Here is a 230,686-nt window from a genome sequence, read left to right as displayed (position 1 = left end):
CCGCTGGGCGGCTCCATTGCCGTCAACGGCGTCTGCCTCACGGCCACCGCCATCGACGGCAAGGACTTCAGCGTCGACGTCATGGGGGAGACCCTCATCCGCAGCACCATTGGCGAGCTTGCCGCGGGCGACCCCGTCAACCTCGAACGCTGCGTCCCCGCCGGCGGACGCCTCGACGGCCACGTGGTCCAGGGCCACGTGGACGGCGTCGGCGAACTGCTCGAACGCGAGCCGCAGGGAAACTGGGAACGCCTCAGGTTCGGCGTACCACAACGGCTCGCACGCTACATCGCGGAGAAGGGTTCCATCGCCATCGACGGCGTCTCCCTCACCGTCACCGCGGTCAGCCCGGCAGCCGAAGCGGCGCCGTGGTTCGAGGTGGGGCTTATCCCCACCACCCTGGCCGACACCGGGCTCGGCGCCAAGCCGGCCGGTGCCCGGGTCAACCTTGAAGTGGACGTGCTGGCAAAGTACACCGAGCGGCTGCTCGCATTCCGCTCTGCGGGTGCGGAAACGGAAGCCACGGAGGTGCAGCTGTGAGCGGCCCGGCAAAGCTTGACGCGGCTGTTTCCGGCTCGGTTTCCACCGACCATACGCCCGGCGGCCTGGCTTCCGGCAACCTGACCCTGGACCCGATCGAGGACGCCGTCCGCGCCATGGCGGCCGGACGGCCGGTCCTGGTGGTGGACAACGAGGACCGCGAAAACGAAGGCGACATCATCTTCGCGGCTCAGCACGCCACCCCGGCGCTCATGGGCTGGACCATCCGGTACAGTTCCGGCGTCATCTGCGTGCCGCTCGACGGTGCCCGTGCCGACGCGCTGGAGTTGCCGCCGATGGTGGAGGTCAACCAGGACGCGAAGGGGACGGCCTACACCGTCTCCTGCGACGCCGCCACCGGCGTGAGCACCGGCATCTCGGCCACCGACCGGGCGCTCACCGCCCGCATCATCGCCGATCCGGCCAGCGGCCCGGATACGCTGACCCGTCCCGGGCATATTTTCCCGCTGCGGGCCGTTAATGGGGGAGTGCGTGAACGCCCCGGCCACACCGAAGCGGCCGTCGATCTGTGCCGGCTCGCCGGCCTGGAGCCGGTGGGCGTGATCGCCGAAGTGGTGTACGACGACGGTGAGATGATGCGGCTGGACGGACTCCGGGTTTTCGCTGCCGAGCATGGCTGCCCCTTGATCTCGATTGAGGACCTGGTTGCCTATCTGGGAGCTGACCACCGTGTATCTTCACAGGAGAGCACTTTGGAAGTCAGTCCGGCCGGAGAAGGGGAAACACGATGACGGCATCTCAGACAGCGGAACCGAGCAGCAACGGCCGGCAGCCGCACCCGGTGAGCAGCGGCCCCGTGGTGCAGCTGCCCACGGCGTTCGGTGATTTCGTGACGCAGGCCTGGACTGATCTGGTGACCGGCGCCGAACACCTTGCGGTCAGCTCCCCGAATCCGCCCAAGGACGGCAAGGCGCCCCTGGTGCGCCTGCATTCGGAATGCCTCACCGGCGATGTTTTCGGTTCCTACCGCTGCGACTGCGGCGAGCAGCTCGCCTACGCCCTGGAGATGATTGCCGAGAACGGCGGCACACTGCTGTACCTCCGCGGCCAGGAAGGCCGCGGCATCGGGCTGGCCAACAAGATCAAGGCCTACGCCCTGCAGGAGGCCGGGTTCGACACCGTCGAGGCCAACGAGCAGCTGGGACTGCCCGTGGACGCCCGCTGCTACAAGGCCGCGGCGCAGATTCTGGCCGAAATGGGCCTGCACGAGATCCGGCTGCTGAGCAACAACCCGGACAAGCAGAACCGCCTGGCCACGGCCGGCGTGAAGGTCGTCGAGATGGTGCCCACCGAGGTGCCGTCCCGGGAACAGAACCTGCGCTACCTGCAGACCAAGAAGGACCGCATGGACCACCTGCTGACCCTCGACACCGAGACCGCGGGCCTGCCCCGCACCGGCACTGACACTTTTGACCACGAACAAGACTGAACGGATCACGAAGATTTTATGAGCGGACACGGCGCACCCCAGATTGACCTCACCACCCTCGACCCCGCGGAAACCTCGCAGCTGAAGCTGGCGATCGTGGCGGCAAGCTGGCACACCCAGATCATGGACGGCCTCCTGGACGGAGCCCTGCGCGCGGCCAAGGACGCCGGCATCAGCGAGCCCACAGTGCTGCGCGTCCCGGGCAGCTTTGAGCTTCCGGTCGCTGCCGCGCGGCTGGCACCGCACTTTGACGCCGTCGTGGCCCTCGGCGTCGTCATCCGCGGCGGCACGCCGCACTTTGACTACGTTTGCCAGGCCGCGACGTCGGGACTCACCGATGTCAGCGTCAGCACCGGTGTGCCGGTTGGGTTCGGCGTCCTCACCTGCGACACCGAGGAGCAGGGCCTGGACCGGGCCGGTCTGCCCGGATCCTCGGAGGACAAGGGGCACGAGGCCGTCACAGCCGCACTGGCCACGGCACTTTTGCTCAAGAACTACTAGGAACATTTCCCCAGTTCCGGGGCGCGGCGGGGATGCGGACGCAAGCATCCAGCGTGTGTAATCGCTCACATCCCCGCCGTCATGGAACTGCCCGACAGGCGGGCCCCGGCCCGGAGCAAGTAGGCTGGAGGGCGTGAAGAATTTCGAGACGCTGTTCGCAGAACTGAGCGAGAAGGCAGCGACCCGCCCCGAGGGCTCCCGCACCGTCGCCGAACTGGAGTCGGGAATCCACGGCATCGGCAAGAAAGTCGTGGAGGAAGCGGCTGAAGTCTGGATGGCAGCCGAGTACGAATCCGACGAAGCCGCGGCCGAGGAGATCTCGCAGCTCCTGTACCACCTGCAGGTCCTGATGCTCGCCAAAGGACTCAGCCTGGAAGACGTCTACAAGCATCTCTAGCCGCCTCTGCGTGGCCCCGCTTGCCTGACCCCAACTTCCAAACCAGAAAGACCTCCTAATGCTGCGTGTAGCCGTACCCAACAAGGGATCCCTGTCCGAAGCCGCCTCCGCCATGCTGTCCGAGGCGGGCTACCGCCAGCGCCGGGACAGCCGTGAGCTGGTCATGGTGGACCCCGACAACGACATCGAGTTCTTCTTCCTCCGCCCCCGCGACATCGCCGTTTACGTCGGGCAGGGAACGCTCGACGTCGGAATCACCGGCCGCGACCTCCTGCTGGACGCTCAGGTGGAGGCTGAGGAGCTGCTTCCGCTCGGCTTTGCCGCCTCCACGTTCCGCTTCGCCGGACCGATCGGCGACTTCAGCACTGTGGATGAACTCGAGGGCAAGCGCCTTGCCACCAGCTACGACGGCCTCCTGCGCGACTACTTGGCGGAGCGCGGCATCAAGGCGAAGGTGGTCCGGCTGGACGGTGCGGTGGAATCCTCCGTGCGCCTTGGCGTCGCGGACGCCATTGCTGACGTCGTCGAAACGGGCAACACCCTCAAGGCCGCCGGCATGGAGATCTTCGGCGATCCGATCCTCAAGTCCGAAGCCGTGCTCATCCGCCGCACCGGCGAGGGGGGCGCCGCCAACGGCACGGCCAAGGAAATTGAGGTCCTGATCCGCCGCCTGCAGGGCGTCCTGGTGGCGCGCCAGTACGTGCTCATGGACTACGACATCCGTAAGGAGCTCGTGGAGCAGGCCGCCGGCCTCACGCCCGGCCTGGAGTCGCCCACCGTCTCGCCGCTGCGCGATTCTGACTGGGTGGCCGTCCGCTCCATGGTGCCCAAGAAGGAAACCAACCGGATCATGGACGAGCTGTACGACCTCGGCGCCCGCGCCATCCTGGTCAGCAGCATCCACGCCTGCCGGATCTGACCCGTTTCCTTCCGACAGCACACCCCAGCAGTACAACAGGAGAAGTCATGGCTGTAGCCGTCCGCGTTATTCCCTGCCTGGACGTTGATGCCGGCCGCGTGGTCAAGGGCATCAACTTCGAAGGCCTCCGCGACGCCGGGGACCCCGTGGAACTGGCCCACCGCTACGACAACGCCGGCGCCGACGAGCTCACCTTCCTGGACGTGACCGCGTCCTCGGGCAACCGCGAAACGACGTTCGACGTCGTCCGCCGCACCGCCGAGGAAGTGTTCATTCCGCTGACAGTCGGCGGCGGCGTCCGCGGCGTGGCCGAGGTGGACAAGCTGCTGCGCTTCGGAGCCGACAAGGCCTCCATCAACACCGCCGCCGTGGCACGCCCCGACGTCATTGACGAAATCACCCGGCACTTTGGTTCCCAGGTGCTGGTGCTGTCCGTGGACGCGCGGCGGGTCCGCCCCGGATCCCAGCCCACGCCGTCGGGCTTTGAAGTGACCACCCACGGCGGCCGCCAGGGCACCGGAATCGATGCCATCGCCTGGGCCAAGGAAGCGACGGACCGCGGCGTGGGGGAGATCCTGCTCAACTCCATCGACGCCGACGGCACCAAGGACGGCTTCGACCTCGAGCTCATCCGGCTGGTCCGGTCCGCGGTCAAGGTTCCGATCATTGCCTCCGGCGGCGCCGGCGAACCCGCGCACTTCCCGCCCGCGGTCCAGGCCGGGGCGGACGCCGTGCTCGCGGCGTCCATCTTCCACTGGGGCCCGGACGACATGATGTCCCAGGTCAAGACGGCCATCCGCGACGCCGGCTTCCAGGTCCGCTAGTCCCCACCCGCGGCCCGGAAAAGCAACGCGGGGTCACTTGGCGCCCAATAACCCGAGGCTATTGGGCGCTAAGTGACCCCGCCCTCACCCTCGCCTCGCAAGCTCGGCCAGGGAACCCTGAGGGCGTGGGCCCACCCGCGTTGCTTTGTTCAACGTTGCTTTGTTACAGGCCCACTTCGGCGGACTGGAGGAGGGCGACGGCGTCCGGCTGGCCTTCGAACGTGACCAGCGCATGGCGCGTGCGGCCGTGGGCATGCATGAGGAGCTCGCCGGGCTCCCCGACGATCGCCACTGAGACCGGTGCACGCTTGGCCACATGCCGGGGGCCGGAGGGGCTGACCAGGACGATGCCCAGGTCCACGCCGCGGTAGAGGATGGCGGCCCGCTTGACGAGCTCATCCCACAGCGCGTCGGAGTACTCCTCGTCAAGGGCTCGGGGTGCCCAGCGGTCAACGGCGCGCCGGACATCCTCCGTGTGGACGAAGTATTCGATCAGGTTGGAGCTCTCGTCCAGCGCCTTGATCTTCATCGGCGAGAGCGCCGGCGGTCCCGCGCGGAACGAGTTCACGAGCTTGGCGTAGTCGTCGGCGGTCCTGAGCTTTCCGGCCAGGCGCGCGGTTGCCTTGTCCGAGGCCTTGGACAGGCTCTTGATGATCAGGCCCAGCCCGACGGCAGCCTTCCGCTCGCGCAGGTACAGGTGGGCTGCGAGGTCTCTGGTCTTCCAGCCCTTGCAGAGCGTGGGGGAGTCAGGACCGGCCGCCAGCAGGGTCTCGGCCAGGACTTCTCGGGACGGATCGACGAAATGCATCACTTGGAAAACTAGCACGTCCCCGGTGGAGTTGCGCAGTCTGTTGATGACGGTGAATTTGTGCCCTTCGGTCCGCCGGAGCAGCGGCCTTTTTGAAACCGGAGACGCTTCAAGAAACTCCAAGCTTTTTCCAAGGCCGTGCTCCAAGTATTTGGAGGGGGAGTGCACGCAACTGGCTCCAGCGCATCATCAGGCGAGTTCGGTCTGCTTCCGGGGGTGAGCCGGAAGGCTGCAGTGGAGCACATAAGAAAACTCCATCTGTGGCGTGAGGAAAGCAATGAGCACTCTGAAGAAAATGGGCACTCTCGGCAGCCTGGGGCTGCTTGTATCGGGCAGTTTGATTTTCGGTACCGCCAATGCCGCCACGGCGGCGGTGTGCAGGACAGGCCTGGCCGCTCCCACCAGCACCACCTTCACGGGGACGCTCGTGACGGCCACCAACTTTGAGGGCAACACCCTGTCGCCGTTTGTCCGGAGCATTGCCGGGACCGGAACGGTGGCGGTGACAAGCCCCAAGGCCCACTCCGGAACGTGCTCTGTTCGAATCCGTGCCACGGACACCACAGGCTCCGTGGCGAACATGAGGGTGGGTCTGGCCGCCGGAACCAAGCGGGCAAACGCGGACGCCTGGGTGAACATCACCACCGGCGGGCTTGCCGGCAACAATGTGCCGTATGTCCGGTTCTTCTCGGGCTCAACACGGGTGGCGGACGTCTTCCGCAACAACGCCAACGGGCAGCTGTGGCTGCGGCTCGCCAACCCGAACGGCACTGTCAGCTACACCAGGCTCCGGGCCGCTGCCGTTCCGCTGAACACCTGGCAGCACGTGAGGATGCAGGTACGCGCGGACGGCGCCCGGTCCTCCGTCCAGATCTGGTTCGGAACCGTTCAGGTGTTCAACAGGACGGTGAATCTCCCCTCCACCACCCTGAGCCGGGTCCAGTTTGGTGCGGAGCATCCGCGGCAGATGGGAGACAGCTACGTAGACGATGTCGTGGTGAAGCGCGCCGCGTCCTGACGTCCAGCGGCCGCACGGCCCGCAGGTGGCTGATCGCCCCTGCGGGCCGTGCGTGTGTCACGAGGAGGGCTTGGACCATCGAGGAGCGCTGGGGCGTATCTGCCGGAGCGCTGGACCGCTCGTGCCGGAGTCCGGACCCGGCGTGCCCGTGTTGGGCACTAGACTTGATGTGATGTCTGAGCAGCCCGCCCCCAGCCCCGCCCCCGCCTCAACCGCCGGTGCCACTTCTTCCGACGCCCCTTCCGCCGGCGCCGGTGCCAGCCTCCTGCCGGGGAGTCCGCTTCCGGCCGAGATCGCCTCGACCCTGAAACGGGACGGCGCCGGGCTTGTGGCTGCCATCGTGCAGCAGTTCGACACCAACGAGGTCCTCATGCTGGGCTGGATGGACGACGAGGCACTGAACAGGACTCTGACCACCGGCCGCGTGACGTTCTACTCGCGCTCCCGCCAGGAGTATTGGCGCAAGGGTGACACGTCCGGCCACGTGCAGTGGGTCAAGTCGGTGGCCCTGGACTGCGACGGCGACGCCCTCCTCGTGCGGGTGGACCAAGTGGGGGCAGCGTGCCACACCGGTACCCGGACCTGCTTCGACGGCAGGGACTTCGATGTTGTGGCAGGCCCGGCCAGCTAGCGGCCGCCGCTCCCACCGGACCGGGCTCCACCCGACAGGGTTCCACCCAACGGCCCGCACCATCAGCAGGGCCAGCCAACAGGCTTCATACCAAGAACAGACGGAGAACCAATAGCGATGCAGGACCTCGGAATCATCAGCCCTGGCCTGGAAGAATTCCGGGAACTCGCCGCCCACAGCCGCGTCATCCCTGTGCGGCTCAAGGTGCTGGCGGACGCGGAAACCCCGATTGGGCTGTACCGGAAGCTGGCACAGGGCCAGCCGGGCACGTTCCTCATGGAGTCGGCGGCCGTCGGCGGCGCCTGGTCCCGCTACTCCTTCATCGGTTCCCGGTCCCGCGCCACGCTGACCACCAAGGACGGACAGGCTCACTGGCTGGGTGAGCCGCCGGCGGGTGTGCCCGTGGACGGAAATCCGGTTGATGCCATCCGCGACACCATCGAGGCGCTGCGTACCGACCGGTTCGACGGGCTTCCGCCGTTCACCTCCGGCCTGGTGGGCTTCCTTGGCTGGGAGACGGTCCGTCACTGGGAAAAGCTCACCAGCCCGCCCGAGGACGACCTGCAGCTGCCCGAACTGGCCCTGAACCTGGTCACCGACATGGCCGTCCACGACAACATGGACGGCACGGTGCTGCTGATCGCCAACGCCATCAACTTCGACAACAGCTCCGAACGAGTCGACGAGGCCTGGCATGACGCCGTCGCCCGCGTGAAGGAGCTGCTGGCGCGCATCAGCACCCCGGTGCTCCAGCCGGTGTCCGTGCTGGAGCCGGCCGCGCTCGATTTCGCCGCCAGCGTCCAGGAGCGCTGGCACGAGCCCGAGTACCTGGCCGCCCTCGACCGGGGCAAAGAGGCGATCGTGGACGGCGAAGTCTTCCAGGTGGTCATCTCCCGCCGCTTCGAGATGGAGTGCGGGGCGTCGCCGCTGGACGTCTACCGGGTGCTGCGGAACACCAACCCGAGCCCGTACATGTACATCTTCAGCCTCGAGGATGCCGCCGGCCGGCAGTACTCGATCGTGGGGTCGTCGCCGGAGGCGCTGGTCACCGTGACCGGCGAGGACGTCATCACCCACCCCATTGCCGGCTCCCGGCCGCGCGGCAAGACCGTGGACGCGGACAAGGCCCTGGCCGAGGAACTCCTCGCGGACCAGAAGGAACGGGCGGAACACCTCATGCTGGTGGACCTGTCCCGGAACGACCTCTCGAAGGTCTGCGTCGCGGGTTCCGTGGACGTCACCCAGTTCATGGAGGTGGAGCGGTTCAGCCACATCATGCACCTGGTCTCCACCGTCGTCGGACGCCTGGCCCCCACGGCGAAGGCCTACGACGTTCTGAAGGCCACCTTCCCGGCCGGTACACTCTCCGGTGCCCCGAAGCCGCGCGCCCTGCGCCTCCTGGATGAGCTCGAACCCCACCGGCGCGGCATCTACGGCGGCGTGGTGGGCTACCTGGACTTCGCCGGCGACATGGACATGGCCATCGCCATCCGCTCCGCCCTGCTGCGGGAAGGCCGTGCCTACGTGCAGGCGGGCGGCGGCATTGTGGCTGATTCGAGCAACCCGGCCGAGGCACAGGAAACTGTCAACAAGGCGGCCGCCCCGCTGCGTGCCGTCCACACGGCCGGCTCGCTGCACAACATCAGCCCGGACTCCGTCACCGAGGCAAACTCCTGATGGCGGTTCCCGCCGGATCCGCCGTGCCCGGCAAAACGCGCCGCACGGTGCCGGGCTGGGCCCGCAAGTCCACGGTGGTGCTGCTGATCGCTGCCCTGGCGCTGGCGGCCTTCGGCACCACCACGCAGACCTGGCTGACAGTCCACCTCGACCCCCAGCAGGTAGGCCAGGCCGCCGGCGGCGACGGCCTCCAGGTCCAGGGCAGCAAGGCAGCCACCACGGTCACCGCCCTTGCCCTCGTGGCGCTGGCCGGCGGCCTCGCGGCGTCCATCGCCGGAAAAATCGCACGCTGGGTCATCACGGCCATCATCGTGCTGGCAGCGGCCGGCATCATCGCGGCCGCCGCTACTGTCCTCGCTGATCCGCTCGCCGCGGCCCAGGGCTCCATCGCCGCCGCCACCGGCGTCTCCGGAGGGACCGCGGACGTAAGTGTCAGCGCCTTCCCGGTGCTCGCCGTCGTCGCAGGTTCCCTGCTGGCCGTTGGCGGCCTGCTGGTGGTTCCGGCGGGGCGGTACTGGAAGTCACGGACCAAATACGACGCCGCGGCGGCGGGTCCCGCGGATGAGCAGGCCGGCCCGGTGGACGAGATCGACAGCTGGGACAGGCTCTCCCGGGGCGACGACCCCACCTGAGCCGCGGGTCATGCAGCCACGCACCCCGGCCGCGATGCCGAAGGCCGCGGCAAAAAATGGCAGAATGTAAGCAGTATTGATCCTGAGGAGATTCACATGAGCAAAGCCACTGTTTCCGGTACAAAGCCCGCGGCCCCCAAGGAGCACCACGGCATCGACCACAGCATCGACCTGGGCCACGGCAACAGCCCGGCCGCCTGGACCTGCGTGATCGTCATGCTCATCGGCGCCCTCATCGCCTCCATCGCGTTCGTCATTGCCAACACCCCGATCTTCTGGGCCGGCATCGCCGTCATGTTCGTCGGCCTGCTGGCCGGCTTCATTATGCGCAAGGCCGGCTACGGCGTGGGCGGCAGCAAGATCAAGAACACCGGCCACTAACCGTGACTGTTCTCGACGACATCAACGCCGGTGTCAGGGAGGACATGGAGGACCGGAAGCGCCTCGTGTCCCTCGCGGAACTGAAGGACCGCGCCCTGGCGGCGGCTCCTGCCCGTGACGCCTGGGCTGCCCTCGGCGGGCTGTCCCAGGACCGCGGCGAGCTCAAGGTCATCGCCGAGATCAAGCGCCGCAGCCCCTCCAAGGGCGACCTCGCCAGCATCGCGGATCCCGCGTCGCTGGCCGTGCAGTACGCCGACGGCGGAGCCTCGGTGATCAGCGTGCTCACCGAGCAGCGCCGTTTCAACGGTTCGCTGGCTGACCTGGACGCCGTCCGCGCCCGGGTGGACGTCCCGCTGCTGCGCAAGGACTTCACTCTGGACGAATACCAGATCTGGGAAGCCCGCGCCCACGGTGCGGATCTCATCCTGCTGATCGTGGCCGCGCTGTCCGACCAGCAGCTGCGCGAATTCAGCGCCCTCAGCCGCGAGCTGGGCATGAACGTGCTGGTGGAAACACACACGCCGGAGGAAGTCGAGCGCGCCGTGGCCGCCGACGCCCGGATCATCGGCGTCAACGTCCGCAACCTTAAGACGCTCGACGTCGACCGTTCCGTTTTCGCCTCTCTCGCCGGCAGCATTCCCGCCGGAGCCGTGGTGGTGGCGGAGTCGGGCGTTCGCAACGCCGACGACGTCGCGCACTACGCGGCGCACGGCGCCAACGCCATCCTCGTGGGGGAGGCGCTCGTCAGCGACGCCACCCCGCGTGAACGCATCGCGGAGTTCGCGGCGGCCGGGGCCGCGGCCATCGCCGCCCGGGCCTGAGCTCCCACCCAACCGTGGCACCGTCCGTCCGCACGCCGTGCGGACGGATGGCGCCTGACATCAACAAGAAAAAGTGAACAGGATGGTGAGACTGATGGCCGACGCGCCAACAGCCGGCTCTGACCAGGGCTCGGTGGATGCATTCCTGCAGGGAGGCACCTCGCTGCGCCACGCCCCGGGACCCTACTTCGGCGCCTACGGGGGCCGCTGGATGCCTGAGTCACTGATCGCCGCCCTGGACGAGCTCGAGGATACGTTCGAGAAGGCCAAGGCCGATCCCGAGTTCACCGCCCAGATCGCGGACCTGAACAAGAACTACTCCGGCCGGCCCTCGCTGCTGACCGAGGCCAAGCGCTTTGCCGAGCATGCCGGCGGTGTCCGGATCTTCCTCAAGCGCGAGGACCTGAACCACACCGGTTCGCACAAGATCAACAACGTGCTGGGCCAGGCTTTGCTGGCCAAGCGGATGGGCAAGACCCGCGTCATCGCCGAAACCGGCGCCGGGCAGCACGGTGTGGCCAGTGCCACGGCTGCCGCGCTGCTGGGCCTGGAGTGCGTCGTCTACATGGGCGCCGAAGACTGCCGCCGGCAGGCGCTGAACGTGGCCCGGATGGAACTCCTGGGCGCCACGGTCATCCCCGTCACCAACGGGTCGCAGACCCTGAAGGACGCGATCAACGAAGCCCTGCGGGACTGGGTGGCCAACGTCGGCAACACCCATTACCTCCTTGGCACGGCAGCCGGCGCCCACCCCTTCCCGGCCCTGGTCCGCTACTTCCACGAGGTCATCGGCGAGGAGGCCCGCGCCCAGATCCTCGAGCAGGCCGGCCGGCTGCCGGATGCCGTCTGCGCCTGCATCGGCGGCGGCTCCAACGCCATCGGCATCTTCCACGGCTTCTTCGATGACCCGTCCGTGAAGATCTACGGCTTTGAGGCCGGCGGCGACGGCGTCGAGACCGGCCGCCACGCGGCCACCATCACGCTCGGTCGGCCCGGCGTGCTGCACGGCGCACGCTCCTACCTGATGCAGGACGACGACGGCCAGACCATCGAGTCGCACTCCATTTCCGCCGGCCTGGACTACCCCGGCGTCGGACCAGAGCACTCCTACCTTGCCGACATCGGACGCGTCAGTTACGAGCCGATCACCGACAGCGAAGCGATGGAAGCATTCCGCCTCCTGTGCCGCACCGAGGGCATCATCCCCGCGATCGAGTCCTCGCACGCCCTCGCCGGCGCCATCAAGGTGGGCCAGCGACTGGCGGCGGAAGCCGGCACCGCCGGAGCCGCAGACAAGATCGTCATCGTGAACCTGTCCGGCAGGGGCGACAAGGACGTGGCCACCGCCGCGGAGTGGTTCGACCTCCTGGAGAAGGACTCGGCCGAGGCGGCCATCGGCAAGGAAGGGGAACAGCTGTGACCACGGCGGACATCACCAGCAAGTCGGCCATCGCGATCGACAAGGCCCGCGCGGAAGGCCGCGCGGCCCTCATCGGCTACCTGCCCGCCGGGTACCCCAGCGTCGAGGAAACCATCGCCGCGGGCATCGCCCTGGCCCGGAACGGCGCCGACCTGATCGAAATCGGCATCCCGTACTCCGATCCGGTCATGGACGGCCCGGTCATCCAGGCCGCCACCACCGAGGCCCTGGCCAAGGGGTTCCATGTGCACCAGGTCTTTGACGTCGTCGCCGGCATCACCAGCCAGACCGACGCCGCCGTGCTGGTCATGACGTACTGGAACCCGGTGGTCCGGATGGGCGTGGACGAGTTTTCGCGCCGCCTGGCCGAGGCCGGGGGAGCAGGGCTCATCACTCCGGACCTGATCCCGGATGAAGCAGCCGAGTGGATGGACGCCTCGGAGAAGTACGGCCTGGACCGTGTCTTCCTGGTGGCGCCCTCCTCCACGCCCGAGCGCATGCGCCGGACCGTGGACGCGAGCCGCGGCTTCGTCTACGCCGTGTCCATCATGGGTGTCACCGGCGCCCGCTCGTCGGTGAGTTCGGCGGCCGAGGACGTCGTGGCCGCGGCCAAGGCCGCGGGCGCGGAGCGCGTCTGCGTCGGCCTGGGTGTCTCCACCGCCGAGCAGGTCGCGGAGATCGCCGCCTACGCGGACGGCGTGATCGTCGGCTCGGCGCTCGTCGCGGCCGTCCGCGACGGCGGCGTGGACGCCGTCGCGCAGCTCACCAAAGACCTCAGTACCGGACTGACCAGGAAGTAACGCAACCATGCAGACGTTCCTCACCGCAGCCGCACTGGTACAGTCTGGCCTGCTTTCAGCCGGTATGGTGCCCGCAAGCATCCCGAGCCCGGACTGGTCCGGATTCGATATTCCGCTGCCGTGGGGATCGCTCCGCATCCATGCCTACGCCCTGTGCATCCTGGCGGGCATCGTCGTCGGCCTATGGCTGACGTCCGTCCGCTGGGCCAGGCGCGGCGCCCCTGAAGGCAGCGTCTGGGACATCGCCATCTGGGCCATCCCGTTCGGCATCATCGGCGGCCGGCTCTACCACGTGTTCTCGTCCCCGGACGCGTACTTCGGCCCCGGCTTCGACGGCACCGGGGACCTGTCCCTGATTCCGCAGATCCAGCGCGGCGGCCTCGGAATCTGGGGCGCCGTGGTGCTGGGTGCGTTCGGCGCCTGGATCGGCTGCCGCCGGGCCGGGGTCAAGCTCACTGCCTTCATCGATGCCGCGGCCCCTGGGTTGCTGCTGGCGCAGGCCCTCGGCCGGTGGGGTAACTACTTCAACCAGGAACTCTTCGGCGGCCGCACCACGCTGCCGTGGGGACTCCAGGTAGACGCGGACAACGCCAACTTCCCGGCCGGCTACCCGGCAGATACCCTCTTCCACCCCACGTTCCTCTACGAATCCCTGTGGAACATTGCGGGTGTGCTGATCCTGCTGGCCCTCGACCGCCGGTTCCATTTCCGCCGCGGCCGGCTGTTCTGGCTGTACGCCATGTACTACACGCTGGGCCGGGTCTGGATTGAGGCCATGCGGATTGACGACGCCGAGCAGATCAGCCTGTTCGGCATCACCACCCGCCTGAACGTCTGGACCAGCATCTTCGTGTTCATCGCCGCGCTGGCCGTGTTCATCTGGCTGGGCCGGCGCAAGGACGGCGACCCGGACAGTGTCTACCTGCCCGGCCGTGAGCCGGCCCCCGCGGTTGCCGCGGAGACCGACGGCGGGGAGCTGGCGTCCGTAAAGACCGACGGCGGGGAGCTGGCGTCCGTAAAGGCCGACGGCGGGAAGCGGGCTGCCGCTGGAACGGCAGGTTCGGCGTCGGCAGTTCCGGCGCCAGGCAAGAAGGAAGCGCCGGGCGACGATGCGCCTAAGGACTCCGGTTCCGCCCCGAATGTGACCGGCCACCCGGTCCGTGATACGGACCGTGTTGTCTCAGATAGTGAATCGCGTGGTAATCTCCCTGATAACCAAAGCGGTTCCGGGCTAGCTTCTGCCCAAACGGAAGCAGTCCCGGCATCCACCGGCGGAACCCCAACCGCCGCGGAGTCGCGGAACACCGGAAAGTCCGGTGGCACAGACACCGGGACCGCGCCGGAGGCCGACAGCACACGCTAGAAGGCGCCGGTACCCAGGGCAGCAGAGAGTTACCGCTCGGAGCGCCCATCACCACAGCGTCGTGGCAGAGGCGACTCCGGTCAGCATAGAGCTGCTGCCCGGTCAAGCCCGGGGCGGAAGCCTGCGTAACTGTTAGTTCAGCACGTATGCCTGCCCTACAATTTCCAGTAAGCAGTAACACTTTGTTGTGCCCATCACAGAGGCGCTCTGAGTGGGGCCAACGTTGTCCCTTCCATACGCACGATCAGGAGGAAGGACGTCTCCCATGACCCAAACTCTTTCAAGCCCCAGCTGGTCCGAACCGAACCAGCCGGACGCCGCCATGTCGCCGTTCAAGCGGTTTGCGGCGCTCCCCGAGGCATCCGGGCTCTACAACCCGGAGCAGGAGAAGGACGCCTGCGGTCTTGCGATTATCGCCACCCTGCGCGGCGAGCCCGGCTACGACATTGTCGACGCCGCCCTCACCGCCCTGCGCAACCTCGAGCACCGCGGTGCCGTCGGTGCCGATGAGGGAACGGGTGACGGCGCCGGCCTCCTGATGCAGGTGCCGGACGAGTTCTTCCGCGCCGTCACCGAATTCGAACTTCCGGCTCCCGGCCAGTACGTGGTGGGCACCGCCTTCCTGCCTGCTGAGCAGCGCGAGGCCGACGCCGCCAAGGCCGGCATCGAGGGCCTGGCCGCCGACGAGGGGCTCACCGTCCTGGGGTGGCGCGAGGTTCCCGTCGTCGCCGACCTGGTCGGTGCCATGGCGCGCGCCTGCATGCCGTACTTCTCCCAGCCGTTCTTTGCCTCGGCAACCGGCGAGCAGCTGGACCGCAACGACCTGGACGGCCGCGCCTGGCGGATCCGCAAGCGCGCACAGAACAAGTTCGGCGTGTACTTCCCGTCGCTGTCCTCCCGGACCATCGTCTACAAGGGCATGCTGACCACTGCCCAGCTGGAGCCGTTCTACCCGGACCTGTCGGACAAGCGCTTCAAGACCAAGCTGGCGATCGTCCACTCACGCTTCTCCACCAACACCTTCCCGTCCTGGCCGCTGGCGCAGCCGTTCCGCACCATCGCCCACAACGGTGAAATCAACACCGTCAAGGGCAACCGGAACTGGATGCGCGCCCGCCAGTCCCAGCTCGCCAACCCGCTGCTGGGCGACTCGCCGGAAGAGCTGTTCCCGATCTGCACCCCCGGCGCGTCCGACTCCGCGTCCTTCGACGAGGTAGCCGAGCTGCTGTGGCTGTCCGGCCGCCCCATCACGCACGCCATCATGATGATGATCCCCGAGGCCTGGGAAAACCACGCCACGATGGATCCGGCGCGCCGTGCGTTCTATGAGTACCACTCCCTCCTGATGGAACCCTGGGACGGCCCCGCCGCCGTTTCGTTCACCGACGGCGCCCTCGTGGGTGCCACCCTGGACCGCAACGGCCTGCGTCCCGGCCGGTACTGGATCACCGAGGACGGCCTGGTCGTCTTCGCCTCCGAGGTGGGCGTCATCGACGTCGAACCCTCCAAGGTGGTCAAGAAGGGCCGCGTCTCGCCCGGCAAGATGTTCCTGGTGGACACCGAAGCCGGCCGCATCATCGGCGACGACGAGGTCAAGGCCGAGGTCGCCGCGGCGAACCCCTGGGCCGAGTGGGTCAAGGACAACCTGATCGACCTCAACGAGCTGCCCGAACGCGAGCACGTGGTGCACACGGCCGCGTCCGTGAACATCCGCCAGCGCACCTTCGGCTACACCACCGAAGAGCTGAAGATCCTGCTGGGCCCGATGGCCCGCACCGGCGCCGAGCCGCTGGGCGCCATGGGCTCCGACACCCCGGTGGCCGTGCTCTCCAAGCGCCCGCGCCTGCTCTTCGACTACTTCGTGCAGTCCTTCGCGCAGGTCACCAACCCGCCGCTGGACGCCATCCGTGAAGAACTGGTCACGTCCCTGACATGCGCCATCGGCCCGAACGGCAACCTTCTGGACACCAAGCAGGTGCGCCAACCGCAGGTCTCCCTGCCGTTCCCGGTGATCAACAACGATCAGCTCGCCAAGATCGCCAACATCGAGGACGCCGAGGGCAACCGCGTGGCCATGAAGGTCCGCGGCCTCTACCGCCCCGAGGGCGGCGAGAACGCGCTGCGTGCACGTCTCACCGAAATCTGCGAGCAGGTCTCCGGTGCCATCAACCGCGGCGTGCAGTACGTGGTCCTCTCCGACCGCGACTCCAACGCACAGTGGGCCCCGATCCCGTCCCTGCTGCTGGTCAGCGCCGTGCACCACCACCTGCTGCGCAGCGCCAACCGCACCAAGACCGCCCTGGTGGTCGAGGCCGGCGACGTCCGCGAAACGCACCACGTGGCAGTCCTCGTGGGCTACGGCGCGTCCGCCGTGAACCCGTACCTGGCCATGGAATCCGTCGAACAGCTCATCGCAGCCGGCGACGTGGTGGGCGTGACCCCGCAGGACGGTGTCTACAACCTGATCAAGGGCCTCGGCAAGGGCGTCCTGAAGATCATGTCCAAGATGGGCATCTCTACCGTGGCGTCCTACACCGGCGCCCAGACGTTCGAGGCGCTGGGCCTGGGCCAGGAGCTCGTGGACGAATTCTTCGCCGGCACGCACTCCCAGCTGGGCGGCGTGGGCCTGGACGTCATCGCGGCAGAGGTCTCCGCGCGGCACCAGATGGCCTACCCGGAGGGCGGCATCGAGCAGCCGCACCGGCCCCTGCTGGGCGGCGGCGAGTACCAGTGGCGCCGCGACGGCGAACCGCACCTTTTCAACCCGGAGACGGTCTTCCGGCTGCAGCACGCCACGCGTGAGCGCCGCTACGACATCTTCAAGGCCTACACCAAGGGCGTGGACGACCAGTCCGAGAACCTGATGACCCTGCGCGGTCTGCTCAAGTTCAAGGACGGTGTGCGCCCCGCCGTGCCGCTCGAGGAAGTCGAGCCGGTCTCCAGCATCGTCAAGCGCTTCTCCACGGGTGCCATGAGCTACGGCTCCATCTCGAAGGAAGCCCACGAGACCCTCGCGATCGCCATGAACCGGCTGGGCGGCAAGTCCAACACCGGTGAGGGCGGCGAGGACGTGGACCGCCTGCTGGATCCGGAGCGCCGTTCGGCCGTCAAGCAGATTGCCTCGGGCCGTTTTGGCGTCACGAGCCTCTACCTGAGCAACGCGGACGACATCCAGATCAAGATGGCCCAGGGAGCCAAGCCCGGCGAAGGCGGCCAGCTGATGGCCCAGAAGGTCTACCCCTGGGTTGCCCGGACGCGCCACTCGACCCCCGGCGTCGGACTCATCTCCCCGCCCCCGCACCACGACATCTACTCGATCGAGGACCTCGCGCAGCTCATCTACGATGCCAAGCGCGCGAACCCCTCTGCCCGGGTGCACGTCAAGCTCGTCTCCGAGGTGGGCATCGGCACAGTTGCCGCCGGTGTGACCAAGGCGAAGGCCGACGTCGTGCTTGTTTCCGGTCACGACGGCGGTACCGGCGCCTCGCCGCTGAACTCGCTCAAGCACGCCGGCGTGCCGTGGGAGCTGGGTCTCGCTGAGACCCAGCAGACCCTCATGCTCAACGGCCTGCGCGACCGCGTGGTGGTCCAGGTGGACGGCCAGCTCAAGACGGGACGCGACGTCGTCATTGCCGCCCTGCTCGGCGGCGAGGAATTCGGCTTCGCCACGGCGCCGCTGGTGGTTGAGGGCTGCATCATGATGCGCGTCTGCCACCTGGACACCTGCCCGGTGGGCGTTGCCACCCAGAACCCCGAACTGCGTGCGCGCTTCAGCGGCAAGCCGGAGTTCGTGGTGAACTTCTTCGAGTTCCTGGCCGAGGAAGTCCGCGAAATCCTCGCGGAGCTCGGCTTCCGGAGCATCGAGGAAGCGATCGGCCACGCCGAAATGCTGGACACCCAGGAGGCCATCAGCCACTGGAAGGCCGAAGGCCTGGACCTGGATCCGATCCTGCACGGCCTGGAGTTCGACGACGACGCCCCGCTGCGGAACCTGACCGGCCAGAACCACGAGCTGGACAAGCACTTCGACCAGCGGCTCATCACCATGGCCGCCGAAGCACTGACCGACCGTGCCCCGGTGAAAATCACGGTTGACGTCATCAACACCGACCGCTCGGTGGGCACCATGCTGGGCCACGTCGTGACCAAGACGTTCGGTACGGACGTGCTGGCCACGGACACGATCGACGTCACGCTGAACGGCACCGCCGGCCAGTCGCTGGGCGCCTTCCTGCCTGCCGGCATCACGCTGCGCATGTACGGCGACTCCAACGACTACGTCGGCAAGGGCCTGTCCGGCGGCCGGATCATCGTCCGCCCGGACCGCACCAACGTGTTCCAGGCTGAGCGCAACGTGGTTGCCGGCAACGTGATCGGCTACGGCGCGACCAGCGGCGAGCTGTTCCTGCGCGGCCAGGTGGGCGAACGCTTCCTGGTCCGCAACTCGGGCGCCACCGCGGTTGTCGAAGGCATCGGCGACCACGGCTGTGAGTACATGACCGGCGGCCAGACGCTGATCATCGGCCGGACCGGCCGCAACTTCGGCGCCGGCATGTCCGGTGGTACGGCCTATGTGCTGGATCTCGACACGGCCCGGGTCAACAAGGAAGCCCTGCAGTCCGGCGAACTCCAGCTCCTCGAGCTGGACGCCGAGGACCGCGACATCGTCCACGGCCTGCTGGTCAAGCACGTGGAGGAAACCGAATCCCAGCTGGCGGCGCGTCTGCTCGACAACTTCGACGACACCGCCGCCCGCATTACCAAGGTGCTGCCGCGCGACTACGCTGCAGTGCTGCAAACCCGTCTTGACGCCATCGAAGAGGGCCTTGACCCCGACGGCGAAGAAGTTTGGTCTCGAATCCTGGAGGTGACCGGTGGCTGATCCACGCGGATTTCTGAAAGTACGTCAGCGTGAAACCCAGCCGCGCCGTCCCGTTCCCGTCCGCATCATGGACTGGAAAGAAGTTTACGAGGCCCAGGAAAAGGGTGTTCTGAAGAGCCAGGCCGGCCGCTGCATGGACTGCGGCGTACCGTTCTGCCACCAGGGCTGCCCGCTGGGGAACCTGATTCCCGAGTGGAACGACCTCATGTGGCGGGACAAGGGCGAGGAAGCGATTGAGCGGCTGCACGCCACCAACAACTTCCCCGAATGGACCGGCCGGCTCTGCCCCGCCCCGTGCGAGGCGTCCTGTGTGCTGGGCATCAACCAGCCTGCCGTGACCATCAAGCAGGTCGAGGTGTCCATCATCGATGAGGCGTTCGACAACGGCTGGGTCAACCCCCTGCCCCCGCACCGCCTCACCGGCAAGACGGTCGCCGTCGTCGGTTCCGGCCCTGCCGGGCTGGCGGCTGCACAGCAGCTGACCCGAGTCGGCCACACCGTGGCCGTGTACGAACGGGACGACAAGATCGGCGGCCTGCTGCGGTACGGCATCCCCGACTTCAAGATGGAAAAAGAGCAGGTGGACCGCCGGCTCGAGCAGATGAAGGCCGAAGGCACCCGCTTCCGCACCGGCGTCGCCGTCGGTACGGACGTCACGTGGGAGCAGCTGCGCCGCCGCTACGACGCCGTGGTCATCGCCACCGGCGCCACCGTGCCGCGTGACCTGCCCATCCCGGGCCGCGACCTCGACGGCGTGCACTTCGCCATGGATTACCTGGTGCCGTCCAACCGCGTGGTGGCGGGGGAGTCCCCGGAAAACCACATCGATGCCCGCGGCAAGCACGTGGTTATCCTCGGCGGCGGCGACACCGGTGCGGACTGCATCGGCACGGCGCACCGCCACCAGGCAGCTTCGGTGACCACACTGGCCATCGGAAAGCAGCCGCCGCTGGAGCGCGCCGGCCACCAGCCGTGGCCGACGTTCCCCACCCTCTTCGAGGTGGCTAGCGCCCACGAGGAAGGCGGTGAGCGCACGTACCTCGCCTCCACCGTTGAGTTCGTGGGCGAGGACGGCAAGCTGACCGGCGTCAAGGTTGCAGAGACCGAATTCGTGGACGGCAAGCGCCTCCCCAAGGCGGGTACCGAGCGGATCATCCCGGCCGACCTGGTGTTCCTGTCCCTGGGCTTCACCGGAGCGGAGCCCGCCGGCATCACCGAGCAGGTCAGCGCCGAGTTCGACGGCCGCGGCAACGTGGCCCGCGACGGCTACTACATGACTAACACCGAGGGTGTCTTCGTGGCGGGCGACGCCGGCCGCGGACAGTCCCTGATCGTGTGGGCCATTGCCGAAGGCCGTGCCGCCGCTGCTGCCGTGGACAAGTACCTGATGGGCAGCACCATCCTTCCTGCACCTGTGGCTCCGACGGACCGCGCCATCGCCGTCCTGTAATGCGCCTTCCTTCGTGGCGGCCGACCCGGGGAATTCATCTCCGCGACAACTTAACCAATGCAAGTGACAAATAGGGTAGGTATATGAGACGCGCAAAGATTGTGGCCACCTTCGGACCGGCCATTGCCAGCTACGAAAACACCCTCGCGGTGCTGGAAGCCGGCGTTGATGTAGCCCGCATGAACATGAGCCACGGCGACTACTCCGTGCACGACAACACTTATGAGAATGTCCGCAAGGCAGCGTCGGACCTGGGCAAGGCCGTGGCGATCATGGCTGACCTGCAGGGCCCCAAGATCCGCCTGGGCCGGTTTGTTGACGGTCCGCACCTGCTGGCCGTGGGGGACATCTTCACGATCACCACTGAAGACGTGCCCGGCACGAAGGACATCTGCTCCACCACCCTCAAGAGCCTCACCGAGGACGTCAACCCGGGCGACGCCCTGCTGATCGACGACGGCAAGGTGGCGCTGCGCGCCCTCGAGGTGGACGACGTGAAGGTTGTCGCCAAGGTGACCGTGGGCGGGTACGTGTCCAACAACAAGGGCATCAACCTCCCGGGTGTTGCCGTCAACGTCCCCGCACTGAGCGAGAAGGACGAGGACGACCTGCGCTGGGCCATCCGCCGCGGCGTCGACCTCGTTGCCCTGTCCTTCGTCCGTGACGCTGCCGACATCAAGCGCGTCCACGAGATCATGGACGAAGAAGGCCGCCGGGTTCCGGTGATTGCGAAGATTGAGAAGCCGCAGGCCGTGGACCAGCTCCACGAGATCATCGACGCGTTTGATGCGATCATGGTGGCCCGTGGCGACCTCGGCGTGGAGCTTCCCCTGGAGGAAGTGCCGATCGTGCAGAAGCGCGCCATCGAACTGGCACGCCGCTGGGCGAAGCCGGTCATCGTGGCCACCCAGGTGCTCGAGTCGATGATCGACAACCCGCGCCCAACCCGTGCAGAGGCTTCCGACTGCGCCAACGCGGTGCTCGACGGCGCCGACGCAGTCATGCTCTCCGGTGAGACCAGCGTGGGCAAGTACCCGATCGAGACGGTCAAGACCATGGCCCGGATCATCGAGTCCACCGAGGAGCACGGTCTGGAGCGCGTCCCCCCGCTGGGGACCAAGCCCAAGACCCGCGGTGGCGCCATCACCCGTGCCGCCGTCGAAATCGCCGACCAGCTGGACGCCAAGTACATCTGTACGTTCACGCAGTCCGGTGACTCGGCGCGCCGCCTGTCCCGCCTGCGCCCGATCAAGCCGGTCTTCGCGTTCACCCCGGTGGAGCACGTGTGGAACCAGCTGGCGCTGACTTGGGGCATCCAGCCGCAGCTGGTTGCCATGGTGGGCCACACGGATGAAATGACCGCTCAGGTGGACCAGAGCCTGCTGGATATGAACCTGGTGGAAGACGGCGACCTCGTGGTCATCGCTGCCGGTTCCCCTCCAGGAAAGGCGGGTTCGACCAACTCGCTGAAGGTCCACAAGGTGGGCGATCTCGCTGACACGTCCCGCACGGGCGAGGCCACCGAGAAGAAGGAAAAGCTCGGCCCGTGGCCGGAAAAGAAGAAGAAGAACAAGGTTGCCGCTCCTGCTGAGTAGCCTGGCCTGAAAGGGACCTCCGCCACCGGTTTGCCGGCGGCGGGGGTCCTTTCTTTTTTGTTTTTCATGGCCTCCGCGGCACGGAAAAGGACCCCGGCGCTTTGCCGGGGTCCTACTTTGTTTTGCTGCTGCTGGCGCTAGTTGACCTGGTTGATGATGGTCTCGGCCACTTCGCGCATGCTGAGGCGGCGGTCCATCGATGTCTTCTGGATCCAGCGGAAGGCTTCCGGCTCCGTCAGGCCCATCTTGGTGGTCAGCAGGCTCTTTGCGCGTTCCACGAGCTTGCGGGTGGCGAACTGTTCCTGCAGGTCGGTGACCTCGGCTTCGAGGGCCTTGATCTCCTCATGGCGGGACAGCGCGATCTCCAGGGCCGGGATCAGGTCGGCCGGGGTGAAGGGCTTCACCACGTAGGCCATGGCGCCGGCGTCGCGTGCGCGCTCCACGAGTTCCTTCTGGCTGAACGCGGTCAGCAGGACAACGGGGGCGATGCGTGCCTTGACGATCTTCTCGGCCGCGGAGATGCCGTCCATGACAGGCATCTTGACGTCCATGAGGACGAGGTCCGGCTTGAGCTCCTCGGCCAGCTGCACGGCCTTCTCGCCGTTGTCGGCCTCGCCGATGACGTCGTAGCCTTCGCCCCGCAGGATTTCGATGATGTCCAGGCGGATGAGGGTTTCGTCTTCGGCCACGACGACGCGGCGCGCCGGCTGGGACGTTTTGTTTGACTCCGTCGGTTCTGACACGGGATCTCCTTGAAAAGGTACGGCAGGACTATGACTATCTTAGTTGGGCCCCGCGCTTGTACTTGGATCGGCATGGCTTGTTGCGACGGCGGTGGCGCGATTCTGGGTTTTAGCCTATCTGCATGTAGAGTAATTCCGCGCACTGGTAGTGGCTGCGTTGATCACACTTCGCTGTGAGCCTACGATTGTTACTCCATGTACTCCGCGCCCGAGTGGCGGAATTGGCAGACGCGCCGCACTCAAAATGCGGTATCGAAAGGTGTGTGGGTTCGAGTCCCACCTTGGGCACGTGTTTTACCTGTTCAGGGGCCTTTAGGCCTCTGAGTGTGGACAAATTGTGTTGTGAAGGGCCCCTTCGGGGGCCTTTTTCATTGGTGGCTGGTTGCCTCCTTGTGTACCTTGCTGATCGACCGTTTGTCGTTAGTTACCTGTTCATGGACGTCGGTGGCCTGGGCAGCATGACGTGAGAAATATTTGGCTCGGACTCCTGTTCCGCGTCGTTGGTTCTTCACTGGGTTCCTCCTGTCGGGCTCGTGGTGTTCTTTCTGCTTCTTCATCGTTGTCTCCGGCGGCTACTGCATGACTCTGTGAATTCTTGACGAGGTGTCCTGGAGCGAGGTGCCGGCTGACCTGCTGTTCTTCATACCTGTTCATTGCCTCCGTGCTGGACAATTACATGACGCTCGGGGTTTGAGCGCGCCATCCCGACCGGTTGCGGTGGTGGCTGCTGCCTGGCTGGTTGTTCATATCCCTTCATTGCCCGCGCTTTGCACGACAGCATGACCGACGTCGACGAGAGCTCATGTGCCTGCGCAGGGAGGTCCGCTGACGGCCGACGAGGTGCGGGCGTACGTGAAGGGTACTGCCAAGCTTTTGGGCAAGCCGGGCACCAAGAGTCCGTTCCGCCGGTCCGTGAGCCCGTGCAGTGATGGACATTACGATCTGGTCAGAACTATCGGGAGCGGACCATGAAATGCGCTTCCGCTATCGGTTAGGCCGGTGAGCCGGATGACAGCCACAGGGGATCTGCCGCCAAAAAATCCTGGTTTTGAAGAGGTGCCGATTCCCCAGTCAGTAGGTCAATACGTGTCCGGACGAGGCGCATGACCGAAATTCGCCACCGGCCACTTAGCCGTCGGTATTCTTCCTCGTAGGTGCCGTATCCCCGGATTCCGTAGAGTCCGGGGACCTTGCCTCCGCGGTAGTCCCTGGTGTCCCTAGGCCAGACCAGGTAGTCATGCATCGACCACACTGCCCTGATCGTGTCTTCGGCGGTTGCCGTCATCCGGGGCATGAAGCCCAGATGGATCGAGTCGACCCCGTGCAGGAAGCTGGCGACACCCTGGACGAACGCGTCCGCGTCCTCGGCCACGAATGGGAAGCCCGCGAACACGGCGTCGTCGTGGAAGAGGCGTCTGAGGTCGGCCCAGCGCTTTGCGTCCAGGTGGCGGAAATAGTCGATTTTCAGATTCCTGGCGTCCTCAAAATCGGCCCACGTCATCAGATGATTACCCGTTCCTCGGCGAGATATACGTAGATGTCATCGAGCACCCCGTGTATTTGGCCGAAGTCGTCTGCGATGGCCGCCGCTGCGTCTGCCGCCGCCTGCCCTTCGGCAAAACCGAAAGCAATCGCTACTTGGGGAATTCGTGACTCGGACCGCAGGACTTTGCGCGTCAGCAACCGGGCACCCGGTTGCAGGAAATTGACGCTCGTGTTGAGCGCTGCTGACCAGTCGGCCGCCAAGAGATTCGCCCATGCGGTCACCGCATCATGGTCCGCGGATGTGTCGCTGCACCAGCGCGCGAGCAGCCATAGCTTGTGTGGTGAGGGTTGGTAGGGGTCATCGGCCGAGACCGGGCCGCCAGTGAGCCCGCTGAGGAAGTTTGGTTCGTCGGCGGCCAGTCGCCGAGCGACATCGGAATCGAAGGCGGCGTGGACCACGCTCTCGTCGCCGAACCAAAGTTCAACGATGCCGTCGACGGCGTAGGCGCCGGCCTGAGAAGGCGACGCTAGCGGCCGTACGTGGTTCTGGCGGTAGGCGGTCACTCCCGGCAGGTCCCGCGCTATGTCTGCATGCGTGGTAGACCAGTGGACGGCGAAGTCCTCGCGCGGCATCGTGTCGCGTTTCTCCAAGTACGTGATCCGTTTGGGCATCCTCAAACTCCTTTGGTTGGCGGCAGGTCGATTCTGCACGTGAAAACAATCAGGGTCAATACAAGCGTTTGTTCGTACATCGAAGGTCAGCCTGATCGGAAAGGAGATGGCGGAGATTCGGCGCGAACAAACGTTTGTCTTGACCCGGGTGGGCCTCGGCTGGATACTTGCTAAAGGGGCGTCCGCCTGCGTGGTTGGACGATCCGCGAGCGTGCCACCGATGCCACATTGAAAGGACCAGCGATGACAGACGTCGCTTTTGATATCAACAGGAACACTGACATCTTCCGTGTTCACCGTGCCGGCGATTTGCAGGCAGCCCCGGGTCAGACACAGAATGCCCGGCGCATTTCGGGTGTGAGCAAGGAAAACAGTGCCGCAGACAAGCTGTGGTTCGGAAAGGTTTACACGGGCCCGGGTGAAATTTCGGATCCGCACCACCACGGGGAAGCGCAGACCGGGGGCTATGTCTTCAAGGGACGCGGTTTCATCCGTTACGGCGAGGGTTACAGCGAGATTGTCTACCTCGAGGAAGGCGATTTCGTGTTCGTGCCGCCATTCATGCCCCACATTGAAGGCAATGCCAGCAAGACCGAGGAGCTGATCTGGATGACGACGCGTACTCCGGACAACATTGTCGTGAACCTGGCTGACCAGGATGTCGCCGACCTGGAGATCGACTACCGATCCTGACGGCCGCTGGCGGGAGGCTTGCCTGATGCACGTCAGGCAGGCCTCCCTTCGTTTTCAGGAACGGAAACCCTGTCGCGGAGCCCGGGAAATCAGTCGGGGGACTAGACGAGCGAGCGCTTGTTCGTATACTGGTTAGACGTAAGTATTTATCTGCTTTTCAACTGGAGGCCTTTATGAGCACCACCACGATCACGGAAGCCGAGGCGCCGACGGCGGCAGCCGAGGCGCCCACCGTGCACGAACTTCTCCGGGAGAAGCTCGAGCAGGCGAAGATCGGCGGTTCAGAGAAGAACCGCAAGAAGATTGTCGAGTCCGGCAAGCTGCTGGTCCGCGAACGTCTTGCCCTGCTGTTTGACGACAACGAATACATTGAGGACGGGCTGCTGGCCCGCTTCGAAGACGGACTGCCGGGCGACGCCGTCATCATCGCTTTCGGACGCGTCGACGGCCGTCAGGTCTGCGTGATCGCGAACGACTTCAGCGTCAAGGCCGGTACCTGGGGAAACAGGACATTTGAGAAGATCACAGCGGCGCAGGAGAAGTCCAACGCGGCCGGGATCCCGCTGGTTTACCTGTTCGATTCTGCCGGGGCCCGCATCGACGAGCAGTTTGAGAGCTTCGCGGGCCGCCACGCTTGGGGAAACATCTTCTACAACCAGGTCCAGATTTCAGGGCGGGTGCCGCAGGTGTGCGCGCTTTTCGGCCCGTCCCCGGCAGGCTCAGCTTATGTTCCGGCGCTGTGCGACATGACCATCATGGTCCGCGGACACGCGACGGCCTACCTTGGTTCCCCGCGGCTGGCGGAGATGGTGACGGGGGAAAAGGTCACGCTCGAGGAGATGGGCGGGGCCGAGATGCACTGCACGGTCTCGGGCCTTGGCGATGTCCTTGTCGAAGACGACGCCGAAGCAATTGCCGCCATCCGCGTGTGGCTGAGCTTCCTGCCCGCCAGCTGGGAGCAGCCCGCCCCCGTCGCCCCGCACTGGAACCGCGCCCCGGCCGCACGCTGGAAGAGATTGTTCCGCTGCGCGAGGCCGAGGTGTTCGACATGGAAGAGTTCGTCGAATCCCTGGTCGATGAAGGGAGCTGGTTTCCGTACAAGGAGCTCTTCGCCCCCGAAATGCTGACCGGGTTCGCCCGGATCGGTGGCCGGCCTGTCGGACTCGTCGGCAATCAGCCCAAGCACATGGGCGGGTCGATCTTCCCCGATTCCTCCGACAAGGCAGCACGGTTCATCTGGATCTGCAACGCCTACAACATCCCGATTATCTTCCTGGTGGACATCGCCGGGTACATGATCGGTTCTGCCGTGGAGCGCCAGGGCATCATCCGGCACGGCGCCAAGATGATCTTTGCCGTCTCGGAATGCAGGGTCCCCCGCATCACCGTGCTGGTCCGGAAGGCCTACGGCGGCGGCTACCTGGCCATGTCCGGCGCCCCCATGAATCCTGACGCGGTGATCGCCCTTCCCACCGCCCGCCCGGCCCTCATGGGACCGGATGCAGCGGTCAACGGCATCTACTACAACCAGATCCACGAGATCGAGGATCCCCAGGAACGCCAGAAGTTCATCATGGAGAAGCACAACGAGTACGCCGAAGGGATCGACGTCTTCAAGATCGCCAATGCCAACGCCGTGGAAGCCGTTGTGCCCGCCAACGAACTGCGGGGGGATCTGATGGTCCGCCTGGATCTCTACGGCCGGCGCAAAGCCGTCCCCGTCGAGCGCCGCCAGGCCGTGACCCCGGCATAACGGGACTTACCCATGATCAAGGTTGTTGCTGTCCTCACCGCCAAAGAAGGGCTGAGCCGGGACGAATTCCTCCACAAGTGGAACGTCGAGCACCCGGTACTTGTCCGCAAGCTGCCCGGATTGCGCCGCTACCGGCAAAACCCTGCCATCGAGCACCCGAAGCAGTGGCCCTTCCATGGCATGGCTGAACTCTGGTTCGACAGCGTCGCTGACGTGAAGACCGCCTATGCAGGGGAGGAAGCAAAACTCCTCTTCGAGCACGAGCACGAATTCCTCGCCGACATGCGCTGGTTCCTGGCAGAGGAAAGGGAAATCGACCTCACCTCCTAGGAACCCCAGAGGGGCCGGACCGGCTGTGAACTGCTCACAGGGTCCGGCCCTTTTGACGTTATGGCATCCTCCCGCTGCGCCGAGTGTGTCGCCGTTGGGGTTTCTTCCGGCCAAGGAGGGCGGCGGACTGTGAGGCCTTCGCTCCCGCACCCGGGCCCGGCCATCAGGCCGTTGGCGGCAGGGGAGCGGCGCTCCCGCAGGAATGCCGTGAAGCAAGGAAAGGGCCGGACCCCCCGCGGGGTTCCGGCCCTTTTGCCATGAAATGCCTTCAGCTGCGGATGAGGGGGGCCGCTTCCGGAAGGCCCTCGATATCGTGCCGGTAGCCCGATGTCCGCAGGTACTGCAGGTGCGCGGCGGTTTCGCTCAGGGCCAGGCGCAACTGCAGGTTCGACAGTGAGGCGAACCCACGTGACCAGCTCAGCCTGGCGGCTATGGTCCACACCGTGGGATTCTTCTGCCCGGTGAGTTCCTGCACCACTTCTTCCGAGCGCTCCAGCGCCACGGCCTTCAGCTGCCGGACCCGGTCCCGGAGGCCCCTGAACCGGTATTCATGGGCAGGAAGCACCTCGAAATGGGTGTCTGCGTCGAGCCGGTCAAGGGACTCCAGGCAGCTGCGCAAGGGATCGGCGTCGCCACGGATTTCCAGGGACACGTTCGGGGAGATGCGCGGAAGGACGTGGTCGCCGCTGATGAAGACCTCGCGGCCGGCATCCCGGAGGCAGATGTGTCCGGGTGTGTGGCCCGGCGTTTCCACCACGGTGAGCCTCTCGAATCCGGGCAGGGGAATGGTGTCCCCGCTGCCCAGCCTCAGGTCAGCGTCGGCCAGCTGCCTCAGGTGCATCAGGCCGTCAACACTCATCGCTGCCTCGCTGATGCGCTCTTCCGGCACGCCCCATGTGCGCATCCTGGCGCGGTCGGCCGCGCTTTCGTCTAAGGGATCGTCGAACGCGGAGATGTATCGCTTTTCCGCGCTGCCCAAGGCGACCCATGCGCCGGACTGGAAACTGAGCCAGCCGGCCATGCCCAGATGGTCGGTATGAAAGTGCGTTGCCAGGATGCCGGTGACGTCGCGGATGCCGAGTCCGGCGGTCCGAAGGCCGGCCTGGAGATCCAGCCGGCCCTGAGGGCTGTCAAAGCCGGGGTCGATGACGAGGCACTCCGCTCCGGCGGTAAGAACGTAGGCGAGGGTGTAGCGCATCGGATTGCCGGGAAATGCCACCGGCACCGACCACAGGCCCTCTGACAGACACTCAACCGGCGGCATGACCTTCTTCAGCCATGCCTGGCGCTGGACCGTCCCCGTGATTTCCACGAGGTCAGCCCCGGGCCGGTTCGAAGAGCCGGAAGACCTGGGTCGCTCCGCCGTCAATGACGAGGTCTGCTCCGTTGATGCTTCGTGCATCATCGGTCAGGAGGAAGGCGATGGCGGCACCGACCTCGTCCGGGTCCACGATACGTCCTGTTGGCACTTTGTTGGGGACCTGGTCGCGCACTTCCTGGATAACCATCGGAGTGTCCACGACGCCCGGGCAGATCGAGTTGACGGTGATCCCGGTGCCCCAGAAATCCACGAGCAACGAGCGTGTGAGATTTGAGAGGCCGGCCTTGGAAGCTGCGTAGCTGGGATAGGGATACCCGGTCGTTCCTGCGATGGAAGAAACATTGACGATCCGGCCCCAGTTTGCTGCGATGAGGTCCTCCGCGAAGGCCCTGATCAGGGCAAAAGGACCCACCAGATTGATGTTGATCGCGCGCGAGAAGGAATCCACGTCGTGATCCAGAAGCATCTTGCGGTCCAGGATTCCTGCCGCATTGATGAGGGCATGAACGTCGCCCACCCGGTCCTTGACGTCGGCGCGAAGGCGCGCGACGTCTTCGGGCCGGGTAACGTCGGCTGCGAAGGCGTGCGCTGTTATCCCTTCGGAACGCAGCTCCTCAACTGCGGCCTGACAGCGCTCGAGGTCCAGGTCGACACACAGCAGCGTGTGTCCGGCCCTGCCGAGTCGCTTGTTGATTCCGCGGCACATGCCGCCCGCGGCTCCGGTGACCACCACGTTCAGTCCCCGCGGGGCGGCCACGGGGTCGTTTGTGTGTTGCTCCGCCATGTTCTGGCTCCTTTATCGTCCGGGTCTCAATTCGAAGACTGCAGTTCGGGGTAGTCGGTGTAGCCTGCAGGACCCCCGCCGTAGAGGCCTTCCTGGCGGAGGCCGGCGAGTTCCGCGCCGGTCCTGATCCTGCGGGGGAGGTCCGGATTGGCGATGAAGAGGCGCCCGAAACCGACAAGATCGGCCTCGCCCGCACTGACCACCGCCGCCGCAGTGTCGGGGGTATGGCCCCCCGTGACGATGACCGGCCCGTCGAAGAGCCCGCCCAGTTCAGCGCTTTCAATCGTGTCGGCATCGGGGCTGGCGTCAAGGGAACCGGCGATGCCGGGTTCGACGAGGTGGAGGTAGGCCAGTCCCCGGTCGCTGACGCCGCGCACCAGGGCCGAGTAAAGGCCCCGCTTGTCCGGATCGAACACGTCCATCCAGGTCGAGGAGGGTGAAATGCGCACGCCTATCCTGCTGGCGGGAATGACTGCACTGACGGCGTCGATGACCTCATGGAGGAACCGCAGGCGGTTCTCCGTGGACCCGCCGTAGCGGTCCGAACGCCGGTTGGCACTGGAGTTCAGGAACTGGTCGAACAGGTAACCGTTTGCGGCATGAAGTTCGACGCCGTCAAAACCGGCGGCCACGGCATTTCGTGCGGCGGTGGCGAACTGGGCGACGATCTCGGCGATGCCCTCTTCAGTGAGTTGCCGGGGGACCTCAAAGGGGATACGGCCGTGGGGGCTGCGGTACTGCCAGCCGGTGATGGCCACGGGCGACGGCGCCCAGGGTGTGGTGCCGTCCGGCTGGACGGATGAGTGGGCCTGGCGGCCGACATGCCACAGCTGTGCGTAGACGGCCGCTCCGCGGGACTTGGCGGATGCGACTACGGGGCGCCAGCCGGCGACCTGCTCCGCCGAATACAGTCCCGGGACGCGGGCGTACGAGGCACCCTGCGGGGAAACCACGGTCCCTTCGCTGATCACCAGGCCGGCGCCCGCCCGCTGCCGGTAATACTCGACCATGAGGGGTGTCGGCACGCCATCCTCCTGGGCCCTGCTCCGCGTCAGGGGCGGAAGCACCAGGCGGTTGGGAAGGGTCTGCCCGCCAAGGACCAGCGGTTGGAAAAGTTGATCGAACAAGACACACCTCGCATGAAAAGGAGTACGATCGTTCGTACGTTTGCTTTTCAGTGAACGAGTTTGCGGCGCGAAAGTCAACACGTGAACCGGCCGGCCGGCCGGCGCCAAAGGGGCGCGCAGGTCCAGGAATGAACACGACGCGCGACGAAAGGTGCAGGCAATGACGGTGTTGATCGAACGGAACAGTGCTGATGTCATCCGCACTGAGGCGGCCAAGCTGTTTTTTGAGCGGGGCTATGACGCGACGAGCCTTCGCCAGGTGGCGGCTGCCTCGGGGCTCAAGGTGGGCAGCCTCTATAACCACATCGACAGCAAGGAACATCTGCTGCTGCAGATCATGGGCGGGATCATGGATGACCTCATGGGCTCCATCCGGCGCGCGGTCCAGACGGACGGCGACGCCGTGGACAGGCTTCGGGCCGCCCTGGCCGCGCATTTGCGGTTCCACGCCGAACGGGCCCAGGAAGTCTTCATCGGCAACGCCGAACTCCGGTCACTCTCCGAGGATGCCCGGAAAGTCGTGATCGAAAAACGCCACGAATACGAACTGCTCCTGCAGGAACTGATCGAAGACGCCGGCAGGGCCGGCCTCGCCGAGGTCATCGACGCCAGGATCCACGTCTACAGCTTCGTCGCCCAGGCCACCCACATCGCCTCCTGGTTCAAACCCGGCGGGCGCATGACCCTGGACGAAATCGTCGACGTCTACACCCAACTGGCCCTGCGCGAACTGAACATCCCCGCGGTCCCGGACACACTCCACGTCCCGGACTGAGGGAACCCCGTCGGTGTGGAGCGTTGCACATTCCCGCCTTCGGACGTACGCTTGTTCGTATTGCAGGAGCCGCCAGCGCGGGTAGCTTCTGGCAGCTGAATTTCGTTCCAGAGAGGCAACGATGCGAACTATTGGAGACTGGATTCGCCTGAACAGCCGGCGCAACCCTGCACGGGAAGCGTTCGTCGGCGTGGACGGCAGAGTCACGTTTGGCGAAGCCGCGGAGAGGGCCTGGCAACTGGCCAGGGGACTGCGTGGTTCCGGAGTCGGCCCGGGGTCAGGGGTAGGTGTCCTGGCCGGCAACTCGGTGTTCAACGCCGAAGCGTTCCTCGGGGTAGCGGCCGCGGGCGGCGTGTACATCGCCTACAACTGGCGGTGGGCCCCGGCTGAACTTGCAGCCGGTATCCGGGAGACAGAAGCCAAGGTCATTTTGGTGGAAGAGGCCCAGTTGCCGTTGCTTGAGCAGGCCCTGGACATCATCGCCGAAAGCGGACAACACCTGCCGCTCGTCGTCCGGCAAGGCGCCGAAATCGATGCCCTCCGCGTCGGGACCGGCCCGGCAGAAGACACCGCAACACCCGAGTCGCCGCTGTGCATCATCTACACGGGCGGAAGCACGGGCACCCCCAAGGGCGTCGTTCTGTCCCACAGGTCGGCCTTGGCAAACGCCATCAACGAGATGTACGACTGCGGCGTCGGCAGCCGGCCCGATGAACGCGGACTGATCGTCACGCCCCTGTTCCACTCCGCGGCCCTGTTGTGCTGGCTTGTCCCGCATTTCATCGCCGGAGCCACGAGCGTCATCGCGGAAAAGTTCAGCGACGAGTCTGTGGTGGATCTGGTGGGCCGGGAACGGATCACCAATACGTTCATGATCCCCAACATGATGCGCCGGCTCATGGACCGCGGCGTGCTCCAGGACCCGGCGATCCGGAAAAACCTCAAAAGCGTCCACACCGGTGCAGGCCTGCTCCGGATGCCGGACAAGGAGCTCTTCACCCAGATGCTTCCCGGGGCCGACCTTTACTTCCGCTACGGCCTGACCGAAGCAGGACCCATGGTCAGCCGCCTCAAGCCTGCCGACATGCTTGACCCCGCGGTGGACGGATCCATCGGAACCGAATACCTCCTGGTCGAGGCCCAGCTGCAGGACCCGGATGGGCAGGAAGTGCCCGCCGGGGAACTGGGGGAGATCTGCGTACGGGGACCGGGCGTCATGACCGGATACTACGGGCGACCCGATGCGACGGCTGAGGCCCTGCGCGGAGGATGGCTGCACACCGGTGACCTTGCCACCCGCGATGACCGCGGCTACCTCTACTTCCGCGACCGGCTCAAGGAAATGATCAAAACCGGCGGCGAGAACGTGTACTCCGCCGAGATTGAGCAGGTCCTGCACCTTCACCCCTCTGTCCTGGAAGCCGTCGTGGTCGGCGTACCGGACCCCAAATGGGACGAGGAAGTCCGGGCCGTCGTCGTACTCCGCAACGGAGTCCAGACCGACGCGGCCGAACTTTCCGGATTCCTTCGCCAGCACCTCGCCGGCTACAAGATCCCCAAGAAAATGGTGTTCATGCGACCCGAGGAACTGCCCCGATCGGCGGCTGGGAAGCTCGTCAAGAGCCAGCTGAAAGTGAACCTGGGGTGGAGCGCATGAAAATCGCAACCATCCGCACCGGGAACGGAACACGCGCCGCTGCCCTCGACGGCAGCAAACTGATGCCGCTGGACTTTGCCGACGTGGGAGCCTGGCTGCAGGCCGGATCCCCCGAGTGGTCCCGCCACGTCGCCGGGACGCCCGTCAGCGTCGAGGAAGCCGTTTTCGCCCCCGTGGTCACCAACCCCGGCAAGATCATCTGCGTCGGTTTGAACTACCGGGACCACATCCTGGAAATGGGAAGGGACCTGCCCGAATACCCCACCCTCTTCGCCAAGTTTGCAGACTCGCTGATCGGTGCCCACGACGACATCGTGCTTCCACCCGGTTCCGGCAGCGTCGATTGGGAAGGCGAGCTGGCAGTCGTGATCGGCTCCGCCGTCAGCCGCGCCGACGAGAGCGCGGCACGCAACGCCATCGCCGGTTTTGCTGTGGCGAACGATGTGTCGGCACGCGACTTCCAGCGCCGCACCCCCGAATGGCTCCAAGGCAAGACCTTTGACCGGACGACACCACTGGGCCCCTACCTGGTCACCACCGATGAAACGGGGCCCGAGCCCGACCTCGAGATCAGCTGCGCCGTGGACGGCAACACCAAACAGCACTCCCGCACCTCGGAACTGGTTTTCGGGCCCGTGGCACTCATTCAGTACATCTCGGCGATCACCACCCTGCGGCCAGGGGACGTCATCCTGACCGGGACCCCGGGCGGCGTCGGGGACGGACGAAACCCCAAGGAATTCCTCGAAGCGGATTCCGTGCTCGAAACCAGCATCAACACCCTCGGTGCCACCGCCAACCGCTGCGTCGTCCGCTGATTACCGGCCGCTGCCGACTTCTTTCTTACTCATGACAAGGAACCACCATGTTTAGCAAAATCCTGATCGCCAACCGGGGCGAAATCGCTGTCCGCGTTATTCGCAGCTGCCGGTCCCTGGGCATCCAGTCAGTAGCCGTTCACTCCGAAGCCGATTCGGCTTCCCTGCATGTCCGCGAAGCGGACCAGGCTGTGGATCTTGGCCCCGGCCCGGCGAGCGAAAACTACCTGAACATCGACCGCATCATTGCCGCTGCCTGTGAAAGCGGCGCCGAGGCAATTCATCCCGGATACGGCTTCCTCTCCGAGAACGCCGCCTTCGCCCAGGCCGTCGTGGATGCCGGGCTCGCGTTCATCGGACCGAGCCCGGACGCTATTTCAACCATGGGCGAGAAAGTTGCCGCCAGGGCTGTGGCGATTGCCGCCGAGGTGCCCCTCGCCCCAGGCTCCAAGAACGCCATCACCGGCGCCGGAGACGTCATCGATTTCGGTTCCGCACACGGGTATCCGATCCTGGTGAAGGCCTCTGCCGGCGGCGGCGGGCGCGGCATGCGCCTGGTCGAATCCGAAGCGCAGGCAGAGGAAGCCGTCGCGGCCGCGGTCCGCGAAGCGACCGCGGCATTCGGCAATGGCGAGGTCTACCTGGAGCGTTACCTCACCAGTGCCCGGCACGTGGAAGTCCAGGTTTTCGCCGACAAGCTCGGCAACACGGTCTATGTGGGCGACAGGGACTGCTCCGTCCAGCGCCGCCACCAGAAGCTGATCGAAGAGTCGCCGGCCCCCGGCCTGTCCCCGGAGCTGCGGGCCTCCATGGGTGCGGCCGCCGTCCGGCTCGCACAGCACGTCGGCTACGCCGGTGCCGGGACCGTCGAATTCCTGGTGGAGGGCGAAAACTTCTACTTCCTCGAAATGAACACCCGCATCCAGGTGGAACACCCGGTCACCGAAATGGTCCACGGCGTGGACCTCATCGCCGAGCAGATCCGGGTGGCAGCCGGGGAGGAACTCAGCATCCGGGACCGCCTGACGCCGCACGGAGCGGCCATCGAAGCCCGCATCAACGCCGAAGACGTGGCCGGGGGCCGCTTCCTTCCGGCGCCCGGCCTCATCGAGGAACTCACGGCACCCGAAGGCGAAGGCCTCCGCTTCGACGCCGGCTACCAAAGCGGGGATGAAGTCCTTCCGTTCTACGACAGCCTCATCGGTAAACTCATCGCCTACGGACCGGACCGCGAAACGGCCCTGGCCAGGCTCGAAGATGGCCTTGAACGGCTCGTCGTCCGTGGTGTTCCCACCACCGTCCCTGCCTCCCTGCAGGTCGTGCGCCACGAGGACTTCCAGTCAGCCCGTTTCACCACCCGCTGGCTCGAAGAAACCGTCGACTTCTCGGACGAACCCGAAGACGAACCCCTGGCCCGCAACGAGGTCGAAGTCGGCGGACGCTTCTACATCATTCCGCAGTTCTCCGACCGCCCCGGCGCAACCACCGGCACCGGAGCCGCCATCGCTGCTGCACCCATGGAGGAAACAGCAGCCGGCGGCCAGCGCGCGCGAAGCACAAGGGCCCGCGGCAAGGGCAAAGCCAGCGACGGCAGCGTCAAGGCACCCATGCAGGGAACCATCATCAAGGTCAACGTCGAAGAAGGCCAGGCCGTCACCACCGGGGACGTCCTCTTCGTCCTGGAAGCAATGAAGATGGAGAACCCGATTCAGGCGCCCGCCGCCGGCATCGTCGGTCCCATTCACGCCGGGGTCGGCGACTCGATGGCAGCCGGGACCCTGCTCACCCAGCTCGTCCTGGAAGGGGCCAACTGATGAAACCCTACCGTTCACTCCTTTTCGTTCCCGGCCACAAGCGAAGCTGGATCGACAAGGCCCTGGCCTCCGAGGCTGACGCCATCATTATCGACTTGGAGGACTCCGTCCCGGAGGCGGACAAGGCACTGGCCCGGGCCAACGCCCGCGACGCCCTCAGCGGCCACACCGGGGACAAGGGCGTCCTGATCCGTCCCAATGCCCTCGACACCGTTCACTTCGGCGCCGACATCGCAGAGACCACGCATGGGAACCTGACCGGTTTCCTGCTGCCCAAGCTGTTCTCACGCGATGACGTGGTCCGCTTCGACGCCCTTGTCACCGCCGCCGAAATTACCCAGGGGATATCCAGGGGAGCGGTGGAGCTGATTCCGTCCCTGGAAACGGCGGCATCCATCAGCAAGGTCGACGAGATCCTCGCCGGGCCCAGGGTCGGCGGAGTGATGGCGGCCGCAGCCAAAGACGCGGACGTTTCCCGCGAAGTGGGCTTCAGCTGGACCGCAGAAGGAACAGAGACGCTCTACCTGCGCAGCAAGGTCGTGCTGGCAGCCCGGGCAGCAGGTCTGCGCAGCATCGTCCTTGGCCTCTGGCAGGAGGTCAGCAATTTGGACGGGCTCCGCCGCTTCGCCGCGGCCAACCACGGCCTCGGCTACACCGGCCAGGTGCTGATCCATCCCACCCACGCCCCGGTCGCCAACGAGTCCTACGGCCTGTCCCCGGCAATGCGCGATTACTACCAGGGACTCGTCGAGGCCTTCGACGAAGGCGAGAGCCGCGGGCACGGCGCCGTCTCCTACCGCGGAGACCACATCGACCTTGCCCATGCCAACCACGCCCGCCAGGCACTTGCTTTCGCCGGCAACAACTAAGAACCAATAAAGCCGCCAGGCCCACACCAACAGGAGACACACCATGGCCGGAATGTATTACGAAGACTTCCAGGTAGGCGAAGTGATCCGCCACGAAGTCACGCGGACCGTCACCGAGACGGACAACCTGCTCATCACGGCGCTGACCATGAACGTCCAGCCCCTGCACCTAGACGCCGAATTCTCGGCACAGAGCATGTACGGCAAGCAGATCGTCAACAGCATCTTCACCCTGGGACTCGTGACGGGAATTCCCGTCCAGGACACGACGCTCGGGACCACCCTGGGAAACCTCGGATTCCGGGACATTGAATTCCCCAAGCCCGTCTTCTTCGGCGACACGCTGCGGGTGGAGACCGAGGCGCTGGACAAGCGCGTCTCCAATTCCAGGCCGGAGACCGGGATTGTCGGCATCGAACACCGCGGCTACAACCAGCACGGCGAGGTGGTCTGCGTTGTCCGCCGCACCGCGCTCATGAAGCGGAACCAGAACGCCGAAGCTGAGGTTCCCTCCAACGCCTAGGCCTGGTCCAAACACCAGAGCCAACAATGTGAACAGGCGGCGGGCCGGCCAGCAGCGATGCGGCCGGCCCGCCGTTCCACGATGAGAACAGATCACCGCCGATGCCTTTCCTGAACAGACTCCGGACATGGGCAGAACAGCGTCCCGACGGCACAGCCGTCGCTGTGGACGGCAGGGGACTCACCTGGGCGGAACTGCAGACAGCCGCCGAGCAACTGCTCCCCGACACCCCCGAAACCTCCGTCCTGTCCGCACCGAACTCGGTCCGGTTCGCGGCCATGTACTGCGCCGGCGTCGCCAGGGGACGGCAGGTTGCCGTTCTCGACCCGGAATGGACGGCTCAAACACGGGAAGAGATCATCCGCAGGCTTCCCCCGCCGTCCAGGGCCGAAGGCACGGTACTGGATGACGGGGACCCGGACTCCGCTTTCCTCATTGGCTACACCGCCGGCACCACGTCAACACCAAAGGCCTTCACCCGGTCACGCCGGTCCTGGGAAGCCTCCTTTGAAGCTTCCCTGCGGTTCTTCGATCTCAGGCCCGACGACATCACTTTTGCCCCCGGCCCGCTCTCAGCAAGCCTGAACCTCTACGCCCTGTCCGAGTGCCTGTACGCCGGCACCGAATTTCACACCCTGGGAAAGTTCGACATCGCCGCTGCGCACGAGGTCATCGGGCACCATGGCATCACACGACTGGTTCTTGTCCCCACCCTGCTCCGGCTTCTCAGTGAGCGCGGCCTGGCCGGTGGCGTCGATGGCTCCGCCATCCGCACCATCATCTGTGCCGGATCAAAACTCGACGCCCGAACCCTGGCCGCCGCGCGGCGCTGGGCGCCCAACGCGACCATGTTCGAGTACTACGGTGCTGCCGAACTCAGCTTCGTGTCCGGCCGCGGCCTTGCCCCAGGGACGACGCTCGACGCCGCGGGGACCGCCATTGGGTCCCCTTTCCCCGGGGTACAGGTGCAGATCCTCGACGATGAGGGGACCCCCGTGCCGGACGGGACCCCGGAAATATCAGCATCAAAAGCCCTATGGTGTGCCAGGGTTACGTCTGGGGCGATGACGGCAACGCCTTCCGCCTCCTCGGCGACCACTACACCGTGGGTGACCGGGGGTACCTCCACGGCTCCAGCCTCCATATCCTCGGCCGAAGTTCAGACATGATCATTACCGCAGGCAAAAACGTTTACCCGCACGAAGTGGAACTGGCCCTGGCATCGATTCCCGGCGTGGAAAGCGCCGTCGCCGCCGGCATGCCGGACGATCTGCGGGGCAGCCGGATCGTGGCAGGAATTGTTCCCTCCTGCGGAGGCCTCACCGCGACCTGGCTCAGTACGGGGCTGGACGAAGTCATGACCCGGGACAGGAAGCCACTGCGCTACTACCTCCTGGATGAGCTGCCCTCGACCGGCCGGGGCAAGATCAGCCGCCGGATGTTTCTGGAGTGGATCCGCAACGGCGACTCCAGAATCCGCCCCTTGCCGTAGGCACCCGTCAGCGGCGCTGGTCGACCCTTGCGTCGGCGTCAGCGACGTTGAGTTCGCGCAGGGCCAGTTTGGTGTAGACGGCGACGATTTCGTCCAGGGTCATGCGTCCGCCGGGTTTGAACCAGGAGGCGATGTGGGTGGCCTGGGCGACGAAGCTGTAGACGTGGATCCTGGCGTCGATGACCTCGGCGAGGCCGGCCCTGCCGGCGTCTTCGATCAGTTGCTGCAGGAGCAGTTCGTATTCGTGGCGTTTTTCGATCACGACTTTCCGGGCATCCTCGGAGAGTGACCGGAGTTCGGCGTTGCCGATGAAGACTTCCTGGGCCCGCTCGGCATGGAACCGCAAATGCGCCCCCAGTAAAGCCTGAAGCTTATCCACGGCGTCGCCGTCAGTCTCCACCGCCTGTCGTGCATCGGCCATGAGGTCATCGATGATGCCGCCCATGATCTGCAGCAGCAGGTGTTCCTTGCTGTCGATGTGGTTGTAGAGGCTGCCCACCATGATGCCGACGGCAGAGGCCACCTGCCGCAGGCTGGTCCCGTCATACCCACGCTCGAAAAACAGCTTTGCCGCTTCCTCGCGGATGGCCTGCGCAGTACCACGTTCCGCCGTTGCCACCATTTACGCCACCTGTCCTCGTCCTCGGTTTCCCAAGTTTAACGCACGGACACTTGTTTGCCTGCCTGGCGCGGCCAGTGCGGGTCGCGCCAGGCAGGGGACCAGGTGACTCGCCGGAATCCGGGGGTCAGTACGAGCGGGGAAGGCCCAGGTGCTGCTCGCCGATGTAGTTGCGGATCATATCGTCCGTGAGCGGGGCAAAGGTATAGAGCCGGGCGTCCCGGAAGTATCGCTGCATGGGCAGTTGCCGCAGGAAACCCCAGCCGCCCATTGCCCGCATCCCGACATCGGTGGCAGTGGTGGCGGCGTCCGCTGCGGCCAGTTTCGCCATGGCCGAGAGGGTTTCGTCGGCACCAGCATGCTCATCCGAAATGATGGCCGCCTTTTCGAGCAGGAGCCGGGCGCTCTCGACCTTGACGCTGCTGTCGACGAGCTTGTGCTGCAGGGCCTGGAAGGCGCCGATGGGCCTGCCGAATGCATGCCTTTCCTTGACGTACTCCACGGCGTAGTCGAGAGCGCCGCGCGCGATGCCCAACGCGACGGCCGCGCCGTTGAGCCGCTCACCGTTCAGGGTGCCCAGGACGTGCCGGAAGCCCCTGTCCACCTCGCCGAGCACCAGGTCGGCGGGGACGCGGACGTCGGCGAATTCGATGTCGCACTGCTCCAGGGCGCGGATGCCCATGGTGTCGATGGGTTGAGTGGTGATCCCGGGCGTCTGCCGGGGGACGATGAACATCGTTATTCCGTCGATCGAGGACCGCTGAATATCAGTCGTGCGCGCCAGAACGATGAGGTAGTCGGCGTCGGATGCACCGCCGATCCACTTTTTGGCTCCGTTGATCAGGAAGGAGCCGTCCGGCTGTTCCACCGCCCTGGTGGTCATGGCCCGTGCCACGTCGGTCCCGCCGGCCGGCTCACTCAACGCGAAGGACATCTTGGCATCGCCGGCAAAAAGCGGGGCGAGGAAACGCTCCTGCTGCTCGAGGCTGCCGAAAGAGTGCAGCAGCTCCACGCCCATGTACTGCACCACGAAGCTGACCCCCATTGAGGTCGCTCGGGCACCGAGTTCTTCCAGGACTAGCGTCTGGCTCCTGTGTTTGGCTTTGGCTCCGCCGATCGTTGACTCCAGCTGAACGAAACCGGCCCTGGCCAGCGCCCGGAAAAGTTCGACGTCGTAGGTCTCGCTTTCATCGTGGGCTATCAGCCGTTCCTCGGTGACGTGTTCATCCAGAAGCTGAACCAGCCGTGCTCGCAGCTTTTCCTGGGACGCGGGGTCGCCGGCACTGGTGCGGACCGGGTTGTTGTGTGTGGTGATGCTCATGGGGAAGCTCCTTTGCTTTTGGTCCGGGCGAAGGCGCTTAGCGGCGCTTGATGAGGAAGCTGCTGGAGAACGTCATGACCGTGCTGCCGTCCTGCTTCACCACGGTGTAGTCGATGGTCCACAGCCCGGCCCCGGGCTTGCTGGTTTCCCTGGCCTCGCTGACCAGGGCTTCCACCCGGATCGTCTCGCCAATGAAAACCGGTTTCACTGCACGCACGGATTCCAGGCCCAGCCAGGCAATGACATTGCTGAAATAGCCCGTTTGGGTCATCAATCCCAGTGCGACCGAAAGCGTAAGCGGACCGTGGCCAATCCGCTGGCCAAAGGGCGTCTTAGCCGCGTACTCCTCGTCCAGGTGCAGCGACACCCAGTCGCCGGTGAGCCCGGCCCACTGGACCAGGTGTGCCTCCGTGATCGTGATCCCGGGGCTCTGCAGTCTGTCACCTGTCACCAGATCACCCCAGAAGTGATCGGGGCGCCCCTTGACGAGTCTTTCCTGGACCTGCTCGCTCATCTGTCTCCTTAGTGGGCTTTGGTTCCAACCAGGGTCCGGCCGCATGCCGCAGCCGCCTCTACCCATCAGCATAGACTAACGGGCGTTTGTACGTAAGGTCTCATTGCGCCTCGGGCAATAATCCCGTGAGTGCAGCCAACTGCAGAAGGCTTCGAATTCAAGACCCGCACCCACTTGCGTGCGATCCACATCACACTCTAGACTTCGAGAACGAACGCTTGTTCTTTAATCTCCAACTGCCGAGTATCGAAGAGGACTGGAGCGCTGCAAAGGTCTCCTGATTCACCCGGAGCCCGCCGTCGCTGGTGACGTCCAGCTCACTAGACTCTTAATAACCCAAGGAATGAGTTCCAATGTCGGAATTGACTAATCCTGTTCAATCTCCCCCTGCTGCTGTTGCGGGAGCGCCATCGTTCGATCCGCGGATCGCGCGCCGGGCCGTGATGAGCGGTACCTTCGGCACCGCACTAGAGTGGTTCGACTTCGCCGTATACGGCACCCTCTCGGCAACGCTGTTTCCGCAACTCTTTTTCCCGAGCTTCGATGCGAACACGGCAATCCTGGCCTCGTTCGCAACCTTCGGAGCGGGCATGGTTGCCCGCCCCCTTGGCGGAATTTTCTTTGGCGCCCTAGGCGACAAGATCGGCCGGCGAAATGTTCTCATGTTCACCCTTGTACTTATGGGTGCCTCATCGGTGCTCATTGGCTTGCTTCCCAGCTATGCAGTGGCAGGAATCCTCGCGCCCACGCTCCTTGTAGCGCTGCGCTTCCTCCAGGGTTTCGCGCTCGGCGGAGAAGCCTCCGGCGTCCAGGTGCTCGTCGTGGAACACGCCCCCACCGACCGCCGCGGCCTCTTCGGCGGCATCCTGGCGACCGGTTCCCCTCTCGCCCAGACCTTCGCGTCCCTCACGCTCACCGGACTCGCTACATTCCTGTCGAAAGACGACTTTGCCTCCTGGGGATGGCGGGTTCCCTTCCTGATGGGCGTTCTTCTCCTGGTCGTCGGGATGTTCATTCGCCGGCGGGTTGAAGAAACCCCGGCCTTCAAGGAGAGCCAGAAGAAGGCAGCCGAATCGGCCATACCCCAGGAGCGGGCCCTGGCTGTAATTGTCAAGAAGCCCGGCACCGTCATCAAGCTGGTGCTGTCCTGGGCCGCGTCCACAGGACTGTTCTGGATCAGCGTCACCTACGCAGTGAGCTACCTGACCAAGCAACTCCACTACGACAACTCCATCACCTTCGGGCTCCTGCTCATGGCAAACCTCATCTCCATTCCCGCCGCACTTCTTGGCGGCCGGCTCAGCGACCGCATCGGACGCAAGAAAACCTTCCTCATCGGCCTGACCATGCAAGGCATCGCCGCGGCAACCATGTTTCCGATCATGAACTCCATGAACTACCCGGCAAGCGCGGCGATCATCGCCTTCGCGCTCTGCGGGATCCAGGTCACGGCCGGGACCCAGGCTGCCTTCTTCTCGGAATCGCTCCCGACGACCATGCGCTACACGGGCTCGGCTCTCGGCATGACCATGGCAGGCCTGATCTTCGGCGCCCCGATCCCGTTCGTCGCCGCATGGATCTTCCAGAACACCAGCAACGGAACGCTCGCCCTGACCTGCATCGGTCTCGGGCTGGTCCTGATTTCCGTCATCGCCACGCTGTCACTGCCTGAACGCTACAAGCAGTCGCTCCATCAGCAGCACTGACGTTCCACGAACCCAAAGTCTCCGGGTTCGCCAACCCCTCATTACCCCTGACTGCGGGCCGCGCCGATAGCGCGGCCCGCGGCGGCTGAAATCTGCTCCCGTCCTTCGGTCAGGGCGGAGCGAAATGGAACTGTACCGCCACGGATGCAGGGTCGATCGTTCAGGCCGGATAGGGGTGGTGCATCCTCAGCAATCCACAGTTCCAGCCCTGATCGACGTGGAACGCTCGCGCCGCGGGCGGGAATGGGCCAGGGTACTAAAGCTTGTGCTTCCGGCGGTGCGGGTCCTTACTAGTGGGGGGAGGCGAAGCCCCCGAGCTGGACGCCATCGCTCAAGTGGTGTGACGGCTTAAATCAGCGACTTTCGGAGGTATGACTAATGTTCGCTCGCGTCAGCACTTACCGGCCCGCTCCCGGCAGCACCGGCGAGCCTTCCGCCGACACAGTCCGTCAGGTATTAGCCCTCCCTGGGTGCCAGGGAATCTATTATCTTCGTGGGAAAGACGACAAGTCTCTCTCACTCACCCTGTGGGACGACCAGGACGCTCTTACCGCCAGCCGTCCGACAGTGGACCGGATCCGTGAGGAAACGACTGCGAAACAGCACATGGAAGTCCTTGGGGTTGATGAATTTGAAGTGCTGACCCATCAGCTCAAGGAGTAGCATTCAGCGCACTGACGCTGGCCTCGTTCAGCGCCGGGGAGTGCGCTCACCGGTGCCGCCGGGAGCGAAGGAAGAGCGGGTTTATAAATACCCCCCGAGGTGGTGATGGCGGCGGCGAGAGCGCCGGAAACAACCCGCCCAGATCCTTGAGCGGTGTGCGGAATGTCAGCCGAGGCGCCGCCTCGGAGGTACCGGGTGAATCGCTCGAGGAAGGGTCGCTGGGCTACGCCGTCTGGTTTTCCTTGATCGACTCCATGATACGGTCCGTGACCTCCTCGATCATGCCCAAGCCGTCCACCTGCCTCAGGATGCCATAGGCGTTGTATCTGGCCACCACGGTTTCCGTCTGCTCGTGGTACAGGGCAAGTCGGTGCCGGATGATGGTTTCGTGGTCGTCGCTCCTGCCCGTTCGCTTGGCGCGGCCAAGCAGGCGTTGTACCAGTTCCTCGTCGTCAGCGGTTAGCTGCAGGACGACGTCGAGCTTCTCCTCGCCCTCGGAAAGAATCCTGTCAAGGTAGTCAACTTGGGCAGCGGTGCTCGGGTATCCGTCGAGCAAGAATCCGGCTTCAACGTCCGGCTCGGTGAGTCGGTCACGGACCATCTTGTTGGTCACTCTGTCCGGAACGAAGTCGCCGTTGTCCATATACATCTTCGCCTCAACACCCAGGGCAGTCCCGCCCTTGACGTTCGCACGGAAGATGTCGTCCGTCGAAATGGCCACGACGCCGAGGCACGCCGATATCCGTTCGGCCTGCGTTCCTTTACCCGAACCGGGGAGGTCCAATAATCAACATTCGCGTCGTCGCAAAGCCTTCCTTGTGACGCTGCCCCAGCACCACGACGGTGTCGTAGACGGCTGGGGCAGGGTGTGATTCATGCTCGTGGTTCGACCCCTGGAGGTCAGAGCAGACTGGAGATATTCGCCCATGACGCAGGGTATTGGTCGGGCGTCGATGCCATCCTCACCATCGAGCCGTCCAGGGGAAGAGGGGTAGAGGCGACGTGGACTGGGCGTGGCGCAAGGGCCTGGGACTCCTGCACGGAGCTCCTTCGCCGGTCTTGTGGAGTCGCCAGGGTCCGCCCAGATGAGACCGCCGCAGACAGGGCCGACGCCACCCTGGTTACGGAGTTCCGGTCGCCAACGTGCACCGCCGCCGGGCAGTATGTCTTGGCTTCTTCGGTAGTCATCTCCGCGAACGCGAGGAGGATGACCGTGTCTCCGACGTGAACAAGATGCGCCGCCGCGCCGTTGATTCCCAAAACCCCGGACCCGCGCTCACCGGCGATGACATAGGTTTCAAGGCGCGCGCCGTTGGTGACGTCGAGGATCGAGACCAGCTCGCCGGGCAGTATGTCGGCTGCATCCAGAAGGTTAAGATCCACGGTCACCGAACCCACGTAATGCAGGTCAGCCTGGGTGACTGTCGCCCCCTGAATCTTTGACTTGAGCATTTTTCGGTTCATCCGTAAGCACCAATGGTTAGTAGAAATACCGGCAGACAAAGTATACGAACGAACGCTAGTATTGCTCAACTGGGTTCCGCGGGCTTGCACGAGCTATGCAGCATTTCAGTCCATTCAATAAGCACCGGCCAATCCGATGCCCCGCTCCGGCCGAAGCCGGCCGCAGCCGACGTAACAGAAGGGAAATCATGCCACACTCTCACACGGACGAAGGACGAAGGTCCGGTGATCAACCGCCCGTACTTGCCGCAAGCGTCGTCCTGCTTCGGGACTCGCCGGTTGGACCGGAGGTGTTTGTCCAGCACCGTGTGCCCACCATGGATTTCGCTGCCGGCATGGTCGTGTTTCCGGGGGGCCGCGTTGACGATGCCGACTCCTCAGGGTGGACGTTCGGCGATGATCTGTTGGAGGCACATGCTGTGGCATGGCGCGGGACCAGCATCTCGAACGATGCGGCGCGGGCCAGACATAATGCAGGGAGGGTGCTCGCTGCCGCTGCGCGCGAACTTGCTGAGGAATGCGGCATCTCCCTAAGCCCGGACTCACTGATACCTTGGGCCAACTGGGTTACGCCCGAAGGGCAGCCCAAACGTTTCGACACCTACTTTTTCGTCACCGCAGTGGGCCCCGACGTCCAACCACGCCATCAAACAACCGAGGCATGGCAATCTCACTGGCTGCCCGTGCGCCGTATCCTCCAAGAGGAGGCCGCCGGTACGCTCAGGCTCCTACCCCCAACACTGACAATCCTGGACGAGCTCGATGAAATAGGCACAACAACCGCCATCCGGCAAACAAAGAGGGTGATCGAAAGCGTGCGCCCCCGTCCGGGTGACATGGAAGAATATTTCCGCCTGCGCCGCCAGGGCCAGAAGTGGGACCTGCGTACGCCTCGGCCAGCGCAAAGCTGAAGCTGGCACCAGAATCCTCTCCTCTCGGAGACTGTGGGGCAGTCGCCACAGGCGGCCGCGCGGTCACAGGCGGCACTGTCACGCTGGGTCCCTACAACGGTCAGCGGGGCTGGAATCAAATGGCATACCGGCGTAGCGTCAAGAAACGGGGCCGGGCCGCAGTCGCCGGGATCCACCAACCGGCCGCCTGCCTGTAATTGGCGTTCAGATCGATTCTGAAGGAGCCCGGGATGGCTGGATGGAATGCCGACACCGCAGCAGGTTCGCCGGGTCCAGGATCGGTCACTTTGGTGGAGGGCTCATCGTTTTGTATCTCCGCGGCAAACGGTGACATGCGGGCCGAGTCTCCGCACGGGGTCTTTGTCGAGGACACCCGGATCCTGTCGTGTTGGCAGCTACTCATTAATGGCGCCCCGTTGGAGCCGTTGGGAACAAAGACGAAGGAACCCTACCGGGCCCAGTTTGTCGGCCGCGTCCCCAGGCCCGACGGACACGCAGACAGCCCGCTGATCGTCGAACGCGTCCGCGAAGTCGATGCCGGCATTCTCGAACGAATTACCATCCAGAACTACTCACCTGCCGCGGTCGACTGCGTCGTTACCCTTCAGGTGGAGGCCGACTTCGCAGACCTCTTCGAGGTGAAGGAGGCACGCGTCCAACGCCGCTGGGAGCAGACGCGTGAAGTGGCAGAGGACTCGCTAACCATCCGGGCAGCCTGGCAAAACGTCCGCAAAGGTGTAGTGGTGGCAGCCAAAGCCGCCCATACCGCCCCCGACAGCCTGACCTACCGCCGCACTATCCCGCCGCATGGAAAGTGGAGCACGACTATAAGCGTCGTGCCCATCATCAACGAAGGAGACGGTCCAACCACACGGTTTGTCCGCCCGGATGAAGGCGAAGCATCGCCTCGCGACCGGCGCCGGCAGGAGTGGGTGTCCAAGATTCCCGTGCTGCACATCGGCAACGCCTCCATCGAGCGGACGCTGCGCCGCAGTTATGACGATCTGGGTGCGCTCCGCATTGAGGATCCGGACCACCCGGACCGGATCGTCGTGGCCGCTGGTGCCCCGTGGTTCATGGCATTGTTTGGCCGGGATTCGCTCTGGGCATCCCTTATGGCACTGCCCGTAGACCCGTCGCTGGCTTTCGGCACCATTCAAACTCTGGCTGAACGTCAGGGGCGGGTCGTGGATGAGATGAGCGAGGAGGAACCTGGCAAGATCCTCCACGAGGTCAGGTTCGATGTCTCCAGCAGGCTGGCTCTGGGCGGGAAATCGGCGTACTTCGGCAGCGTCGACGCCACCCCGCTGTTTGTGGCACTCTTCGGGGAAGTCAGCCGCTGGGGGTTCGCTCCAGAAAGTGTCTCCAGCCTGCTGCCGCATGTTGACCGGGCGCTGGACTGGATCCGTCATTACGGGGACAGGGATGGCGACGGCTTCGTCGAGTACGAGCGGCTTAACGACCGCGGACTTATTAACCAGGGCTGGAAGGACTCCTGGGACGGCATCAACTTCGCCGATGGCAGTATGGCCGAGCCGCCCATTGCATTGTGCGAGGTGCAGGCCTACGTCTACAGCGCGTACATGGCCCGCTCCTGGATAGCCCGCGACGCCGGCGACCTGGAACTGGCGGCCGAGTACCGGGATCTCGGGGCGAAACTGAAGCGGCAGTTCAACGAACGGTTCTGGCTCCCCGACCGTGGCTACTACGCCATCGCCCTGGACGGCCACAAGCAGCCTGTCGATGCCTGTGCCTCCAACATGGGCCAGTGTCTGCTGTTTGGCATCGTTGACGAAGAAAAAGCCGGGCTGTTGACGGAAAGGCTGATGTCGCCCGAGATGTTCAGCGGTTGGGGTGTGCGGACCCTGGCCAGCGACATGGGCGCCTATAACCCGGCCAGTTACCACAACGGATCAGTATGGCCCCATGACAACGCCATCATCGCGGCCGGCCTGCTCCGCTACGGATTCGTCGAGCAGGCGCAGCGGATCTCCACCGCTCTGTTCGAGGCGGCCGAATACTCCGAGGGTCGACTGCCGGAACTCTTCTGCGGCTTCAGCCGGGAGCAGATCGACGAACCCATCCCTTACCCGACGGCGTGCTCCCCGCAAGCCTGGGCCGCAACTACTCCCATCCAACTAGTGAAGGGCCTGATGGGCTACTACGCCGACGTTGCCCGCGGCGGACTGTGGCTGGATCCTGTGCTCCCCGGATCATATGGAGATCTCCATATCACCAACGCGCCCATGGCCAATGGCCGGATCACGATAGATATCTCAAATTCCACTGCAACGGTTCAGGGGCTACCCGAGGGCATGCAGTTCCACCACGGGATACGGCCCTGGGCTGCAGACCTAGCGCAGCAACAGGCCACATCCACGGAAAAACCTAGTTAGTCCCCTTGCACCATGGAGTTAGGCGAAGTGATCAGAGGTTGTCTGCCTACAGGAACACCCGGCCCATAGCCATCAAAGCTGGCTTGGGTGGAGCATCGACAGGTGGTCCCATAAGCTCGACGGTCTGGGAGAGGCCTGGTCGAACAACAACTCCCCTGCAGCCGGATCCATCCCCAACTGCCGATAAGCGGCACTTCCGTCAACCCGAAGGGCTCTAGCGCAAGCCAGCCCCAAGTCCCCCTAAATCGACAAGTGGTGGGGCAGGGCTCCTAGATAAGGTCGGGTGCGCTGGAGAGAATGCATTCCGCCGCAGCTGGCCAGTCATTGAGAGGGTGTTCTTTCCGGGGATGATGCCTTTGGCGCGCAATCCAGCACAGAGAGCACCGGCCGACCTCGGAGGGCACGCATTGAGTGAGCACCAGCTGGTGTAGAGACGGAAAAGCAGTTTTGCACCCAAGCGTTAGGTCCGTTCTGTCAGGCGCCAGATGCAGGAATTTCTCATCCAGTGGGCGTCAGGATCGAATGCTGATAATGGCGATTCTGTCGTGCGGAAGACGTGCGACCCTGTGGATATTCGGTGCTCGGTGGAGCGGTGTCCTGGTCATGCTCTCTTCTACTGTCTGCCCCCATGAGATGGCCGAAGGGAGGTTTAACGCTATGACGGTCAATCAGTCCCAGTCCCCGGCTTGCTCCGCACATCAATGCCACGCCAATGTCGTGCGTCGAGTTTCGGCTGGGCCGGAAACATCAGCGCAGGCCCGAATGGCTGAGAGCGTGGAGAAGGATTGTCCGACCTCAAAATGCTGCCCACGCGCCATGCGGTGCATCAGAATGCTCACAAAAGAGGGTGTGCACAATGTGCACACCTTCGGCTTCGGATTCGGTTGTACCGGCGTCGGACTGGCTCGGATTGGGGATGTTTTCGGGGGAGTGGCGGGTTTTCAAGGTTGGCGTCCGGTTCGAGTCCCACCTCGGGCACAGTGTTTTCCCTGTTCAGGGGCTTTTTAGCCTCTGAGTGTGCACAAAATGTGTTGTGAAGGGCCCTTCCGGGGGCCTTTTTCATTGCTAGCCGGTTGCCTCCTTGCCTTCCTGGATCGACGGTGCGTCTTCTGTTACCTGTTCATGGACGTCCGTGGCCTGGACAACATGACCCGCGAAAAAGCTGGGCCTGATTCCTTTTCCGCGTCGTTGGTTCTTCACTGGTTCCTCCTGTCGGGCTCGTGGTGTTCTTCCTGCTTCTTCATCGTTGTCTCCGGTGTCTACTGCATGACTCTGTGAATTCTTGGTGAGATGTCCTGGACCGAGGTGCCGGCTGCCCTGCCGTTCTTCATACCTTTTCATTGCCTCCGTGCTGGACAACTACATGATGTTGTGGAACTGGAGCGGACCGTCCCGGGCGGTGGTGGCCGCTGTCTGGCTGGGTGTTCATATCCCTTCATTGCCCATGCCGTGCACCGCAGCATGACCGAAGTCGACGAGAGCTCGTGTGTCTGCAGAGGGCTCCGCTGATGGCCGGTGAGGTGCGGGCGTACCGTGATGGCATGGCCACGCTTTTCGCGGGCAGGGTAGTCCGGGTTCCGCACGTCGGTGAAACCGGACAGCGCGACCGTGCATTGACAGACGTCCTGGCGTACGAATGGCGGCCGAGTATGCCCGCCAGTGCAGCCCTAAGGGCACGGCGGATTTCAGTGGTCGACGCAACCACTTGGTGAATCCGGCACGTTAATCGGTTGTTCTAGAGTCTATGGGCAGGTGGCCGAGGACCGTCATACGCGACTGGATGTGTCACGTTGAGATCTCGGACCTTGGCCTGAGCGCGTCCGATAACCAGGAAGGGGACGACCCTACACTGACGTCTATCGAGCGGTGCAGCTGACGTCAGATTGGGGTGTGCTTCACTCTTGCCCCTGTTTCCGACGTAGTTGATTCTCGGTGCGACGAATTTGTTGGCGACTGTCAGGACCAGAAAAGGAACAAGTCGCCTCGGGCGTTGTGTCAGTCGAATCGTCAAGATGAACTCCCGGTCTGGCCAGCCATAGGAGCGGCTGCATGTGGTGGGGCCTTTCCCCGCTCTTTAGTGGATCTGAGGGCTTCGGCAGAAAAGGTTGTCCGCTTATACCCGAAGGCTTTCCAAGTTGGCCCGTATCGTCCTGTCAAGTTGGTGGAATCCGGGCGGTTGGGCCCATTGGTCAACACACCATAATCACTTTCGGGAATCGGAAAAGCCACGAGATACGGCCGCCTAACTGGAGAGATAGCCTTCTCGGGACCATTCTCACCCAGTTAGGAATTTGCATGTCCTCATTTGAAATTTCCCGGCGTCAGGTGCTTTCGGGCACGGCAGCGGCAATTGGTGCAGCGGTTCTAACAGGTGCAGCCAGCAGTAAAGCGGCCCCACCTGCAGCAGCCAGCTCCGAGGGGCTGGTGGTCAGCACTCGGTACGGACTACTCAAAGGGGTGAGGGACGGATCCATCCGGAGCTTCAAGGGCATCCCCTACGCCGCTCCGCCCGTGGGTACGCGGCGCTTCCTGGCACCCCAACCTCCCGTTGCCTGGAACGGGGTCCGAGATGCAAGCACCCTAGGGCACCCCAGCATCCAGGACAATCCCGACTATCCCGCCTGGCTTGATCCCCGGCCCGAGAGCGAGGACTGCCTTTACCTGAACGTCTGGACCCCTTCTCGACCAAACAGCGAGCCCCTGCCGGTGATGGTCTGGCTGCATGGCGGCGGGTACATCTTCGGATCCGCAGGGGCACCTGTCTATGACGGTGCGAAACTGGCAGAAACAGCAGGAGTAGTCGTTGTATCAATCAACCACCGACTGAACGCCTTCGGATACGCTTGGTTCGGCGACATCGTCCCCGAACTGGCAGCCCACGCCACGCCGGGCCAGCAGGACATTGTCCGGGCTCTGCTCTGGGTCCGCGACAACATCGCCGCTCTTGGCGGAGATCCAGCCAACGTAACGCTTTTCGGCGAGTCCGGAGGTGGCGGAAAGGTCAACTCGATCCTTGCCACACCGTCTGCCAAGAGTCTGTTCCACAAGGGAATTATTCAGAGCGGAGCCCAGCGATCTGTCTCCACGAGGGAACAGGGGACCGAGGTTGCCTCGGCGTTCCTGGCTGAGCTCGGCCCTGGAAAATTCGATCTACAGCGGCTCCAGAACGTCAGTGTTCAGGACATCAAGCGGGCGGCCTCCGCAGTTATCGGCAGCATGGGCGGGCTCTCGTTCCAGCCAGTGGTGGATGGCTCGTTCATGCCCCAACAGACCTGGCAGAACGGTGCACCGAGCCCAGCAACACCCCTGATAATTGGAACCAACTCACATGAGGGGCTCACTTACCTGCCAGCCCAAACAGAGCCGGAAAGTGACGAGGAGATGGCGAAGAGATTCGTGGGAAATTACTTCGCCCCACCCATTTCCACCGACGAGTTCTACGCCTTGCTGAACGAGTACCGAGGAGTGATGGGCGAAACTTCTCGTCTTGAAATTCTCACTGCCATGCTTACCGATACCTTCCATTGGCACTCCGCAGTCCTCCAGGCAGAAATGCAGACCACAGCCGGTGGTCCAGCGTACTTCTACGAATTCGCTTGGGAAACTCCCTGCTTCGAAGGGACATGGGCCCCCCATGGAGCCGAATTGCCCTTTGTGTTCGGAAATCAAACGTACGCGACGGCTTGGGATGGACAGGACACGGACAACCTTCGCGCTGCAGACGATCCCGCCGGAGACCGGTTCAGGCTGGCGGACGAGGTGATGAACGCTTGGGGCTCCTTTGCCCACACCGGCAACCCGTCCACCGGGGCATTGCGCTGGCCGAGTTACGACTCAACCTCCCGAGCGACCATGGTATTCGCCCGTGGCAACTCGTACCTTGAGAATGACCGCAATAGCGCACGGCGCAACCTCATCAGCAACGTACCTACAGTCGTCTGGTGGTGAACTGGGACTGAAGCTTCGCCCCGGGCGCCCAGCGGAGGACTGAGGTATAGCTAGACGGGGGATAAAGACGTCCAGTCCAGGTGCTTTCCCTCAACCCATACCGGACATTGATGGGAAGCACCTGGACTTTCGACACCAATGCACCGTATCGGAATTTGTCATCCACTTTGAGACAGTCTCGCTTGTCTGTAGGCGCGTTTCTGCGGTTGAGATTCCGAAATGGACGTGATGTGGTCGCGGATCCGGGTAATTGGTTGTGAACGCCCGGTTCGCGGCAGGGCGGCTAATTCCCGGCGTTGCACGCATCAAACCTTCTCTGTGGGATGAGTTCATGACGAGGAGCCGGGGAAACCGTGGATATCGACGCACCTGTTGTAAGCCATCCTCCGGCCAGCACAAGACCGGCCCATCCAGGCGGCGCGGATATGGATTCTGAGTGAATAGCCCGACAAAGCCAAACCCCCTGAGTTTGGGGTTGGAGGCTCCGAGAAGATTTCGGGCCCAGGTCGTTTGGGCGCACCCGCGGACCGATTCGCTCACCGCAACTGTAGTCAGAACAGTTGTCGAGGAGTTGGGACTGACAGGCATCGAGGTCGATGAGCTGGACCTTTATCGGGAACAGTTCGACGCCTCGCTTCGTGAGGCCGACGAACCGGACTGGAGTAACCCGGACAAGCCATACTCCAGGGAAGTCATGGACTACGCCAAGCGGGCAAATGCCGCAGACGTCGTCTTCTTCGTGTTTCCCATCTGGTGGTTCTCACTTCCCGCTATTTTGAAGGGCTACATTGACAGAGTGTGGAACCATGGCCTTTTCTATGGGGGCGGTCGAAAGGCGAAGATACAGAAAATCAGGTGGATAGGTCTGGCAGGCGAGAGCCAGGAGTTCTTCACCAAGCGCGACTACGACAAACTGATCCAGCACCATCTCAATATCGGTATCGCCGGCTTCTGTGGGGTCAGCGACAGTCGCGTGGACCTGCTGTACAACGCGCTTGGCACAGGCGTTGGAGATGCGCCTTTGCACTATGCACGGTTTCAGGAGAGGGCACGAGAGATCGCCCGGACTGCCCTTGATCAGACGCTCGGACAGGAGGCGGCGTGCACCTAGGACTGGTCTGGGCATCCTTGGACCGCAAAAGAGCGCTGGTGTACGTCACCGTGGGCCGGGAAAACGCCGCCACGGGGCTGACCTTCGGCCAGGCGGTCACGGGAATGCCTAACGTGATCCTTGCCCAGCGGCTCCTCGGCGACCCCGGACTAACCTCTCACGCGTGCGACCGATCTTGGCGCCTACATACAGCTCTAAGGCGACGTGCTCCCCACACTGTCCGGTTGAACTTCACCCTAGGGATGAAGGGCATGGTGCACCGCCGGACGTACCCCTCAGTATCGAACCGGTGGGAGGGGGTTGAACCGGCACACCTGTGTGGCAGATGCCATGGTGACCTTCCCTACGACACATGGACCAGACTCCAGTGTCGGCCAGGTACGTGCCTTCTTTAGGGACGATCACGTTCATTTGGCTTTGGTCGTCGGATCGGATGGGGGACTCGTCACGACCGCTGAGCGTTCCGATATCCCCGTCGACGCGCACGATTCCGAGCCTGTCCGCAAATACGGAACTCTAGACGGTAGAACAGTCCACTTGCATGCTGACCTCACTGCTATCACGTCTGTCCTCCGACGGGCAGGACGTCGCCGGCTTGCCGTTGTCCATGAGGACAATCGATTACTCGGACTGCTCTGCCTCAAACGAAGTGGAGCACGGTACTGCAACGATGACGGGGTACGCGCCCGCGCAGCAGAGCGGCGTGGCTGAACAGCTGCTCGCTGTTCTTACCAACACCAGGCCGACGACAGAAACGAAGTCTCGCACGCAACGTGCTGAGGTAGTTCTTGACAAGCAAGACACGCGACACACTTTGAAAAATGTCCGACTGACTCCACATTAAGTAGTTGGGATTCCAGTTCAAGCGGCGTGGTCACGGCCTAGTCTCTTACATCGACTTCGCACGTTCCTCCTCGAGGGTCGAATGTGTATGCGCGGATTGGAAGGCAATAGCTAAATGAACACCACAGAAAACACTTTCGACTACATCATCGTGGGTGGAGGATCGGCGGGCGCAACCATGGCCCGGAAACTTGCCGATGATCCGCACGTCAGCGTCTGCCTCATCGAGGGTGGACCGGCCTATGAAGACGACCCCAAGGTCCGCAGCGGACTTGGGATGCGTGATCCTGCAGGGTATCCCTTTGAGGGTCAGGTGGCCAGTTGCCCGAAAGTGTCCGGGTTCACTGGCTGCTGCTTCTTGGGGAGGTTCTCGACCACACGCAGGTAGGACTCGGTAACGAGATCGTCAACCGTCTGCGCGTCGAGCTCCCCACCGGGGTGGAGTGTTATCCAGTGCTGCTTGTTCATGTGATAGCCCGGAGTAACGTCCTCGTGCGACTCCTGTAGCGCACGCCCGTCCGCGGGGGCGGCTTTGAGGATCACTATCGGCTCCCCGGTAGTGTCCGTTTGCAGCATGAACACCTTTCCCCGCACTTTCCACACCTCCCACCCCTCACCGAAAGGACGGGTCAGCTCCGCCCCCGGCAGCTCCTGCGTGCGCGCGGCAGCCTGTTCCTGCAGCTTCGTTCCCTTCATGAGATTTCCTTTCCCTCGGGATGTCCGTGTGTGCTAGCTACTGTGTAGGACGCTATTGGCGCCAGGCGACGTCGAGGGGCCCCAGACCTTCGCGTGCAACGCGAGTTGCACGCCTAAGCCTCGACGAGAGCATGGTCAGTAAGGCAGTCAACGCCCTCGCCGATACCTTGATCCGACTTTCTTGCCTCATCCTAATAACCCCGCGGTGTCAAAAGCATAGGGACATCTAGGGCCGGCGGACTCAGGCAGCGAAGGAAGAATCGGCCAAGGCTACGGGAATCGCCCTTCAGACCCGCCTCATGGACAATGCCAAGGGAGTCCAGACCCTCGCAGCGGCGCTCAATCATTTTGCGCGTTCAATGTTGGCAACCTCTTGGGAGCTGTTCTCGGTGGCACTGTGATTCCGCCGGGTTCGGATACATCGCTCCTATTTGGATACGAATTATCGGCTCGGCGGTCGGGCTCTTCATCGCTTGCGTAAGCCTTGCCCTGGACAGCCGCTGGAGACGAGGATGCTGTGAAGTCGCCGACACCATCGAGGTCGGTTGCACGCGAAAAGGGCAATGGCACGGCACGACTAGGTTGGCGCTTCGGGTAGGGGCCTCACTTAGCCACCTCTGTCCACCGGGGCAGAGTCGATGTACTCGTGTGCACGTGTGCACGTGTGACCTACGGTAACTGTTGTTCAAGGCCTGACAGAAACATCATGGCAATGCGCGCGAAGTCCTCGCCCCGATAGGCTCACCAGGAAGCTCCTGCTCGATCAGAAGGAGCGAAGCCCGTCGGAGCCGCCGCCACCCGACGGGTGCATCGCGTCACGGGTAGAGAAAGAGTTTCATACGCATGTTCCCCAATGTCTCGGTCTATTTCCGCGGCGGATATCAGCGCTGCAAGTCCTCCGCAGGGGATGCTTTCAAAATGGCGCTCTGCGCGGTCGCGGCGTGCCAGTTGGCGGAGAGTGTCCTTGGACACGCAAATCCCGTCTTTGCCGCCATAGCCGCGCTTCTCACACTTCAATTCTCCGGAGACTGGCGCACGCGACGAGCCCTGGAAGTAGCCGCTGGCTGCACACTCGGTATGGCAGCCAGCGTGCTCCTCACCAGCATCTTGGGGAATGGACCGGCACCAGCACTATTTATCGTTTTCTTGGCCATCTTGGTGGCCAGGTTCCTGAACAAGGGCGCCGTATTCACCTCACAAATGGCGATTCAAGCTGCCCTCGTCGCGATGATCCCTTCTCCACCTGGCTCGTCCTTACACACGATCCTTGACGCCTCAGTTGGTGTGCCGTCGCTTGGATAGTCACAGCGGCTATGCCCCAAGGGCGGCTCAAGCGACAACGACAGGCCATTCGAAAATTGACTCAGGAAATATCCGGGGTCCTACACGCTACGTCCAAGGCCATCGAACTCAATGATTCGACCCTTGGCATGGCATGCCCTGATACGGGCACGAAACAGCCAATCGCTTATCGTCGAAACCCAGGAGGTTCTGGGCCGGGCACACGAAACGACACTCATCTCCCCGCTTCACTGGTGATACAGCAGACACGTCCAGGATGCCCGGATTGCTGTGGAGAAGTTGGACCTGGCACTGAGGAACAGCCAAGTCTTCAGCCGGAGGCTGACCCACACCATCAATACGGTCGCACTCCCGGACGAGGGGCTCACTCCAGCTGTCAGCATTCCTCAGCCGCGTCGCTCAGGCAGCAGCCATGGGACTCGCGGGAAGACCAACGTGAAACCTGGACATCACCTCATGGAAACGGCGTTGCGACCTCTCGCCCCTAGGCTCGAAGCGGGCAAGAGAGCAATGGGGGCCTGATTATGGCTGCAGACGGTTGCCGGATCATCCGGTCATGCACGGAACTTTCACCAGGAATTCAGATCGAAGCTTGCCAGGGACGGCTTATCCACCACGGGCGGGTCAGCCAACCATTCCATCCATGGGCATGTTCTGGATCATTGACGCGAGAAACGGGACTCGCAAACTCCGCGACGTCGAAGCACTGGACCTCCTCCTGCCCGGCTCACCTTTTACGGCAGAGCAACAGTCAGACCCCGCGCCGGCGGTCTGACTCACACAGCCACCAGTGTGGCCAACGATGCCGTTGAAGCAATGAAGCGGAGCAGATCACATACAGGAGAACAGCGAGTCCCGCTAAGTTCGGGATCTGCCCTGTGTCTCTAGTGAGTGCGGAACAGCCCAAGAATGTGAAGTTGAGGAGGTCCGACTGGGCAGCCGGCGGCTAAGTCACACGATTCCGTTGGGGTGGGGCGTCAGAGAACGCCCGGTAGCTCCGCCCGTAGGCCAAGTCCTCCCTCGTCAAACGGCTTCGACGTCACGGTTGGGTGTGATGCTGACTGACGGGAAGCCCAACTAACGAATGGCGTCTCCTACGGCTTTTTAGAAAATACGGACCAACGCGGAGGAGGCGGCCGGAAATGGCCGCCCGCCTCCCACAACGCTCTCCGTTTGGTTCGTTGCTACGAAGGGTTAGTCGATGCTTGTGATCATGACGTGCTTGAGCTGGGAGTACTCGTCAATTGATTGCGCGGACAGCTCCTTACCGTAACCTGACTCTCCGAAGCCTCCGAACGGCATTTCGGGAACAGTGGACAGATGCCCGTTGACCCAGACCGTGCCGAAGTTCAAGTCCCGCATGAAGCGCGTGGTCCGACTGATGTTGGTCGTCCAGACACTGGAAGACAAACCATAAGGAACGTCGTTGGCCATCGTCAGCATGTCGTCATCACATGAGGCCTTCTGAATCGTGACGACGGGTCCGAATACTTCCTTCTGTACTAGCTCGTCGCTTTGATCAACGTCGGTGACTACCGTGAGAGAGATGTAGTAGCCAGGGCGGTCGAGCTTCTTCCCTCCGAGACGTACGCGAGCAGAGGTCGTGGTGGCCCGCTCAAGGAACCCAAGGACCCGTTCGAGCTGGCGTTCTGAGACAAGAGGACCGATCTGAGTTTCCGGATCAGCGGGATCGCCTACGACGATCTTGCTGACGCGGTCCAGGAACAGTTCAACGAAAGCGTCGTATACGTCCTCGTGGACGATAATCCGTGATGCTGCCGTGCAGTCTTGGCCGCTATTAGCGAATGCAGCCAGAGAGAGCTGCTCCGCTGTGTAATCGAGGTTGGCGTCATTGAATACCAGCACAGGCGCCTTGCCGCCGAGCTCAAGATGGACCCGCTTCAGGGTGTCAGACGCGGATTTGGCAATCTTTTTTCCGGTACCGCCATCTCCGGTGAGAGAAACCATGCCAATGGCAGGGTGGCTGACGATAGCAGCACCTGTCGTGCCATCGCCCAGGACGACGTTCAGCACGCCTGGCGGGAAGATGGATTCGGCCATCTGCGCAAGGGCAACTGTGGTCACAGGGGTAATCTCTGAGGGCTTGAGGACTACGGTGTTTCCGGCGGCCAGTGCAGGCCCGATCTTCCAGACCGCTTCGAGGAGTGGGTAGTTCCATGGAGTGATGAGACCGACGACGCCGATGGGCTGTCGAAGGACGAGTGAAGTGCTTCCTCGCTCGTATTCGGCGGTACCCACCCCTTCGCTAACGCGGGCGGCCCCGGCGTAATACCTAAGCAAGTCCGCGATTAGCGGAATTTCTTCACGGGCGTTGTTGACGGGTTTGCCCACATTACGGGATTCCATCAGCGCAAGTTTTTCTGTAGCTTGGTCTATCTTGTCGGCAAGCTGGAGAAGATAGTAGGCGCGTTCTTTCGGGGTGGTTTGGCGCCAGTCTTCAAAGGCAGCGACAGCAGCTTCTACCGCTTGGTTCACGACCTGCGGGGAGGCGATTGGGGCTCGCGCAACCTCTACTCCGGTGCTGGGATCAATGATCGGAAACGAACCCGCGGCGTCGTCATTGTTCCAAATGCCATTGACGAAGTGCCGCAGCTGGACGCCTTGAAGTGTTGCTTCTGCTGTCACTGGTGATCTTCCTTAATCAGGTCAGCGGCCTTTGCGCCTACCATGACGACGGTCATGTTGGGATTAACACGAACGAGTTCGGGGAAGACTGACGCGTCCGCAACGCGCAGTCCCTTGATGCTGCGCACGCGCAGGCGGTGATCCACCACTGCTTCAGGATCATTCGCTGCACCCATCTTGCAGGTGGCGCTGGGGTGATAGACGGTGTTGGAGTAACGCCGTGCGTAAGCCCCGAGATCCTCGTCGGACTGGACTTCGGGGCCGGGGGAGACTTCCTTTACAACCCACTCTTTCAACGCAGTGCTTTCTGCAAGCTTGCGTCCCAGGCGGATGCCCTCAACCAGCAGCGTTTCGTCGCGGCCTTCGGGGTCGGTAAAGTAGCGCGGGTCAACGAGCGGTTTGACACTCGGGTCTGCTGAGGCCAGCCGGATCGTTCCCTTGCTGGCGGGGCGGGCTACGTTGGGCGCGAACGTAAAGGCGCGTTCCGGCCTGGGCAGGTCGTCAAAGGGCGGCTCGTGCAGCCAGTAGCTGAAGTGTCCGATGGTTACCTGGATGTTGAACTCACCCTCATCCAGGACGTCTGCGTAGAATCCGAGGTCGAGTCCATTAATGCTCTCGCCGGCGTCCTTGGCGGATTCCCATGTGAGCGGCGTTTCGATGTGGTCTGAAAGGTTAGAACCAACGCCCGGCAGGTCAGCGACGACATCGATGCCAAATTCTTTCAGGTGCTCGGACGGTCCAATGCCAGAAAGCATGAGGAGCTTGGGCGAATCGATTGCACCTGCCGAAACTACGATCTCGCGCCGCGCGGTGAAAGTTCCTTTGTCTGTTTCAACCCCCACTGCGCGACCGTCTTCAATGATGATGCGGTGCGCCAGAGTTTCGAGCTGCAGCGTCAGGTTGGAGGGCAGTTCGGAAGTGGGGTAGAGGTAGGCCACCGCGGTGGATACCCGCACCCCATCGTCTTCGTTGAGGGAGACCCAGGAGATCCCTTCAGAGTAGTCACCTGCGGTATTGTCGATGGTTTTGAAGCCCTGTTCGTTCGCCGCGGCAATCCAGGCATTCGACAGCTCGGCGTTTTGGGTGACTGCGTGTACTTTCAGGTCTTCAAAAACTTGATCGAAGTAAGGGGCGGTGCCGGCAGCGTCCCATCCTGTGGCTCCCAGCGCACTCCACCGGTTCATGTCCTCGTCGGGTGCCCGCAATGCCCAGCTGTCGTTATGCGAACTGCAGCCGCCCAGCATTTTCGCCCGGCTCATCCGGAGCAGTGAATTGCCCCGTTCCTGTTCAACGAGAGGGTAGTCATAGTCGTACTTGGGATTACCGACCAAGGCAAGCGATTCCTTGAGCAGAAGAACCTTGGGGTCATGCTCGAAGGCGGGCCCACCCTCAATAAGGCACACGCTTACCGATTCGTCGTCGCTAAGCCGTCTTGCCAGGACGGCTCCGGCGCTCCCGCCGCCGATGATGATGTAATCGAATTCGGTTTGCTGATCCATGAACTTACTGCCTTCCATACGTTTCATATACCGGCGAAGGATCACAGGTGTCGCAACGCCGGGAGACAAGGGCAAGCCTGTCCCGTACAAAGTTGGAGAACTTATGCTCCCAGTGCTTTCTTCGAGACTATGACGTGGTGCACATCGCTTCCATTGGAAATCTTCCGGTCATCTTTCGCTGGGTTTGTAAGGTTCACGGCGCCCCCTCTCTTTTCAAGTACTGGCGCTAAATCGGCGGGTTCTTTGCCGGGTGGTCATCTGACGACTTACGGCTGTAACCCCCATCTCAGAACTGGAGGCCTTCCGAAATCAGCAATCAGGCATCCTAGATTTTTTGGAGAAGACAGGCTTACCCATTGAAAGGCACGCGTAGTACAGCTTAAATGGCGTTAGTTCGGGCTGATGTGGAACGACGCTTTTCTTCCGGTTTCTCAGCGCGAATCGGGCACGCTATCGTGCCCCTGCATCCCGAACGCCTTCCGGGAAGGGCCCCGACCAGGATCCGGTGCGGAGGGAGGGGCGCGTGGACGTCGTGGAGTCGTCCGGCTCCTCCCGTCTCTTCGGCCCGCCACGTGTGGACCGCCTTGGCCTCTCTCGAGTTAGCAGAACTAACGGTGAAGCACCTAAATTCGCCCCTATCTTTCGGGAAAACACCCGTTTACCAAGGCCGCCCGCGGCGATAGTCTTCCGAAAACGCTGAACGGAAGCGAGAAAACAATGCAGTACACCAGTAAGTCGCCGCTTTACCCTGCGGGTATACCCGTTGGCATCATCATGATGGAAGCCAAGGTGCCCTATCCTCCCGGGTCTCCGAACAACGCCCGAACATTCCCATTTCCAGTAACTTACGCAAGCATCAGGGGCGCCACTTACGAGTCGCTGATCTACGCACCCCAGTTCGACGAGCTTCGGGAACGCTTCATCCAGGCCGGGCGGGTTCTCGTCGAGCAGGGTGTCAAAGCCGTAGTTGGCAGTTGCGGTTTCATGGTGCTGTTTCAGCGCGAACTCACTGCGAACCTCCCGGTGCCAGTGTTCTCATCCAGCCTGTTGCAGATGCCCCTCATCGCACAGACGATCGCTCCTGAAAAGAAGATCGGCATCATCACCTTCTCTGGTGACTCGCTCAGCGACAAGCACATGGATATAGCCACCGCCGGGCTCTCCCTCAACTACGTGATCCACGGACTTGAGAACCGGCCGGCCTTCAGGGCAGCGGTACACGAGGAGAGTGGCACCCTCGATTTCCAAGCAGTTGAAGCCGACGTAGTGGCCGAGGCCCTAGCCATGCAACAGCAGCACAATGACCTGGGCGCAATTCTACTGGAGTGTACTGACCTGCCTCCATATGCAGCAGCAGTAGCAGAAGCTACAGGGCTCCCCGTCTATGACGTGAACTCTTTGATCCGTTGGGCATTTACCGCTGTTGAACCTGTTCGCTATGCACACATACGATAAGCAAAGAAAAATAGCGGGCCTCTGCGGCATCTGGCGCCTACAACTGTCAGGAGCAGGTGACGCCGCCGCCCGCTCCTGACTTGCGCAACGCCCGGCGGCTTTTACGCATTCATCACTGCCGGCCTCGGCAGGAAGGTCGGTCTCTCCGCAGGGTTCGGCGCGATCGTCACCTATTTCGCTGCGCTGCTGAGCGTCTATGCGCTGAGCGGAATCGCACTGAATGACATCGTCTCGCGCTTGTTCGGAGGCCCGGAACTGGCTTGGCCGATTGAAGCTCTGGTCGTCCTCGTAGCGGTTACCGCACTTGGCCATTTGAACATCGATTTCTCTGCGAAAGCACTGGTTGTCTTCCTGGGACTGGAGATGCTGCTGGTAGCCGTCTACGTAATCGCGGTGTTCGCCAACGGAGGGCGAACGGCATCAGCTTCGAATCGTTCGAGCCCACCAACATGTTCTCCGGATCACCTGCAATCGCAGGCCTGTTCGCCGTCGGTCTCTTCGGCCGCTTCGAGGCAACCGTCATCTTCCGCGAAGAAGTCCTAAATCCTGAACGAACGATTCCTCGGGCCACATACGGCGTCGTAATACCATCGCAGTCATGTACGCCGCTGACCGCCTTCGCGCTCATCAATGCCTACGGCGCCGACGTTGTAATGGATGTCCTGACCAACAACGTCGCAGACGCCTCGGGGACCAGCGTCCGAGACTACGCTGGAGAGGTTGCCTACTACGCCGCAGTATTGCTCTTGTTCACAAGCGCCTTCGCACTGTCGCTATCTGCTCACAACATCCTTGCGCGTATCAGCGGACGGAATCCTCCCGCGCAAACTGGGCATAAGCCACGAACGGCACATCTCACCGCGTCACTCGTAGTGAGCATTGCGTCCCTTGGAGTGTTGCTCATTCTGCTGCTTGCCCAGGTAGCTAAAACCGGACTCTACGGCTACATTGCCGGCATCTACTCCTACGGCATGCTCATCATGATGACTCTCGTATCGCCATGGTTTATGGCGGCCGGCTGACCAGCAATCGTTCATAGGCAGCGTGCCATGAGATGAACCCGGAGCCCGGCAAGGGGAGCCGGAGAGGGCAAAGGGGAAACACTAAAGGCGCCGCTGGTCTCTGGAACCGGCGGCGCCTTTAGTGTTGCTGTTATAGGGGATTGAGTTCTCTTTGGAGGGCTTCAGGGAGGGGCTTTGATTGGAATGCCCCGCTGATGTCCCTTTCGGTCCAAACGTGTCTGGTGGTTACTGTGCCCATGTGCACGGCATCACGTAGAACATTGGTGCTGAACAGGAATGAGGAACGGGATACTCCGGACACCCATGATTCGAGCTCCAGGACATCGTCCTGGAGAATCGGCTTCCCATAGTCCGCGGAACAGCTGACGACGGGCAGGCCATGCCCTGATTCAAGAAGGTGCCGCAGAGGCGTGAACCTCTCAGCGAGCCACTCCGACATGTTGTACTCGTGCCAGCGGAACACGCTCGCGAAGTAAATTACCTGTGCGGAGTCCACGTCTCCCAGCACAACGCGATAGGGGCGAGTGTAGACCTTCCGTCTGCTTTCAGTCGCCACTTCGCGCACCGGACCGTTCACGACACTTCGCTTGATCTACCAGTTCACCGAGGCACCGGGGATGACGGGGTCAAGCTCCCGGTTCCAGCGCACCGCGGTCATGTCCAGGTCCGGTTTTGCTCCGGTGAGGAGTTGGCTGATGAGCTTGCCGCTCATCGGGCCGGCGGAGTTGCCGAAGACGTGGCCTGCGGCCACGACGAGTCCAGGGGCGATTTCGTCAAGGACGGGAACCATATCGGAGGTAAAGGGCAGGACTCCGGCCCACACTCGGTCGATTCCCACCTTGCGGAGCCCCGGAAAATCTCCCATGATGTCCTCAGCGAGGGCCTTCAGCCCGTCAAGACTCGGGAACAGGTCCACTTCCGAAGGGTAGTCCATCGGGCATCCGAGCAGGATCTCCCCGTTCGCCCGCTGCGCGGCCAGAGTGAGCAGCGAGTAACCGGTTTCTTCCTCAATCTGGCTGTGGAACAGGGCGTCGTCCCAGCTCGGAAGGTTCTTGAACAGTGAATAGGTCTTGGTGGCGTTCGGCCCGTAAACGACGGGTTTGATCTGCGGCGGCAGGGGCTTGGTGGCCATGACCTGGAGGCGCTCGCGGCCGATCGGAACTTCAATGCCGCTGGCCCGCATGAGCTTTTCCGTCCAGGCGCCCGAGGCAATGACGACCTTGTCTGCGAAGAAGTTGCCCTCGTTGGTTTCGACGCCGATGATGCGGTCCCCGGAGAAAATCAGCTTTGAGACCGTGATGCCTTCACGCAGCGTGGCCCCCTCGGCGCGGGCGCCGGCTGCGAGGGCGGCCACCACCGTTGGGGTATTGATTTGTGCGTCGTTGGCACAGAAGCTTGCACCGACAACGTCGTCGCGGATGGGACCTACGAGCGACTTCACTTCCTTACCGTCGATCAGGCTCATATCCAGGCCATCGGCCTGCCGGGCAGCAACGAACTCCTTGAAGACCTGTTCCTGGCGTTCATCGTAAAAGTAGATAAGCCCGCCGTCGGCACGGAATTCGAACGGCACGGGAAGGTCTTCCCGCAGCTGGTCGTACAGGGCGCGGCCCTTCAGAGAAATGTCAAGGGCCCAGCCGGGGTTACGGCAGTGCAGCCAAACAAAGCCCGGGTTCCGCCCCGAGGCGCCGTAACCAACGTGCTTTTGCTCCAGCAAGGTGACGTTGAGCCCTTCACGGGCAGAGAAGTAAGCAGAGGAGGTGCCTACGAGGCCGCCACCGACGATGAGTACTGAGGTCGACACTTTATGGGGTCCTTTCGAGAATGCGGGGTTGGAAGTAGGGCGCGACAGCTGCCGCTTCGGCCGGGTCATGGTCGGCCAGGTTCTGGTAGTAAGCGCTGCGCGCCACGCGGTACTGCCCGGCGCGGTGCATGTCAGCGAACATTTCTGCAGTCTTTACTGCTACAAGGTTGGGGTTGATGATGGGGAGTCCGGCAAGATCGGCACGTCCCTGCTGCACGGCGAGTTCGTAGCATGCCGAGACGATGGTGCAACCGATCAGGATGGTCTCGGCGCCGGTCCTCGCCAGGGCTTCCTTGGCCCGCGCATGGGTATCCACGGCAACGGCTTCGGTGTCTTTGATCATCTCCTCAACGAACCAGCCAACGGCCTCAACGTTCCTGCAGTTGGCGTCGGTCCCGTAGATCCTCAACCGGTCTTCAATTTCCGGAACAGCCTTGTGGTGGTCGGTTACGATCGCGTAGCGGTGCCCAAACATTCTGGCGAGCGACGTTGAGGCCTCGAGCGGACCAACAACGGGAATGCTGACAAGCTCACGTGCCTCGGTCAGGGCGGGGTCGTAGAGGCATCCGATCACCAGGGCGTCGTAGCCTGCTTCTTCCGCGGCCTTGGCTGCGCGAAGAATCTCAACCTGCACTACCTGCTTCGGTGCGTAGTAGTCGAGGTTGCGTGGGCCTTCGGCCAGATGCCAGACATCCAGCTGCGTGGATTCCCTGAGTGAGGAGCTCAAGACTTTTGTGATCAGCTCGTCGTATTGAGCGGTGCCGAACGGATTCAAAAAGCATATCCGCGTTGTTTTCGAAGGTGTCATGTGAGGCACGCTACGCTTTCGCAGGCGCCCGATGAATAGGAAAATTACCGAGCAGGCACCTGTGTCATCGGAGGCCTTCCAAACGCGCCTGCCTGTGACCCCCAGACCACTAAGGGAGCCCCGTCGGAAGACTTCTGAACAGGGTGCGGCTGAATTAGGTATTCGGCCAATGGAAGCCCGCGGACGGCAGGAGGACGATAACAGGGACAACACTACCGCCGGCCTCCACCGGCCGAATAGCTTGGGAGATCGCTAATGACCGCGACGCAGCTCAAGGGCTCTACAGGGCTCTACTTTGATGATTTTGAGATTGGCCAGTCCTGGACGTCTCCGGCGCGGACCATCACCGAGGCGGACGTGGTGATGTTCGCGGGCATCTCCGGCGACTTCAATCCCCTCCACACCGACGAGGAGTTCTCCAAGAAGACACAGTTCGGGGGAAGGATTTTCCACGGTCCCGGTGTTTTCGCCGTGGCCACTGGTCTGGAATCCCGTCTGGGAATCAAGGAGGGTACCGCGATAGCCTTTCTGGGCATGACCTGGAATTTGAAGGGTCCTGTCCGTATCGGCGACACGATCCGCGTGGAACAGGCCGTTGCATCGAAAAAGCCGTCCTCGTCCAAGCCCGACCGGGGCGTGATCACCTTCGATGTTTCAGTGGTAAACCAGAAGGACGAGGTCTGTCAGGAAGGCCAATGGGTCGTCATGTTCAAGCGGGAGCAGTGATGGCGTCAGCACAGACGTTTTCCGAGGTGGTCAGCCTGCGGGCCGCCTCGCATCCGAATAAGAACGCCATCCGTGACGGCGACCTGACGGTTACCTATCTGCAGTTGGAGAAAACCGCGGACCGCCTGGCCCGTCGTTTGATTGCGGTCGGGGTGCACCCGGGGGACCGGGTCATTCTCATGGCTGACAACTCGGCAGTCCATTTGGCTGCCGCCCTGGCGATCTGGCGGGCAGGGGCGGTGCTGACCACGCTCTACGCCTCATCCGGACCGGGTGAAGTGTCCTACGCCGTCGAGCATTCGGCCGCGTCCTTGCTGGTCGTGGATGACCGCGCGGCAGCAGTGGCCGCCCGTATCGACGACGCGCCCCCGACGGTGACAATCAGCAACCTCGATTTCACGGGCAACGACGATGATCACCCGGGTGGACGGCCGGATGTGGAAGCTCCCGCCGATTCACTGGCGTTGATCTGCTACACCTCAGGGTCAACGGCAGCCCCCAAGGCAGTCATGCACTCACACGCCGGTTTGCTGGCCGGCGCCCAGGCCTACGCCAACGTCTGGCATCTGGGCCCGGAGGACCGCACCGTTGTCTGCTTGCCCATGGCATGGGCGTTCGGACTTGTCACAACCTCTATGGCCACCTTGGTCGCCTCGGGCGAAATCATCGTTCTGGCCAGGACGAAACCGGATCTGATCATTGATGCCCTCACCCGGCAAGCCGGAACCTTCCTTGCAGGCGTCACCACCATGTTCGTCAAGCTCACAGAACGGCTGGCCGAACTTGGCGACGTAAAAATGCCCGCGCTAAGGCTGTGTATCTCCGGAGGCGAACCCCGGAACGAGACGGTGTTCGCCCGGTGGACGGACGCTACCGGCTGCGCGGTGCACGACGTCTACGCCGCCTCCGAGTGCTTCCCTGCCGTAACCTATGACCCCTACAGGGACCCTGTACCCGTGCGTGGTTCTTCAGGCTACGTTGCACCGGGCAGCCAGATGCGGGTGGTCGATGCCGAAGGAAACGACGTTCCTCCTGGCACGGTGGGAGAAGCTCTCTGGAAGGCCCCGGCACATTTCCTGGGCTACTGGCGGGACAGGGAGCTCACTGCCAAAGCGATCACTGGTGACGGCTGGTACCGGACCGGAGATCTGGTCAGAGTCGACGAGCAGGGTTACGTCTTTGTCGAAGGGCGTCTCTCCGACATGATCATCCGGGGCGGAAGCAATGTCTCCCCCTCGGAAGTCGAGGGAGTGCTCGGACGGCACCCTTCGGTGAGGAGCGCCGCCGTGGTGGGACTTCCTGATCCGCACTACGGTGAGCAGATTGCTGCCGTGGTCGTCCTGGTGGACGGGCACGCCCTTGACTCCGAACGCCTTCGGGCCTTCTGCGCTGAGCATCTGGCCGGATACAAGGTTCCAACGACTTTCGCTGCCGTGGACGTATTGCCGACCAATTCCCGTACCGGGAAGGTGGACCGCCGCCAGCTCAAGGCGGACCTCTTGAAGTCGGGGGTTCCGGCATGACCCTGTTGAGAATTGCGGCAGCCCAGTTTGAGCTTCGGGCTGAGACCTCACTCGATGTGTTCTCCCGGCACGTTTCCGATGTCGCCGCCCGGGCAGCAGCTGAGCAGGCGCAGTTACTGCTGCTGCCTGAACTTGTCACCACCGGCCTGCTCGCGAGTCACCCGGACCACGGGGCGCTGGAACCAGGCCGCATCGACGAAGCATACCGTTCCCTGTTTCCGCTCATCGCTGACCATTACGTTGACATCATGTCCGGTATCGCACGACGGTTCGGCATTGCCATCGCCGGAGCCAGCAACATCCGACGCCTGCATGACGGCTCTCTGCGTAACACCGCGTACATTTTCCATTCCAATGGCGCTGTGGACCAGCAGGACAAGCTTCACCTGACGCCGCCTGAACGCGCCATGGGCATTTCGCCCGGTGACTCAGTTGCCCTGACTCAGGTTGAGGGAGTCAACGTCGCGCTGCAGATCTGTGCGGATATCGAGTTCCCTGAGGTCAGCCGCGAACTTGCCCTGCGGGGGGCTGAGCTGATCCTTGCCCCTTCCCTGACCTGGAACAGCCGCGGAGCCAACAGGGTCCGCTATGGGGCACACGCGCGCGCTATGGAGAACCAGCTTTACGTTGCCGTGTCACCTCTCGTGGGCACCAACGGCATCCCGACCGGGTCGCCGCTGCGGTGCACGGGTTACGCGATGGTTGCCACCCCCTTGGATCGGACTTTTGGGCTGAACGACGGTGTTTTGGCCGCCCACGAGGATAACCGCCGGGAAGGCATCACGGTGGCGGACCTGGATACCTCGCTGGTCGCAGCATCGCGGGAAAACCCGGAACCGCCCGGGCTGAAGTACATCCGGCCCGAGCTGTACGAGGCAATCCGGGAAGGCAGTCCGCAGCGTGTCTAGCAAGGCCTTTACCCACACGATCAGGGTGCGTTACAGCGAAACTGACCCGCAAAAGTTCCTGTTCAACGCACGCTACCTCGACTACGCCGATGTCGCGATGACGGAATTCTTCCGTGATCTCGGATGGCCGTATCCGCAGATGCTCGCCTCGAGGTTCGACCCCTCCGTGGTTCAGACATCTCTGGAGTTCATCCACCCTGTGCGCCTTGACGACCTGGTGGACATCGAAGTGACCTGCACACACGTGGGCAGGTCAAGCTTTCAGCTTGCCTTTTCCTACTCCGTCTCGGCTCGACCGGTATGCCTGGTCACGAGTGTCTACGTCAACGTGGATGCCGACGCCGAAGCGTCCCGGCCCATACCTGCCGGCATCGCGACCCTGCTCCGTTCGGTCGCGGCGTCGGATGCACAAGAACCAACAACAGTGGGAGTAAATCCATGAAGACCCGGCTCACCGAACTGCTCGGCATAGAGCACCCCGTCCTGTCCGCTGGAATGGCCAGAGTCTCGCAGGCCGATCTGGTGGTTGCAGTCAGCAACGCCGGCGGCATGGGCTGCCTTGGCGGCGTCAGTTTCCTGCCCGATGCGCTCAGGGCCGAAATTAAGGACATTAAGTCCCGGACGGAGAAGCCTTTCGCCGTGAACCTCCTCCTGCCCGACGTCCTCACCTCGGACGACGACAGCAGCTGGGAACCCGTGCGCGAACTGTGGGAGCAGCTGGCACCCTCGGATCGAACCAAGCTCAAAGGCGTTGAAGCTCTTCTGACCAAGGGGGCGGTACAGGGCCAGGTCGAGGTGGTGATGGACGAAGCACCGCCGGTAGTGATCCTCACCTTCGCCACGCCCCCGGAGTTCATTGCCCAGTGCCATGCGAAAGGCATCACCGTCGGCGCGTTGTGCGGCTCGATCGGGCGCGCGCGGCAGGCCGTCGAAAATGGAGTGGACTTCATTATCGGCCAAGGAACTGAAGGCGGCGGCCACACGGGCCACGTCGGAACCATGGCTCTCATTCCGGGGCTCGTGGATGCGGTCGATGTGCCGGTCGCGGCAGCCGGAGGGATTACCGACGGCCGGGGACTGGCCGCCGCATTGTCCCTCGGGGCTGAGGGCGTCTGGGTCGGAACACGCTTCATCGCATCGGATGAGGCGTACGGTCACGCCGCCTTCAAACAGCGGGTCGTCGAGGGCCAAAGTAAGGACACAGTGCTGACCCGTGCCTACACCGGCAAACCCCTGAGGGCATTCCGGAACGAGTGGACCTCGCAGTGGGAAGAGAAAGCTGGAGAGGTCGCCAGCTTCCCTGGCCAGTACGCCGTGGCTGGAACCTTGGTCGAAACCGGCTACCAGGACGGCGACCTTGCCACCGGCATGATGCCGGCCGGGCAGGGCATCCAGACCGTCCACGAAATTCTGCCCGCGGGCCGGATCGTCACCGAGATGATGTCCGGGGCTGAGGAAATCTTCCGCCGTCTGAGCCGCTGACATTCTCTCGCCGCAAACCGGGCCAGCCCCGGACCCCAGGCGAAACCTGGGTCCCGGGCTGGCTTCTGTTTCCGTCATCCGGGCGGGTCAACCACCACGCTGCGGAGGAGTCCGGTTAGTCGCCCGGCACGGCTCCGAGGCCTGAAGGGCCGGCGGCAACTCCACCGTCAAGGGGTGAATCCACGGCCATCGCCTCGCGCGCCACCCCGGACTGCTTCTGCACCTGTTTACGCGTGGTCCTGCCTGCCGCGGTTCCGGCCTGCTCGGCGAGACGGGCCAGCTGCACCGCAGCAATGACATCGGGCGACCGGAGCGAGCCGCCGACGATCTCCTCGATTTTTTGCAGCCGGTAGCGGAGCGAGTTGTGATGGATGTGGAGTGTTTTCGAGGCTGCCATTACGTCCAGTTCGGCTTCAAAGAAAGCCTCCAACGCCTCAAGCAGGATGGGCTTGTCCTTCAACGGCCCAATCAGCTCGGAGGACCACTCTGTCATCCGCTCGAGGCCCACGTGCGCCAGAAGCCGCGTGGTGAACTTGAAATCGTCATAGCTGAAGAGGCGGCTCCCGGGCTGCATCCTGGCCTGTTGCAGGGCCAGAACCGCATCGTAATGCGACATCCTTGCCTCGCGCACGTGCGTGATGGCCCGGCCGAGCCCGATCAGCAGACCGCTGTCTTCGGCCAGCAGGGCAGCCAACGCCTGCTCCCTGGCTCGTTCGTCCGCTTCGACAAGTACTGCCGTGCTGGTACTGCGCCGGCATACAAGGACGGTGGCTCCCTGCTTGATGAATGCCTTGCTGATCCTCTCCTCGAGCGGGGACGATGATGCCGCGCCCCTGACCTTCGGCCCGAAGCGGACCATGTCCATGACCCGGACTTCACGGTGGAAGGCAATCCCCAACGAGGCAACCCTTCCGGCCAGGACGTCTGGATTGTCGTAAGGTTTCAGTTCCAGCAGTTGGCTGAGCACGGAGCTGCGCACTGCCTGGTCCTGATGAGCGACCAGGGCATCAATCCGGTCCGTGGCGTCGATCAGGGAAGCCGTGACCCGCGCTGCGGCCCGCACGTAGGATGTGACGAACTGTTCCCGGCGGCCGCCCACGATCAGCCACCGCACGGCACGGCTGGCAGTTTCTCCAAATCGGATCGCCAGGGAGTTCCACCCGGAGGCGTTGATTTCCACTTCAGGAAATGCTGACCCGCCGATTTCATGAAGCAGCAAACGAAACGGCAGTACTCCTGCCGCGGCCAGGACTTCTCCTGTGCCGGATACCATTCCAGCGCCGCCTCCGCTGACCCTGGCCAGCCGGGACAAGAGTGCCGGCATGGGTTCCTCAGGTCCCAGGGCAGCCACCAGTGACTGCTGCATGGTGAGCATTTTGTTGAAGCGCACCGCGTCGGGGCTCACCTGAAACCTGTTGACCGTGTCGATGAGGTCCGCGAAGCGGGTGGTCTGCGGGACCTCCAGGACGGGAATTCCCCGGACAGCCATTTCGCTGATGAGCTCGTCTTTGAGTTGTCCGCGGTAATTTTCCGGAACGGCAACTGCCGCGCAAAGGGCACCCTGGACTTTTTCGGCCAGGACGTCCAGCTCGTCACGGTCCTGTGGGACAGTGCCCATGATCAGCACCAGTTCGTCGGCGCCCAAGCCGTCCGCGTCCTCAGCGCCGGCGATGATCTGCGCCGACGAGACGATCCTTATGTGTGCGGCTTCGGGTATCCGCAGCGGGCGAAGTTGAAGTGCAGGATGGCTGATCAGATCACCTATGGTGCAGGCGCCGGCGTGGGGTGCCTCGGGATGTTCGCCCGTCCGAGCGGGCACGGGGGCGCCGCGTACTTCTTGCATACCGCTGATTTTATCGGGCGGGGCCCTGCAACGGGCGTGATGGCCCTAGGAATGTTCACGAAAAACGGCCCTGCATCATGGAAAGCATCCAATACAAAGCGGGTTGGGGGAGACCTAAGCTTCCAAGCATGAACGTGAATCCTGCACCGGCCGCAGAAGCGCTGGAAGCTCAGGAGCAGCTCACAGCTCCCCCCTATTGGTCCACCTCCGTAAGCAGGGTCACTGACTCCAAGGTTTTCATCCGTGGCTATGACCTTGAGGACATGATCGGCGAACTGCCATTCTCCGCCGCAACGTTCCTGTTGCTGCGCGGACGCATTCCGACGCCGGCAGAAGCCGATCTGCTTGATGCGGTTCTTTCCGCCGTGCTTGATTACTCCCTCCAGAAATCCGGCACCGTGGCAGCCCGTTACATCGCTTCGGCCAACCCCAATATGCCGGCCGCCCTCGCCGCCGGCATTCTTGGAGTAGGCAAGAACACGATGGACCCCTGCGAGACCGCACGGTTCTGCATCCAGGCGTACGAGCGCCTGGAAAGCGGCAGCCTTCCTGCGGAAGAACTCGCCCAGCAGATCGTCGATGAACTGCGTTCCCGGAAGCAGCGAATCCCAGGACTCGGGCACCCGGTCTTCCGGTATGTCGATCCGCGGGCGCAGAAGCTGAAGGAAAAGGCCGTCGCAGCCGGGGCGTGGGGTCCGCGGGCCGAATTCTTTGAACAGATCCACCGGGCATTCACCAGCATCCCGGGCAAAGAGTCGATCGTCTTGAATGACGTCGGCATGATGGGCCTTGTGCTGGTCGAGATGGGATTCAGTCCCGAAGAAACCACTGGCCTGGCGATCCTGTCGACCCTACCGGGCGTGATTGCCCATGTGGCTGAAGAAATCAAGGCCGCGCGGCCCATCCGCACCGTCCCTGAGGGCACGGCCGAATACGACCAGACAGTCAGAAATTTTGTAAACGACAGAAAGGATTCGGGATGGGACGCAGAGTAGCCATTACAGGTGCAGGAGCAGGAATCGGCCGCGCCATCGCCGCCGCTTTCGCTGAGCGTGGCGACACCGTCTTCGTGGGAGACATTTCCGAAGAACGGCTTGCCGAACTGAAAGCCTCGGTCACCGGGGACATCCACACCCGCCAGCTGGACGCCTCGGACTTCTCCTCAATGGCCGCCTTTGCCGAAGAAGCAGCAGACGGCCAGAACCTGGACATCTTCGTCAATAACGCCGGGCTCTTCGACGGTTACGCAGGGCTGGACGACACCTCTGAAGAGCTGTGGCAGAAAATTATTGACGTCAACCTCACCGGATACTTCAACGGATGCAAAGCTGCCCGGGCGTTCATGAAGGGCCGGCCCGGGCGCATCATCAACATTGGCTCCGTAGCCGGACAGCACGGAGGAGCCGATGGTTTGGCCTATGCCGCCAGCAAGGCCGGCATCGAGGGCATGACCCGGCGTCTGGCGATCGATCTCGGCCCGGAGGGCATCACGGCCAATGTCGTTGCACCGGGGGTCACGGCAACGAACATCAGGGCAAACTCCAGTGATCAGATCGGACATCTGGTCGACATGAACCGGGGCGTAGGTGCCACTCCGGAACTGATGGATTTCCTCATTCCGCTCAAACGTTCCGGCGAGCCGGAAGAGGTCGCGGCACTTGTGGTGTTTCTGGCCAGCGCCGAGGCCGCGTACATTACAGGTCAGGTAATCCACGTGGACGGAGGATGGCACGCCACCTAGGCGCGCCATAGGGCGAAGGAACGAACATGAACTTGGACCAGGCAGACATCGTTGTAGTGGGCGGCGGCATTACGGGCCTCTCCACCGCTTATGCCCTCAAACAACGAGGCTATGACGTTGTGCTCGTAGAACAGCGTTTTCTGGCTTTCGGCGCATCAGGTCGTAATTCAGGGGGTGTCTGGGTCCAGTCCATGGCGTCCGGGCCGGAACTGGACCTTGCCCGCAATAGCCTTCGAACCCTGCACACTCTGGAAGGGGAGCTGGGCCGGACTTTTGATTTCGCCACCTGTGGCGGCGTGTTCTTCCATGAGACCGAGCAGCAGGCAGGCATTCTTGCCGACTACGCTGCCGACCGCCGCGCCCAGGGCATCAGAGCTGAGACCATTACGGTGTCCGAGGCCCGGGACATGGCACCTGGCATTCCCGACTCGGCCCTTGGCGCCCTCTCCTTCCCGGATGACGCCAAGCTGAGCACATCCAAACTCGTTAACGGGCTCGGTCAGCTGGTTCGAAGGCTGGGTATCAGGGTGTACGAGAACACGGCCGCCCTGAGCCTGATCAGAAGCGGGGACTCGGTCACAGGGATCCGAACAGTCCGCGGAAACATCCTGGCCGGGGGAGTGGTGTGGTGCGCAGGCCCGTGGGCAGCGAACCTCGACTCCGAAGGCATCAAGCTCCCGCTTAAACTTGTCCGCGTCGGTCTGCTCATGACCCAGCCCATCCGCGCCCACTTGCCGGCGATGACGCGGGGCCCCCTCGGCGCCCGGCATATCGCGCCGCTGCGTGCCCTTCCGTCCTATACCCCGGAGGCGTTCGCGGACATAGAGGCGCACCGCGGCAAACCCGGATACGAAGACGTCGTGGTCCAGGGAGGTGAGGGCAACCTGTACGTCGGGCACACCCTTGATGAGGCCAACTCCCTGAACCCGCACATCACCCTCGAGTCCTCTCGAATGATGATCGACACCATCCTCACCCGACGGCCGGAATTCGGGGAACTGGGCGTCACCGGCCTGTGGGCCGGCATCGTCGGCAGGACCCCCGATGAACTGCCCATCATCGACCAGGCCGAAGGCCTCTTCATCAACACCGGGCACAGCGCCGGCGTCGCAACCGGGCTGTTCGCCGGGGAACTCATGGCCCAGATGGTGGCCGCAGAAGAGACAACCCTGTCCCTGGAGCCCTTCTCATTGGCGCGGCCGGGCCTGAACACAGAAAGCACCGAACTCTATGCAGCAGGACCTATCTGACAACGACCAAGCTTTCCTGAGCCGGGTTACCCGCTTCGTCGAGGAAGAAGTCATCCCCGCGGCCGATGCCCTTGATGCGGCCGAAACATACCCGGACTTCCTCATCCAGCGCCTGAAGGAACTGGGACTCTTCGGGGCAAGCACCCGCCCTTTGAGCGTTTACTGCCTGGCTCTGGAAGAAATCGGCCGAGGATGGCTTAGCCTGATCCCGGCGGTGAACGCACACTCATCCTCTGTGTGGACCATGAAACACTACGGCACCCCGGAGCAGCAGCGCGTCTGGCTGCAGCCGTTGATGACCGGGGAAACTCTTGCCTGTCTGGCCCTGACCGAACCCACAGGCGGCTCGGACCTGCAAAACCTGAGCTCCACTGCGACCCTCTGCGACGACGGCTGGGTGATCAACGCCCACAAAACCTTCATCACCCATGCCGACAACAGCGACGCCATGCTGCTGCTGGCACGGACAGCCGCCCGGAACAACGCCGAACCTGGCCTGTCCCTCTTCATGCTCCGCCGTGATGAATGGGAGGTGAAACGGAAACTGCCCAAACTGGGCACCAAGGGCATCGAAACCTGCGAGCTGCACGTCACAGACCTGCACATACCCGCGGACAGGCTCGTGGGCGGGATCCCGGGCAGAGGCTTCGGCCAGGTGATGGACGCACTCGAAGTAGGACGCCTGGCCGTCGCCGCCGCAGCTGTTGGGGTGGGCCGCAGCGCCCTCTGGTCCGCTGTCGAGCACACGCGCACCCGGGAGTCCTTCGGCACGACTCTAGGGGAAATGCCGGCTGTCCAGGCGAAGCTGGCGCAGGTCGGCAACTCCCTGGCCGCTGCCAAGGCGCTGACCCTCGCCGCGGCCGCCGCGAAGCAGGCAGGCGGCCGCTGCGATCTGGAAACGTCATCAGCGAAAGTCACCGCGGCCGATGCGTCTGTCCAGGCAGCCCTGACTGCCATGGAACTCGCCGGTGGTGCCGGGTATCTGGAGGACCACCGTTTCGCCCGGATCCTGCGTGATGCCACCCTGTTCCTGGCCGGCGAAGGCTCAAACGGAGTCCTCAACGCCCTCATCGGCAAACGTATCCAAGGTGCTGAGAAAAGCCTCGCCTGGATCTGAGCCACCTTACTGATCGGAGCCACCTGTGCCCTTGAAACTGCCCCCGGGCAAGAACCTAGCTGTTTCCATCAGCGCCGACTTCGACGCCCACGCCGTATGGATGGGCTCGTTCGGGACTGCCTCGCCGTCGTTCCTCTCGCGTGGAGAATTCGGCGCCGAGGTGGGCGTGCCGAGGCTGCTAGAGACTTTCGCCCGGTACGACATACAAACCACCTGGTGCGTTCCCACCCACACCATTCAAACCTTCAGGCGTCAGTGTCAGGACATCGTCGAGCACGGTCACGAAATCGCGGCTCACGGCGTTTATCACGAGTACATTCCCAAGCTTGAAGCCGATGAGGAACGCCGCCTCATGGAACTGCAGATATCCCAGCACGAACGCCTTCTGGGCCGGCGACCGGCCGGGTACCGGTCACCGGCATGGGACTTCTCGGACTCGACACTGGGACTGCTGGAGGAGTTCGGCTTCAGCTGGGACTCCTCTCTCATGGGCCGGGACTTTGAACCATACCGGCCACGGCCTGTGGTCAGTCAAAGCCGCGAGGAGGGCAACACTTTCGGTGAACCCAGTTCCCTCCTGGAAATACCCGTCTCCTGGTACCTTGATGACTTCCCGCCACTGGAGAATCTTCCCCGCAGTGTCGGCATGGCAGCCACCAATGATGTTCTGTCGCGCTGGACTGACCTCTTCAACTTCGCCTACCAGCGGGTACCCAACGGGGTCTTTGCCCTTACGCTCCATCCGCAGACCATTGGACGAGGGCACCACCTGCTCATGCTGGAGCAGTTCCTGGACCATGTCAGCTCCCACTACGGAGTCTGGTTCACCACGCTCTCGGACATCGCCGATTGCTGGGAAGACTAGCGGAGGTTGTTGGAAGTCCGGACACCATGGACGTCCGCGATCGGGAGACGGCTCCCTGATCGCGGACCTTCAGGGTCGAAGTTCCCGAGCCAAAAATTGATGCCGGCAGCGTTCGCATCGAACGCTGCCGGCATCAGTCTTTGGTCCTATGCTGCAGCGTTGACCGCTATGACCTCGATTTCAATGAGGTGCTGCGGATCCCACAGGCGGGGAACCTCAATGGCCACACTGGCCGGACGCGCGTCACCGAAGACTTCTTCACGCAGCTCTGACAGCAGGCCTACCGATCCGATGTCGGTGACATACATGGTGGTTTTCACGACGTCGCCCAAATTGGCACCGGCCTCGGCAAGGACGGCCTGCAGGTTTTCAAATACCTGGCGTGCCTGTGCGACGAGATCTTCACCCACCGTCTCGCCACTGGCATTCACCGGGACCTGGCCGGTCGTGAAGATCAGGCCTCCGGAGACGACCGCGTGGCTGTAATTCCGCCCCAGGGGCACTGAGACCGTGTTTAGTTCCTTGCGCACATCTACTCACTTTCCGACCTCAACGGTCGTGTCGAAGGTGGAGGCGGACGTCCCGGGAACTAGTCGGTCTCGGGACCGGCGCAGTAATGGCAGTCATCCGGGCACTGCAGGGCGTCCTTCTCGACTTTGGTACGCGTGTGCCGGTGAGAATGCGCGCCGTCTATGCCGGGGGACTGCAGAACGGCAGCCTTGTCCTTAACCTCCACGCTGTTCATTCCTCAATTTTTCACGACAACAAGGAATTTTTATTCGTCCATCTTCCCGATCTGCTTTCCGTGATTCGGAAGTCCTCCAGTTCTATGACCCGGGACACATTTCTAGAGTTCAATGCGACGGCCGCTTCCGCCCTGAGGCGGCCCCTCATTCGAAAGGTCCCTCCGCATGGACACCGTAATCCCCGGCATGGCCGGTGCACCCAGAAAAGTCCCGCCTGGCGAATTCGCCGCTGAAGCAGTAGACATCGTCGTCGACTTTCACGGCCACAGGGCCGTGGACAGCGTCTCCCTGGGCGTTGCCAAGGGCGAAGTATGCGCGGTTATTGGCCCCAGCGGCTCGGGAAAAAGCACACTGCTTCGGACCTTCAACCATCTGCAGGCACCCAGCAGTGGCCAGATTCTGCTTGACGGTGCCCCTGCCATCCGTTCCGGGAGACCGTCTTCGGGTGAGCTGATGGCGTTGCGCCGCAAGGTCGGCATGTGCTTCCAGTCTTTCAACCTTTTTCCACACCTGACCGCAGCCGAAAACATTGTCCTCGCGCAAGTCAAGGCCTTGGGCAGGAACAAGTCGGCGGCACGGGAGAGGGCACTGCAACTGCTGGACCGGGTAGGCCTGTCTGCCAAGGCCGACTTCAAGCCCTCCCAATGCTCCGGCGGCCAGCAACAGCGCATCGCCATCGCCAGGGCGCTTGCGCTCGACCCGGAGATCATGCTGTTCGACGAACCCACCTCGGCACTCGATCCTGAGCTCGGGGCGGAGGTGCTCGCGGTCATGCGTGAACTCGCCGGCACTGGGATGACGATGATCGTCGTCACCCATGAAATGCACTTTGCCGAAGACGTCGCCGATCACTTGGTGTTCATGGCAGACGGCCGGGTCGTCGAGCAGGGCCAACCGAGCCTCGTACTGCGCGACCCGCAACACGAGCGGACCCGCCGTTTCCTCAGGGCGGTGAACGAGCGTTGACCGAAATGTTGGAGGCCTTTCGCGCCATTGCTGCCGGAATCGGCACGACAGCAACGTTGACCCTCTCCAGTTTCCTGCTGGGTGCGATCCTCGCGATCCCGGTCGCTCTTGCCCGGGTCAGCCCGGCGCCCGCCCTGCGGGCGGTTGCCGGCGCGTACATCCAGATCAGCCGCGGTGTTCCGCCTATTGTGTGGCTCTTCGTCATCTACTTCGGGTTGTCCCAGTTCCAACTCCGCTTCAGCAGCATGAGCGCGGCGACGACCGGGCTGAGCCTGATTTCTGCCGGCTACATCGCAGAAATTTATCGCGCCGGCCTAAATGCCATCCCGTCCGGCCAGCACGAAGCCGCCCAGGCGCTCTCCCTTCCCAAGGGTGCAGCTTTCACACATGTGACGGTTCCTCAGGCCATAGTCGCTGTGGTTCCACTGTCCGTTGCCTACCTGATCGGTTTGCTAAAGGACAGCGCCGTTGCATCAGTCATTGGCGCCCAAGACATTACGGCCATGGCGCTGGCAGCCAGCAAACGTTCCCCTGACGCAATGCTGGTCTTTATCCTGGCCGGCGCCGTTTACCTGATCATCAGCCTTCCGATTGCATCTTTCGGACGTTGGGCCGGTAACCAGGTCGCAGCACGATGGGCGGTTCGGGCATGAGCAACGACAGTTGGATCGCGCTTCTGGGTGACATGCTCCCGGGCTTGGCCATCAGCTTGCAGCTCACCTCAGGAATGCTCGCCATAGGCCTCCCACTGGGACTCCTTCTCGCCGCGGGAATTTCCCGCCCGGACAAGTTCACGAGATACACAGCCGTGGCAGCCGTAGAGATCGGCAGGGGGGTGCCCGTCTTGGTCCTGCTCTACCTTGTCTACTTCGGCCTCCCTCAGACCGGCCTTACCCTGGACGGTGTTCTGGCAACCATGCTTGCCCTAGGAATCAGCTTTGCAGGGTACACCGCCGAGGTATTCCGCGCCGGCATTCAAGCCGTACCTGCGGGCCAACACGAGGCAGCAAAAGCCCTCGGCCTCCCTGGAGGCGCCACCTACTTTCGAGTCATTTTTCCGCAAGCATTGAAGATCATTATTCCTCCCCTGCTGGGATGGGCTGTCGTCTTCTTCCAGACGACTTCACTCGCTTTCGCCCTCGCCGTCCCGGAACTCCTTAGCCGCGCTTACGTGCTCGCGACCACCAACTTTCAATACCTGAACATGCTTGCAATCGCGGCTGCCCTTTATGCTGCCATCGCCATCCCGCTGTCCATGCTGGCGGAACGCCTCGCCCGCCGGGAAACCCAGCACGGCAAGGCCTAAGACCCAACCACCCACCCCCAATAAGATAGGACCACCCATTGAAGTTCACCCTTCGCACGGCTGCCATAGTCATCGCCCTCTCGGCCTCCGGCCTCCTCACGGCCTGCGGATCAACCTCCCCGACAGCCGCCAAAGCCGACTGCACACCGGAAACGCAGTTCAAGACCCTGCAGGAAGCAACCCTGACCGTCTCCGGACCTGACTACCCCCCGCTCTTTACCTCCCAGGGCAACACCATGGACGGGGTCGACGGGAAAATCCTCGAATCCTTTGCCGCAGCCAACTGCCTTCAGACACAGGTCAAGAACCTCCCCGCCGCCGGCGTCATTGAATCCGTCAAGTCTGGGCAGGCAGACGTTGCAGCCGGCGGCTGGTACCCCACAAAGGAGCGCGCCCAGATCGTCAACTTGTCGGATCCGGCCTACAGCGACACGGTAGTGCTGGTCGGCAAGAATCCGTCATCGAAAATAACCGACTACGCCGGGAAGAAGATCGGTACGACCCAGGGCTACCTTTGGGTGGATGACCTGACCAAGTGGGCCGGCGACAACGCCAAGCTTTACCAGTCCCCCGACGCCGTGTACCAAGACCTGGTCGCCGGCCGAATCGACGTCGCGCTCATGGCAGTCAACGAAGCCGCCTACAGGCTCAAGTCATCGGACAACGGCATCAGCTACGTCCAGCTCGAGCCGACCAGCATCATCAAAGCCACCCAGAATCCCTCCGTGACCTGCTTCCCCAGCTCCAAGGGCAATGACGAACTCACCACTGCCCTGAACAACCACATCAAGAAACTGCGTGACAGTGGCCGCCTCGGGGAAATCCTCAAGTCATTCAACATCGACCCCGCCGCCGCGAATCCTCCCAAGGCCTGACCCATACCAGCCCGGCATGCTAAGCCGTGCCGGGCCCAAGCAGGGGGCGTGCCGACGGACATTCCGGCACGCCCCCTACCCAAAGAACATCACACCCGCCAAGCGGAGCCCCTGAAAGGGACCACACGTGACAGCACCCGAGCCTCAAACTTCAACCACAGGAAAACCAGACGCGGTCTCCCTCCGACGAGTGGTCATGTCCAGCACCATTGGCGCCGTGCTGGAATGGTTCGACTTTTTCGCCTTCGCCTCCCTCTCCGGACTCATCCTGGGGAAGCTGTTCTTCAGCCCAACCGATCCAGCCGCAGAAATTCTGCTCGGCTTCAGCACGCTCGCTGTTGGCTACTTCGCCCGGCCTATCGGCGGCATCATCTTCGGCCACTTCGGTGACCGGCTCGGACGCAAGCCCATGCTCATGATCACCATATGGCTCATGGGAGTAAGCACAGTCCTCCTCGGACTTTTCCCCACGTACAGCGTCATTGGGATCGGCGCCACCGTCACGTTGGTGCTGCTGCGCGTCATTCAAGGCCTCGCCGTCGGCGGCGAGTACGGCGGGGCGGCCCTGCTCATCATTGAACACGCCGCCAAATCAAACCGCCGCGGACTCTACTCAGCATGGGCAAACGTCGGCGCTTCCATGGGTTTCCTGCTCGCGTCCGCATTGCTGGCACTGCTGACCGCCACCACAACCCAGGAACAATTCGAGACCTGGGGCTGGCGCGTTCCCTTCCTGGTCAGTGCCGTGCTGCTGCTGGTCGGCTCCTACATCCGCAAGCAAATCCAGGACACACCCGAGTTCAAAAAGCTCAAGAGCCAAGAAGAAGGCAGTCACTCCAAGGTCCACAAAGTGCCTCTGCTGACTCTGCTCAAGACCCAGTGGCGCGCCCTGATCACTGCCGTCGCCGTGCCGTTAGCCACGCTTGTCTTCTACCAGATCGGCCTTGTCTTCATCACCCCGTACGCCACCCGGTATGCAGGCTACGGGGCAACGGCAGTCCTCACGGCCATCACCATCGCGCAGCTCTTCTACATCGCACTGTCGATTTCCTTCGCCTACCTCTCTGACCGCATCGGCAGGCGTCCAGTTATGGCCTTCGGGGCCGTCGGATGCGCGCTTTGGGTGTCCTTCGTCTATTTCAACCTCTTGAAGGACGGCAACTTTCCGCAGCTCGTCCTTGCCGTCACCGGGCTGCTGTTCTTCGTAGCAGCGACATGGGGACCACAGGCCGCCTTCCTCGCCGAACTCTTCAGCGCAGACGTCCGCTACAGCGGGATTTCTGTGGGCTACCAGCTGGCAGGTGCCTTGTCAGGCCTCACACCGCTCGTGGCCTTCGCTGCATTGAGTGGTTCAGGATCCTGGTTTGCCATCGCCCTCGGTACCGCGGCTGTCTCCGTCGTCGCAGGCATTGGAATAGCAACCACGAAAGAGACGGCCTTTGAGCGCCTCAGGAACTAGCCAGACCCACTGGCTGGACCGGAAACACGCACGGGGAGCCCAAGAACGAACCTCCAACCTGGCCTCCTGGTGCCAACTAGTTTAGTTCCTTCTACGCCTGCGATCCGATTGCTCCACAAGCTCGGTTATCCAAGGACGGGAGCCGCGGTGAAAGGAGATGTTGTCAGGGAGACCGTGAACTGTCGGAACTGAGCCCTGTACGTCTATGGTGATCCGGCCGGGACCCATCGGCGCATTGGATATGTGTACGTCCCCGTAGGCCTTCGGAAGCACCGGATCCATCCACATACCTCCCCGGGAGATGTGGGCGTCATAACGCATGAGACTCGTTATCAGGAGGATAGGAGTAGTCGCCGCCCAGGCCTGCGGGGAGCAGGCCGTCGGATACGGCACCGGCTCTGGGAACTGATCCCGGCTGAAGCCGCAAAACAATTCCGGCAAGCGGCCGCCGGTGAATTCGGCTGCGTCCAGTAAGGCCGAGGCTATCTTTTGCGCTTCGTCAACAAAGCCATAGCGCAACAGACCAGCGGCGATGATTGCGTTGTCATGCGGCCAGACCGAACCGTTGTGATAGCTAGCCGGGTTGTAGGCGCCCATGTCGCTGCCTAAGGTCCTTATTCCCCAGCCGCTGAACATCTCTGGAGACATCAGCCGCTCTGCAACCAGCGGGGCCTTGTCGTCATCGATCAGGCCGAGCCAAAGACAGTGGCCCATGTTGGAAGCACAGGCATCCACCTGATTCTTCTTGCCGTCCAGGGCAACAGCGTAGTATCCCGCCTTGGGCATCCAGAAATGCTCGTTGAACCTCCTTTTGAAAAGCGCCATCTTGTCGGCCAGTTCGTTTCCGAGGGCTTCGTCGCCTGCATCGTAAGCCATCCACGCCCGTGCCGCGTAGGCTGCGTATACATAAGCCTGGACCTCGCATAATGCGAGGGGCGGTTCCGCCAGATGGCCATCGGCGAAGTTGATTCCGTCCCATGAGTCTTTCCAGCCCTGATTGATCAAGCCCTGATTGTTAAGACGCTCATACTCGACGAACCCGTCTCCATCCTTGTCCCCATAGTCTCGAATCCAGTCCAGAGCGCGGTCGGCATTGGGCAGCAACGCCTGAATGACTTCCTTCGCGAACCCCCAGCGGCTGACAGATCCGAGCACCGCCACAAAGAGCGGCGTTGCGTCCACGCTGCCGTAATAAACGGATTTGCCACCAAGCGCCAGCCCGCTGGAAACGTCGAGCCTGACCTCATGAAGAATCTTGCCGGGCTCTTCCTCGCTCAACGGGTCCACGGCGTTGCCCTGGTAATCGGCCAGTGTTTGCAAAGTCCCCAATGCTAAGGAGGGATCCACCGGCAAGGACATCTCAGAGGCCCAGAGGGAGTCCCTGCCGAATAGAGTCATGAACCACGGGGCTCCGGCGGCCACTACGACGCGTTCCGGATGCCTTGGATCTTCGATGCGAAGCGCGCCGAGGTCGTCATAACTGCGCCGGAGAGTTCGCTCGATGGAGCGGTTGCCGATCTGAAGTCTGGGGATTTTGGCCACCCACTCCAACCGGCGACGGTCCATCGGCGACGGACCTTCCCTTGTCTTGGGAGCGAACGGATCGGTTGCCTCTGCTTCCTGGGTCGCAGGGACGGCGCTCAGAAAAGTGCTCCAGTACCCGCGTGCCGGCACCGTCACACGGTAAGTAGCGTTCCCTGAATTGACGACCGCCCCTGGCGCGTCGATGTTGATCGCCTTGCGGATTTTGCGCCATGTTGAGCTGATGGTTAATCGCCCCGCCGCAACAGAACGAGTTTCCTGCCAGCGCCGCTGTACGCGGGCTTCCTTCACTTCGAACAAGTCGGCAAAATCCGCTTCCGCGTGGAGGACAACTACACAATCCGCTGACTTGGTTGAGAAATTACGGATCGTAAGTTCTTCCTGGATTCCGACGCCCACCTCACGTACCCGTTCGACAATCAGGGGGCTGTCTGCATGACCGTGAGTTCCGGGGATACGTCCGGCGAAGATGCCCCGATACGGCTCCGTCATTTGCGCCGTAAGGGCTTCAATGGATTGTCCATTTACGCTGACGTTCCAGCGAGAGAGGATTCGCGTGTCTTGGTGAAACACGCCGTGAGGGAGGTCGGGAAGGATGTCTCCGTTGGGCTGTGAAATACAAAACGAGGAACCCTCGACAAGTGTGACGGTGCCGGCGCCAAGGGGACCTGCGGCCGTGTCAACATTCCATCCAGCCATCTCGGCCCCTTCAGAGACCTTTCCACCCGGACAACCGGTTCGGCGGTTGTCCAGCCCCCGCCCCTCACTCGGAGAGTACCCCGGCATGGCCGTTGGCGCCATAGTACGTGGAATCGGGATCAGTTGCTCCTACCACGTGCCTATCCGTGACTCAAGCCACGGGTGCAGGGGCAAAGCCAGGAGCCCGGCCTCCACGGCGTACGCACCGCCCAAACGACCTTCCTGTCATCCGTCCACGCATCGCTCGCCGCCCGAAACGGCTGGTTGAGGGCCGGCCTCAACCAGCATGAACATGCTGTCCCCGCCGTCGCGCGGGTCGGCTCATCGGGCCCCAATGGGCGCTCGATGGCCGGTGAGCGGCCCGCACGCACGCCATGCGGCGCATTCCTGCGGACCTGCTCGCGACTTTGTTGTGAACGCCGTGACCGTTCCTGGGCGTTCTCTTCCAGAGCCTGTCCGTGGGGGCTTTGGCAGAGACGGTGGGGGAAATGCCTGTTCCCGTGGGGGTCACCAGAGCGCCGTACCGGACCACTTTAATGGCCTGGTGGGCCACTGCGTCCGCAGCCATTGTTCAGCTCCTCGTCCATGGGGGGCATTATCGATCACAGTGGAGTGTGCCCGTCCGGCTTCCACGGGGCAGTTCAGCTGCAAGGTCATATATCCCGCGCAATCGGACCACCAGTCAGCCCTAAATCCAGGCTATTCTGCCGTGGCAGGTGTAGGTGGGCCGATAGACCGGCCCACCTACACGTCATCGTTATTACATATTGGGATCGATCACCAGCTTGCCGAAGTGCTGGCGCTTAACAAGTTCGGCCTGGGCATCGGCGAGTCGCTCGAGTGGGAATATGCCATCAAGCGTGGGTTTGAGCTCGCCAGCCTCAATGAGCGCAACAACACGCTCAAATGTCTTGGCGGTTGGGCAAGTGATTCCGTACAGCTCGAGGTCCTTGTAGATCAGGTCCCGCAGGTCAATGGATTGCACCGGACCTGCGATGGCCCCGGCCGTCGTGTAGCGCCCGCCCCGGCTCATCATCTTGAGCAGGCTGCCGAAGTTCGGACCGCCCACCACGTCTGCAACGACATCTACGGCACGCGTGCCAACCAGGTCCTCCACGGCCGCGAGCAGGTCCTCGGTTTCGCGCGCGATGAAGTGGGCCACGCCGAGGCTCCTAACGCGCTCTTCCTTGGACGCACCCGCTACGGCGATAACCTTCGCTTCGCGAACGTGCGCAAGCTGGATCAGTGCGGTGCCCACACCACCGGCAGCACCGGTGATCAGCACAGTCTGCCCCTCACTCAGACGAGCACGCTCGAGCATTTCCTCCGCAGTATCGAAGGAGCAGGGAAAGGTTGCCAGTTCACTGTCCGAGAGCGGGGAATCAACGGCATGCGCATTGATTGCAGGAATCGCCACGTATTCTGCAAAACCACCGTCCCGTTCACTGCCGACGTACTCGACAAGTTGGGCCCGCAGGGGAGCCTGAGCATCACGTACGCAGGGGTCGACAATGACGCGCTCTCCGATACGGCTGCTGTCAACGCCCTTGCCTACCGCTGCGACATATCCGACTGTTGCCGCGCCGCTGATACGTGGAAAAGACACACTGGAAGTGTTCCACGACGAAGCAGTCGTGACGTTGGAACCATCGCTGACACCCTTTTCGCCAAACTCCTCGGAATATCCAGTGCTGACATTGCGGTTGTACCAGGCGGTGCGGGTGTTTACATCGGTGTTGTTAACACCGCACGCCCCGACTTTCACCAGGACCTCGTTGTCCGCCGGGACCGGCACAGGGACATCTGTGCGGTAGGCAATGACGTCAAGACCGCCGTGCCCAGTAAGCACCGACGCCCGCATTTGGGTGGGAACGATGACTGATTGGAGTGACACTTCTTACTCGCTTTCTATTGGGTACTGAGGGGGTTAATTCACGACCAGGAACGCGGAACCCAGAACCGCCGGGTCGGGCTCCACGCCAAGGCCGGGTCCATCAGGAACTGTCAGTTTGCCGTTGACGTTCCGGGCGCCTTGGTCGGGAGCCGAATCGACGGTAAGCATGTCCTGGCAGCTCCAGGTTCCAATGCAACGGTTTTCAGGCAGCGTGCTGGCGAAGTGGGCCACAGCGCTGTCGTTGATGACCGTGCCGGCCATGTCCATCACCAGCATGGGTATGCCAAACTCAAGGCAGATGTCCCGGATCCAACGTGCCCGGGTAATGCCTCCGACCCTGGCCTGAGAGAGTTCGGGATGCGTTTGTGACGGCACCGGCTCCGAGCTTCCGGGCAAGGGCCCTGACCTGCTGACAGGTGCAAGAACCTCACGGGAGATGAGCCGGGACCTCCCGGTTGCGAGGATCGGGAGGTCCCGGCGGCTTTTGGAGACTCCGTCTCTTGCGGTCATAGAGGACACCTAAGCCTCAAAAGAAGAATCTGTCTAAATCCGTCCTGATCCGTCGTTAATGTGGGCGCCGTTGATCATTCCGGACGTCTCTTATACAGCCACGGGTGACAGACCTTCATCTATGTGAAAAAGACGTCGTTCTCCTGAGACGCTTACCAGCCAGATTATTTTTCCGTCATTCGTCTTCGCATCCAGCGTTCCCCTGAAATGCGTTCTTTCATCGGTCAGTAGACCTACAGTTTGACCGATTTCGAGATCCAACCATGGAAGGGCACTGGTACTTCTCGGATGTGTGATCACTAGAGGCTCCTTTGCATGCCAAACTTCTGAAAACTCAAATTGCTCCGTGCCGCTCTCATCAGGATCTCCCGGCGGCGGAATGAGCGCATCGGTATAAGGACGAAGTCCCCTCGCGTCCATGGGAATAATGCCAAGAACTTACCAGCTTGCGCATGCTCTTAAGGGGCGGGGGAGCGGCAGTCAATGCGCTGCAATCACAGCGAACTCCCGCTGTCCACGGCTGCAGAGCCTCAGCCTCTCGCAGCGACAGACCAGGCTGCGACGCGAGGACCACATCCAAACCGCTAGAGGTCACCCTTCGAGTCAGCGAGCGGGAGACTGCCAGGTAGTCAGAAATCACTGAAATTGGGCTCTGAGAGCTGTTTGGCGAGGTCTTGTTCGAGGTTACTTCCGTACGGAGCCGGTGGGGAGAGGGGTGCCGGCCACACCGGGGGGTGTTCTGGACTGACCGTCAAAAGCACGACGACCGAAGGAACCGGTAGCCGCATGCACATCTGCGCCCCGTCGGAGTCTTTTGACTCTAAACGGGGCGCACATGCATTTATCTACTCGGGCTTGGGAACGATGTCCCCGGCGTCGTTGCGGCCGATGCGGGCGTAGACATCAGGGCGGCGTTTTCGGTACACGGCCGCGGTAACCATGCCGGTGGCGATGATGGCCAGAATCGCGGCCAGAACCACCCAGGTGAGTATGCCTTCCGTGCCGACGATCAGTTCGAAGTTTGACGTGGCCAGTATCAGCGCGATGGTCATAAAAATAGTCGAGACTCCGGTAGTCACCGTCTGCCAAACGGCCTTTTTTCCTCCCGTGCGGTCGCGGGCGAGGAAGACGGTAATGGCCAGGGCTGCGACAGCGATCAGGACGGTAAAGGCATAGGCGTAGATACCCGCCGTCCGAGCGTAGGCAATGCCACCCTCCAGCCCTGCCAAGGAGAGGATGCCGACTACGACGAGAATGCTGACGGCGACCGAGGCCCGGTGCGGAGAGGAATGGCGGCTGTGAACGCGGGAGAGCGATTTTGGCAGCACACCGTCGGCGCTGAGGTTGAAGAGGTAGCGGGATGCGACGTTGTGGCTTGCCAGTGAGAGCGCGAAACTGCTGGTGATCAGCAACGCGGTGGCCGCGTAGTAGGCGAAGCTGCCGGTGAACTGTTGAACACTGTCACCTGAGGCCGTCTCCAGATTGGTTTCGAGGACTGTCATGATGGCCTGGGGGCCGTAGGAGTTGATGAAGACCCAGGCAGTGAGTGCGTAAAGGACGGTGAGGACGGCAACTACGGCGTAGGTCGCGCGAGGAACGGTCTTCTCGGGCCGTTTCACTTCATCACGGAAGATAACGCTGGCTTCGAATCCGCCGTACATGCCCATCGCCAGAAGGAACGCCACTCCGATAGAGCCGCTGAAGATGTTTTCAGGCTTGAAGCTTTCCAGTCCCAAACCATGGGCGCCACCCTGGGCAATCACCGAAGCGTTGTAAACGACCATGAGGATGAGCTCGAGCGCCAGGAAGAAGGTCAGGATCTTGGCGGAGAAGTCGATGTTCAGATACCCGAGGGCTGAGGTGATGATGAACATCGCCAGGCCGTAGATCCACCAGGAAAGGCCCGGGCCGCCAAGATCCTTCACGAGGTGCTCGGCAGCGAGACCGCCAAGAGCGTAGGCGCTGAGGTTGGCAGCGTAGTAGCAGATCAGTGCTGTGTATCCCGTGCCGAGGCCGACGATCCTGCCCAGACCGGCCGTCGCGTATGAGTAGAAACCGCCTGGTTTTGGAAGCCTGAGGCCCATGGCCACGAGGCCCGTGGCGAAAAGCATGGCAACGACGCCACATACGAGGACCATCACGGGAGTACCGACTCCGTTGCCGAGTAGGATGACAACGGGAATGTACCCGAGGAACACCACCATCGGCCCGTTGTAGGCCAGGATGGTGAAGACGAGGTTGAAGAAGCCGATATTGCCGTGAAGCTGGCCCTCTCCGTGGGATTTTACGCCCTGTGGGGGACGTGTCTCAGTGTGTGGCATTGGTCGAAAACTCCTGTCGAGTCCGCAGAGATTGGAGCGCCTTGAGGTAGGCGCTTACACGGTTCGAGGCACCATCGCTTCGGCCCGCTGAAAATGACTACACGTTGAAGGTAGGCCCTGGCGACTTGCCCGAACTATTGGAGATCGTCCGAATCGGGGAGCCACCAGTTGTGATGTGACTGAAATCTCATAGCTACCCGCCCCGGGCAGCGGCGTTGACGAAGGCCGTCGGGCCCGCATATTGGAAAAATTACGGGCGCTTGCCCGCACGCTCAGCCTTTGTCCAATAATTATCTGTCACCGACGGCGATACGCTCGAGGAGAGGAAGGATCGGCGAGGATTCCACACCGTGGCTGCCTTTCCTTCCAGCTCAGCGACAACAAAACCTGCCCTCCGGAATGAGATGAGGGCCCTCAGCAGGGAGTGAGCGGGAGCAACATGCCAACCCATTTGACACACTGGGGAGCGTTTGAAGCAGAGAGCGATGGCAAGTCGCTCACTTCGGTCCGTCCCTGGTCCGGCGACCCTGATCCACGGGACATTCTGGCCAACACAGCATCTGCCCAACACCATCCCACACGAGTTCTGCGCCCGTCTATCCGGCGCGGGTGGCTGGAGAACGGCCCGGGACCCAGCACGGCCCGGGGCGAAGAACCCTTCGTCGAAGTTTCTTGGGAACGGGCACTTGATTTGGTCAGCAAAGAGCTTGACCGCGTCTACACCGAGCATGGAAGTTCCTCGGTCTACGGCGGATCCTACGGATGGGCCAGTGCAGGCCGGTTCCATCATGCCCAAAGCCAAATCCATCGGTTCCTGAACACCCTGGGCGGTTACGTTGCCGGCATCAGTGACTATAGCTACGGCGCGTCAGGCATCCTGCTCCCGCACATCATCGCGGGTGCCGACGAAATCATGGCAAAGGCAAGTTCATGGAAAGTCGTCAGTGAAACCACTGACCTGTTCGTGTGCTTCGGGGGTCTCTCAGAAAAGAACAGCGGAATCGGCCCTGGCGGAATCGGCAGGCACCAGGCCCGGGGAGCAATTGAGAAGGCTGTGTCCCGGGGATGCCGCTTCATCGACATCACACCGATCGCCGACGACACCTATGCCGAGGCCAGAGCCGAATGGATCGCTCCACGCCCAGGCAGCGACGCGGCGCTGATGCTCGCACTTGCATTCGTTCTCGACGCCGAGGACCTCGCCGATCGTGCCTTCCTCTCCAAATACTGCGTCGGCACCGAAATGTTTCTGCCCTATCTTCGCGGCGACGTCGATGGAATTCCAAAGGACCCGAAGTGGGCGGAGGAAATCACCACTGTGCCCGCCACGAGGATCGAACGCCTCGCCCGGGAAATGGCTTCTTCCCGCACCATGATCAACCTCAGCTGGTCGATGCAACGCCAGCAGCACGGCGAGCAGCCGATCTGGTTAGGCGTGACCCTGGCGGCAATGCTGGGACAAATCGGGCTGCCCGGCGGCGGTTTTCAGCACGGTTACGGTTCCTCCGCCGACATCGGCCTTCCCCTCCGGGTCTCCAGTGCACCGTCCCTTCCCCAAGGGCGCAACACCGAGGCACTCGGGATTCCGGTCGCCCGGATATCCGACATGCTCCTCAACCCTGGCACCGAGATTGACTTCAACGGCCGGCGCATCACACTTCCGAAGATCGAACTGGTTTACTGGGCGGGAGGAAATCCGTTCCACCATCACCAGGACCTGGCGCGGCTGCGCAGCGCTTTCACAAAACCGTCCACGGTCATAGTCCATGAGCAGTTCTGGACCAGCACGGCCAGACACGCGGACATCGTGCTGCCGGCGACCATGTCCTTTGAACGCGACGATTACGGGGCCGGCAGGAACGACCCGACTTTTTTTCCGATGCACGCCCTCACCGTGCCGGCAGGAGAAGCACGGGATGACTACGCGATTTTTGCAGCCATCGCTGAGAAACTGGGGTGTGGTGAGCAGTTCACCGAAGGACGAACCACCCTTCAATGGCTCCGCTACCTCTACGACAGATGGCAGACACGCCTAAAGGAGAAGGACGTCGATGTCCCGGACTTCGATACATTCTGGGCAAGCGAGAAGATGGAGATTCCCGTCATAGACCAGGCTCAGGTCCTCTTCTCAGATTTCCGCCATGACCCCGAGCAGCACCCATTGCGAACAGCAAGTGGCAAGATCGAGATCTACTCATCAGTCATCGCCGGGTTCGGTTACCCGGATTGCCCCGGCCACCCCGTCTGGATCGAACCCGACGAATGGCTCGGTAACGCCGGCCGCTACCCGCTGCAGCTCATCGCCAACCAGCCCAAGACACGGCTCCACAGCCAACTCGACATCGGGACAACCAGCCAGAAATCCAAGGTGCAGGGACGTGAACCCCTTCGCATGCATCCCGAGGACGCGGAGGCCCGGAAACTTGTGGAGGGCGACGTTGTGCGGCTGTTCAATGACCGCGGCGCCTGCCTCGCAGGTCTTGTTATTACACCGGCGGTTCGTCAGGGAGTGGTGCAGCTTTCCGCGGGCGCCTGGTACGATCCGGCGCCGGATGACCCCTCCTTCTGCCGGCACGGCAACGTTAATGTGCTGACCGCCGACCGCCCTTCGTCAAGTCTTTCCCAGGCAACGACGGCGCAGCACGCCCTTGTCGAGGTCGAAAAATGGAAGGGATCCATCCCAGAGGTGATGGTCACCCGACCGCCGAGGTTCCACCCGGAAGATCAGCAGAGCAACGCGGAAACGAAAAATCCATGAGGAAGGACCAACAGGGCCAAATGCTCCTCTCGACTTCCATGGATCCGGCCAGTCCATCATTTTCTTTCCCCGGACGCGACCACCGGCCGCAGACAGATAGTGCGGTGGAGGAATCGGCGGATCTGCCCATGTTCTTTGATCCCATCGAACAGCTAGTGCACTTTGTTCCCAAAAAACCAGATTCCGGACTGACGTCGCAGAATCCAGAAGACAAGCGGTCCGGGAAACTTGCCCGTCCGCAAACAAGGGTTGCGGACAGGAGCGCCATGATCGGCTTGGTAGCCCTGGATCTCGATGAACTCCGGGTACAAAGACGTGGCGGTCCGCAGGAAACACTTCGTCACTGCACGGATTAGTGAGTCGAAGCTCTCTGGTTGAACGTCCATATTACAGTTGCGAGTCAATCGCGTGGATACCGCTGAAGATCGTAAAGGTGCCGCTTGGACAAGCGCTTAGCCACTTGGAGCAAAAGGATGGCCAGTTGACCAAAGATTCAGGCCCAAGACACTATGCCCTGTCGGCAGAGGAGAGTGCTCGCCGACAAGTAGACCACCGGGACGACAACAGAGGAAGCTTCTCCGCGATCTCCCCGCGCCTGGCTGCAGCCACAGTCGAGGACATCGAGTGTGGCGAGGACTGCCATTATTGCCACGGTCCTGAAACTGACTGAATCCCACTGGTAATGGTCAGTAGTTTTTGACCGCCGTCCGGCGTTGCCGAGATTCATAAGCCACCGGGGCCTCTCATGACGAAAAGTTGGGAGGCTCCGGTTCCATTCACGAGGGAAATATATGCACTACGGGTATTGCAAATGTAGAAAGCTGCGGCTCAGTGTCCAAGGACGTCATGGCCGGGCCACGTAGCGCAGGAACCGGGGCCTTTCTCGCGTTCGGTGCAATTTGGGCGGGGCAGTTGGGCGGGGCAGTTTCTGTTGGCCTATTCGACCGCATCAGTCCCGAGGACCTGGCTTGGCTTCGATTGGTCTGGGCCAGCGCCGTTCTTGTCATATTCGTCCGACCCTGGCGGCATTCGTGGGATCGCCGGTCGCTGCTAACTTGTGCCGGGCTCGGTGTCGCATCCGGTTCAATGACTTTGCTCTATATGGCCGCTATATCCAGCCTTCCTCTGGGAACGGAGATGGCCCTACAGTTCTTAGGCCCACTGGCAGTAGCCGGATGGCGCGCGCGGAAAAAGGGCAGATTGTGGTGTGCGATGGCCTTCGTGGGCGTTCTGGGGCTAACGGAGCCCTGGCACAGCGGTTTTGACCTTAAAGGTATTGCCCTCGCCTTGGCTGCAGGGCTGTGTTGGGCTGTCTACATCGTCATGACACAACGTGCAGGAGACAACGTGTCCGGACTCCAGGCACTGTCCATGTCTCTGCCCGTAGCAGCATTGCTCGCAACCTGCAGTACAGGTGTCTATGTCGTAGCGCGTGTCCCTCTTGACGTTCTCATGATGAGCCTTGGGATCGGCCTCCTCTCGCCCGTGGTTCCCTTCATTCTTGAACTTCTTGCGCTGCGCAGGCTGACAACCACGGCCTTTGGAGTGCTCATGAGCCTGCAGCCGGCAGTAGGCGCCATTGTGGGCTTCCTGATGCTGGCCCAGGTTCCCCGGCCGCTAGGCGTCGTGGGCATCGTATTGGTGGTGATCGCGGGAGTCGGTGCAACCCGTACAGGTGCCCGCTCCGTGGAGCAATCAGGTGCGAGGACATCCACGAGGGTGTTTTCTGATGGCAGCCCTTCAACCTCTGATCGGCCCGTACCTCCAAATCCGCAGAGATGAGCCCCTTCTGGTCCGGTACAGAAATGGCGGGGCAGCCGCTGTGGTCCTGCCCTGGCACTCGCCTGCCGGGGGCGGGACGCGAAACAGGGGCCATCAGTAGTTGGCAATTCTTAGGAGACCAAGCCGGGCGGAACGACTCGTTGCCGTACCGCAGCGTCGACTCGAACACGCGCCCGCCTGACGGTCATCGGTAGGGGTCCGAGCACGCTGCGACCTCGGTGTATTCAGCGGTCCCCTGGAGTCCTGTATACGCCGGGCTGCGCAGCTCTTCTGCGCAGCCTGAATGGGATCGCGGGCAACGGCCGGTTAGTCGGCGCCCTGAACACCGATAGCTGAGATCCGGGGCGTTCTATTGTGGACATCCCGGACCGCCGTCGTCCGGAAGAACCAAAACGGCGCGGGCCCCACGAAGAGTGGGGCCCGCGCCGTCTTTGTCGAACTCCTAGGAGGTCACGTCTGGTTTGACCATCACGTGCTTGAACTGTGAGTACTCGTCGATAGCGTGGGCAGTGAGTTCATAGCCCAGGCCGGACTCCCCAAAGCCACCGAAGGGCATTTCCGCAGCGTTGTATTCATGCTGGTTGACCCAAACGGTGCCGAACTCGAGTTCCTTTGAGAAACGCAGCGTCCGAGCGAGATTTGTCGTCCAGACGCTCGCCGACAGCCCGAAATTGACATCGTTCGCGAGCATGAGCATCTCGTCATCATCTTTGGCCGCCTGGATGGTCATAACGGGCCCGAAGACCTCGTTTTGGACAATCTCGTCCGTCTGCTTCACATCTGTCACGACCGTGGGTTCGATGAACCATCCGGCCCTGTCGATGCGGCTACCGCCAACACGGATTTTGGCGCCCGCGGCGCGCGCACGCTCAATGAAACCAAGAATTTGATTCATTTGATGTTCCGAAACCACCGGCCCCATCGTGGTTGCCGGGTCAAGCGGGTCACCTACGACCAACGATTTCACCTCGTCGCAGTATGCCTCGACGAATTCGTTGTACACCGTCTCCTCCACAATAATTCGGCATGGTGAAGTGCAGGACTGGCCACTGTTGTAATATCCAAACGCCACCAGATCCCGCGCGGTCTCCCGGATCGGGCTGTCCGCGAAGACCAAAACCGGGGCCTTGCCGCCCAGCTCGAGGCCGAGCCGTTTCACGGTCTTTGCGGCTGTTGCAGCAACGAATTTCCCTGTCGATGTCGCTCCAGTGAGCGAAATCTTCCGGATACCGGGATGCTCCGCCATAGCCGTTCCAGCTTCGCGGTCCCCGAGAATGAGGTTAAGAACCCCTTCAGGGAGGAAACGGTTGGCCACCTCTACGAGTTTAATGGTCGTGGAGGGAGTCAGCGAGGCCGGCTTAAGAAGGACAGTGTTACCGGCGGCAAGCGCCGGCCCGATCTTCCAGACCGCCATCAGGAGCGGGTAATTCCAAGGAGTGATCAGCCCCACGACTCCCAGCGGCTCTCGACGGACCCATGACGTGCTGCCATTCGCGTACTCGCCGGTAGCTGGAACCGAGGAAACACGCGCAGCTCCTGCGAAGAACCGCAGGGCGTCCCACATCAAGGGCATGTCGTCCTGCGCCTGTGCAAGCGGTTTACCCACGTCCACGCTCTCAAGGCGAGCGAACTCTTCGGTTTCCTCCTGAATCGCATCAGCGATCTTGAGAAGTATTTCAGCGCGCTCAGCGTGTGGGGTGGCCCCCCAGAGCTTGAATGCCGCTTCCGCCCGCTGAACAGCGGAATCTACGTCCTCCCGCGTGGCGCGGCGGTAACGCGCAACGACCTGGCCGGTAGCCGGGTTGATCACTTCTGAAGCATTCTGGTCATCCGGAGCCGCAGCGTAGCCTGCAGCATCACCGTTCTGAACCACTGTCGTTGTCAAGATGGCACCTCACATCATGTCGTGCTCGGGTTCGCCAACGCTACTTGGGAAGGCCAACTGCACCCGAATTTCATTGGTAACGCCATCATCTGGCACCCAGCCGTCCACTACGACTGTGAGACTAACGAAAGAATCAGCGGGCTATTCGCGATCTCACAAGTTACCGCACCGCCAGCAACGGCTCGGACCGAACGCCGATAACGGACCTTTCGTCAGCCTGCGGGCAGTGGGGACGAGGGCACGATTTGCCCGAAGCGCCAAAGCCGGAAAGGACCGACGACGGAGCTGGGGGCCGCTGGCGTGGGGGACGCCAGTCGGCTGTCCGCCGCCGGCCGTTTAACACTTTACGCCGCCGCGTCAGACGCAATGGATGCGCGATCATTTCGTCAAAAGACAGAGCCCATTTGAAACGCCGATAACCGTGATTCCGTCGAGTAACGCCCTTAGCAGCCGTGGTTGGCGATCGGGTTGGTTGGAGCCTCAGCGTAGTCGGCGTAACAGGAGCATCGATGCAAGCACGTGAGCGAAAATGATCGGTACACGAGCAGCTTTTACTCGAAAAAATCCTCGTCGATCTCGGCGACGGTGTAGGTCTTGGCGATCTGGACGCCGACTCCGTGCCGGATCATCAGTTCGGTCAACTGCTTGCCATTAATGAGGATGATCCGTGTGGGGATTGACTTCGCGTATTCGATGGCCCCTGCTGAAAACCGACTCGTCGTGATGAATACTCCGCGGGTGGCGCCCCGGCCCGCCAGCGCTCCGACGAAAGATTGGAATGCTTCGCGGCCCACTGTGATGTCCGGGGCGTAGCGTTTGGCTTGTATATAGATCTGGTCGAGGCCCAGCGCGTCCTGGTCGATAACGCCGTCCACGCCGCCGTCGCCGGAGCCGCCGATGCGCCGTCCGCGGTTTTCGGCTCCGCCGTAGCCCATCGTCAGAAGCAACTTGACCACGGCTTCTTCAAAAAAGTCCGGGTGACGCTCCTGCAACCGCTTGAGTAGATCCGTCGCCAGATCCGCCCGCAGCAGTTGGATGCCGCGCTCGATCTGTTCAGTTGGATCCAATTCCGAATCTTCAACGGCGATATCCACGGGGTCCGCTTTAGAGACGTTCTGTCGCTGGGGTTCGTAGTCACGGTAGGCCGGGATGTTCCTCAGGATTTCCTGGGTGATGGCGTAAGGGTTCTTTTGCAGGAGGTCTTTGCCGAGGTCGGTGATGACGAAGCTGCCGCGCTCCGGCTTGGCAACGGCGATAGCTCGCGTCAGATCAGACATCGCCCACCCAATGCGGTTTTCTGCTTTGGGCTGGCCGGAGGAGAGCATCACTGCCCGCTGTTCCTCGGTCATTCCGGCTTCGTCGAGCGTCGCGGTAAGTGAATCCCGTCGAGTCCGGGGTTTACCGTCGGAAAGCACCCGAAGTACCGGAACCATGAATTCGTGCCATTTTGGAATGGGTTCAACAACTGCAGGTGCAGGATTGTCGGTCACAATTCTCCTTCGAGTCGCCGCAGGGGACACAGAGAGCCTTTCAAACATTCCGGTACTCGGTCTAGAGGCTAGAGAGGTGCGGGCGGGCTGACGACTCCTCTTTCTACTGGCGAACCGCGAGTGGCCTCGGCAGCCCGCAGGACTGAGCCCAGTTGTTGCCGTTCAGGCCTTTCAGCTGCCCCTTACTCCGCCAAGTGCTTGGAAGCCCGCATCAACCAGAACTCTGGTCCACTTTTGCTGGCAGGAAGTCCATGGCGATCAGTAGTTCTGAAGAGGAGGCCGGAGGTGGGGCCCAGGCGCAGATCTTGCGCTGTTGCCCATCTTCGATTATTGATTTGTTTTCACACGGAAATGCGGTGGAAGGGGGCCGTGGCCATGAGTGGGATCCTCATTCGCCAAGGGGATGGTTCCTGGCTGGAACCGGACGATGCAGGTTACGCGATGGAATCCGAGCTGCAAGAGATTCTGGCCTTACACCCGGAACTCATTCCCGGCGTTAGCACAGCTGCCAAGACCTGCCGGGAGTTCCAATCGGAGGCCGGGCCGGCCGACATCGTCGTTGTCGACTCCACGGGAGAGTTGACACTGGTGGAGTGCAAGTTGGCGTCCAACCCGCAAATCAGGCGTGAGGTAGTCGGCCAGATGTTCGACTATGCATCTCGTCTCTGGAAAATGGATATCGAACAATTCTCCACGCAATGGCAGACGCGCACATCCCGCCCGCTGGATCTCGATGACGCCCCTGAAGGACTTTCCCTGAGGGACTCTTTAGCGTCGAACCTGAAGGAAGGCAGGTTCAGGATCGTTCTCGCCGTTGACCGCATCAACCCGCCGCTGAAGAGAATGATCGAATACCTCAACGCCATGGCCGGCCCTGCAACTTCCGTCATCGCAGTTGAATACTCCCGGCTAAAGCAAGGGCCGATCGAGATCCTCATGCCGCAGGTCTACGGGCAAGAGCTGGCAGAGGTCAAGTCCGCCCAGGACAGAAGAGACCTTACCGGCTGGGATGCAGACAGCTTCCGTTCATGGCTGCAAGAGCACGATCCCGGTAACGTCGAGCCGTTCGAGTTCTTACTGGCAACTGCGCGATCGGCCGGCTTGGAGTTTGTCGGTTCAAAGACCGTCAATCCCGCTGGCAGCCTGCCCATCTTGGACGGGAGCAGCAAGAGGCTAGGAACCCTCTCTCTCTTCTACTTCAGCGGGCAGGGAACATCGATAGAGTTCAACTTCACCCGCATGTCCAAGATGTCTGATGCAGAAGCACCCGATGCACACGTGCTGGATCTATTCCTCTCGAAATTCGAAGATGTCCCCGTGCTGCGCGATGTAGCACTGAATCTCCGGGCCAGCGGGTTCGCTAGCCGAAAACCGAATGTGCCACTGTCCAGTTTGTCCAGGGAGTCCGTCCAGATGATGATCAGCGCCCTAGGCACGCTGCGTACATAGCCGCTCTGTCACCCCACAGAGTTTCGCCGCTGGGCGACCATTCAATGAGGCTGGGTCGTGGCGGCAACCTCCGAGTGACGGAGCCTTGGTGAGGTGAAGAGCTCAAGCAATAGCGCCGATTGAACAGGCGTGCAAGCACGCCAAGCCGGATCAATTGAGCATTTAGGCATAAGTGCCATCGCCTGTCTGCCTAGCAACACCTGACGCATCGCCAAATTGTCAGCGGCCATGAAAAACTGCCCGTAGGCGGCCACGGAAATGCCCACTGACGGCCAGTAGCACTGCCCATTGGTGGCCATGAGATCTGCCCACTTCCTTACTGAACCTGCCGCGTCTTAAGCGGTGGGGGCCTCTCCCCGGGATTTGATGACGGTGTCTAGTCGCACCAAATGTCATCCCAGGAAGAGGCCCTGTATGAAGCATGACGGAGAAATCATGGAAATTCTTGCTGCCTACGATCTGACTGGATCGTTGCGCGCCACGGCGGAGCTCACGGGCTGCTCGCACCACACTGTTGCCAGGCATGTCGCGGCGCGGGACGCCGGCCGGCCAATCGCCGAACCTGGGCCCCGGCCAAGGGTCACGGACGATTACCTGCCCAAGATCGAGGAATGGATCGAGACGTCCAAGGGGCGGATCCGCGCCGACAAGGCCCACGCGAAGCTCCTCGCCATGGGGTATGCGGGCTCGGAGCGGTCCACCCGCCGTGCGATCGCGCAGGTCAAGGCCGCGTGGCGGCTGGGACACACCCGCGTTCACCGGCCGTGGATCACCGAGCCAGGAATGTGGCTGCAGTACGACTTCGGCGACGGACCACGGATCGGCGGAGTGAAGACCATCCTGTTCGTTGCCTGGCTGGCGTTCTCGAGGTTCCGGATCGTGATCCCGCTGCGGGACCGGACCGCGCCGAGCGTGTTCGCCGCTCTGGACCGCTGCTTCCGGATCCTGGGCGGGGCACCGACCTACGTCCTGACGGACAACGAGAAAACCGTGACCACGGCCCACGTGGCCGGGGTGCCGGTGCGGAACCAGCAGACCCTGGACTTCGCCCGCCACTACGGGGTCACCGTGCTGACCTGCCAGCCGGCGGACCCCGCCACGAAGGGAGGCGTCGAAGCGTCCGTGAAGCTGGCCAAGGCCGATATCGTTCCCAAAGAGACCAACCTGCGGGCGGACTACAGCTCCTTCACTGAACTTGAGGCCGCCTGCGAGGCGTTCATGGACGAGGTGAACAACCGGGAGCACCGCACCATCCGGCGCAAACCTGCAGCGGTGCTGGCAGAGGAACAGCTCCGGCTGCACCGGATCCCGGACACGGCGCACACGGTCGCGTTCGGACTGGCCCGCACGGTTCCGGGGAACACGCCGATGGTCACCTTCGAGAACGCCCAGTACTCCGTGCCCGCGCATCTGCTCGGCGCGAGGGTGTTCGTCCGCTCCCACGGCACCGAGCCCGATGAGCAGGTCATCATCGTCCACCACGGCCCCGCCGGCCCGGTCGAGGTCGCCCGCCATCACCGGGCCAGGCCCGGCAGCCCCGCGATCATCGATGAGCACTTTCCCGGGACCAGGACCAGGATCCCGGGCGACTACGCCGTGAAGGCACGCAACGCCGGTGAGGCCGAATTCCTTGCCATCGGCGAGGGCGCCAGGTCCTGGCTCGTGGAAGCCGCCGGGACCGGGACGGCCCGGATGAACGTGAAAACGGCTGAGGCCGTGACGCTGGCCAAAATCGCCGGCGCCGAGGCGGTGGACCGGGCCCTGGGCGACGCCGCCCTGCATGGCCGCTTCGCTCACGGCGATCTGGCTTCGATCCTCAACGCCAACATCCGACGCACCACCACCCACGCCGCGGACGAGACCCGGTCCCTGACCCAAGGCACCAGTGCCTGGGCCGGCCTGGGCACTGAACCCGCCCCTGTGAAGGAGCCGAACCGATGAGCCCTGTCAGCACCACGAACACCACCGCGCCGCCCCTGCCGGCCGAACTTGAAGCGTTGATGCGGCAGCTGAAAATGCCCCACGCCCGCGCCCTGGCCCCGGAACTCATCGCGACCGCACGAGCCCAGCGCTGGGAACCGGCAGAGATCATCAAAGCCCTGTTCACCGAAGAAACAGCCGGCCGGGCCCGGTCCATGCTCGCCACCCGGCGCAAGGCAGCAGGCTTCCCCACAGGGAAAACCTTCGACGCCTGGGACCCCACCGTCTCCTCCATCCCCGCGCCGACCCAGCAGGCCCTGCGCACCCTGGAATGGATCAGCCGCAGGGAGAACCTGGTCGTCTGCGGACCGTCCGGCACCGGAAAAACCTTCTTCCTCGAAGCCCTCGGCCAGCAAGCCGTCGAAGCCGGCATGCGCGTGGCCTGGTTCAGGCTCGAGGACCTCGGCGCCCTGATCCGGGCCCACCGCACCGACGACAGCGTCACCCGGGCCGTGGCCAAATCCTGCGCGCCGAACTCGTCGTGATCGATGACATCGGGCTCCTGCCGGTGGCCACGGACGCCGCCGAAGGCCTCTACCGGGTCGTGGACGCAGCCTACGAAAAGCGCTCCGTCGCGATCAGCTCGAACCTGCACCCGGCAGGCTTTGACGAGCTCATGCCCAAAACCCTGGCCACCGCCACCGTGGACCGGCTGCTGCACCACGCCCATGTCTGCCAGACCAGCGGCGATTCCATCCGGCTCACCCAGGCCCTCACCGGAAAAGGAGTCACCCAACTGAACTGACACGACCCCACGATGGCCAACCCCGCCGAAACCTTCAGTGGGCAGATCTGTTGGCCATCACCGGGCAGTTTCACTGGCCACCAGCGGGCACATTAACTGGCCGCCGTTGGGCAGAAACTAATGGCCATTGACACCAAATCGTAGAAACCTGCCGATGCCGCGAGTTGCTGCATTCGAAGCACAGGACGCAGCCCCTCACTTCACCGGCCCCTGGCGACGACCCAAACCCAACGTCCGATAACCACCGTTTCGTTAGTTGATAGGGGCTGGGCCTTTCGACAGTTCGGTGCTCGGTAGGGCGAGGTTCGGGTCATGCCTTCTTCTCCGCCCATGAGAGGTTCGAAGGAGGTCGCAACGCTCTTGCCCAGTCCCAGGACTGCTTCGCACACCACTGCAAAGCCAAAGTCCTGGGTCGGTCGGCTGCCGGAGACATCATCGAAGGCCCGAATGAGCGAGGGCGTGGAGAAGGACTGTCCAGGCCTCAATGGCTGCGCGCGCCGCAATACGGCGCATCGAAATGCCCAGAAAAGAGGGTGTGGACAGTGTCCACACCCTGGGTTTCGGATTCGGTTGTACCGGTATCGGACTGGGCCGGACTAGGGATGTTTTCCGGGGAGTGGCGGATTTGCAGGGGGAGCGGCTGGTTCGAGTCCCACCTTGGGCACGTGTTTTCCCTGTTCAGGGGCTTTTAGGCCTCTGAGTGTGCACATTTTGTTCACTTGTGGGCCCCTTCGGGGGCCTTTTTCATTGGTGGCTGGTTGCCTCCTTGTGTACCTTGCTGATCGACCGTTTGTCGTTAGTTACCTGTTCATGGACGTCGGTGGCCTGGGCAGCATGACGTGAGAAATATTTGGCCCGGACTCCTGTTCCGCGTCGTTGGTTCTTCACTGGGTTCCTCCTGTCGGGCTCGTGGTGTTCTTTCTGCTTCTTCATCGTTGTCTCCGGCGGCTACTGCATGACTCTGTGAATTCTTGACGAGGTGTCCTGGAGCGAGGTGCCGGCTGACCTGCTGTTCTTCATACCTGTTCATTGCCTCCGTGCTGGACAACTACATGACGCTCGGGGTTTGAGCGCGCCATCCCGACCGGTTGCGGTGGTGGCTGCTGCCTGGCTGGTTGCTCATATCCCTTCATTGCCCATGCCGTGCACAGCAGCATGACCGACGTCGACGAGAGCCCATGTGTGTCTGCAGAGGGGCCCGCTGACGGCCGATCAGGTGCGGGCGTACCGTGATGGGCATGGCCACGCTTTTCGCGGGCACGGTAGCACGGGTGCCGCAAGTCGGTGAAGCCGGACAGCGCGCCCGTGCATTGATGGACGTCCTGGCGTACCAATGGCGGCCGAGTATGGCCGCCAGTGTAGCCCTAAGGACACCCCGGATTCTGTTCGTTGAAGCAACACTCGGATCCGCCGCATGTTCACCGGGCACTTTGCGGGCGGGACCTATGGGAATCAACGAGGACCCAAATGCCGTCCCTCTAGAAGGAAACCGTGAATCTGCCTGGCTGCACCGGTTAGCGACCCGTTGCGGGCACCGGTCCTAGGGTGGCCGGTGGCCTAGACCCCGTAGCCACCCGCGGAAGGCCTTGTTGCGGCGTTCTGGAGGTCCATCCGCAGCTTGGCCAAGTTGAACCGGCCAAGTTGAACCTCGAGCCCGTCGCCCTCTCCCGTCTTAGCGTCACGGCCTAGGCGTGCCAACACCTCAGAGCGGCGCCGCGGATTCCACGGCGCCGCTCTGAGGTGAGTGTTACGGCTTGCCCAGGCAAAGGATCCTGGCGTTGCCCCAGATGCCCTTGCCCCCTGAGCTGTCGGTGCCGGAGACATAGTGGTTCTGGACCGTGAGCCGGAAGGCCCCGCCGTATCGACGGCGACGTTCGTCTTCTGGCCTATGCCGAAGATCCCGTGATCCTGCTCGGTGCTGTCCACAGCCGTGGTCATTCGGACCTTGAGGTTGCTCGCTGAAAGGTCACTGAGTCCTACGGTGGCCTCGAAGCGGGTGCAACGGAAGGACAGGTTGTACTCCGCGTAGGGAGCCCTGGCCCAGAAGAACGAGTCTCCGTGGGTATGTAGTTGCGGGGCCAGCAGGCGAGAATCTTGTTCTCCCATTCGTAGGTCACCGTGTTGCCCGTTGTCAATGCACCATTGAACGATTCGGTGAGCAGTTCCAGCAATTGAGCCTCAAACTGCTGGGACAGGCCAAGCGGCTGCTTCAGGACTTCACCAATGAACTCCAGCCACGTCCTATACTGCGCGTCGTTGCGGGCCTCCGCGCGCTCGAGCAACACTGGGTAATTGCTCCCGCGTAAAGGGCCGCGGTCAATTTAGGCGAGCTACTGGCGGACACTGCCGAAACCAACACGATCCTGACAAGCCGCGGACGTCTCATGAGCTCTAGGTCGGTGTGATCGCCGGCGGCGAAACCGGTCCACGCGGGTGGCAGAGCTTCAAGTGTCTTACCAGGTCGGTCTTACTGGCGCTGTCACACGAGGCCTCGAGGGAAATTTACACGCCCCGCAAATACCGTGCCGACATGGGCCTTCTACTCGGATATGCCAGGACCTCGACCGCCGATCAGCACTGAGGTCAGGCCGGGAGCTCCTGCTTCTTGAATTCAGCGGCCGTTTCGAGCAGCTGGGCGGAAAGTCGTTTTGCGTCCTGCCGGGCGAAGCGACCGATTGGCATGGCGATGCTTAGGGCGGCATGCTGGCCGTCGACCACGCCTAGGGACACGGCCATGGCAGCCACGTCGTCCTCGCTCTCTTCGAAGTTCATGCCGATCTTCTGCCGGCGTGCCTGGTCCACGTCCCGGTATAGCTTGGGGAGATCGATGTTGGCGTTGACGGCCGAGGCCGTGTCGTCGAGGACGCGGTAGCGCTTCTCAATGTCTTCCCGGGGAAGGTCCGCCAGCATGGCCTTGCCTGCCGACGTGCGATGGGCTGGAAGGACGACGCCGGTGCGGAGGCCGAAACGGAGCGCATGGGTGGTGGCCTCGATGCCGTCCAGGTGGTGGATTTCCGTGCCGATGAGCACTGCGAGGTGGCTCGTCTCTCCGACGCGGGTGAATAGCCGCTCCAGATAGGGGCGCACACGCACGGGCAGGGACGGCGGGGCGTTGTCGATGGCCGGCCTCCGGTAGTCGGGGCCCGGGGCATAGCGCCGCTGCGCCACTTGCTCGGCGAAGCCGTCTCCAACCAGGGTCACCAGCAGGCGCTGGGCCGTTGAGGGGTTCACCTCGAGGATGCTGGACGCCTCGGTCACGCTGATTGAACCCTGCTCCGCCATGTGCTTGAGCAGCACCAGGGCTCGGTGAACGGACTCTACCCGCGGTGCATCAACTTTGCGTATCACGCAATTGATCGTACCGGTCATTGCGGTGGACGCACAGCGCCGCCTAGCCTCAGATCACAACGTCCGCAACGAAGCTGGCGAAGAGCCGGGCCGCGCGTCGTTCTCGACCCAGCTGAACTCCCTAACTGAATCTCCCCAAAATGAAGGCGCCACCGGCGCCGCTGCTCACCCGACGAAGGAGTCTTGATGAGTCTGTCCCAGCCGTCACGGGCCGTAAAGCGCTCGCTCAAGCCCGCAGCACCCGCCTCCCGGCAGGCCAAGCGCGCTGTCCTCAGCGGTACCTTCGGGTCCGCCCTCGAATGGTTCGACTTCGCCGTCTATGGCGCCATGGCCGCAACCGTCTTCCCCAAGCTGTTCTTCAACGACATGAACTCCGCGATCGCGCTGCTTGCGTCGTTCGCAACCTTCGGCGTCGGATTCGTGGCCCGTCCGCTGGGCGGAATCGTGTTCGGTCATCTGGGGGACCGAGTGGGACGCCGCAAGATCCTGCTCACCACCTTCATCATGATGGGCGTCGCGTCGATGGTCATCGGCCTGCTCCCGCCGCAGTCGGCCATCGGCATCGCCGCCCCGGCGATGCTGGTTCTCATGCGCTTCGTCCAGGGCATCGCGCTAGGAGGGGAGGCCACGGGCGCCCAGCTGATGACCATGGAGCACGCCCCCGCGGACCGCCGCGCCTTCTACGGCGGGCTCATGGCGATGGGTTCGCCCATCAGCCAGGTCGCCGCCAACCTGATGCTGGCCGTCCTTTCCGGTGTACTGAGCCAGGAAGCGTTCCTTTCGTGGGGCTGGCGTGTGCCGTTCCTGCTGAGCATCCTGCTGGTGGCCGTGGGCATCTACATCCGGCTCAAGGTTGAAGAGACGCCGGTGTTCAAGGAGGGCATGCAGCAGATCGCCCAGGAATCCACCACACCGGCCACGGTGATCAAGACCCACGGTGTCACTATTCTGCGCCTCATTCTGGCCTTCTCCCCGATCGTCGTGACGTTCTACATCGTCTCGGTGTTCGGCATCAGCTACCTCACCACCCACGGTTTTTCGCAGAGCCAGACGTTCACCATCATCATGATCTCCAACTTCCTCTCCGTGATCGCGATCTGGTGGGGCGGCCGGCTCGCGGACGTCTACGGCCGACGTCGGATCCTGATGATCGGATCGGCAGGCACCCTGCTTGCCGCCGTCCTGTTCTTCCCGGTGGTGAACCTGGGCAGCTTCCCGCTGACGCTGGGCATGGTGGCGTTCTCCCTGGTGACCGCGCAGTTCGGCAACGCCGGCCAGGGGGCGCTCTTCGCCGAGGCGTTCCCCACTCACATGCGGTGCACCGGATCAGCACTCGCCCTCACCGGTTCCAACCTGATCTTCGCCGCCCCCGCACCGTTCCTGGCCTCCTGGCTGATGAGCATCAGCGGCGGCAGCACCGTCTCCATCACCATTGCCTGGATCGTGATCATCGCCGCCGCGCTGATCAACATGGTGATGATGGGCGACGGCAAGACCCTCGAGGGCGGCCAGCACCGCTTCGGCCGCTACGTCCCTGTTGAGGAAACGACGACGGCGCCCGCCGCCACCGGGCTGGCCGGCTCCGCAGATGCCGAAGAGGCCGTGACCCGATGATCGTTGAACAGCGCACCTACGTCCTGCACACCGGCGCCCGGCTCAACGAGTACCTCGAAGCGTACGAATGCATCGGCCTGCCCGCGCAGAAGCCGATCCTGGGCGGCTTCCTCGGCTACTTCGTGACCGAATTCGGGCGGCAGAACGAGCTCAACCACTTCTGGGCGTATTCAAATCTGGAGGACCGCCGGGCCCGCCGTGCCGAGCTCGCCAAGAACGGGCAGTGGCAGGAATGCCTGGCGATCATCCGGCCGATGATCATGACGATGGAGAACCGCATCATGTATCCGACGTCCTTCTCGCCGATCCGTACTCTGCCCGTTGCCATCACCGATTCCCACACGGCGTTCAGCCCGAACCAGGAGCCCGGCCATGACCAGTAATCCCACAGCCACACTCGGCGCCGAGGCAATCGAGCAACCGGTGCTGCTGCAGACGGCGATCGTGACCGGCGGCGCCGGCGGCATCGGCCAGGCCATAAGCCGGCGCCTCGCCGCGGAAGGTTACGCCGTCGTCGTCGCGGACCTCGACCGGGACGCGGCGGATCGGACGGCCGCCTCGCTCCCCGCCCTGGGCTGGGCCGAACACCGCGGCTTTGCCGGCAACCTGGCCGACGGAGCAGCCAACCGGGAACTTGCCGCGTTCGCCGCTCAAACCGGCCCGGTGGGGGTGGTGGTCAACGCCGTCGGCATTTCCCCCAAGCGCAACGGCCACAAAATCCGCTTCTTCGAACTCAGCGACGAGGAGTGGAACACCGTCATGGCGGTCAACGTCGCGGCGCCCTTCTTCCTCATCCGCGAGGTCTACCGGCACATGCCCACTGACGGTTCCGCCAGCATCGTGAACCTGCTGTCCATCACGGCCAAGACCGGCACCGGCGGCGGCCCGGACGCGGACTTCGCCCCGTTCTTCCCCAGCTCCGTGGCCTACGGGGCGTCCAAGGCGGCGCTGCAGAACCTGACCGCCAGCCTCGCCCACGAACTCGCCGACCTGAAGATCCGCGTCAACGGCGTGGCCCCGGGATTCGTGCAGACACCGATGATGGGCGATGTAACCCAGGACGCCCGACTCCTGGGACAGGTCCCGATGAAGCGCTTCGCGAGGCCGGAGGAGATCGCCGACGCGGTGGCCTTCCTCGCCGGCAACCAGTCCACCTACATCACCGGCATCAGCCTGGACGTCAACGGCGGCTGGCTCACCTGCTGAAACGCCCAGCCGCCGCGCACACAACCCGCCTCACAAGAGGCGCAGGACAAATGACAACACACCTGAAAGGGACAGCACCATGACCATGACCGAACACGACTACGACGTGGTGGTCCTCGGATCCGGCATCGCGGGACAGTCGGCAGCCACCAGCGCGGCGCAGGCCGGCCTCAAAGTGGCGCTCCTGGAAAAGACCGGCAAGCTCGGCGGCTCCTCGGCCATGAGCGGCGGATTCTTCGCCTTCTCCGGGACCGAAGAGCAGGCGGCCGAAGGCGTGAAGGACTCCGCGGACCTGTTCCTGCAGGACCTGCTCTCCACCGGCGGCGGCGTCAACGACCGTGCCCTGCTGGACGCGTACCTGAACCGCCAGGACGAGACATACCAGTGGCTCAAGGACCAGGGCGCGAAGTTCCGCTCCCTGGAAATCAGCTCCGGACAGTCCGCACCGCGCAGCCACAACACCGTGATCACCGAACTGCTCGCCAACCTGCACCGGACCTTCACCGACAACGGCGGCGAAACCCTTCTGGGACACCGCGCGATCCGGCTGGTGCGCAGCAACGAAGGCCACGTGACCGGCGTCGTCGTCGAATCCGAAGGCACCGAGTCCCTGTTCACCGCACGCGCCGGCGTGATCCTGGCGACCGGCGGCTTTAGCCGCAGCACCGAACTGCTGCGCACTTTCGCGCCGGAACAGCTGGCGGCCATCCCCTACGGCGGGGCGGGCAACACCGGTGACGGCCTCAAGATGGCCTGGAAACTCGGTGCCGGCGTGGCGGACATGTCCTACATCACCGCCACCTACGGCTCCCACCCGGAAACCGGCGAGGAATTCCACGAACTGCTCACCGCGTATTACATGGGCGCGATCATCGTGAACAAGGACGGCCGGCGCTTCGTCGACGAGTCCAAGTCCTACAAGACCCTTGGCCGCGAGGTGCTCAAACAGCCCGAAGGACTGGGCTTCGAAATCTTCGACGCGAAGGTCAGGGCCAAATCGCACCCCGGCATCCCGCTCAACGACATTGGCATGATCGAGGACCTGGGCCACCTCTTCAAGGCGGACACCCTCAAGGAATTGGCCGAGGCCGCCGGCATCGATGCCGCCGGCCTGGGGGCGACCGTGGCCCGGTACAACGCTTCGGTCGCCGGCCGCGGCGGGGACGAGGTGGGCCGCACCCACCTGTGCAACGGCGTCGGCGACCTCCAGCCGCTGGACGAGGGACCGTTCTACGCCTACCCGGCCAAGCCCCTGATGACCACCACCTACTGTGGCCTGACCATCAATCCCAGAGCCGAGGTGCTTGACGTCGACGGCGACGTGATCTGTGGCCTGTACGCGGCCGGTGAGCTGACCGGCGGATTCCATGGCGCCGCCTACATGACCGGCACCTCACTGGGCAAGGGCGCCGTCTTCGGCCGCATTGCAGCTGAGCACGCAGCCGCCAAGCTGGCATCGGGCGTGGCGCAATGAGCTTGGGCGCGCCGCAGCAGAAGGAAAGTATTCCGGCAACAGACCGCGGCGGGGACAGCGTGGACGAGGTCCGCCGGGTGGATGTAGTGGTGGTCGGATCGGGTGTCAGCGGTTCCGCCGCTGCCATGACCGCCGCCCGGCGCGGCGCTACAGTGGCGCTGTTGGAAAAGCAGGCGGCCTTCGGCGGTTCGGCCGCCCTCTCGGCGGGTATGTTCTGGACCGCGCCCAGCGTCGAGGCCTACCGGAAGCGGATTCCGCTGGGCAACGTGGAGCTCGGCAGCCGTTTGGTGGCCGACTATGAGGATGCACTCGCCGAGCTGCGGGCCGCTGGCCTCCGGGTTGCCGACGAGCCGAAGCGGGACATCATGACCTTCGGCATGGGCTACTCCACGGACATCCACGGCATCCTGGCGTGGTGCCGGGACCAGATCGTCGCGGCCGGGGGAGAAGCCACCACTGGAGCCGTCGTCACCGGACTGGTGCGGAACGGCTGCGCCGTCACGGGTGTTCTGGTGCGCACCGCGGACGGCCGCCGCATCCGCTATGAGGCCGCCGCCGTCGTTTTGGCCAGCGGCGGGTTCCAGGGCGACCGCGCCGAGCTGACCCGGTCCATCGGACCCAACGCTGACCGGCTGGTGCTGCGCTCCAACCCCGGCAGCGTCGGCGACGGGCTTCGCCTCGCGCGCGCCGCCGGCACCGGAGGCACGACGGCGATGAGCACGTTCTACGGGCACCTGCTGCCGTATCCGCTCCCCAGGTTCGAGACCGAACATTACCTGCCCTATTCGCAGTACTACTCCGGCTCCACTGTGCTGGTGAACCTGGAGGGCAAGCGTTTTGCGGACGAGACCGACGGCGACGAACTCCTCAACCAGGCCGTCACCTTCCAGCCTGAAGCGCGCGGGATTTTGATCTTCGATGAGTTCGTGCGGAGCACGGAAGTGCTCGAGGAACCGTTCCCGGGCCTGGGCAGCATCGACCGCCTCGGCATCGCCATCGAAGCCGGCGGCCAGCACGCCGTGGCGCAGACCCTCCCGGAACTGGTGAACCTGGTCGCCGGCTGGGGCGTGGACCGCGATCAGCTCTCCCGCACCCTGGACCGGTATGCGGAAGTTGCCGGCCAGGGCGGCGGCACCGCCGACGGCGTAGCAGTGTCCGCCTCCGCGCGGGCGCCGCAAGATGGGCCCTTCTACGCGCTCATGGTCCAGCCGTCCATCACGTTCACCTTCGGCGGGGTCCGCACCAATGCGCGCGGCGAAGCCCTGGACCACGACGGCGCAGCCGTACCGGGGCTGTTTGCCGCCGGCGCCGATATCGGCGGGCTGTCCAACTACGGCTACGCCGGCGGCCTGGCCCCCGGCTACATCACCGGCCGCTGGGCCGGGACCTCGGCCGCCGAGCGGGCGGCCTCCTTGGTACGCAACGAAAGCTACGCCGTCGTGGGCGCCGACGGGCGCGGCACGGAAAGGAACGCGCAATGAGATTAACAGCAGTGAAATCAACAGCAGGAAGTTCAACGGCAGACGTCCTGGTGATCGGCGGCGGAGGATCCGGCATGAGTGCCGCGATCTCCGCGGCCACCAGCGGAGCCACGGTGCAGGTGCTGGAAAAGTGCGCCAAGGTGGGCGGCAGCACGGCGATGTCCGTGGGCTCCTTCACCGCCGCCAACACCGCCTACCAGCACCGTGCCGGGGTTAACGACAGCATCGAGCTGTTCGTCGAGGACATGAAGGTCGCCAACGGCGAATTCGAGCAGCGCGAAAACAAGGAACTGCGCCGGATCCTCGCCGAAAACGCGGGCACCACGGTGGAGTGGCTCGGCAGCATCGGGGTGCAGTTCCTTGGCCCCACGCCGGAACCGCCGTACGAGAAGCCGCGAATGCACAACGTGCTGCCGAACTCGGGAGCCTATGCCGAGGCGCTGCTGCGCGAGTGCAGGAAGCGCGGCGTCGTCATCCACACCTCCATGCGCGTGGAGGAGCTGCTGCGCAACGCCGACGGCGAGATCATCGGCGCCCGGGCCAACGGCAGGGAGTACTTTGGCCGCCGCGGCATCATCCTGGCCACCGGCGACTACTCGGCGTCGACCGAGATGAAGGCCAAGTACGTGGGGGAGGCCGCTGCCAAAATCCCTCCGGTCAACCCCAACAACACCGGCGACGGTTTCAAGCTGGGAACCGAGGCGGGCGGGGTCATGATCCAGATGGACCGCCTGTATGAGGGGCTCCGTTTCGCCCCCTCTACCCGCGTGGACCCGATCAAGATGCTTCCGTCCCATCCACTCATTTCCAAGGCCATGCGTCTGGTGGTCGAGCGTCTGCCGCGGAAGATCCTGGCCTACGTGGTCCGCGGCGCACTGACCAGCTGGGTTGGCCCCAACAACACCATGTACCGGGCCGGGGCGATCCTGGTGGGCCAGGCAGGGAAGCGCATCGCCAACGAGGACTCGGACAAGGCCATGGCACGGGCCACCGCCGCCGATTCCAACAACACCGCCTACATGATCTTCGACGAGCGGGTGGCCCGGAAGTTCTCGGCCTGGCCCAACCCGGTGTCCACGTTCCCCGGAGTGGCCTATGCCTACGTCGATGATTACAAGCGGTATCGCCCGGACGTCTATCACCGGGCCGGCACCATCGAGGAACTGGCCGCGAGCACCGGCCTCGATCCCGCAGTGCTGACCGCGAGCGTGACGGAATGGAACGCGAAGGTGGCGGTGGGCAACGACGGCGACTTCGGCCGCCAGCACTTTGGACAGGGCGTGAGTGAGGCCCCGTTCTACGCCCTCGGCCCGATGAAGGCCTACATCACCTTGGCCGACGGTGGACTGGCCGTCGACACCGAGCTGAGGGTGACCACGGCCGAAGGGGAAGCCATCCCCGGCCTGTGGGCGGCCGGATCAACGGGGCAGGGCGGGCTCCAGCTGCTCAACCACGGGCTGCACATTGGTTGGGCAATGGTTTCCGGGCGCATCGCTGGCCGCAACGTGGCCCAGGCCCCGACTCGGCGCGACATGACGGCCGCCACGGGCGTTGCCGTCGGCTGAAACCGCACTGACATGCCGGCGGGCGGCCTGCCCCGGGATTCCTGGCCCGGTCCGCTGGCCGCCCGCTCCACACCGCGAGCACGTCAAGGACTTGACCATGAATACTCACTGCAACGCCCTCGTCGTTCCGGTCTTTCGCAATCTGCGCCAGTGGCGCCTCGCCCTTATGGGCCATCAATAACATCCTGGCGGAGCTCCGCCCCATGCGGCGTGGGCATGGTCAACATCCTTCCACGAGCACAAGCTCGCTTGGTCAAGGAGTCAACAAAACCGGGGGGCAGTCCCATTTAAGCTGTCGCGATGGAGGACCGCCTTGCGCGACGGAGGTTGGCCAATTTTTTGGGATTCGGGGTTGCCTACGCTGCAGTTCGGGCCTCCGGGGCCGGCCTTACAACGTTGGCGTCCCTAGTCGCCTACGGTGCAGCGTCCTATCTTCGACGCCGTGCGCCCTCCACGGGCGCTTCCGGCCTTGTCGTAGCCACCTGGCTGTAGCGGTCTTCCCTATCATCTGGATGGCGGCGGGTTTGAACGCAGGCCTGCCCGTGGCCGCCGTTGCTCCACCCCGGCAGACGGAACCGGGGCTGGGCCGTGGCTCTGCCGGCCCCGTCGTCCTCGATGGCTTGGGGTTCGCTGTTCCGCTTTCCCTGGATGGCGGTGTACTGGATCCGGAAAGTCCCGCAACCCCCTGTGGCTGAGGGTGCGGGACTGCGGAGCCTGTACTGGCATTTCTTACCTGCGGGTGTCGTCGAACCTGTTGGTGTCGATCCGTTCCTTGCGGACTTCCTCGGTGACGGTTTCCTGGTCGGTGACGGTGTCCTTGTCGAGGCAGACCCGCTCGACGGGAACGATCTCCTTGCCGATCACTGGCCGTTCCTCGTGCAGAGTGACTTCGTGTTCTTCCTCGCTCAGATCCGGTCCGGAGAGGGTCGCGTCACGGTTGGCGTCGGTGATCGGCGCACACACGATGCGGGCTTCTTCGCGCTGCACCGGGACCGTCTGGTCCATCGTTTGCACATCACGTCTTGCTAATGACGAATCTAGAATCTACACTCTAGGGAATGGCCGATGTGGTCGTCATCACTGAGAGGAAAGCAATGTCGCTTGCACTAGCCGCGTTGTCACACGCGCCGTCATTTGGAAACGTCGATCCGGGCGGGACGATCTTCGCCGAAATTAATGAAGCGTTGACCGAGGTTCGCTCATTCGTGGACGATTTTGCCCCGGACGTCACCGTCATTTTTGGACCGGACCACTTCAACGGCGTCCTGTACACGATGATGCCGCCGTTCGCCATCGGCGCGCAGGCTGTGGGCGTCGGCGACTACGGGACCGGCGAAGGGCCGCTGCCTGTTGATTCGGACGTTGCCCGCCAGCTCCACGCACTGACCCTTGCCCAGGGCATCGACATCTCCCGGTCCGAGCGTCTGGAAGTTGACCACGGTGTCATGCAGCCCCTGGAATTCCTTTTCGGTGCAGGGTTTGCCCGTCCATTCGTTCCCGTCTTCGTGAACGCGATCGGCAAGCCCCTGACCCCCATGGCACGCATCCGCTTGATGGGCGAGGCCTTGGGCCGCGCTGCCCAGCAGTTGGATAAGCGTGTGCTGTTGGTGGCATCCGGAGGGCTCTCCCACAACCCGCCGATTCCGGAGTACGACGGTGCGCCCGAACCTGTCCAGCAGCGGCTTGTTACCTACGCACCGTCGAAGGAAGACCGGGCGGCACGAGAGGGGAAGATCATCGAGGGCATCCAGGCGATCGCGGATGGCCGTGCCTCAAGTTCGCCCCTTAATGAGGAATGGGACCAGAAACTGCTCAAGGTGTTCCGTTCGGGCTCCCTGAGTGACGTGGACGGCTGGGACAACGACGAATTCATTGCCGAGGGTGGAAGTGCCGCCCACGAGATGCGTTCGTGGATCGCAGCCTTCAGCGCCTTGTCGACGGCGGGAGACTACAGCATGGTTATTGACCGCTACTGGCCCGTCAAGACCTGGGGTGCCGGTTTTGGCATCACAGCTGCCATTCCCCAAAACTCATGACCCGGAAAACCATGTGGGGGGAGATTGCCGACCTTCCCCACACCCTCGAATACGTGAAGGCAGGTCAGTGGCGGACCAGGGTGCTCACCGTTGGCGACGGCGAGCAGACCGTGGTCCTTCTCAACGGCACCAGCGGGCACATCGAAGCGTGGACCCGCAACATCCGTGCACTCGCGCAGAAGTACAAGGTCATCGGCTACGACTACCCCGGGCATGGCTATACAACGCTGGCTGAAGCCGACCTGGAGATTCCGGACTACGAGGCGCACCTTTTGCAACTCCTCGACGTGCTCGGCCTGGACAAGGTGCACCTCCTGGGCGAGTCCCTGGGCGGATGGATCGCCATCAAGTTCGCCGCGCACCACCCCGAACGCCTGCACACCATCGTCCTAAGCGCCCCTGGCGGCCGGATGGTGGGACCAATGTCCATGGACCGCGTCAGTCCGATCAGCCGCAGGGCAGTGGAAGACCCCAGCTACGAGAACGTCAAGGCACGGCTCCAGGTGGTCATCCATGATCCGGAGCAGATCACCGACGAACTGGTGGAAGTACGCCGGGCCATTTACGGCCGGCCCGGATTCATCACCTCGATGGAGCACATCATGGCGCTCCAGGTGCCGGATATCCGGGCCCGGAACCAGGTGACCAAGGAAGACTACGCAGCCATTCCGGTGCCGGCATTGCTCGTGTGGACGGACCACGAGCCCACCGGCGGCGTGGCAACGGGCGAGACCCTGGCCGCGGCAATTCCGGACGGCGAACTCGCGCTGATCCGCAACGCGGCCCACTGGCCACAGTGGGAGGACCCCGCCACTTTCAATGAAAAAGCACTCGATTTCCTCAGCAGAAAGGCCTGATACCGGTGCCGGACATCATCACTGAGATCGCTGAAGATCTCTACAACGCGCGGACCACGCGCACCCCCATCGAGTTTGTGCGCCACCGGCTCCCCGAGAAGGATAAGGACGCGGCCTACCGCATCTCCGAACTCGTCACCCAGCAGCGCGAAGCAGCGGAAGGCCGCCGTCGTGTGGGCCGAAAAGTGGGCCTGACCAATCCGGTCGTCCAGGAACGCGCGGGCGTGGATGAGCCCGACTACGGGATCATCCTCGACAACATGGTCTTCGAGTCTCCTGTTGAACGGCCGTCGTCAGCGTACTTCCACCCCAAGATCGAAGCCGAGCTGGCCTTCGTCCTGAAGTCCGACATCCTGGATCCGGATCTGGCCTCGGTAGAAGCAGCCATCCACTACGTGACGCCCGCCATGGAACTCGTGGACAACCGCTACTTCAGCTACAAAATGGGCATCGTCGACACGATTGCCGACAACGCAGCGTGCGAGGGAATCGTGACGGGCCAGGTCCGCATCCCTTACGGTGAAATCGACCTCAAGCAGGTGGAGATGGTCCTCTACCGCGGCGACGAAGAACTGACGCGCGGCGTCGGTGGCAACGTCATGGGCGATCCCATCAATGCGATCCAGTGGCTGGCCGAAACTTCGTTGCGGATCGGCAAGCCCCTCCGTGCCGGAGAGATCCTGCTTTCCGGATCTATCGGGCTGATCGTGGACTGGGATCCCAATGTTACGTACACAGCCAAGTACTCGCACGGATTCGGCGACGTCGCGGCACACCTGTCGGAGGCTGTTGGTGCGTAAGGTAACCGTTGAAACCCGGGTGGCAATCGAGCACCTCGTCGCGGAACTACTGTGGCGGCTGGACCACGGCAAGGCGGATACAACCTGGGAGCTCTACACCGAGGACGCCATATCCACCGGTCCCTTGGGAGACATGGACGGCCGGGATGCCATCAAGGCCTGGGGCGAACGACGTGCCAAGGTCACGGGCGTCGTAGGCAGGCACCTGATCGGCGGCATCCGACTGGAATGGGTAGGCGAAGAACTCCATGGCTGGACGCAGTACCTGACGTTCCGCGACTCATCGGAGAACCCGCTGATGCCCGCCAGCGTGGGTGAATTCCGGGAGGTGTACCGCGAGGTAGATGGCGGGTGGAAGATCGCGCGACGCGAGATCAACCCCATCTTCGGCGGAATGAACGCTGCCGCGCACGCCAAGCGCCTGACGGAAAGCGCCGCGAAATGAAGTGGGATAGCCGCGGCGGCCGGCGACCGGTGCTGTTGCACCAGGCCATCCCTTCCCTCGCCGTCACGGAGTGGGCGCTGGCTGCCGGTTACGACGGCGTGGTTGTCGACCTGCAGCACGGCGAAGTGGGACTCGAAGCTGCCTGCACCATGCTGCGTGCCGCGCCCCGCGATTCCGCCTACACATATGCGCGGGTAGGAAGCCTTGATCCGGCCCCCATCCTTCGCCTCCTCGATAGCGGTGCACGTGGAATCATTGCTCCCACCATCGAGTCGGGACAACAAGCGCGGATGCTGGTGGAAGCCACCAAATACCCGGGCGTGGGCAACCGGAGCCTCGGTCCGAGCAGGCCCGCGCTGTACAAAGGCGTGTCCTACACCGAGGCAGGGAACCAGGCTGTGTCAGCCATCGCCCAGATCGAAACGGTGGCCGGGCTGAAGAACGCGGAAGAGATTGTCACCACTCCGGGCCTGGACTCCATCTACATCGGACCGGCCGACCTGGCCGTATCCTTCGGCCTTCCCGGCAGGGGCGACTGGGAAGACGGACCCGTTCGTGAAGCCATAGTCCATTTGGCTGCCTTAACGAGGGAACACGGCGTGACCCTGGGCATCTATTCGGGCTCCGGTATCTACGCAGCCGACCTTATTGACCGGGAACTCGTCGACTACGTCGGCCTCGGCATAGACCTCGTATTCCTTAGCCGTGCGGCACAGGAATCCATCAAGACCCTGAGGGGCACAGAATGAGCGACCGCAAGGACGTAATGATCATCGGATCCGGCCCTGTCGGCTTGACACTGGCCAACCTCCTTGGCCAGTTTGGCGTCAACACCGTGGTGTTCGAAGGGCGCGATGAACTCATCGACTACCCGCGCGCCGTGGGCATTGACGACGAAGCGCTCCGGACCATGCAGACCATCGGTTTGGTGGGTAAGGTGCTGCCGCATACGGTTCCGGACCAGAAGATCCGGATCATCAACGGTGACCGCAAGGTCCTGGCGGAAATCAACCCCACCACCCGTGAGTTCGGCTGGCCTCGACGGAACGGCTTTATCCAGCCCTTGGTTGATAAGGCCCTGCTCGAGGGCCTGGCGCGGTACCCCCACGTGGAGGTGCGTTTCGGTTGCCGGGTGGAGGCTTTCGAGTCGGATTCCGACGGCGTCACCGCCACGGTCAGCACGCCCACCGGTGAGGAGCGGGTTACGGGTAGCTATGTCGTGGGTTGCGACGGTGGCCGCTCGCTGACCCGTCAGCACCTGGGGCTCAAGTTCGAAGGCGAAACCCGATCGACGCGCGGTCTGGTGATCGATGTCGCGAACGATCCCATCGGCACACCGCACGCGGTATTCGGCGGAGACCCAAGCCGTGGATACGCAACCCTCAGCCTGCCCCACGGTATCCGGCGCTGGGAATTCACGCTGTTGGAAGGGGAATCGGAAGAGCTGGCCGAGGATGATGAGTTCGTCTTCTCCCTTCTTGCCCCCCACGTGCCCGATCCCGCGGGCCTGGACATCATCCGCCGTCGGGTTTATGCTCATCACGCCCGCGTCGCGGAGAGGTTCCGTGTGGGACGTTTCCTGCTGGCAGGCGATGCCGCGCACGTCATGCCGGTAGTGGCTGGCCAGGGGTGGAATTCCGGTATCCGGGATGCCTTGAACCTGGGCTGGAAACTCGCTGCGGTAGTCCAGGGCAAGGCCAGCGATCGCTTGCTTGATTCCTACGAAGACGAGCGCCGGGAGCATGTGAAGGCCATGGTGGCATTGTCGCTAAACATGGCGAACCTGGTCACGGACCACAGCAGGCTCCGCACGGCTGTGCGCGATATGGCTGCCGCCGTGGTGGACCGGCTCCCCAAGGCCCGCGCACGCCTGAACAGCCAGGGCTACAAGCCGATGCCCAAGTACGATCACGGCATAGTGGTCCCGTCCGCCCTTCCCACGTGGAAGTCCTTGCCGGACCGGGAAGACGCGCCGCGTACGGTGGGAACACTGTTCCCGCAGCCCACGGTCCGCAACGAGGACGGCCAGTCGGTCCTGCTCGACGACGCCACCGGTCAGGGCTGGCGGGTGGTGGTCTGGAACAACGATCCCATGGCGTTTGTGAGTGAGGTCGCGGCGGAGAAGCTCGCACGGCTTGGCGGCGTCCTGGTGCATGCAGTGCCGGCCACGCAGTTGCCGTGGGCCAAAGCTGCTGCTGCACCCGGCGTTCGCATTGTGGGTGACGAAAGCGGCGTCCTGAAGTCCTGGTTCGACGAGAGGCCCTTCTCCGCGATCGTCGTGCGCCCGGACCACGTAGTGGCTGCCGAGTGTGTTGCGCAGGAACTCAGCGGAGTTTTGGACAAGGTCTTCAGCGTGGCCGACGTCATATTTACGCCTCAGAACGCATAACGTAATTCAGAATGCATAATCAATTGACAATTGCTTAATTAGCAAAATACTGTTGCTGCAATACGTCGCTGAAGACGGCAGGCCAAGGCCCGCGCAGCGTTCACTCAAAGGAGAGCGAATCCATGAACATCAAAAAAACCCGCGCAGCGGCTATCGGCGCCGCAGCCCTGGCACTGGCACTTAGCGGCTGCGCATCTGGACCTGTTGACGGCAGCGCCCCCGCCGCCGCAGACAGCAGCTCCGGACAGCTGACCAAGGTCACCTACGGGATCTTCCCGTCCAACACGGTGGCAGCCTTCCAGGTCGCCAAGGACAAAGGCTTCTTCGAAAAGCATGGAATCGACCTGCAGCTGGTGGTCGGTGCAGGCAGCAGTGCGGCACAGCTTCCTGCGCTGGCAACCGGCGACCTGGATTTCATGCTGGCGAGCCCGGTGACGGCGCTGACGGCCACTACGCAGGGACTCGACGTCCGCATCGTCGAAGGTGTCACCCAGAACGACCCCAAGATCGTGGAAGACTCCACCGCCGTAGTAGTGGGCGCCTCGTCCACCATCAAGACCGCCCGGGACCTTGAAGGCAAGAAAGTTTCCGTGAACGCGCTGGGCGGTATCGGCGAGATCGGCATCCGTGAAGCAGTAGCCAAAGACGGTGGCGACCCCAAGAAAGTCACGTTCGTCCAATTGTCCTTCCCGGAAGTTGCAGCCCAGATCGAAGCGGGCCAGATCGACGCCGGCATGGCGGGCTCTCCCTTCATCCAGCAGGTAGTTTCCAAGGGCGGCCGGGTGGTCAGTGACTTCATTCACGACACCGGTCTTGGTGAGAACGAATTGGTCTCCATCTCCAGTGGCAAACTGGTGGAAAGCGATCCGGATAAGGTCAAGCGGTTCACTGAAGCCATGAAGGAGGCCCTGCCTTTCCTGACCGAAAACAATGATTTAATTCGCGACGCGATGCCGGCGGCCCTCGGGACTGATCCGGCGGCTGCGAAGAAGGCTCAGCTCTCGCTCTACAGCGCGGCTGTCTCACAGGAGACAATCCAGCTGTTCGCGGATCTGCTCGTCAAGTACGGCATCGTGAACACCAAGCCCGATGTGGCCAAGGTGATCTGGAAGCCATAAAGCCGCTGTCGGGGCCGCTCCCCCCTGCGGCCCCGATAGCCAACTGATCAACACAAATGAGAGCAGAACAAGAACCGTGGAAACGCAAACTCCAACGCTGAGCAGCGTGGCTGTGAGTGCCCTGCCTACGCGGGAACACAGAGTGCGTCGTGCTGACCGGTGGATTGCTGTGGCACCCTACGTCCTGGGCGTCGCCGGCATCCTGGCGGCACTCATCGCCTGGCAACTCTTCTCAGCCTTTGGCCCAGTCAGCCAGCACCACCTGCCACCACCATCGGTGGTCATTCCAACCTTCCTTAAAAACTTCACCTTCACCCAGTTCTGGGTCACCGTGGGCCAGACGATGTGGGCTTGGTTCCTTGGGCTGACCATCGCCACGCTGGGCGGCCTCGCAGTTGGCCTGCTCATCGGTTCGAGCCGCTTCCTGCGCGCTGCAACGCACAGCACGGTGGAGTTCCTGCGCCCCATTCCTGCTGTAGGACTGATTCCCTTGGCCGCATTGTTGTTTGGACCGCGCATCGGCGCCGAACTCCTGATTGTGGTTTACGGCTGTTTTTGGATTGTCCTGATCCAGGTCATGTATGGCATCACGGACATTGACAAGGTGGCCAATGACACCGTCCGTACCCTGCGGATGACGTGGCTGCAGCGGGTCCGGCACCTGGTTTTGCCTACGCTCCTGCCGTACCTGATGACCGGCATCCGCCTCGCTGCCACGGTCGCCCTTATCCTGGCAATCAGTTCGGAACTCATCGTCGGCACGCCCGGAATCGGGCGGGCCGTGGCGCAGGCCCAGCTGAACGATAACCCCGCGGCGATGATCGCACTGATCCTGACATCCGGCCTCCTGGGCATCGTGGTGAACCTTATTTTCCGCTTCATCGAGCGCAAGGCATTGTTCTGGCACAGCGCGGTCCGTTCGGAGGTGGCCGCATGACCGTCATTAAACGCCTGGGGATGTGGTTCGGCCTGCCGGCAATCCTTATTGCCCTCTGGTGGGCTTCCACAGCCCAGGGAGTCAACTTCTTCGTTCCCAAGCCGGACAAACTGGCCGCCACCTTCGTCAACGTCTGGTTCAGCGAGAAGTTTTTCAGCGACGTGGTACCCAGCATGGGCCGACTGCTCATCAGCCTTGCGGTCTCCCTGGTACTCGGGGTGGCGCTGGGGGTCGCCATCGGCCTCTCGCGTACCTTGCGCTGGCTTTTGGAACCCTTGCTGGAATTCATCCGGGCTGTGCCGTCAACCATCCTTATCCCGGTGTTGCTGCTGCTCATCGGCATTAACGACACGATGAAGATCACCGTCATCGTCCTTGGCTGCCTGTGGCCCATCCTCCTGAATACCATCGAAGGCGTCCGGTCCCTCGACGAAGTGCTGAAAAATACGGCGCTCGTCTACCGTCTCCGCGGATTCGACCGCATGCGCTACCTGGTGCTTCCCGGCGCTTCGCCACTCATCATGGCCGGCATCCGGCATAGCCTTGCAGTGGGGCTTATCCTCTTGGTCGTCTCGGAAATGTTCGCTTCGACCGACGGTATTGGCTACTCCATTATTAACTTCCAGAACCGCATCGCGATCCCCGAAATGTGGAGCGGAATATTTCTCCTGGGCATCATAGGAGTGCTGCTTTCGGTGGTATTTCAAGCAATCCAGAAGCGGGTTCTGGGATGGTACTACGGTCTGAAGGAGGCCTCCAATGACGGCTAGCAAGTCAGATATCCGGCTCCGTGTCCAGCAGGTGCGCAAGGTCTACGGCGCCGGTACGCGGAACGAGGTGGAGGCCGTACGGTCCCTGACCTTCGATCTCCACGCCGGCGAGTTCGCCTGCCTGGTAGGGCCCTCCGGTTCCGGAAAGACCACGCTGCTCAAATGCATTGCCGGGCTCCTGGATCCAACCTCCGGCGAAGTGGTCCTGGACGGCAAGCGCGTCTCCGGCCCCGCTGAGGGCATGGCCGTGGTCTTCCAGGAATACAGCCGCAGCCTCTTTCCATGGTTGAGCGTGGAGGACAACGTCGGGCTGCCGCTCAAGACCTCCGGCATACCGAAGGCTGAGCGGAAGGCGCGGGTCAAGGAAGCGCTCGAGGCAGTCACCTTGTCCCATGCAGCCAAGAGCTACCCCTGGCAGCTCTCCGGCGGCATGCAGCAGCGCGTGGCGATCGCCCGTGCCGTGGCTTCCAACCCCAGCGTCCTGCTCATGGACGAGCCCTTCGCGGCGGTCGACGCGCAAACCCGGGGAGAGCTGGAGGACCTGGTCCGTGAAGTCTGGAAGCGGTTGGACATGACCATCCTCTTCGTGACCCACGACATTGACGAATCTGTGTACCTTGCCGAACGCGTCCTGGTCTTGTCCAGCTCGCCCACTATTGTCCAGGCAGACATCCACATTGATCTTCCCGATGTCCGCAGCCAAGCTGACACGCGCTCACTTCACCGCTTCGGCGAACTCCGCCACCAGGTGTACGAGGAGGTTCAGTTCGCCAAGACCAACCCGGGCGGCGAACGGATGTCCGCCCGAGATGGGTTGCACGCATGAGCCCGCGGGCAGACGTCGAAGGAAGGAACAACGGAGGGGACAAGCGGGAGGCAGGCAAGCGCCGCCGGGTCCACCAGTCCACTCCGGAAAACGAACGCGCCATCCTGGAAGCCGTGCTGCAACTCGCCGTCAAGGTGGGCTACGAGGGAACCACCATGGCAGAGGTGGCCCGCGTGGCCGGACTGCCGATCGGCTCGGTGTACTGGCACTTCGAGAACAAGGAAGGCTTGTTCGCCGCCCTGATCGACTACTGCTTCGAGCACTGGAAGACGCGCCACCGCGGCCCGGAAAACAGGGCCATCCTCCGCACGAGTATCGCCGGTTCCGCGGCGAACTCAGCCGATCCTGCCAATGCGCAGGAAGCGTTCTGGATCATCGGCCTTCTCTTCGCGCTGGAGAAGCGGCTGGCGGGCAACGCGGCGCGCCAGAAGTACCTGGAAGTGCGCGAGGAGATGTACGAACTCATGGTCGAGGCTGTGACGCCCGGCATCCCGCAGGAAGCACTCGACGTCAAACCGGACCTGGCCCGCAAGGTGGTCATGCTCGGCCGCGCACTGACAGACGGGTTCTACATTTCGGCGTCCGCGGGGGACCAGATTGACTTCGCCGAAGCAGCAGAGCTCTCTGCGCTGGCCATGGAAAAACTCGTGCAGCACTACGCCGAGCTAGGTGCGACGGCAGAGCGGGCATGAATGGCCAGAACCGCGTCGGACTGATAGTCGGAGGCGGACGCGGGATCGCGGCCGCAGCTGTCCGGGCCTTGGCGGCCGACGGCTTCAGTGTTGCCGCCATGTCCCCGTCCGGAAGCGCCATGGAACTGGCCGAAAGCCTGGGCGGGGTCGGGCTGGAAGGTTCCAACCGCTCCGTTGCGGACCTTGAGGCGATCACGGACCTGGCGCTGTCCGCGTTCGGGCGGATCGACGTCGTCGTCAATAGTTCCGGCCATGCCGCCAGGAAGCCGTTGCTGGAGATCAGCGACGACGAATGGGCCGAAGGCTACGAACTGTACCTTCTGAACGTCATTCGGATGGCGCGAATCGTCACCCCCCATTTGCTTGCTGCCGGCGGGGGATCGATCGTAAACGTCTCCACCAGTTCACCCTACGAACCCAACCCGAACTACCCGGTCTCCGGCACATTCCGTGCCGCACTGGGTTCCTTTACCAAGCTGTATTCCGACGAGTACGGGCCGTCCGGAATCCGGATGAACAACGTCCTCCCTGGCTTTACCAAGGAGAATCCCGGCACGGTGCCGGCCGAATGGACTACCCGGATACCACTGCGCAGGGCTGCCGGCACCGAAGAGGTGGCCAGCGTCATCCGTTTCCTCGCCAGCGGGGAATCCAGCTACATCACAGGCCAGAACATCCGCGTGGATGGCGGCGCGTCGCGCTCCGTCTAGGAGCTGCACCTGAAGGAAAGGCTTTTAGCAATGTCACTTGGTGTGATCACCGAAATGGGTTATCTCGCAATGCGGACCCGTGACTATGACGGGTCGCTTGAGTTGGCTACCGAGGTCCTGGGTCTCCGTATGACACTCAACGACGACAAGCGGGCATACTTGTCCGCCGCGGACCGCCACCACGAGATGGTCTACGTCAAAGGCGATGAAGACGGCATCGACCACATCGGCCTTGTCGCTGACAGCCCGGAAGGGCTTGAAATCATCCGCACGCGGCTTGAAGCCGGCGGCTTCCGGATCCTCACCCGCAGTCCGTTGGAACGGGAAATCGGTGAGGGCTTCGCGGTCCTCGGCCCGGAGGGCTACGTCTGCCACGTCTACGTCGGCATGAAGAACCACCGGCATGGTCCGTCATCCTTTGGCCCGGACCGTTATGGCCACATCAACATCCATCCCCAGAACCCCACCGCCATGAAGGACTTCCTCGTGGAGTTCTTCGGCTTCAAGGTTTCAGATGTCATTGGCCGGGACTTCGCGTACTTCCTTCGGTGCAACCCCGATCATCACGGCATCGCCCTCATCAAGGGTCGTGGCTCCCTGCACCACCACGCCTGGCAGACGCAATCGATCGCGGACCTCGGCCGGCTGGGAGACAGGTTGTTTGCCCGTGGCCGCAGACTGATCTGGGGTCCGGTACGGCACGGCGCCGGTCACAACATCGCGGCTTATTACGTCGAGCCGAACGGCACCGTCGTGGAGTTGTACACCGATCTGGAGCAGATCCACGACGTCGAGCGTCCTCCGATTGAGTGGGACCAGGATGACCGCACCTGGTTCAACCGGTGGGGTGTGTACAACGGCGAAGACTTCCGTTTGCACGGGGCGTTCCCCATCGCAGTGAAGTAAGAATGGACCGGGCTGCCCCCTACTCCTTGGGCAGCCCGGCTTCGGAGGCGGCATGGAACTCGGCTTCTTCGATCACGTCGATCGTGCGCATGTAATGCTCACGCAAAAGCCTGGTGGCCGTCGGAATGTCGCGGGCGATCGTCGCCTCGAGGATTGCCCGGTGTTCGGCTTCGATGTCCCGGGACTGGGCCCGTTGGTCCGGTGCCGTCCAGAGGCGATAGAGGGCGGTGGCCTCGCCCAGAGTGGCCGCAAAGTCCTGAAGCAAGGGGACGGGGCAGGGCTCCAGCAACTTTGCGTGGAAGGCCTGATGCGCAAGGAACCATTCCACGGAGATGTGGCCCGGGTCTTCACTGGTCCGGCGCGGGGTCCGCTCCAGACGGTGGTGAACGGCAAGGAGATCGGACTCCCAGGCGACGTCGCCTTGCTCAATGGCAAGAGTGAGGCCGTATTCCTCCACGCGGCACCGAAGTTCGCCCAGACCGCGGAGTTCTTCCAGGGTGTACTCGGAGATGAAGAAACCCCGGTTGGGGCGGAACTGCAGCAGCTTCTCGCCTGCCAGGCGGACCAGCGCCTCCCGGACGACGGTGGAACTGGCGCCGTACCGCTTGGTCAGCTCTCCAACCTGCAGGTTGGTCCCAGGGGCCCATTCTCCCGCAAAGATATCGGCGCGGAGCTTGCTCCGGACCCCTTCGCTGATGGTTTCTGCGTTTGCTTGTCGTGCCATGAAACAAGAGTACACGTACGCACTAACGGCCAAGCAGTGCATAATTGATTGCAGAATGCATTATTCGTATAGTTTTCACACATTGGTTTGGCCGGAGGCGACGACGCCCGGCCCGGAAAGGATTGACATGCGGTACGCGAGTTACCTCAACCAGGAAGGCCAGGCCACGTGGGGCCTCGAAGCCCATGGAGAGCTGCTGGACCTGGGGCCCAGCGGCGCCAACCTCAGCCCATCCCTGCAGGCAGCGATCGAAGAAGGCTTGCTGTCCGCACCCTTGACGTGGGACAAGGCACCGTCCCAGCCGGTTGAAGGCACCACGTTCCTGCCTCTCCTGTCCGCCCCCGGCAAGGTGATCTGTATCGGCGTCAACTACCGGAGCCATCAAGAAGAGACCGGCCGGGACGCGGTGGCAAAGCCCACCGTCTTTGCACGCTTCTCCGACACTCTGGCAGCCCACGGCGCTGACCTGCCGATTCCGGCCGAAAGCTCCATGTACGACTACGAGGGCGAGGTTGCCCTGGTGGTTGGAGCGCGCGCGGACCACGTCAGCCCGGAAGACGCGTGGAACTACGTCGCCGGTTATGCCGCGTTCAATGACTTCAGCGCCCGTGACTGGCAGCGCCACACTGGTCAGTGGACGCCTGGCAAGAACTTCCCGCTCAGCGGAGCTTTCGGCCCGTACTTTATGGCCGCCGAGGAAGTCGGTGACGTCACCGAGCTCGTGGTGGAAACCCGGGTCAACGGTGAGGTGAGGCAGCGCGCCTCCGTTGCCGATCTCATCTTCGACATCCCGGCCATCATGGAGTACGTCACGGCGTTCACTCCGCTGGCTCCCGGCGACGTCGTCGTCACCGGCACCCCGGGCGGTGTGGGGTTGTTCATGGAGCCGCCCACCTTCCTGGTTCCCGGAGATGTTGTTGAAGTTGAGGTGGGCAAACTCGGCACCCTGCGCAACGTCCTCGTGGCCTAACCATGTGTGGAAGTGACGCCATGGAGGACTTCGATGTGGTGGTTGTGGGGGCTGGCCCGGTAGGGCTGACGGCAGCGTTGCTGCTCGCCGACGGCGGTGCGCGCGTTGCGCTGCTCGAAGCCGCCAAGGCTCCCATGGACCTGCCCAGGGCCATAAGTATTGCCGACGAGACCTTCCGGACCATGGACCGCCTGGGCCTGGCCGATGCTTTGAAAGCGGAATCGCTTTTGGGGACCGGCAGCCGCTACTTCGGGCTGAATGACCGGCCCCTGGCCTCGGCTACGCCTGTTCCGTCCCGCATCGGTCATCCCGCAAAGTCGCAGTTCGACCAGCCCGTGCTGGAAGAACTGCTGTGGACCAAGGCACGCGACCATGAAGGAATCGAGTTCCTGGCCGGCGCCCAGGTGACTTCCGTCAGCCAGGACTCCGGCGGGGTGATGGTCGGGTTCGAGTCCGACGCCGGTTCCGGAACCGTTGGGGGCTCTTGGCTTGTTGGTGCAGACGGCGGACGCAGCTTCGTCCGGGAGTGCCTTGGGATTGACCTGGTGGGTTCCACCCAGCAGGAACGCTGGATCGTCGTGGACCTGCTCAATGTGCCCGGAGCACGCGAACCCTTCGCCGAGTTCCATGGAAACGGGACCCGGCCCTATGTCCTGGTACCGGGGATCAAGGGACGCTTGCGGCTCGAGTTCATGCTCTTCGACCACGAAGACCCGGAGATCATGACGGCTCCGGACAAGATCCTCGAGTTGTCCCGGCCCTTTCACCCGGAGCTCAGGACCGAAGACGTCAGGCGGGCTGTGGTCTACGTGGCCCACCAGCGTCTGGCCCGCACCTATCGTTCCGGCCGAGCCTTCCTGATCGGCGATGCCGCCCACCTGATGCCGCCCTTCTCCGGCCAGGGCCTCAATGCAGGCCTGCGGGACGCCCTCAACCTGAGTTGGAAGCTGCTTGAGGTGCTGCGCGGTTTCGGGACCGATCGGCTGCTGTCCACCTACGAGTCTGAACGCCGCACCCACGCCGCCAAAATGGTCAAGGTTTCGCGCAGGACCGGCGCGGTGGTGATGGCCGTCGGCGGGTTCCGGACCAACCTCCGGGATATTGCCTTCCGCACGGTCAGCCTCATACCCGCCGTCCACCGGTACCTCGGGTCCATGCGGTTCATCACTCCGCCGGACTACCGCAACGGCGTGGCGATCAAGCCGGGGCGCGACGTCGACCGCCGGCTCGCCGCATGGGTTGGTATCGCCCTCAGCCAACCCCAGGTTGCCGATCAGGACGGGGTGACAGCACCCTTGGACTCCCATCTGGGGAGCGGATGGGCGCTGCTCACTCTTCAAGCCGAGGGAGCCGCAACGCCGGGAGGCAGTCAGTTCTGGTCGACCCTCGGCGCCCGCCGCATCCGGTTGGCAGGGACGACAGCCGTGCAGCAAGGGAATTCCGACGACGAACTCCTGGTGGATGCGGCACGGGTTCTCGCAGTGTCCGGGTTAGCCACGCCACACACGGTGTTGGTGCGGCCGGACCGTTATGTCGCTGCCGTGTTCACGGACCACACCGAGCAGTCGGTCATCAATGAACTGCGTTCATACGTCGACCCGCTCACCGTGGCACTGACGAACCAAGGAGGAAAGAATGCCCAGCATGCCGGAAGCGATGTCTGAAACCATGCAGTTTGACGACCTCTACTGGGAGCCAAGTACCGAGCCCATCGTCGAGGACGACGCCGAACTGGAGAACATCGTTGCCCAGGCGGAGCTTCCTGTCCTCCTCGCCACCATCGCGGCGGCGCTGGGCGATACCTCCTTCCTGACCAGCGACTTGCAGCCGCCCCTGACCTTGGTGGATACCCAGCCCCACCCCCACGGAGGCATGTCTGCCGAGCAGCAGGAGCTGGCCAGGTCGCTGGCCTTGGAGGGCTTGCGTCAGTTGCGGGATAGGGGCGTCACCACCGTGGGGATGCTGGGGGAAAGCGCCGTGACGGACCTTCTCGGCTATCTCAGCGGGGGCCGCGAGCATTGGTACCCCTCGTTGAAGCACGAGCTCGATCTTGCAGCAGACAAAGGCGGGGCCCCTGACTGGCAATTTGACGAGGTGGCTGATGGTCGTGACTTCCCGGTCCTGATCATCGGTGCAGGCATCGCCGGAATTGCAGCCGCCTACCGGTACTCACAAGCCGGCATGCCTTTCACGGTGGTGGAGGACGCACCCACGTTGGGTGGCACTTGGGCCAAGAACACCTACCCCGGTGTGCGCCTTGATACCCCCACATTCGGCTATTCGTATTCCTTCGCCCAGCGTGGTGACTGGCCTCACCAGTTCGCCGAAGGGGGAGACGTCCTGGACTACGTCCGGGATGTGGCCGTACGCGCAGGCCTGGTGGAATCCATCGAGTTCTCCACGCGCCTGGTCCGGTTGCTGTGGGATGAGGAATCCCGCATATGGAAGGCCACAACGCGACGCAGCGACGGGCAAGAGCAGGTCCGGACCTTTGCCGCCGTCGTAAGCGCCCTCGGTCAATTGGACCGGCCCAACGTCCCCGACTTCCCTGGGGTCGAGTCGTACCGTGGCGTGACCATGCACTCGCAGGAGTGGTCGCACGACGTCGACTACCGGGGAAAGCGGGTCGCAGTCATCGGCGCAGGGGCCAGCGCATACCAGATCGTGCCTGCGCTGGCGGACGAGGTGGCCGGGCTGGTTCTCTTCCAGCGCAGCGCGCCGTGGATGCTGCCGGCACCGAATTATCATGACGGTGTCAGCGGCACCTTTGACTGGTTGCGACGCAAGGTGCCGCACTATGCGCAGTGGTACCGCCTGTGGGTGACGCTTCAGGGTATTCCGGGCCGCATCCACACCGTCACGGCGGAGGACGGCTGGCAGGGCGCTCCCTTGAGTGTCTCTGCCAAAAACCAGGAAGTCCGGGAGGTGCTGATCGAGCGTCTGCAGGAGCAGTTCGCGGACCGTCCCGAACTGCTGGAAAACGCGATTCCCAACTACCCGCCCGGGGCCAAGAGGATGCTGCGTGACAACGGAGTGTGGGCCGCTGCCCTCAAATCCGGGAGCACCACCGTGGTCACAGCCGGGATCGACCGGTTCACGGAGAGCGGGATCGTTGACAACGACGGTGTTGAACACCAGGTGGACATTGTTGTTTTCGCTACCGGCTTCAAGCCCTCGGACTATCTCGATGAGGTGGAGGTCGTGGGCCGTGGCGGTGTGGAGATCCATGATTTCTGGAAGGGTGACGCCCGGGCCTACAACGGCGTCACCGTCCCTGGGTTCCCCAACTTCTTCCTGTTGTATGGGCCCAATGTTGGGGGTGTAGTGGGAGGAAGCCTGCACTTCATGATTGAGCGGGCCGTCGAGTTCTCCCTCAAGGCCGTCCATGAGGTCCTGCGGCGTGGCGCCTCCGCGATCGACGTCACACCGGAGGCGCTGGATCGCTTCGTGGACTGGGTCGACGCCGGCAACCGACGCATGGCATGGGGGCAGCCCTACGTGCGCAGCTGGTACCAAAATGCGCACGGCCGCGTTTCGCAGGTATGGCCGTACACCAATGTGGAGTACTGGGAAGCGACGGAGACGGTCAGGGCCGACGACCACGAGTTCCTGGCGTGACGGTTATGGTGATCAACACCCCGGCGGGGGAAGTCCGGGCCACGCTGCGCGCAGGCGTGCTGGATGCGCCCGGCCTGCGCTACGGGTCCGCCGGGTTCGACCCCCGGTGGGGTGAGGTCACCGGGACGGATGAGGTAGTTCGTCAAACCCGTCCCGCAGCCTTTCCGCAGCGGCCTGGTGTGTTGGATGGGTTGCTTGGCACGGCGCTGAGCGAACTGGAACAGCTAGAAGACGCCTTTACCCTAAGGGTCCAAGGGCTACCAGATGCCCAGGGATTGCCCGTGCTCTTCTTTATCCCCGGAGGCGGTTTCACCACCGGCTCCGGCGAGAGCCGCTGGTACGACTCGCCGGAGCTGGTGCGGACCGGGCAGATGGTACTGGTCACCGTGAATTACCGCTTGGGCGTCACCGGGCACTTCGGTCCGCTTGGTGACCCTGACGAGTCCACCAAACCGATCCGTGATCTACAGGCAGCCTTGGGCTGGGTACGGGACAACATCAGTGCCTTCGGAGGGGACCCGGCCAGGATTACCCTGGCCGGGGACTCCGCCGGAGCATGGTACGCCTATGTGCTGAGCATGGACCCGACCCTGCGGGGGCTGGCAGCGCAAACCCTGCTGATCAGCATGCCCCGTTTGGCGCCACTGCCAGTTGAGTTGTGGATGCGCCATCGCACAGCCGTCCTTGCCGCCCTGGGTTCAAAATCAGCCCTGCGCAAGGCGCCCATACCGGCGATACTTAATGCCCAAGAAGCTGCAAGGGCGGGACTTGGGCCCTTCCCGTACAGACCCGCCGAATCCAAGCAGACCCCGGCTGACCTGGTGCAGTACGCGAATTCCGTCCGAAGGATTCACACCAAGGCGCTTCTCATAGTCACCACCGCTGAAGAATCCGCTGCGTTCCTCCGGAACCAACCCCCCAGCAATTTCTCCGAAGCGGGCGTGAAGGCTTTCCTCGAACGCACATTCGCAGATCCCGCCCTGGCTGCAGAAATGCTGGAGGTCGAGGGTGACGCCTACATGCGGATGGTCCGAGCTGCGACCCTGGCCCAATTCCGCATCCCGGCCCTTGAAATCGCCGCCCATTCGCCAGTACCAGCCCAAGTGGTGCGGTTCGATCACCGGAGTGAACTTGCCGGAGCCTATTCAGCGCATTGCTTCACCCTTCCCTTCATTTTTGATGGAACTGAGCGGTGGCGGGACTCACCCATGATGGTCCGGACTTCGGAGGCCGAAGCGGCCAAGGTAACCAAGGCGATGCGAGGGGTCATCTCCCGGTTCCTGCACAGTGGAATCGCTGGCGCTGAGCGCTACAACGTGGAAGACCCTCGCACCCTGACAGTAGGCGTTATTGGTACCCGCCATGAGCAGGCACTCGAAGCCGTTCTGGAGATACGGGACGAATAAGAGCCGAACTAAGACAACCGCCCAAGTCGACTAGGGCTCGCCTGAAGTGAGTATCAGATCGACAGCGCACGCCGCGTTCACCTTAACCGAGCAACCCGGTGGTAACTCCATCTAGGAAAGAAAACTCTCGATGTACAAAATTGCGGACATAAAAGCTCAGGAAAAAGCCGTGCTGAATAATAGGCTCGATGACGCAGTCGCGACCGCTCATTCTGACCCACGAACAAGGACTGGGCTGGGTGTACTTGTAACCCGTCACAAATTCGACCATTACTCCGTGACACTGTCACCCGACGTTCCGTTTGGCATGACCCAGGAAAACGATCAGGCTTGACAGGGCAATCCCGAACGAGCAGCTGATGCCTCCCCGTAGGGACGACCGCCCCTATTCCACGGAAAACACTTCTGACATCAAGGACATGCATCCCCTGCTGGCCTGGACCGGCCTCCGACCCGGCGGCACCATTGCCCTTCGATTGCGTAACGGTCAAGAGCTCTTGGGCCGAGTGGAAACAGGAACAGCCGATGGTCTCGTCATCTGGATCAGAACAGAACTGAACGAGCGAAAGATGATCCACTTCCACGATTGCGAGTCCGTACAGCGCCTGGACGATGGATGGTAAAGGACGGCTCGAAGCGGTGACCGGGGTGCAAGAAGTGAACCACGTCTGGACCGGTCCGGCGCTTATCACCGCAGGAATTCGTAGTCATCGGCATCGACTCTTTCGGTGATCCTCCAGTATTCGGTCGTCTTGAAAGGCCAGACCTGGGAGACCCTGCTGTATCGGTTCTTATACCAGTTGGTTACGTAGGGTTGGCCCCACGTCATCCGGCGGTTCTCGGCGTCCACCCACTCGATATGACGGTCGAGTGCTTCCTGTTTCAGGTCGAGCGCGGCCTTGTCCCGCAGGAGGAGCTGGTGGATTGCCTCAACCGCATACTCGGCGGCGCGCTCCATCATGATGTGCAGACCGCCGGCGGCCACACCGGTGGTGTTGGGTCCCAGCATCATGAACAGGTTCGGGAAATGAGGCACCGTGATTCCCGCGAACCCCTTTGCATCTCCCTGCCAGTAGTCGTGGATTTCCAGGCGGCCGCGCCCAACGATCTCAATGGGGTCCAAGTAGTCGGAGGGGCGGAACCCGGTCGCGTAGATCACCACGTCCACATCGATGTGCCCTCCGGTGCCGGTCACCAGCCCGGTGGGGGTGAACGACTCCAGCCCTGATGACACCACCGTGGTGACTGGTGCCATGAGCGCCGCAGCCCAGACGCCGTTGTCCCGCAGCAGGCGCTTGGCCGACGGCGGGTAGTTGGGGATTGCTTTTTCGAGCAAGTCCGGACGGCCTTCGTACTGGAGCTCCATGCGGCGGATGACTTCCTGGCGGAAGGCCTCGTTCCTGGGGCTGACACTCAGCGGGGCTTTGTCCCACCCCTCCTCGACCGTGGCGACGTTGATGCGACCTTCGATGCCAAGTGCAGTAACCCAGAGACGGAACCACTTGCCGTAATGGGGAACCTTTGAGTGCAGCCATTGAGCGGCCTCCGACATCGGCTCGTGATAGCTCTCCGCGGGCAGCATCCAAGGCGCGCTGCGCTGGAAGACGTGAAGGCTTTCCACCTGATCGACGATTGCCGGGATGATTTGGTAGGCGCTGGCACCGGTACCGATCACCGCTACCTTCTTGCCGCGCAGGTCCACGGAGTGGTCCCACTCCTGCGAGTGCATCTGCGCTCCCGTGAATTCCTCCTGCCCGGGCCACGTTGGAATGTGGGGATGATCGAGCTGGCCGACGCAGGTGATGATGGCGTTGAACCGGCGGATCTGCCGGGTCCCATCCGCGGATCCGGTGGTGGCTGTCCACGTCCTGGTTCCCTCATCGAACTCGGCCTTCTCCAGCCACGTGTGGAGTTCGAGTTCATCGGCTAGCTCTGCGCGGGCCACCACTGTTTCCAGGTACTCAAGGACTTCCTCGCCCTTGGCGAACTGATGAGGCCAGTCATCGCGCTGCGCGAAGGAAAAGCTGTACCCGTAGGTCGGGGTGTCCAAGCGGACTCCAGGGTAGTGGTTCTTCCACCACGTTCCCCCAACCCGGTGGGAGGATTCAATCCAGGTGTAGGGGAGTCCGGCTTCCTTGAGTCTGTATGCTGCAGCGATGCCGGAAACGCCGGCGCCCACAATCAGCGTCTCGAAGGTTCGCCCCTGGGATAGCTCCTCGAAGGACCAATTGGCCGAGCCGTTCCGTTGGGGGCTAATGAGCAATTCGTGCTGCATCTCTCCCGCCCAGCTCGGATCGGAGCTGGTGCGCCCGCCGGTAAACCAGTCCAGGATGTAATCGGCCTGTTCCGCGGTAAGTTCCCCCACGGTCCGAATGTTTTCATCGCGCAGGCGCCGCAGCCCTTCGAAGGCAATGCGCCGGCCGCGGGCGATCTGGTCCTCGTTCAGGCCGCCGTGGGACTGGGTGGTGGCGCCCATGGGCGGCAAAGGTGGGGAGAGCTCCGGCTCCAGCAGCGACATGTCCTTCAGTGCTGCGGCAAGCGCGGCCATGAGGACCGGCAGCTCAGCACCTTCAACGAAGGCCCTAAGTTCTTGGTCGGTCTCCGTAACCTGAGCGTATTGGTCCCTGCCGTAAAGGTCCCCGCTATGGACAGGCGAGGTCCGTTCGGTGGTGGCTGCCGGCGTGATCAGGGCATTCATGAGTTTCCTCCTGCGCGCCTTTATGGCGCGGTTATATGACGACGTTGTCTTGGTCAGGAATAGCGCGGTGTCCGCGCGGTTACTCGCGAGCTGAAGTCGGGGTCCTGTCAGCCCCTGTGAAGTCGGAAATCGTCCGTGGCGGTGCGGACTGCTGCAACGATTTCCGTGATCCGGGGTCGCATACGCTCCGCCGGCCCGGAGACCGTCACTGCGCCGAGGACTTCCCCGTGGTCGTCGCGGACCACGGCACTGACTCCTATGACGCCGGGTTCGCTTTCTTCATTGTTCAGGGCCCAACCGCGGTTGGAGATTTGGGCGAGTTCGGCAAGCAAGTGGTTGCGGTCGTGGATCGCCAGATCGGTGCCGGTGGTCCAGTTGCGTTCCCCGGAAAACATTTGATCCACTTCTCCCGGGGGAAGGGCTGCCAGAAGGCACTTTCCAGCCGAAGTTATATGGGCCGGAAGGCGATCTCCCACCCTGGAGACGGCGCGGATAATGTGCGGGCTTTCGACGCATGCAAGGAACAACGCCTGGTCTTCCTTGAGCACCAGGTAGTGGGCAGTCTCCCCGGTCTGTCTCGCCAGCCAAGCAAGGGTCGGCTCGATCTCAGTACGGATGTCGCCCTTGTTTGTCAGCGCTTGCGCTAATTGCATCAACGCCGGACCAGCGACGAAGGACTTGTCCGTTGGGTGGCGTTCCAACAATCCGGCCTGGGCTAGCGTGGAGACCATTCGGTGCGCCGTCGACCGTGCCGCACCAAGTTCCTCAGAGACGTCGACGACGCGGATGCTGGCCCTCGAACGCAGCATGAGGAGGGTGCGGGCGGCATTCTCAACGGACTCGATCGGATACCGGTATGCCGGATCCGTCGAGGACTCCTCGGGGACGGTGACGTTCATGGAACTCAGCCTCTTCGTGTGTGGGTCGTCTGTAGCCAGCATAGACAGACCATGGACCCTGCGGGCATTACGCACGAACGGTCCCTTCCACAAGCACGCCGGCCTCTTCATTTCGGTCCAACAACGGTGAATGCCGGGTGACGTAAGCCAGAAGTTTGTTAACGGATTCCTCCAAAGCCTCCGAGCCCCTGCCAGCGTCGAACACGTACGCATCCGGCCTGACCAACACCCAATCGGCGTCAGCGGCACCCAGCCAGTCAGCGAAGCGGCTTCCTTGTTCAACAAGGCTGCTGGCCCCCGGCGAGGCTTCAGTCGGCTGCGGGCTGATAGCGGCTATTGAGACGTCCAGCAATTCCAGTTGACGCCTGGCGCTGGCCGACAAGCCATCCAGCACGTCCGGGTGAACCGTCAGCAGCATCAACGAGGAGCCGAGGACATCGCCCAAAAGGACGCCTTTGGAACTTGCAATGCGCGGTTGAACGGCCAGTCGGCCGCCCAAAGGGCCGTCTACGAACCCGGCTCCCAGCTGCGGCTGGAACGGCGGATTGGCTTCCGTTTGGGCTTCCAGCTTTCGGTCCCGTTCGGCTGCTTTGGCGGGATTCGTCTCGCAGACCATCTGGCCTACACGGACCGACTCTGCGATGTACTCCGTCACGTGGGGCCGTCGGCTTTCGGTATAGGCGTCCATGAAATCGATCGGAGCGGTGCCCTCAAGCACCTTGTTGAGCACCCAGGACAGCGTCATTGCATCCCGCATTCCGCTGATCATCCCTTGGCCCATGAACGGCGGCATCAGATGTGCAGCATCTCCCGCCAACAAGATCCGGCCCTGGTTGAAGGTCGAGGCCACCAAGGATTGGAACGTATATGTGGTGGACCGTAGAAGGGTTACCGTGTCCTCCGTGATCCATCGGCGAAGCTTGGGCCAGACGTTCTCCGGCTTGGCCGCCTCCACAGGATCGGCTCCATCGACGATCATGAACTCCCAGCGGTAGTGGTCACCCCCCAGCCAGGCCATGTGTGAAGGTTGCGCAGGATCCAGCACCTGGCCGGTGTCCGGAACATCAGGGGCCTTGGTCCCCTCCTTCATTTCCACATCAACGACTACCCACGTCGCCTCGAAGCCGAGGTCGTCCCTCGAGATCTCCGCCTGCTCCCGGACAAGGCTGTTGGCGCCGTCCGCCCCCACAACGAAACGGGCAAAGACAGGTTCCGCGCCGCCGTCGAGCGTCAACGCGACGCGGTCGCCGAGGTCGGATACTGTCCGGACGTTAGTCGACTGGCGCACTGTCACGCCCGGGGTCGACTTGGCCGCCGCGTCGAAGAGGTCCTCGATATCCGGCTGATAGAAGTGGTAAGAGGATTCCCAGCCGCTTGGAGTTTCCCAGCCACGTGGCAGGTTGGACAGGACGCTCAGGTCGGCGCGGAGGAGCAGGTACTCGCGGGCAGGAACGATCGCTGCGTTGATCTCCTCAGAGATCCCCATCGCCTGCAGGATCCGCATTGCCTCATGGTCCAGGTGGCAGGCCCGGGGCAGTGGATAGAGGCCGGCTTGCTTGTCCAGAACCAGGACCGAGCACCCTTGACGTCCCAACAGCGTGGCCAGGGTCTGGCCTACAGGGCCATAGCCGACGATCGCGACGTCATAGTTCGTGGCTGCTTCCATCTCCTACTCCAGTCCCTGACGGCGGAACGACGCCGGCTGCGGGGTCTTGGCAACCGTGGTGCTTTGGGTTCCAAGGCCCTCGATTTCGATCAGCACCTCGTCACCGGCCTGCAGCCACGGGAACTCACCCTCGCCGTGGGTGCGGCTCAGTTCAAGGATGCACCCCGTGCCGCAGGTGCCTGAGCCGAAGACGTCGCCCGGGCGAACCTCGGTGCCACGGCTAGCATAGGAAACCATCTCCCCGAACGAGTAGTGGACGTCAGCCCAGTTGGCCCGGGAGTATTCGACGCCATTGACTTTGAGGGACATGGCCCGGTCAAAACCCGTTGCCGTCCGGTACGGCTCCAGCTCGTCCTTGGTGACCAGCCAGGGGCCGAGGGAAGTGGCTGTGTCCTTGCCTTTCACGGGCCCCATCGAGAGGAGCATTTCCTCGTGCTGGATGTCGCGACCGCTCCAGTCGCAGAGGATGCTGTAACCGATGATGGCGTCTTCGCCCTCCTCGGCCGTGAGGTCCTGCCCGCCTTTGCCGACCACTGCGGCGACTTCGAGCTCGAAGTCGAAACGTTCGGATCCCGGGGTCATCGGGATCTCGCCTTCGCCCTTGAGGTTGTAGGGGTTGGAGAAGTAGAAGACGGGGATCTTGTACCAGAGGGGATTCATCTCCAGGCCCCGCGACTCCCGTCCGGCCTTGACGTGCTGTTCGAAGGCATAGAAGTCGCGGAAAGTAGGTGGCGTGGCAATCGGGGAGAGGTTGCGGACCGTTGCAGGATCGACGACGGCGCCTGCCAGGATTGCTTGTTCGCCGGCTTTCCGCAGGGCTTCTTCGCCCTGTTGGATCAAGTAGAGCAGATCATGGTGGCCCTCGATGACCCGGTATTTGCCGTCCACGACGACGCCAACGCGGGGCAGTTCGCCTTCACTGGTGAATCGAACGAACTTCATTGCTTAACGTCCCCCCACCAGCTGGGTGTTTTGGCGGTACTTGGAGGGGGTTGGGGCAAGTCCCAAGGCGCGGAAGCCCTCGGGGAGGTAGTCGTTCCACTGGTTCCACCACACCTCGCCGTCCTCCCACACCACTGGTTCGCGGTTGTCGTCATAGATCTGTTCGATGTCCGTATAGAGCTCCACCACGTTTCCCGAGTGTTCCGTGTAGTAGCAGGCAATGTTATTGCCCGCACCGTGCCGGACCGGACCCCAAAGCAGTTCCCGTCCCAAGGCGTGGAGACGGTCTCCGGCTTTGGTGAGGTCGCTGACGCCCTGAACCTCCCAGGCGTGGTGATGGAAGGTGCCGCGGCCTTGCAGCACGGCGATGCCGTGATGTTCTGTGTTGCAGCGCAGGAAGTAGCCCCGCGAACCTCCGGTGCCGATCACATCGGAAATCCGGAAATCGAGGACCTTGGTCAGGAATTGCACCATTCCGTAGTGATCTTGGGGATGGAAGTTGAAGTGGCCGTACCGGTTTGGGCCGAAACCCTTGGGGGTGATGCCGGCCTTTTGCAGGCCCAGGGAAATTTCGAAGGCGAAGCCCTCCGGGCCGATGAACGTGAAGCCGTCCTCTACGCCCTCTCCAGTGGGCTTCTCTGAGACGACCAGGAAGCCTTGGTCCTCTACCCTCCGTCGTACATCCCTGAGCGCATCGCCGTTAGCGGCGAGGAGCCCCAAGGCTTCCAGGCCGTCGACGTCGGACTCGACGTAGGTCAGCTCATGATGCACATCTGCGGCTGCCAGATAGGAGACTCCGTCGGCGCGCGCAGTTTCCCGGAGACCAAGGATCTGCGTTGCGTCGAAGATGGACTGTTCAAGATTGGAGGTCCGGATCGATACCGGCCCCATTTCGGAAATTGCGCCCCAAGACATTGGTACTCCACCTCTGGATGAATCGTCTGTTTATTGTTCCATCAGATAGAACACGTTCTGTTCTGCGGACAATACGAGGACGCTAGCAGTTGTAGTTCGACATAGGCAACCCCTCGCTAGGCTGAACAAGCGGGGGGTTGTGCGGCAATCCCCACTGAAGTAGCGTGTGATCATTCCCCACAGCAGAACGTGTTCTGCTGTGCGAAACTCTATGATTTCCCCTCTACAAAGGTGTGACTTGGGAAAGGACATGACATGACAGAACGGACGTCTATGCGGAGCCCGGAGCTGCGCAGCAGCTCCCGCGAACGCCGACGCGTGGTCTTTGCCACCGTTGCCGGTACCACGATCGAGTGGTACGACTTCTTCCTCTACGCCACCGCAGCTGGCCTTATCTTCACTAAGGTCTACTTCGAACCTGCCGGAGAAGCCGCGGCGCCGCTTCTGGCATTCCTGACGGTTGGCATCAGCTTCTTATTCCGACCCCTCGGTGCTTTCCTTGCCGGGCACTTCGGTGACCGTTACGGCCGCCGCGTTGTCTTGATGGCTACCCTGGTCCTGATGGGTGCTTCGACCGCCCTGATCGGCTTGTTGCCAACCTTCGATTCCATAGGATTGATTGCTCCAATACTGCTGGTCCTGTTAAGGATCCTGCAGGGCATCTCGGCGGGAGGTGAGTGGGGAGGCGCTGCTCTCCTGGCCGTTGAGCACGCTCCAACGCGCCGGCGTGGAATCTTCGGCGCATCACCGCAGATCGGAACCCCCCTTGGGCTGCTGCTGGCGTCGGGCATGCTGGCCACGATGACACTCATCGCGCCAGCTGCGGCTTTCCTCGAGTGGGGCTGGCGCATACCGTTCATCCTTTCCGTGGCGCTGATCGTCATTGGTTACTACATCCGACGTCGGGTGGATGAGAGCCCGGTATTCAGCGAACTGGCCGAACGCAAGAAGGAAGCCCGTGCGCCGATTGTCGAGCTCTTCAGGAAGCATTGGCGCCTGGTCCTGCTGGCAGCCTTGATTCCTTCCGCAAGCCAGGCTGCCGGGTACATGACTACCGGCGGCTACATCCAGCGGTATGCCACCGATCCTGCGGGCCCTGTTGGTTTGAACCCCGGGGAGGTCCTCTGGGTGGTCACTGCCTCGGCCGTTTCCTGGCTGATTTTCACCCTCATTGGCGGATGGCTTTCCGACAAGCTCGGACGCCGTAAGACGATGCTCCTCGGGTGGCTCCTGCTCGCCGCCGCACTCCTCGTCCTTTTCCCGCTGGTGAACACTGCGTCCACCGTGGGCCTCTTCGCCGGACTGACCCTGGTGACTGTCGGCCTGGGAATGGTCATCGGCCCCTTGTCAGCGCACTACACCGAAATCTTCCCTGCGGCGGTGCGCTTCTCCGGGGTTTCCATCGCCTACGCATTGGGCGCCATCGTTGGCGGTGCATTCGCTCCCACCATCGCACAGGCCCTTGTGCAAGCCACGGGGTCCACCGGCGCCGTGACAATCTACCTGGAAGTGATGGTGGTGGTATCCATCATCGCCACCCTCTTGGTCCGCGACCGTACAGGCGTGCACCTGGGTGCAGACATGGAGGACCGGGTTGACAGCCCCATCCACGGAGTCAATGCCTAAGATGCTGCGACGCACTGATAGCCTGCGGCCGAACCAAATGGAGCTGGACCAGAAGAAGCTCTACGAAGCCATCACCCAGGGCACCAGGGCCCAAGGCCCGCAACACTTCGCCCTAACGGATGACCAAGGCCGTCTCAATGGGCCGTTCGGCGACTTCCTGTTGTCGCCGTCAGTCGGAATGGCGCTTCAATCGCTCGGCGCTGCACTGCGCTACGAAACCGAACTGCCCGATCGGGCGCGCGAACTCGCCATTCTCGCTGTCGCCGCCCGACAATGTTCAACCTTCGAACGTGAATCCCACGAAGCCATAGCGCGGGCCCTCGGATTCACCCAGGATGAGCTGCACGCTATCCGGCGCGAAGATATGACACCCTTCGACGGAGTTGAATCGCTGGTCGGCCGGACGGTCCTGGCGCTGCTCGACGGAGACCTTGGTGATTGCGCTTGGTATGAGGCGGAGGAACTGCTCGGCCGGCGCACGGTCTTTGAGTTGGTGACCTTGGTGGGCTACTACTCAACCTTGGCATTGCAACTTCGCGTATTTCGGGTCGAGTCCCAAGAAGCTGCGGACAGCCCATCCAATGGATTTGCCACCAGTCGCTGATTGAGCATCGCGGGATGTTAACCAGCACCTAGCCAGGGTTCACGCAAAGCCTCGGAACGGACCACCGTTCCGAGGCGACGCTGTGCTGGCCACTTGAGCCTGGCACCGTCAAGGATGATGGTGGGGGGAGGCATGCGGACATGGCCCGTGCCCACGGCTGGCGAATGTCCGGCCGTCCAGCACGCTTAGGACTTTGGGCGGCTGGTCGAGGAAAACGTCGTTGACTAGACCACACGGTCGACCCGCTCCAGCGCCGGGACGGCATTAGTGGTTCTCAATGTGGACTCTCAAAATCACGAGCGCCGAAAACGGGGCCGCACCCCGTTAGTGCCAGTCGCTCTGCTTGACCTGACGGTAAGTCGGCGCTGTCTTTTACGCTCTCGAGAGACCTATCCCCTGGACGCTTGAAAGAGCCGATAGTCGACCTTTCGTCAACCTGAGTGTGGGCCAGATCGTGGGGCGATGGGGGCAGGCCCGGCCATCGGAAGGTTGCATCTGAAACCCAATCGCTCGACTTGCTGATCGCTGAACGCGTCTGGAAGTAGCCAATCTCGGGCCAGCTAACCGTCGGTCGGAGTTTCGTCTCGATTATTGGCGCATGCCTCGGGCAACGCAGATGCTGCTAGAAAGCAGGGCTGATTCCTGGGCGCCCTGGGTCGCTTCGGTGGGCTTGCAGCAATGCCGCGGGCCAGGAGGCTGAAGGTGCCTTGTTTTCGTTTCTGAGCGCTTGGCTGACGACAGCATCCTCCAGCACTTTTTCGATCATGAGTCTCGGGTACGTCCTCTGGATCTCGACACGGCGTATCTCTGCGCCGGGCAACAAAGTGAGGTCACCGAAGTCGGTCCGCACACCGAGCCTCAGGTAGCGGGTGAGTGGCCCTCTCCGTTCGGCGATCTGGGGTGAGGTGTGCAGTGCGATGGCTTCCCACACGTCGTCGATCCGGTGAGCGTCCCAGCCCTGATCGGCGAGGAAGGCGGCGGCGGCATCGGCTCCCTCGATTTCAAACCGCTGCGGGCCGTCATACTCGTCGGCCGTGCCCGCATCGTGGAACAGTGATGCAATGTGCAGGGCGTCCAGGTCGACGGCGCAGCCTTCGTGCTCGGCGATGGCCTTGGCCAGTTCGTAGACGCGGCGACTGTGGTTGAAAATGGCGGGCTGCAGCCGCCGGGACAGGAACGTGGCGGCTTCACTACGCAGCTCTCCTGGTGCTGTCATGGCCGGAGACTTGCGGCGTTGCCCGCCGCTTCCGGGTCGTGTTCCGGTCCCGGGAAGCCGCGGTACTCGCAGTTGTAATGGAAGGTCAGATATTCGGGGCCAAGGGCAGGCATGGCGGTCCTTGCGGTCGGGGTTAGGAATCCACTTCGAAGTCTATGCGCTCGGAGCGGGACGCCGGCTGCGGCCGGCCGGTCCGGGGCCTGCCGCGAGGGGCCATAACGTTTTCGCCGTACGAGCGAGGATCCGGGAAGGACGTTATGACCCCTGACAAGTTGAATGGGATCCTGCCCGCAGTGAAGTACCGGTACCAACGAAGCACGTCCGCACCATTGGCACTACTGCGGTGTTCGTCTTGCCTTCACACTCGCCGGCTGCATTTGGCTCGCAGATGTGGGACCGCGCTCCGCTCTGCGCGACGCTGCCCTGAGATGAGTCGGCAAGGGCACCGCCAACGGTTCGCGGAGTGGCTGGATCCGAAGTGCTGTGTTTTAGTGACCGGGCCCGGACGACTGTGCTGGTGTGACGGCCGGGCCCGGCACTCCCTGGGCCCACGGCGGCAGGCGGATGTCACTACGCCCGCCCAGTCTGTTGCCCGGAACCTGTGAAAACGTAGCAGAACCTTGAGGCCAATCAAGGTGACCGTTGACTTTCCGTTGAGAGAGGTCCCGCCGCCATGACTCTGGCTGAACCCAAGTCGTCGGCTTGTTCCGCACATCACTGCTCAACTCATTTTTCGTGCGACGGCGATCCGCCCCTGAGTCCGGGAACGTCGTCTCCTCGCAGTTGGCGTGCGGGGCAGTTGGTAGTGGAGAGGGGATTTCCCACGCCCAAAACAGCCGTGCCCCTCGATGGGTTGGGGCTCAAGATGCCCACAAAAGAGGGTGTGCACAATGTGCACACCCTGCGCTTCGGATTCGGTTGGAGCGGCATCGGACTGGGCCGGATTGGGGATGTTTTCGGGTGAGGGGCGGATTTGCAGGGGGAGGAGCCTGGTTCGAGTCCCAGCTCGGGCACGTGTTTCCCCTGTTCAGGGGCTTTTTAGCCTCTGAGTGTGCACATATTGTTCACTCGTTGGGCCCCTTCGGGCCTTTTTCATTGGTGGCTGGTTGCCTCCTTGCCTGCCTTGCCGTTCGACGGTGCGTCCTTCGTTACCAGTTCATAGTGGTCAGTGGCCTGGGCAATATGACCTGAGAAAAATCTGGCCCGGACTTCTTTCCCGCGTTCTTGGTCCTTCACTGGGTTTGCTCCTGTCCGGTTCGTGGTTTCCTCCTGCTTCTTCATCGTTACCTCCGGCGTCGACTGCATGACACTGTGCATCTTGAGCGGTGTTCCGAGGTGAGGTGCCCGCTGCACTTTGTGTTCTTCATACCTGTTCATTGCCTCCGTGCCGGACAACAACATGACGCTCGGGCAGCCCCAGTCGGCACGGAGCCTTAACTCCAATCACGCGCTCAAAAGGCTTGCCGGGAAATGTACGCTCGCGTGGTCAACTTGAGGTGCGCCTCGAGCCGCTTGGCATATCAAGTCGTGCAGATGCTGACCCACATTCTTGCTTACGCCGGCCAAGCCCTGGTGGACATTGGTGAGCGAGGGTGTATAGAAGGGGGCTTCGGGACGGCATCAAAGCCGGTCAGGGTAATGTCTTCCTGACCACGCAGGGGGCTGGACGTCAGGTGACTCGTTCGTCTGCACCACGATCGCCATCGAAGCGCGCCGCCGGGCCCGAGTGTCGAATGGCCGGTACAACCAGTTCAAGGACCTACGTACAGAGCAGCATCGCGGGCCAAAGCCTCAGAGCGACGAAGACGACGGCGGGCCCTCGCGCCGTCAACTTCGTCGCCCTGCTGTCCGGGCAAGCCGTCATGCGGAGGCGCCGCTGAGGGCCTCGTCTGTCATGGCAGAACCCACCGGAAGGCCGCCGGAGGGGACAACGCGGCCGGCCTTGATGACGGTGCGATTCCGGCTCCCGTCCCAGAGCACTGAGGGCTCCTCGAAGGGATTGCCGTCTAGTATCACCAAGTCCGCGCATGCCCCCTTCGCGATGCGGCCCAGGTCTTCGCGCCGGAGCAGTGCCGCGTTCGTTGAGGTCGCAGAGCGGAGTGCGTCATAGACGCCCAACACTTCGCACTGCAGGCGAAGCCCGGCTAGCTGTTCATCCTCGAGCTCACCCATGAGGTCGCTGCCGAAACCAATCCGGACTCCGGCGTCGCGCGCCAGTGTGACGGCGTTCTTGCCGGCGGCCAGTACTTCCTGGTTCTTGGCGGCGCCCACCTCGGTAAGCCCGATTTCCGCTCCACGGCGGCCCATCGCGTCGTACGTCACCAACGTGGGCACGAGGTAGACGTCATTCTCCGCCATGAGGCGGGCGGTTTCAGCATCCAGTAGGTTGCCGTGTTCGATGCAGCGGACTCCGTTGAGGACTGAGTGCGTAATGGCTTCTGGTGAGTAGGCGTGCGCGGTGGCGTAGCTGCCCCGCCGCGATGCCTCTTCGGTGACCACGCGGATTTCCGCCGCGCTGTACTGGGGCACACGGATCGGATCGACAGGAGAAATCACTCCTCCGGAGGTCATGAGCTTGATGGCCGTCGCACCGGTCCGGAACCGGTGGCGCACCGCCAGCAGCAAGTCCTCGACGCCGTCCACCACCTCGCACATGTGGCCGCCATGGAAGCAGCTTCCATCGTTCGCGGCGCGGATGTCGCCGTGACCGCCGGTCTGGCTCAGCGCCGGACCGGTAAAGAAGTACCGGGGACCGGGGTACAGTCCTTCCTCGATGGCAGTTGCCAGGCCTACATCACCCCCGGCCACATCCCGGACTGAGGTGAAGCCCCGGCCGAGCGCGGCCTCAAGCCTGCGGGCACCGGCCAGGGCTGAGTAGCTCAACGGCCCGGTTTCGTTTATCGCCGAGGTCAGGCTGAGCGCGTAGGCATGGAAGTGGGCATCGATGAGGCCGGGAATCACCACCCGGCCGCCCGCGTCGAGTACGTTTCCGGCGCCACTGCCTTCGTCGGTGCTGCCTATGGCGGTGATCCTGCCGTCGCGGACAATGATGGAGCCCTCAATGAGTGCGGGTGATTCGCCGTCGAAGATCCTGGCGTTCCGAATGGTCAGGTTTCCCTGAGAGTTGGGGATCACGTGGTGTGTTTCCTTCCTGTTGCAGGGCGCACGCTAGCTGGTGGCTGCCAGAGAATCTTCGAGGAGCTGGACAGAGCGCCTCGCAACCTCGACGGCGGCGTCCACCGAGGACTGGTCATAGCTGCCTTCGGGCGCCAGGAAGTTCATCGAGCCGATCGTACGGCCGCCGCTCACCACCGGAACATTGACGATCGCGCCGCATCCCAGCGATTCGATGGTTCCGGAGTCGAAGAAGAAAGCCCTGACCGCTTCCCTGTCAGCGCCCAGGAACGGCTGCTGGCCAATGAGGACCTGCTCCAGCCACACGGGGTTGGTGTCTCCCGCGAGGGTCTTCTTTCCGCCAAGGGGGTAGACCTCGGGGTGGGTGGTGTAGACGCGCGCCATGCTGCTGCCTTCGTCGGCGATGACGGAGGCAGTGAAGAGACGGACGCCGACGTTCTCCCTGGCGAAGGCGTAGACGTCGTCGAAGGATTCAAATTGGGAACTCATGGGAGTCCTTTCTGGTTACGTGGGATCTTTAAAAGTTCGTTTTCCTTGTGCTGTCGCCTGCAGCACGCCCAGGATCAGATGGACGGACAGCAACTCGGAAGGAGTGTCCAACGGGACGCCCAGTTCCCGCGCACGGGTCAGCCGGGCCTGGAGGGTGTTGCGGTGCACGTCGAGGGCGGCTGCAGCCACGCTTACCGCCCCGCGGTGATCAAGGAATGCTGCTACCGCAGCCACTATCGCGTCCCTGTCAGGAGAGGCCATCAGCCTTGGCAGGGTCAGCTCAGCCACCAGGGCCACAGCGTCCCTGTCGACGAATGTGGTGGCCGCGGCTACGCCCAGGCCGGCGAAGCCCAGGACCGTGCCTTGTCCCGCTGACCGGGCCGAGACAGCAGCCAGCCGCGCCTCCTGAATGATGGACGGAAGCGGTGGAGCCTCGTCCGCCCAGCGGGACAGGCCGGCCACCAGGCCCAGTTCGGCCAGGGCAGGCTGCAGCCGTGCCTTGAGCCGGAGTTCAAGCTGTGCCACAACTGCCTCGTGTGCGGCCGGAACAAGTGCCAGCCAGCCGCCGTCGACCTCCGCCAGGGGACTGCGTGCAGCGACCTTCCGCCAGAGCAGCCTCAGCACAGCGGTCAAGTCGTTTCCGGACGCGTACATGCCGCCGCTGCGGCAGATCCACACAGCCGCGTAGCATTCGTGCCGGCGCCACCCAAGCTGTGAGAGGAGGTGCCGGTGGTCTTCCTCAAAGACCCTGCCCGAAGAACCTGGGCCTTGGTCCAGCCCGGCCAGTGCCGCGGTGGGAACGGCACGGGCAGTCTCCCGCGAATTGCTCATCAACCATGCGGCCCTCACGGAAGGGGCAGCCACTTCCAGGATCGATCGGACCAGGCGTAGGTTGAGGACGCCGGAGGCGGGTACGCGCGCGGTGAGGGCGGAAGGGACGGCGGCGTTGGCAGCGCCTACGTCAACCGTGATGACCTCTGCCGGGTCCCGCGGGGCAATACCGGCTGAGGCAAGGACGATGCCGTCGTATTCCAGCGAGACGCCCACACCGTCCAGTTCACCGGAGATGGTCTTGAGGACGTCAGCAAGCGTAGTGTCCTGGGCCACGGCCCGGGCGAACCGGGCGAGCTCGGCATCCACCACGGACAGTGCGGCACCGATTTCAGCGGCCAAAGCCAAAGCAACTCCTGCGGGGTCTTCTTCCGCCGCCAAGAGGGTGATGCCCAGCCGCTCAGCCAGGCCGATCACAGCACTGGAATACGTGCTCCCGGCGACGACGACGGCGCTGGCCCGCCGCTCCCACGCATGCCTCAGTGCGGCCGATACGAGCCATCCGCCCGAGCCCATTTCTGCAGAGAGGACCACAACGGTGTTCGGCCGCACTCGCTGGATAGCCTCAAGCTGGGAGACCAGAACGACGCTTTCAATCAGGGCGCTGGCGGGGGGGAGATACAACGGGGTGGTGCCGCGCAGCGACCCGTGCGCCAGCAGGCCCGCAACATCGAGCCGGGTGTCCTTCCTCGACCTAGCCACGGTGCCGCCTTGGATGCTTGAGCGGAATGCCGAATGCAGCCGGTTCGGCCAGATCCAGCCCCGCCTCCGAGTACCATTGCGGCGCGGCATTGAGTTTGAGCACATCCACGACGTTGCCTACCGTGAGGTCGTCCAGGCTGGCCACAGAGCCGTGCTCAGAGTTGAGCAGCGTCACCATGTCGGGGACGGCCGCCGCAACGGCACCGTCCACGAGCACCAGCAGAATCTCATTCTGGATCTCCAGCCGGATGATCTGCCCGGTGGTTTCATCCTCCAGGGTCACACTGGAGGGCTGCGCCGGCAGTCCCAGGTCAGTGGGGCGGGAGAGACCTTCGATGTGGCTCACCCGCGCCCGTGCAATCCGCGTCACGCCCAGGAAGTCGGCAAGTGACAGGAATTTGCTCTCCGCCGAGGTTTCGGCGTCAAGGATCTCTCCTATGCGGATCATCCGGCTGATGGAGCCGTGGACTCCATGCTCTGCCAGCTGCCGCGCAGAACATGGATACATCACGGTGGCGGCCCAGCCGCCGAGCTCGGTGACGAGAGCGCGGACGAGAGTCTCGGCGCGCTGCGGATCACCCGCCTCCACCAGCGCCCGCTCACCGGTCACTCCCATGAGCGCTATGGGGCCGATAGCCACCCCACCGATGTTCAAGGTGGTCTGGCAGATCAGGGGAAAGACGCGCCCCATCGGATCGGAGTCGATTACAGGAAGGGAAGACTGCAGCCCCACCATCAGCGGAATGATTCCGTTGATGTTGGCGGCGGCGAGTGAATAGATGGCCCGCACCTTGCGTCCGAGCCTGGTTTCGATGGCCTCGATACAGCCCGTGAATTCGTCTCCCACGGGTGGCATGTCAGCAATGAACAGGCCTTGGGTCACCATGCCGACAGCCACCACCAAGTCCTCCGAGGCGAGTTCATCCACGGTGATGAGCTCGATGGACCTGTCCTGCATTGCCTCCTGGATCATGCTGGCGTAGACGTGGATGGCGGTGGGATCGATGGCGCAGGCCAGGAAATGGGCGCCGGTTCGGAGGTGCCCCACGTCGTCGGCCGTGAGGACGGTGCTCATGCCGTGACCCCGATGGCTTGGGCGGCCAGGGTCATTTCGACCGAATTGGACGTCCCACCAGCAGCCCGGACCCGGATCCGAACGATTCCGGGGTTCCCGTAGGGCATGGCGAAGACGTTTGATTCGATGATGCGGGTGTCTGTGGGGCTGGCACCCAACTGCACTACCGCCGAGCTGGCTTCCTCCTCGGCCCGGTGCTGCACCCGCTGCAGTTCGGCCTGTCCGCTGACCCTTTCGAGCCTGTCGATCCACGCTGTGAGCGGTGTCGCGGCACAGCCTATGAGGCCCAGGTCCCGGACACCCGGAAGTGTTGGCAGCAGGCCGTGTTCAGGCGGGGTGTCCTGGCTGGCGCGAATGTCGGCGACCACTGACGGGATGTCGGGCCGGACCGGATGGTTGGCCGTGTATGGTTCCACGATGGCGGCGTTGGTGGCGAGGCTCGCTTCATACCCTTGCCGGATAAGGCTGTGCGCAACAGGAAGGCCACTGCGGATGGTCCCCACGCTCACACCTTCATCGGCGCAGACAACCACTTCGCCGTCGCACAGCCCGCCCAGCGTTGCCACGCCGAGGATCGCCATGGCAGGTTCCGGACGGAGCGCATGCACGGGGGCTACCGCCAGCCGCGCAAGGGGCGCCCGGCCGCCGTCGTTCCTTGCATAGGACAGGGCGGCGGCGGGGAAGTGGCGCATTCCGGCCTCTTCCAGCATTGCCGCCAGCTCTTCGCCCGATTCCATCAGGGCGCTGTTAAGGACGGCTGTGTAGTCACGGTCGCGGAACACGCTTGAGTAGAAATCACTGGAGATGCTGATCCGCATGTCGCTGTTGTTGGACAGGATGGCATCCGCGATGCGGGTTTCGTGCTCGGCAGAGGCGGTGGAGCCGACGGCTGTGATGGCGACGTTCCGCACGCCTCCAGACAGGATGGAGGGCAATTCAAGCAGGAATGCGCTCAGGTCCAGCGGCGCCAGCGGCCGTCCCCGCAGGTCGTGGCCGCCGCGGACATGCACGGTCCTGGTGACTGCGGGCTCAATGAGCGCCGGCAACCTCGTGTTGTGGAACTGGTCAGCCGGAGGGCGGGGAGAGATGCGGACAGCCACGACGTCCCCTGGCTGGGCCGCGGCGAGGACGCGTCCGACGTCGGCTGTTACGTCTGTGATCAGGCTTCCGAACTGCAGGCGCAAGGAGGACAGGACGCTGTCCAGTGCGTCAGCCAGGCTGCCGGCCTGCCGCTGTTCGGCCACCGAGACGACGGAGCGTCCCTCCAGGACGAGCGCCCGGCAACTGCTGCCCTGGAGCATCAGTCCTATCCGCATTGCCGGGCCTCCTGTTCAGCTTCCTGCCGGGCCCCAGCCCCGCGATACATCCATGTCATATCTCTAGGGTCCACCCTGGACGGTCATCTGGTGGATTTGCGGAAGAACAATCCGTCGGCTGCTACGGCCACCAGGATGAGGACGCCTGTCACCACCTGCTGGTAGGTGGTATCCCAGTGCAGCAGGTTGAAACCGTTGCTGATGACGGTGAGGATCATGACTCCCACGAAGGCCCTCCACATGGCGCCCTGCCCGCCCAGGATGCTGGTGCCGCCGATGACCACAGCGGCGATGGCGGTGAGTTCGATGCCGATGGCCATGGCCGGCTGCGCCGAGCCGGCACGCGAGGCCAGGATCATCCCGGCCATTGCAGAGCAGAGGCCACTGATAGCGAAGACCGCAACGTGAATTGAGCCGGTACGGATGCCGCTGAGGCGGGCCGCTTCCTGGTTGCCGCCTACCGCGTAGATCCTGCGGCCGAAGGTGGTGCGCCACAGAACGATGCCCAGCACTATGGTCATCGCCAGCATCAAGACCGAACCGGCGGTGAGGCCGAAGAGGCTGGGCCACGTCCAGGTCTGGAAGGAAGCGAGCTGCTCAGGCAGCGGTGCGACAATTGCGCCGCCGGTGATCACGATCGCCAGGCCCCGGTAAATGATGCTCACCGCCAGTGTCCCGATGAACGAGTTGACCTTCGTGCTGACCACAATCAGCCCGGTAACCGTCCCCAGCAGGGCACCCACCAGCAAAGCCCCGAAGAAGCCGGCTGCAACGCCGAAATGCTGGGTGAGCATCACGCCCGAAATGGCGGAGACCGCGAGGGTGGCGGTGGAGGAGAGGTCAAAGACCCCGCTGATGATGCACAGCGTGGCTGCCGCGGCGAGCAGCCCCACCACGGCTGCCTGGTCGAACAGGTTGATGAAGTTGCGGCCGGTGAGGAATGTTCCGGTGTTCAGGGCCAGGAACAGCATGATGGCCGCCAGGCCAAAAACGATCCCGAAGTCTTTGAGATTGAGATTGAACTTTTTCTCTGCCGCCGCGGGCACGGCAACTGTCGTTGTGGTCATTTGCATTCACCTATTTCAGAAAAGCGGAAGTCATGACTTCATCGCGGGAGGCGTGCCGGTCGAACTCGGCAACGATGCGCCCGTGCCGCATGACATGGATACGGTGGGACAGGCCGAGCACTTCCTCGAGCTCGGAGCTGACGACGATGACTGCTGTGCCCTTCGCAGCCAGTTCAACGATGATGCTGTGGATCCGGGCTTTGGCGGCGATGTCCACTCCCCGGGTGGGTTCATCCACCAGCAGTACCGCCGGAGGGGTCAACAGCCATTTGGCGAAAAGTGCCTTCTGCTGGTTCCCGCCGGAAAGGTTGGATACAGGCTGTCCCGGGCGGGCTCCCCGCAGGTCAACCGACCTGCTGACGTCCTTGACGGCCGTCCTTTCCCTCCGTGCCCGAACGAAGCCGGCCCATGAACGTGCGGGCAGAGTCGAGAGGGCGATGTTCTCGGCGGCCGGGCGGGACATGATCAAACCCTGTTCTTTCCGGGACTCTGGAATGAGGGCGATACCGGCCTTGATGGCGTCCCGAATGGAGCTGGGGCGGATGCGGCGGCCGTTGATTTCGACGTGGCCGCCGGTGGTCCGGTCTGCCCCGAAAATGGCGAGGAGGGTCTCGCTGCGGCCGCTACCCACCAGCCCGGCGATACCCAGAATTTCTCCGCGGCGGACCTCCAAAGATATGTCCTTGACCTTGGCACTGGTCAATCCGGCCACCCGGACAACCGTCTCAGCTTCGGACGGGACCTGCGGAACGTCCGGGATAAGGAAGGCGACCTCCCGGCCCACCATCAGCCGCACGAGCGACTGCGGCGTATGGCCGGTGGCGTCTTCGGTGACGATGTGCTGTCCGTCGCGCAGAATGGTCACGCGGTCCACCAACTCCAGAACTTCCTCCAGGTAGTGGGAGACGATCAGCACGGTAGTTCCGGTACGGGCCAACCTTTTGATGACGTGCAGGAGTTTTTCCTTTTCGGCCTCGTTAAGGACTGCCGTGGGTTCGTCCATGCACAGCACCTTCGCCCCGCGGGCGAGGGCCTTCAGGATTTCCACCTGCTGTTGTTGTCCGATAGGCAGGTTCCCCACGGTTGCCCTCGGGTCCAGGTCAAAACCTGTCTCTTCCAAGAGCCGGGCAAAATGCTCGCCGTCCCGGTTGAGGGAGAGGAGACTTCCCTTATTCGACCAGCGGCCCAGGAAGACATTCTCCAGCACCGACAGGTTGGGGATCAGTGCCAGTTCCTGGGAGATGAGGGAAATCCCGTGGGAGATGGCGTCCCGGGGCGTTGTGATCCTGACCTGATGGCCGTCCAATTCCATGGTGCCTGAGTCGGCCACGATGGCACCGCCCAGGATTTTCAGCAGGGTGCTTTTCCCCGCGCCGTTTTCCCCCATGATGCCGTGGATTTCCCCGGGCCTAACGGACAGGGTGACTTCCTTCAGCACCGTGGTTGCACCGTAGCGTTTGCCGATTCCGGAGACGGTGATTTCGGGGGCGGTCCTCCGGCTGGCGTGCTCGTGTTTTTCCAACTGTTGTATAGCCATGTTGACCTCTGGAGGTGGAAGGGACTTTAGGGCCAGGGTCCCCGGGGCCGAAGCGGTCAGGCTCCGGCACCGGGGTTGCCCGCGGGAGGGGGCTGGACTAGTCCGAATACTTTGAGACGTAGTTCAGGGAATCCAGCGCCTCTTTGGTGCCCTTGCCGCTGTTGGGGGACAGGCTGGCCTCGTCGATGGCGGTTTCCACCTGCTTGCCGCGCGCCTTGGCGAGCCCCAGTTCGGTGGCCTTGGCACCGTTGGCCACGACGTCGCTGACGTAGATGGAGAACCATTTACCCGACCGGACCGCTTCGACGTTGGATACGGATGCACCGTTACCGATGAACTTAATGTCACTGTTCCCGGCGGCCGCGGCGGCTCCGGTGATGGCCTGGGAGGCGCCGATCACAACGTCCACATCAGGGTTGGCCTGTGAGACGTTCTGGAATGCCTGGCGGCCGCTGTCCTGGGTGTAGCCGCCTTCGACGCTGGCCACGAGCTTGATCTTCGGATCGGTGGCCAATTCCGCCTTCACGGCATCGGTCCGGGCGTTGTCCAGAGGCAGGGACTTGAAGCCTTCAAGGTAGGCCACCTTGCAGGTGTCGCCCTGCACCGTGGCGCAGGCTTCCTTGCCCATCTCGCCGAGCACCTTGCCATTGCGGGTGGGCAGGTCCACGATGCTGATGGCACCCGGGACCTGCGGTTCGGTGGTGTCGAACTTCGGTCCGATGACCGAGAACTCGACCACCACCGTGATGCCCGCCTGGACGGCCTGCGTCAAAGGTGCGATAAGGGCCTGGTTGTCATTCGCCTGGACGACGATCACCTCGAACTGCTTGGAGGTAACGGCATCCTGGATTTGCTGGACCTGCGTCTGGGCGCTGAAATTGGAGTCCACGAAGGTGGCGCTGGCGTTGTTGGCCTTGGCCGCCTGCTCCACGCCTAGGTATGTTCCCTGGGCAAAGCCGTTGGATTTGGCGAAACCGAAGAATCCGACGTTGAGTTTCTGGTCTGCACCGGCAGCCACTGCTTCTGTAGTGCTGTTTTGGGCCGGCGGGGTGCATGCTGAGGTCAGCAGGGCGAGGCTCATGAGGGCCATCGCTGCGGCTGGACGCTTGGTGATTTTCACGGTTAGTCCTTTCTGACGCGGAGGTTTAGTAGCCGTAGTGGGTCTTGGCAAAGTCCTCGGTGATGAATCCATTGACGATGTCGTACTCAATGTCTTCGCGGGAGCGCTTGGCCACATCTCCGAATCCACCGCCGCCCCCGACGGCCAGGCGGACCACGTCGCCGGCCTTGATTTTCCGTGCGTTGGCCTTAAGCGTCCGGACTTCGTCGTGGCGGCCGGGGTTGATCACTACTTCCGGGCCCTGGGCGTCAGATCCGCCGAAGAGGCCCCAGGCCGGTGTCTTGGACCTTTCGAACCAGAGGCCTACTACGCACTCGGCGAGGAACTCGTATTCACGGATCACCCCGTTGCCGCCGCGCCACTGGCCGGGGCCTCCTGAGTTGGGACGGATGGAGTACTCGTTGATCCGCAGCGGGTAACGGGTTTCCATCATTTCGATGGGCAGGTCCTTCAGGGAGCCGTTGACGTTGTTGATCATGGCGGACTCGCCGTCCGTGCCCTGCCAGGCGCCCCAGCCGCCCAGGGTGGCTTCCATGCTGACGAAATTCCGGCCGAAGCGGGGGTCGAAGCCGGCGGCGGTGATGATCATTGAGTCGCCGTGGCTGGCGCTGGCTACGCGGTCAGGCATGGCGGGTGCCATTGCCTTGGAGACCAGGTCGATCAGCAGTCCCAGGTGCGAGAAATACCACTGGCAGGGTGCAGGTGCCACGGCGCCGAGCACCGAGCCGGAACGCACCTGCGTGGTCAGTGGGCGGAAGGATCCGCCGTTGGAGTTGGAGTCCGGGCTGACCAGGAGCTTGTACCCCACGCGCAGGGCCGAAACGGCTTGGGCTGCGCCGCAGTTGACCGGGCCCATGGTCTGGTCTGCGGAGCCGGTGACGTCGAAGTCGACGGTGTCGCCGGCGACGGTGATCTTCAATCGGATGGGGATGGGGGTGTCCAGGTTGATGCCGTCGTTGTCCAGCACGCCGTCGGCTTCGTAGACGCCGTCGGGGATGTTACGGACGGTTTCGCGCTCGATCTCCTCGGTCTGCCGGAAGATTTCATCGCGGGCGGCGTCGAGCTGTTCCATGCCGTACCGGCCTACCAGTTCCTTCATCCGGGTGGTTCCCATCCGGAGTGCGGCGATCATCGCATGCATGTCGCCGATGGTCTGGTAAGGGAAGCGCACGTTGGTGCGGATCAGGTCCACCACGGAGGTTTCAATGCCGGCTTCCATGAGCTTGACCGGCCCCATGCGGAAGCCCTCCTGGAAGATGTCCGTGGCATCCATGGAGCCACCAACATCCTTGGACCCCATGTCCATCCAGTGCGCCCGGGTTGCGGCGAAACCGACCACGGAGCCGTTATCGAAGATCGGCGCGAAGATGGTGACGTCGTTCAGGTGGGTTCCGCCGAGGTATGAGTCGTTGAGGATCCAGACGTCCCCTTCCTGCCAGACTTCGCGACCGTACAGCTCTTCCACGGCGATGGAGCAGGTTTCGAGGTTGCCGAGGAACAGGGGGAGGCCGGCGGACTGTCCGAGGACGCGGTGTTCGGTGTCCAGCAGCGCCACCACGCAGTCCCCGCCCTCGTAGAGGATGGGTGAGTAGGCGGAGCGGATCAGGGTGGCGTTCATGTCGTCCGCGGCGCTGGTGAGCGCGTTGCGGATGATTTCAACGGTTACAGGGTCCAGGGTTTTGACTGCGGTGATTGTCATTTGTGGTACCTCAATTTCCTTCTGCGTCTTCGGTGCGGATGACCAGGGAGCCGAACTCGTCGACGGTGACGTTGAATCCGGGCGGCACCACGGTGGTGGCGGTCTGCTCAACGATGATGGCGGGACCTTCAAAGGCGTGCCCGGCGGCGAGGTCGTCGCGGCGCACCACGGTGGTCTCGTGTTCTTCGTGGTCAAAGACCACGTGGCGGATTTCGTGCTTGAACTTGGGGCTCTGTGCCCTTGCGAAGAGAGGTGCCTCCAGCCGGCCCAGGTCGCCCACCGCCTGCGTCCGCAGTGCCACGATTTCGATCGGAGCTCCGAGGTTGGAGTGCCCGTAGCGGTCGTGGTACATGGCGGAGAAGCGGGCTGCCAGGTCAGCGACGAAGGCCTCTGATTCAGGTTCGTCTGCGGAGGTCAGGGGAACGTTCAGCGAAAATTCCTGCGACTGGTAGCGAACATCCACGGAGGCAGTGGTTAGGCGGCTTTCCTCGGGGACACCCTCGGAAACAAGGGACTTCAGCCCCTCCACTTCCATCCGTCGCAGGACACCCGCCATGTCAGCCACGTCGATGTCCTCATCGAGAAAGAAGTACGGCTCGGAGAAGTCCTTGCGGATGTTGGTCTGCAGCATGCCCCATGCCGAGAACGCCCCGGGGAACCGGGGTACCACGGTTTCCGGGATTCCGAGCTCCTTGGCCAGGAAAACTGCGTGCATCGGTCCTGCGCCGCCGAATGCAACGAGGGCAAAGTCGCGCGGTTCGATGCCGCGGGAGATGGTGATGGTCCGGATGGCCTGGGCCATCTGGGAGTTGGCAACGTCGCAGATGCCTTCGGCCATGGCGATCGGGTCCAGCCGGAGTTCGTCTCCCACAGTTTTGAGGGCCGCAACGGCTGCTTCCCGGTCCAGGGCCACTTGTCCGCCTGCGAACCAGTCCGGATCCACGCGGCCGAGCACCAGGTTGGCGTCGGTGACGGTGGGTTCGGTGCCGCCCCGGCCGTAGCAGGCCGGTCCCGGGGTGGCGCCTGCAGACCGGGGGCCTACCCGGAGGCCGCCGGCTTCGAGCCATGCCACCGAGCCGCCGCCGGCTCCCACGGTGTGGATGTTGACCACACTCATGAGCATCGGCAGGCCTTCGAGGTGGGCCTCGGTGGACACATCGGGTTTGCCGTCGACAACAAGGGAAACGTCGAAGGAGGTGCCGCCCATGTCAACACCGATGAGGTTCCGGTTGCCGGACACCCCAGCCAGCTCGACGTCGCCCATCGCGCCGCCGACCGGACCGGACAGCAGCGTCTGAAGCGGACGCTTCCGGGCGGACTCGGCGGTGAGCACGCCGCCGGAGGACTGCATGATGTGCAGCGGGGCCTCCACGCCGCGGTCCGCGAGCTTCTCTTCCAGGTCCAGGAGGTAGTTGCGGACCACAGGGCCGGTGTATGCCTCGACGACGGCGGACGAGGTGCGCTCGTATTCGCGCCATTCCTTGGCCGCTTCATGCGAAAGGGAGATGGTGAAGTCTTCGCCCAGTTCTTCGAGCAGGATTTCACGGGCACGGAGTTCATGGGCCGGGTTCTTGTAGCTGAAGAGGAAGGCAACGGCCACGGCGCCGTATCCTTCCTCCAGTGCCCGGCGTGCGGCCTGTCGGACGGCCACTTCGTCGAGCGGCCGGATCTCGTGGCCCTGACCGTCGAGGCGTCCGCCGACGCCGATGACGTCCTTCCGCTCCACGAGGGGAGCGGGCTTGCGGTACTGGGCGTTGTAGAGCTCCAGGCGCGGGCCGCGGGCGATGTGATAAGAGTCCTCGACGCCGGCGGTAGCCAGCAGCAGCACGGGAACGCCGCGGCGCTCCAGGAAGGCGTTCAAGCCCTGGGTGGTGCCGTGCACCAGGAACTCGATGTCGGAAAGGTCGGTAACAATCGATTCGAGGCCGGCGATGACGCCGGCACTCAGGTTGCCCGGCGTGGTGGATGCTTTCGTCGCCTCATACGTCCCTGCGGCCTGGTCGTACGCCACGATGTCCGTGAACGTTCCGCCGATATCCATCGACACCCTGTAGTTCGGCATGTGTATCTCCTCATGGTTCTGGGGGTGGAACTTGGTGTGTGGGAAATCACGTTAGACAAGAGGGGTTTCGTGTAGCGGTGCGTCATGCACAATCCAGGACGAGGAAAAAGGGCTTGCTGCCCAAGAAGCCATATGGAGGGCCGATTCAGCAGGGGTTTTAACGACCCGAGAAATTAGTGGAAGGAATTTACGGGTGATGATGGACGCGCTCGCGGAACCACTCGCGCGTCCGTCTCCATGGACCGGGTGGGCGCGGTGCTGGGCACGGAGTCGAGCGTCCGGCCGCCGTCCAGGCCCGTCAGTAGCACTATGTCTCCCGACGGGCGGTGCGGGGCGAGTTGGATATGGTCGACGCCGGATTCGCTTACCCGGGTGCCGATTTCTGGGGTCAGCTTCCCCAGCAGGGCGGGCCAAACCACGGCGATCATCGACAGCGCCGACGCCGGCAAGACCAGGCTGACACACCGCATGCCGGCTGCTCGACGCCACGACAGGCTTGGGAGGGGGCCGGTAGTTGTGATTCCGTCGAGCTGGTGGGCGGCCGGTGGTCATGACGAGCCAGACTGGGTGGGCTTGTCACGGATTTCTGGCGAGCCGTGGGTATTGGTACACCGTCTCCCGGGCTGATTCCGTACTCAACGGCCAGGACAGTTTTGGAAATTCCACTGGTCGTCCACTTGCAGTGGCGAGCTCCCGCCGTCGTACGTCCTGCCCCTGCCATCCCTCGCCCGTCTGGCCTGGATCGCCGAAAAGGCCCAGTCTCCGTCTGCCGAGCACTGGGCCTTTCCATTGATCTTTTACACGGTACTAGCCCTGGCGGGCCGGGACCTGCACACTCCGCGAGAGGTACTCCATGAGGTCGCGGATGCCGAAACTCCACGCGGGGAGCTCTTCGGTGGTGCCCGTGGTATTGATCAGCGAGCCGAGCTGAGCGCTGCTGATGGTCACCTGGTCCGCATCGTGATGGGTGAAGCCCAGGCCTGGCTGGTCCCGGTCCTTGGTGGGCGCGAAGAGCGTGCCGGTGAACAAGGCGAATCCGTCCGGGTACTGGTGGTGCCGGCCGAAGGCGGCGCCCACCAGCTCCTCGAAGGGCCTGCTGATCCGGGACAGGCTGTTCTGCCCTTCAAGTCGGTAACCGTCCGTCCCCTCCACGGTCAGGGTGATGTCCTCGCTCCGCAGCGACTCAAGGCTGAATCCTGCATCGAAGAGGCGTACGAACGGGCCGATCGAACTGGATGCGTTGTTGTCCTTGGCCATCCCCAGCAGGAGTGCGCTGCGGCCTTCCACATCGCGCAGGTTCACGTCATTACCCAGCGTCGCCCCGCGCACCTGGCCCTTGGAGTCCACGATCAGGACCAGTTCCGGTTCCGGGTTGTTCCACTGCGAGAACGTGGGGAGGCCGATCCGGGAACCAAAACCGACGCTGGAGAGCACCGGTGCCTTGGTGAACACTTCGGGGTCCGGGCCGAGCCCCACCTCCAGGTACTGGGACCACATACCCTTGGCCGTGAGAACCTCTTTGACCTTACGGGCCTGTTCCGAACCCGGCCGGACCGTGGCGATGTCTGACCCGAGGATGGCCAGGACGGATTCCCGGACGGCCGCGGCCTTGTGGAAGTCGCCTGCGCACCGTTCCTCGATGACGCGTTCGATCATGCTGCCAACGAACGTCACGCCACAAGCCTTGATGACCTGCAGGTCCACCGGGGCTAGGAGGTGGGGGCATTCGCGGTCCTGCGCCAGTGAAGCATTCAGCAGTGCGGCGAGGTCCCACCGCGGTGCCTCGCGGGTGGAGGTGATCAGCCCCGCCGGGTCTTCGGAGTCCATCAGTTCCGAGACGGTGCCGACGTGCTCCGTGTGGTCGTAAACGTCGTGTCCGCTCACGGAGACAACGCGCGGTCCGCCGGACTCGGGGTCCCAGACACGCCCCACCAGGAGGGCGCGGTCGGCGTCAACGGGCAGGATCTGGCTTGCGGTAACAGTTGTCATCGTGCTTCTGCTTTCTGTCCGGCAGGTTCATGGATTCCATCCACGCGCCGTGCAATGTTCCAGGGGTTGTCCTCACGCAGCGCAGGCGGAAGCTGCTCAGCGGCGAAGGAGTCATAGGCCACGGGGCGCATGAACCGTCCGATGGCCGCCGTGCCTACTGAGGTGGTGGAGGCGGCGGTGGTGGCGGGGTAGGGACCGCCGTGCTGCTGCGCGTAGGTGACGCTGACTCCTGTTGGCCAGGCGTTCCACACCAGGCGTCCGCTCCGTTCGCGCAGCACCGTCAGCAGATCATTGAGCTGCTCCTCGGGCTCGCCGTGGACAGTGGCGGTCAGCTGGCCCTCCAGCAGTCCGGCCAGCTCGGCGAGGTTGGTTCCGGGGCGGTAGCGGATCAGGAGGGTGGCGGGGCCGAACATCTCCTGCTCCAGCAGCTCCGGTTGCGCCAGGACGGTCTCGGCCGTGGTGGCCAAGACAGTGGGACGGGGAGCTTCAGAGCCGTCGCCCCGCACCAGCACGTCCACGCCATCGGCGGACCGTACGTTTCCCAGCGCGGCGTCGAAACCCTCGCGCAGCTTCGGGCTGAGGAGCGGGGCCACGCTCTTGGCATCGAGTTCCTGCTGAAGAAAACCCGCCACGTCATCCGAATCCTGCACGGGTGCGAACAACAGTCCCGGCTTGGTGCAGAACTGGCCCATGCCCGCAGTGAAGGAGGCGGCGTACCCGGAAAGGATGGCCTCCCTGCGAGCAGCCCAGGCCTGCTCCGTGACGAACGCGGGGTTGATGCTGCCCAGTTCTCCATAGAAGGGGATGGGGGTGGGCCGCCGGCAAGCCCGGTCGAAGAGTGCCCGGCCGCCGGCCGTGGAACCCGTGAATCCGATGGCCTTGGTCAGTGGGTGGTCCACGAGCGCTTCCGCTGCCTGCCGGCCCACCACGGCGGAGAAGAGTCCCTGCGGCGCCCCTGCCGCGGCAAGGGCTTCCTCCACGATGGCGGCGGTCCGCAGGGCCAGCTGCAGGTGTCCTTCATGGATCTTGTGCACCACCGCGCAGCCGGCAGCCAGGGCGGAGGCGGTATCGCCGCCCATCACGCTGAAGGCAAAGGGGAAGTTGGAGGCACCGAAGACGCCTACGACGCCGAGCGGCACGTTGACCCTGCGCAGGTCCGGCCGGGGGCCCATGCCCCAGTCCGGGTCGGCGTGGTCAATGACCGCGTCCAGGTGATCGCCTGCGATAATTTCGCTGCGGAAGAGGCGCAGTTGAAAGACGGAGCGCTTCAGTTCGAAGCGCAGCCGGCCCTCGTCCAGGTGCGTTTCCTGTGCTCCGAGGCCCACAAGCTCATCTGCGTTCGCTTCCAACGCAGAGGCGATGGCCTCAAGCCAGGAGCCGCGGACATCCGGTTCCACGTCGCGGGCTTTTTCGTAGGCCGCATGTGCGGCCAGGATTTGCTGTTCGACCTGTTCGGGAGTTGATTTCATCTGGTTTTCTCCTGGATTTCTTTCTTGGTCACGCACCACGTTCTCTTTTCTCGAACGACGTGCGATATTTCGAACGATACGCGTACACTGGGAGCTGCATGAAGCCATGGCTCCCTACCGAAAGGACACACAGTGCCCCGCTTGACCCCCGCCGTCGTCAGGAGCCTTGACGTTCTGGAGCTCTTCATGGACGCCCGGCACGGGCTCTCTGCCCCCGAGGTGGTGCAGCGGACCGGGCTTCCCCGGACCACCGTCCACGAACTGCTCACCACCCTGACCGAGCGCAATTACCTCCGCCGGGACGATGCCACTGCCACCTATCACCTGGGCCTGAGCGTCTTCCGGCTGGGCAACGCGTTCGCCGAACGGCTGGACCTGCACGCCGTCGGGCTGCGCATTGCCCAGTCCGTCGCCAAGGAATGCGACGAGACCGTCCACGTGGGCATTCTGGACGGCGCGGACGTGGTGTACATCTGCAAGGTGGACAGCACCCAGTCCGTGCGCATGGTCTCGCGCATGGGCGGCCGAGTTCCGGCCAGCTGCACCGCGGTGGGCAAGGGCCTCCTGGCGTACCTGCCGGACGGTGAACGCAAGCGGCTCTTCAAGAAGGGCCTCGCCAAGCTGACCCCGAAAAGCATCACCGAGCCCCATGTGCTGGCCAACGTGCTGGATGAGATCCGCGCTTCCGGGCTGGCCTTCGAGTCCGGGGAGTCCAATCCTGATGTTTCCTGCGTGGCTGCTCCGGTGCGGGACCACACCGGAGCAGTCGTTGCGGCGTTGAGCATCTCCGTCCCGGACATGCGCTGGAACCAGCGCCCGGTAGAGGAATGGTCGGCACTGGCGGCCGACGGCGCTGCCCGCTTCAGTTCCGAGCTCGGCTACCGCTGAGGTGACGGAGAGGGCGGCGGCTCCTGGGCCGCCGGCCTGGCCGTCAGCCCGCCAGCGCCACATGGTCGCCAGAAATGCCGGCAGTGGACTTCACACCCAGCAACTGCATTGACCGCACGTACTGGGAGCGCAGGATCTTCACCGCGTGGGCGGCGCCGCGTTCTCCGCCGGCCATCAGGCCGTACAGGTAGGCCCGTCCCACCATCGCCGCGTCCGCACCCAGGCCGACGGCGGCGAGGATGTCGCTGCCGGACATGATTCCACTGTCGATCAGCACCGTGGGCCCGGACCCCAATGCTTCGCGTACCTGGGGGAGGATCCGGAGGATCGTGGGGGAGCGGTCCAGCTGCCGTCCCCCGTGGTTGGAGAGGACCAGTCCGTCGCATCCCAACTCCACCACCCGTTCAGCATCCTTGATGGTCTGGATGCCCTTGACCAGCAGCTTGTGGGGCCACACCTGCCGCAGCCAGGCGATGTCCTCAAACGTCAGGGCGGGGTCGAAGACCTGGTCCGCTACCTCTGCCGAGTTGCCGCCGAAGCCGCGGAGTGAAGCGAATTCGATGGGCGGGGTGGTGAGCTTGTCGAACCACCAGGAAGGGTGCAGGGCCATGTCCGCAAAGGTCTTGGGCGACAGCGTGGGCGGGATTGTGAGCCCGTCACGCAGCTCCCTGACCCTTGCGCCGCCCACCTGGGTATCCACGGTGACCATCAAAACCTTGTAGCCGCTGTCCAGGACGCGCTGCAGGAGGCCCTCGGTTTTGCTCCTGTCCTTCGCGATGTAGAGCTGGAACCAGTTGTTGCCGTCGGGAACGGCACTGGCCAGGTCCTCCACCGTGGTGGTGCCTACCGTTGAGAGGGTGTACGGGATGTTGTTCCGGGCGGCCACCCGGGCCACCGCCTTTTCGCCGTCGTTGTGCATCATCCGGGTGTAGCCGGTGGGCGCCAGGACCAGCGGGAAGTCAATGGTCTGGCCCAGGAGTTCGGTGGAAGGATCCGGATCCGAGACGTCACGGAGCACGGCAGGGGAGAACTCCACGTCGCGGTAGGCCTGCCGGCACCTGGCGATGGTGATCTCTTCTTCGGCGGCACCGTCCGTGTAGTTGAAGACAGCCTTAGGCGTGGTCTTCTGTGCCATCGCGCGAAGGTCCGCGATGGTGAACGCCCGGGCCAGCCTTCGCTGCACGGGATCCAACTCGAAGCTCCGGAACTGGACGAGTTCTCGGATCTCGGACCACTTGGGCAGTTGACGGTCATCCATACGGGAGAGCCCCCTTCATGTTCGAAATTTAGTACGTTAGTCAAATCTCCAGACCGCCGGGAGCTGGTTGAGCGCCCATGTCGTCGGAGACTCCTTAGTGCCGGTTTTGCTTTTGCGACAAGCTTTTCGGGCTAGTTCCCGGGCTCTGCTTGACGCTCCCGGGGCTGTCTCCCTAGACTCCTTAGTGTTCCCGATCACCCTATCGCAGCAACCGCATGATCGCCACTTCGATCAACGTTCGAAATCTCGAACCAGCGAAAACACACAAAGCAGTGCGCTTTCGAAAGGACCCTCAATGTCAGCAGTGCCAAATTCCGCTGCCCCCGCCAGCGGACGGCTCATCCTGCGCTCCGCGCAGGATGTCACCGACCTCATCAACAGCGGGACCCTCCAGAAGGGCAAATCCTTTGCCATTACCCTGATCGCCCTGGGCGGCATCTTCCTGGACGCCTACGACTTCACCTCGCTGGCGTTCGGCATGCCTTACATCGCCAAGGACTTCGGCCTCACTCCCGGAATGCTCGCCCTGGTGTCAGCATCGATCATGGTGGGCGCACTCGTTGGTTCCGTGTTCGGCGGCTACTTCGTAGACAAGCTGGGACGCTTCAAGGTCTTCATGGCCGATATGGTCTTCTTCGTCGTCGCCGCAATCGCCTGCGCCATCGCTCCGGACGTCTGGACCCTCATCATTGCCCGCTTCATCATGGGCGTAGGCATCGGCGTGGACTTCCCGGTCGCCTTCAGCTTCCTGGCCGAGTACGCCTCCCGGAAGAAGAAGGGCGGCACCGTGTCGCTCTGGCAGCCCATGTGGTACGTGGCCGTCGCCTCCACCTTCGCGCTTCTTATCCCCGTTTACTTCCTGTTCCAGAACATGCACTGGGGTGAAAACCACATGTGGCGCATCGTGGTCGGATTCGGTGCAGTACCGGCCATCCTCATCATGATCTTCCGCCAGAAGTACATGGCCGAGTCGCCGTCGTGGGCAGCCCAGAACCTGGGCCTGCACGAAGCAGCCAAGATCCTCAAGCAAACCTACGGCGTGGACGCCGAAGTGGCCCCGGACGCCGTCGACCCCCGCGCGGAGCGCAAGCAGTTCCAGATGACGCTAACCCAGGCCTGGGGCAAGCTGGTGAGCAAGAAGTACCGCGGCCGGACCGTGCTGTCCGCAGTCATCAATGCGGGACAGTCCATGGAGTACTACGCCGTCGGCTTCTTCGTCGGCCAGATTGTCCTCGCCATGCTGCACACCCAGAACGTGATGACCAACATCATCTCATCCCTCATCCTCAACCTTTGCTTCGGCGTCACCGGCGGATTCATCGGTGCCCGGCTCTCCGGCAGGATCGGCCCGCGCAAACTCGCGCTGTTCGGATTCTGCGGCACGTTCGTCTGCATGGTGATCGCAGGTAGCCTCAGCAACGTTCAAGGTGCCTGGTCGTTCGTCGGTGCGGTGGTCATCGGCCTCCTGATCTTCTGCCACGCCGCTGGCCCAGGTGCCCAGGGAATGACCATGGCCACCATGTCCTACCCCACCTCGCTGCGCGGTGCCGGCACGGGCTTCACCCAGATCGGCGTCCGGCTCGGCGCGATCGCAGGCCTGGTGTTCTGGCCCCTGGCCACGGCCGCCTGGGGAACCAGGGCGCTGCTGGTACTCGCCGCTGTTCCCGCCATCGCCATCGTGGTGATCCTGGTCAACAAGTGGGACCCGCACGGCCGCGACATCGACGCCGAGGACTACGAAGACGAAACCGCCCCGGTCCTGGCCAGCAGCCCCTGAACCAGCGGCTGCCCCTTCTCTCCAACCCATAAAAGGACAACCTATGAGTGCCATCACTGGCGTAATGCCGGTAGCGCCCACCATTTTCGCCGACAACGAGGAACTGGACCTCGACGGCCAGCGCCGCGTGCTGGACTACCTCGTGGACGGAAAATCCGACGCCGTCTGCATCCTCGCCAACTACTCCGAGCAGTTCTCCCTGACCGATGACGAACGCGAGGCAGTGCTCCGGACCACCATGGAGCATCTTGACGGACGGATGCCGGTCTGTGTCACCACCAGCCACTTCAGCTCCCGGATCGCCCGGGAACGCAGCCTCCGTGCGCAGGAACTTGGCGCCGAAATGGTCATGCTGATGCCGCCGTTCTTCGGGGCGACCATGAAAGTGGACGACGAGGCGGTACTGGAGTATTTCAAGCGCCTGGCGGACGGACTGGACATCGACATTATGATCCAGGATGCGCCCATGAGCACCACGCCCCTGTCCGTGGGGCTCCTGGCCCGCATCGCGCAGGAGGTTCCGCAGGTGAGGTACGCCAAGATCGAGATGCCCCAGGCGGCGGACAAGCTGCGCGCCCTCGGCGCCGCCGCCGGGCCCGCATTGCCCGGACTTTTCGACGGCGAGGAAGCCATCACCCTCATCCCCGACCTTGAGGCGGGGGCCCAGGGCACGATGAGCAGCTGCATGGTGCCGGACGAGCTGGGCCAAATCGTGCGGGATTTCCATGCAGGGGAACGGGACAAAGCCATTCATGCCTGGGAAAACCTGCTTCCGTTCATCCACTTCGAGAACCGGCAGTGCGGCCTGCGGGCAACGAAAGTCCTGATGAAGGAGGGCAACATCATTGCCAGCGACAGGACGCGCCAGCCCGTGGGGGAGCTGAATCCGGACACCCGGGCGCAGCTTGTGGAAATGGCCAAACGCAAGGACCCGCTGATTCTCCGCTGGGCGTGAGAGTCAACGGACGGACCGGGGAAAGGGAGGATGAACATGCCGCGCATAGTCATCACGGACTACGAATTTGAATCGATAAGCCAGGAGCAGGCGGTGGCGGAGGCCAACGGCGTGGAGCTGGTGCGGGCCCACTGCAGGACCGAGGACGATGTCTTGGCGGCTGCGGCGGAGGCGGACGGGCTCATCGTCCAGTACGCCCCCATCACAGAACGCGTCCTCAGGAACCTGCCCCGCCTGAAGGCTGTGAGCCGGTATGGGGTGGGCGTGGACACCATCGACGTGCCGGCTGCAACGGAATGCGGTGTGGCCGTGTCCAACGTGCCCGATTACGGCGTGGAGGACGTCAGTGACCACGCGATTGCCCTCGCCCTGACGCTGGCCCGCGGCATTCCGGACCTGGACAGGGGAGTTCGGGCGGGGCGGAACCTCCTCGACTCGGTCAAGCCGCTCCGCCGCTTCTCCTCCCAGACGTTCGGAGTGGTGGGGCTCGGCCTGATCGGAGCGGCAACAGCAGCCAAAGCCAAGGCCCTTGGCTTCCGCCCCCTCGGGTACGATCCCCTCCACACCCCGGGGACGACCACCACGGAGGGCATCGAGGTGGTCTCCTTTGATGACCTCCTGGCGGCATCCGACGTCGTATCCCTGCATGTCCCGTTGAACAAGCACACCCACCACTTGATCAACGCACGCACGCTGGAGCAGTTCAAGGAGGGGGCCATGATCGTCAACACCTGCCGCGGCGGCGTAATTGACACCGCGGCCCTCATCGATGCGCTGAAAATCGAAAGGATCCGGGCTGCCGGCCTGGACGTCTTTGAGGAAGAGCCTCTTCCGCTCAACAGCGCGCTGCTGGATCTGGACCGGGTGGTGCTGACCCCGCACACCGCGTGGTACACGGAGGAATCCAGCGACGAACTCAAGCGGCGCACCGCGGAGAACGTGGTGGACGCCTGCCTGGGCCGCCGGCCGCGCAACATCGTCAACCCCGAGGTCCTCCCCTAGTCACCGATCCCGGTCACCTGCTAGCGGAGATGGTTAGAAGTAAAGGCAAGAACATGAATACACCGACGCACTTGGTCCCGGACCCGCAGCTTGGCGCGGACACAGGTCTGTTGGTCCTGCACCCCGAGGACAATGTGGCGACTGCCCTCAGGGTAATTCCCGCTGATAGCCGGGTGTCCTTCGGCGGGGGTGACCTGATGGCCCAGGACGAGATTCCCACCGGCCACAAGGTGGCGTTGCGGTCCATCGAGGCCGACGAGCCGGTCAGGAAATATGGCCAGATCATTGGTTTCGCGGGGCGTGCGATCCGGGAGGGCGAACATGTTCACGTCCACAATGTTGCCTACCGGGAATTCGACCGGGCCGGCGATTTTGGAACGGCCCTGCGGAAGACCGACTTTGTGCCCGAAAGCGAGCGCGCAACGTTCCAGGGGTACCGGCGGATGAACGGTTCCGTCGGTACCCGGAACTACGTTGGGATCCTGACTTCGGTCAACTGCTCCGCCACGGCCGCGAAGCTCATCGCGTCCCGGATCGAGAACAGCGGTGTCCTGGACGGCTACCCCAACGTGGACGGCGTGGTGGCGCTCACGCATTCCTCCGGATGCGGGACAGGTGGTGAGGGCAACTACGGGTTCGAGGTGCTGCAGCGGACCCTCCAGGGCTACGCGAACCACCCGAATTTCGCCGCCATCCTGGTCCTGGGGCTGGGCTGCGAGGTGAATCAGATCGCCGGCCTCACCGCCGGGTGGTCGCTCAGCCCTGACAAGTCGGTTTCCAGCATGACCATCCAGGCGCAGGGCGGCACCCGGGCCACGGTAGCCGAAGGCGTGCGCCGGATTGAGGAACTGCTCCCCGAACTCGATAAGGCACGGCGGACAACCGTTCCGGCGTCGGAACTTATTCTCGCCATGGAGTGTGGCGGCTCGGATGCGTTCTCCGGGATCACCGCCAATCCCGCTCTTGGTGCTGCCGCGGACATCCTTATCAGGCACGGTGGCAGTGCTGTGTTCGGTGAAACTACGGAGATCTACGGGGCGGAGCACCTGCTGACGTCCCGTGTGGACTCCCAACTCACGGCGGACAAGCTCAATGAACGGATCCGCTGGTGGGAGCAACATGTGGCCGTGGACGGATCGTCCATTAACAACAACCCATCTCCGGGGAACAAGGCGGGTGGACTCACCACCATCCTCGAAAAGTCCCTTGGGGCGGTGGCGAAGGGCGGAACCACAAACCTGGCAGACGTCGTCGAGTACGCCGAGCCCATCACCGCCCGTGGCCTCGTTTTCATGGACACCCCGGGATACGACCCCGTCAACGCGACCGGTTTGGTCGCCGGCGGCGCCCAGGTGCTTGCGTTCACCACCGGCCGCGGTTCAGCCTTCGGCTGCAAGCCCACGCCGAGCATCAAGCTCTCCACGAACACCGCGCTTTACGAGCGGATGCAGGACGACATCGATGTGAACTGCGGGGCCGTGGCGGACGGGCAGCTGAGCATCGAGGAGATGGGACAGCAGATCTTCGACCTCGTCCTCCGGGTCGCGTCGGGCGAAGAAACCAAAAGTGAGCAACTGGGGTACGGGGACAACGAATTCGTCCCCTGGCAGCTGTCTACAGTTCTTTGAATGGAGGACCTCAGCTTCCGCAGCCGTGGCTGGCAGCGTCCTCGTCCCCTTGGCGGAAGGCGTCCTCAAGGGGAAACCGCAGGCGGTGGAGGAATCCTGAAATTGTCCTTCCTGCAGAGACATCCGCAGAGCCCAAGTTAGGCCCGTTCGCCTCATCTTCGCCGGGCTGCCTGCAGCGGTTTCCGACCACCTTAATGAGGGAGTGGCAACCTTCCTCGGACGTGCCGACCACATTGATCTGCATGCGGTCTCGGTAACCGAAGTGGAGCGATCCTTCACGGAAACCTTTGCCTCCGCCGACATGACCCTCACCGCGCAACTGGCCGGGACGGTGCGGAAGCCACCCGGCATCTACCCGTTCCTGTCCAATGATGGGCTATTACTTGTGGCAGGAAGCCGAAAAACGCACCAGACGGCATAGATGCTGCCGCGGTCAGCCGGGCCGCGCTGCTGGCCGTCGCCGAAATGCGCATGTAGTCATCGAAGCAGCACTTTCAACTACATCCGGACGAGACCGGATTTCCTGCAGGCAATGGCAGAAGACCAGGTGCATCATCCACCACACACATCGTCCGACGGACCGGTATGCGGCCGAATGGGCCATACAGCAGCCGTTTCGCGTCTTCTCCAGGACGACACCGGCTGGTGGCTCCGTGCGCCTAAATGCCATCTGCGCCATTGGACCTTCGCGATTAGCCGATCCACGGTAGGATTCCCGTGCGTCGAGCGAGGCCTGCTGCGCCCTCGAACGCCCAGCTTCTGAGGCGGTGATGCTGAAGGCGGTGTTCGCGGACCATAAGGTCGGGGTAGAAGAAAAACGTTGCCTGCGTCGCTGGCATTGCGCTGCATCGGGTCGTAGGGGAATTCCAATCCCTTGTCCGAGAAAGCCGTTCGAAAAGGCCTCGGACTTTTTTCGATGGTCCCAGCTGCGCTCCAGAATCACGGTTCCCGTACGGCCTAGGTTCTCTCGCTTGCGAGGCGGTTGCGGCGCTCCTCCTCACGTTTGGAGTACGCGGCCGCCCGGATTGCCTCCTCCGACTCCAGCCCCGTGCCAAGGGCACCACCGACGGTCGCCGCCGACGCGACAAACCAGCTCAGGACGAACAGGTCGCCATAGCCGAGCGTCGTGTGGAGGTAGCCGCCCATCACGGCCGGGTCAAGGACGAACAAGGCCCAGGACAGGTTCACGATGTAGAGCGCCAGGTAGCAGATAATTACCCCGATGGTCAGGGTTATCAGCGTAGAGGTGTTGTAAAGACGGGACCTTTCCCTGGCATCGGCAGAGCTGTCGTCGGGTCGGTCCCACAACTCTCCGTCGATCACGAGCCAGGCAACAACGAGGGCAATGGAGGCGATCGTCGCCACGATGAGGCGCCACGGTGACAGGGAGCCGGCGAGCAGCCAAACCGTTGAGTTGATCGTGGCCACCGCCCCTGTTGCCAGCGCTGCCACGAGGGCGGACTTGAGCCCAGGCACGAGGAGCCACGGACGGTTCGCAAGCACCATTCCCACGAGCAGCCGCCAACGGCTGGTGAAGCGGGGCATAGGCTCGCTTTGCCGGGCCGCCGCATGGTCTGCCATGCCGCTGACGATCGCGCGCACTGCATGCCGGGCGCGCTCCCGCATGGCGAACCCGCCGAGTGCCGGCAGCGACAGCACGGCTGTGCGTTGCCGGGGGTCGGTCTCGGCGAGCAGATACCGGCCGTCATCCTCATCACGGAACGGAAGTTCGGTCAGCCCGATAACGATGTCCCATTCGTGCTGACGGGCGTGATCGCGAAGCCGTGCCAATGCAGTTTCGACATCCTCGCAATCCATGGCGAACGGTTCGCTCACGAGCTCGATGTCCCAGCCCTCGCGATCGTCCCCGCTCGGCGGCTGAATGTCGCTCAGCAGGCGCGCGATCTTCGTAGGCGCGGCGGGGTCCGCCATCATCCCAACTCTTATCCGTTGCGTCACGGTAGGCCACCGAAAAGGGCGGGGGTGAACTCTTTTGGCACGATTTCTCTCCTCACGATTCAGCGCAACCCACGTGTGCAGGCTTCCGTGTCGCTTTCTTAGCCCGGTCCTGAGCGCGGTCTCCATCGCCCTTGCCGGCGAGTCTCGGCCGGGATGACATGCGGGTGTCACCAGAAGATTGTTGGTGACACCCGTGGTTCGCCGCCCCATCACAGCAGTTGTTGTCAGGCTGTGCGGTGCTTTTGGAGGGCCCTGAATGCGGCTACAGCCCCTAGGCCCGCCAGTACCCAGGGGCCGCCGACGATTAACGGGTCGATCCACTGGTGGTTGTTGTCGGCGCGTTTTTGCCCGAACCGTGAGCGGACGCCGTGGGCCGAGAACTCGCTGAGGACGCCGGTTTCGGTGACGGGGTTATCGGGACGGAAGGTGACAAATGACTTCAGGTGGTGTTCCCAGGCGTCGACCCGGTCGGCGGCGATGAGCAGCAGCCAGTGCGCGGCCCGGCCCTCGCTGTATTTGTAGGCGTACTTCCGGATGGCGCCCGAGGCCCCGGCAGGGGGTGTCGATGTGCCGAAAACGGGGGTAAGGAAAGCGTGCTCGACGGACCGTTCCCTGGGCCATTTCTCCGGTTGGCGTTCGGGGAAGTCCCAGTGCGCGCCGGTCTCAATGCCGGGTTGCTCGCGGGGGTATGAGGGTCGGTCGGCTGGGTTGAGGTCAGCTCCCCATCCCGGGATCTGCGCCCGCAGTTCCTCCGTGGACTTTTTCAGGGCGGGTTTACTGGCAACGTAAGGTGTGGCTGTCTCGGACATGGTGCATTTCCTTTCAGGACTGGCCGGCGACAACGAGGGGCTTGATGATGTTGTCCAGTTTGGCGGAGAAGATGTGGTAGCCCTCGGCGATGTGTTCCAGTGGTATACGGTGGGTGACGATGTCGCTGGGCTTGAGGTAGCCGTTGCGGATGTGCTCGAACAGCCGCGGCCACTGCCGCTTGACCGGGCACTGGTTCATCCGCAGGGTCAGGCCCTTGTTCATGGCGTCGCCGAATTTCACGGCGCTGAAGATCGGGCCGTAGGCGCCCACCACGGAAACGGTGCCGCCCTTGCGGACGGAGTCGATGGCCCAGTTGAGGGCGATGGGGGAGCCGCCCTGCAGTTTGAACTTGCTGCTTGTGACGTGCTGGAGGAAGTTGCCGTCCGCTTCGGCCCCCACCGCGTCTATGACGACGTCGGCGCCCAGGTAGTCGGTCTCCTTCTTGAGGTGCACCACGATGTCGTCGTACTCGGCAAAGTTGTATGTTTCGGCGTGCGTGAAGGTGCGGGCCTTTTCAAGCCGGTACTCCAGATGGTCGATCACGATCACCCGCCCGGCGCCCATCAGCCAGGCGGATTTGGCGGCGAACAGTCCCACCGGGCCGGCGCCGAACACCACCACGGTGTCGCTCTCCACGATGTCGCCCAGCTGGGCGCCGAAGTAGCCCGTGGGACAAGCGTCCGTGAGCAGTACGGCGTCCTCTTCGTCCATCCAGTCCGGAATCTTGGACGGGCCGACGTCCGCGAAGGGGACGCGCACGAATTCTGCCTGCCCGCCGTCGTAACCCCCGCAGGTGTGCGAGTAACCGTAGATGCCGCCCACCGCCGTCGCATTGGGATTGACGTTGTGGCAGTTGGAGTACAGGCCACGGGCGCAGAAGTAGCAGGACCCGCAGAACACGTTGAACGGCACCATCACCCGGTCGCCAACCGCCAGGTTCTGCACAGACGATCCCACCTCGTGCACGGTGCCGACGAACTCGTGCCCGAACGTCATGCCCACCCGGGTGTCCGGCATCATGCCGTGATAAAGGTGTAGGTCGGACCCGCAAATTGCACCCTTGCTGACCCGCACAATGGCATCGTTTGGGTGCTCGGTCTTCGGAATGTCTTTTTCTTCGACCCGGACTTTGTACGGGCCCCGGTACACCATGGCGCGCATCAGGACCACGCCCTGGAAATCGCTCGTGTCAACATCGAAAATTTCTCCTCTCCGGGCTCTCTCAGGCCCCGGCCGGGTGGAGGACCACTTTTGTCCAGCCGTCTTCGCGGCTGTCGAAGTTCCGGTAGCCCTCGGGGGCCTGATCCAGCGGCAGCTCGTGGCTGACAATGAAGGAGGGGCTGGCCTTTCCGCCGGCGATAAGGTCGCGCAGGGCCCGGTTGTACTTCTTGACCGGGCACTGGCCTGAGCCCATCGTCTGTCCTTTGAACCAGTAGTTTCCATAGTCGAAGGCCACCTGGCCCTGCTGCTCAAGTTTGTCGGGGCCTCCGGGGTCTCGGGGCAGGAACACGCCAACCACGCCCAGGCCGCCGACGAACCGCACGGAGTCCACGAGCCGGTTCAGGGTCATGTTGGGATGTTCGGTTCCGCCCGGGTCGTGGGCCTGGTAACCGACGCATTCGCAGCCGCGGTCCGCGCCGAATCCCATGGTCTGGTCCTTGACGAACTCGACAGGGTCCACCTCGGAATCATTCACAGGGATGGCACCGATCTGTTCCGCCAGCTTCAGACGGTCCTTCTGGCGGTCCACCACCATGACTTTTTCGGCCCCTTTGATAATGGCTGAGTAGGCGGCCATGAGTCCGACCGGCCCTGCACCGTAGATGACTACGGAGTCTCCCGGGTATACGCCGGCCAGCTCTGTGGCATGCCAGCCGGTGGGGAAGATGTCCGCGACCATGACGTAGTCGAGTTCTTTCTCCACCGAGTCCTCGCCCAGGCGCAGGCAGTTGAAGTCTCCATACGGCACGCGCAGGTATTCGGCCTGTCCGCCCTGGTACGGCCCCATGTCCGCGAACCCGTAGGCCGCGCCGGCGAGCTGGGGTTCAGGCTGCATGGTCAGGCAGTAATTGGTGAAGCCACGGTCGCAGTTTTTGCAGAATCCGCAGGCGATGTTGAACGGCAGCACTACACGATCGCCCACTTTTACTTTACTCACCGCCGGGCCGGCCTCGACCACTTCGCCGAGGTTTTCGTGCCCGAAGGAGCGTCCGGGTTCAAAACTGCTGCGGCCTTCGTACATGTGCAGGTCCGAGCCGCAAATGTTCGCCGAGGTGATCCGCACCAGCACATCGGCGGGGTGCTCGATTTTGGCATCGGGGATTTCCTCGACGCTGACGTCGTTGGGTCCTTTGTAAACTACTGCCTTCATGGTTCCGCTCTCTTCCAGTGTCAACCTCGCCGGCGGCACACATGGGTCGTGCAGGGCACAGGTCGCCCTGGTGCGCGTGCGTGAGTCGCGGGGGAGTGGGATACGTCTAGGACCTCTGAGTCCACCCGAAATGGGCGGAAGGCCCGGGGATTTAAGGTGTCTGGCTGCCCTGGAAAACCTGGCTGGCCAGTCCCTTCGCGAAAAGGCTAGTTACCGAGCCTTAATGCTAAGCATCCTTATGAAGTATGTCGAGGGGAAGCGGGCCGCAACAATTTCGGGGGGTCAGCTTCACACTCACCGTTACCGATATTAGGACTGGGTGAACCGTGAACCGGTCTGTGCAGAACAAGGCGGCCGAATCGGGAAACGATACCCTCGAGCACGTCACCGCGGCGTTCCCCTTCCCCATCCTCGGATCGACTCAGGCAACGGTTCGGAGTTCCTCAACGTCTTCCTGCTGACCTGCCGCCACGCCCGGCACATCGCCTTCCCCTGTTCCCGGACGGGCAAACAAAAACGACGGCGCCCATGTCCGCCAAAGAACTGGGCCCGGCTCCGTAACTGGTCGATTACCGGCGGGGAATCGCGACGCCAAAGGACCCTCACGCTCGAATGCTTGGGCCTCACACAGGCACAAAAGAGGGTGTGAACAATGTGCAACACCCGGGGCTTCGGATTCCGTTGGACCGGCGTCGTACTGGGCCATATTAGGGATGTTTCGGGGGAGGGGCGGATTTGCGCGGGGAGGAGCCCAGTTCGAGTCCCATCTTGGGCACGTGTTTTCCCTGTTCAGCGGCTTTTAGCCTCTGAGTGCGGACATTTTGTGTTGTGAAGGGCCCTTCGGGGGCCTTCTTCATTGGCCGTGTGCCTCCTTGCTTGCCTCGCTGTCGGACCGGTTGCCGTTCGTTACCTGTTCATGGGCGTTCATGGCTCGGGCGGCATGACTTGAGGAAAATAGGGTGCAAGTTACTTCATTGCCTCGTTGGGTGTTCACTGGGTTCCTTCCGCTGGGTTTTTGGTGGCTGTCCTGCAAGTAAGTCCCGAAGCGAGGGAGCCGCACCCACAGCCCATTAGAACCTATATGTCAGGTCAGCGTAGGGGGCCCGGGGTTCAACCTGGGGCAGGAGAATCAGCGCGCGGCAACAGCTAACCCTAGGAGATTCCTGTCAATGGACTTTCCTTAAAACGCGTCCGGGGGTTCGAGCTCAGGAGCGATCGCTACCCCGTCTCTGGCCAAATACGTCCTCCGGGGTGATTGCGGTCAATCCAAACCGATACGACCGATCCGTCTAGCGTCATGTTGTCGACGCTGCCCTTACCGGCCCGCAAACCAGCTGCTTTAACCTCGACTTCCTGTCCCGGGGACGGTAACTCCCGGCCGGGGCGTCGGTTCAGCGTCGTAATCATTGCCGGCGTTCGTACCCATGCCCAATAGAACCATCCATGGATAGCAGAAGCTGGCCGGCCTGTGAAAGCAGACTGTGGACATGGTCGGTCCAGGAATGACTCCCAACCCGGCTCGGCCGCTGCCCTCAAGATCATCGACGGCTGAACGCCGGCCCCAGCACTCCTACCACGGCAAATAGTCCAGACACCGTCTGGACTATTTGGGCTGAACGGGCACCGCACGCCGGCGCAGCTCCCGATGAGGGCGTCAGAGACTCCGGGATTCAGTCCTCACACTCAATGCAGTAGGCCTGATTGTCTTTCTTCCTTGCCACTGGGAACGGTGCCGCATCAGGAAACAGGAATAGCAGGTGATCTCGTCGTCGCATTTCGGAACGACATGCACGACCAGGTCCCCGGCCATATATCCGCCGATCGGGGGTCGGGTTCTGGCTCTCACCGGGGATCGACACGGTTTCCGGCCCCGGCAGGTCAGTGCTCATGAGGCCTGCCAGGGCCAGGCCCCGGGCAGGCGGAGGCGGTTTCTGCGCGCGCTGAAGGCGATCCGGGCAGGGATGTTCACGAGCTTTCGGAGGACGGTTCCTTCGCTGGTGTTGGCGTAGGGGACAGCGGCGATGGTCCCGGCGGATCGGGTGAGGATGAAGGGGGTGGCCGCGGCGAAGAGTCATACACAGTTTGCGTGATAGCGCCGGAGGGCAGGGCGGGTCCTGTCTGCGTTCGCCAATTCGAAGGGGGCGACTGCGTGATGGGCGACGGCCGGGTATCTGGGGCCCGACGTCGTCGGGTGAGGGTCAGACCACTTCCACTTCAAGACCTGTTGAACGCATTGACGCCAGCATCTCAGGGGATGTGCCGTCGTCCGTGATGAGGACGTCGATATCTACGAGGTCCGCGTGCTTACAGGTGCTGACCTTGCCGAACTTGCTATGGTCGGCAAGCAGGATCCGGCGCCGGGCGCTGGTGCACATGAGCCGTTTAACGGCCGCCTCGGCGGCATCGGGCGTGGTGAGGCCACGGTCGATCGAGACGGCGGTGGATCCGAGGAATGCAACATCCACGTTAATTTCAGCAAGGGCACGGGCTGCCCAGTCGTCCACTTCGGCGCCGGTTACCGGACGAACACGTCCGCCGAGGGTGTAGACGGTCAGCAGCGGCGCGTCCATGAGCGCGATGGCGATCGACAGCGTGTTGGTGTAGACCCTCAGAGCACGGTCCCGCGGAAGGATTTCGGCCAGCTTCGCGGTGGTGGACCCCCCGTCAATGAGGACTGAGCCGCTCGCGGGCAGGTGATGGAGCGCCGCCCTGGCGATGCGCGCCTTTTCGTCGGAAAGGGCGGTTCTCGACGCCAGCGGCGGCTCATAAGTAAGGCGTCCCACAGGGATTGCTCCGCCGTGGACGCGGCGGAGCAATCCGAGCTGCTCGAGGGCAACCAGGTCCTTGCGAACGGTTTCGTTCGTGACCCCCAGTTCCAGAGCCAGGTCTGCGGCATCCGCCCGGCCACTCGTACGGAGAGTGGCCAGGATGAGTTCCCTTCTCTGGTCCGCATAGGGAACCCGCGTGTCCGGACGCCCGTTGGCCTGGTCTGCGGTTGGGGTCATGGCTACCTCCTTGAAAGCGGTTCAGCAGGGCTGCTTGTCGCCCCTAACGGTGTCATAAAACCCCTGCTCGCGAGAACCTGGATTACGGTGCCTTCGGATCCGCTTCGACGAGCCTCGCACTTCGGCGTCGACGCACGGGTATCCTGGAGGCGCCAAGTCCTTAGTTCGCGGTCAGGATCCGCGTTCAACAGTTTGACCGTAGGACACGCTGGCATCCAGTGTCGCGGCGTAGGCCGTGGCGCTCGGGCGGGTCAGGAGGATCCCGCCCCGTCGGTGGGTGGCAGCCACGCTAATAAGTTCATGTGCTGCTTCCTCCAGATGTTGCTGCAGACTATCCAGGTACGTTGCGGTGATGTGTATGTGTCGGTCTCCATGAATTTCAGGCTCATCAGGCTCTGCCGTCTGGCTCATGGTGGAGTGCTCGGCGGTTGACGCCGGAATGCCTCCGTCGGCATTTGGTGTCGGTTCCAGCGGAGGCATTCGCGTGATTGGGGCACGGGTGCGTGACTATCCCAGTTCGCCGGAGCCGGCGTGGGCAAGCGGGATCAGCTCGTCCCACAGGTCGCTGGGAATATCCCATTCGGCCAGCTCGGCGGTCCGCGCCACGCGCCCGGGCTCGGACATACCCACGATCGTGGATGCGATTCGGGGGTCCCGTATGGAGAACTGGAGGGCCGCGGCCGCGAGGGGCACACCGTGTGCCTTGCAGAGATCCTCCATTTTCCGCACGCGGTCCAAGATCGCCGGGCTGGCGGGGCGGTAGCAGTAGTTCGGGACCGCGTCCGGGCCTTTGACGAGCATGCCGCCGCCGAATGGTGCGGCGTTGACGAATGCCACGCGGCGGGCGGCCGCGTCCTGGATCAGCGGCTCCGCGGTTTGGTCCACGAGGGTGTAGCGGTTGTGGCTGATGACGACGTCGAAGGCATCGGTAGCCAGGTACTTCAGTTCAAGGTCGATTGGGCCGCCTGCGACACCCAGGTGGTCGATAACGCCCTGGTTCTTCAGGTCAACTAGGGCCTCAAGGGGACCCCCGGGGGCTGTTCCTTCTTCGAAGGTGATCTTTTCAGGATCATGAAAATAGACGAGTTGCAATTTGTCCAGTCCCAGGCGTTCAAGGCTTTCCTCCACGGACTTCCGAACCCGATCACCGGAGAAGTCTGTGGTGCCGACAATTGGATCGACCTTGGTGGCGAGGACGATGTTCGTCGGCAGGCCGCCAGCTTCTTTGATGGCTTCGCCGATGCGGCGTTCACTGTCGCCGCCGTGCCCGTATTCGTTGGAGGTGTCGATGAAGTTGAGAGGCCCCTCCAGCACCCTCCGGATGGTGGCTACCGCCGCCTCGTGGCTGACTTCATAGCCGTATTGTGTGGGGTGGCTGCCCAGGGCACTTGTTCCCACGCATACTGGCGATACGGATAGCCCGGTACGTCCCAGGGTTCGCTTCTGCATATTGTCGTTCCTTTGAATCGGTGTTAATTGGTTGGTTTCGGGGCGTCGACGGCCCGCGCTGGTGTGGGCTGGTGGCCCGATGAAGTGTGGAGGCTGGGCTCAGCCTGCCATGGTTGTGGCGTGGAATTGATGCTTCCTCCTGACCCGGCTGCTTCATGAATTAGGAGGGAGAGATAGTGGTCCTGGCAGGCGTCCGCGAGGGCGTAGCCTTGGGGACGGTTTTCCGGCAGCGTGTTGTTGAGGCAGGTGGCCATGGCGATCTCCTCGTCGGAAAGGCGTGCGCCGCGGAAGGGATTCTCGTACAGAACTTCCCCGGCGGCGCTGAGAGTGTCCAGGTCGGCCCCTTCGAGGTTGCCGTCGATGCCGAGTTGGCGTCTTTCGATAGGCGCGCTGACTGGGTCGCCGTCGTCGTTTAACCAGGTGAGTCGGTTGCCGGTGAGTTCGGCGTGGCTGCCGCGGAGCTGGAAATGCCGTCCGCGCAGGGGGTTGAACCACTGGGTCTCGGTGAAGTCGTAGAATCCAGTTTTGGAGCCTGCGCCTAGGAGCGCGAGTGTGGTCCGGACATCGTCCAGTTTCTTTTGATCGGGTTTGCCCTGCCGGTCCGGCCCGTTCATGAGCGGGGACTGCCGGGACATCGCCAGGATGTGTACGCGGTCGTGTCCGATGCCGAGCACCGACCGCAGGATGGCCATGGCGTGGTAGTCGTGGGTCCAGGACACGGTGGCGGAGCTGACTTCCCCGAACTTGCCGGCATCGAGGAGGCAGCGGACAGCGCGGAAGAAGGGAAGGTAAGGGTGTTGCTCGGCCACGTGGACCAGGCCCGTGGGCCCCACGTCGTTCCACAGTGCGAGCAGTTCGGGAAGGTCAGCGGCGGGCGGAGTTTCCGAAAGGACTGGAATGTTTAGGCTAACGAGTGCGCGGACGACTTCCGGGTTGGCGTGCCGGGGGACGCACGTGACGGCGAGATCCGGGTCCAGGCTGCGGGCTGCTTCTTGGACGGTACGGAATGTGGGTAGGCCCCACTGCTGCTCCATCCCTTCTCCGCCCTCTGACGTGCGGGTGACCGCACCGACGCAGGTGAAGAGGTGCGGAAGGCTTCGGGCGATGCGCAGGTAGAAGTCGGCGCGCCAGCCCCGGCCTACGATGATGAACCGTCGCGGTTCCCGGCCGGCGATGGCACTCATGCGCCGGGGACCAGTACGGCGCGGCCGTGCAGCTGGCCGGTCTTGAGCCGCTGCAGCACTTGGTTGGCCTCGCTAAGCGGGAAGTCTTCGTGGACGGCGTGGAGTTTGCCGTCCACTGCGAGGTCCAGGACGTCTTGCATGTCCTGACGGGTCCCGAGCACGGTTCCTACGACCGTTTTTTCGTCGCCGATGTCCATAACGCCGACAGACTGTGCCACGCCGAGCACCACGCGGCCGCCGGGCTTGATGACTCGCAGTGCTTCCGCCACGGCATGATCCGACGGGGCGAAGACGATGGCCGCGTCCTGGGATCCGTCCCGAAGCGCTAGGCCCCCCTCGATTCCGGCCGGAACGTACGCTCCACGGGCCCCGAGCTGCTCGGCAAGGGTGCGGGCCTTGAGACTGCGGGAGACGGCGTTGACGTGGGCGCCGGTGAGCCCGGCCATCTGCAACGCCAGATGGCCGACTCCGCCGACGCCGAACACAGCCACGTTCTGGCCGGGGCGCAGGAGTGCCTTTTTCAGGGCGCCGTAGGCGGTGATGCCAGGGCACAGCAACGGCGCTGCTTCGGTATCGGACAGGGAATCGGGGATCTTGCAGGCGACGGCGGCGTTCGCGAGCATGACTTCCGCGTAGCCGCCGTCGCGTGTCTCTCCGGTGATTTGGCGCCGCCGGCAGAGCTGCTCATGGCCGCTGATGCAGTGGCCGCACACGCCGCACGTGGACCAGATGGGCTGCACGCCGATCCGGTCGCCCACCGTGAGGTTGTCCACGCCGGGACCTACGGCCTTGACCCGGCCGACTACCTCATGGCCCGGGATGATGGGCAGGGCGGCGGGGGTGGCGGGCAGCCAGTCACCCTCGACCATGTGCAGGTTGGACCGGCAGACTCCGCAGGCGAGTACGGTGATGGCGACTTCACCGGGTCCGGGAACGGGTTCGGGGACGTCGATGTAGTCCAGCGGCTGGTTCTCGACGGGGCCGGGGGCACGGAGGACGGCGGCGTACATGCGTCTGCCTTTCGCGGTTTGGGTCTGAAGTGAAGGGGGTGCGGGCGTCCGGCCTGGACCGGACGCCCGCAGTGGTTTCCCTCTGCAGGGAGTAGGGTTAGTTGCTCGACGGGGCCGTGAGGAGTCCGCGTTCCATGAGCTTTTGAATGTTCATGCCACGCCGCTTCGCCTCTCGGGCAAGCCAGCCTTCGGCCGGCAGCTCGTTGAGGTACTGGTTCTTTTCGTAGATGGGCTGTTCGTAGATGCCTGCGTACATCTCGGTGCGCAGGTCCTTGAACCAGTTGGTGACACCGTTGGCGGCACGCGAGCGGCGCAGTGCCTCCAGGTCGACGACGGTGCTCACGAAGGAGTCACCGCCGCTGACGCCCTCGTTCTTCACGAGTACGCGTCCCTTGTGGTCAACGATCATGGACTGTCCGCCGAAGAGGTCGAACAGGCTGCCGTCGTCGTTGCGCTGCGGACCAAGGTTCGGGGCGATCACCACGGCCTGGTTGAACATGGCGTGGGCGCGGTTCTGCAGCTCCCACATCCCTGTGCCCACCTGCGGTTCGATTAGGGTGCCGCGGATGATGAGTTCCGCGCCGTTCATTGCCAGTCCACGGGAAGTCTCAGGGTAGGCACCCTCATGGCAGATGATGTAGCCGATGTTGCCAATATCGGTCTTGGCTACCGGGAAGAATGCATCCAGGAGGTTGCCGTTGCCGCGCTTCTGAATGAATTCGTCCCAGATGTCGTGCGGGTTGGTGGTGCCCAGGGCGCCCCCTTCATAGGCGTCGGAGGTGGACTTGTAGCGCTTGTAGATGACGTCACCGTTGGGGTCGATGATGAAAGCGACGTTGAAGAGGTGGCCGGGGAAGTCATCGTCGCGGACCAGGTAGAGCTCAGCTGCGATGTAGGTGTTGAGCTGGCGGGCCTTCTGGCCGAGGATTTCGGTCTCCGGGCCGGGAATGGTCATGGCGAAGGCTTCGTGGGCTTCGCGGTTGCCGGCTTTGAAGTCCGGCAGCATGCCCTGAATTGCCATTTCCGGCAGCACAACGAGCTTGACGGGCGCACCGTCGGTGGCCGCCACCATGACGGCTGGGTCCATGAAGTCGCAGATCCGCTTGGTGTTCTCGATGGCGTCTTCGCGCTTCTTGATGGTGTGGACGGTGTTGGACAATGCCACGATGGCATAGGGGTCAACCATTTGTTGTTTCTCTTTCTTTATCGCGTCGCCGCCTGGGGTTTCAGGCAGCGGGTGTTCCTTTGGGTGGTTCGGGGTACCGGTGCGGGCCGGATCAGACTTTGTCGAGGATGCGGTCGGCGCTGAGATACGCCAGTGCCTGCAGGGTCTGAGTCGGGTTGTAGCCGGACAGTGTGGGGAACTGGCCGCCGCCTACGACGTACAAGCCCTTGCATTCGTGGGATTCGCCGTAGATGTCAACGACGGAATCGGCCGGGTTCTCGCCCATCCGGTGCGTTCCCACCTCGTGCGTGGACAGGTGGTACGCCGGGGGCGTCGGTTCGGACCAGAACTGGGTGGCGCCCATTTCCTCGGCGATGGCGCGCTTCACCTTCTCGAAGTACTTCAGGGCAGCCAGATCGTGCTCGGACCAGTCGTGCGTGATGCGCAGCGCTGGCTGGCCAAACTTGTCTTTCACGACCGGATCTAGGTCGCAGTAGTACTTCTTGGACGGGAAGCTGGGCACCTGGTTGTGGATGCCCATCAGGCGGCGGTAGTTCTCGGAGAACCAGTCCTTGAAGCCCTGACCCCAGCGCCGCATGCCGAGCGGGAGGTTGTGCGCGGCCTCAATGGGCTGGAGGTCGCCGGGGATGCTGGTCAGGACGGATCCCCACAGCACCCCTTCGTCGTTGTCCGGCACGCCGTCGCAGTTCAGATCGTCCACGACACTGGCGGCGACGAGAGGTGCCATGAAGGGGTTACTGAACTCCGGCAGGACCAGGCTGCACCAGCCGAAGCTGTGCGTCATGAAGTTCTGGCCTACCTGGCCGTTGGCGTTGATGCCGGAGGCGAGCAGCAGGCGGCTGTTCTCGAGGGCGTAGCACGCGACCACCACGAGGTCGGACTGCACCTGGTGGACGTTGCCGTCGGGATCGAAGTAAGAAACCCCGGTGATCCGGCGCCCGGATGGATTGCGGTCCAGCCTGAAGGCCCGTGAGTTGGAACGGATTTCCAGGTTGCCCGTCTGCAGGGCCGCCTCGACGGAGGTGATGCGGCTGGACTGTTTGGCGTTGACATGGCACAAAAAGCCGTGGCAAAAGCCGCAGTACTCGCAGCCCTTGAGCGATTTGTAGTCCGTAGACGCCACCGCGGCCGGCTGCTGGAAGGGACGGTACCCGAGGCGCTGGCAGGCCGCTTTGAACCTGTCATCGGCCGGCGCGGTGCGCAGCGGGGGCATCGGGAAGCCTCGCTCCCGCGGGGATTCATACGGGTTGCCCTCTGGGTCCGGGGCCCCCTTGACGTTGCCCGCTCGGCCCGAGACGCCCAGTTCCCATTCGACGCGGTCGTAGTAGGGTTCCAGGTCGCCGTAGCCGATTGGCCAGTCCACCATGGTGGAATTCTCATCCAGGGTATCTGGTCCGAAGCGTTCCTCGATGAGGGATTTCATGCGGAAGTCCGCGTCGCGGTGCCGCCATGAGGCGCCGCCCCAGTGCAGCGTGCCACCGCCGGGCCCGATCGAGGGCGGCAGGTGAAGGGGTTCGCTGTTTCCGCGTACCCCGGCTGCCCAGGGGAGCAACCGTGCGGTGGAATTTTCGTCCGGCCGCCAGGTGACGGGGTCGGTTGCCAGTTGGGGGACGAGGGAGCCGCGGGAGTAGTACTTGACTTCGTCCTGCTTGAACGTAAATTCCTCGGTTGTATGCACAGGGCCTTTGTCGAGGGCCAGCACCCGGATCCCGGCCCTGGCCAGCTGTTCGGCGATGATGCCGCCGGACGCTCCCAGCCCGACGACGATGGCCTCTGCAGTCTCAGGCATCTGCTCGCCTCAACTCTCTGCGTAGATCTTCAAGGGTCTTGATGGGGATGGTTTTGGAATCGAACCCGGGGCGCATTTGTTCGGCGTCGTAGCCCCATTGAGCACCCGGGAAGCCGACCAACTGCCAGCCCAAGGCCTCATGATTGCCGCCGTACTGCGGGTCGCAGAACATGCCTTGGATCGTGTGTTCCCAGACGAGGGCGAAGAAGGTGGTCAGAAGGCCCTCGTCTTCGGGTCCCTCCGGGGCTCCAGTGGATTCAGCGGCCGTGCTGGCCTCGACGCGCTCCAGCACTTCGTCCTGGTGCTCGTCGGACAGCTTCGCGAACCGTTGGCCGTAGAGTTCGCAAGTGAGGGCATTCAGGGCCTCCACTCCGTCCCGGTAGCAGCGGCGCAGGGCCTCCTCCTCGTTCGCCGTCGTCCTGTCCATGTAGGTGATGACCTTGGTTTCCCGGGCGCCGGGCTTTCCGTCGCCGCTGGGAAAGATGCGCGCACAGACGGCGTCCACGGTTTCGGCTTCCGTCGCCGTGAAGAACTGCCACCGGGTCAACGTGGTCTCATTAGTTGCGGGCATCCGCTTCCTCCTTGTCCTTGACCGGTGCAGCGCCGACTGGCGTCGCTTCAGCGGCGGTCTTGCCCGTGTAGCGCTGCTGGAAGATGAGTTTTCGAAGGGCCCCGGGCAGCTTGTTGCCCACGCCGCTGGTGAACAGGACGGCCAGCAGGATCACGGCCCCTTTGACCACCAGTTGGGGCTGGGCCTGAATTCCCAGCAGGTCCATGATGTTAAGGATCACCGCGATGATCAGGCCGCCAAGGACCGCGCTGACAGGGTCACCGGTGCCACCGAACAGGGACGCCCCGCCCACAACGACGGCGGCAATTGCGTTGAGCTCGTAGCCCTCGCCGATGATCGCGCTGCCCTCGGTGAGCTGTGCGGCGATCATCACCCCGCCCAGACCGGCCAGAAGGGAGGAGAGGAAGTAGGCGCCGATGATGTCCCGCTTGATGGGAAGGCCCGACAGCCTCGCCGCTTCCGCGTTGCCTCCCAGTGCGAAAAGCCGGCGGCCGAAGCGGGTCTGGGACATGACGACGGCGAAGACGACGGTTACCAGCAGGGCGATCATGACCGGCGCAGGCATCGGGCCGATGTTAGCGGTGAAGGCCGCGAGGAAGCCCTGGTCCTCGATCGCGACCTGCCGCCCCGTCTGGAGCATGTAGGCCACACCGCGGGCGATGCTCATCATCGCCAGCGTCACGATGAACGGGGTGATCCCGCCGTAGACGATCATCAGGCCGTTGAAGATCCCGATCAGGCCGGCGGTGAGCAGCGCCAGAAGGAGGGCGACGGGCCAGGGCATGCCCTGCTGAAGTGCCAGCCCGGCTAGCACCGAAGACACTGCGGCGACGGCGCCTACCGAGAGGTCGATGCCGCCGGTGACGATCACGAGGTACTGGCCGACGGCGAGGACGGACACCACCGAAGCGGTGATCAGGACCGATATGAGGTTCCTTGAGGTCATGAAATGCTGCGAGAGAGTGCTGCCGACGAGAAGGACGATGGCGCCGACGGCCAGCAGGTAACCCTTGGAGCCGAGCGAAGCGACGAACGCGCGGAGCGAAGTAAAGGCGGATGGCAGCCTGTGGAATAGCCGTTGTGCCGGCGGCGCGGGGGTGGTGTTGGTAGCCACGGTTTTGAACTCCATTGTTTTGGTTTTCGGGATGGTCAGTTGAAGCGGTCGAGGATCGCGGCCTCCCCGCGCTGGTCGATGTCGCTGCGGCTCACGGCACCGGTGGTCCGGCCCCGGCTGAGGATGAGCACGCGGTCGCACATCAGGGCCTCATCGATTTCAGAAGTGATCAGGATGATGCTGCCACCCTGGTCAGCGAAGGTGCGGATGAGTTCGTAGATCTCGAGTTTTGCCCCGACGTCCACGCCCCGGGTGGGTTCAACGATGATGAGCGTGCTGACGCCGCTGACCAGCCATTTTGCGAGGGCAACCTTTTGTTGGTTGCCGCCGCTGAGGTTTCCCACCGCTTCGCCAACGTGTGCGGTCTTGATCGCAAGGGCGTCACGCATGCCCACCGCTGCCCTCTGTTCTTTGGCCTTGCTCAGGAAGTATCCGGGCGAGAACCGCGGCAGGGAGGCCATGGTGATGTTCCGTGTGATGGACATGGACAGAATCAGCCCCTGCGTCTTGCGTTCCTCAGGGAGGAGTCCGATGCCCAGGGCGATCGAGTGTGCAGGATCCTGCCGACGCCGCTCCCGGCCGTTGACCAGAAACTCGTCGTGCCGCGACTTTTCAGCGCCGAACAAGGCGGCGGCAAGCTGGCTCTGGCCGTTGCCGGAAAGTCCGGCTATGCCGAGCACCTCGCCTTTGTGAAGGTCCAGGTCCACCCCGTGCAGGTCGTGGCCGTCGCGGAGGCCACGGACTGACAGCGCCACCTCGCCCGCAGTCCGGCCAGTGCCGAGCCGGGGCATGTCTCCGGACCCCACCTGAAGCTTCTCTGACCGCTCAGGACTGACCCCGCCAAGCATGGACTGCAGGATGGCATCGTGCTGCTTTTCGTCGCCGTCGTAAAGCGCCACCCGGCGGCCGTCACGGAAGACGGAAATTCTGTCGCAGATGGTGTACATCTCGTCGAAGTGGTGTGAGATGTAGATGATGGCCAACCCCAGCCTCTTGAGCTGGTTCAGCAGGTCGAACAATTGCTTCACGTCGTGTCGCGGCAGGGTGGCCGTGGGTTCGTCCAGGATCAGGACCCGGGCGTCCCGGGTGAGAGCCTTGGCGATTTCCACGGCCTGCCGGTGGGCGATAGGCAGGCTCGCCACGGTGGCGCGGACGTCAATGTCGAATCCGATGCGCAGCAGCTGTTCACGGGCCTGGGTGCGCACCCTGGACCAGTGGATGGTGCCGACGGCGGTGCGCGGCAGTTCTCCGACATAGATGTTCTCCGCCACGGAGAGGTGGGGGACAAGGCTGAGCTCCTGGTGGACGGTCATGATCCGCGCCCGCTGGGCTGCCTGCGGGTTATCCAGTGTGACTGACTGGCCGTCAATTAGGACGCTGCCGGCATCAGGCCTTTCCACTCCGGAAAGGATTCTCACCAGGGTTGATTTGCCGGCGCCGTTCTGTCCGGCGATGCCATGGATTTCTCCGGGCATGACTTCCAGATCGATGCCTGCGAGGGCCTGGGTTCCCGGGTATGCCTTGGACACTCCCGACACCGCGATCAGGGGGCGCAGGTCGAGCTCAGCGGGTGCGGTCATGATAGTACCGCCTACTCGGCGCCGGCGAAGGCGAGGTCGTCGCTGATGTACCGTCCGGCATTTTCTGGCGTCACTGCCAGAGCGGGCAGGATCCGCGTGGCCGGGCTGCCCTCACACTTGCCGGTAGGGGTGCCGGTCACCGCCGAGATTGCTTCGTCCACGGCGTAGGCAGCCTGCAGCGCCGGCTGGTTCAGACCGTCCGCAACCACCGGGGAAGAGGGATCCTTGGCCATTGACTTGATAACCTCCATGCCGCCGTCAAACCCGGCAAGGATGACGTCGGTTTTGCCGGTTTGGTCCATTCGGCCCGCACCCTTCAACGCCTCGATCACCGCCGGCATCACGACGTCGGTCTGGTTGAATACGACGTCGACGTCCGGGTTTCCGGCCAGCACGTTACGCATCGCGGCCAGCGTTTTGTCCGGCAGGGCTTCGCCATAGTTGTTGGGGATCCGCTTGGTCTTCACCGTAGGGTGCTGCTCCATGTACTTGTTCCAGCCGGCCAGAAAGCCGTTTTCACGGCTTTCTGTGACCAACTCCTGGGGGAAGAGCGCCTGGATGTAGAGGCTGATGGTGGAGTTTTCGCCCTTCCGGGCGACGGCGGCTGCCGCGGCTTTCGCTCCCACCAGCTCGGCGGTCGCTTCGCCGTCGTCGTGGACGTTGCAGGCCACCTTCTTGGCGAGCTCCTCCGAGACGCGGTCGTTGACGACAATGACCGGGATGCCGGCAGCCTTAGCGGCCTCTATCCCGCCGGCAACGTTGCGGTCGCCCACCGGTTCGATGATGATCGCCTTGGCGCCCTTGTTGATGAAGGTCCTCATCTGTTGGATCTGGGTTTGGGCGCTGCCCTGGGCGTCGACGGCTTCCATCGTCCAGCCCTTAGCGGTTCCGGACTTGACGGCGCCGTCGGACATGGTGCTGAGCCAGGCGTTTCCGGCGATGAACCGCATGGAGATGCCTATCAGCCCTTTTTCCTCAGACGACGTGGTTGCCGGGGCTGAGCCTCCGCAGGCCGTGAGACCGAGAAGGGTGGCAGTTGAGAGAGACGAGATGAGTGCGAGGCGCGCTGTTCGCTTGGTAACCATGGTTCTCCTTTGAATTTGGGTTGCGTGTAACCAGCCAGGGGCCCTGAGGGCCCGAGGTTGTGGTGCTGGTGGGTTGGAGGTGCGGGCTTAGACCAGGCTCTCCGCCGGTTGGCCCGCGGCGGTGCAGGGTTCTTTGAGGGGTCGATTCCGGTCGAGATCATCGCTGATATCCACTTCTATCCGTGGCGCTCGGCCGCGGTATAGTGTCCCCTCGTGTTGGACGGCCGCCGCCGCCCATGCCAAGCCGTCCCGGAGGGCGCGAGGTCCCTTTGCGCCGCCAGCGAGGAAGCCGGCAAGCAGTGCATCCCCGGCGCCGACGGCGCTGACGACGCGGTCCACCCGTGCCTGGCCGAAATAGCAGCCTGAATCGTCAAGGAGGATTGCTCCGTCAGATCCTAGGCTTGCCAGGACGGCCCGGGCTCCCCGGCGCCGGAGTTCCCCGGCGGCGTCGACGACGTCGCCCAGAGTTGCCAGCGCCCGTCCGGTGAGCTCCGCGAGCTCATCGGCATTGGGCTTGACCAGGTCTGGCCCGCACGGAAGGACGCTTCGCAGAGCCTCGCCTGAGGTGTCGACGGCGACCTGGGCGTTCCGCCCCTGTGCCCCCTCCACCATGTCGATGTACAGCCGTTCCACCGCTCCGTCCGGCAGCGTCCCACAAAGGACAAGCCAGTCATCGGCACCGACATGCCCCAAGGCGGCCGTGATCAGCGATGCGGCCTCCGCATCGTCCAAACTAGGGCCTACTTCGTTTATCTTGGTGACGGTCGCATCGGGTTCGACCAGGCTGACATTGCTGCGGATCTCCTGCGCGATCGGCACAGCGATGTGCGGGACGCCCAGGTCCGACAGCATTCCGGTGATCTGCATTCCGGTAAAGCCGCCGGCGGGCAGGATCGTGACGACATCGATGGCGTTGGCATGCAGGGCGACGGCGACGTTGACCCCCTTGCCGCTGGGCTCAATGTAACTTCGAGGGCTGCGGGCAATATCCCCGTGTGGCAGCCGGTCAATGCACATTGTGCGGTCCATGCTGGGATTCGGCGAAACGGTCACGATCATGCCAGTTCCACCTCCACTCCCGCCGCCCGGACCGCTTTGAGCTCCTGTTGGTCAACGCCGGAGTCAGTGATGATTATGTCGATGTCGGCAAGGTCTGCGTGTTTGCAGTTGCTAACGCACCCGAATTTGGTGTGATCTGCCAACAGGACGCGCCTGCGGGCGCTTTCCAGCATCAGCCTCTTGACTGCGGCTTCCGCCGGGTCTGGAGTGGTCAGCCCCCTTTCTATCGAAATCGCGTTCGCTCCGAGGAAGGCCACATCAACGTTGATCTCGGACAGTGACCGCGAAGCCCAGTCGTCCACTTCGGCTTCCGTCAGCGGGCGGACGCGTCCGCCGAGCGTGTGAAGCGTCAACAACGGCCTATCCAGTAGGCTAGTGGCAATACTTAGCGTGTTTGTGTACACGGTCAACTCCTTGTCATGCGGGAAGATCGCGGCCAGCCTGCCTGTGGTGGACCCCGCATCGAGCAGCACCGAACCGCCGATAGGCAGCTGCCGCAGCGCCGCCTTGGCGATGCGGTTCTTTTCGTCAATCAAGCCTGTCCGCGTCGAGACGGCTGGTTCGTAGGTCAGGCGTCCTACCGGTACGGCTCCGCCGTGGACCCGGCGCAGGAGACCCAGCTGCTCCAGGGCCATGAGGTCCTTGCGCACGGTTTCACTTGTGACACCCAGTTTTTGTGCGATCGCGGCCGCGTCGGCGCGGCCCTCGGTGCGGAGGCGCTCAAGGATGAGCCCGCGCCGCTGCTCCGGGAATGGGACCCGTGAATCGGAGCGCGGCTCATCGCGGTCGGGGACGGCGTGCATCACAGGGCGCCTTCCGGTTGAAGGGCGGTATTTGAGGACGGGCGCGCGCCTGTGCCGGAGGGAAAATCTGCTGCAGATCCGTAGATGCCCGCGGCGAGGCCTCCGAAAAAGGCCGCGCCGCGTGCGCCGGATTCCTTGGCCGGTGACACCGTGAGGGCGCCGAACATTTTTTCCTTGCTCTGCAGGAGCCCCCTGCTGCGGGACCAGCCGCCGGTCACCACCATCCGGGACGGCACGCCTGCCGCCCGGGTCATCAGGGAGTGGACTTCCACGGCCTGCCGGGTGACGGCATCCAGCGCCGCCCGCCAGATGTCTGCCTGCCTCGTTGAACCGGTGGCCCCGTGGAGCGACAGTCCCTGACCGGCGTCGATCGTGAGATGAAGCGGGCCAGTGCCGCGGCTGGGATCGGCGTCAAGGTGTGCGATGTCGGTGCTGTGGAGGCCGAGCATTTCCAAAGCGTTCTGGAGTATCAGCCCGGCCTGCGTGCCGCCGAGCAATGTCCATTTGTCCTCGAAGACGGACCAGCCTGCAGTAATTCCCGCGGACGTCAGCTCTAGCAGGGCCGGCTCGGAAAGGGCTGGTTCAATGACGCGCACCAGGGCCTCGGCAGTTCCGCAGGAGTCGAGGACATCGCCGGGCAGGTAGGCCCCCGCTCCAGCGACCGCCGCCTGGTGGTCGTGCCCCGCCACTGTGATGATTGCCCCGGTGAGGCGGCTTATCCCCGCGTCGGCGCTCACGGCACCCAGGTTGGTCCCGGCCACCGCCAGTTCCGGCAAGAGGGCCTGGCTGGCCCCCGACCAATCCAGGGTTTCTGACCACCAATTCCGGGAAGCGAGGTCCAGCCAGCCAGTGCGCGAGGCCAGGGACAGCTCGGAGACGGGGGCCCCACCCAGCGAAAAGGCCACCCACTCCGCAATGTTCAGGCGCATCGTCGCCCGCCGGGTCTCCGGCAGATGGGTCAGGAGCCAGCGGTGCTTTGTCAGAGACCACTGTTCCCGCAGGGGCAGGCCCGTGCGAATGGAAAACGCGTCTTCGGAAATGGCCGTGCGAAGGCTCTCCAGTTCGGTAAGGTCCCGCCGGTCATGCCAGGCGATGACCGGCCCAACAGCTTCGCCGTGCGGGCCGGTCAGCACTCCCGATTCACCCATGCTGGTGATGCCGATGGAAGCTACCGTACCGTCCGGTGCCGTGGCTAGCGCACAGGTCAGGGCCGAGGCCGCGGCCTCCAGAAGCTCCGTAGCCTCCAACTGAACGCCCAGGGGCGAGACCGACCACGGCGTGGTGGCCCGGCCCTCGGCGAGGGCAGCGCCGTGCTCGTCAAAGACCACGGCTTTGACCGCTGTCGTGCCGATGTCGAGTCCTACTAGAAGCACCGGTTTCACCCCTGCCTATTGGTTGATTGGAAGATATTGGATATTGTTGTGTTTCATTGGAGATGTTGTCAAGCTCACATCCAGAAGTCGCGAATTTCAAGCGTTCGCGGCTCCAACCAAACGCAACGGGAGTTCATATGACATTGGCACATACCGGGGAGCTCATGGGCGACGCGGCCGGAAGCGGCGTCGGGCTGGCGGCCTTCAACGTCATCACCCTCGAGCACGGGGAAGCCATCATCGAGGCCGCCGAACAAACCGAGTTGCCTGCCGTGCTGCAGATCAGCGAAAACTGCATCAAGTTCCACCGGGGCCGGCTCAAGCCCCTCGTGAGCGGGCTAGCGGCGCTGGCGGAGTCCTCCGATGCCCGCGTGTCGCTGCACCTGGACCACATCGGGGACGAGCGAATTCTCCGCGAAGCGGCCGGAACTGCCATCACGTCCGTCATGTTTGACGGGTCAACTCTTGGGTTCCAGGACAACGTCGCCGCGACCCGCCGCGCAGCCCGGTGGGCCCATCTACGCGGATGGCATGTCGAAGCCGAGCTCGGAGAGATCGGCGGAAAAGACGGTGCCCACGCCCCCGGAGTGCGCACAGACCCCGTCGAAGCCGCCCGCTTCGCCGCCGAGACGGGCGTGGATTCGCTGGCGGTCGCCGTCGGCAGCTCCCATGCCATGACGGCCCAAACGGCCCGGCTGGATCACGACCTCATCGCCCGGATCAAAGATGAAGTGGCAGTGCCCCTAGTGCTCCACGGGTCGTCAGGAGTGCCCGATTACGAACTAACACTGGCAGTCGGCTCAGGAATGGTGAAGATCAACCTCGGGACCATCCTGAATATTGCATTCACGGGCGCTGTTCGCTCCACACTGGACGCCCAGGATGTCGTGGACCCCCGCGCCTACCTCGCCCCAGCACGACTGAAAACCGCGAAAGTCGCCGGCAGGCTGTTACAGGTCGTGGCCACGCGGCCGGCGGTTGCCCCGTGACCGCCGGGGACTACAGAATTTCCGAAGCCGGCTACAACGCGGCGGTTACCCAGCACGGAGCCGCCGTCCGAATGCTCACCCATGAGGGCCGCGACCTGATCGTCCCGTTCGCCCTCGGTGAGCCGATGCCTGACTACCGGGGCGCCATCATCGCCCCCTGGCCGAATCGCATTCCGGACGGACGCTATATTTTCGAGGGAGTTGAGCTGAGGGTTCCAATCAACGAGCCTTCCAGGGCGGCGGCGCTACACGGCCTGGTTTCCTACGTTCCCTGGACGGTTCTATACCATGGCGGCTCAAACCTGGGCCTGCAGCATCGGCTGCGTCCGAGCAAGGGCTACCCCTTCGAGTTGCTGCTCGATGTCAGCTACTCCGTGGACGAGTCAGGTTTTCACACTACCGTCACTGCCACAAACACCGGGGAACACGCTGCGCCCTACGGGACCTGCCCCCATCCGTACCTCGTGGCCGGGACGTCCCCTCTGGATACTTGGTCACTGGAACTGGACGCAAGCTCCTTCCTCGACGTCACGCCGGACAGACTCATTCCGCTGCAACGTACCTCCGTGGACGGCACAGCGTTCGATTACCGCCGCTCCCGTCAGCTGAGACGGACCGCAATAGACCACGCGTTCACCGGTTTCCGCACCATCCCTGGCGAGGACGACGTGTGTTTACAGCTGTGGGATCCCCTCGGTACCGGAGTCGCCATGAGCTGGGGAGCGGCTTGCCCATGGGTCCAGCTTCACACCGCGGACCATGAGACTCCGGAACGGCACCGCATCGGACTGGCAGCGGAGCCTATGACCTGCCCTCCCAACGCTTTCAACACTGGTGAAGATCTCGTGCGATTGCTCCCCGGAACGACCCACACTGCCGAATGGACCATTCGTGCGCTGTGACGCAGAAACCACGCCCCCTTGCTGCCGGGCAGTATTCCTTGTCAACACCGCCATCCACGCCACAAAGCGACCTTTGCTGCGTGAGGCCAACCCAGCCGTCCGCGCGGGCGGGCCCACTGCGACGGAAAGAACAAAGGACAGTGCAATGAACCGGGCAATCGTGGATGAGAAATCTCCGGATTCGAGCATCGTCTGGGTGCTCACACATGAGGGCGGCGACCTGATGGTCCCGTTCGTTTTGGCAGAGGACAGCCCGGAGCTGGTACACCCCCGGAAGTACTTGGCACCGGCCCGAACCCCAACTGCCCAGATTGATACTGCGGAACTGAAATCTATCGAATCGACTCAGGCGGTAATGTCATGAACGAATCCACCATCCATCTACTATCGGGCAAGACTGCTTTCATCACCGGAGCCAGCGGTGGCATTGGTGCGGCCGTCGCCGGTGCCCTGTCGAGGTCAGGGGCTGGTGTCTGTCTGGTTTCGCGGTCGGGACTGGGTCCCGGACTTCCCAACAGCTTGACGGTCGCGGCCGATGTCCGGGACAGCGAGGCGATGAAAGGCGCCGCCGAGAGGGCGGTCGAGCACTTTGGCGGTATCGACATCGTTGTCGGTAACGCCGGGGTGGGCTCCTGGGCACCCTTTATCGAGACCGCCGACAACGACGTTCAGGAAATGACGGACGTCAACGTGACGGGTCTCTTCAACACAGTGAGCGCCACCCTTCCTTACCTGCAAAAGAGAGGCGCAGGGGACATCGTCACCGTTGCGTCCGAGGCAGGCCGCCGTGGGCTGCCCGGTGAAGCCGTCTATGTCGCCACGAAGTTCGCTCAAGTCGGATTCACACGCTCACTGGACCACGAACTCCGGGCCGCCGGCATCCGGTGCACCAATATCTGCCCCGGAGGAGTCGCGAGCAACTTTGGAATGGGACGGGGCCTCCGCCATCCTGACATGCCGGAACTGGAGAACATGATGACCCCAGACGACGTGGCCGAGGTAGTCTTGTTCGCACTCTCCCGTCCTCGCCACATGAGGATCCTCGAGGTCGCCTTCCGCCACATGTCCGAACAATCCTGGGGATAGTAGGGCCATGGACTCCGGCCCAGTTGGGCTGCAGCAAACTTGGAAGCGTTAGCAACCGGGGGCGGTAGTGACTGTTTGCGTCCCTTTCTGGCCCAGAGACTGCTCGACCTCAATGTCTCGGGCGATGGTCACTCCGTTTTGGATGCAAAACGCCGAAAACGACCATCCGGACCCCAGGGCGCCAACGGCCCAGGCTGGGAACAGTCCTTCCAGAACGGCTCCGCTTGAGTTCACGCTACCCAAATCGTGGGCAAACTGAAGGTTCTCCCTTAGGTCGAAAGTGAAGATTCCAGTCGGCGAAGCGTCCGAATACTCGATGCAGCAATGTCGGATCTCCCCGCCATCGCCTTTCACCTCGAGCCCGACGACGAAGGATCCAGAACATGGCAGGTCTCCTTGACACTGAACTAGAAGCTGACAGTCGTCATCGAACCAGGTCAGCACCGCCCGTGTAGGGATCGGAACGGACATATGGACATGTGATGTCATGTTGTCCTCAAATGTTGGAACAGTACGGGTCAATGACGGCGAGAAAAGGGCAACCTTGAGGCGTGGGGAACGCCCGCGATATTTAGGGACGCCTCTGGCAGCCTTGGACATATGAGAAGTGGCCGACAACTTAAGCCCAAGTCGTGACTGTTTCAGTCAACAGTTTGAACCAAGTGAAGGCTGGTGTGGCTTGGACCGGCCAGGTGAAGGATCCCCATTTTCCGCGATCGGTGGGAAGCGGCAGATGGCGGTATGCCCGCCCAAGCTGACGGTGAGGCGGCGCGATACGTGCGCCGCCGACAGATACAGCTAAGATATCTGTCGCTATGAGCTGGAGCGCTAGGGCCTATGGCGCCGCCTCATCCCTGGTGCTGAAGGCGGCGTCGAAGGATGTTTGCGACGCCGGGAAGTCGAACTTCTTGAGGGCTGCGAGGGCTTCGGGGGCGCCGTGGAGGCGGTCCATGCCGGCGTCTTCCCATTCAATTGAGATGGGGCCGGTGTAGCCGATCGCGGTGAGGGCGCGGAAGGAGGATTCCCAGGGGACGTCGCCGCGTCCTGCGGAGACGAAGTCCCAGCCGCGGCGGGGGTCGCCCCAGGGCAGGTGGGAGCCCATGACGGTGTTCCGGCCGGTGGGCCGGAGCTTGGTGTCCTTGCAGTCGACGTGGTAGATCCGGTCTTTGAAGTCCCAGATGAAGGAGACGGGGTCGATGCCTTGCCACATGAAGTGGGAGGGGTCCCAGTTCAGGCCGAACGCTTCGCGGTGGCCGATCGCTTCGAGGGTGCGGACGGTGGTCCAGTAGTCGTAGGCGATTTCGGAGGGGTGGACTTCGTGGGCGAAGCGGATGCCGTTTTCGTCGAAGACGTCCAGGATGGGGTTCCAGCGGTCGGCGAAGTCCTGGTAGCCGGCGTCGATGACCTTTTCCGGGACGGGAGGGAACATGGCGACGTATTGCCAGATGGAGGAGCCGGTGAACCCGACGACGGTATCCACGCCCAGGGCTTTGGCGAGCCGGGCGGTGTGTTTCATTTCCTCGGCGGCGCGGAGGCGGACGCCTTCGGGGTCACCGTCGCCCCAGACCTTGGACCCGACGATCGCTTCGTGGCGGAAGTCGATCGGGTCATCGCACACGGCCTGGCCCTTGAGGTGGTTGGAGATCGCCCAGACCTTGAGGTTGTACTTCTCCAGGACGGCGAGTTTGGACTCCACGTAGCCGGGTTCGTCCCAGCGCCAGGCGTCCAGGTGGTCGCCGGAGACGGCGATTTCCAGGCCGTCGTAGCCCCAGCCGGATGCGAGCCTGGCGACTTCCTCGAAGGGGAGGTCGGCCCATTGGCCGGTGAACAGGGTGTACGGGCGGGGCATGGTCAGGCTCCTTGGATTTATTGGATTGTCCGGTTCGGGTCTGACCGCCGGCTTCGGGCCGACGCGTCCGGATCAAAGGTTGTCGGTCCGGTTATGGCAAATGCGGCTTTTTCGGATTTCCGGTCTTGGTGTCCCGGGACCCCAGACCGGGTACGGCCAGGAAAATACCGACGATTGCCGCGGCAGACCCCGGCCCATGTGTGAGTTCGGGGTTCTCAGAGGGCATGGGATTTCTTCATGCAGTCCTTGACGTAGGCGTCGGACGCGCGAAGGTGTTCACCGATTTTTTCGAAGCTCCATCCCTGCGTGCCATGGCATTTGAGGCTGGCGACGCCTTCATACCCGACCCTGTGCAGTGTGCCCAGCATCACGGAATGGTCAAGTGTTCCGTCGGGGCGGGGGAGTTGCTGGTCGGCGGGACCGAAGTTCAGCCCGTCTGTGCCGTGGCGGTAGGCGCGGTCGATGTCCCAGATGTAGTAGTAGAAGAGCCGCTTGCGTTCGGCGAGGAACGTGATGGCTTCGCTGATGGTGTCCTGCATCACCCACAGGTGCGGGGGAGCGATGCAGACGCCGAGGTAGGGGTCGTCGATGTCGCGGATGAGCCGTTTCATCTGGGCGAGTGTGTCCACGCCTTCGTCCCATCGCCGGTCTTCGTTCGCACCGGACTCAAAATCCGCGGCGAACGGGACGGTGAGATGGTTTTCGACCGCGATCCGGACTCCGCGACGGGCTCCTGCTTCGACGATTGGTGGCAGGAAGGTGGAGACGAAGTCGGGGTAGTTGGCTTCGCAGTCGAAGATGAGGGTGTCGATTCCGAGGTCTGCGGCGAAATCGACGCGTTCAAGGATTTCGTCCTGGGTCTTTCCGTAGGTGGTGAGGCCGCAGGGTTTGACGCCGTATTTGTCCAGCACTCCGAGGATTTTGCCGGGATCGTCTCCCGGGTTGACATGGTGGGCCAGCGGCGCGGCGGAGGACCAGAGGTTGACCTCTTTGAAGCCGATGTCGGCTAGGTCGCGGATCGAGTCTTCGAAGCCGTGGTCGTGGTAGGGGACGAGCTCGGCGGCGTATCTGAACATGGGGTCTCTCCTTCGGGGGGTCTGACGGGGTTTACCAGACGAAGACGGCTTTTTCGGTTTCGCGTTGGTCGAAGGCGCGGAAGGCTTCCTCGGCCTGATCGACGGAAAAGTCGTGGCTGATGAGCTTTTCGACCGGGATCTTCTGGTCGATGACGAGGCGCACGATGTCTTCCCAGTCGCTGACGGGGAAGTACCAGCCGCCGACGACGGTGAGCAGTTTTCTGAGCATCTGGTCGCTGGGGTTGATCTGCGTGGCCCGCGACTCACCGACGAACGCGACGGCGCCTAGTTTGGCGGCGGCGTCCAGGGCGGAGTTCTGCCCGGCGGGGTTGCCGGAACAATCGATGCAGACGTCCGCGCCGCGGCCCTGGGTGAGGTCACGGATCTGCTGAACGGCATCGGCTGTTGTGCTGTTGATGACGGCGTCCGCGCCGAGCGAGCTGGCCTGTTCGAGCCGGTGGTCGATGACGTCGACGGCGATGACGCGGGCACCGAAGGCCTTGCCGATGAGTACCGCGGCGGACCCCATTGGTCCCATGCCGAAGACGGCGACGGTTTTTCCGCCGGCCACGCCGAGCTGCTTCTGCACATGGTATTGGCTGCCGACCATGTCCGTCATGACCGCCCCGGCGCGGAAGCTGAGTTGGTCGGGGAGCTGAAGACAGTTGCGTTCGGGGAGCACGAAGTAGTCGGCGTCACCGCCGTGAACGTCGAAACCGAAGCATTTCCACTGGTTACACAGCATCATGTAGCCGCTGAGGCAGTACTCGCAGAATCCGCAGCCCAGCGCAAGGTAGCCGGCGACACGGTCGCCTTCTTTGACGTGGGTCACGGCGTTCCCGACCTTGACGACTTCGCCGGCTGCCTCGTGCCCGGGTATCACTGAACCCTGGCCGGCGCCTTCGCCGCCGACGATCGGGGTGCCGTAGTAGATGCTCATGTCGCTGCGGCAGATCGCGGAGGCACGGGTCCTCACCAGCACTTCATGCGGCCCCGGTTCCGGGATGTCGCGTTCCACGACGGTGACTCTTTTGTCACCGGGGAGGATGACTGCTTTCATCTTTTCTTCTCCAATACTCATTTACTTGACTGCACCGAAGGTGAGGCCGGCGACCATCTGGCGGCGCAGGACGACCATGAGCACCAGGATGGGCGCGACGATCAAGGTCGCGGCGGCGGTGATGTTGCCCCAGTCCGTGCCGTACATCCCGGTGAACTGCTGCAGGCCCACCGGAGCGGTCTTCGCTCCGCTCCGGGTCAGGGACAGGGCGAACAGGAATTCGTTCCATGACAGGACGATGGTCAGTACGGCGGCCGTCGCGACGGACGGCACGAGCAGGGGCCAGATGATCCGGCGGAGCACGTTCCATGTCGAGGCCCCATCGACCATGGCGGCTTCCTGGATCTCATAGGGCAGCTGCAGGATCGAGCTGCGCAGGATCCAGACCACGATGGGCAGGTTGAAGGCAGCGAACGGGATGATCAGGGCCGGGTAGGTGTCCATGAGCCCGAGCTTGCCTGCGAGGACGAAGACCGGGATGACGGCGACGATGGGCGGGAACATGTAGGTCGACAGGATCCAGGATGAGAGCCCCTTGCGTGCCCGGAAATCCCTCATGGTCAGGGCGTAGGCGGCCGGGACCCCCACGACGATGGCCAGGGCGGTGGCACCGAGACTGACGATTGCACTGTTGGCGAGCAGCTGGCCGAAGCTTTCGGATTTGCCGCCGCCGGCTGACAGTACGGAGGCGTAGTTGTCCAGGGTGGGCTGGAAGATCCATGCCGGGGGGATCTGGTTGGCGATCCCGGACGGCTTGATGGAGGTGAGGAACATGAACAGCAGCGGAACGAGGCCGATCAGGAGCCATGCCCACAGGAAGGTACGTCCGATGATGACGCGTGCCACGGCGCCGCCGCGGCTGGCTGATGATGTCGTTGTCATTACATTTCCTCAGGGTCTGCTCGGCGGCCGATGATGCGCAGCATGACGGGGATAAGGAGCGAGAGGATGATCAGGAAGACCACGCCCAGTGCGCAGGCGAGACCGACGTTGAAGCTTTGAAGGCCGACGCGGAAAATGCCGAGGTTGATGATTTCGGTGGACTCACCGGGACCGCCGCCCGTCAGGATCTTGAATGAATCGAAGGTTTTGAACGCCTGGATGGTCCGCAGCACGGCCGCGATGGCAATGAACGGAACCATGGCCGGAAACGTGATGTGCCGGAACATCTGCCATGGAGTCGCTCCGTCGACCATGGCTGCTTCCCGGGGTTCCCCCGGCAGGGACTGAAGGCCGGCCATCAGGATCAGGGCGATGAAGGGGGTCCACTGCCACATGTCGAGAACGACCAGGACGATCCATGCCGTTGTCGGATCACCGAGCAGGTCGATGCCTTTGGGGAATCCTAAGAAGCCGAGGTAGTAGCCTACCCACCCGTAGTTGGGGTTCAGCAGCTGCTTGAAGACCATGGCCGCGACCGCCGGCGTGACGGCAAACGGAAGCAACATGAGCGCGGCCCCGACTTTGTTGGCGCGGGTCTGGGCTGCTAGCGGGAGTGCCAGGGCGAATCCAAGAATCATCTCCAGGATCACCGCGACCGCGACGAAGCCGAACGTTATCAGGAATGCGTGCTGGACCGAGGCGTTGGTGACCGCCGTGATGAAGTTGTCCAGTCCGACGAATTTGCCCACGCCCCCGAGGATCTTGTCGTTGCGGAAGGCCGAGTAAAAGATAAAAATGGCCGGGGCCACCGTCATCAGCAGCAGGACAAACATTGCCGGGGCCATGTAGACCCACGGTGTCGAACGTTTTTTCCAGGTCAGCGGCTTCCTGCCGCGCGGGCCTGCCGTGTCAAGGCCGTCCGCGCGGCGGGAAGTGTCAACCGTCAAGGTCGCATCCAATGGTGCGGCGGTTGCTTTCATAGTCGATACTCCTTGGGCGACCTTGAGAGGTCCGAGGGGTTAGTAGCCGGCCGATTTGAGGAGGGCCAAAACCTTGTCTGACGCGGATTTGAGGGCGTCCGTTGGCGAGGAAGCGCCGGTTGCTGCGTTGTTCACCGCGACCGCAACCTCGTGGCTGACTTCGGTGTAGTTGGTCAGCCGTGCGCGGCCGACGCCTTCTGCGAGGGATTTTCCGAGGGTGTTGTAGAAGGGCGCGAGGGGGTTGTCGCTCTTGATGCTGGCAAAGACGGAGGTCCGGCTGGGGTGCAGGGACTTGGCGGTCATCGTCGTTTGCTGTTCGGCGGCGGTCAGCCAGCTGATCCCCTGGTAGGCCCACTCCTTGTTCTTGGAATTCTTGTTGACGCTAAGCATCCAGGTCCCGAAGTGGGGTCCGGCGGCCTTCGCACTGGGCACCGGGGCGTAGCCGATGGTGCCGCCCTTGACGTTGTTACCGAGCTTGAGGTCGTGGTAGTTGATCGTCATGGCGGTCAGCCCGCTGCCGAACGATTCGGCGGTTGTACCCCAGTCCGCTGACGTGCTGCCCGGGGGGACATGTCCGCTTTGCGCCAGCTTGGCGTAGTAATCCAGTGCCTGGACTCCTTCCGGAGTGTCGAATGTGGGCTCGCCGTTCTCGTCCGCCAGGGTCCCGTCCCCGCCGTGGGAGGCGAGCAGGGTCTTGAAGTCATCGGTGGCCCAGTCGCCGACACCCGCCATGACCGTGGTGCCGTAAAGCTTCTTGTCCGGCTGGGTGAAGAACTCCGCCACCTGGGCATAGTCGTCCCAGGTCTTCGGGACCGTGAGGTCCTTGCCGTACTTGGCCTTGAAATTCGCCTTCTGGGCGGGGTCGTTGAACAGGTCGCTGCGGTAGGCCATGACGGCCACGTTCGACTGGATCGGCATCCCGTACACGTCGAATCCGGCGTTCTTGATCGCGGCAGCGTCGGGCTTTGCCGTGGTGTCCGGATAGCGTCTGATCGGGGAGTCAGCATTGTAGACGGCTGTGTCGTAGAACACCTTGGGGATGAAGTCGCCCACATTGGACTGCGGGCTGTCAGGGTTCAGGGCCCCGTTCTCGAGGTACTCGCTCAGGGGTTCGAGGTTCTGCACCAGGGCTGGCGCCCACGGAGTGTCGACGACGACGATGTCGTAGTAGCTGCTGCTGGAAGCGAACTCGGAGAAAACCTTCTGCTGCAACGCGTCGTACGGCTGGTTGTCGATCTTCAGATCGATGCCGAACTTTTCCTTGAACTGTGGCACCAGCGAAGCGATTGCGGCGCTGTTGGCTTCATCGGTGGTGTAGAGCATCCGCAGCTCCGCCGGTTTCGCGGCCGCCGCGCTGGGTGTCGATGACCCGCCCGTGCATGCGGTCGCCAAGAGGGTCACGGTGAGCGCGGCTCCCAAGCCCGCTACGATGCGTGATCGCTTCACGCGATCGAGAGATCGGATCATCGTACTGCCTCCCTTAACCATGAGGCGCCCCATGCGCCGAGGCCTACCTGGATGATTTTCATTACTGCACTCCTTCTAGTTCTTTCACGTGAGGGACATCGACCCACTCGTCGCACTTGCTGGATTCGATGATGCTTTCAGTAAGGACGGCTGCTCGTAGGCCGTCGCGGAAGGTAGGCAGGCCATCGCGGATATCGCCGTCGATCGCGGAATAGGTATCGGCGACAAATGCATTGAACGCATCCTGATAACCCTGTGGATGCCCCGCCGGTAGGACACTGAGCCGAGCCGCTTCCGGGCTAAGCGCGTCTGGGTCGCGGACAAGCAGTTGGGAACCGACCCGTTTACCAAGCCACAACGTCTCCGGCGCCTCCTGGTCGAACTGGACCGTGCTCTCAGAACCCGCAATCTCGATCAGTAGGCGGTTCTTCCGCCCAGGCGCAACCTGGCTGACCAGAAGATTTCCCACGGTGCCGTTCTCAGTGGCGAATACAGCCACAACGAGGTCCTCGGTCTGGACGTCCTTGTGGTTTGCCCGGCCTGAGAACAGAGTGCGGCTCAGCGCACCGACCCGTGTTATCCGGTCCCCACTCACGAATTCGATCAGGTCGCACAGGTGGGACCCGATGTCGGCGAACGCCCGTGACGGGCCCCCGACAGCGGCATCCACCCGCCAGTTATCGTCGTCCCGGGACAAAAGCCAGTCCTGAAGATAGGACCCCTGAATGGTAGAGATCCGTCCCGTCTGGCCGGATGCAATACGTTCCCGGGCTTCGCGGACCATCGGGTGGAACCGGTAGACAAAAGGGACAGTCGCGACCGTCCCGGCCGTAGCGGCCAGCTCCACGAGATGGGCGGCGTCCTGCACGTTGGTAGCCAGAGGCTTCTCACAGACAACGTGTTTACCGGCCGCCAGCGCTGCCTCGGTCAGGGTCGGGTGCGTGGCGTTGGGAGTGCACACATGGATGACGTCGATCGTCTCGTCCTCGACCAGGTCCTGGAAAGAGGCATATGCCTGTTCGATGCCCAGACGGTCCTTGGCGCGGGCGGCGCTGGCAGCGCTGGACGATGCGATGCCGGCTATCTTTGCCCCGGCAGCACGGGCGGCTCTGCTATGCACCTCAGCCATGAACCCGGCACCGACGAACCCGGCCCGTAACCGGGAAGGGGCTGTCGTGATTTGGTCGTTTTCCATGCCGAAACAATGACACGCACGCCGGAGCTTTAGTCAGTGAATCAGCAAAAGTCTGCACCTTTTGATCCTGTGGGCGGGGGGCTGCGCACTGAAGTTGCACTTTTTGATGCTTTGGGCGTTGGCGAGTGGACGGGAAGGCATGGGCGCCTGACACTGGGTGGTGAATGCGGGCCCCGCCGAGGGGACATGTCACATGATGTGTCAAGACTTCGCGCTCGCCCTTCACACCTCATGTGTGAGCCCACGGAATGGAGAGACATGAACAGCGGCGGTGCCGGCGAACTTTTGCGCATCCTGCGGGACGGACGCCCGCGAACCAGGGCCGACCTGGCCGGGATAACGGGCCTGGGGCGTGCTGCCATCAGCTCTCGCCTTGAGCCGCTCCTGGAACTCGGCCTCGTTGTACCGGTATCCGATGCGGCTTCCACCGGAGGCCGGCCCTCGGCGCGGCTAGCCTTTAACCCGGGTGCGCGGCTAGTCGCCGCCGCGGACATCGGCGCCACACACGTAACCGTGGCGCTTACAAACCTGTCAGGAAAGGTTCTCCTCGGAACCACTGAACGACTTGAGATCGCGCGGGGACCGGAAGCTGTTCTGGATTGGCTAGCGACCACGCTGCAGGGACATTTGGACAAGGTGAAGCGCCCGGCAACGGATATGATCGCTGTCGGCATCGGGTTGCCCGGTCCGGTTGAACACTCCACCGGAAAGCCGACCAGCCCCCCCATCATGCCAGGATGGGATGGATTCGATGTCCCCGCCTACGTTCAGCGGACCTTTGACGTCCCCGTACTGGTCGACAACGATGTCAACATCATGGCACTCGGCGAACGGGCCACACGCTGGCCCGACGAGGACAACATGATCTTCCTTAAAGTCGCCACCGGTATTGGTTCCGGCGTAATAAGTGGAGGCGTCTTGCAACGAGGCGCGGCAGGTGTCGCAGGAGACGTCGGCCATATCGCCGTTTCCAAGGCCGCAGGCATTCAATGCCGCTGCGGCAAGACTGCCTGTCTGGAAGCAATCGCAGGCGCTCCGGCTGTGGCCGCCCATCTCCGTGAGAAGGGACTCGAGGCAACTACCGGAAACGATGTCGTCTCGCTCGTCCGTTCCGGCGATTTGGCCGCCATTCAAGCCGTCCGGCAGGCGGGCCGCGACATCGGGGAAATGCTCAACATGTGCGTGAGCCTCATCAACCCTTCCCTGATTGTCGTCGGCGGATCGCTAGCACAATCCGGAGAACATCTGATCGCCGGAATCCGCGAAATGGTCTACACTCGGTCAACGCCCTTAGCCACGCAACACCTGAACATCACGCAGTCCGAAACCGGCGCCGAAGCTGGAGTCGTTGGGGCCAGCATCTTGGCCATCGAATATGCCCTTGCCCCTCAGCGAGTCAGGCATCTCGCTGCCAGTGTCGCTCAGTCCTGCTAGACCTTCACTGCAGGACTTTGTGACCAATTAGCTGCGGCGCGCGGCATGACGACGTTCCCATAAGAAGATGCCGAAGAGAACCACCAGATTGCCCCAACAGACTCATGCGGAATGTAGACAAAGGTAAAATTTGGTCTAACAGCCAGAATTTTTTCTGGCCAGCCGCGTGAGCCCACCGCAACCGCTGACTAAGCCATTGTGGCCGTTCCCACGATTGCCACGAAGGCTCACGCTGGTGGAAAGGAGAATCCCATGCCTCAATTGGGTTCCGGGGGCAGCGGTCACCTGCGACGCTATGCAGTGCCGGAGGGACTCAGTCCCGAGCAAAGGTTCGAACATTGGCGGACGTGGTACGGCAGTGCCGTCGAAACTCCGATGCGGTTGGAAAAGTCGGCACGGCAGACTCCTGTGTCCTTCAGTCCGTCGGCCATTAGTCTTGTCGGGCCAGGCTTCAGCCTCATCGAAATGTGCAACGCCCCCGCACTGGGCTCGTGGGCGCCGAACCCCGACGCCAGGGATCTTCGGCTGGCCTACTTCAGGAAAGCGGTCGCCTTAACGCTCGCTTTCGACGGAATGCCTGAGCCAGTATCAACGGGCTCCGTCAGGTTCATCGATACCTCACAAGGCGGCAGTTTCGAGGCGCCCGAGGGATTTCACGCCTTGCAGATCAACATCGACCGCAGCAGCCTGGATGTGAGCGAGGCCGCGCTAGGCTCCCTGCTTCGCCTGCCTGACCTCGCAAAGCATCCAATTGTGGGCACTTTCGTGATTCCTGCGCTGTTGAGTTGGAAGCGGCCGGGCATCGACCAGGAAGCATCTGGAACCGGAGACATCCTCCGATCCGTGATTGCGACCCTGGTAGGTTCCCTCCTTGAAACGCCGGTCGGCGATGAGGCGCAGAAACCTGCCCTAAATCGGGCGGTGAAGAAATACCTTGATGCCAGCTATGAGAACCCCAATCTCGACGTAGCAATGGTCGCCGAACGATTTAATCTCTCCCGTCGCTCTCTGTTCTACTTTTTCGAGAATGAAGAACTGCACCTCAGTGAGCGTATACGCGCACTGAGAACGCGTAGAGCGCTCCAACTGCTCCTTCAAACCGGCCCTCAAAAGATGACCTACTCAGAAATCGCGGCATCGTGCGGATTCACCAACGTGCAGAGCATGCGCCGTGCGGTGAAAGAGTTTACGGGGATGAACGTCAGGGAGATCCAGCGGTCCGAGACCGACGTTCAAGTTGCGCTGCAGCAACTGCGTGAGTCACTGAGCCCCTAGCTCCCCTCTTCCACCGCAGTCCTATTAACGGCTCTTTGAGCCATCCTCTGACCTGCTCCCATTCGTGGTCCTGGGCGAAGTCGCGGACCTGACCCGGAGACTCGATGCTCACGGAGCCAGCCTAGGCGAATCTCTCGTTGAGGCGTGGTGGCTGCGTCGTTGCCCTAGTGCTTCCAGAGGGGGCAGGGTGCGAAGAGAAGCGCTCAGCCAATGTGGTGCGTCGCATTCCGGCTGGCGCCGGGAAATTGGTGCCGCGAGGCCGGGGCGATGGCGTGCGTTGGAGCGGAACTCTCATGAAGCGAAGGACGGCAGCGCTTTGTTCGGCAGTGCACCAAAATGGGCAAAAAGAAGGTGTGGACAGTGTCCGCACCGCGGGCTTCGCACTCGGTTGCATCGGCGTCGGACTGGGCCGGATTGGGGAGGTTTTTTGGGGCAGTGGCGGTTTGCCGGGGGAGCGGCTGTGTCAGCGGCCATGAAAAACTGCCCGTAGGCGGCCACGGAAATGCCCACTGACGGCCAGTAGCACTGCCCATTGGTGGCCATGAGATCTGCCCACTTCCTTACTGAACCTGCCGCGTCTTAAGCGGTGGGGGCCTCTCCCCGGGATTTGATGACGGTGTCTAGTCGCACCAAATGTCATCCCAGGAAGAGGCCCTGTATGAAGCATGACGGAGAAATCATGGAAATTCTTGCTGCCTACGATCTGACTGGATCGTTGCGCGCCACGGCGGAGCTCACGGGCTGCTCGCACCACACTGTTGCCAGGCATGTCGCGGCGCGGGACGCCGGCCGGCCAATCGCCGAACCTGGGCCCCGGCCAAGGGTCACGGACGATTACCTGCCCAAGATCGAGGAATGGATCGAGACGTCCAAGGGGCGGATCCGCGCCGACAAGGCCCACGCGAAGCTCCTCGCCATGGGGTATGCGGGCTCGGAGCGGTCCACCCGCCGTGCGATCGCGCAGGTCAAGGCCGCGTGGCGGCTGGGACACACCCGCGTTCACCGGCCGTGGATCACCGAGCCAGGAATGTGGCTGCAGTACGACTTCGGCGACGGACCACGGATCGGCGGAGTGAAGACCATCCTGTTCGTTGCCTGGCTGGCGTTCTCGAGGTTCCGGATCGTGATCCCGCTGCGGGACCGGACCGCGCCGAGCGTGTTCGCCGCTCTGGACCGCTGCTTCCGGATCCTGGGCGGGGCACCGACCTACGTCCTGACGGACAACGAGAAAACCGTGACCACGGCCCACGTGGCCGGGGTGCCGGTGCGGAACCAGCAGACCCTGGACTTCGCCCGCCACTACGGGGTCACCGTGCTGACCTGCCAGCCGGCGGACCCCGCCACGAAGGGAGGCGTCGAAGCGTCCGTGAAGCTGGCCAAGGCCGATATCGTTCCCAAAGAGACCAACCTGCGGGCGGACTACAGCTCCTTCACTGAACTTGAGGCCGCCTGCGAGGCGTTCATGGACGAGGTGAACAACCGGGAGCACCGCACCATCCGGCGCAAACCTGCAGCGGTGCTGGCAGAGGAACAGCTCCGGCTGCACCGGATCCCGGACACGGCGCACACGGTCGCGTTCGGACTGGCCCGCACGGTTCCGGGAACACGCCGATGGTCACCTTCGAGAACGCCCAGTACTCCGTGCCCGCGCATCTGCTCGGCGCGAGGGTGTTCGTCCGCTCCCACGGCACCGAGCCCGATGAGCAGGTCATCATCGTCCACCACGGCCCCGCCGGCCCGGTCGAGGTCGCCCGCCATCACCGGGCCAGGCCCGGCAGCCCCGCGATCATCGATGAGCACTTTCCCGGGACCAGGACCAGGATCCCGGGCGACTACGCCGTGAAGGCACGCAACGCCGGTGAGGCCGAATTCCTTGCCATCGGCGAGGGCGCCAGGTCCTGGCTCGTGGAAGCCGCCGGGACCGGGACGGCCCGGATGAACGTGAAAATGGCTGAGGCCGTGACGCTGGCCAAAATCGCCGGCGCCGAGGCGGTGGACCGGGCCCTGGGCGACGCCGCCCTGCATGGCCGCTTCGCTCACGGCGATCTGGCTTCGATCCTCAACGCCAACATCCGACGCACCACCACCCACGCCGCGGACGAGACCCGGTCCCTGACCCAAGGCACCAGTGCCTGGGCCGGCCTGGGCACTGAACCCGCCCCTGTGAAGGAGCCGAACCGATGAGCCCTGTCAGCACCACGAACACCACCGCGCCGCCCCTGCCGGCCGAACTTGAAGCGTTGATGCGGCAGCTGAAAATGCCCCACGCCCGCGCCCTGGCCCCGGAACTCATCGCGACCGCACGAGCCCAGCGCTGGGAACCGGCAGAGATCATCAAAGCCCTGTTCACCGAAGAAACAGCCGGCCGGGCCCGGTCCATGCTCGCCACCCGGCGCAAGGCAGCAGGCTTCCCCACAGGGAAAACCTTCGACGCCTGGGACCCCACCGTCTCCTCCATCCCCGCGCCGACCCAGCAGGCCCTGCGCACCCTGGAATGGATCAGCCGCAGGGAGAACCTGGTCGTCTGCGGACCGTCCGGCACCGGAAAAACCTTCTTCCTCGAAGCCCTCGGCCAGCAAGCCGTCGAAGCCGGCATGCGCGTGGCCTGGTTCAGGCTCGAGGACCTCGGCGCCCTGATCCGGGCCCACCGCACCGACGACAGCGTCACCCGGGCCGTGGCCAAAATCCTGCGCGCCGAACTCGTCGTGATCGATGACATCGGGCTCCTGCCGGTGGCCACGGACGCCGCCGAAGGCCTCTACCGGGTCGTGGACGCAGCCTACGAAAAGCGCTCCGTCGCGATCAGCTCGAACCTGCACCCGGCAGGCTTTGACGAGCTCATGCCCAAAACCCTGGCCACCGCCACCGTGGACCGGCTGCTGCACCACGCCCATGTCTGCCAGACCAGCGGCGATTCCATCCGGCTCACCCAGGCCCTCACCGGAAAAGGAGTCACCCAACTGAACTGACACGACCCCACGATGGCCAACCCCGCCGAAACCTTCAGTGGGCAGATCTGTTGGCCATCACCGGGCAGTTTCACTGGCCACCAGCGGGCACATTAACTGGCCGCCGTTGGGCAGAAACTAATGGCCATTGACACGGCTGGTTCGAGTCCCACCTCGGGCACAGTGTTTCCCCTGTTCACGGGCTTTATAATGCGCGGTGAGGAGGTGCTCGGTGGATTCCACGACCAGCCCGTCGGGCACGCGCCGGTGATGACTGCAGGGGCGATGTCCTGGAATTCGGGGGAGTAGGGACGCGCCCATGAACGCACGAAGGGACGGACTGCTTGGCGTGCTGTCATGCCTTTCTCTGTGCGGTCTTCGCAGGGACTAGCGGTGTTAGTTCACGGTAAACCTTGCCCCTTGGGGGTCCAGCCGCCGTAACCTTGCGTGGGACGGCGGCCGGGCTGCTGCTCTGGACCTAGTAGAACGAAATGAATTCCACTAGCTCACCCCGCGGTCTTCGGGGTAGTTTCTGGCGATGTCGGCTTGGGTGAGGATGCCGACCAGGTCGTGGCCGTCGATGACCGCAGCCGGCGGACCTGGTGGTCCTGCATGGTCTTGATGGCGTCCTCGATGGAGGAGTCAGCGCCGATAGTCACCGGTTTTCCTTGGCCGAAATCACCGGCCTTGGCGGTGCGCGGGTCGCTGCCTTCGGCGAAGCATTTGATGACGATGTCGCGGTCTGTGTTCATGCCTTTGAGCCTTTTGTCTTCCCCGCAGATTGGCAGGGCGCCGACGTCGAGCTCTTTCATTTTGCGGGCCGCTGCTTCCAGGGTTTCGTTTTCACCGACGCATTCGACGCCGCAGGTCATGATTTCACGTGCTGTCGTCATGGCGCTCTCCTCAAACAGAATGGCTGATTCCGGACTGCACCCGTGCCGCTGTCCTCCATTGGCTCGGGCACGCCTTACCGCTAAGAATGCTGAGCGTCGGTGTCCAGAGCCGGATCGATGGCGGTCTTGGGCCAGGTCGCGACACGCGTGATGCCGTCCGCGAGACTGTCGCCCCCGGGAGGAGCATGGAGGCATGACAGCTCCAACAGTTGAGGCCGCGATCCACGAACTGATGGATCTCGCCTGGAATCTTGTCTACTCCCTGCTGGCGGAGCGGGGCCTGCTCGGTGACGGGCTGGACGTTGAGGAGTACACCGGGATCCATTCCTGGTGGACGGCCCTACCCGGTACACGGAGGTCCACTCCCGGACAGTGGCGGTGCTGTTCATCGACACGCGGCCGGTGGACGCCATCGTGTTCCGCCACGACCTGCTCGGCGCCGACGACCCGAAGAGCTTCTTCATCTTGGCCGAGTGAGTGTTGCCCGAAGGACCCCAGGTTCCATGCCCGCTGGAAATTCAAGTGGTCCGCATTAGAGCTTCGACGGACCGCAAGTTTTCTCTAGGTTCTCGAAGCCACGATGGTTGCTTCCTTGCGGTGGAGGAGCGGATTTCCTGGACCCGCACAGGCGAGCAGCCGGACCTGAAGGCTGACCCCCACAGGTCCGGCTGCTCCCTGACGACTGCCGCGCAGCGGAAATTCTCCGGTCTAGCGGCGGGTGTCGTCGATACCGTCAATGTCGACGCGTTCCTTGCGGACTTCCTCGGTGACGGTTTCCTCGTCGGTTACGACGTCCTTGTCCAGGCGCACACGTTCAACCGGGACCGTCTCCTTATCGACTACGGGCCGTTCCTCGTGCAGGGTGATCTCGTGTTCTTCCTCGCTGAGGTCGGGGCCGGAAAGGGCGGCGTCACGGTTGGCGTCAGTGATCGGTTCACGTTCGATCCGGACCTCCTCGCGGCTGACCGGAACGGTTTGGGTGACATTTTCCGTCGTGACGTATTTGCGCAGCCTAGCCCGGCCGGTCGCCTGCCTTTCGGTATCCACGTTCAGGCGTTCCTCCGAGCGGGTCATGGCGCCGTCGGTCGTGGGGCCGGAAGTGTCCCTGCCCACCGTTCCGCGCGCGTCGTAGTCCCGGTCCGTTCCGGTGTCCGTGGCGTCCAGGCCGGCGGTGGCGTTTGTGTGGGTGCGATGGCCGTTGCCGAGGCTGTAGTGATGGTAGAGGCGGTCCTCTTCCGCCGGGTCCAAGTGCCCATCGGGGTCGACGCCCGGCGCATCCTTGACCTGGTCCTTGCTGAAGGGGACGACTATGTCGTCGCCCTCGACCCGGGCGCCTTCGAGCGGCACGAAGGATTCACGGGTGCCGAACAGCCCGGTCTTGACCGTCACCCAGTTGGGCTGATTCGTGTCGTCGTCGGCGTAGACCTGGCCCACGCCGCCGATCTTTTCCCCTTCCGTGCTCAGGACGTGGCCGTGGCCGGCGAGCAGGCGGTCGAGGTGTTCATTGGTGATCACAGTGGCTCTCCTCTTCATTCCTCAGTCTCCTTCTTTGTCCGAGGGCGCGCCGGAGGCTAAGAACCGCATTGCGGCCTTCAGCTGTGCTGGGGGACGGGGCCCTCCGTCTCCGAGGCGGAAACCCTCGTTAGCCATCAAGTTATTCATATGTGGCAGCAAAAAAGCAAGGGTGCTTACTAAATTTGCGGGTGCGGATGAAATGACTAGCTGAGCTGAGCGCGCTGGTTTGGCCGGGCTTTTGGGAGCCGGCGGCGGTCTGGGTGACCAATCAGATCCCGGAGGGTTTGGAACGTCGGCCAACCGCAGCCGGCCCGAGACCAGTATCCGCTTGAATTCTTGGAAGAAGGCTGGGGGCGGCGCGTGGAGGCCCCGAATGCCGGGACTGTGGAGATCCGGCCCCAGGTGGCCCACGTTTTCCCCGAGGTGGGCGCGCAATATTCGACGCGCCTCGAGGAACCCGAACCAGCGCCGCGGGTCTACTTTCAGGACTGCCGGGTCCGTACGCATTCCCCCCGTTGCACCCCGGACCCGGCAAAAGCATGCGACAGCGCCGTGGTCACTCCCGCCCACCCGTAAGAAAGACCCCTGTTCCGGTGGGCCGGAACAGGGGTCTAAAGGAGCGAATCAGGAGCGCGTTAGCCCGCGGCTGCTGCGGATGCTCCGGGTTCCAGAGTGTACTGCTTGGGCAGCTTCAGGCCCCGCTCTGCCATGACGTCCCGCAGCTTGTCCGGGTAGTCGGTGATGACGCCGTCGACGCCGTCGTCCATGAGCTTGCGCATGGTCGGCTTGTCGTCGACGGTCCACGGGATGACCTGCATGCCCTTGGCGTGGGCGCGGGTCACCATGTCGGCGGTCACGTAGGGGACGTAGCCGGGGTCCGTCACGGTGCCGTTCTGGGGCGTGCCGTGGACGGGAGAGATGGCGTCGAAGCCGAGCGAGGCTGCGGAGTCCACGAGGTCGCCGCCGAAGTCGTCCGCGTCGATGCCGCCGAGCCAGGGCGACTTGCCCGGCTGTCCGGCCTGCAGGAAGTCCTTGTTGGTCAGCGCCACGGTGCGGATGCCGGGCTGGCGTTCCTTCACCAGGCGCAGCGAGCCCCAGTCGAAGCTCTCGATGGAGACGCGTTCGGCCATGTGCGCTTTGTTGATTTCGCGCAGGGCCACGTCCACGAACTGTTCGCGCGGGGCGGTCTGTTCCGGTGCCCCGGCTTCGACCTTGGTTTCGATGTTGAACTTGACCTGGCTGGCCCGGTAGCGGTTGGCGAGGTCGAACACCTCGGCGAGGGTCGGCATTTTCGCGCCGGGGGAGGCCTGCTGGCCGGGGAACTGCGGCAGCGTCTGGGAGCCGCAGTCCAGGCTGCGGACCTGGTCGAAGGTGAGGTCCTTGATGTACTTCCCGACATACGGATACAGCGGGTCGCCCGGCGTGACAGGGGCGGTGTCCTTGCACTTCTGTCCGCTGATCTTCCGGTCGTGGGTGATGACCTCGCGGCCGTCCTTGGTGATCTGCAGGTCCATTTCCAGAGTGCTGACCCCGGTCTCGATGCCCTTGGCGAAGGAGGCCAGTGTGGATTCGACGGTCAGGCCGATGCCGCCGCGGTGTGCCTGCAGGTCAAAGTGGTTTTCGGTGCCGTTGGGGTTGGTGTCGGCGGCGTGAGCCGGGAGGGTTGTTCCCAGGGCGAGGCCGGCGGTGATGGCAGCCGCGGTCAGCAGCTTGGTGTACTTCATGGGTTCTCCAATTAATCTCGGGGCATGGCGCGGTCAGCTTTCTGGGGTGACCGCGCCCTGTGTTGGATGGAACTGCCCGGTTCAGGGCAGCAGGTGGTGCTTAGTTGCCGTTGCCGTTGTGGGTGATGGTGGCGACGGCGCCGGTCTGTTCGTTGAGCAGGACCTTGTCGTTGCGTGCGTGGTGGAAGTTGAACATGGCATTCATGGACCCGGCGGTGGCGTCGGCGGAGGCGTCGCCGATCTGGCCGGTGTGCCAGTTGTCTTCGATGAACCGCAGGATGGAGGCCTGGTCGGTTTCGTTGTGGTCCACGAAGTTCTTCTTCGCGAACGGGGAGATGACCACCAAGGGCTGGCGCGGGCCGGGGCCGCAGCGGTCGGCGTAGCCGCCGGCAACGGGGACGCCCTTGGCGGCGGCATTCTGGCACCAGGCGGCGTCGTCGGGGCTGTTGGAGGCGTTCTTTACCTTCGCTGCGACGTGGTCGTACCAGCCGTCGGAGTCGTCGTAGGCGAGCACGACGGCGGTGTTGTCCCAGTTCTTGGACTGTTGGATCTGGTTGACGGTCCTGGTGATGAAGTTCTGCTCATCGACCGGGTCTGAGTAGGCGGCGTGGCCGTCCTGGAAGTTGGAGGCTTTCAGGAAGGACACGGCCGGCATGTTGTCGCTATTGACCACCTTGTTGAAGTCGGTCAGGTCGTACTGGTGGTTGGCTTGGCCGTTGTGGCCGATTTCCGCGTTGTTCGCCGGGGCCAGGTGGTGCGGGTTGGCGGTGGAGGCGTAGTACTGGAAGGGCTGGTGATGCGGGTTGTAGTCCGTGCTGGAGACGCCGGCCACATTGTTGTGGGTGCTCTTGCAGGCAGCGGGGGTCGTGGCGGTTGCCTCGGTGGTGGGGGTGAAGCCGCCCTGGAACCAGCCCCAGGACACGCCTTTGGCGTTGAGCAGGTCGCCGATGTTCCTGCCGGTCATGCCGGCCAGATTGTTGGTCTTGGCGTGGCTGTTGTTGGAGCAGTCGTCGTAGACCGGGTCGGGGTCGTTGATCATGGTGCCGACGCCGGTGGCGTCAGGGACGCGCACCGTGTAGTCGCTGGTTGTGGGTGTCACCGGCTGGCCGGCAGCAGTGAATTCCTTGACACCGTGGGTCTGCCCCGAGACCAGGTTCAGCGCGCCCGGGGTGGAGGGGCCGAAGACGGTGCTGAAGTGGTTGTCGCTCATGGCGTAGTTCTGGGCGTAGTTCCAGATGCCCGTGACGGAGTTTCCGTCGTAGTAGTCCATGGTCAGCCCGGGGCGCCCGTACTGGTTCGGTGCACATGCATCCCTGCTGGTGAATTCCACGAACTTGTCCATCAGTCCGCCGTTGTACGCCTTCTGCTCGGCGGTGTACTCATGATCCTGGTCGCAGGTGACGGCCTGCATCGGGGAGAGCCGTGCGGGTTGGACCGAATTGGGGTTGTTCGGTGCCAGCAGGCCGGCGGTGGCCAGGGTATTGATGTCCTTGGGGGTGTCGTCAGAGGCGGTGAAGGAGGCCGCTGCGGACCCTGTGCCCTGCAGTGTCTCGCCCGAAGTGTTTGCCGCCTTGGGGTAGGTGGCGAAGTAGTGGTCGAATGACACGTTTTCCTGGAAGAGGACCACGACGTGCTTGATCGGTGTGGTGGTGGCTGCCGGGTTTTCGACGGCGGTGGCCGGGCCCGCGCCAAGGCCGACCAGGCCGGCGGTCAGGGCCGAGGCGGCCAGGGCTGCCGCGCCGGTGGCGGTGGCGAGGCGTTTCCGGGTGAATCGTGATGCCGGATTAGGCATGGGGTATCCAATCGTTCCTGTTGGGGGAGGACACTGGGGACCGCCGTCGATCGACGCGCGGTGTTGGGGGATGTGGAGGGGTGCTACTTGGCGGGCGCGGCGTCGGCCTCGTAAGTGAGGATCTCGGTGCCGTTGCCTTCTTCGCCGTTGTCGGGGGCCACCGTCATGGTGAGGTGGCTGCCGTTAGCAGTCATCTTAAAGGGGTTGCGGGTGGCCACGTGCCCGGCGGTGGACCACTGCTGGAACGGCACGTCGCGGATCACGCTCCGGGACTTGAGGTCGATCATGGCCATGCCGCCGAGTTCGTATGTGGCTGCCGTGCCGCCGGCCGTCGGGGTCTGCGGGAGGTTGGTGACCCCGGCGCAGAGCATCTTGGAGTTGGGCACGTACTGGCAGTCCAGGTAGTCGATGAAGAAGTTCGGGTTCTCCCAGGTCGAGAGCTGTTTACCTTTCAGGTCCCATTCGGCGAAGCGCCGCGAACCCCAGGTGTTGCCCACCAGGTGCCCGGTCTGCTTGTCCAGCACGATGCCGCCGAAGTGATCCTTGACCTCGAACTGCTTGTGCACGTCCAGGGTACTGGCGTCGACGCGGTAGATGATGGCGCTGCTGTTGGGCCGGTACTGGGCTACCGGGACCCAGACGTTGGTGCCATCGAAGTCGATGCCGCCCGGGTGGTACATGTCGCCCTCGCCCAGGATGATGTCCTTCTGCAGGTTGCCGGTCTTGTCCATGACGAACAGGTGGCCGATGCCCTTGCCGGCGGTGCGGTCGAAGCCGCCCTGAGGGGCCGGGAACTTCTTGGTCGGCTCGGTGATCTGCACTGCCGAGAGGAAGATGTGGTCCGGGCTGTAGGCGATTCCCTCGGTGTGGTAGGTGGGGAAGTTCAGTTTCAGCTTGGACGTCTGCTTCCAGGCGGTGTTCCGGTCGACGCCGTTGAAGGCGTCCGCCAGGGCCGTAACGGTGTCGTGGTGGATGCCGGAAGGAGTGGCCTGGCCGGTGCCGGCGGCTTGGGCTGCTGCCGTGCCGCCGATGGCGGACGCGGCCAGGATGACGGCCGCAGCCGCCGTGAGGATGCCTCGCGTACGAGTTGTGCTCATTGGGGGAGCCTCTCAAGATAGGTCTTATCAAGAGCTCGCCACGTTACTGACGAGTAATTAACCGGCTGCGACTGTCGGGTGAACAGCAGGTGGCCGGAGCCACGATGGTCCTCCCACTGGACGCGCGGTGTTCCGTCACGAACTTCTGCGGGACCGGCCGACCCTTCAGGTTAGGCTCTAGCAACGATCGAACAGACCGAAAGGGCGAACAGATGGGCGCGTGGGGCTTTTTGCCTTTCGAGAATGACGATGCGATGGACTGGCTGGACGAACTCGAAGCCGGTGATGCCGAGGTGGTGCGTGGCGCGCTGGCCAATGCCGGCGACGGCTACGTGCAGGCACCAGATGGCAGTGTGGCCATTGCCGCCGCCGAGATCACTTCAGCCGCGCACGGAAACCCTCCGGGCGACCTGCCGGAGAACGCTGCGACGTGGGTGACCGCTCATGGGCCGGAGATTGGCCCTGAAGACGTGGAGTTGGCGCTGCAGGCAGTCGAACGGGTGGCAGGGGAAGACTCCGAAGGCCTTGCGCAGCTCGTATCCACGTCGGGCGTCCGTTAATAGCCTGCGAATCGCACATACCCGCGCAGCCAGCTGCCGGACGGCCCCGAGCCTTAGTCCAGCGAATTTTCGCGGGAGGTGATGCCGAAGGCGGGGGACTGCAGTTCGGTGAAGTTCCCGACGCTGGCGCGCACGGTGCACTGGGGGCTGATCTGCAAAGCGGTCACGGTGAGCCCCGAGCTGTCTACCGCAAGCGCCCCGCCGCAGCCGTCTGCGAACCGGAGCCCCTTCTCGCCGCCGGTCACCGCCTCGAGCATCTGCGAAGGTTTGCCCGCGGCTGGGCTGATGTAGAGCGGGTTCAGTTCGTCTGCGCCGCCCGCCCACACCGGCACCAGCGTGATCTTCAGCGGGCTGGGCGTCACGACCCGCGCCGGGGTGCGAACCTCCACGCCCTGTAGCCGCTGGACGGGATAGGCGGTGCTCTTGACGGCAGGGTCCTGTGTCGCCGCCGTCGTCGCCTCGGACCCGGCGCGCAGCCACGCGTCGAGTGCCTGCTGGTCCCCGGGGCGCACCGGCACCGTGGCGGTCACCTGGACTGACCCTCCCGAGGGGACCTTGATCCCCGAGAGCTTCCAGCCGCACTCGATGTCGACGCCGGTGATCGAGGCCTGGTTCCGGCCCACCGAAGCCCCGTCCCACGTCACGGCCGGGCACCCGTCGCTGCCGGCCAGGCCCGGGATCACCTCGAGGAATTCGCCCGACAAGGGAGCCTTCTGCGCCGTGTAGGCCAACGTCAGGCGGATCTGGCCGGAGGCCGGCTCGTAGGCGGCGTCCCGCGAGATCGTCAGGCCGGTCGGAAGGGCCGGGTCCTGCAGCTGCGTCGACAGCTTCGCGCCCGCCGCCTCGGGCGCCGTCTGCCCGCCCGCTGGGGCGAGCACCACGAAACCGACGACCATCCCGAGGAGGAGCAGCGCCGCGGTACCGCCGAGGATCAGCGCCTTGCGGGCGCGCCAGAACGGCGTGACATCCTTCTCCTTACGCCGGACCTCAGCCTGGGGCCGCACCTCCCGGCGGGGCATCGGACGGGCGATGGTTGCGCTGCCCGCCTCCCCGAGGTCCGGAGCCTGCCCGTCGCCCAGCGGGCCGGACGCGAAGACCGTCAGATCCTCCTCCGTGAAGGCGCCCCGGACCACTGTGGCCGGGCGCTCGACGGCGTCGAAGTCCGCCGGGGTGTCGGCGCGGGCGATGGCGGCGCTGCCGGCAAGCCCTGGCACGAGGCGCCGTAGCCTTGAGGCCGCCTCACGCGCCGTCGGGCGCTGGGCCGGGTCTTTGGACAGCAGCCCCTCGAGAACATCCCACACCGCGTCTTCCACGGGAATCCGCGGGGGGCGCGAGGTGACGTGGCGGTACGCGACGCTGAAGTCAGTGCCCGGCCCGGCAAATGGAGTCCGCCCGGCGAGGAGCTCGTAAACCAGGACGCCCGTGGCATACACATCGCCCGGGGGACCAGACCGGCCCTGGCTGATTAGCTCGGGAGGCATGTACTGCGGCGTGCCGATGAGGCCGGTCGTCTGGCGGACCCTCTCACTCACGACGTCGGAGATCCCGAAGTCGGAGACCCGCACATCGCCGGGGCCGCAGTCAGGCCAGGGACGGCAGAGGAGCACGTTGTCCGGCTTGATGTCGCGGTGCGTCACGCCACGCGCATGGGCGACGGCCAGCGCGTCGAACACCTCGGCGGCGATGTTGAGGGCGTCCGCTGGACGCAGTGGCCCGGCCGCCTTCAGCGCGTCCCGCAGCGAGCCGCCCGCGACGAAGTCCATGACGATGGCCAGCCGCGGGCCCTCCACCACCATGTCGCGGACCGTGACGATGCGGGGGTCCTGCAGCCCAAGCAGCACGGACCGCTCCCGGACGAACCTCTCCACGAGCGAGGGATCGTCGGCATGCTCCGGGCGCAGGACCTTGGCGGCCAGCGTCCGTCCGTCGGCTGAGGTGACGGTCCAGACCTCGCCGACGGCACCGGCCCCCACGCGTTCGCCGAATCGGTAGGACGCTCCCAGCGCTTCACCCGTCTGTGCGAATTGCATACCGTACACTCCAACGCTGTCGATCTGGTTCCTCAGGGCCGCCCTGCGGCCCTTGATTCTTGGCGAGCTCCGCCGTCGGGCTCAGTTTTCCGCACTCATCGACTGGATCAGCCCCAGTTGTCCGCCGACGCTGATATATCCCCGTCCGGCTGTCAGCGCCACGGGCGCCAGGCGCGGGAGCGCGGCACCCAGCAGCTCGCCGTCGTAATTGATGTCCGGCTGCAGCAGCACGCCCAGACGGGACTTGCGGACGGTCTTGGTCCAGTGGGTGTACAGCCCGCGGAGGTCCGCGGCCCGCCCGGCTGCGATGACGCACAGCCCCGGCTGCCCGGATGCCACCACCCCTGCGATGGATTGGTCCGCGTCCTCGAAGCGCTCGGCGTCGTCGATCAGCAGGAACACCGGGCCGCGCTCAAGCCGCAGGGAGGCCAGCAGGGCCGGCACCTCGTCCGTGCCGACGGCCACGCGATCCAGCTCGGCCAGCGCCAGCCGGGAGCGCCGATCGCAGATGCCCCACACCTGCACCCGCCCCAGGGATGTGGCCGCGCCCCGCAGGGCATCGGCCAGGGCCACCAGCAGCGTCGACTTACCGGAACGGGCGGGCCCGGCGATCAGTGCGTGCTCGCCCTCGTAGATCTCCAGGAACGCAGGGGAGAGGTCGGCCTCCTGCATTCCCACTGGTATGAGCCAGGGCTCGGCCCCCAGCCGGGGTTCCACGCCCAGCTCCGCCAGCGTGATGTTGGAGGGCAGGCGCCTGATGGTCGGGGTTTTCGCGGGCGCATCCGCCCAGCACTGCCGCACACGGTCCACCGCGGCCCCGAGTCCAATGCCGGGCGTGGCCACGTGCATCTGGAGCGAGGTACGGGGATCTACGCAGCGGCCAGGAAGCGCTGCAGGGATCTCCTTGCCCCGGATGCCACGCGACGAATAGTCATAAGTATCCGCCAGCCGGAAGAGCCACCTTTGCAGCGTCACCTCGTTCATGGCCGAAGGAACCGCCTTTGCGCGTGTGGTGGACACCGCGAAGGAAAGACCCAGCGCGGGGCCGTCCGCGTACGCCCGGTACAGCAGACCCAGCAGCTGCTGCCCTTCGAAATCCTGGAACTCGTCCCGCAGCGAGGCCAGGCCGTCCAGCAGCACCACGGTGCGGCGGCGTCCGCCCGGGTTCGCGCGGCGGGCCTCCAGCTCGGTGTTCAAGTGCCGCAGGAAGCGCGCCTGCTGCTCCTTGGCGCCGGGCCCGGTGCCCACATACGCAACGGTGTGCGGCAGGCCTTTGAGCGCCTCGAGCTCACGGGAGCCCATATCGAGGATCATCAGGTCCAGCTCGGCCGGATCAGTGTCCTTTGCCAGCGCCAGTGCGATCGACGCCAGCGTGGTGCTCGTGCCGGAGCCTGCCACGCCCATGAGCATCAGGTTCCCCACGGACATGTTCCATCCCGCCGCGGACTGGCGCTGCAGCTCCGGTTCGTCCACGAGGTTCACCATGACCGTGGAGCCCGAGACGCCGCCCACCGTCGGCAGCGGCACGGGGGAGGGATCGGCGGGGGAATCGGACGGTGCGGCATGGCGGCCGCCGTCCGGGGCAGGGAGGAAACCCTCAAGCTCCACACGCTCGCCCAGCGCCTCAGGCCAGATCTGCCGCGGCGGGGCGTACCCTGCGGCGGCGTTGGCTTCGACGACAGACTCGATGAGGAGGTCCAGATCGTTCTCGTCCGAGGCCGCAGACGGCGCCGCCGCCGCGGGTAGGGGGACACCGAACTGGCGAAGCCCGCGGACGTCGACGGCGGGGCCGCTCCCGACCTGCGCCCGCCCGGTCACGAGGGCCGTCTGCACCGGCGTGATGTCGTCCTGGCCCAGCTTCACAAACGCGCGGCCCATCTGGGCGCGGCCGATCGCCGAGGCGGCCGGCACACCGATGACGTTGCTGGAGTCGTCGCGGCTCTGCACGCGCAGGGCCACCCGGAGGTTCGTGTTCGCGAGGATGTCGTCGCTGACGACGCCGGCCGGACGCTGCGTCGCCAGGATCATGTGCACACCCAGGGTGCGGCCCACGGCACCCACACTGACGAGCGCCTTGAGCACGTCAGGGAAGTCCTTAGCCAGCATGGCGAACTCGTCAATGACCAGCAGCAGCCGGGGCATGGGCTCGGCCGGGTTCGTGGCCAGATACGCGCTGAGGTTGTCGATGCCCTCCCCGGCCTCTGCGAAGACCCGCTGACGGCGCTCCATCTCCGCCTCCAGGGCTCGGATGGCCCGGTCGGCGAGCTGTTCGTCCAGATTGGAGATCGTGCCGATGGTGTGCGGAAGGCGTTCGCATGCCTTGAATGCGGCCCCGCCCTTGAAGTCGACCAGGATGAAGTTCAGGCGGGTCGGATCGTTGCGCGCCGCGAGGCCGGCCACGAGCGAGCGGAGGAACTCGGACTTGCCGGAGCCTGTGGTGCCACCGACCAGGCCGTGCGGACCGTCCTTGACCAGATCCAGGGTCAGGGTCCCGTTCTCGCCGGTACCTATCGGCGTCGAGATCCCCGTGGGAGTTTGCCACAGGCGGAGGACCGTGGCCGGGTCCGGGCGGTCATAGCCGAGGAGCCCGGGCAGCCGCACGAGCGAGGGCAGCGAGGCCCCGGGCACGCGCAGTTCCGGGTCGTCGAAGTGCGCCACGCGCATGGCGCATCGCAGCGCCTCCTCCTGGTCGAGGCCCGCCAGGATGACGTCCTCCACACGGGTCAGGTCCTGCGGCTGGTCCACAGTGGCCGCCGCGTCTGCCCCGACCCTGATGATCGTGGTGCAGGACGCCGGCAACTGCTCCTCCGAGGTGGCGATGACGATGCCCGCCACCCGGGACGTGCGCTGCTGCTGGTTCACATGGACCCCGGGAACGGAGCGACCCATCCCGAGCAGCGCCCGCGCCGGGGCGTCCCTGCCTTCGGTGAGCACCTCGGAGTCCAGGACCACCAGCAGCCCCGGTGTGGGCAGCTCCTGGACGGAATCCTTGAGCGCGCGAAGCATTGCGACGCTGGTTTCGCGGTGCGCGGACATCCACCTTTCGCCGGTGCTGCTGCCGGCCTGGCGCGTGTGCGGCAGCCAGGAGGCCCATTCCCACTCATCAGCCCGCCCGGCGTCGCAGAAGACGCCGACTGTCAGGTCCGCCGGGCCCACGTGTACCGCGGCCTGGGCCAGGAGGGACCGCGCCAGCGCCAAAGTCCCCTCCCGCGGCCCCACTATGCCCACGACGCCGGCATCGGTCAGGTCCACCAGCACCGGCGCGGCCTGCAGGCGCGCGGCCTCAAGAGAGTCCTTCACCCTGCCGTCCAGCCGCGAACTGGCTGTGCGGTCCACCTCGGGCTTCCATGGGACGTCACCCGTGCCGGCGTGCAGGGCCAGGAAGTCATCGGAGTCGGCACGGCGCTGCCAGAGCGAGGTGGCCGGGAGGGCCGGGCGCCGGACCACGGTCGCGGGATCAGGGATCATCCGATGGCGCCGCGCGGTCTCGACCGCGGCGGCCGCGCGGATCTGCTGGTCGAACTCCTCTAGCGCCCCGGTGAAGCGCTCGTCCTCTTCCTTGAGGCCCCGGGCATGGCGTCGCTTCTGTTCGAACCACATGCCGACGGCCATCACCGGGCTGAGCATGGCGAACATGGCGAAGCGCAGATCCCGCAGGATCACCACCATTGCCGCAGCCATCACCAGGGGCGCCAGCACCGTGATGAAGCTGAACTTGCCGGCGGGCGGCACATCCCTCCTGGCGGGCGGGACCAGGGGTTCGCCGGCCGGTGCCCGCCCGGGGCGCGGCGGACGGTTGAACGGCGCGGTCGCCGCCGGGGTGAGGTTATGCAGGCTCCCGGGTGCCGGGGCCGGCGTTTCGTCCAGGGTCCGCCGCAGGAGGAGCACCGTCCCGCCCGCCGTGACCGTGGCCGTTTCGGTGACCAGGACCCCGTCTTCCCCGACCGGATGGCCGTTGACCAGGGTGCCGTTCGTGGACCCGGCATCCAGCACCCGCAGATCGTCCTCCTCCCGACGCAGCCGGCAGTGGTCCCACGACGCGCTCTCGGTGGGAAGGCTCAGATCGGCGTGCGGGGACCGGCCGACCAGCATCTCGCGCCCCGGCGGAACGTCAACCACGCCGCCGGTCCGCTGGCCGCCGGCGAGGGTCACCGTCCAGCCGCGAACGCGGTGCGGCACCGGCCAGGGCGCCCGGGAAATGCGGCTGCCCTCGAGGAGTACCAGTTCCGAGACAGGGGTGGACCCGCGCACCTCGTCGTCGTTCACGAACACCGCATCTTCGGGCGAGAGACGCGGCCCGCCTGCGGCCCCCACCAGGTCCGCCAGGGTCGTAGCCGGCGCAGCATTGGCCACCTCGCACTCAAAGCGACGCTCGTCCAGGTCGATCAGCACACGCACCGGGGCGCTCCTTCATGGGAAAAATGGTGCGCCCAACAGGGGCGCACCGGGGGAGGATGGTCAGGAGCTTGCCGGCGCCGGTACCCAAACAAGCCGCGGAGCGTTTTCGTCCGCAGGGCGCAGGCCCAGGTCCTGGGCCGAAGCGAAGATCGGGACGGCCTCCGCGGTCAGCGCTGCGGGGCGGGAGAAGTCCAGCGTCGGACCGGCAAGCCCCTCGCCGGGGCCGAAGGACATAGTTCGCAGCGCCGCACCGACTTTCGACGGATCGTTGCTTCCAGCGAGGGCAGCCGCCCTGACGAGGGCGACGACGGCGTCATGGCTGGGTGCGTCCGCCGCCCAGGCATCGGCGGAGAACGGGGCATCTCCCGTCAGGTTTTTGACCTCCGCGTCACCCGCTGCGAGGCGTACAGCGGAGAGGAAGGCCGACATTCCGCGTCCCTGTGCGTCCTGCTGGAGTGCGGTGGGATCTCCGCCCGATGCCGCAACACTCACCAGCTGGCCGGAGGCGGTGCCGTCGAGCTTGGAAAGCGCAGAGGCGAAGGCCGGGGCCGTGGCCCCGTTCGGAAGGACCAGGGGGACGGACACGTCGCGGGACTGCAGGGCCTGGACCAGCCGGGCGAGCCGCTGCGGGGTGACGGCCGAGACCACCACGGCGTCCGCCGGATCGGTGACCCTTGTGGGCTCGGTGCCTTCGGCGGCGTCCTCGGCGGGCGGGCGCAGCTGGTCGCCGGTTCGGATGGCGGCCTCCTGCGCGAGGCCAAGCGCGTCCTCGAAATCCCCGAGGTTGAGCGCCTGCGGGATCTTGATCGACGTGGGGACCTGGCCGCCGTCGTTGACGAGCAGTACCCGGCTCTTCCCGCCCAGCGCGATTCGGAGTGCGGCTTCCGTGGATGCGCCAGACGGCGCCGTGGTCCACGTGGCCCGGGCGGGCTCCGACGGTTCTGCGTAGGGAAGGATCGCCGGGAGTCCGAGCTCCTCGGCGGTCTTGGCGGCAGCCTGTGCCTGGGGGCCCGTTCCCACCACGACGACGCCGGACACTCCCTGCCCGGACAGCGCCCGGACGGCGGCGCGTGCGCCGTCCTCCGTGCCGCGGTCGTTCTGGACCCGCAGGGCGACGGCGGCGCCGCCTTGGGCGAAGCGCTGGGCGGCGACAACGGTGCCCTGCGCTGCCCGGTTGTACTCGGAACCGGGCTCGCCGTTCTGCCCCAGCGTGAGGACGACGCCGATGGAGAAGTCCTTCGGCAGGCCCTCGGCCGTCAGCGCAACGGGAACCGTGGCCGCCACCGGATCGGGCCGCGGAGCCTCCTTGGGGCGGCCCAGCGCCACGGTCAGGGCGACCGCAGCCGCGACGACGACAGCAACCCCCGCGGCGATCAGGGTCAGAAGCCTGGTGCGGGAGCTCATGCGGCGCCGCCGATCTTCAGCGTGTACAGGGTCTGCGACGTGGCGCCGGCCGGCACCTCGAGGTGGAATGGCGGCAGTTCGTCAGCAGCGGTGAGTGAGGCCTTGAACTGTGCCTGGCGCAGCAGCAGCCCCGATACGTCCCGCGAGCGGATGTTGGCGTAGCCTTCAGCGTTCTGCGAGGCCAGAGCCAGCTGATAGTCCGCTGTGTCGGCCTTGGCGGCGCTGGTGGCCATGGAGCCGAGCAGGCCGGAACCGTTTACTGAGCGGTCGCCCAGATCGAGCATCACCTTGTTGAGGCTTGAGGACAGGAGCGCACTTGCGCCCTCAACGTCGCGGGTTGAGCCGGACGTGCTGGAGGCGATGTTTGCGAGCGAGGACTGCGTGCTCTTGTCCAGCGATGCTGTCAGTGCATCGCGCTGCCCGAGCAGTTCGTCCCGTTGCTTGTTTACCGTGCCCTCGGCGTCCTTCACCACCTCGCCCGAGGTGGACTTCAGGCCGGAGATGGACCGGTTAAAGGCGGCGATCACGGCATCGGAGCCGGCGTCGCCGATCTCGGCGACCTGACGCACCTGTTCGTCCACGGTCCTGAAGACCTCCTCGGCGGTCTCCGCCGAAACTTCGCTGAGGGACTCCTTGATCTTGTCGCCCAGTCCGTCCTGCTGCACCTTCAGCTTCGACAGCGTCGAGCCGATCCTGTCGGAGGAATCGATTGCCTCGCCCAGGGCTTTGAGCAGGTCCTCAAGTCCGCTCTTGGTGCTGTTGACGCCGCCCGTCGCGGCGCCGTCGAGTTCCTTCGCGGCTTTGTTGACCGCCTCCAGCCTGGCGTCGATGTCGTCGATCCTCGTCCCCAGGGTGGTGAACGCCTGGCCGATCGCCTCATCCGGGTCGGTAGTGTCTGTGGCCGCCAGGACCGAGTCCCATGCGGCCGCCTGGGCCTCCAGCCGGGAGTCGAGGGGATCTTTGAACCCCAATGGGGGATTCAGCGCCTGCGCCGGGTTTCCGTTTTCATCCGTGGGCTCGCACGGAGCGGACGTCAGGTAAGAGCGCAGCCGGTCAGCTTGCTTGGCGGACAGCCGGCCTTCGCTGGGGACGTCACCGTCGGCCATCTTGCACAGCTCGTCGGCGAGACGCTGGGTTTGCTGCGTCATTGAGCCGTTCAGCAGCGAGCCGTCCCCCACCTCGCCCCGGGCACCCCCTGCAGTCTTCCGGATGTCGATCAGCTTCTGCCGCAGGCCGTCGATGCTGCTGCGGACCGCTGTGGCCGCGTCACGTGCCGCGGTGACGGAGGTCCGGGCGGACTTCATGGCGCCGTCCACGTTCGCGAGGGCAGTCTTGTAGTCCTCGGTGGCTTCGGCGCCCGCGAGGACTGCAGCCAAATCCGCGCGCACACTCTCCAGCGTGGCGGCGGAGGCCTGGTGGTCCTTTATCGCGCCCTCGACCATCTCCGGCTGCAGGCCCGCCACGATGTCGTCGCCCTTCTTGACCAGGCCCAGAAGCGCGCCGGTGACCGTCACAGCGGAGCCGTAAAGGGAACACGTCATGGAACCCTGTTCGGCGCACTCTTCCGCCGTGGGTTCCTCAGGTCCCATGGTGGCCTCGATGGCGCCGGCCACGGTGTCCCGGCAGCCGGCACTGACCTTCGCGTAGGCGTCCAGCTGCGATGCCATGGTCAGGACGCTGGAGTAGACGGTGGCCGACTTGCCGGCTTTTGCAACCTCGGCGGTGCAGCCGTCACCGTTGATTGGTGCCGTCGCCGGCACTGCCGAGGTGTCGCCCAGCATCGAGTCAACGGCGGATACGGTCTGTCTCAGCTGGGACGCCGTGGTGGACTGCGTTGTCTTCGTTGCAGTCTCCAGGTCGCCGCCGAGACTCTTCAGCTGTTCCTTCAGGTCCGCCATGGTCCCGGCCAGGGCCTTGGAATTGTCGCGCAGCTCCCCGGCGGTCTTCGCGCCCAACGTCTGCGACGTCTCCTGCAGGTTCCGCCGGACTTCGGTGATGGTGGAGCCGGCCTTAGTCAGCACAGTGTTGACGTCTGACACCAGCGAGATGGTGCGGCGTTGGAGCTCCATTTCAGAGCCAGTACCGGAGGAGAACGCGCCGGCGAGCACGCCGTCAGCGCTGAGGTCCGTGTTGAGGCCCGGCTGGACTGCCACGTCGAATTCGGGGACCTGGAAGTCTTTGACGTCTGCGACGAGGCGCAGTGTGGTGCTGGCGCCGGAACGCGGCGGGGCCAGCACGGTAGCCCACTGGATCACGGTGGCACCGTCCCCGGTACTGCTCAGGACGCCGTTGGTTCCCGTGGCGCCGTCAGCGGAACCCGGTGTGACGTCGTCGGCCCGTACGCCTCCAAGCTTAGTGGAGGCCGCGACAGTCAACGGGGCGCCGACCAGGGCGGTGTCCGAGCGGGCCTGCCCTGCTGCGTCGTATTCGATCAGCCGGGGCTTGACTGTGAGGTTCTCGAGCGTGAGGTTAATCTCCACCGGCCCGGTGTGTCCCCGTAGTTCGCTGAGGTCGGAGCCCGATTTCTCTCCGGCACGGTACTGCAGGCTCACCCGCACCGGCAGCGCGCCCACCACTTGGGCTGTGTCGTACTTCGTGTCCTGTGCGGACGAGTCGCCGGCGGCGGACACTGAAATTGTGGTGCCGTCGATCGACTGGACTCCGGCGGCCGGGGACAGGCCCACGCGGACGCTCTGCAGGAGCTTGACCGGGCTGGAGACCGGCTCCGGCTCCGGAGGCGACGTGCACGAGGCCGTCGCGGCCAACCCCAGGCTGACAAGGACGGCGCCCAGCACTCGGCCCGGCGCGATGTGGCGCCGTGGGGTGTGCTGGTAGGTGGTGGTCAATTTGGGCATGCTCGTCCCTCTTCCGTTCACGGTGCCTTCAGCATGATAGTGGATTGCGCTGACGAATGGACTAATTGCCGTCGACGCCGTATGTAACGCGGACGGCCGTGTATTTCTGATTATTATTCTTTTTGTTGGATTTATTCGCCGGTGTTGGTACCGTCGGCTGTGTCTGGCCGTCGGCGGTAGTGTGTTCGGCGGTAATCGGTTGTTCATGGGGAGGGTTTTTTATGTCGCGTGTGTTGTCTACTGAGCAGGCGAAGGCTGCGATTGGGCAGGTGCAGTCGATCATTAATGGCGGTTTCACGGATCAGATTTCAGCGCTGGATGCGCAGGGCAGGGTTTTGTCTGATCCGAATGTTTGGGATGGTCCTTTGGCGGCGCAGTTCCGTGGTTCGACGTGGCCTGAGACGAAGGCTGCGTTGGATAAGGCCAAGGAGGAGTTGGAGCAGTTGCGGGGGCAATTGCAGAAGATCTCGCAGGACATTTTCTCCGCCGGCGGCGGGGCCTGATTTTCGTTTTGTTGGTGTGAGGGCCGGGTAGGCGCACCGCTCTGGTAGGGGCGCGGTTGCCCGGCCGTTGCGCGGGTGTGGTCTGGTCGGCCGGTCAGGGGTTTTCCCGGTCCGGTTCTGGTGTCTTTGTTGGTGGCCCGGTTTTGGGTCGTCCTTGGCGTGTTCCTGCGTCTGGTGGTTTTTTCCCGGGCGGGTGCCAGTGGTGCCGTTGTGGTGGTTGTTTTTTGTTGTTCGGGTTTTGTTCTTTGGGGGGCCTTGGTTGTGACCGAGTTCGTTGAGGTGCCGTTGTTGCCGTATTCGGATGCGTCTGATGGCGGGCGGTTCGATTATGGCGTGGCGGGGGCAGTGAGGTCGGCGTTTGAGGCGGCGGCGTCACGGCTTGAGGAGCTTGCGGGTTCGCGGGCATCGTACGTCATTTCGGCGAGGGAGGATTTCCGGGGGCATTTCTCTGAGGTTTTCGCGGCCAACGCTGCCACGGCCGGGAATGACGCGGACGCTTTGGTGTCGGCGTTGCGGACGGTGGCCGGGTATGTCGGGAAGATGATCGATGCTGGGCGTGACGAGGACGCCCGGCGGGCGCGGAACAACGAGTGGGTCCGGGAGCACAATGACCGGAACTGGTTTGAGCAGGCCGGTGATTGGCTTTTCGGTGAGGGTGAGCGGCCGAACGCGGGGCCGGGGAGTGCTCCGACGTTTGCCCCGGCTGAGGCCAGGACGGGGTCCCGGGAGACACCGCCGCCGGGCGGCGGGTACGGGGGCGGGACGTCCTCGGCGCGGCCGGCGAGTTTGCGGTCTTTCGCGGCGAACTCCCGCGGCCTGGACGACGGGTTGGCCTCGGCCCCGGGTGTCCTGGAGGGACACCTGTCCTCGTTCGGGTCCGGCTGTTACTGGGGGCGGATTGAGGCGTCGGGAGTTGTCCGTGCTTACCGGGAGTACCTGCGGGCCAACGAGAACGACGCGAGGTGGGCGGTGATTGTCGCGGACGCGTTTGCCGCCGCCGGGGGAGAGGGGAACGTTTCCACCCTCTCGGACGCGGCCGTGAACGAGGCGCTGGCGGCGGCCGGGGTGAGCGCCAGCCGCTCCTCGCTGGTGATCGACCCGCCGATGGCGGCGGGCGCGGTGCCGTCCAGCGGGTACGCCAATGACCCGGTGAACACGGCCACGGGCAACTTCATCGAGCCGGAAACGGATCTGGGGTTCGCCGGGGTGGCTTCGAACCTGGTGCTGTCGCGGATGTATAACTCGCTGGCGTCTGGTTTGGAGGCGCCGGGGGTGTTTGGTCCGGGGTGGGCCTCGGTGCTGGACCAGCACCTGGCGGTCTCGGATGAGGGCTGCCGGTGGGTGATGGCCGACGGCCGGGCGGTCGACTTCCCCCGCGAGGGGGAAGGCTGGGCCCGCGGCACGGGGGAGAACTACTGGCTCACCCGCGAGCCCGTGACCGCGGCGTTTCTTACGGAGCTGGCCGCGGTGCCGGCGGGCACGGCCGAGGCGCTGGTGGTCCGGGACAACCAGGGCGCGTGGTGGGCCTACACCCTGGCCGGGGTATGGCTTGGTGCCGGGTCGGGGCCGGGCCGGACGGTCTCCGTTCTCCGGGAAAGCCCGCCCTTCGTTCTGGGGGAAAGGGCGGACGAGGGCGGCAGTGCCGGGCAGGTGGTGCGGCTGGGGCATGTGCGGGGCCGGTTCCTTGATGTGGAGTATGTTGACGGCCGGGTTGCGGTGGTCAGGGCTTCGGACGGGCGCCGGGTGGAGTACGGGTACGACGACGCCGGCAGGCTCAGCCGGGTGGCGACCGGGCTGGGCGCACGGACGTACCGGTGGAACGGGCAGGGCCTGATTGATGCTGTGGTGTCGGCCGCCGGGGTTCTCGAGGCGGAGAACACCTACGACGAGAACGGCAGGGTCGTCCTGCAGGTCACCCAGCACGGGCGCAGGACCAGGTTCGCGTACCTTCCGGGCCGGGTGACGGTCGTCTCCGATGAGGACGGGACCCGCTCCAACTCGTGGATCGCCGATGCCAAGGGGCGCCTGGTCGGCGTCCTGGACAGTCATGACCGGCGCCAGTCGATGGCTTACGACAAGTTCGGGAACCTGGTCTCCTTAACGGAGCGGGACGGGGCGGTCACGGTGCACGCCTACGACGGGCGGGGCCGCAAGGCCCGGACCGTGACCCCGGAAGGCGCCGACCTGACCTACGGCTGGGACGGACAGGACCGGCTCACCACCCTGGTGACCGCGTCAGGTGCCGTGGTCTCCTACGAATACGCCGACGACGTCTCACGCGACCCCTCGGCGATCCTGGACCCGCTGGGCGGGCGCACCGAACTGGAATGGCGGAACGGACTGCTGACCCGGGTCGTGGACCCCGCCGGCGTGAGCGTCTGGTTTGAGTACGACGCGTTCGGCGACCTGGTCGCGACCCGGAACGCCGCAGGCGATACCGCAAGGATCGTCCGGGACGACGCGGGCCGCCCCGTCGCGGCGGTCAGCCCGTCCGGGGCCGAAACCCGCTTCGGCTACAACGCGGCCGGGCTGCTGGTGCGCCGGGAGGATCCGGATGGCGCCGTCTGGACCTTCGACCACGATGCCGCGGGACGGACCACCGCGTTCACCGCCCCGGACGGCGGACGGACCGAACTGGAGTACGCGGCGAACGGCGAACTCGTCCGCACCACCGACCCGCTGGGCCGGACTGTTGAGCGGGTGTTCGACGAGCTCGGTAACGTCACGGCCGCGGTGCTGCCGGACGGTGCCCGGTGGGGTTTTACCCACGACACGCTTTCCCGGCTGGTCGGCATCACGGATCCCGCAGGCCACGACTGGGTACGGGAATACGACAAACTCGGTGTGCTGACCGCCGTCGTGGACCCCACCGGGGTCCGCGCGGCGGCCGCCGCGGACCGCGGGGCGGGCACGGCCACCCTGACGGACGCGTTTGCGTCCGCGACGTACAGCTTCGATGAGTACGGGCGCCCCACCCGGGTCCAGGGGGTGGACGGTTCCGCCGAACTGGTTTCCTATGACGCGGCCGGCAACCCGGTGGAAATCGTCGACGGCGAGGGCGGCCTGACGGTGCTGGACCGGGACGTTGCCGGGAAGATCACCTCGGTCACGTCCCCCGCGGGCGCGGTCACCCGTTACGAGTACGACGGGTGCGGGCGGCCCTGGCGGACCACGGACCCTCTCGGCGCCGTCACCGAACTGGCGTACGACGCCGACCAGCGCGTGGTTGCGCGGACGCTGCCCACCGGCGAGGTCGAGACGTTCGGGTATGATCCGTGCGGGCGCCTCGTGCTGCACCGCGCCCCGGGCAGGGGGGTGTCGCGGTACGGCTATGACAAGGCCGGGCGGCTGACCTACTCCCAGGACTCCTGGTACGGCACCCGCCGGTTCCAATACAACCTCGCCGGGGAACTGACCGGGACGCTCAACGGTGCGGGCGGGCGGACCCGGTTCGAGTACGACGCCCGCGGGCGCCTGGTCCGGATCACCGACCCGGTGGGCGGGGTGAGCACGCGCACCTACACTGCCACGGACCGGGTGGACTCGGTCACCGATCCGCTCGGACGGGTCACCACCGCCACCTACGATCCGGCCGGGCGGCAGCTGTCCCAGACCGGCCCGGACGGGCACACCACCACCTGGACCTACGACCGGGCCGGCCGTGAATCCTCGACCTCGTTCGACGGGAAGCTGCTCGCCGCCGTCGACCGGGACCCGGCCCGCCGCCGCGTCGTCATCACTGATTACACCGGCCCGGCCGGGCTGGCGGTCGAACATGAGCTGGGGTTTGACCGGCGCGGGCTGCTGACCTCCCGCACCCGCGCAGGCCAGGGCCTGTCCTGGGAGTACGACGCGGACAGGCACCGCACCGGGTTCACCGACGCGAACGGAACCACCACCACGTACACCCGGGACGCTGCCGGTCGGGTCACCGCCGTCAGCAACCCCCGGCTCGGGGAGGCCGTGTTCACCCACGACGCGTCGGGGCGGATCACCTCCGCGAGGGCCGGGGACCTGGTCCAGGAATGGGCCTACCGCGACGGGCACCTGTCCGAACACAGCCGCGTCGACCGAGCTGTTCCGGGCGTCGCTGATGTCACCATGATCGGCCGGGACGACGACGGCCGGATCACGGCCCTGACCCGTCGCGGCGCCGTGGCCCGGTACGGGTACGACCGGGCCGGACAGATGATCTCGGCCACAACCACTCGCCGGAGCGAAGGGCCGGAGCCTTCCGGAACCGGATCGGTTTCGGAGTGGGAGTACGACGCCGGCGGGCGCCTGGTGCGCGAAACAACCCCGGCCGGTTCGCGGGAGTACGAGTACGACGCCGCGGGGCAGCTCCTCGCCGTCACCGGCGCCGACGGATCCCGGTCGGAGTACGTCCACGACGGGTTGGGGCGCCGTACCCG

Annotated in this window: 183 protein-coding genes, 1 tRNA gene and 7 pseudogenes (2 of these 191 cut by a window edge); 106 read left to right on the top strand and 85 right to left on the bottom strand. The window is 63.7% G+C overall.

The features are described 5' to 3' along the window. The 7 genes from R5O87_RS04680 to hisF form a co-directional block, all read left to right on the top strand. On the top strand, positions 1-540 hold the 3' portion of the coding sequence (locus R5O87_RS04680) for a riboflavin synthase (RefSeq protein ID WP_410557470.1). Its footprint begins 108 nt before the window's first position; the window shows 540 of its 648 coding nt (coding positions 109-648); its start codon lies beyond the left edge, outside the window; its stop codon occupies positions 538-540. Positions 541-605: 65 nt separating this feature from the next. Continuing rightward, the gene (ribB, locus tag R5O87_RS04675) at positions 606-1,292 is read left to right on the top strand and encodes a 3,4-dihydroxy-2-butanone-4-phosphate synthase (protein WP_410557536.1); all 687 of its coding nucleotides are present in this window, start codon (positions 606-608) and stop codon (positions 1,290-1,292) included. After that, positions 1,289-1,990, top strand: a complete 702-nt coding sequence (ribA, locus tag R5O87_RS04670) for a GTP cyclohydrolase II (RefSeq protein WP_410557469.1) — start codon at positions 1,289-1,291, stop codon at positions 1,988-1,990. Before ribB ends, ribA begins: the two co-directional genes overlap by 4 nt. An 18-nt stretch (positions 1,991-2,008) precedes the next feature. Next, positions 2,009-2,491 carry a 6,7-dimethyl-8-ribityllumazine synthase gene (gene ribH, locus R5O87_RS04665; RefSeq protein WP_410557468.1) on the top strand — a complete coding sequence of 161 codons (483 nt, stop codon included), beginning with the start codon at positions 2,009-2,011 and terminating at the stop codon, positions 2,489-2,491. Positions 2,492-2,624: 133 nt separating this feature from the next. Then, entirely contained in the window at positions 2,625-2,888 is a 264-nt protein-coding gene (locus R5O87_RS04660; RefSeq protein ID WP_003801526.1) for a phosphoribosyl-ATP diphosphatase, read from the top strand. Positions 2,889-2,946: 58 nt separating this feature from the next. Then, on the top strand, positions 2,947-3,807 hold the full coding sequence (hisG, locus tag R5O87_RS04655) for an ATP phosphoribosyltransferase (protein WP_410557467.1): 861 nt from the start codon (positions 2,947-2,949) through the stop codon (positions 3,805-3,807). 47 nt (positions 3,808-3,854) lie between these two features. Further along, on the top strand, positions 3,855-4,631 hold the full coding sequence (gene hisF / locus R5O87_RS04650; protein ID WP_410557466.1) for an imidazole glycerol phosphate synthase subunit HisF: 777 nt from the start codon (positions 3,855-3,857) through the stop codon (positions 4,629-4,631). Positions 4,632-4,794: 163 nt separating this feature from the next. Here the strand turns inward: hisF and R5O87_RS04645 are convergent, their stop codons facing one another. Then, a complete protein-coding gene (locus R5O87_RS04645) occupies positions 4,795-5,439 on the bottom strand; it encodes a TIGR03085 family metal-binding protein (protein WP_377953523.1) in 645 nt (214 codons plus the stop codon). A gap of 277 nt (positions 5,440-5,716) precedes the next feature. Here R5O87_RS04645 and R5O87_RS04640 point away from each other — a divergent pair, with 277 nt between their 5' ends. The 12 genes from R5O87_RS04640 (at position 5,717) to pyk (ending at position 22,109) form a co-directional block, all read left to right on the top strand. Then, a complete protein-coding gene (locus R5O87_RS04640) occupies positions 5,717-6,457 on the top strand; it encodes a hypothetical protein (protein WP_410557464.1) in 741 nt (246 codons plus the stop codon). 172 nt (positions 6,458-6,629) lie between these two features. Next, the gene (gene hisI / locus R5O87_RS04635; protein ID WP_462836391.1) at positions 6,630-7,088 is read left to right on the top strand and encodes a phosphoribosyl-AMP cyclohydrolase; all 459 of its coding nucleotides are present in this window, start codon (positions 6,630-6,632) and stop codon (positions 7,086-7,088) included. 117 nt (positions 7,089-7,205) lie between these two features. After that, a complete protein-coding gene (locus tag R5O87_RS04630) occupies positions 7,206-8,765 on the top strand; it encodes an anthranilate synthase component I (protein WP_410557457.1) in 1,560 nt (519 codons plus the stop codon). Next, positions 8,765-9,397 carry a Trp biosynthesis-associated membrane protein gene (locus tag R5O87_RS04625; RefSeq protein ID WP_410557456.1) on the top strand — a complete coding sequence of 211 codons (633 nt, stop codon included), beginning with the start codon at positions 8,765-8,767 and terminating at the stop codon, positions 9,395-9,397. Before R5O87_RS04630 ends, R5O87_RS04625 begins: the two co-directional genes overlap by 1 nt. A gap of 96 nt (positions 9,398-9,493) precedes the next feature. Then, a complete protein-coding gene (locus R5O87_RS04620) occupies positions 9,494-9,778 on the top strand; it encodes an HGxxPAAW family protein (protein ID WP_306922475.1) in 285 nt (94 codons plus the stop codon). A 2-nt stretch (positions 9,779-9,780) separates the two neighbouring features. Then, positions 9,781-10,599 carry an indole-3-glycerol phosphate synthase TrpC gene (gene trpC, locus R5O87_RS04615; protein ID WP_410557455.1) on the top strand — a complete coding sequence of 273 codons (819 nt, stop codon included), beginning with the start codon at positions 9,781-9,783 and terminating at the stop codon, positions 10,597-10,599. A 94-nt stretch (positions 10,600-10,693) separates the two neighbouring features. Next, entirely contained in the window at positions 10,694-12,019 is a 1,326-nt protein-coding gene (gene trpB / locus R5O87_RS04610; protein ID WP_410557454.1) for a tryptophan synthase subunit beta, read from the top strand. After that, a complete protein-coding gene (gene trpA, locus R5O87_RS04605; protein ID WP_410557453.1) occupies positions 12,016-12,819 on the top strand; it encodes a tryptophan synthase subunit alpha in 804 nt (267 codons plus the stop codon). Before trpB ends, trpA begins: the two co-directional genes overlap by 4 nt. 7 nt (positions 12,820-12,826) lie before the next feature. After that, positions 12,827-14,182, top strand: a complete 1,356-nt coding sequence (gene lgt / locus R5O87_RS04600; protein ID WP_410557451.1) for a prolipoprotein diacylglyceryl transferase — start codon at positions 12,827-12,829, stop codon at positions 14,180-14,182. 265 nt (positions 14,183-14,447) lie between these two features. After that, positions 14,448-19,064, top strand: coding sequence for a glutamate synthase large subunit (gene gltB, locus R5O87_RS04595; RefSeq protein ID WP_410557450.1), 4,617 nt, complete (start codon positions 14,448-14,450; stop codon positions 19,062-19,064). Continuing rightward, complete coding sequence (locus tag R5O87_RS04590; RefSeq protein ID WP_410557449.1) at positions 19,057-20,514, top strand: glutamate synthase subunit beta; 1,458 nt, start codon at positions 19,057-19,059, stop codon at positions 20,512-20,514. The genes gltB and R5O87_RS04590 overlap by 8 nt, the downstream gene beginning before the upstream one ends. A gap of 83 nt (positions 20,515-20,597) precedes the next feature. Beyond that, a complete protein-coding gene (pyk, locus tag R5O87_RS04585) occupies positions 20,598-22,109 on the top strand; it encodes a pyruvate kinase (protein WP_410557448.1) in 1,512 nt (503 codons plus the stop codon). Between the two features lie 137 nt (positions 22,110-22,246). On the opposite strand, the gene R5O87_RS04580 is transcribed toward pyk, so the two are convergent. Beyond that, complete coding sequence (locus R5O87_RS04580) at positions 22,247-22,852, bottom strand: ANTAR domain-containing response regulator (RefSeq protein ID WP_306922492.1); 606 nt, start codon at positions 22,850-22,852, stop codon at positions 22,247-22,249. Positions 22,853-23,058: 206 nt separating this feature from the next. On the opposite strand from R5O87_RS04580, the gene R5O87_RS04575 reads away from it, so the two are divergent. Beyond that, positions 23,059-23,140 (top strand) — tRNA-Leu (locus tag R5O87_RS04575). A 703-nt stretch (positions 23,141-23,843) separates the two neighbouring features. Here the strand turns inward: R5O87_RS04575 and R5O87_RS04570 are convergent. Together R5O87_RS04570 and R5O87_RS04565 are read right to left on the bottom strand one after the other, a co-directional pair. Beyond that, the gene (locus tag R5O87_RS04570; protein ID WP_410557447.1) at positions 23,844-24,353 is read right to left on the bottom strand and encodes a nuclear transport factor 2 family protein; all 510 of its coding nucleotides are present in this window, start codon (positions 24,351-24,353) and stop codon (positions 23,844-23,846) included. Further along, positions 24,353-25,009: an EthD family reductase gene (locus tag R5O87_RS04565; protein ID WP_410557446.1), complete on the bottom strand. Its 657-nt coding sequence runs from the start codon at positions 25,007-25,009 to the stop codon at positions 24,353-24,355. The genes R5O87_RS04570 and R5O87_RS04565 overlap by 1 nt, the downstream gene beginning before the upstream one ends. Before the next feature lie 243 nt (positions 25,010-25,252). Here R5O87_RS04565 and R5O87_RS04560 point away from each other — a divergent pair, with 243 nt between their 5' ends. From R5O87_RS04560 to R5O87_RS04545, 4 genes are all read left to right on the top strand, one after another. Continuing rightward, positions 25,253-25,702, top strand: coding sequence for a cupin domain-containing protein (locus R5O87_RS04560; protein WP_410557445.1), 450 nt, complete (start codon positions 25,253-25,255; stop codon positions 25,700-25,702). Positions 25,703-25,875: 173 nt separating this feature from the next. Beyond that, a complete protein-coding gene (locus R5O87_RS04555) occupies positions 25,876-26,829 on the top strand; it encodes a carboxyl transferase domain-containing protein (protein WP_462836390.1) in 954 nt (317 codons plus the stop codon). Beyond that, positions 26,751-27,455 carry a carboxyl transferase domain-containing protein gene (locus tag R5O87_RS04550; RefSeq protein WP_462836389.1) on the top strand — a complete coding sequence of 235 codons (705 nt, stop codon included), beginning with the start codon at positions 26,751-26,753 and terminating at the stop codon, positions 27,453-27,455. The genes R5O87_RS04555 and R5O87_RS04550 overlap by 79 nt, the downstream gene beginning before the upstream one ends. A gap of 12 nt (positions 27,456-27,467) precedes the next feature. Then, the gene (locus R5O87_RS04545; RefSeq protein ID WP_410557443.1) at positions 27,468-27,785 is read left to right on the top strand and encodes an EthD family reductase; all 318 of its coding nucleotides are present in this window, start codon (positions 27,468-27,470) and stop codon (positions 27,783-27,785) included. A gap of 268 nt (positions 27,786-28,053) precedes the next feature. Here R5O87_RS04545 and R5O87_RS04540 read toward each other — a convergent pair whose 3' ends face one another. The 3 genes from R5O87_RS04540 to R5O87_RS04530 are packed head-to-tail and all read right to left on the bottom strand — an operon-like array spanning position 28,054 to position 31,215. Next, a complete protein-coding gene (locus R5O87_RS04540; RefSeq protein WP_410557442.1) occupies positions 28,054-29,097 on the bottom strand; it encodes an MBL fold metallo-hydrolase in 1,044 nt (347 codons plus the stop codon). A 4-nt stretch (positions 29,098-29,101) separates the two neighbouring features. After that, positions 29,102-29,890 (bottom strand): SDR family NAD(P)-dependent oxidoreductase, encoded by a 789-nt coding sequence (locus tag R5O87_RS04535; RefSeq protein ID WP_410557441.1) that lies wholly within the window; start codon positions 29,888-29,890, stop codon positions 29,102-29,104. A gap of 26 nt (positions 29,891-29,916) precedes the next feature. Then, on the bottom strand, positions 29,917-31,215 hold the full coding sequence (locus R5O87_RS04530) for an alkene reductase (RefSeq protein WP_410557440.1): 1,299 nt from the start codon (positions 31,213-31,215) through the stop codon (positions 29,917-29,919). Here R5O87_RS04530 and R5O87_RS04525 point away from each other — a divergent pair. The 7 genes and pseudogenes from R5O87_RS04525 to R5O87_RS04495 all read left to right on the top strand — a co-directional run bounded on the left by R5O87_RS04525 (position 31,178) and on the right by R5O87_RS04495 (position 38,965). Then, a complete protein-coding gene (locus tag R5O87_RS04525) occupies positions 31,178-31,792 on the top strand; it encodes a TetR/AcrR family transcriptional regulator (RefSeq protein ID WP_410557439.1) in 615 nt (204 codons plus the stop codon). The two genes, R5O87_RS04530 and R5O87_RS04525, sit on opposite strands and share 38 nt — an antisense overlap. Positions 31,793-31,913: 121 nt before the next feature. Then, positions 31,914-33,449, top strand: a complete 1,536-nt coding sequence (locus R5O87_RS04520; protein ID WP_410557438.1) for a class I adenylate-forming enzyme family protein — start codon at positions 31,914-31,916, stop codon at positions 33,447-33,449. Continuing rightward, on the top strand, positions 33,446-34,267 hold the full coding sequence (locus R5O87_RS04515) for a fumarylacetoacetate hydrolase family protein (RefSeq protein ID WP_410557437.1): 822 nt from the start codon (positions 33,446-33,448) through the stop codon (positions 34,265-34,267). Before R5O87_RS04520 ends, R5O87_RS04515 begins: the two co-directional genes overlap by 4 nt. A 47-nt stretch (positions 34,268-34,314) precedes the next feature. Further along, positions 34,315-36,081: an acetyl/propionyl/methylcrotonyl-CoA carboxylase subunit alpha gene (locus tag R5O87_RS04510; protein ID WP_410557436.1), complete on the top strand. Its 1,767-nt coding sequence runs from the start codon at positions 34,315-34,317 to the stop codon at positions 36,079-36,081. Beyond that, a complete protein-coding gene (locus R5O87_RS04505) occupies positions 36,081-36,950 on the top strand; it encodes an HpcH/HpaI aldolase/citrate lyase family protein (RefSeq protein WP_410557435.1) in 870 nt (289 codons plus the stop codon). The genes R5O87_RS04510 and R5O87_RS04505 overlap by 1 nt, the downstream gene beginning before the upstream one ends. 43 nt (positions 36,951-36,993) lie before the next feature. Beyond that, positions 36,994-37,473: a MaoC family dehydratase gene (locus R5O87_RS04500; protein ID WP_410557434.1), complete on the top strand. Its 480-nt coding sequence runs from the start codon at positions 36,994-36,996 to the stop codon at positions 37,471-37,473. Between the two features lie 101 nt (positions 37,474-37,574). Next, a pseudogene (locus tag R5O87_RS04495) lies at positions 37,575-38,965 on the top strand (class I adenylate-forming enzyme family protein). A 7-nt stretch (positions 38,966-38,972) separates the two neighbouring features. Here the strand turns inward: R5O87_RS04495 and R5O87_RS04490 are convergent. The 3 genes from R5O87_RS04490 to R5O87_RS04480 form a co-directional block, all read right to left on the bottom strand. After that, positions 38,973-39,587, bottom strand: coding sequence for a TetR/AcrR family transcriptional regulator (locus R5O87_RS04490; protein WP_410557432.1), 615 nt, complete (start codon positions 39,585-39,587; stop codon positions 38,973-38,975). A gap of 124 nt (positions 39,588-39,711) precedes the next feature. Next, the gene (locus R5O87_RS04485) at positions 39,712-40,905 is read right to left on the bottom strand and encodes an acyl-CoA dehydrogenase family protein (RefSeq protein ID WP_410557431.1); all 1,194 of its coding nucleotides are present in this window, start codon (positions 40,903-40,905) and stop codon (positions 39,712-39,714) included. A gap of 37 nt (positions 40,906-40,942) precedes the next feature. After that, positions 40,943-41,419 carry a MaoC/PaaZ C-terminal domain-containing protein gene (locus R5O87_RS04480; protein ID WP_410557430.1) on the bottom strand — a complete coding sequence of 159 codons (477 nt, stop codon included), beginning with the start codon at positions 41,417-41,419 and terminating at the stop codon, positions 40,943-40,945. A 353-nt stretch (positions 41,420-41,772) separates the two neighbouring features. On the opposite strand from R5O87_RS04480, the gene R5O87_RS04475 reads away from it, so the two are divergent. Together R5O87_RS04475 and R5O87_RS04470 are read left to right on the top strand one after the other, a co-directional pair. Beyond that, positions 41,773-43,125 (top strand): MFS transporter, encoded by a 1,353-nt coding sequence (locus tag R5O87_RS04475; protein WP_410557429.1) that lies wholly within the window; start codon positions 41,773-41,775, stop codon positions 43,123-43,125. Positions 43,126-43,503: 378 nt separating this feature from the next. Beyond that, positions 43,504-43,788 (top strand): antibiotic biosynthesis monooxygenase family protein, encoded by a 285-nt coding sequence (locus tag R5O87_RS04470; protein WP_410557428.1) that lies wholly within the window; start codon positions 43,504-43,506, stop codon positions 43,786-43,788. A gap of 223 nt (positions 43,789-44,011) precedes the next feature. On the opposite strand, the pseudogene R5O87_RS04465 reads toward R5O87_RS04470, so the two are convergent. Then, positions 44,012-44,582, bottom strand: a pseudogene (locus R5O87_RS04465) (adenylate kinase). Positions 44,583-44,895: 313 nt separating this feature from the next. Further along, a pseudogene (gene panD / locus R5O87_RS04460) lies at positions 44,896-45,252 on the bottom strand (aspartate 1-decarboxylase); the annotation flags it as partial. Between the two features lie 290 nt (positions 45,253-45,542). Here panD and R5O87_RS04455 point away from each other — a divergent pair. From R5O87_RS04455 to R5O87_RS04435, 5 genes are all read left to right on the top strand, one after another. Next, on the top strand, positions 45,543-46,163 hold the full coding sequence (locus tag R5O87_RS04455) for an NUDIX hydrolase (RefSeq protein ID WP_410557427.1): 621 nt from the start codon (positions 45,543-45,545) through the stop codon (positions 46,161-46,163). A gap of 230 nt (positions 46,164-46,393) precedes the next feature. Then, positions 46,394-48,559 carry an amylo-alpha-1,6-glucosidase gene (locus tag R5O87_RS04450; protein WP_410557425.1) on the top strand — a complete coding sequence of 722 codons (2,166 nt, stop codon included), beginning with the start codon at positions 46,394-46,396 and terminating at the stop codon, positions 48,557-48,559. Between the two features lie 2,295 nt (positions 48,560-50,854). Beyond that, positions 50,855-52,507, top strand: a complete 1,653-nt coding sequence (locus R5O87_RS04445) for a carboxylesterase/lipase family protein (protein WP_410557423.1) — start codon at positions 50,855-50,857, stop codon at positions 52,505-52,507. A 436-nt stretch (positions 52,508-52,943) separates the two neighbouring features. Then, positions 52,944-53,618, top strand: a complete 675-nt coding sequence (locus R5O87_RS04440; protein WP_410557421.1) for an NAD(P)H oxidoreductase — start codon at positions 52,944-52,946, stop codon at positions 53,616-53,618. A gap of 958 nt (positions 53,619-54,576) precedes the next feature. Then, on the top strand, positions 54,577-54,849 hold the full coding sequence (locus R5O87_RS04435; RefSeq protein ID WP_410557419.1) for a lycopene cyclase family protein: 273 nt from the start codon (positions 54,577-54,579) through the stop codon (positions 54,847-54,849). On the opposite strand, the gene R5O87_RS04430 is transcribed toward R5O87_RS04435, so the two are convergent. Further along, positions 54,771-55,157, bottom strand: coding sequence for an MmcQ/YjbR family DNA-binding protein (locus R5O87_RS04430; RefSeq protein ID WP_410557418.1), 387 nt, complete (start codon positions 55,155-55,157; stop codon positions 54,771-54,773). The genes R5O87_RS04435 and R5O87_RS04430 overlap by 79 nt on opposite strands. 843 nt (positions 55,158-56,000) lie before the next feature. Between R5O87_RS04430 and R5O87_RS04425 the strand changes: the two genes are divergently transcribed. Next, on the top strand, positions 56,001-56,459 hold the full coding sequence (locus R5O87_RS04425) for an FUSC family protein (protein ID WP_410557417.1): 459 nt from the start codon (positions 56,001-56,003) through the stop codon (positions 56,457-56,459). A gap of 1,194 nt (positions 56,460-57,653) precedes the next feature. On the opposite strand, the gene R5O87_RS04420 is transcribed toward R5O87_RS04425, so the two are convergent. Continuing rightward, entirely contained in the window at positions 57,654-59,105 is a 1,452-nt protein-coding gene (locus R5O87_RS04420) for an aminobutyraldehyde dehydrogenase (RefSeq protein WP_410557416.1), read from the bottom strand. Continuing rightward, positions 59,102-60,604 (bottom strand): GMC family oxidoreductase, encoded by a 1,503-nt coding sequence (locus R5O87_RS04415; protein WP_410557415.1) that lies wholly within the window; start codon positions 60,602-60,604, stop codon positions 59,102-59,104. Before R5O87_RS04415 ends, R5O87_RS04420 begins: the two co-directional genes overlap by 4 nt. A 717-nt stretch (positions 60,605-61,321) precedes the next feature. On the opposite strand from R5O87_RS04415, the gene R5O87_RS04410 reads away from it, so the two are divergent. The 3 genes from R5O87_RS04410 to R5O87_RS04400 all read left to right on the top strand — a co-directional run bounded on the left by R5O87_RS04410 (position 61,322) and on the right by R5O87_RS04400 (position 63,081). Continuing rightward, positions 61,322-62,059: an aspartate/glutamate racemase family protein gene (locus tag R5O87_RS04410; protein ID WP_410557414.1), complete on the top strand. Its 738-nt coding sequence runs from the start codon at positions 61,322-61,324 to the stop codon at positions 62,057-62,059. A gap of 75 nt (positions 62,060-62,134) precedes the next feature. Further along, a complete protein-coding gene (locus tag R5O87_RS04405; RefSeq protein ID WP_410557461.1) occupies positions 62,135-62,602 on the top strand; it encodes an APC family permease in 468 nt (155 codons plus the stop codon). After that, a complete protein-coding gene (locus tag R5O87_RS04400; protein WP_410557413.1) occupies positions 62,509-63,081 on the top strand; it encodes an APC family permease in 573 nt (190 codons plus the stop codon). Before R5O87_RS04405 ends, R5O87_RS04400 begins: the two co-directional genes overlap by 94 nt. A 130-nt stretch (positions 63,082-63,211) precedes the next feature. Here the strand turns inward: R5O87_RS04400 and R5O87_RS04395 are convergent, their stop codons facing one another. From R5O87_RS04395 to R5O87_RS04385, 3 genes are all read right to left on the bottom strand, one after another. After that, positions 63,212-63,544, bottom strand: a complete 333-nt coding sequence (locus tag R5O87_RS04395) for an acyl-CoA thioesterase (protein ID WP_462836434.1) — start codon at positions 63,542-63,544, stop codon at positions 63,212-63,214. A gap of 129 nt (positions 63,545-63,673) precedes the next feature. Then, positions 63,674-64,885, bottom strand: coding sequence for an NAD(P)/FAD-dependent oxidoreductase (locus R5O87_RS04390; protein WP_410557412.1), 1,212 nt, complete (start codon positions 64,883-64,885; stop codon positions 63,674-63,676). Position 64,886: 1 nt separating this feature from the next. Then, positions 64,887-65,612 (bottom strand): aspartate/glutamate racemase family protein, encoded by a 726-nt coding sequence (locus R5O87_RS04385; RefSeq protein WP_462836388.1) that lies wholly within the window; start codon positions 65,610-65,612, stop codon positions 64,887-64,889. Positions 65,613-65,948: 336 nt separating this feature from the next. Here R5O87_RS04385 and R5O87_RS04380 point away from each other — a divergent pair, with 336 nt between their 5' ends. Genes R5O87_RS04380 through R5O87_RS04360 form a run of 5 tightly spaced genes read left to right on the top strand, consistent with a single transcriptional unit; the run spans position 65,949 to position 70,332 of the window. Further along, on the top strand, positions 65,949-66,419 hold the full coding sequence (locus R5O87_RS04380; RefSeq protein WP_410557410.1) for a MaoC/PaaZ C-terminal domain-containing protein: 471 nt from the start codon (positions 65,949-65,951) through the stop codon (positions 66,417-66,419). Next, entirely contained in the window at positions 66,419-67,942 is a 1,524-nt protein-coding gene (locus R5O87_RS04375) for a class I adenylate-forming enzyme family protein (protein ID WP_410557409.1), read from the top strand. Before R5O87_RS04380 ends, R5O87_RS04375 begins: the two co-directional genes overlap by 1 nt. Further along, on the top strand, positions 67,939-68,850 hold the full coding sequence (locus R5O87_RS04370; RefSeq protein ID WP_410557408.1) for a nitrilase-related carbon-nitrogen hydrolase: 912 nt from the start codon (positions 67,939-67,941) through the stop codon (positions 68,848-68,850). The genes R5O87_RS04375 and R5O87_RS04370 overlap by 4 nt, the downstream gene beginning before the upstream one ends. Next, positions 68,843-69,292 (top strand): acyl-CoA thioesterase, encoded by a 450-nt coding sequence (locus tag R5O87_RS04365; protein WP_410557407.1) that lies wholly within the window; start codon positions 68,843-68,845, stop codon positions 69,290-69,292. Before R5O87_RS04370 ends, R5O87_RS04365 begins: the two co-directional genes overlap by 8 nt. After that, positions 69,289-70,332: an NAD(P)H-dependent flavin oxidoreductase gene (locus R5O87_RS04360; RefSeq protein ID WP_410557406.1), complete on the top strand. Its 1,044-nt coding sequence runs from the start codon at positions 69,289-69,291 to the stop codon at positions 70,330-70,332. The genes R5O87_RS04365 and R5O87_RS04360 overlap by 4 nt, the downstream gene beginning before the upstream one ends. 115 nt (positions 70,333-70,447) lie before the next feature. On the opposite strand, the gene R5O87_RS04355 is transcribed toward R5O87_RS04360, so the two are convergent. Continuing rightward, entirely contained in the window at positions 70,448-72,175 is a 1,728-nt protein-coding gene (locus R5O87_RS04355) for a helix-turn-helix domain-containing protein (protein ID WP_410557404.1), read from the bottom strand. 128 nt (positions 72,176-72,303) lie between these two features. Between R5O87_RS04355 and R5O87_RS04350 the strand changes: the two genes are divergently transcribed. From R5O87_RS04350 to R5O87_RS04330, 5 genes are read left to right on the top strand one after another with little or no spacing between them, the layout of a single operon-like run. Beyond that, positions 72,304-73,170: a citryl-CoA lyase gene (locus R5O87_RS04350; protein ID WP_410557403.1), complete on the top strand. Its 867-nt coding sequence runs from the start codon at positions 72,304-72,306 to the stop codon at positions 73,168-73,170. Next, positions 73,155-73,916 (top strand): SDR family NAD(P)-dependent oxidoreductase, encoded by a 762-nt coding sequence (locus R5O87_RS04345; protein WP_410557402.1) that lies wholly within the window; start codon positions 73,155-73,157, stop codon positions 73,914-73,916. The genes R5O87_RS04350 and R5O87_RS04345 overlap by 16 nt, the downstream gene beginning before the upstream one ends. 26 nt (positions 73,917-73,942) lie before the next feature. Then, positions 73,943-75,166, top strand: a complete 1,224-nt coding sequence (locus R5O87_RS04340; protein ID WP_410557401.1) for an NAD(P)/FAD-dependent oxidoreductase — start codon at positions 73,943-73,945, stop codon at positions 75,164-75,166. Continuing rightward, on the top strand, positions 75,147-76,283 hold the full coding sequence (locus R5O87_RS04335; RefSeq protein WP_410557400.1) for an acyl-CoA dehydrogenase family protein: 1,137 nt from the start codon (positions 75,147-75,149) through the stop codon (positions 76,281-76,283). Before R5O87_RS04340 ends, R5O87_RS04335 begins: the two co-directional genes overlap by 20 nt. Before the next feature lie 25 nt (positions 76,284-76,308). After that, on the top strand, positions 76,309-77,148 hold the full coding sequence (locus R5O87_RS04330; RefSeq protein WP_410557399.1) for a polysaccharide deacetylase family protein: 840 nt from the start codon (positions 76,309-76,311) through the stop codon (positions 77,146-77,148). A gap of 146 nt (positions 77,149-77,294) precedes the next feature. Here R5O87_RS04330 and R5O87_RS04325 read toward each other — a convergent pair whose 3' ends face one another. Further along, positions 77,295-77,678 (bottom strand): RidA family protein, encoded by a 384-nt coding sequence (locus R5O87_RS04325; RefSeq protein ID WP_410557398.1) that lies wholly within the window; start codon positions 77,676-77,678, stop codon positions 77,295-77,297. Positions 77,679-77,737: 59 nt separating this feature from the next. After that, positions 77,738-77,893, bottom strand: a complete 156-nt coding sequence (locus R5O87_RS04320) for a hypothetical protein (RefSeq protein WP_410557397.1) — start codon at positions 77,891-77,893, stop codon at positions 77,738-77,740. A gap of 166 nt (positions 77,894-78,059) precedes the next feature. Between R5O87_RS04320 and R5O87_RS04315 the strand changes: the two genes are divergently transcribed. The 5 genes from R5O87_RS04315 (at position 78,060) to R5O87_RS04295 (ending at position 82,500) form a co-directional block, all read left to right on the top strand. After that, entirely contained in the window at positions 78,060-78,860 is an 801-nt protein-coding gene (locus tag R5O87_RS04315) for an amino acid ABC transporter ATP-binding protein (RefSeq protein WP_410557395.1), read from the top strand. Positions 78,861-78,865: 5 nt separating this feature from the next. After that, a complete protein-coding gene (locus R5O87_RS04310) occupies positions 78,866-79,513 on the top strand; it encodes an amino acid ABC transporter permease (RefSeq protein ID WP_410557459.1) in 648 nt (215 codons plus the stop codon). Further along, the gene (locus R5O87_RS04305; protein ID WP_410557394.1) at positions 79,510-80,166 is read left to right on the top strand and encodes an ABC transporter permease subunit; all 657 of its coding nucleotides are present in this window, start codon (positions 79,510-79,512) and stop codon (positions 80,164-80,166) included. The genes R5O87_RS04310 and R5O87_RS04305 overlap by 4 nt, the downstream gene beginning before the upstream one ends. Before the next feature lie 38 nt (positions 80,167-80,204). Next, positions 80,205-81,041, top strand: coding sequence for a substrate-binding periplasmic protein (locus R5O87_RS04300; protein ID WP_410557393.1), 837 nt, complete (start codon positions 80,205-80,207; stop codon positions 81,039-81,041). Between the two features lie 196 nt (positions 81,042-81,237). Next, entirely contained in the window at positions 81,238-82,500 is a 1,263-nt protein-coding gene (locus tag R5O87_RS04295; protein ID WP_410557391.1) for an MFS transporter, read from the top strand. Positions 82,501-82,581: 81 nt separating this feature from the next. On the opposite strand, the gene R5O87_RS04290 is transcribed toward R5O87_RS04295, so the two are convergent. From R5O87_RS04290 to R5O87_RS04275, 4 genes are all read right to left on the bottom strand, one after another. Further along, positions 82,582-84,741, bottom strand: a complete 2,160-nt coding sequence (locus R5O87_RS04290; protein ID WP_410557390.1) for an amylo-alpha-1,6-glucosidase — start codon at positions 84,739-84,741, stop codon at positions 82,582-82,584. A gap of 760 nt (positions 84,742-85,501) precedes the next feature. Next, a complete protein-coding gene (locus tag R5O87_RS04285) occupies positions 85,502-86,635 on the bottom strand; it encodes an alcohol dehydrogenase family protein (protein WP_410557389.1) in 1,134 nt (377 codons plus the stop codon). Positions 86,636-86,668: 33 nt separating this feature from the next. After that, positions 86,669-87,145, bottom strand: coding sequence for an enolase C-terminal domain-like protein (locus R5O87_RS04280; protein ID WP_410557388.1), 477 nt, complete (start codon positions 87,143-87,145; stop codon positions 86,669-86,671). A gap of 845 nt (positions 87,146-87,990) precedes the next feature. Then, a complete protein-coding gene (locus tag R5O87_RS04275) occupies positions 87,991-89,466 on the bottom strand; it encodes an APC family permease (RefSeq protein WP_410557386.1) in 1,476 nt (491 codons plus the stop codon). Positions 89,467-89,905: 439 nt separating this feature from the next. On the opposite strand from R5O87_RS04275, the gene R5O87_RS04270 reads away from it, so the two are divergent. From R5O87_RS04270 to R5O87_RS04260, 3 genes are all read left to right on the top strand, one after another. Then, a complete protein-coding gene (locus R5O87_RS04270; protein WP_410557385.1) occupies positions 89,906-92,224 on the top strand; it encodes a molybdopterin-dependent oxidoreductase in 2,319 nt (772 codons plus the stop codon). After that, positions 92,221-92,580: a hypothetical protein gene (locus R5O87_RS04265; RefSeq protein ID WP_410557383.1), complete on the top strand. Its 360-nt coding sequence runs from the start codon at positions 92,221-92,223 to the stop codon at positions 92,578-92,580. The genes R5O87_RS04270 and R5O87_RS04265 overlap by 4 nt, the downstream gene beginning before the upstream one ends. A 490-nt stretch (positions 92,581-93,070) precedes the next feature. Then, a complete protein-coding gene (locus R5O87_RS04260) occupies positions 93,071-94,006 on the top strand; it encodes an EamA family transporter (protein ID WP_410557458.1) in 936 nt (311 codons plus the stop codon). Between the two features lie 442 nt (positions 94,007-94,448). Here R5O87_RS04260 and R5O87_RS04255 read toward each other — a convergent pair whose 3' ends face one another. Further along, positions 94,449-95,891: an aldehyde dehydrogenase family protein gene (locus R5O87_RS04255; RefSeq protein ID WP_410557382.1), complete on the bottom strand. Its 1,443-nt coding sequence runs from the start codon at positions 95,889-95,891 to the stop codon at positions 94,449-94,451. Positions 95,892-96,442: 551 nt separating this feature from the next. Continuing rightward, positions 96,443-97,381, bottom strand: coding sequence for a restriction endonuclease (locus R5O87_RS04250; protein WP_410557381.1), 939 nt, complete (start codon positions 97,379-97,381; stop codon positions 96,443-96,445). A gap of 375 nt (positions 97,382-97,756) precedes the next feature. On the opposite strand from R5O87_RS04250, the gene R5O87_RS04245 reads away from it, so the two are divergent. The 3 genes and pseudogenes from R5O87_RS04245 (at position 97,757) to istB (R5O87_RS04235) (ending at position 101,555) form a co-directional block, all read left to right on the top strand. After that, entirely contained in the window at positions 97,757-98,830 is a 1,074-nt protein-coding gene (locus tag R5O87_RS04245) for a hypothetical protein (RefSeq protein ID WP_410557380.1), read from the top strand. Between the two features lie 414 nt (positions 98,831-99,244). Beyond that, a complete protein-coding gene (gene istA, locus R5O87_RS04240; protein ID WP_462836387.1) occupies positions 99,245-100,771 on the top strand; it encodes an IS21 family transposase in 1,527 nt (508 codons plus the stop codon). Next, positions 100,768-101,555, top strand: a pseudogene (istB, locus tag R5O87_RS04235) (IS21-like element helper ATPase IstB). The gene istA (R5O87_RS04240) and the pseudogene istB (R5O87_RS04235) overlap by 4 nt, the downstream one beginning before the upstream one ends. A 2,583-nt stretch (positions 101,556-104,138) precedes the next feature. On the opposite strand, the gene R5O87_RS04230 reads toward istB (R5O87_RS04235), so the two are convergent. Beyond that, positions 104,139-104,903 (bottom strand): IclR family transcriptional regulator, encoded by a 765-nt coding sequence (locus tag R5O87_RS04230; protein ID WP_410557103.1) that lies wholly within the window; start codon positions 104,901-104,903, stop codon positions 104,139-104,141. A gap of 186 nt (positions 104,904-105,089) precedes the next feature. On the opposite strand from R5O87_RS04230, the gene R5O87_RS04225 reads away from it, so the two are divergent. The 6 genes from R5O87_RS04225 to R5O87_RS04200 all read left to right on the top strand — a co-directional run bounded on the left by R5O87_RS04225 (position 105,090) and on the right by R5O87_RS04200 (position 112,243). Further along, entirely contained in the window at positions 105,090-106,517 is a 1,428-nt protein-coding gene (locus R5O87_RS04225) for an MFS transporter (RefSeq protein ID WP_410557104.1), read from the top strand. Next, positions 106,514-106,900 (top strand): NIPSNAP family protein, encoded by a 387-nt coding sequence (locus R5O87_RS04220; protein WP_410557105.1) that lies wholly within the window; start codon positions 106,514-106,516, stop codon positions 106,898-106,900. Before R5O87_RS04225 ends, R5O87_RS04220 begins: the two co-directional genes overlap by 4 nt. Continuing rightward, a complete protein-coding gene (locus R5O87_RS04215; RefSeq protein WP_410557107.1) occupies positions 106,890-107,723 on the top strand; it encodes an SDR family NAD(P)-dependent oxidoreductase in 834 nt (277 codons plus the stop codon). Before R5O87_RS04220 ends, R5O87_RS04215 begins: the two co-directional genes overlap by 11 nt. A gap of 79 nt (positions 107,724-107,802) precedes the next feature. Next, a complete protein-coding gene (locus R5O87_RS04210; RefSeq protein WP_410557108.1) occupies positions 107,803-109,197 on the top strand; it encodes an FAD-dependent oxidoreductase in 1,395 nt (464 codons plus the stop codon). Beyond that, positions 109,194-110,678, top strand: coding sequence for an FAD-dependent oxidoreductase (locus tag R5O87_RS04205; RefSeq protein ID WP_410557109.1), 1,485 nt, complete (start codon positions 109,194-109,196; stop codon positions 110,676-110,678). The genes R5O87_RS04210 and R5O87_RS04205 overlap by 4 nt, the downstream gene beginning before the upstream one ends. Next, complete coding sequence (locus tag R5O87_RS04200) at positions 110,675-112,243, top strand: FAD-dependent oxidoreductase (RefSeq protein WP_410557110.1); 1,569 nt, start codon at positions 110,675-110,677, stop codon at positions 112,241-112,243. Before R5O87_RS04205 ends, R5O87_RS04200 begins: the two co-directional genes overlap by 4 nt. 729 nt (positions 112,244-112,972) lie before the next feature. Here R5O87_RS04200 and R5O87_RS04195 read toward each other — a convergent pair. Then, positions 112,973-113,254 (bottom strand): annotated as a pseudogene (locus tag R5O87_RS04195) (YsnF/AvaK domain-containing protein); the annotation flags it as partial. 83 nt (positions 113,255-113,337) lie between these two features. Between R5O87_RS04195 and R5O87_RS04190 the strand changes: the two are divergent. The 13 genes from R5O87_RS04190 to R5O87_RS04130 all read left to right on the top strand — a co-directional run bounded on the left by R5O87_RS04190 (position 113,338) and on the right by R5O87_RS04130 (position 124,729). Beyond that, a complete protein-coding gene (locus R5O87_RS04190) occupies positions 113,338-114,279 on the top strand; it encodes a 3-carboxyethylcatechol 2,3-dioxygenase (RefSeq protein WP_410557112.1) in 942 nt (313 codons plus the stop codon). Continuing rightward, positions 114,276-115,136, top strand: a complete 861-nt coding sequence (locus tag R5O87_RS04185) for an alpha/beta fold hydrolase (RefSeq protein ID WP_410557113.1) — start codon at positions 114,276-114,278, stop codon at positions 115,134-115,136. Before R5O87_RS04190 ends, R5O87_RS04185 begins: the two co-directional genes overlap by 4 nt. A 5-nt stretch (positions 115,137-115,141) precedes the next feature. Further along, a complete protein-coding gene (locus R5O87_RS04180; protein ID WP_410557114.1) occupies positions 115,142-115,936 on the top strand; it encodes a 2-keto-4-pentenoate hydratase in 795 nt (264 codons plus the stop codon). Beyond that, positions 115,929-116,381 (top strand): nuclear transport factor 2 family protein, encoded by a 453-nt coding sequence (locus R5O87_RS04175; RefSeq protein WP_410557116.1) that lies wholly within the window; start codon positions 115,929-115,931, stop codon positions 116,379-116,381. The genes R5O87_RS04180 and R5O87_RS04175 overlap by 8 nt, the downstream gene beginning before the upstream one ends. Further along, positions 116,378-117,130: an HpcH/HpaI aldolase family protein gene (locus tag R5O87_RS04170; protein ID WP_410557117.1), complete on the top strand. Its 753-nt coding sequence runs from the start codon at positions 116,378-116,380 to the stop codon at positions 117,128-117,130. Before R5O87_RS04175 ends, R5O87_RS04170 begins: the two co-directional genes overlap by 4 nt. Next, a complete protein-coding gene (locus tag R5O87_RS04165; protein ID WP_410557118.1) occupies positions 117,127-118,770 on the top strand; it encodes a bifunctional 3-(3-hydroxy-phenyl)propionate/3-hydroxycinnamic acid hydroxylase in 1,644 nt (547 codons plus the stop codon). Before R5O87_RS04170 ends, R5O87_RS04165 begins: the two co-directional genes overlap by 4 nt. A gap of 122 nt (positions 118,771-118,892) precedes the next feature. Next, positions 118,893-119,888 carry an ABC transporter substrate-binding protein gene (locus tag R5O87_RS04160; protein ID WP_410557119.1) on the top strand — a complete coding sequence of 332 codons (996 nt, stop codon included), beginning with the start codon at positions 118,893-118,895 and terminating at the stop codon, positions 119,886-119,888. A gap of 169 nt (positions 119,889-120,057) precedes the next feature. Continuing rightward, positions 120,058-120,825, top strand: a complete 768-nt coding sequence (locus R5O87_RS04155) for an ABC transporter permease (RefSeq protein ID WP_410557120.1) — start codon at positions 120,058-120,060, stop codon at positions 120,823-120,825. After that, positions 120,822-121,595: an ABC transporter permease gene (locus tag R5O87_RS04150; RefSeq protein WP_410557121.1), complete on the top strand. Its 774-nt coding sequence runs from the start codon at positions 120,822-120,824 to the stop codon at positions 121,593-121,595. The genes R5O87_RS04155 and R5O87_RS04150 overlap by 4 nt, the downstream gene beginning before the upstream one ends. Continuing rightward, positions 121,585-122,421: an ABC transporter ATP-binding protein gene (locus tag R5O87_RS04145; protein WP_410557122.1), complete on the top strand. Its 837-nt coding sequence runs from the start codon at positions 121,585-121,587 to the stop codon at positions 122,419-122,421. The genes R5O87_RS04150 and R5O87_RS04145 overlap by 11 nt, the downstream gene beginning before the upstream one ends. Next, complete coding sequence (locus R5O87_RS04140) at positions 122,418-123,113, top strand: TetR/AcrR family transcriptional regulator (RefSeq protein WP_410557123.1); 696 nt, start codon at positions 122,418-122,420, stop codon at positions 123,111-123,113. Before R5O87_RS04145 ends, R5O87_RS04140 begins: the two co-directional genes overlap by 4 nt. Then, positions 123,110-123,823: an SDR family oxidoreductase gene (locus tag R5O87_RS04135; RefSeq protein WP_410557124.1), complete on the top strand. Its 714-nt coding sequence runs from the start codon at positions 123,110-123,112 to the stop codon at positions 123,821-123,823. Before R5O87_RS04140 ends, R5O87_RS04135 begins: the two co-directional genes overlap by 4 nt. Positions 123,824-123,853: 30 nt before the next feature. Then, positions 123,854-124,729: a VOC family protein gene (locus R5O87_RS04130; protein WP_410557125.1), complete on the top strand. Its 876-nt coding sequence runs from the start codon at positions 123,854-123,856 to the stop codon at positions 124,727-124,729. Between the two features lie 19 nt (positions 124,730-124,748). On the opposite strand, the gene R5O87_RS04125 is transcribed toward R5O87_RS04130, so the two are convergent. Beyond that, complete coding sequence (locus tag R5O87_RS04125) at positions 124,749-125,453, bottom strand: GntR family transcriptional regulator (RefSeq protein ID WP_410557126.1); 705 nt, start codon at positions 125,451-125,453, stop codon at positions 124,749-124,751. A gap of 127 nt (positions 125,454-125,580) precedes the next feature. Between R5O87_RS04125 and R5O87_RS04120 the strand changes: the two genes are divergently transcribed. The 4 genes from R5O87_RS04120 to R5O87_RS04105 are packed head-to-tail and all read left to right on the top strand — an operon-like array spanning position 125,581 to position 131,447. Beyond that, a complete protein-coding gene (locus R5O87_RS04120; protein ID WP_410557127.1) occupies positions 125,581-126,423 on the top strand; it encodes a fumarylacetoacetate hydrolase family protein in 843 nt (280 codons plus the stop codon). A 2-nt stretch (positions 126,424-126,425) separates the two neighbouring features. Continuing rightward, a complete protein-coding gene (locus R5O87_RS04115; RefSeq protein WP_462836386.1) occupies positions 126,426-128,087 on the top strand; it encodes an FAD-dependent monooxygenase in 1,662 nt (553 codons plus the stop codon). After that, entirely contained in the window at positions 128,059-130,041 is a 1,983-nt protein-coding gene (locus R5O87_RS04110) for a flavin-containing monooxygenase (protein WP_410557129.1), read from the top strand. Before R5O87_RS04115 ends, R5O87_RS04110 begins: the two co-directional genes overlap by 29 nt. Positions 130,042-130,046: 5 nt before the next feature. Further along, positions 130,047-131,447, top strand: a complete 1,401-nt coding sequence (locus R5O87_RS04105) for a carboxylesterase family protein (protein ID WP_410557130.1) — start codon at positions 130,047-130,049, stop codon at positions 131,445-131,447. A 688-nt stretch (positions 131,448-132,135) separates the two neighbouring features. Here R5O87_RS04105 and R5O87_RS04100 read toward each other — a convergent pair. The 5 genes from R5O87_RS04100 to R5O87_RS04080 all read right to left on the bottom strand — a co-directional run bounded on the left by R5O87_RS04100 (position 132,136) and on the right by R5O87_RS04080 (position 138,567). Next, positions 132,136-134,145, bottom strand: a complete 2,010-nt coding sequence (locus R5O87_RS04100) for a flavin-containing monooxygenase (RefSeq protein ID WP_410557131.1) — start codon at positions 134,143-134,145, stop codon at positions 132,136-132,138. Between the two features lie 107 nt (positions 134,146-134,252). Further along, positions 134,253-135,044 carry an IclR family transcriptional regulator gene (locus R5O87_RS04095; RefSeq protein WP_410557132.1) on the bottom strand — a complete coding sequence of 264 codons (792 nt, stop codon included), beginning with the start codon at positions 135,042-135,044 and terminating at the stop codon, positions 134,253-134,255. Positions 135,045-135,111: 67 nt separating this feature from the next. Next, entirely contained in the window at positions 135,112-136,710 is a 1,599-nt protein-coding gene (locus R5O87_RS04090; RefSeq protein WP_410557133.1) for a bifunctional 3-(3-hydroxy-phenyl)propionate/3-hydroxycinnamic acid hydroxylase, read from the bottom strand. A gap of 3 nt (positions 136,711-136,713) precedes the next feature. Beyond that, complete coding sequence (locus tag R5O87_RS04085) at positions 136,714-137,652, bottom strand: fumarylacetoacetate hydrolase family protein (RefSeq protein WP_410557134.1); 939 nt, start codon at positions 137,650-137,652, stop codon at positions 136,714-136,716. A gap of 3 nt (positions 137,653-137,655) precedes the next feature. Continuing rightward, positions 137,656-138,567 carry a VOC family protein gene (locus R5O87_RS04080; protein WP_410557135.1) on the bottom strand — a complete coding sequence of 304 codons (912 nt, stop codon included), beginning with the start codon at positions 138,565-138,567 and terminating at the stop codon, positions 137,656-137,658. Positions 138,568-138,822: 255 nt separating this feature from the next. Here R5O87_RS04080 and R5O87_RS04075 point away from each other — a divergent pair, with 255 nt between their 5' ends. Both R5O87_RS04075 and R5O87_RS04070 read left to right on the top strand, forming a co-directional pair. Continuing rightward, complete coding sequence (locus R5O87_RS04075) at positions 138,823-140,193, top strand: MFS transporter (RefSeq protein WP_410557136.1); 1,371 nt, start codon at positions 138,823-138,825, stop codon at positions 140,191-140,193. Continuing rightward, a complete protein-coding gene (locus R5O87_RS04070; protein WP_410557138.1) occupies positions 140,186-140,797 on the top strand; it encodes a carboxymuconolactone decarboxylase family protein in 612 nt (203 codons plus the stop codon). The genes R5O87_RS04075 and R5O87_RS04070 overlap by 8 nt, the downstream gene beginning before the upstream one ends. A 622-nt stretch (positions 140,798-141,419) precedes the next feature. Here the strand turns inward: R5O87_RS04070 and R5O87_RS04065 are convergent. The 15 genes from R5O87_RS04065 to R5O87_RS03995 form a co-directional block, all read right to left on the bottom strand. After that, on the bottom strand, positions 141,420-142,013 hold the full coding sequence (locus R5O87_RS04065) for an HD domain-containing protein (protein ID WP_410557140.1): 594 nt from the start codon (positions 142,011-142,013) through the stop codon (positions 141,420-141,422). A gap of 1,092 nt (positions 142,014-143,105) precedes the next feature. Continuing rightward, positions 143,106-143,294, bottom strand: coding sequence for a hypothetical protein (locus R5O87_RS04060; RefSeq protein WP_410557142.1), 189 nt, complete (start codon positions 143,292-143,294; stop codon positions 143,106-143,108). Positions 143,295-143,873: 579 nt separating this feature from the next. Further along, positions 143,874-145,148 carry a metal-dependent hydrolase family protein gene (locus R5O87_RS04055; protein WP_410557143.1) on the bottom strand — a complete coding sequence of 425 codons (1,275 nt, stop codon included), beginning with the start codon at positions 145,146-145,148 and terminating at the stop codon, positions 143,874-143,876. Positions 145,149-145,181: 33 nt separating this feature from the next. Next, the gene (locus tag R5O87_RS04050; protein WP_410557145.1) at positions 145,182-145,637 is read right to left on the bottom strand and encodes a GAF domain-containing protein; all 456 of its coding nucleotides are present in this window, start codon (positions 145,635-145,637) and stop codon (positions 145,182-145,184) included. A gap of 15 nt (positions 145,638-145,652) precedes the next feature. Continuing rightward, entirely contained in the window at positions 145,653-147,170 is a 1,518-nt protein-coding gene (locus R5O87_RS04045; protein ID WP_410557146.1) for a helix-turn-helix domain-containing protein, read from the bottom strand. Continuing rightward, positions 147,163-148,245, bottom strand: coding sequence for a DUF917 domain-containing protein (locus R5O87_RS04040; protein WP_410557147.1), 1,083 nt, complete (start codon positions 148,243-148,245; stop codon positions 147,163-147,165). The genes R5O87_RS04045 and R5O87_RS04040 overlap by 8 nt, the downstream gene beginning before the upstream one ends. Next, complete coding sequence (locus R5O87_RS04035; protein WP_410557148.1) at positions 148,242-149,561, bottom strand: hydantoinase/oxoprolinase N-terminal domain-containing protein; 1,320 nt, start codon at positions 149,559-149,561, stop codon at positions 148,242-148,244. Before R5O87_RS04035 ends, R5O87_RS04040 begins: the two co-directional genes overlap by 4 nt. 83 nt (positions 149,562-149,644) lie before the next feature. Continuing rightward, entirely contained in the window at positions 149,645-150,628 is a 984-nt protein-coding gene (locus R5O87_RS04030) for an ABC transporter permease (protein ID WP_410557149.1), read from the bottom strand. Between the two features lie 10 nt (positions 150,629-150,638). Continuing rightward, positions 150,639-152,165 (bottom strand): sugar ABC transporter ATP-binding protein, encoded by a 1,527-nt coding sequence (locus R5O87_RS04025; RefSeq protein WP_410557150.1) that lies wholly within the window; start codon positions 152,163-152,165, stop codon positions 150,639-150,641. A 97-nt stretch (positions 152,166-152,262) separates the two neighbouring features. Then, positions 152,263-153,285 (bottom strand): sugar ABC transporter substrate-binding protein, encoded by a 1,023-nt coding sequence (locus R5O87_RS04020; RefSeq protein ID WP_410557152.1) that lies wholly within the window; start codon positions 153,283-153,285, stop codon positions 152,263-152,265. Between the two features lie 25 nt (positions 153,286-153,310). After that, entirely contained in the window at positions 153,311-154,984 is a 1,674-nt protein-coding gene (locus R5O87_RS04015) for a hydantoinase B/oxoprolinase family protein (protein ID WP_410557154.1), read from the bottom strand. A gap of 10 nt (positions 154,985-154,994) precedes the next feature. Then, positions 154,995-157,046 (bottom strand): hydantoinase/oxoprolinase family protein, encoded by a 2,052-nt coding sequence (locus R5O87_RS04010; protein ID WP_410557155.1) that lies wholly within the window; start codon positions 157,044-157,046, stop codon positions 154,995-154,997. 173 nt (positions 157,047-157,219) lie between these two features. Then, positions 157,220-157,516 carry a hypothetical protein gene (locus R5O87_RS04005; protein ID WP_410557156.1) on the bottom strand — a complete coding sequence of 99 codons (297 nt, stop codon included), beginning with the start codon at positions 157,514-157,516 and terminating at the stop codon, positions 157,220-157,222. A 337-nt stretch (positions 157,517-157,853) separates the two neighbouring features. After that, positions 157,854-159,035, bottom strand: a complete 1,182-nt coding sequence (locus tag R5O87_RS04000; protein ID WP_410557158.1) for a fumarylacetoacetate hydrolase family protein — start codon at positions 159,033-159,035, stop codon at positions 157,854-157,856. Further along, the gene (locus R5O87_RS03995) at positions 159,032-160,504 is read right to left on the bottom strand and encodes an aldehyde dehydrogenase (NADP(+)) (protein ID WP_462836385.1); all 1,473 of its coding nucleotides are present in this window, start codon (positions 160,502-160,504) and stop codon (positions 159,032-159,034) included. The genes R5O87_RS04000 and R5O87_RS03995 overlap by 4 nt, the downstream gene beginning before the upstream one ends. 132 nt (positions 160,505-160,636) lie before the next feature. Between R5O87_RS03995 and R5O87_RS03990 the strand changes: the two genes are divergently transcribed. Next, positions 160,637-161,392 (top strand): IclR family transcriptional regulator, encoded by a 756-nt coding sequence (locus tag R5O87_RS03990; protein WP_410557160.1) that lies wholly within the window; start codon positions 160,637-160,639, stop codon positions 161,390-161,392. Between the two features lie 43 nt (positions 161,393-161,435). Here the strand turns inward: R5O87_RS03990 and R5O87_RS03985 are convergent, their stop codons facing one another. After that, positions 161,436-162,650 carry an alpha-hydroxy acid oxidase gene (locus R5O87_RS03985; RefSeq protein ID WP_410557161.1) on the bottom strand — a complete coding sequence of 405 codons (1,215 nt, stop codon included), beginning with the start codon at positions 162,648-162,650 and terminating at the stop codon, positions 161,436-161,438. 295 nt (positions 162,651-162,945) lie between these two features. Between R5O87_RS03985 and R5O87_RS03980 the strand changes: the two genes are divergently transcribed. The 5 genes from R5O87_RS03980 (at position 162,946) to R5O87_RS03960 (ending at position 168,433) form a co-directional block, all read left to right on the top strand. Then, the gene (locus tag R5O87_RS03980) at positions 162,946-164,427 is read left to right on the top strand and encodes an MFS transporter (RefSeq protein WP_410557162.1); all 1,482 of its coding nucleotides are present in this window, start codon (positions 162,946-162,948) and stop codon (positions 164,425-164,427) included. Between the two features lie 43 nt (positions 164,428-164,470). Next, positions 164,471-165,382 (top strand): dihydrodipicolinate synthase family protein, encoded by a 912-nt coding sequence (locus R5O87_RS03975; protein ID WP_410557163.1) that lies wholly within the window; start codon positions 164,471-164,473, stop codon positions 165,380-165,382. Positions 165,383-165,418: 36 nt separating this feature from the next. Further along, positions 165,419-166,384, top strand: coding sequence for a C-terminal binding protein (locus R5O87_RS03970; RefSeq protein WP_410557165.1), 966 nt, complete (start codon positions 165,419-165,421; stop codon positions 166,382-166,384). A gap of 53 nt (positions 166,385-166,437) precedes the next feature. Next, complete coding sequence (locus R5O87_RS03965) at positions 166,438-168,012, top strand: UxaA family hydrolase (RefSeq protein ID WP_410557166.1); 1,575 nt, start codon at positions 166,438-166,440, stop codon at positions 168,010-168,012. A gap of 202 nt (positions 168,013-168,214) precedes the next feature. Continuing rightward, the gene (locus R5O87_RS03960; RefSeq protein WP_410557167.1) at positions 168,215-168,433 is read left to right on the top strand and encodes a hypothetical protein; all 219 of its coding nucleotides are present in this window, start codon (positions 168,215-168,217) and stop codon (positions 168,431-168,433) included. A 536-nt stretch (positions 168,434-168,969) separates the two neighbouring features. On the opposite strand, the gene R5O87_RS03955 is transcribed toward R5O87_RS03960, so the two are convergent. The 18 genes from R5O87_RS03955 to R5O87_RS03870 all read right to left on the bottom strand — a co-directional run bounded on the left by R5O87_RS03955 (position 168,970) and on the right by R5O87_RS03870 (position 190,360). Further along, positions 168,970-169,947 (bottom strand): hypothetical protein, encoded by a 978-nt coding sequence (locus tag R5O87_RS03955; RefSeq protein ID WP_410557168.1) that lies wholly within the window; start codon positions 169,945-169,947, stop codon positions 168,970-168,972. Between the two features lie 248 nt (positions 169,948-170,195). Beyond that, on the bottom strand, positions 170,196-170,780 hold the full coding sequence (locus R5O87_RS03950) for a hypothetical protein (protein ID WP_410557169.1): 585 nt from the start codon (positions 170,778-170,780) through the stop codon (positions 170,196-170,198). Positions 170,781-170,793: 13 nt separating this feature from the next. Further along, the gene (locus R5O87_RS03945; RefSeq protein ID WP_410557170.1) at positions 170,794-171,942 is read right to left on the bottom strand and encodes a zinc-dependent alcohol dehydrogenase; all 1,149 of its coding nucleotides are present in this window, start codon (positions 171,940-171,942) and stop codon (positions 170,794-170,796) included. A 61-nt stretch (positions 171,943-172,003) separates the two neighbouring features. Next, a complete protein-coding gene (locus R5O87_RS03940; protein ID WP_410557171.1) occupies positions 172,004-173,152 on the bottom strand; it encodes a glutathione-independent formaldehyde dehydrogenase in 1,149 nt (382 codons plus the stop codon). A 1,654-nt stretch (positions 173,153-174,806) separates the two neighbouring features. Beyond that, positions 174,807-174,962 (bottom strand): DUF4193 family protein, encoded by a 156-nt coding sequence (locus R5O87_RS03935; RefSeq protein WP_410557172.1) that lies wholly within the window; start codon positions 174,960-174,962, stop codon positions 174,807-174,809. Positions 174,963-175,350: 388 nt separating this feature from the next. Next, positions 175,351-176,157, bottom strand: coding sequence for a DeoR/GlpR family DNA-binding transcription regulator (locus R5O87_RS03930; protein WP_410557173.1), 807 nt, complete (start codon positions 176,155-176,157; stop codon positions 175,351-175,353). Between the two features lie 507 nt (positions 176,158-176,664). Then, a complete protein-coding gene (locus R5O87_RS03925) occupies positions 176,665-177,606 on the bottom strand; it encodes an aldo/keto reductase (protein ID WP_410557174.1) in 942 nt (313 codons plus the stop codon). Positions 177,607-177,629: 23 nt separating this feature from the next. Beyond that, positions 177,630-178,790, bottom strand: a complete 1,161-nt coding sequence (locus tag R5O87_RS03920) for a Gfo/Idh/MocA family protein (RefSeq protein WP_410557175.1) — start codon at positions 178,788-178,790, stop codon at positions 177,630-177,632. Next, positions 178,787-179,800 carry an alcohol dehydrogenase catalytic domain-containing protein gene (locus R5O87_RS03915; RefSeq protein WP_410557177.1) on the bottom strand — a complete coding sequence of 338 codons (1,014 nt, stop codon included), beginning with the start codon at positions 179,798-179,800 and terminating at the stop codon, positions 178,787-178,789. The genes R5O87_RS03920 and R5O87_RS03915 overlap by 4 nt, the downstream gene beginning before the upstream one ends. A gap of 97 nt (positions 179,801-179,897) precedes the next feature. Beyond that, on the bottom strand, positions 179,898-180,986 hold the full coding sequence (locus tag R5O87_RS03910; protein ID WP_410557178.1) for a nitrilase-related carbon-nitrogen hydrolase: 1,089 nt from the start codon (positions 180,984-180,986) through the stop codon (positions 179,898-179,900). Positions 180,987-181,077: 91 nt separating this feature from the next. Continuing rightward, positions 181,078-182,775, bottom strand: coding sequence for a GMC family oxidoreductase (locus R5O87_RS03905; protein WP_410557179.1), 1,698 nt, complete (start codon positions 182,773-182,775; stop codon positions 181,078-181,080). Then, positions 182,768-183,346 carry a gluconate 2-dehydrogenase subunit 3 family protein gene (locus R5O87_RS03900; protein WP_410557180.1) on the bottom strand — a complete coding sequence of 193 codons (579 nt, stop codon included), beginning with the start codon at positions 183,344-183,346 and terminating at the stop codon, positions 182,768-182,770. The genes R5O87_RS03905 and R5O87_RS03900 overlap by 8 nt, the downstream gene beginning before the upstream one ends. Then, positions 183,333-184,460: an ABC transporter permease gene (locus R5O87_RS03895; protein WP_410557181.1), complete on the bottom strand. Its 1,128-nt coding sequence runs from the start codon at positions 184,458-184,460 to the stop codon at positions 183,333-183,335. The genes R5O87_RS03900 and R5O87_RS03895 overlap by 14 nt, the downstream gene beginning before the upstream one ends. A 35-nt stretch (positions 184,461-184,495) precedes the next feature. Further along, positions 184,496-186,040 (bottom strand): sugar ABC transporter ATP-binding protein, encoded by a 1,545-nt coding sequence (locus tag R5O87_RS03890; RefSeq protein WP_410557183.1) that lies wholly within the window; start codon positions 186,038-186,040, stop codon positions 184,496-184,498. 11 nt (positions 186,041-186,051) lie between these two features. Further along, complete coding sequence (locus tag R5O87_RS03885; protein ID WP_410557184.1) at positions 186,052-187,125, bottom strand: sugar ABC transporter substrate-binding protein; 1,074 nt, start codon at positions 187,123-187,125, stop codon at positions 186,052-186,054. 87 nt (positions 187,126-187,212) lie between these two features. Further along, positions 187,213-188,154, bottom strand: a complete 942-nt coding sequence (locus R5O87_RS03880) for a 1-phosphofructokinase family hexose kinase (protein ID WP_462836384.1) — start codon at positions 188,152-188,154, stop codon at positions 187,213-187,215. Positions 188,155-188,180: 26 nt separating this feature from the next. Then, on the bottom strand, positions 188,181-188,987 hold the full coding sequence (locus R5O87_RS03875; RefSeq protein WP_410557186.1) for a DeoR/GlpR family DNA-binding transcription regulator: 807 nt from the start codon (positions 188,985-188,987) through the stop codon (positions 188,181-188,183). Then, positions 188,987-190,360 carry an FGGY-family carbohydrate kinase gene (locus R5O87_RS03870; protein WP_410557187.1) on the bottom strand — a complete coding sequence of 458 codons (1,374 nt, stop codon included), beginning with the start codon at positions 190,358-190,360 and terminating at the stop codon, positions 188,987-188,989. Before R5O87_RS03870 ends, R5O87_RS03875 begins: the two co-directional genes overlap by 1 nt. A 137-nt stretch (positions 190,361-190,497) precedes the next feature. Here R5O87_RS03870 and R5O87_RS03865 point away from each other — a divergent pair, with 137 nt between their 5' ends. From R5O87_RS03865 to R5O87_RS03850, 4 genes are all read left to right on the top strand, one after another. Then, positions 190,498-191,349 (top strand): class II fructose-bisphosphate aldolase, encoded by an 852-nt coding sequence (locus R5O87_RS03865; RefSeq protein WP_410557188.1) that lies wholly within the window; start codon positions 190,498-190,500, stop codon positions 191,347-191,349. Continuing rightward, on the top strand, positions 191,346-192,251 hold the full coding sequence (locus tag R5O87_RS03860) for an aldose 1-epimerase family protein (protein ID WP_410557189.1): 906 nt from the start codon (positions 191,346-191,348) through the stop codon (positions 192,249-192,251). The genes R5O87_RS03865 and R5O87_RS03860 overlap by 4 nt, the downstream gene beginning before the upstream one ends. Before the next feature lie 145 nt (positions 192,252-192,396). Next, the gene (locus tag R5O87_RS03855; protein ID WP_410557190.1) at positions 192,397-192,615 is read left to right on the top strand and encodes a hypothetical protein; all 219 of its coding nucleotides are present in this window, start codon (positions 192,397-192,399) and stop codon (positions 192,613-192,615) included. Continuing rightward, complete coding sequence (locus R5O87_RS03850) at positions 192,612-193,337, top strand: SDR family oxidoreductase (RefSeq protein ID WP_410557191.1); 726 nt, start codon at positions 192,612-192,614, stop codon at positions 193,335-193,337. The genes R5O87_RS03855 and R5O87_RS03850 overlap by 4 nt, the downstream gene beginning before the upstream one ends. 835 nt (positions 193,338-194,172) lie before the next feature. Here R5O87_RS03850 and R5O87_RS03845 read toward each other — a convergent pair. The 7 genes from R5O87_RS03845 to R5O87_RS03815 all read right to left on the bottom strand — a co-directional run bounded on the left by R5O87_RS03845 (position 194,173) and on the right by R5O87_RS03815 (position 201,846). Beyond that, positions 194,173-195,186, bottom strand: a complete 1,014-nt coding sequence (locus tag R5O87_RS03845; RefSeq protein ID WP_410557192.1) for a sugar phosphate isomerase/epimerase family protein — start codon at positions 195,184-195,186, stop codon at positions 194,173-194,175. A 215-nt stretch (positions 195,187-195,401) separates the two neighbouring features. After that, positions 195,402-196,262, bottom strand: coding sequence for a sugar phosphate isomerase/epimerase family protein (locus R5O87_RS03840; RefSeq protein WP_410557193.1), 861 nt, complete (start codon positions 196,260-196,262; stop codon positions 195,402-195,404). Positions 196,263-196,293: 31 nt separating this feature from the next. Next, positions 196,294-197,322 carry a zinc-binding dehydrogenase gene (locus tag R5O87_RS03835; RefSeq protein ID WP_410557195.1) on the bottom strand — a complete coding sequence of 343 codons (1,029 nt, stop codon included), beginning with the start codon at positions 197,320-197,322 and terminating at the stop codon, positions 196,294-196,296. 21 nt (positions 197,323-197,343) lie between these two features. Beyond that, on the bottom strand, positions 197,344-198,204 hold the full coding sequence (locus tag R5O87_RS03830) for a carbohydrate ABC transporter permease (RefSeq protein ID WP_410557197.1): 861 nt from the start codon (positions 198,202-198,204) through the stop codon (positions 197,344-197,346). Continuing rightward, on the bottom strand, positions 198,204-199,151 hold the full coding sequence (locus R5O87_RS03825; RefSeq protein WP_410557198.1) for a carbohydrate ABC transporter permease: 948 nt from the start codon (positions 199,149-199,151) through the stop codon (positions 198,204-198,206). Before R5O87_RS03825 ends, R5O87_RS03830 begins: the two co-directional genes overlap by 1 nt. Before the next feature lie 72 nt (positions 199,152-199,223). After that, positions 199,224-200,585 carry an ABC transporter substrate-binding protein gene (locus R5O87_RS03820; RefSeq protein WP_410557199.1) on the bottom strand — a complete coding sequence of 454 codons (1,362 nt, stop codon included), beginning with the start codon at positions 200,583-200,585 and terminating at the stop codon, positions 199,224-199,226. A 127-nt stretch (positions 200,586-200,712) separates the two neighbouring features. After that, complete coding sequence (locus R5O87_RS03815) at positions 200,713-201,846, bottom strand: Gfo/Idh/MocA family protein (protein ID WP_410557200.1); 1,134 nt, start codon at positions 201,844-201,846, stop codon at positions 200,713-200,715. 258 nt (positions 201,847-202,104) lie between these two features. Here R5O87_RS03815 and R5O87_RS03810 point away from each other — a divergent pair, with 258 nt between their 5' ends. The 4 genes and pseudogenes from R5O87_RS03810 (at position 202,105) to istB (R5O87_RS03795) (ending at position 207,524) form a co-directional block, all read left to right on the top strand. Further along, positions 202,105-203,280, top strand: coding sequence for an ROK family transcriptional regulator (locus tag R5O87_RS03810; protein ID WP_410557202.1), 1,176 nt, complete (start codon positions 202,105-202,107; stop codon positions 203,278-203,280). Positions 203,281-203,532: 252 nt separating this feature from the next. Further along, entirely contained in the window at positions 203,533-204,555 is a 1,023-nt protein-coding gene (locus R5O87_RS03805) for an AraC family transcriptional regulator (RefSeq protein WP_410557203.1), read from the top strand. A 658-nt stretch (positions 204,556-205,213) separates the two neighbouring features. Next, a pseudogene (istA, locus tag R5O87_RS03800) lies at positions 205,214-206,739 on the top strand (IS21 family transposase). After that, positions 206,736-207,524: an IS21-like element helper ATPase IstB gene (gene istB / locus R5O87_RS03795; protein WP_410558548.1), complete on the top strand. Its 789-nt coding sequence runs from the start codon at positions 206,736-206,738 to the stop codon at positions 207,522-207,524. Before istA (R5O87_RS03800) ends, istB (R5O87_RS03795) begins: the two are co-directional and overlap by 4 nt. A 457-nt stretch (positions 207,525-207,981) precedes the next feature. Here istB (R5O87_RS03795) and R5O87_RS03790 read toward each other — a convergent pair. Next, positions 207,982-208,396: pseudogene (locus R5O87_RS03790) on the bottom strand (CBS domain-containing protein). A gap of 330 nt (positions 208,397-208,726) precedes the next feature. Between R5O87_RS03790 and R5O87_RS03785 the strand changes: the two are divergent. Next, positions 208,727-208,873 carry a hypothetical protein gene (locus tag R5O87_RS03785; RefSeq protein WP_410558203.1) on the top strand — a complete coding sequence of 49 codons (147 nt, stop codon included), beginning with the start codon at positions 208,727-208,729 and terminating at the stop codon, positions 208,871-208,873. Positions 208,874-209,104: 231 nt separating this feature from the next. On the opposite strand, the gene R5O87_RS03780 is transcribed toward R5O87_RS03785, so the two are convergent. The 4 genes from R5O87_RS03780 to R5O87_RS03765 all read right to left on the bottom strand — a co-directional run bounded on the left by R5O87_RS03780 (position 209,105) and on the right by R5O87_RS03765 (position 214,524). Further along, the gene (locus R5O87_RS03780) at positions 209,105-209,911 is read right to left on the bottom strand and encodes a DUF2382 domain-containing protein (RefSeq protein ID WP_410558205.1); all 807 of its coding nucleotides are present in this window, start codon (positions 209,909-209,911) and stop codon (positions 209,105-209,107) included. A gap of 635 nt (positions 209,912-210,546) precedes the next feature. Beyond that, on the bottom strand, positions 210,547-211,635 hold the full coding sequence (locus R5O87_RS03775) for a glycerophosphodiester phosphodiesterase (RefSeq protein WP_410558206.1): 1,089 nt from the start codon (positions 211,633-211,635) through the stop codon (positions 210,547-210,549). Positions 211,636-211,735: 100 nt separating this feature from the next. Beyond that, positions 211,736-213,427 carry a phospholipase C gene (locus R5O87_RS03770; RefSeq protein WP_410558207.1) on the bottom strand — a complete coding sequence of 564 codons (1,692 nt, stop codon included), beginning with the start codon at positions 213,425-213,427 and terminating at the stop codon, positions 211,736-211,738. Between the two features lie 83 nt (positions 213,428-213,510). Next, entirely contained in the window at positions 213,511-214,524 is a 1,014-nt protein-coding gene (locus R5O87_RS03765; RefSeq protein ID WP_410558208.1) for a DUF6454 family protein, read from the bottom strand. Between the two features lie 212 nt (positions 214,525-214,736). On the opposite strand from R5O87_RS03765, the gene R5O87_RS03760 reads away from it, so the two are divergent. Then, positions 214,737-215,084, top strand: a complete 348-nt coding sequence (locus R5O87_RS03760) for a DUF4259 domain-containing protein (RefSeq protein ID WP_410558209.1) — start codon at positions 214,737-214,739, stop codon at positions 215,082-215,084. A 53-nt stretch (positions 215,085-215,137) separates the two neighbouring features. Here R5O87_RS03760 and R5O87_RS03755 read toward each other — a convergent pair whose 3' ends face one another. From R5O87_RS03755 to R5O87_RS03740, 4 genes are all read right to left on the bottom strand, one after another. Next, positions 215,138-217,114 (bottom strand): serine/threonine-protein kinase, encoded by a 1,977-nt coding sequence (locus tag R5O87_RS03755; RefSeq protein ID WP_410558210.1) that lies wholly within the window; start codon positions 217,112-217,114, stop codon positions 215,138-215,140. Between the two features lie 81 nt (positions 217,115-217,195). Next, positions 217,196-221,512: an FtsK/SpoIIIE domain-containing protein gene (locus tag R5O87_RS03750; protein ID WP_410558211.1), complete on the bottom strand. Its 4,317-nt coding sequence runs from the start codon at positions 221,510-221,512 to the stop codon at positions 217,196-217,198. Positions 221,513-221,572: 60 nt separating this feature from the next. Next, positions 221,573-222,916, bottom strand: a complete 1,344-nt coding sequence (locus tag R5O87_RS03745; protein WP_410558213.1) for a hypothetical protein — start codon at positions 222,914-222,916, stop codon at positions 221,573-221,575. Next, entirely contained in the window at positions 222,913-225,771 is a 2,859-nt protein-coding gene (locus tag R5O87_RS03740) for a hypothetical protein (protein ID WP_410558214.1), read from the bottom strand. The genes R5O87_RS03745 and R5O87_RS03740 overlap by 4 nt, the downstream gene beginning before the upstream one ends. A 221-nt stretch (positions 225,772-225,992) precedes the next feature. On the opposite strand from R5O87_RS03740, the gene R5O87_RS03735 reads away from it, so the two are divergent. Together R5O87_RS03735 and R5O87_RS03730 are read left to right on the top strand one after the other, a co-directional pair. Continuing rightward, positions 225,993-226,274 (top strand): hypothetical protein, encoded by a 282-nt coding sequence (locus tag R5O87_RS03735; RefSeq protein ID WP_003803594.1) that lies wholly within the window; start codon positions 225,993-225,995, stop codon positions 226,272-226,274. A 261-nt stretch (positions 226,275-226,535) separates the two neighbouring features. Further along, positions 226,536-230,686 carry the 5' portion of a DUF6531 domain-containing protein gene (locus R5O87_RS03730; RefSeq protein WP_462836383.1) on the top strand. 1,495 nt of this gene lie beyond the right edge of the window, so only the first 4,151 of its 5,646 coding nucleotides appear in the window; the start codon lies at positions 226,536-226,538; its stop codon lies beyond the right edge, outside the window.

It is taken from the genome of Arthrobacter globiformis, assembly GCF_046536215.2.
GTDB lineage: Bacteria > Actinomycetota > Actinomycetes > Actinomycetales > Micrococcaceae > Arthrobacter > Arthrobacter globiformis_E.
Note: the sequence above shows the minus strand (reverse complement) of the source record. Positions and strands in the feature narration are given on the sequence as shown.

What these genes read in the sequence shown, in the direction of transcription:
- R5O87_RS03835 (WP_410557195.1), bottom strand. Translation starts at nt 197,322, where the DNA reads ATGAAAGCAGTCATCCTCCCCGGTGACAAAAGAGTCACCGTCGTGGAA.
- R5O87_RS04505 (WP_410557435.1), top strand. Translation starts at nt 36,081, where the DNA reads ATGAAACCCTACCGTTCACTCCTTTTCGTTCCCGGCCACAAGCGAAGC.
- R5O87_RS04350 (WP_410557403.1), top strand. Translation starts at nt 72,304, where the DNA reads ATGAACGTGAATCCTGCACCGGCCGCAGAAGCGCTGGAAGCTCAGGAG.
- R5O87_RS03880 (WP_462836384.1), bottom strand. Translation starts at nt 188,154, where the DNA reads ATGGACCGCACAATGTGCATTGACCGGCTGCCACACGGGGATATTGCC.
- R5O87_RS04080 (WP_410557135.1), bottom strand. Translation starts at nt 138,567, where the DNA reads ATGTCTTGGGGCGCAATTTCCGAAATGGGGCCGGTATCGATCCGGACC.
- R5O87_RS04560 (WP_410557445.1), top strand. Translation starts at nt 25,253, where the DNA reads ATGACAGACGTCGCTTTTGATATCAACAGGAACACTGACATCTTCCGT.
- R5O87_RS04400 (WP_410557413.1), top strand. Translation starts at nt 62,509, where the DNA reads ATGTTCTCCGGATCACCTGCAATCGCAGGCCTGTTCGCCGTCGGTCTC.
- R5O87_RS04435 (WP_410557419.1), top strand. Translation starts at nt 54,577, where the DNA reads ATGAACACCACAGAAAACACTTTCGACTACATCATCGTGGGTGGAGGA.
- R5O87_RS03980 (WP_410557162.1), top strand. Translation starts at nt 162,946, where the DNA reads ATGTCAGCAGTGCCAAATTCCGCTGCCCCCGCCAGCGGACGGCTCATC.
- R5O87_RS04355 (WP_410557404.1), bottom strand. Translation starts at nt 72,175, where the DNA reads ATGCAAGAAGTACGCGGCGCCCCCGTGCCCGCTCGGACGGGCGAACAT.
- R5O87_RS04535 (WP_410557441.1), bottom strand. Translation starts at nt 29,890, where the DNA reads ATGGCGGAGCAACACACAAACGACCCCGTGGCCGCCCCGCGGGGACTG.
- R5O87_RS04090 (WP_410557133.1), bottom strand. Translation starts at nt 136,710, where the DNA reads ATGGAAGCAGCCACGAACTATGACGTCGCGATCGTCGGCTATGGCCCT.
- R5O87_RS03815 (WP_410557200.1), bottom strand. Translation starts at nt 201,846, where the DNA reads ATGGAAAACGACCAAATCACGACAGCCCCTTCCCGGTTACGGGCCGGG.
- R5O87_RS04005 (WP_410557156.1), bottom strand. Translation starts at nt 157,516, where the DNA reads ATGCGGTGTGTCAGCCTGGTCTTGCCGGCGTCGGCGCTGTCGATGATC.
- R5O87_RS03775 (WP_410558206.1), bottom strand. Translation starts at nt 211,635, where the DNA reads ATGAAGTACACCAAGCTGCTGACCGCGGCTGCCATCACCGCCGGCCTC.
- R5O87_RS04310 (WP_410557459.1), top strand. Translation starts at nt 78,866, where the DNA reads ATGTTGGAGGCCTTTCGCGCCATTGCTGCCGGAATCGGCACGACAGCA.
- R5O87_RS04525 (WP_410557439.1), top strand. Translation starts at nt 31,178, where the DNA reads ATGACGGTGTTGATCGAACGGAACAGTGCTGATGTCATCCGCACTGAG.
- R5O87_RS04370 (WP_410557408.1), top strand. Translation starts at nt 67,939, where the DNA reads ATGACCCTGTTGAGAATTGCGGCAGCCCAGTTTGAGCTTCGGGCTGAG.
- R5O87_RS03765 (WP_410558208.1), bottom strand. Translation starts at nt 214,524, where the DNA reads ATGAGCACAACTCGTACGCGAGGCATCCTCACGGCGGCTGCGGCCGTC.
- lgt (WP_410557451.1), top strand. Translation starts at nt 12,827, where the DNA reads ATGCAGACGTTCCTCACCGCAGCCGCACTGGTACAGTCTGGCCTGCTT.
- R5O87_RS03955 (WP_410557168.1), bottom strand. Translation starts at nt 169,947, where the DNA reads ATGATGGCGGACCCCGCCGCGCCTACGAAGATCGCGCGCCTGCTGAGC.
- hisF (WP_410557466.1), top strand. Translation starts at nt 3,855, where the DNA reads ATGGCTGTAGCCGTCCGCGTTATTCCCTGCCTGGACGTTGATGCCGGC.
- R5O87_RS03840 (WP_410557193.1), bottom strand. Translation starts at nt 196,262, where the DNA reads ATGTTCAGATACGCCGCCGAGCTCGTCCCCTACCACGACCACGGCTTC.
- R5O87_RS03865 (WP_410557188.1), top strand. Translation starts at nt 190,498, where the DNA reads ATGACATTGGCACATACCGGGGAGCTCATGGGCGACGCGGCCGGAAGC.
- R5O87_RS04625 (WP_410557456.1), top strand. Translation starts at nt 8,765, where the DNA reads ATGGCGGTTCCCGCCGGATCCGCCGTGCCCGGCAAAACGCGCCGCACG.
- R5O87_RS04215 (WP_410557107.1), top strand. Translation starts at nt 106,890, where the DNA reads ATGACCAGTAATCCCACAGCCACACTCGGCGCCGAGGCAATCGAGCAA.
- R5O87_RS03735 (WP_003803594.1), top strand. Translation starts at nt 225,993, where the DNA reads ATGTCGCGTGTGTTGTCTACTGAGCAGGCGAAGGCTGCGATTGGGCAG.
- R5O87_RS04220 (WP_410557105.1), top strand. Translation starts at nt 106,514, where the DNA reads ATGATCGTTGAACAGCGCACCTACGTCCTGCACACCGGCGCCCGGCTC.
- R5O87_RS03970 (WP_410557165.1), top strand. Translation starts at nt 165,419, where the DNA reads ATGCCGCGCATAGTCATCACGGACTACGAATTTGAATCGATAAGCCAG.
- R5O87_RS03950 (WP_410557169.1), bottom strand. Translation starts at nt 170,780, where the DNA reads ATGTCCGAGACAGCCACACCTTACGTTGCCAGTAAACCCGCCCTGAAA.
- R5O87_RS03995 (WP_462836385.1), bottom strand. Translation starts at nt 160,504, where the DNA reads ATGAAATCAACTCCCGAACAGGTCGAACAGCAAATCCTGGCCGCACAT.
- R5O87_RS04295 (WP_410557391.1), top strand. Translation starts at nt 81,238, where the DNA reads ATGTCCAGCACCATTGGCGCCGTGCTGGAATGGTTCGACTTTTTCGCC.
- R5O87_RS04530 (WP_410557440.1), bottom strand. Translation starts at nt 31,215, where the DNA reads ATGACATCAGCACTGTTCCGTTCGATCAACACCGTCATTGCCTGCACC.
- R5O87_RS04160 (WP_410557119.1), top strand. Translation starts at nt 118,893, where the DNA reads ATGAACATCAAAAAAACCCGCGCAGCGGCTATCGGCGCCGCAGCCCTG.
- R5O87_RS04520 (WP_410557438.1), top strand. Translation starts at nt 31,914, where the DNA reads ATGCGAACTATTGGAGACTGGATTCGCCTGAACAGCCGGCGCAACCCT.
- R5O87_RS04145 (WP_410557122.1), top strand. Translation starts at nt 121,585, where the DNA reads ATGACGGCTAGCAAGTCAGATATCCGGCTCCGTGTCCAGCAGGTGCGC.
- R5O87_RS03855 (WP_410557190.1), top strand. Translation starts at nt 192,397, where the DNA reads ATGAACCGGGCAATCGTGGATGAGAAATCTCCGGATTCGAGCATCGTC.
- R5O87_RS04205 (WP_410557109.1), top strand. Translation starts at nt 109,194, where the DNA reads ATGAGCTTGGGCGCGCCGCAGCAGAAGGAAAGTATTCCGGCAACAGAC.
- R5O87_RS04225 (WP_410557104.1), top strand. Translation starts at nt 105,090, where the DNA reads ATGAGTCTGTCCCAGCCGTCACGGGCCGTAAAGCGCTCGCTCAAGCCC.
- R5O87_RS04210 (WP_410557108.1), top strand. Translation starts at nt 107,803, where the DNA reads ATGACCATGACCGAACACGACTACGACGTGGTGGTCCTCGGATCCGGC.
- R5O87_RS04410 (WP_410557414.1), top strand. Translation starts at nt 61,322, where the DNA reads ATGCAGTACACCAGTAAGTCGCCGCTTTACCCTGCGGGTATACCCGTT.
- R5O87_RS04375 (WP_410557409.1), top strand. Translation starts at nt 66,419, where the DNA reads ATGGCGTCAGCACAGACGTTTTCCGAGGTGGTCAGCCTGCGGGCCGCC.
- R5O87_RS04500 (WP_410557434.1), top strand. Translation starts at nt 36,994, where the DNA reads ATGGCCGGAATGTATTACGAAGACTTCCAGGTAGGCGAAGTGATCCGC.
- R5O87_RS04630 (WP_410557457.1), top strand. Translation starts at nt 7,206, where the DNA reads ATGCAGGACCTCGGAATCATCAGCCCTGGCCTGGAAGAATTCCGGGAA.
- R5O87_RS04425 (WP_410557417.1), top strand. Translation starts at nt 56,001, where the DNA reads ATGTTCCCCAATGTCTCGGTCTATTTCCGCGGCGGATATCAGCGCTGC.
- R5O87_RS04265 (WP_410557383.1), top strand. Translation starts at nt 92,221, where the DNA reads ATGAGGAAGGACCAACAGGGCCAAATGCTCCTCTCGACTTCCATGGAT.
- R5O87_RS04105 (WP_410557130.1), top strand. Translation starts at nt 130,047, where the DNA reads ATGGTGATCAACACCCCGGCGGGGGAAGTCCGGGCCACGCTGCGCGCA.
- R5O87_RS04040 (WP_410557147.1), bottom strand. Translation starts at nt 148,245, where the DNA reads ATGAGCACCGTCCTCACGGCCGACGACGTGGGGCACCTCCGAACCGGC.
- R5O87_RS04000 (WP_410557158.1), bottom strand. Translation starts at nt 159,035, where the DNA reads ATGACAACTGTTACCGCAAGCCAGATCCTGCCCGTTGACGCCGACCGC.
- R5O87_RS04415 (WP_410557415.1), bottom strand. Translation starts at nt 60,604, where the DNA reads ATGGATCAGCAAACCGAATTCGATTACATCATCATCGGCGGCGGGAGC.
- R5O87_RS04570 (WP_410557447.1), bottom strand. Translation starts at nt 24,353, where the DNA reads ATGACGTGGGCCGATTTTGAGGACGCCAGGAATCTGAAAATCGACTAT.
- hisI (WP_462836391.1), top strand. Translation starts at nt 6,630, where the DNA reads ATGTCTGAGCAGCCCGCCCCCAGCCCCGCCCCCGCCTCAACCGCCGGT.
- R5O87_RS04645 (WP_377953523.1), bottom strand. Translation starts at nt 5,439, where the DNA reads ATGCATTTCGTCGATCCGTCCCGAGAAGTCCTGGCCGAGACCCTGCTG.
- R5O87_RS03975 (WP_410557163.1), top strand. Translation starts at nt 164,471, where the DNA reads ATGAGTGCCATCACTGGCGTAATGCCGGTAGCGCCCACCATTTTCGCC.
- R5O87_RS04010 (WP_410557155.1), bottom strand. Translation starts at nt 157,046, where the DNA reads ATGCCGAACTACAGGGTGTCGATGGATATCGGCGGAACGTTCACGGAC.
- R5O87_RS04340 (WP_410557401.1), top strand. Translation starts at nt 73,943, where the DNA reads ATGAACTTGGACCAGGCAGACATCGTTGTAGTGGGCGGCGGCATTACG.
- R5O87_RS04050 (WP_410557145.1), bottom strand. Translation starts at nt 145,637, where the DNA reads ATGAGTTCCCAATTTGAATCCTTCGACGACGTCTACGCCTTCGCCAGG.
- ribA (WP_410557469.1), top strand. Translation starts at nt 1,289, where the DNA reads ATGACGGCATCTCAGACAGCGGAACCGAGCAGCAACGGCCGGCAGCCG.
- R5O87_RS04280 (WP_410557388.1), bottom strand. Translation starts at nt 87,145, where the DNA reads ATGACCGCAAGAGACGGAGTCTCCAAAAGCCGCCGGGACCTCCCGATC.
- R5O87_RS03915 (WP_410557177.1), bottom strand. Translation starts at nt 179,800, where the DNA reads ATGTACGCCGCCGTCCTCCGTGCCCCCGGCCCCGTCGAGAACCAGCCG.
- R5O87_RS04135 (WP_410557124.1), top strand. Translation starts at nt 123,110, where the DNA reads ATGAATGGCCAGAACCGCGTCGGACTGATAGTCGGAGGCGGACGCGGG.
- R5O87_RS04620 (WP_306922475.1), top strand. Translation starts at nt 9,494, where the DNA reads ATGAGCAAAGCCACTGTTTCCGGTACAAAGCCCGCGGCCCCCAAGGAG.
- R5O87_RS04335 (WP_410557400.1), top strand. Translation starts at nt 75,147, where the DNA reads ATGCAGCAGGACCTATCTGACAACGACCAAGCTTTCCTGAGCCGGGTT.
- R5O87_RS03830 (WP_410557197.1), bottom strand. Translation starts at nt 198,204, where the DNA reads ATGACAACGACATCATCAGCCAGCCGCGGCGGCGCCGTGGCACGCGTC.
- R5O87_RS04115 (WP_462836386.1), top strand. Translation starts at nt 126,426, where the DNA reads ATGTGTGGAAGTGACGCCATGGAGGACTTCGATGTGGTGGTTGTGGGG.
- R5O87_RS04035 (WP_410557148.1), bottom strand. Translation starts at nt 149,561, where the DNA reads ATGCGGATAGGACTGATGCTCCAGGGCAGCAGTTGCCGGGCGCTCGTC.
- pyk (WP_410557448.1), top strand. Translation starts at nt 20,598, where the DNA reads ATGAGACGCGCAAAGATTGTGGCCACCTTCGGACCGGCCATTGCCAGC.
- R5O87_RS04190 (WP_410557112.1), top strand. Translation starts at nt 113,338, where the DNA reads ATGTCGCTTGCACTAGCCGCGTTGTCACACGCGCCGTCATTTGGAAAC.
- R5O87_RS04150 (WP_410557121.1), top strand. Translation starts at nt 120,822, where the DNA reads ATGACCGTCATTAAACGCCTGGGGATGTGGTTCGGCCTGCCGGCAATC.
- R5O87_RS04120 (WP_410557127.1), top strand. Translation starts at nt 125,581, where the DNA reads ATGCGGTACGCGAGTTACCTCAACCAGGAAGGCCAGGCCACGTGGGGC.
- R5O87_RS04275 (WP_410557386.1), bottom strand. Translation starts at nt 89,466, where the DNA reads ATGCCACACACTGAGACACGTCCCCCACAGGGCGTAAAATCCCACGGA.
- R5O87_RS04270 (WP_410557385.1), top strand. Translation starts at nt 89,906, where the DNA reads ATGCCAACCCATTTGACACACTGGGGAGCGTTTGAAGCAGAGAGCGAT.
- ribH (WP_410557468.1), top strand. Translation starts at nt 2,009, where the DNA reads ATGAGCGGACACGGCGCACCCCAGATTGACCTCACCACCCTCGACCCC.
- R5O87_RS03900 (WP_410557180.1), bottom strand. Translation starts at nt 183,346, where the DNA reads ATGCCCGCAACTAATGAGACCACGTTGACCCGGTGGCAGTTCTTCACG.
- R5O87_RS03935 (WP_410557172.1), bottom strand. Translation starts at nt 174,962, where the DNA reads ATGGCCGGGGACCTGGTCGTGCATGTCGTTCCGAAATGCGACGACGAG.
- R5O87_RS04555 (WP_462836390.1), top strand. Translation starts at nt 25,876, where the DNA reads ATGAGCACCACCACGATCACGGAAGCCGAGGCGCCGACGGCGGCAGCC.
- R5O87_RS04360 (WP_410557406.1), top strand. Translation starts at nt 69,289, where the DNA reads ATGAAGACCCGGCTCACCGAACTGCTCGGCATAGAGCACCCCGTCCTG.
- R5O87_RS04130 (WP_410557125.1), top strand. Translation starts at nt 123,854, where the DNA reads ATGTCACTTGGTGTGATCACCGAAATGGGTTATCTCGCAATGCGGACC.
- gltB (WP_410557450.1), top strand. Translation starts at nt 14,448, where the DNA reads ATGACCCAAACTCTTTCAAGCCCCAGCTGGTCCGAACCGAACCAGCCG.
- R5O87_RS03910 (WP_410557178.1), bottom strand. Translation starts at nt 180,986, where the DNA reads ATGGTTGACCCCTATGCCATCGTGGCATTGTCCAACACCGTCCACACC.
- R5O87_RS03930 (WP_410557173.1), bottom strand. Translation starts at nt 176,157, where the DNA reads ATGACCCCAACCGCAGACCAGGCCAACGGGCGTCCGGACACGCGGGTT.
- R5O87_RS04140 (WP_410557123.1), top strand. Translation starts at nt 122,418, where the DNA reads ATGAGCCCGCGGGCAGACGTCGAAGGAAGGAACAACGGAGGGGACAAG.
- R5O87_RS04445 (WP_410557423.1), top strand. Translation starts at nt 50,855, where the DNA reads ATGTCCTCATTTGAAATTTCCCGGCGTCAGGTGCTTTCGGGCACGGCA.
- R5O87_RS04095 (WP_410557132.1), bottom strand. Translation starts at nt 135,044, where the DNA reads ATGAACGTCACCGTCCCCGAGGAGTCCTCGACGGATCCGGCATACCGG.
- R5O87_RS03810 (WP_410557202.1), top strand. Translation starts at nt 202,105, where the DNA reads ATGAACAGCGGCGGTGCCGGCGAACTTTTGCGCATCCTGCGGGACGGA.
- R5O87_RS03920 (WP_410557175.1), bottom strand. Translation starts at nt 178,790, where the DNA reads ATGAGTGCCATCGCCGGCCGGGAACCGCGACGGTTCATCATCGTAGGC.
- R5O87_RS04545 (WP_410557443.1), top strand. Translation starts at nt 27,468, where the DNA reads ATGATCAAGGTTGTTGCTGTCCTCACCGCCAAAGAAGGGCTGAGCCGG.
- R5O87_RS04060 (WP_410557142.1), bottom strand. Translation starts at nt 143,294, where the DNA reads ATGAAGAAGCAGGAGGAAACCACGAACCGGACAGGAGCAAACCCAGTG.
- R5O87_RS04015 (WP_410557154.1), bottom strand. Translation starts at nt 154,984, where the DNA reads ATGACAATCACCGCAGTCAAAACCCTGGACCCTGTAACCGTTGAAATC.
- R5O87_RS04430 (WP_410557418.1), bottom strand. Translation starts at nt 55,157, where the DNA reads ATGAAGGGAACGAAGCTGCAGGAACAGGCTGCCGCGCGCACGCAGGAG.
- R5O87_RS04640 (WP_410557464.1), top strand. Translation starts at nt 5,717, where the DNA reads ATGAGCACTCTGAAGAAAATGGGCACTCTCGGCAGCCTGGGGCTGCTT.
- R5O87_RS04125 (WP_410557126.1), bottom strand. Translation starts at nt 125,453, where the DNA reads ATGGCACGACAAGCAAACGCAGAAACCATCAGCGAAGGGGTCCGGAGC.
- R5O87_RS04565 (WP_410557446.1), bottom strand. Translation starts at nt 25,009, where the DNA reads ATGCCCAAACGGATCACGTACTTGGAGAAACGCGACACGATGCCGCGC.
- R5O87_RS03755 (WP_410558210.1), bottom strand. Translation starts at nt 217,114, where the DNA reads ATGCAATTCGCACAGACGGGTGAAGCGCTGGGAGCGTCCTACCGATTC.
- R5O87_RS03850 (WP_410557191.1), top strand. Translation starts at nt 192,612, where the DNA reads ATGAACGAATCCACCATCCATCTACTATCGGGCAAGACTGCTTTCATC.
- R5O87_RS04480 (WP_410557430.1), bottom strand. Translation starts at nt 41,419, where the DNA reads ATGAGCGAGCAGGTCCAGGAAAGACTCGTCAAGGGGCGCCCCGATCAC.
- istB (WP_410558548.1), top strand. Translation starts at nt 206,736, where the DNA reads ATGAGCCCTGTCAGCACCACGAACACCACCGCGCCGCCCCTGCCGGCC.
- R5O87_RS04100 (WP_410557131.1), bottom strand. Translation starts at nt 134,145, where the DNA reads ATGAATGCCCTGATCACGCCGGCAGCCACCACCGAACGGACCTCGCCT.
- R5O87_RS04550 (WP_462836389.1), top strand. Translation starts at nt 26,751, where the DNA reads ATGGAAGAGTTCGTCGAATCCCTGGTCGATGAAGGGAGCTGGTTTCCG.
- R5O87_RS04245 (WP_410557380.1), top strand. Translation starts at nt 97,757, where the DNA reads ATGAGTGGGATCCTCATTCGCCAAGGGGATGGTTCCTGGCTGGAACCG.
- R5O87_RS04200 (WP_410557110.1), top strand. Translation starts at nt 110,675, where the DNA reads ATGAGATTAACAGCAGTGAAATCAACAGCAGGAAGTTCAACGGCAGAC.
- R5O87_RS04345 (WP_410557402.1), top strand. Translation starts at nt 73,155, where the DNA reads ATGGGACGCAGAGTAGCCATTACAGGTGCAGGAGCAGGAATCGGCCGC.
- R5O87_RS03805 (WP_410557203.1), top strand. Translation starts at nt 203,533, where the DNA reads ATGCCTCAATTGGGTTCCGGGGGCAGCGGTCACCTGCGACGCTATGCA.
- R5O87_RS03740 (WP_410558214.1), bottom strand. Translation starts at nt 225,771, where the DNA reads ATGCCCAAATTGACCACCACCTACCAGCACACCCCACGGCGCCACATC.
- R5O87_RS03885 (WP_410557184.1), bottom strand. Translation starts at nt 187,125, where the DNA reads ATGGTTACCAAGCGAACAGCGCGCCTCGCACTCATCTCGTCTCTCTCA.
- R5O87_RS04065 (WP_410557140.1), bottom strand. Translation starts at nt 142,013, where the DNA reads ATGACAGCACCAGGAGAGCTGCGTAGTGAAGCCGCCACGTTCCTGTCC.
- R5O87_RS03905 (WP_410557179.1), bottom strand. Translation starts at nt 182,775, where the DNA reads ATGCCTGAGACTGCAGAGGCCATCGTCGTCGGGCTGGGAGCGTCCGGC.
- R5O87_RS03845 (WP_410557192.1), bottom strand. Translation starts at nt 195,186, where the DNA reads ATGCCCCGCCCGTACACCCTGTTCACCGGCCAATGGGCCGACCTCCCC.
- R5O87_RS04070 (WP_410557138.1), top strand. Translation starts at nt 140,186, where the DNA reads ATGCCTAAGATGCTGCGACGCACTGATAGCCTGCGGCCGAACCAAATG.
- R5O87_RS04320 (WP_410557397.1), bottom strand. Translation starts at nt 77,893, where the DNA reads ATGAACAGCGTGGAGGTTAAGGACAAGGCTGCCGTTCTGCAGTCCCCC.
- R5O87_RS03745 (WP_410558213.1), bottom strand. Translation starts at nt 222,916, where the DNA reads ATGAGCTCCCGCACCAGGCTTCTGACCCTGATCGCCGCGGGGGTTGCT.
- R5O87_RS04490 (WP_410557432.1), bottom strand. Translation starts at nt 39,587, where the DNA reads ATGGTGGCAACGGCGGAACGTGGTACTGCGCAGGCCATCCGCGAGGAA.
- R5O87_RS03890 (WP_410557183.1), bottom strand. Translation starts at nt 186,040, where the DNA reads ATGACCGCACCCGCTGAGCTCGACCTGCGCCCCCTGATCGCGGTGTCG.
- R5O87_RS03760 (WP_410558209.1), top strand. Translation starts at nt 214,737, where the DNA reads ATGGGCGCGTGGGGCTTTTTGCCTTTCGAGAATGACGATGCGATGGAC.
- R5O87_RS04025 (WP_410557150.1), bottom strand. Translation starts at nt 152,165, where the DNA reads ATGGCTATACAACAGTTGGAAAAACACGAGCACGCCAGCCGGAGGACC.
- R5O87_RS04260 (WP_410557458.1), top strand. Translation starts at nt 93,071, where the DNA reads ATGGCCGGGCCACGTAGCGCAGGAACCGGGGCCTTTCTCGCGTTCGGT.
- R5O87_RS04085 (WP_410557134.1), bottom strand. Translation starts at nt 137,652, where the DNA reads ATGAAGTTCGTTCGATTCACCAGTGAAGGCGAACTGCCCCGCGTTGGC.
- R5O87_RS04165 (WP_410557118.1), top strand. Translation starts at nt 117,127, where the DNA reads ATGAGCGACCGCAAGGACGTAATGATCATCGGATCCGGCCCTGTCGGC.
- R5O87_RS03875 (WP_410557186.1), bottom strand. Translation starts at nt 188,987, where the DNA reads ATGCACGCCGTCCCCGACCGCGATGAGCCGCGCTCCGATTCACGGGTC.
- R5O87_RS03925 (WP_410557174.1), bottom strand. Translation starts at nt 177,606, where the DNA reads ATGCAGAAGCGAACCCTGGGACGTACCGGGCTATCCGTATCGCCAGTA.
- R5O87_RS04185 (WP_410557113.1), top strand. Translation starts at nt 114,276, where the DNA reads ATGACCCGGAAAACCATGTGGGGGGAGATTGCCGACCTTCCCCACACC.
- R5O87_RS03945 (WP_410557170.1), bottom strand. Translation starts at nt 171,942, where the DNA reads ATGCGCGCCATGGTGTACCGGGGCCCGTACAAAGTCCGGGTCGAAGAA.
- R5O87_RS03965 (WP_410557166.1), top strand. Translation starts at nt 166,438, where the DNA reads ATGAATACACCGACGCACTTGGTCCCGGACCCGCAGCTTGGCGCGGAC.
- R5O87_RS04075 (WP_410557136.1), top strand. Translation starts at nt 138,823, where the DNA reads ATGACAGAACGGACGTCTATGCGGAGCCCGGAGCTGCGCAGCAGCTCC.
- R5O87_RS04470 (WP_410557428.1), top strand. Translation starts at nt 43,504, where the DNA reads ATGTTCGCTCGCGTCAGCACTTACCGGCCCGCTCCCGGCAGCACCGGC.
- R5O87_RS04485 (WP_410557431.1), bottom strand. Translation starts at nt 40,905, where the DNA reads ATGAGCATCACCACACACAACAACCCGGTCCGCACCAGTGCCGGCGAC.
- R5O87_RS04030 (WP_410557149.1), bottom strand. Translation starts at nt 150,628, where the DNA reads ATGACCACAACGACAGTTGCCGTGCCCGCGGCGGCAGAGAAAAAGTTC.
- R5O87_RS04515 (WP_410557437.1), top strand. Translation starts at nt 33,446, where the DNA reads ATGAAAATCGCAACCATCCGCACCGGGAACGGAACACGCGCCGCTGCC.
- R5O87_RS03940 (WP_410557171.1), bottom strand. Translation starts at nt 173,152, where the DNA reads ATGAAGGCAGTAGTTTACAAAGGACCCAACGACGTCAGCGTCGAGGAA.
- R5O87_RS04315 (WP_410557395.1), top strand. Translation starts at nt 78,060, where the DNA reads ATGGACACCGTAATCCCCGGCATGGCCGGTGCACCCAGAAAAGTCCCG.
- R5O87_RS04475 (WP_410557429.1), top strand. Translation starts at nt 41,773, where the DNA reads ATGTCGGAATTGACTAATCCTGTTCAATCTCCCCCTGCTGCTGTTGCG.
- R5O87_RS04290 (WP_410557390.1), bottom strand. Translation starts at nt 84,741, where the DNA reads ATGGCTGGATGGAATGTTGACACGGCCGCAGGTCCCCTTGGCGCCGGC.
- R5O87_RS04450 (WP_410557425.1), top strand. Translation starts at nt 46,394, where the DNA reads ATGGCTGGATGGAATGCCGACACCGCAGCAGGTTCGCCGGGTCCAGGA.
- R5O87_RS04305 (WP_410557394.1), top strand. Translation starts at nt 79,510, where the DNA reads ATGAGCAACGACAGTTGGATCGCGCTTCTGGGTGACATGCTCCCGGGC.
- R5O87_RS04110 (WP_410557129.1), top strand. Translation starts at nt 128,059, where the DNA reads ATGCCCAGCATGCCGGAAGCGATGTCTGAAACCATGCAGTTTGACGAC.
- R5O87_RS04170 (WP_410557117.1), top strand. Translation starts at nt 116,378, where the DNA reads ATGAAGTGGGATAGCCGCGGCGGCCGGCGACCGGTGCTGTTGCACCAG.
- istA (WP_462836387.1), top strand. Translation starts at nt 99,245, where the DNA reads ATGAAGCATGACGGAGAAATCATGGAAATTCTTGCTGCCTACGATCTG.
- R5O87_RS04510 (WP_410557436.1), top strand. Translation starts at nt 34,315, where the DNA reads ATGTTTAGCAAAATCCTGATCGCCAACCGGGGCGAAATCGCTGTCCGC.
- R5O87_RS04380 (WP_410557410.1), top strand. Translation starts at nt 65,949, where the DNA reads ATGACCGCGACGCAGCTCAAGGGCTCTACAGGGCTCTACTTTGATGAT.
- R5O87_RS03770 (WP_410558207.1), bottom strand. Translation starts at nt 213,427, where the DNA reads ATGCCTAATCCGGCATCACGATTCACCCGGAAACGCCTCGCCACCGCC.
- hisG (WP_410557467.1), top strand. Translation starts at nt 2,947, where the DNA reads ATGCTGCGTGTAGCCGTACCCAACAAGGGATCCCTGTCCGAAGCCGCC.
- trpB (WP_410557454.1), top strand. Translation starts at nt 10,694, where the DNA reads ATGGCCGACGCGCCAACAGCCGGCTCTGACCAGGGCTCGGTGGATGCA.
- R5O87_RS03985 (WP_410557161.1), bottom strand. Translation starts at nt 162,650, where the DNA reads ATGGATGACCGTCAACTGCCCAAGTGGTCCGAGATCCGAGAACTCGTC.